Raw genomic sequence first — 230,686 nt, 5'->3', positions numbered from 1 at the left:
TGAGTTGGCCTGCAATGAAGATTTTTGGCTGGCGGTGCAGGAAGAACTGCTGCCGCAATTGGCTGAATGGGCACCGTACAGCGGCAACCCTGCAAGCACGCTGGTGTGTGGCCAGAGCTTCGGCGGGCTCTCCTCGCTGTATGCCGGTCTTCACTGGCCGCAGCGTTTTGGCGGCGTGATCACTCAGTCCGGCTCTTTCTGGTGGCCGCGTCGCGACATGTATCAACAACCTGCCGTGCCGGCCGATGCCGGTTGGTTACTGCGCCAGGCCGAACAGGGCGTTGGCGGCAAGGGCGGCTTAAAGGTGTATATGGAAGCCGGTACCCACGAACAGGTGGCGCACAGGGTGAATGACCGGATGGCGGATGCGCTGCGTGATGCCGGCCATCAGGTGCAATACCGGGTGGTGGAAGGTGGGCACGACGCCCTGTGCTGGCGCGGTGGGCTGATCGACGGGCTGCAGGCGTTGTGGGCGGATCAGCCCGCAGCGCCATTCGCCAGGCTAACTTTCAAAGCCGAAGGAGTCCGTGATGGAAACTCAGAACCCGTTCGATGATGAGCACCAAATCTGCCTGATTCTGCAAAACGATGAGCGGCAATACAGCCTGTGGCCTGATTTCAGCGCAGTACCGGCGGGGTGGACGCCGGTTTTCGGCCCGGCGGCCCGTTCGCTGTGCGTGAGCTGGCTGGAACAGCATTGGCAGGATATGCGGCCCGCATCGCTGCGTAAGGCGTGATGGGGTCATTACCGTTAACAGGAGTCAGTCCCTTGTCAGACCCTATTTTATTACCGACTGAAGAGCAGCATGCCGCTGAGTTGCCGCTGGTCGCCGCGCAACCTGGCATCTGGGTTGCCGATCAAATCTCACCGTACGCAAATGCTTACGCGGTTTCCCACTATATCGAGCTAAGCGGCCCAGTGAACGAAGCGCTGTTGTTGCAGGCGATTGCGCAGGGGTTGTCCGAAGTCGATACCCTTCAGCTCCGCTTTGAAGAGCGTGACGGGGTACCGGTACAGTGGCATGACGCCGAACTGGCGATACTGCCGACGGAATATCTCGATCTGCGCGATTCCCCGGATGCCCCGGCGGCTGCGCAGGCGGTGATGCAGCTGGATATGTCCGGTGATTTGCGTATAGGTAGCGGTAAGGCACTGTACCGCCATATGTTGATCCGCCTGTCGGACCGGCGTTGGTTCTGGTATCAGCGTTATCATCATATTCTGGTCGATGGCTTCAGTTTTACCGCCATTGCCCGCAGAATCGCCCATATTTACAGCCGCACACTGAACAATGAACAGCCTGACCCGACGCCGTTTACCCCGTTCAGCGAGGTGGTAGCGGAATATCAGCGCTACCAGCAGTCGCCAACCTGCCGGCGCGACGCCGATTTTTGGCTGAACAAGGCGCAGCAGTTGCCCGCGCCGGCCACGCTTTGCCCGCAGCCGCTGGCCGGACAGACGCCAACTACCCGCATCCACCGGTTATCGCAGCTGTGCGATCGCCAGGATTTTGCCCAACTGGTGAGCGCCAGCCGGCAGCAGTTCAGCGTGGCGGATATGGCGTTGGCGCTGGTGGCGCTGTGGGTGTCTCGCCTGAGCGGCCACGGCAGCTTCAGCGCCGGTTTTATCTTTATGCGCCGCACCGGTTCTGCTGCGCTGTGCGCCAACGGGCCGGTGATCAACGTATTACCGATCGAAATGCACCTCGATCCCCAGGCCACACTGTGCGAGTTAGCCGGCGGTATAGGTCGTGAATTGAAAACCGTCCGTCGTCATCAGCGTTACGAGGCGGAACAAATCCAGCGTGATTTGGGGCGGATTGGCGATGCCCAACCGCTGTACGGCACCGTTTTCAACTTTAAAATGTTCGATTTCCAACTGGATTTCGGCGGTATCGAAGGCATTACTCACGAGCTGGCTTCGGGGCCGGTACGGGATCTGGAGATCGCGCTGTATCTTGACGAGGCCGGCACGCTGAAGGTGGATCTGCTGGCCAATGCCGAACGTTATCAGCGCGATGAGCTGGCGGCGCATTTACAGCGCCTGCCGCTGTTGCTGCGTCAGTTTGCCGCCCAGCCGCAGATGCCGATTGGCGAAGCCGATTTGCTGACCGAACAGGATCGTCAACTGCTGGCCCGGGTTAACGACACCGCTCATCCGGTGGTGCCGCAAACCCTCAGTGGCCTGCTGGCCGAACAGGCGCAGAAAACCCCGGATGCCCCGGCGCTGGCGGACGCGCAATACCGGTTCAGCTATCGCGAAACCCGTGAGCAGGTCACGGCACTGGCGCGTCAACTGACGGCACAGGGTGTGCAGCCCGGCGATATCGTTGCCGTTGCGCTGCCGCGCTCGGTGTTTCTGTCGCTGGCGCTGATGGCGATTGTCGAGGCGGGGGCCGCCTACTTGCCGCTGGACACCGGCTACCCTGACGAACGTCTCGGCATGATGCTGGAGGATGCCGCGCCGCGACTGATTATCACCGAACCTACCCAGCAGGCGCGTTTTGCCGGCAAGGGAGAGATCCTGCTGTTTGCTGAGCCACTGGCCGCCGACTGTGCGGCTGAGGTGGTGCTCAGCGGGCCAACGCCGCATCATCCGGCTTACATCATCTTTACTTCCGGTTCTACCGGGCGGCCGAAAGGCGTGCTGGTGGGGCATCAGGCGATCGTCAACCGTTTGCTGTGGATGCAGCATCAGTATCCACTGGCGGCGAACGATGTGGTGCTGCAAAAAACGCCATGCAGCTTTGACGTCTCGGTGTGGGAGTTTTTCTGGCCGTTGATGGTGGGTGCGCAGTTGGTGATGGCACCGCCGGAAGCGCACCGCGATCCGCAACAGTTGCTGGAGTTGATTGACCGGCATCGGGTTACCACGTTGCACTTTGTGCCTTCGATGCTGGCGGCCTTTGTCGGCGTGCTGGACACCCCGCCGGCGGTGGCCTGCTGTGCGCCGTTGCGGCAGGTGTTTTGCAGCGGCGAAGCGCTGCCGGCTGAGCTGTGCCGCCTGTGGCAAAGCCGCACCGGAGTGCCCTTGCATAACTTGTATGGCCCGACCGAAGCGGCGGTGGATGTCAGTTGGCACCCGGCCTGGGGCGAGGCGCTGGTGGCGGTCACCGGTGCCAATGTGCCGATCGGCCTGCCGGTGTGGAATACCGGGCTACGTATCCTGGATGCGCGTCTGCGGCCGGTGCCGCCGGGCGTGGCCGGCGATTTGTATCTTACCGGCGTGCAGCTGGCGCAGGGTTATCTTGGCCGGCCGGAGCTGACCGCCAGCCGCTTTGTGGCCGATCCCGAAGGCAACGGCGGGCGGATGTATCGCACCGGCGATGTTGCGCGCTGGCTGCCGGGTGGAGAAGTGGAATATCTCGGCCGCAGCGACGATCAGCTAAAAATTCGTGGTCAACGCATTGAGTTGAGCGAAATCGACCATGCGTTGCTGTCGCTGCCGGGCATTAAGCAGGCGGTGACCCATGCGCGGGTGCTGGACAATACGCCAACCGATCCTGGCGGCGGCGATGCCCGTCAGCTGGTGGGGTATCTGGTGGCCCAGCCCGGCGTACGCCTGGATCTCGATGGCCTGCGTGCCGCATTGGCCGATCGCTTGCCGCCACACATGGTGCCGGTGGCGTTGGTCGAGATGGATTCTCTGCCGCTAAGCGCTAACGGCAAGCTGGATCGCAAAGCGTTGCCGCAACCGCAGGGTGCTGCCAGAGTTGAAGGGCGCGAACCGGAAGCGGGGCTGGAGACGGCTATCGCTGCGGTGTTCGCGCGCTTGCTGCAACGTGAAATCGTGTTTGCCGACGATGATTTCTTCGCTCTCGGCGGCCATTCGCTGCTGGCCATGCGGCTGGCGGCAGAGCTGCGGCGCGAGTTGGGTAAGGCGGTTTCGGTAGGGCAGGTGATGGTCGCTTCTCGGGTGGAACAGCTGGCGCAACTGCTCACGCAAGAGCGCACGCAGGAAGAAGCCGACCAAACCGGTTTCGACAGCCTATTGCCGCTGCGTACCACAGAGGGCCCGACGCTGTTCTGCCTGCATCCGGCTTCCGGATTCTCTTGGCAGTTCAGCGTGCTGCCGCGCTATATCGACCAACATTGGTCGCTGGTGGGCATTCAGTCGCCACGTCCGGATGGCCCGCTGGCGCTCAGCGAGGATATGGATCAGGTTTGCGAGGCGCATCTGGCGACGGTATTGCAGGTCCAGCCTCATGGCCCGTACCACTTTATCGGTTATTCGCTGGGTGGCACGCTGGCGCAGGGTATCGCCGCCAGGTTACAGGCGCGGGGCGAAGAGGTGGCCTTCCTCGGCTTGCTGGATACCTATCCGCCGGAAACGCAAAACTGGGACGTAATGCTGGATGACAACGTGCTGAAAGAAGTGCAGCGGGAACGCCAGCAGTTCCTGGCGGTATCGGAAGATACGCTGGATCCGGCGCTGGGCGAAACCCGCGTGGCGATGTTCGATAATATCGAAGCCAACTACGCCGACTCGGTGCGTTTGCTTTCCGCGACTCATACGGCGAATTTCAGTGGGCAGGCGACGCTGTTTGTGGCGCGTCAGACGTTGCAGGAAGGGATGGATGTGCAGCAAACCTGGGCGCAATACGTGGACGCCTTGCAGGTTCATGAACTGGATTGTGCGCACGTGGATATCGTGTCACCGGCGTCGTTCAAGGTGCTGGGGCCGTTGTTGAACAGAATACTGAGGGCGTTATAACGCCCAGTGACGGTAGGGGCGAATAGATTCGCCCCGATTAACAGGGCCCAACTGCTGGGCTCTTACAAGATCAGGGTTCCCTGATTATTTCCCCAACGGCACCACCAGCGGCGTGTGCGAGACCGGATCGTCGATGATCATGCAGCGCAGGCCGTACACTTCTTCGATCAACGCCGGCGTCACGATATCCTTCGGCGCACCTTCGGCCACGACTTTGCCGCCGCGCATGGCGATCAGATGGGTGGCATAACGGCAGGCGTGGTTGAGATCGTGCAACACCACCACCAACGTGTGGCCGTTTTCACGGTTTAACTGACGCATCAACTCCAGCAGGTCGATCTGATGGCTAATGTCCAGCCAGGTGGTCGGCTCATCCAGCAACAGCAGCGGCGTTTGCTGCGCCAGCACCATCGCAATCCAGACGCGCTGACGCTGCCCGCCGGAAAGCGTATCCACCGGCTGTTCGGCCAGTTCAAACACGCCGGTGGAGCGCATTGCCTGCTCCACCGCTTGCTGGTCTTCCTCGCGCCAGCGGCTGAACAGACGCTGATGCGGGTAGCGCCCGCGGGCCACCAGATCAAATACGGTGATGTCGCCGGGAGCGGTCGAACTTTGCGGCAGCAGACCCAACTGGCGCGCCACCTCTTTGGTTGCGTATTCGCTGATGTGCTTACCGTTCAGCCAGACCGTACCGGCTTGCGGTTGCATCAGGCGGCTGAGGGTGCGCAGCAGGGTAGATTTACCGCAGGCGTTCGGCCCGATGATCACCGTCAGTTCTCCTTGCGGGATGGAGACGGAAAGATCGCTCGCTACGATTTTCTTGTCATAACCGAGCGTCAGATGTTCGGCGCGCAGCGGCGCGGGCAGCAGGGGTTCAGCATTCATTTTTTTCGTGACTCACGGATTAACAGCCAAATCAGATAAATGCCGCCGAGACTGACGGTCAGCACGCCTACCGGCAATTGATAAGGCATAAACAGGCGCTGGGCGGTGACATCGGCGATCAGCAGCAACAGCGCGCCAGTCAGGGCGGTCAGCAACAGGACGCTGCGGTTGGCGCACAGGCGACGGGCAATCTGCGGCGCCACCAGCGCAATGAAGGAGATTGGCCCGGCCACGGCGGTGGCGGCAGCGGTCAGCGTCACGCCGATCAGCAGCAGCAGCACGCGCGAACGTTCCACCGGCACACCGAGCGCGCAGGCGGTGTCGTCACCCATTTCCAGCAGCCGCATGCGGCGTGACAGCGTCAGCAACAGCAGGCAACACAGCGCGATCACTGCCAGCACCGGCAGGCTTTTCGCCCAGCTTATGCCGTTAAGCGACCCGGCGCTCCACAGCCCGGCGGTCATGGCGGACTCCAGCGAAGCGCTGATGATAAGCCAGGTATTGCCGGCCACCAGCAGGGCGCGCACGGCGATGCCGACGATAATCAAACGGAAAGTCTCGACGCCGTTGCGCCACGCCAGCAGATAAACCAGCGCGGCGGTCAGCAGGCCACCGGCCAGCGCCCCGGAGGTGATGCCGACAACGCCGCCGTTAAACAGCACTATGGCTACCAATACGCCGCTGTAGGCGCCGGTATTGAAGCCGATCACGTCCGGGCTGCCGAGCGGGTTGCGCAGCAGCGACTGGAAAATAGCGCCGCTGATCCCGAGCGCCGCGCCCAACAGCAACGCCATAGCGACGCGCGGCAGACGCCACTGGGTGACTATTACCGTCAGGTTTGCCGGGCCTTTGCCGAGGAGAGCGTCGATCACCTGCGTGGCGCTAAGCGAAAGGGAGCCGGAACCGAGGGCGTAAATCGCCAGCACTCCGCAGGCAAGCGCCAGCATCGACGCGGTCAGCGCCGGCCTCGACAGGGCACGCAACTTTTGATCGGTCATCAGACGGGCAGCGAGCATCGACATCAGCGTTGCCTCCTGAACATATGGCGCTGGCGCACCAGCATGATCAGCAGCGGCGCGCCAATCAGGGCGGTTACGATGGAAACGCGCAGTTCGCCGGCCACCAGGAAGCGGCCAATCAGATCGGCGCTCAGCAGCAGGATGGGGGTCAAGACCAGCGTCCACGGCAGCATCCAGTGCAGCTCGGAGCCGGCCAGCCGCCGGGCAATGTGCGGCATCATCAGGCCGACGAAGGCAATCGGGCCGACGGCGGCGGTGGCGCCGCCGCACAGCAGGGTGATCGCCAGCAGGCCCAGCAATTGGGTGCGGACGATGCCGGTGCCCAGCGCAGTGGCCAATTCGCTGCCCATGCTCAGGCTGTTAAGCGATTTGCTCATCCACAGTGTGATTAGCGTGCCCAGCAGGATCGGCAGGGTGACGGTGCGCACCACCTGCATATTTTGAATATCCAGCGAACCGGCCTGCCAAAAACGCAGTTGATCGAACACCAGGGGATTCAGCAGAGAAATTCCCGAGGTCATTCCCTCCAGCACCGCCGCCAGCGCGACCCCGGCCAGCGTCAGGCGGACCGGGTTCAGGCTGCTGCCGCCAAGAGCGCCGATCAACGCGACCAGCAGTGCAGCGAACATCGCCCCGGCAAAGGCGAACCACAGGTATTGGCCAACCTCGGCGGCACCAAAGAAGGTGATGCCCAGTACCACGGCAAATCCCGCCCCGGCGTTTACGCCGAGAATGCCCGGATCGGCCAGTGGGTTGCGGGTGAGGGTTTGCATCAATACGCCGGACAGGCCCAGCGCAATGCCGGCCAATACGCCCACCAGCGTGCGCGGTAGCCTGGCGGCGGTAATAATAGTGCAGTCTGCCCCGCTGCATTGACCGTTCAGCGCCTGGATAACCGTATCAAAAGGAATGGACTTGGCGCCGAGCGACAGGCTGAGCAGCATGACTGTCAACAGCACGCAAACGGCAACCAGCAGACCAAATAGTTTGCGACGAAATGAGTGGGGAGCGCCGCTAATAAGACAAGCCCTGGGAGGCGGAATGAGCGGTGTGCCATTGCGTGTAATCCGTAACATAACAATCCATTATTTATTGAATATAAATGATATTTATTATCATTATTGATTGCTTTCATCTATGTTACCATGACTCCCTTCGCTATTGCAGCACATACCCTTCATTCTTGAAGCTGTATCTGTGTTGGCTGCCCGCACTTACCCCAATCACGTACTTCCTGTACGTTCATGGGGATGCGCTTGGTTGCCGCCTTGATTCAACTCCAATTATTTTGGCTATAGACGCTGCCCCTTTTCCTAAGTTGTGGTGAGAAAGCTGATGAGTAAGCCCTCTATTTTGCTTGATTTTGGCCTGCTTAAGACCAATGGCGCGTTTCGTGCCGTATTTTGCGCGCGTTTTATTTCCATTCTGGCGCTGGGATTGATGGCCATTGCGATCCCGGTTCAGATCCAGGCATTGACCGGTTCGACCTTGCTGGTCGGGCTGTCCGTGACGCTGGCGGGCAGCGGCATGTTTGCCGGTTTGCTGATGGGGGGCGTATTGGCCGATCGTTATGAGCGCCGCCGTTTGATTCTGTTTGCTCGCTCCACCTGCGGCATTGGCTTTATCGGGCTGTGCCTGAATGCCGCCTTGCCGGCTCCTTCGTTAACGGCGATTTATTTGCTGGCCGTGTGGGACGGTTTCTTCGGTGCGGTCGGGGTGACGGCGCTGCTGGCCGCCACGCCGGCGTTGGTGGGGCGTGAAAACATCGTTCAGGCCGGGGCCATCAGTATGCTGACGGTGCGTTTTGGCTCGATCCTGTCGCCGGCGATAGGGGGCCTGGTGATCGCTCACTCCGGTGTGATGTGGAACTACGGCCTGGCAGCGTTGGGCACTTTGCTGACGTTGATCCCCTTGCTGCGCCTGCCGCAGTTGCCGCCACCGCCACAGCCGCGTGAACACCCGCTGCGCGCGTTGGCCGGTGGTTTCGGCTTCCTGTTCCGTAACCGGGTGATCGGCATGGTGGCGCTGATCGGTGCGCTGCTGACCATGGCCAGCGCGGTGCGGGTGTTATATCCGGCGATGTCCGGCATGTGGCACGTCAGCGCTGCGCAATTGGGCTTTATGTATTCCGCAGTTCCGCTCGGCGCGGCGATTGGCGCGTTCACCAGCGGCCGGGTCGCTCACGTAGCGCGGCCGGGCTGGATGATGCTGACGACGGCGATAGGTGCGTTCGTTGCCATCGGTCTGTTCGGTCTGATGCCGTGGTACGGTTTGGCGCTGTTTTTCCTGGTGATTTTTGGCTACCTGAGTGCGCTGAACTCGTTGCTGCAATACGGGTTGATTCAGAACCTGACGCCGGACGCATTCCTGGGGCGCATCAATGGCCTGTGGACGGCGCAAAACGTTGTGGGTGATGCGTTGGGGGCGTTACTGCTGGGGGCGATGGGGGCATTTATGCTGCCGGCGATGACCTCGACCAGTTTTGGTTTTGGGGTGGCGGTGCTGGGTGTGGTACTGGCTTTCGCCATGCGCGGTTTGCGCCAGGTGGGCAGCGGCGGGCAGGAAGAAAATCTCCAGCCCGCCAGTGAGGCTAGCGAGAAATAAACTGTTTTTCCAACAGCGTCAGCAAGTTGCCGGCGCTGTAATAATCCAGCCGGAAGGTATCGTTGCCCAGCGCGTAAACCCGTTTATGCTGCACTGCCGGCAGGTGAGCGAGAAAAGGATTGGCCAGCAGGCGTTGCGCGTCGGCGTCGCCGTTGGCGAACAGCATCAGTGTCTGGCCGTTCAGGCCTTCTGCCAGGTTCTCGCCGCTCAACTGAATAATGTCCTTGCGCACTCCCTGACTGCGGCTGTTGTGCAATGTGGCGGGCGGTACCGCCAGGGTGAAGCCGAGCTGTTTAAGCATTTGCCCCTGGGACGATTCGGCGGTCCACAGATTGGCGCTTTTGCCGTCAGAACCAAACACCAGCGCGGAGACCGGCTGTTCAGGCAGGGTCATCCGCTGTTTCAGCGCTTTTTCACGCGCATCAAAATCGCCAATGATTTTATGCGCCTGGGCTTCATGCCCGGTGGCCTGGCCCAGTTCTGCGGCCAGTTCCTGCCAGCTTTTGTCGTCGTAATTGACCACCAGCACCGGGGCAATGGCAGAGAGCTGATCGTACAGGCGCAGGGCGGAATCGGCGCCGGTGGCTGACATGATAATCAGATCGGGGGCAACACCTGCGATGGCTTCCGCATTGGGTTCGCCGACGTACAGGCGTTTAACGCCGCGCTGTGCGGCGATGTCGCTCCATTGACGGAAGAACCCCTGTTTGTCCGCCAGACGGCTGCCGGGCGTGGTTGCCCCACTGGCTACCACCGGTGCGTCGATGGCCAGCAGGGTGCCGGTGACGGTAACGCTGGTAGAAACGATGCGGGCAGGGGGTTGAGTAAGGGTTACCACACCGTGTGAGGTTTCGATGTCACGCGGCCAGCCGGCATCGGCAGCATGAGCGGCACCGATGGCCGCTAGCGCGAACAGCGCCAGGCCGAAGATCAGGTTCGTCTTCATAAAGGGAGTCCTTAGGTTTTAAATAGTAATACTTATCATTTATACCCGTCGTCTTTCAAGCTGCAGCGTTGTTGGCTGCACTCGCTCCCCCCAGTTACTTACTTAAGTAAGCGCCTGGGGACTCCCGAGCTGGCCGCCTAGCTGCAACTTGAAAGCCATAGGGTATATGTAGTTATGCTGCTGATTTTCTACCAAGATGATGAGGAGAAGAGCTGTTTACAATTATTGACATGGCAAATTTCCAAGGGTACTTTAACGCGGTAAAACATAAATGATAATCATTATTATGTTTATTATCATTCACGAAGATAAATGGAGTACCGATGAGCGTGACTGTAAAGGGTACCGGCCAAAAGAAATCGCAAAGCAAGGAGAGCGGACTGAATACTGCAGGCGTTTCGCCCACCTCAGGCTTCTTCTTTACCTCTCCTTTCCGTAGCCTGAGTACCCAGGGCTGCTTCGCCAAAATCACGCTGCCCGCAGCAGGCGGGGACCAGGTGAATGGGGAGTTTCAGCGAGAGGTTCGGCACGCTTTCGCCGAAGCGAAACTGGCAGGCGTGAAAAGCCCGGTACTCTGTGGCGCCATTCCTTTTGATACTCATCAACCTTCAGCGTTGTTTATTCCCCAGCAAACTCAGTGGTTTGAGCGCGATGCCTTTTTGGCCGACGTAACGCCGCCGCAGGATGCCTTGCCGGAAATTACCCGGCAAACCGAAGTGCCTGCCCAGCAGCCCTTCATGCAGATGGTTGCCGATGCGGTGCAGGCTACCCGTGGCGACCGGTTGGATAAAGTGGTGCTGTCGCGCCTACTGGAGATTGAAACTCGCGAACCTGTTGATCGCCAGGCGCTGATGGCGCGCATCATCGCCCAGAACCCTAACGGTTTCCACTTCCACGTACCGCTGGAGCAGGGGGCGCTGGTGGGCGCCAGCCCGGAATTGCTGCTGCGCAAATCCGGCGCGCAGTTCTACTCCAACCCGCTGGCAGGCTCTGCCCGCCGTGATGCCGATCCGCAGCGGGACCGTGAAATCAGCCAACGGTTATTGGTGTCGGACAAAGACCTTTATGAGCACCAATTCGTCACCGAAGGGATGCGCCAGGTATTGGCCGACCGCTGCCGCCACCTGAACATCCCGTCATCCCCTGAATTACTGAGCACCACCACGCTGTGGCACCTGTCTACGCCTATTGATGGCGAAGCCGCCAGCCGGGCGGAAAATGCGCTTTCGCTGGCCTGCCTGTTGCACCCGACGCCGGCATTGTGCGGTACGCCAACCCGGCTTGCGCATCAGGTGATCAAACAGCTTGAGCCCTTTGATCGCGGCCTGTTCGGCGGCATTGTCGGCTGGTGTGATGCCGAAGGCAACGGCGAGTGGGTCGTGACCATTCGTTGCGGCACCGTACAGGGCAACCAGGTGCGGCTGTTTGCCGGTGCCGGCATCGTGCAAGACTCTTCGCCGGAATCCGAATGGCGCGAAACCGGCACCAAACTCAGTACCATTTCGCGGGCGTTTGGCCTGAACCAAGGATAGGCATACCCATGAGCATTGATTTTACTCCCTGGCCCGAGGCGTTGGCCCGTCGTTATCGCGAACGCGGTTATTGGACCGAACGGCCATTGACCGACATTCTCACCCGCCAGGCCAAAAATGACGCCGTGGCGCTAATCGACCCGCAATGCAGCCTGAGTTATCGCCGGCTTAATCAACTTTCTGACCGGCTGGCCGCCGCGCTGCAACGCCGGGGCATGCAACGCGGCGATACCGCTCTGGTGCAGTTGGGTAACGTGGTCGAGTTCTATGTGACCTTCTTTGCGCTGCTGAAAATTGGCGTGGTGCCGGTGAATGCGCTGTTCAGCCATCAACGCAACGAACTCAAGGCTTATGCCGCACAAATCAAGCCTGCGCTGCTGATTGCCGATCGCCGGCATGGTCTGTTCGGCAACGACGAATTCCTCACGGCGTTTCGCGCCGAAAATCCTTCATTGCGTGTGGTGGGGTTGCGCAGCCAGGCGGAAGGCGAGCAGTCGTTGGCGGCCTGGCTGGAAGAGGAAGCCGGTGATTTTGTCGCCGCACCGACGCAGGCTGACCAGGTGGCGTTCTTCCAGCTTTCCGGTGGCAGCACCGGCACGCCAAAGCTGATCCCGCGTACCCACAATGATTACTACTACAGCATTCGTCGCAGCGTGGAAATTTGCCATTTCGACGTGCATACCCGCTACCTGTGCGCGCTGCCGGTGGCACATAACTACCCAATGAGTTCTCCGGGCGTGCTCGGCGTGTTTTACGGCGCCGGGCTGGTGGTGTTCGCCAGCGATCCGGATGCCGGGCAATGCTTCGGTTTGATCGAGCAGCATCAGATTAACGTGACGGCGTTGGTGCCGCCGGCGGTGACGCTGTGGCTGAAGGCAATCGAAGAGTGGGGCGGCGGTCAGCCATTGGCCAGCCTTAAACTGTTGCAGGTGGGGGGCGCCAAGCTGAGCGAAACCCTGGCCGCGCGCATCCCGGCGGAAATCGGCTGCCAGTTGCAACAGGTCTTCGGCATGGCGGAAGGCCTGGTGAATTACACCCGGCTGGACGATGACGACCGGCATATTCTGACCACTCAGGGCTGCCCGATGTCGCCGGACGACGAACTGTGGGTGGCCGATGACGACGGCAATCCGCTGCCGGTGGGGCAAACCGGGCGCCTGATGACCCGTGGCCCTTACACCTTCCGCGGTTATTACCAAAGCCCGGAACATAACGCAGCCGCCTTTGATAAAGACGGTTTTTACTGTTCCGGGGACCTGATCAGCCTGACTGAAGACGGCTATGTGAAGGTGGAAGGGCGTCAGAAAGATCAGATCAACCGCGGTGGGGAGAAGATCGCCGCCGAGGAGATCGAAAACCTGCTGTTGCGCCACCCGGAGGTGATCAATGCGGCGCTGGTTTCAATGCCGGATGAGCTGATGGGCGAGAAGAGCTGCGCCTTTATTATCGCCACCAGCGCGCTGAAGCCGGTGGTACTGCGCCGCCATTTGCGTGTGGAGGGCGTGGCCGAATTTAAATTACCCGATCGTTTTATACAGGTCGATACGCTGCCGCTCACCCCGGTAGGCAAAGTGGATAAAAAACGGTTGCGCCAACGCCTGGAGGCACAACCACTGACTCAGGCCCAGGGAGAATAAGTCATGGCCATTCCTAAACTTAATGATTACGCGCTGCCGACGCAGGCTGAACTGCCGACCAACAAAGTGAGCTGGACGCTAGAGCCGCAGCGGGCTGCGTTACTGATCCACGATATGCAGCAGTATTTCCTGAATTTCTGGGGTGAAGACAGTCCGCTGATTAAGCAGGTGGTCGAGAACATTGCCAATCTGCGCCGCTATTGCAAATCACAGGGCATCCCGGTGTTTTACACCGCGCAGCCTAATCAGCAAAGCGACGAAGACCGCGCGTTGCTGAACGATATGTGGGGGCCAGGGTTGAATAAGCACCCCGAACAGCAGGCGGTGGTGCAAGCACTGGCGCCGGAAGACGACGATAGGGTTCTGGTGAAGTGGCGTTACAGCGCTTTCCACCGTTCGCCGCTACAGGAAATTTTGCAGGAGTCGGGGCGCGATCAGCTGATCATTTGCGGCGTGTATGCCCATATCGGCTGCATGACTACCGCTATCGATGCCTTTATGCGCAATATCCAGCCGTTTATGGTGGCTGACGGCCTGGCGGATTTCTCCCGCGACGAACACCTGATGGCGCTGCGTTACACCGCCGGCCGCTGTGGCCGCGTGGTGACGACTGCCGAATTGCTGCCGGGCATCGCCAGCAAAGCTGCGCTGCGCCGGCAAATCATGCCGTTCCTCGATGAGGACAGCGAAGACATGGGCGACGATGAGAACCTGATCGACTACGGTCTGGATTCGGTGCGTATTATGGAGCTGGCTGCGCGCTGGCGTAAAATCCGCAGCGATATTGATTTTATCGCGCTGGCCAAGAACCCGACCATCGACAGTTGGTGGGCGATGTTGTCGCAGGAGAAATCCTGATGGGCAAAGAGGGTGATTTTGCCGGTAAGCGGCTCTGGGTTACCGGCGCGGGTGCCGGCATTGGCCTGGAGACCGCATTGGCGTTTGTAAGAGCCGGCGCCGAGGTGATTGGCTTCGATCTGCGTTTCGACGAACCGGAATACCCGTTCCGCACCGAAGTGCTGGATGTCGCCGATAGCGATGCGGTAGACAGCCTGTGCGGGCGTTTGCTGACTGTGCAACCAGAACTGGACGTACTGGTGAACGGTGCGGGCATTTTGCGGATGGGGTTGGCAGATGAGACCAGCACCGCAGACTGGCTGGCCTGTATGGCGGTCAATGCCGGCGGGGCGTTCAATATGTTCCGCCATACGTTGCCGGTGTTCCGTCGCCAACGACGTGGCGCGATTGTCAGCGTGGCCTCGAATGCGGCCCATGTGCCGCGCGTCGGCATGGCGGCCTATTGCGCCTCCAAAGCGGCGTTGCGCAGCCTATGCCAAACCGTAGGGTTGGAAATGGCGCCTTATGGCGTGCGTTGCAATCTGGTTTCGCCCGGCTCGACCAACACGCCGATGCAGCGCGGCATGTGGCAGGACGAAAGCGGTGAACAGAACACCATCAACGGTTTCCCGGAGCAGTTCAAGCTGGGTATTCCATTGGGCAAGATCGCCCAGCCGCAGGAAATTGCCGATGCCATTTTGTTTCTGGCTTCCGATCGCGCCAGCCATATCACCCTGCAGGATATCGTGATTGACGGCGGGGCGACGCTGGCTGCCTGATATACCCGTCATACTTCAAGCTGCTGGTGTGTTGACTGCAACTCGAATTATTTAGGGTATAGGGTTACCTGTTATTTATGACGATAGAGCGCTGCTTGCAGCGCCTTTTTTATGGGCGGCAAAAGAGGGACCAGGTAATAGAGGTTGTGGTGATGTCCGGGCGACAGATGCGAAAAAAGCGCCAAAAGGCGCTTTTTTCTGTATTGGTGGGTCGTGCGGGATTAATTCGGCCTTTGGCCTCACCCTACGGGCCAACGCAAGCGTTGTTCAAAATTGTCAGGGCCAATTTTGTCGAACCTGCACAGGTTACTCGTTTCTTTCAGAAGCTCGCCCTACGGGCCAACGCAAGCGTTGTTCAAAAGCGTAAACGCTTTTGTCTCATCCAGCACGATGCCGTGCACCATGTCATTGAGATGTTTGCGATGAGTAGGGTGACGCAGATGCGAAAAAAGCGCCAAAAGGCGCTTTTTTCTGTATTGGTGGGTCGTGCGGGATTCGAACCTGCGACCAATTGATTAAAAGTCAACTGCTCTACCAACTGAGCTAACGACCCGCAGAAGTGGTGGGTGATGACGGGCTCGAACCGCCGACCCCCTCCGTGTAAAGGAGATGCTCTACCAACTGAGCTAATCACCCACTTCAGAACTTCCGGGTACTGCCAAACAAGAGAATGAGTGGTGGGTGATGACGGGCTCGAACCGCCGACCCCCTCCGTGTAAAGGAGATGCTCTACCAACTGAGCTAATCACCCTCATTCTTCTCATTTCTTACTGCCTTACTGCTCAACAAGATGGTGGGCGATGACGGGCTCGAACCGCCGACCCCCTCCGTGTAAAGGAGATGCTCTACCAACTGAGCTAATCGCCCCGTCTTGTTGGAGTCGCATTATAGGGATAGTTGAAAGTGAGTCAACGGTTTTTAAAATGATTTCAATCGTTCGCCGCAAATTTAAACAGGATGCGATATTTATCGCCGCCAATGATGATTCTTTGCACATTGTTATGCGAAATGCGCCGCAGCGATAACGAAAACAGGTGCGGCAATATCGTGTCGGCGTTGAGGAATTAGCGGGGGGTGGTACAATGTTGCCCACTTTTTTCAATTCCGAGCAATCGTCGGCAACCGCCGACCCGCGTTGCGTAATAAGGCAGTGAAACCAATGAAAATCAAAACCCGTTTTGCACCGAGCCCAACCGGCTATCTTCACGTCGGTGGCGCCCGTACTGCGCTTTACTCCTGGTTGTTCAGCCGCCATTCGGGCGGTGAGTTCGTTCTGCGTATCGAAGATACCGATCTGGAACGTTCCTCGCAGGACGCTATCGACGCAATTATGGATGGCATGAACTGGTTAAACCTGGATTGGAACGAAGGTCCGTACTTCCAGACCAAGCGTTTTGACCGTTATAACGCGGTGATTGACGACATGCTGGTACAAGATACCGCCTATAAATGCTATTGCTCGAAGGAGCGTCTGGAAGCGCTGCGTGAAAAGCAGATGGAAAACGGTGAAAAACCGCGTTATGACGGCCACTGCCGCGATAGCCAGGACAGCCACACCGACGACGAGCCGTGCGTGGTGCGTTTCCGTAACCCGCAGGAAGGCTCGGTTATCTTCGATGACAAGATCCGTGGCCCGATCGAATTCAGCAACCAGGAGCTGGACGATCTGATCATTCGCCGTACCGACGGTTCGCCAACCTACAATTTCTGCGTCGTGGTGGACGACTGGGATATGGAAATCAGCCACGTGATCCGCGGCGAAGACCACATCAACAACACCCCGCGCCAGATCAACATTCTGAAAGCGCTGGGTGCACCGGTGCCGGAATATGCGCACGTTTCCATGATCCTGGGCGACGACGGCAAAAAACTGTCAAAACGCCACGGCGCAGTGGGCGTGATGCAGTACCGCGATGACGGCTACCTGCCGCAGGCGCTGCTGAACTATTTGGTGCGTCTGGGGTGGTCCCACGGCGACCAGGAAATCTTCTCTATTGATGAGATGAAAGAGTTCTTCACCCTGGAAGCGATCAACAAATCCGCCAGCGCCTTCAATACCGAGAAGTTGCAGTGGCTGAACCACCATTACATTAACCATATGCCGGCGGAAGAAGTGGCGGTGTATCTGGCGTGGCACGTTGAGCAGCTTGGTATTGAAACTCGCAACGGCCCTGAGCTGAAAGATATCGTCAAACTGCTGGGCGAGCGCTGCAAGACGCTGAAGGAAATGGCCGAGTCCTGCCGTTACTTCTATGAAGACTTCAGTGAATTCGACGCCGACGCCGCCAAGAAGCACCTGCGCCCGGTGGCACGCCAGCCGCTGGAAGCGGTACGCGCCAAACTGGCCGCTATCAGTGTCTGGACGCCGGAAAATGTGCATGACGCCATTCAGGGCACCGCTGATGAGCTGGGTGTGGGCATGGGCAAGGTTGGCATGCCGCTGCGCGTAGCGGTAACCGGCGCCGGTCAGTCACCGGGTATGGATGTGACCGTGCATGCTATCGGCCAGGCGCGTTCTTTGCAGCGTATCGACCTGGCGCTGGCCTACATCGCCGGGCGTGAAGCTCAGGCCTGATAGATTTACCCCGCGCCTTCCGGTTGTCAGCGGGGGGCCGGCAGCCAGATGACGCAATAACAGATAAAGCCTTGTGGAGCGATCCGCAGGGCTTTTTTTATGCCTGGCTGATTTTTATCCGCAATGGCGATTTTTTAGCGCTAAACGCGCTGATTTGGCGGCTTTTTCAGCGCTTGATCGAGTAATTCAATTTAGCCGTTGACAGTGTTTCGGGGGTTTCATATTATGCGCCCCGTTCACAGGATTTTGTGATTGTGGATTGGGGCTATAGCTCAGCTGGGAGAGCGCTTGCATGGCATGCAAGAGGTCGACGGTTCGATCCCGTCTAGCTCCACCAACCTTTATCTCAGTAAGGTTGGGGAATACCGTAACGCCGGTTAAAGCGTACCACTTTTGTGGGGCTATAGCTCAGCTGGGAGAGCGCTTGCATGGCATGCAAGAGGTCGACGGTTCGATCCCGTCTAGCTCCACCACCATTTAAAAAGCCGACCTTAGGGTCGGCTTTTTGCTTTCTATCTTTGCTGCTTTCTAAACTGCAGGCAATAAAAAAGGCCGCCGAAGCGACCTTTCCGTTGTTGCCGTTTCGGCTTAGCCCAGAACCAGGCCCGCGATGGACGCAGACAGGAGGCTGACCAGCGTAGAACCGTAAACCAGCTTCAGACCAAAGCGTGAAACTACGTTGCCCTGATGCTCATTCAGCCCTTTAATCGCACCGGCCACAATACCGATGGAAGAGAAGTTGGCGAAGGAAACCAGGAACACCGACAGAATGCCCAGGCTGCGTGGCGACAGTTCGGCAGAGACTTTCTGCAGCTCCATCATGGCCACGAACTCATTGGAGACCAGCTTGGTCGCCATGATGCTGCCAACCTGCAAGGCTTCGTGCTTGGGAATACCCATAATCCAGGCGAATGGATAGAAGAAGTAGCCCAGAATTTCCTGGAAGCTCAGGCCGAAGATGGCGCTGAACAGGCCGTTGAGCGCCGCGATCAGGGCAATAAAGCCGATCAGCATAGCAGCAACGATAATGGCTACTTTGAAACCCGCCAGAATGTATTCACCCAGCATTTCGAAGAAGCTCTGGCCTTCGTGCAGATTGCCCAGATGCAGTTCTTCTTCTTTACTGGTGTCATACGGGTTGACCAATGACAGTACGATAAAGGTGCTGAACATGTTCAGTACCAGCGCCGCAACCACAAATTTGGCGTCCAGCATGGTCATGTAAGCACCTACGATGGACATGGAAACCGTAGACATCGCGGTTGCCGCCATGGTGTACATGCGTTTTTCAGACATCTTGCCCAGAATATCTTTATAGGCAATGAAGTTTTCAGACTGGCCCAGGATCAACGAGCTGACGGCGTTAAACGACTCCAGCTTGCCCATACCGTTTACTTTTGACAGCACGGTACCAATAATCCGGATGATAAACGGCAACACTTTGATGTATTGCAGAATACCGATCAGCGCAGAGATGAAGACGATCGGGCACAGTACCTTCAGGAAGAAGAAGGCCAGACCTTTATCACCCATACCGCCGAATACAAAATCAGTCCCTTGCCCAGCAAACCCGAGCAGCTTGTCGAACAGCGCCGCGAATCCTTTTACAAAACCTAAACCCGCTTCCGAATGCAGGAAAAAGTAGGCCAGCAGTACTTCAATAACCAACAGTTGAATAACGTAGCGAATGCGGATGCTTTTACGGTCACGGCACACTAACAGTGCCAGGATCGCAACCACCACCAACGCTAACGCAAAGTGCGCAATATGGGACATGTTTGCTCCAAACTTGAGGCAGGCTGAATTTCGGATGTCATTTTATGTAACGCCACGTTTAAAAACGAGAGGTCCATTGCAAATATGGAAACTCATAATGGGAAACATCCTAAATTATTAGACTAAACCATAAAAAATCAAGAGGTTACTGAATCCATACGAAATTCCTATTCTTGTGCTAATTTGATTATCAGGCGTACTTCGTTTGGAATATGGCTTGGTGGAGGGCAGAAAAGTGTAATCTGCACGTTACACCCTTCGTTAAAACCTGAGTTATCCCCGATTACAGAGATAAGTTTTACCGCTGTAAATGCGCTTGATAATTATTATCATTTGCATAAGATAACCCTTGGTTTATTAGACGTAAGGGTTAAGGGTATGCCAAACAGTCGCGTGGTTGAGAACACCCATCGCCCATCCAGAAAAATCAAACTGTCGCTGATGGGGCCTGCATTTATCGCGGCCATCGGCTATATCGATCCCGGCAATTTCGCCACCAATATCCAGTCCGGCGCCTCTTTGGGTTACAGCCTGCTGTGGGTCGTGGTCTGGGCCAACGTCATGGCCATGCTTATCCAACTGCTGTCCGCCAAACTCGGTATCGCCACCGGCAAAAACCTGGCGGAACATATCCGCGATCGCTTTCCGCGCCCGGCCGTATGGGCTTATTGGGTGCAGGCGGAAATTATTGCGATGGCCACGGATCTGGCGGAGTTTATCGGCGCGGCAATAGGTTTCAAACTGTTGTTGGGCGTTACGCTGCTTGAGGGTGCCATCCTGACAGGTATCGCCACTTTTCTGATCCTGATGCTGCAAAAGCGCGGGCAAAAACCGCTGGAGATGGCGATTGGCGGGCTGCTGCTGTTTGTTGCCGCTGCCTATATGGTGGAACTGGCGTTTTCCCAGCCGCAGTTGGGCCCGCTGTTAAAAGGCATGGCGATCCCGGATCTGCCGAATGGCGATGCGGTATATCTGGCCGCCGGCGTGCTGGGCGCGACCATCATGCCGCACGTGATTTATTTGCATTCATCCCTGACCCAGGTTGCCGGGGAGAACTTAAAGGCGGATCGTTATGCGTCCACCAAGGTCGATGTCGCCATTGCCATGACCATTGCCGGTTTTGTTAACCTGGCAATGATGGCGACCGCCGCCGCAACCTTCCACTTCAATGGGCACAGCGGCGTGGCCGATCTTGATCTGGCCTATCTGACACTGCAGCCGGTGCTGGGTCAGGCGGCGGCGACGCTTTTCGGGCTGAGTCTGGTGGCTGCCGGTCTGTCTTCCACCGTCGTGGGGACGCTGGCGGGGCAGGTGGTGATGCAGGGATTTGTGCGCTTTTACATTCCGCTATGGGTGCGTCGGGTGGTCACTATGCTGCCGTCGTTTATCGTCATTATGCTGGGAATGGACGCCACGCGTATTCTGGTGTTGAGCCAGGTACTGCTGAGCTTCGGCATTGCGTTGGCGCTGGTGCCGCTGCTCTCCTTTACCGGTAACCGGGAACTGATGGGGGAAATGGTGAACAGCCGGAGCATACAGACGCTGGGCAAGCTGATTGTGTTGGTGGTCGTCGGCCTGAACGGCTATCTGCTGGTCAGCAGCGTGCTGTGATCGAAAAGGCCAGCGTTACGCTGGCCTTTTGGCATCAATCGTCGTCGTGATGGCGGCGACCACGATAGTCATCGTCATCATGGTGCTTTTTCTTCCAATGATGTTTTTCGTGGTGCTTGTAGTAATGCTTGTCGAATTTGCGATAGCGGCCATCATGATAGTAATAATTTTTGCGCCAGTAATCGTTATCGCGCCAGCGATAACCATCCCAGTAATAGCCACGGCGGCTGCGATCGCCCAGGTAGCGGCCCTGATGGCCTTGCCACCAGTCGCGGTCGCGCCAGTCATAGCCGTCCCAATAACGGCCGCGATTATCTTCCTCGCCAATGCGCAATGATACGCCCGGCATCAGATTGATACTGAGGCCTTCCGCATGCGCCTGCTGGATGGCGGGTACCGTAGACGCCACCAACAGGGCGGCCAATAACAGAGGTTTAAACATGGCTTCTCCTTTCCGCCGCAGCGGGTTGGCCGGTTAATGAAGCGCGTTCATCATTATATAAAACGGCCTTATAATCTTTTTTACTGCAATATCGGCATATTAGCGCCTGCGGATAGGGTTGAATCTTAGTGGGATTCTGAAAAACGGTGATGGGATGAGGATTTAAGATTTGTCTGGCTCTGCGGAGGCTATCGCCGGCAACATGCGCCGGCGATAATTGTAAGCGATTACATTAATATTCGTTCGATTTGGGCGATTTCGTCGCTGCTGAAGGTACGGTTGGCCAGCATGCCGACGGCATCGTCAATCTGGCTGGTCTTGCTGGCACCAATCAGTACCGAAGTCACGCGATCGCCGCGCAATACCCAGGCCAGCGCCATCTGCGACAGTTTCTGCCCGCGCTGTTGCGCCAGGGCATTAAGCTGGCGCACCTTTTCCAGTTTTTCATTGGTGAGCTGATTGGGTTGCAGGAACTGGCTACCGCTGGCTGCGCGTGAATCTTGCGGAATGCCGTGCAGGTAACGATCGGTCAGCAGGCCGCCGGCCAGCGGGGAGAATGCAATGGAGCCGACGCCATGTTCTTCAAGCGTATCCAGCAACTCCGGCTCAACCCAGCGCTCGAACAGGGAGTATTTCGGCTGATGGATCACGCAAGGCGTGCCGAGCCGTTGCAGGATCTCGAACGCCTGGCGCGCGCGGTCGGCCGGGTAGTTGGACAGCCCGACGTACAGCGCCTTGCCCTGGCGTACCAGCAGATCCAGCGCGCCCATGGTTTCCTCCAGCGGCGTATCCGGATCCGGGCGATGGTGATAGAAGATATCCACATATTCCAGCCCCATGCGTAGCAGGCTTTGATCCAGGCTGGCGACCAGATACTTCTTCGACCCCCAGTCGCCGTAAGGGCCAGGCCACATGGTGTAACCGGCCTTCGAGGCGATGATCAGCTCATCGCGCCAGGGTTTCAGATCGGCGCTGAGGATGCGGCCAAAGTTTTCCTCGGCGGAGCCGGGGGGCGGACCGTAGTTATTGGCCAGATCGAAGTGGGTGATGCCGCGATCTAACGCGCAATGAATCAGTTTGCGCGCATTGTCATACAACGAGGTGTCGCCAAAGTTGTGCCATAAGCCGAGCGAAACCGCGGGCAATTTCAGCCCGCTGCGTCCGCAGCGGCGATATTCCATATTTTGATAACGCGAAGAATCAGCCTGGTAAAGCATACAAACCCTTTTCGGCAAGGAGATGGTGAGTTTTAGTGTATGCGTTTTCACTGCCGTTGTCAGAGCTCAGGATCACGCTAAATCACCCCCAATTTTTTAAATGTTGCCTATCAGGTGGGTGAATGCTTGTGGTGAGTGCTCGATGTAACGCAGGGTTGCCATCCGCTTTTTAAACACAATGCTCGACATTTGCGCAACATATTTGATACTTAAAACTAACAATTGCAACCTTTGGCAGGTGATGATCATGAGTAAAAGCTATACGGTGGCCGATTACCTACTCGATCGTTTAGCCCAGATCGGCGTCCGGCACTTCTTTGGCGTGCCCGGAGACTACAACCTGCAGTTTCTCGATCACGTGATTGCTCACCCGCAGATCACCTGGGTGGGGTGCGCCAACGAACTCAATGCCGCTTATGCCGCAGACGGTTACGCACGCTGCAAACCGGCAGCCGCCTTACTGACCACCTTTGGCGTGGGCGAACTGAGCGCAGTAAATGGTATTGCCGGCAGCTACGCCGAATATTTACCGGTGATCCACGTGGTTGGCGCACCGGCGCTGCGCGCGCAGCGGGCCGGCGATTTACTGCATCATTCGCTGGGGGACGGGGATTTTAGCCACTTTGCCCGCATGGCCAAAGAAGTGACCGTCGCGCAGGCCAGCCTCACCGCTGCCAACGCCGAGGCGGAAATCGATCGCCTGCTGACCACCGCGCTGTTTGAACGCCGCCCGGTTTACCTGATGTTGCCGAGCGACGTGGCGGAGGCGCCGCTGGCGTCACGGCCGGCGCCGCTGGTGCTGCGACAGGCCCATCTTTCACAGGCATCGTTGCAGGCGTTTATCGCAGCCGCGCGGGAAATGCTGTTGCCGGCGCGGCGGGTTTCTCTGCTGGCCGATTTTCTGGCTGAACGCTTTGGTGCCGAAAGGGTACTGGAACAGTGGATGAATGAGGTAGATATGCCGCATTCGACGCTGCTGCTCGGCAAGAGCGTATTGGATGAAACTCATGCCTGTTTTACCGGCACCTACGCCGGTGCGGCCAGCGATCCGCAGGTGAAGCAACTGATTGAGAACGCCGATGCGGTGATTAACGTCGGCGTACGTTTTACCGATACCATTACCGCCGGCTTCAGCCATCACTTGCCGGCGGAGAAGTGTATCGATATTCAACCCTTTGAGGCGCGGGTCGGGCGGCAGGTATTCAGCCAGATCCCAATGCGTGACGCGGTAAAAGCCTTGCACCGGTTGACGTTGTCGCTGGCCGTGCAATGGCAGTTGCCGGTGATCAAACGGCCGGAATTGCCGGCACCGAACGGCAGCGGTTTGGACCAGCACGGCTTCTGGCAGCAGATCCAGGACTTTTTGCGGCCGGGCGATATAGTGATCGCCGATCAGGGCACCGCCTGTTTTGGCGCTGCGGCTTTGAGCCTGCCGCAGGGCTGCCGGTTTATCGTTCAGTCGCTGTGGGGATCTATCGGCTACACTCTGCCGGCGGCGTTCGGCGCGCAGACGGCGGAGCCGGATCGCCGGGTGCTGCTTTTGATCGGCGACGGAGCGGCGCAGCTCACCGCGCAAGAGATTGGCTCGATGCTGCGCGACGGGCTGAAACCGGTGATCTTCCTGCTGAATAATGAGGGATACACCGTCGAACGAGCGATCCACGGGCCGGAGCAGCGCTACAACGACATCGCCCAGTGGAACTGGACGCAGTTGCCGCAGGCACTGGCCGGCGAGCATCAGGTGAAAACACTGCGGGTCACCGAACCGGAGCAGTTGCGCCAGGCGTTGCTCGAAGTGGGCGACAGTCCGCAGTTGGCCTTCGTGGAAGTGGTACTGCCGAAGATGGACATCCCAGAATTGCTGGATACCATTTCGCGCGCCATTCAATCACGCAATGCGGCGGCCTGATCCTCCGCGCTTTCCAGCAAGCGCTCAAGCAACCAATACCCCGCCGGCCCCGGCGGGGTGAGCTTGGACCATACCGCATCCACGGAGATCAGTTTCGGCCAACCGCGCGGCTTCAGCTCGGTTAATTTGTCGCGGCCATACTGTTTCACCAGCCAGTTTGGCAAAGCGGCCCAGCCAAAACCTTGTTCCGCCATTTCCAGCAGCATCAGATAGCTCGGCGCAGACCACACCAACCCCTGAGGACGCGCCGCGCTTGCGTCGATGTAGGTATTCAAATACAGCTGGCGGGTGCTGGACAACTGCTCATGCGTTGGCGCGGCCGTTTGCGTCAGCGGATGCGAACGGGCGACGAACAGCCCCATTTCAGTCTGTTCCGGCAGCCGCGCAAAGGCGATATCCGGCGGATAACTGGGTTGTACTTCCACCATGCCAAGGTGTGCGCGGCCGCTTTGCAGCAGATCGATCACGTCGCCGTCCTCGGCAATCATGCATTCCAGTTCAATATCCTGATAGCGCCGCTCAAAGTGCAGCATCAGCCGGTCGTGGTGGTTCGGCTGGTAGGTATCGGAAAATACGATGGTTAACCGGGGTTCTGTCTTGTCCGCCAGGCGGATGCTCAGTGCGTCCAGCCGTTCGCCGGCGGCGAGGATCTCCTGCACATGGCCGAGCACTTTACGGCCGGCGGGGGTCAATACCGGCTGTCGCGCCTGACGATCGAACAAGATCAAGCCGAGATCGGCCTCCAGATTGGCGATGGCGGTACTGATGGTCGATTGGCTTTTACGCAGCTTGCGTGCGGCGGCAGAAAAAGAACCGAGGGCGGCGGCTTCGACAAAAGCCTGCAGGGCTTCGGGTGAATAGCGCATGATGTATCTACTTTATCGATGGAACCTATTTTTAATCTACCCAAAAAATCGATGATAATCACCTGGCTTTAGTCGGGGGCGAATAAATCAGCTCCGATTAATGCGGGGCGGCTTGCCGCTCCCCGACAGATTCATAGGGTAAAAAAACAGGTGATGTATGCAACTGCAAAACAAGTCTTTCATTGAACGTATCGTCCATGCCGTCGGTTTTGAGGCCATTGCCGTGATGATCTGCGCCCCGCTGGGTGCCTGGTTGCTCAACCGTTCGATGGTACAGGTCGGTGCGTTGGCGGTGATGCTGTCGACCGTCGCCATGGTGTGGAACATGATTTATAACACGGCGTTTGACCGCCTGTGGCCGGCGGATCGCGTGGTGCGCAATCTCAGGGTACGGGCGTTTCACGCCCTGGGCTTTGAGGCCGGGTTTGTTCTGATTGGCGTGCCGATCGCCGCCTGGATGCTGAATATTTCCTTCGCGCAGGCCTTTATGCTGGAGATAGGTTTCTTCCTGTTCTTCCTGCCGTACACCATGCTCTATAACTGGGTGTACGACACGCTGCGCCAACGCTGGTTCGACGCGCGTCAACCGGCCAGCACTGGTGTGAAATAAGGCATCGTCATCACCGCGATTCTCCGGTAGTGTCGGAGAGATACGGCAACGAGGCGGAGAAAAATCGATGAAAGTGTTGGGTCTATTGGGCGGCATGAGCTGGGAATCAACCATCCCTTATTACCGCATGATCAATGAGCAGGTGAAGGCGCATCTTGGCGGGCTGCATTCGGCAAAAATCGTTCTCTACAGTGTCGATTTCCACGAGATTGAACGCCTGCAGCATCAGGGCGATTGGGACGGCGCGGGGAATCTGCTGGCCGCCGCTGCTGCCTCGTTGCGGGCCGCCGGCGCGGAGGCCATCGTGATCTGCACCAACACCATGCACAAGGTGGCGGATGCGGTTGAACAGGCCAGCGGCTTACCGCTGATCCACATCGCCGACGCCACGGCATTGCAGGTGCGCCAACAGGAGATCCGTCGCGTCGGGCTGCTCGGCACGCGTTTTACCATGGAGCAGGATTTTTATCGCGGGCGGTTGCAGGAGCGGCACGGCATCGAGGTAGTCACCCCCACCGCGGCCGATCGCGATATCGTGCATCGCATTATTTATGAAGAGCTGTGTCTGGGGAAAATCCGCGACGCATCACGCGATGAGTATCGCCGCATTATCGGTGACCTGGAACAGCAGGGCGCGCAGGGCATTATTTTCGGTTGTACCGAAATTGGCCTGCTGGTCAGCGCGCAGGATGCTTCGGTGCCGGTGTTCGACACCACCGCTATCCATGCGCGCGCCGCCGCGGAATATGCGCTGGCCTAATCGTCGTGCGGCGGTGGGTGTTTGCCCACCAGCATCAAGGGCTTGCCCGCCAGCACCAACCAGGCGGGCAGCATCACAATGCACAGCACCGGCAGCAAGTGCAGCTCCGGCACCACCGCAACGGCCATAAACAGGCTGAGCCAACCGTCACGCGTGACCACCAGCACCAGCCCCATAATGGCGCAGGAGACGGTGATGGCCGCCGGCACCGCCGGGACGTGCTGATGCAGCATCAGGCCCAGCGCCACACCGACAAACACCGCCGGGAAGATCCTCCCGCCGCGAAAACCGCTGGCGGCGGCAATCACCAACGCCGCCAGCTTGGTCAGCGTAATCAGCAGCAGCTCCGTGACCGAGAAGCTATCCCCGACAGCCAGCTGCTTCATTTCATCCAGCCCCTTAAATAGCGTGATCTCGCCGCCGATTAGCGCCAGCACACCGAGCGTAAAGCCACCCAGGCCAAGCATCAGCACCGGATTTTTCAGTGAATGGAACAGACGGTGGAGATGGGGGAAGCTCCACAGCGCTACCATACCCAGCGCGATGGCGATCAGGGCGACGATGGAGCCACTGAAAATATCCGTCAGCCGGGTGGCGGCATAGGCGTCAATTTGCAGCGCGAAGTTCGGTGTGAAAAACAGCTGAGTGGTCACCGCGCCGGCCGCTGCCGCCATCAGCGGGGCAAACAACCGATCCCACAGCGGCACATCGTTATTGCCGGCCAGCGTTTGCGAAAAGATCAGCGCGGCGGCAATCGGGGTGCCGAACAGCGCACCGATGGTGCCGGCGGCGGCGAGAATTATCCAGTCCATGCGCGGTACTCTCGGCAGCAGCCGCGAACCTGCAGCGACTACCAGCGCAATATTGATGGCAGTGATGGGGTTTTCCGGCCCCAGGCTGACGCCGCCCGCCAGACCAATGATTAACGCCAGCCCGAGGCCGGGCACGGCAGAAAGTGGTAACGGCATGCCGATCAGCGATTCGGTAGCCGGATCCGGTCCTGCGTGACCGGGCATGTAACGGATAATCAGCCCGACGGCGATACCGGCCAGCGTCAGGATGCTGAGCAGCCACCAGGGTGAGTGGGTATCGATATTCAAGGTAGCGGGTATGTTCACCCACAGCAGCCGTTGCAGCGCGGCGGCGAACTTCATCACCAGAATGAGCACCAGGCTTGAGGCTGAACCGATAACGAGAGCGGGCAGGGCGAAAGCCAACATGGCATTGGCGCGCGGGTGCAGCATGCAAGGATCCCTTGTCAATGGCCCCCTGAGCGGCAGGGAGGATGGGTTATTGGGCTGTGGCCCCGGCTTGCCAGACGATAGGTACGCCGGCATGCAAAGCAATGACCGACAGGCAAAGGGCGCCGGTTGATTAATAGTGCCTCTCTGTTATGACGGTTAACAGCCGCCACGGCACGTTTTTTTGCCGCAATTTGTTTCAAACTGCGGCAAAACCGCCGAGCTGAAACGTTTTTTGTGATCTGGATCGCTAATGGATGGCAGCGCGAAGGATGGTGATTGTTGTTTTTGCGGCGGGATTTTACAGTGTGGGCAGCTTTCTATTATTCATTTTGCGGAGAAGATACTGATGACCTATGCCCTCGTAGGTGATGTTGGCGGGACGAATGCCCGCCTGGCGTTGTGCACTGTGGCGACGGGTGAAATTACCCAGGCAAAAACCTATTCCGGCCTGGAGTTTGACAGCCTGGAGGCGGTGATCCGCCAATATCTGCAAGAGCAGGATATCCAGGTGCAGGACGCCTGCATCGCGATTGCCTGCCCGGTCACCGAAGACTGGGTGGCGATGACCAACCACACCTGGGCGTTCTCGATCAAAGAGATGCGGGCCAACCTGGGGCTCAGCCATCTGGAAGTGATCAACGACTTTACCGCCGTATCGATGGCGATCCCGATGTTGTCGCAAGACGATGTGTTGCAGTTCGGCGGCGGCAGCGCGCAGAAAGACAAGCCGATTGCGGTGTACGGTGCCGGCACCGGCCTGGGGGTGGCACATCTGGTGCACGTTAACCGCCGCTGGGTGAGCTTGCCGGGTGAGGGCGGCCACGTTGATTTTGCGCCGAACAGCGAAGAGGAAGATAGCATTCTGGAGGTACTGCGGGCAGAAGTGGGGCATGTGTCTGCCGAGCGTGTGTTGTCCGGCCCGGGGTTGGTCAATCTCTACCGCGCTATCGTCAAGTCCGATCAACGCCTGCCGGAAAAGCTCGAGCCAAAGGACATCACCGAGCGTGCGCTGGCCGACAGCTGCATTGACTGCCGCCGTGCCTTGTCGCTGTTCTGCGTTATTTTAGGGCGCTTTGGCGGCAACCTGGCGTTGAATCTCGGTACTTTCGGCGGCGTTTACATCGCCGGCGGCATAGTGCCGCGCTTTATGGAGTTCTTCAAGGCATCCGGTTTCCGCGCCGCCTTTGAAGATAAAGGGCGTTTCAAGGATTACGTGCATGAGATCCCGGTCTTTATGATCACCCATGCGCAACCGGGCCTGTTGGGCGCCGGTGCCCACCTGCGCCAGACATTGGGTATGCATTTGTAATCATAACGCCGGCAAAGTGGCATGCCGCTGTTTTGCCGGTAACTAACAGAATGCTAGTTATATTCATTCTGTTGATTCCTTTTTCAGGGAGGTTTCCCTCCCTTATGGATTATGAATCACTTACCCATGTTACCAGCGCTTGGGATAATGAGATTAACGGTAATAGAAAAAACATTTCCACCCATTTGTCAGGGAATGTTTTTTTTCTTAATACTCTATAAGCGAGTAGTAGCCCCCCTAATAGAATACTGGCACTTGGCATATAAAATGCGTTGTTCGTGAAGTTGTAAATGTAACCATAAATCAGCCAGCAAAAGGCCGTAGCTATAATTATTGGTTTTTTGTCTCGGTTGAGTGATTTTCGATAAATAAATACATAAAAAATAATTACCAGTAGAAATGATATTATATTCATCTATGATTGACCGTATGACAGGAATTACAAGATCCGCTTCCACTTCCCCCGAAGGCTGCCTGACTGGCCCCCATGGCTGACAGATATCCGGAAACTCCATTGGTTTCACTTTTGTAAGCAAATGATGTTCTGTCCACTATATATTGCGCAGGCCCAATTTGATTGATATAGAATCCGGGATGTCCGCCTTCTCTTCCGCTATTTAATATGTTAATTCCGCTATTAAATGACCAGTACTTTTTATCCGGCAGGAAGTCATCAATTTTAAGAATAGATTTCGGAGACTCATATTCATTTTGTATTGTTTCTGCTGCTGATGAAAATATGGCGCAGGGCAGCATCAGCAAGAAAAATTCCTTTTTCATTTTCTTCCCATAAGTGATTATTGTTTGCTTTGTGAAATAATAATCATTATTATTTCGAAGTGTCAATTTTTATCTTTCGACTAAATGCATCTACGTCGGGTTGAAGCAGAAACCAGGGATTTGACCTAGATAGCTGTGCGGAATAGTAGATCACTTCCGGCGTCTTTGGTTATTAGCGCTTTATTAGTGCCGTTCATTATGGCCATTGCTGAGTATAAGGTACGTCATTTTATGAAAATCTTGAACCCGCTGCCCGGTAGAGCATCGTCTGGCAAAAGTGTAGTGGTATTAGGATCCGCTATTTGCGTTGTTTCTCAAGGTAATGCGGTTACTTTATGGCAGTGGAAAAGACAAAAAAAGGGGCGCAACCCATTGGGTTGCGCCCCTTTTGCTATTTAAAAATCAGGCTTTGACCAAGTCTGCCGGCTCGCGGCTGTCTTCTTCCCGTTCGACCGCTTTTGGCGCCTTGATGAACAGGGTGATCAGCAGGGAAGCGATGGAGAGCACGCCAATGACCATGAATGTGGCATGGAAACCGCCGAAGTATTTGGCGACGAACGAACCGGCCAGTGCGCCCAGACCGAAGCCCTGATAGATGATGCCGTAATTTTTGCTGTGGTTTTTCAGGCCGAAGAAGTCGCCGACAATCGCCGGGAACACGGTGATGTTGCCACCGAAGCAGAAGGCGACCGCGCCGACGCAGATAAAGAACAGCGTATGGTTCAGGGTGAGGAAGCTCAGCGCTACAATCGCCAGCACGGTAACCAGCATGGTGAAACTGATGACGCGCATGCGGCCCACTTTATCCGACAGCGTACCCAGAATGATGCGGCCTGCGGTGTTGAAAATCGCTACGGCGGAAACGGTGTTGGCGGCGGTGGCCAAATCCATCCCGGCCAGTTGTACGCCCATGTCCTTCACGATGCCAATCAGATACAGGCCACTCATGCAGGCGGCGAAGAAAATGATGAACAGCAGGTAGGCTTCTTTGGTCGCCAGCATCTGGCGCACGCTGAAGTCGTTACCCAAAGTGCCGGCCTTTTGCTGCGCAGACTGGCGGGTCAGCACCGGCTCTTTCAACAGCAGCGAACCCAGCACAATCAGCGCCATCACAATCGCACCCCAGTAGAAGAAGGCGGCGGACACGCCGACATCGGCAATCAGCGCGGCGTTAACGTATTTGAACAGCAGGCTGCCGCTGCCGAATGCGCCCACCGAGATGCCGGAGATCAGCCCTTTATTGGCCGGGAACCACTTGATCAGGTTGGACAGGGTGGAGATGTAGGCGATACCCACCGCGAACCCAACCACTACGCCGGCCAACAGATAGATCATATCCAATGAGCTGACATGGGCGCTGGCGATCAGGCCCAGACCGACCAGAATACCCGAGCACAGCGTCAGGTTGCGGATGCCGAAGCGTTCCTGCAGTTTACCGGCAAACAGCGTGGCGAAGGCCAGAAAGAAACTGGTGATGGAGAAGGTAGTGGCGACGTCACCCAGACCCCAATGGAATTTGTCGACCAGCGGTTGGTTGAACAGGCTCCAGGTATAGATAGTGCCGAGCCCCATCTGGCAGATGATGGTGCCCAGAACGATTAAGCTGCGATTTGCCGGTTTGGTGTTCATGGCCGGTCTCCTTCTCTGTATGTGCGTTGCCGGGCGGTCAGCCGTTGGCGGAAATTTGCGGAGAACCTCTGCGGCCCCGCGGTATGGGCATATTATAAGGCTGGTAATACCACCTGGCGGCGGATCGGGAATGAGTTGCACGGGGGAAGGAATGAAATGCATCTGGTGGCGCATGAGTTGCCGTTTTAGCGGTTAAAAGGGGATGAAATGCCGCTGGCGCCACGTGATCTACATCAAAGATAGCCACGATTTTTCGTCAGTCCGATGTCCAGGATTGTGCTCAAATTGTGAAGGAAACGTCTGGAATGGGTAAATGAGCATTATTCCTATAGAGCGGCGATAGCGGTGAGCCTATGTTGGCGGTGAACGGACGGGTTCCGCTCTGCAGGAGTCATGAGATGAAAAAAATACTGTTGTTGCTGGCCGCTCTGCTGTCGATGCCGTTGGTAAGCCAGGCAGACGTATCCATTGGCGTGAACGTGCCGGGTATTTCATTGCACATTGGTGACCGCGATGATCGCGGCCATTATTGGGACGGCGGCCGCTGGCGCGATCCGCGCTGGTGGTCTGAACACCGCGTCTATGAGCGGCCACGCGGTTATTATTACGGTCCGCCGCCACGAGTGATTTATTACGAAGCACCACGGCGCGAATGGCGCGATCGCCCGCATTATCGTCGCATGCCGCCACCGCCACCGCCGGGGTATTACTACGGCCCCGGGCCGCGCTGGTAATACGGCCCGGTCATAACCGCATTAATTTGCGGAACTCTTTAACCTTGCTGCGGCTGACCGGCACTTCAAACTCCAGGTCGCTCAGCCGCAGAATATAGGTGTTGTTGAACCAGGGCACGATCTCGCGGATTTTCGACAGATTGACGCAGTAAGACCGGTGGCAGCGGAAGAAATGCTCCTCCGGCAGGCGGCCGTAAAACTCGGTGAGGTTCATCGACATCACAAACTCTTCGCGGCGGGTATAGACCCGCGTCACTTTTTCATCAGCGGCGGCATAGTAGATGTCGTTGATATCGGTGACGATAATCCGCTCGTCTTTGATCAGGTTAATGCTGTGGCTGCTGCGGTTTGGCGCGCTGGCTTGTTCCGTGGCGTTAGCGGGCCGGTTATGCAGTGCCTCCAGTTTTTGCAACATGGTGACGATGCGCGCTTCGTGATAGGGCTTGAGGATGTAGTCAAAGGCTTCGATTTCAAATGCTTCCACCGCATGTTCTTTATAAGCGGTGATGAAGATAATCGAAGGCCGGTGCGCAAACTTGCTGATGTTTTGTGCCAGCAGCACGCCATCCAGGGACGGAATGTTGATATCGAGAAAAATGGCGTCGACCTGATGATTCTGCAGGTATTTCAGCACGTCCAGCCCGTCTTCGAAGGTGGCTTCGATAACGATGTTGCTGTGCTTTTTGATCAGATAACTGAGCTCCTCCTGGGCGAGGAACTCGTCTTCAACGATAATGGCTTTCATGATGGCTCCCCGGCCGGCAGTACGCTGCTTTCCATCTGCAGTTTGCCGCCGTTTTTGCTGATGTAAAAGGCAATTTCGGTGCCCGGCTCCAGCCGACGGATACGCAACCCTTCGCCATACAGCAACGACACCCGATGGTGCACGTTCAACAGACCGATATTGTGGCCCGGCATTTCGTTGCGCGCCACCCGGTCGATGACCTCCTGATTGATGCCGTTACCGGTGTCTTTTACCGAAATCTTGACCCGAGCGCCCTGATCCTTCACCGCAATCACTACCACGCCTTTGCCTTTGCACGGCTGAATGCCGTGTACGATGGCATTCTCCACCAGCTGTTGGATCAACAGGCTGGGAATACGCACCGAGATATCGTCGTCGATGTCGTAAATTACCGTCAGTTTGGCCCCAAATCGTGCCTGTTCGATGGCGATATAATCCTGGATTTGGTGCAGTTCCTTGCGGATATCGATCAGTTCGTCGTTCAGCTCCAGGTTATAGCGCAGGTAGCGTGACAGGTTGATAATCAGTTGGCGCGCGGTGTCCGGATTGATGCGGATCGACGAAGAAATGGCGTTCAGGGCATTGAACAGGAAGTGCGGATTGATCTTGCTTTGCAGCGCGCGCATTTCCGCTTTGTCCGCCATCTGGCGCAGGTGCTCAATGCGCGAGACCTCCATTTGGGTGGAGATAATCTGCGACAGGCCCACCGCCATGACCTTTAGCGTATTGGTGATCTGATGGGCGTGGCAGTAGTAAATTTTCAGCGCGCCGCTCACTTCGCCTTTTTCCCACAGCGGGATCACCAACTGCGAGTGAATTTGCGGCGTGGCCGGGTTTTCCAGATTGTTTTTGATGATGATCTTGCCGTGGCGGATGCTTTCGCGGGTCACGCGGCTCAAACCTTCGCGGCCAATCGGATAAGCCTCTTCCCCCACGCCCACATAGGCCATCACCCTGTGAGTATCGGTGATCGCCACCGCGTCGGCCTTGATGTCCTGGCGGATGATGTCGCAGATGGTCGCCAGGGTTTCGCTGTTGATATTGCGAAAGTAGGGCAGGGTTTTACGGGCAATATCCAGCGCGAGCTTGGCTTGCCGGGCGGCGATCACTTCTTTTTCGTCTTCTACGCTTTGCACCAGCAGCACAATCAGGCCGATACACACCGTGCCGAGGATCATCGGCAGTGCAATCTTGGAGACGATATCCAGCCCCAACGCGGTCGGCTTGGCCCACAGCACGATCAACAGCATGGTCAGGGACTCGCACAGCATGCCGCCGAGGATGCCGGCGCGCCAGCGTTGCTCTTTCTTCACTTTAAGATTGATATAACCGGCGCAGATGCCGGCAATGATGCTGGTGATCAGGCAGGGAACGGAGGTGATGCCATCGATATCAATCAGGTAGCGATGCGCCCCGGCGATGATGCCGGTGATGATACCCACCCAGGGGCCGAACAGAATGCCGCCGGCCATAATGGCAATGACCCGCACGTTGACCAGCGAACCTTCGACGTTGATACCGGAATAGGTGCTGAACAGCGCGAACAGCGAGAAGATCGCCGTGACCATGCCCAGCTCGAGCGGCGTGTGGTCCTCTTTTTGCAGCAGTTGGCGGAACAACCGGGTACGGGTGAGGAAAAACAGGCAGATTAACATCAGTGCGGCGCGATCAAACACCGCTAACAGCATTTCAAAAAAAGGGTGCACGACGGGCTCTCGCTGCGGCGGACAGATGCGCGGGAGTATACCACAGCGCAGTGGTCCCGTGGCGGCCGGGCGGCGTACCACGGGACTCGGGGTTATTTAATGCCGAGTTGTTGCTTGCCGAGTGGTGTCAGCAGATCGGCAGTGGCGCGGCCGTTGAAATCCACTTCGAAATCGTCGGGCGCGAAATCCGGCGGCGTTTTGCCGGCGATAAAACTGGGCAGTTGGCGTTGCAGATAGGCATCGTTTTTCTCGCAGCCCGGCGCGGCGGCGATGTACATCACGTTGCTGTCGAACTCGCCGTTATGCTCATTTTCCACCGCGTGAATCACATCGCAGTGCCAGAACACCGTGTCGCCCGGTTCTAAATCGGGAATAGGGGAAATCCCACTGAGTAAAAGGGGATGCCATTTTTCCGAGATTGACAGCGCGCGCCCTGGGGCGGCATCGCACAAATCGTCTTCGGCGACGTCATCTTGCAATGCGCGCAACAGAACGTAGGCCATGGCGTTGGCTATCGGCACCAGATTCAGCGTGCCGGCGTTGGTGCGTTGCGGCGTCAGCGCCGTCCAACCCTGGAAGGTACGGAACATGGAGCAGACTGCCGGCGATGCGATTTCGCGCACTTCGGTGCGGCCATCGGCGGCGAAAGGATCGTATGCTTGCCAGTCACCGGAGAACACATGGCGGTAGACATAGCGGAAATTTTCATCCAGCCAGCGTTCAATGGTGCCGCTGTCCACGTGCGGCGACAGGCCCAGCGAAGACGAGTTCGGCGGGCGACGACGGGTGCGATCGGCATAGGTGGCGACCCGGGTCGGGTCAAAATGCTGTTTGCCGTTACTCTCGGTTTCCCACAGGCTGTTGAGAAACACCTGCACGGCGTGCATGCGGGCGTCCTGACGGGCTTCCACCTGCGGTTTTGACCAGTAAATGCCGTAAATTTGCGGTTTTCCGGCGGCCAGTTTGCCGAAATAGTTGTCTTCGGCGGCATTTTTCAGGCGTTCGACGAAGTTGTTGTGGTCGAGATAGTTACCGATGTCCCGGTTCCAGGCTTCGGCCCTGCTGCGGGGGAACACGCCGCGAATGGCACAGGCACCGCGCTGTTTGATCAAGGCCTTTTGCTGTTCGCTGACCCGCTGCTGCAAAATATCCTCCGCATCGATTTGCGGCACCGGGTTTTGGCCGGCGGCCAACTCCCGGCGGATTTGTTCGACCTGTCGGCGAATGTTGTCTTCCAGCGCCAGAAATACCTCGCGGTAGTTGGGCAGGGCCTGACGTAACTGCTGTTTTACGGTTTTGATGGCGGTGGGGATGTCGTCAATGAGTAATGAAGCCATGGTGTTCTCCTCACGCTGCCTGTAGGCAACGATGGACGGTTGTAGAGGACTGAGTAAGACGTTATGGTTTTGTTGTTTTGACGTTAACGATTATCTGGATTCAATAGAGGAAAATAAAGGGATAACTTTCATTCGTAAGTTCCCTGTTTTCGTTTTTCGGAGATTGGCGCAATGAAATTGATCACTGAGCGTTTGACCCTGCAGTCGATAACCGCCGACGATTGGCCGCTGTTTTTACGTCTGTATCAGGACCCTGAAGTGATTCGCTATATCGCCGATCCCTTGACCGAAGCGGAAATACGCGCGCGCTTTGAGACACGGCTGCCGGCCTGGGATAAGCATGGGGAGCAATGGCTGTGCCTGGTGATGCGTGAAAAGGCCGGAGGTGAGGCGGTGGGCATCACAGGTTTTCTCCCGATGTGGCTGCCTTGCCGACAGGCGGAGGTGGGGTACGGCATTTTGCCGTCCGGGCATGGCAAGGGTTACGGCAAGGAGTCGCTGCGGGCGGTGCTGGATTTTGGCTTCAACGCCTGCGGCTTCCACAAGCTGACGGCCACCGTCACCGCAGGCAATATCGCTTCGCGCCGGTTGCTGGAGTCGTGCGGTTTTCAACTGGAGGGCACATTGCGCGATAATTTCCGCCTGGGCGGGCAGTGGCACGCCGACTGGATGTTCGGGCTGTTGGCGGCGGAGTTTCAGGCGGGGAAATAAAAATATTGCGGCGGGTATCGACAATCCCGCCGCCGCTGCGATATGTTCGATATCCGACCACAAGGCTGGTCAGCGTCGCTCGGACGGTCCGGGCGCTAACGTCTCTTCGAGGTATCTATGGCTGATAACAGTCCACAACGCCGTTTTACGCGTATTGAACGTCTTCCCCCTTACGTATTCAACATCACCGCCGAACTGAAGATGGCCGCTCGCCGTCGCGGCGAAGATATTATCGATTTCAGCATGGGTAACCCGGACGGCCCGACGCCGCCGCACATTGTGGAAAAACTCTGTGCCGTTGCGCAGCGTGACGATACCCACGGCTACTCTACCTCGCGCGGCATCCCGCGTTTGCGCCGCGCCATTTCACGCTGGTATGCCGATCGCTACCAGGTGGAGATCGATCCCGAAAGCGAAGCCATTGTCACCATAGGGTCGAAAGAAGGGCTGGCGCACCTGATGCTGGCGACGCTCGATCACGGCGACACCGTATTGGTGCCTAACCCAAGTTACCCGATCCATATTTACGGTGCGGTAATTGCCGGCGCGCAGGTGCGTTCAGTGCCGCTGGTGGACGGCGTGGATTTCTTTGGTGAGCTGGAGCGCGCCATTCGCGAAACCATCCCGCGTCCGAAAATGATGATCCTCGGCTTCCCTTCCAACCCGACCGCCCAATGCGTTGAGCTGGATTTCTTCGAACGGGTGGTGGCGCTGGCCAAGCAGTACAACGTGCTGGTGATCCACGATCTGGCCTATGCCGACATCGTGTATGACGGCTGGAAAGCGCCGTCGATTATGCAGGTGCCGGGCGCCAAGGACATTGCGGTGGAGTTTTTCACCCTGTCGAAAAGCTACAACATGGCGGGTTGGCGCATCGGTTTTATGGTCGGCAACCCTGAGCTGGTCAGCGCGCTGGCGCGCATCAAGAGCTACCACGATTACGGTACCTTCACCCCGTTGCAGGTGGCGGCCATCGCCGCGCTGGAAGGCGACCAGCAGTGCGTGCGGGATATCGCAGAGCAGTATCGTCAACGCCGCAATGTGTTGGTGAAAGGGCTGCATGAAGCAGGCTGGATGGTCGATAACCCGAAAGCGGCGATGTACGTATGGGCCAAAATACCGGAGCCTTATGCGCATCTCGGCTCGCTGGAGTTCGCCAAACTCCTGTTGGCGGAAGCCAAGGTCTGCGTATCGCCGGGCATTGGTTTTGGCGACTACGGCGACACCCACGTGCGTTTCGCACTGATAGAAAATCAGGATCGCATCCGCCAGGCAGTGCGCGGTATCAAAGCCATGTTCCGTGCCGACGGGTTGATCAAACCCGCCAAGAGCACCGCCCCCGCCGCAAAATAATCGCCTCAGGCCGGCGCATTCGCGCCGGTTTTTTTCGCAACGCTAAGGTTTTCTTCATCATTTCCCCAGTATGCTCGATTAATCTTTTTTAATTAATCAGGAAGAGTGTATGGGCAACCGCTACGCGATATCGCAAATTATTTTGCACTGGCTGACGCTGCTGATGGTGATCCTGACCTATGCGGCCATGCTGCTGAAGGATTCGGTGCCGGAGGATACGGCGTCACTGGTGAAAACTTTGCATTTTAACTTTGGCCTGGCGGTATTTTTGCTGATGTTTATCCGGCTGGGGCTGCGTCATCGTCATGCCACACCGGCCACCACGCCGCCGCTGGAAGAATGGCAGGCGTGGGGCGCCAGGATTTTCCACGTGCTGCTCTATGTAATGTTTCTGGCGTTGCCGGTGCTGGGAGTATTGACGCTGGCCTACGGGGGAAAAGAGTGGGTGTTGCTGGGCTGGCAGGTGCCGCAGTTTGTCACGCCGGACCCGGCGCTGCGCCGCATTATCAAGAGCACGCATGAAACGCTCGCCAATACCGGCTACTTTATCATCGGCGGTCACGCGCTGGCGGCGCTGTATCACCATTATTTGCGCAAGGATGACACCTTGCGCCGCATGATGCCGGGTAAATAACTCCCTTCAGAAACAACAAAGGGGCGCTTCTGCGCCCCTTTATCTATGTTCCCGGTCATGCTGAAGTTATGCAACCATCAGCATAAAGGTGCCAATCCACGCTACCAGCATGAACGAAACGCCCATAACAAAATATTTCATTGAACAACTCCCGTCTGGAGTCCCTCGCAAGCCAATGATCCCGATTGTTGTGCTGAGTATTTTGTGGATAACCTGCGGTTTATTGGCGGGTTCTTCAATCAGGAAGAACAACGTCCTTGACCACGGATTACCCGGTTGTCGTGCTTCAACGTCCGTGAGGTAAAGCATGAACCACGACAGGATCGGCGCTAATGTACTCCCAATGCCAGCCTGATTACAATACTGTGTTTTTGATCACACTTTTTGACGCTTTTTTACTCAGCCCTGACTGTTTTTAAACGATTTTTATTTACGCTTTTAGCGGGGAAAAACGCAATAGCCCGCTGGTGCGGGCTTTATGATTATGTTTGCTGTGATGTTATGAAAAGGGATCAGACGACGGCGTTTGCGCCCGTCAGCAGGATCGCCCAGAAGACAAGGCACGACAGCAGAATAACGGTCCAGATATTACGGCGACTCCACTCCATTTTTAGCCTTCACTTTTTGCTCTTGGTGATTCGGTAACGAACACATCGGCAAAAAAGAGAGAAGGTTTAGTCCCCGGCAATAATATTTTTCTTACTGTTGCCGAATTTCTGCTACCGAGACCTGCACCTCATATCCCAGCAGGTAAAGAGCCTGTTCCAGCGCTTCCACTTTTGAGGCATAGGCAACGTCCAGCAAGCGATCCATTTGGCCGCCGTTGAAGCCCAGTTTGCGCGCCAAATCGGCTTTGGACGTGGCGCCGGCCAGCATGATGTTATGCAACTCGAGTTTGAGTTTGACCAGCACCGGCACGTGGATTTCCAGGTCTTCCGGCAGGGCGCGGGAGGGCGGTGGCACCGGGCGGCCTTCTTCCATTTCCGTGGCGATGGCGATCAGCAGGCTTTCCTGCGCTTCCAGCTCGATATCTTCACGTTTATAGCAGGCGGCCTGCTGTTCAGGAAAATCGCGAAAATGAATCTGCCAGGCGTCGCTTTCGTTATCAAAGGCGTAATGGGCGGGGTAGTGGCAAGACATGATGTTACCTGTGCGGTGCGTGGAGTATGCGGCATTGTGACCGCTTGGCCTGCAGATAGCCAGTACCGGGTTTCGCTAGCCGGCCAGCTCGGGCTTGCCCGCTCGGTCTTTCGATGGCAACGCCAGCGCGCACAGGACGCCAAGCAGGCTGATGGCGATCAGCCAGCGTTCAACCGGGCCGGGGTGGTAGTTATTCACCACGCTGAGCGCATACAGCGCCAACGCCAATGGCCAGCCGGGCGTGCCGACGTCATTGAGCCGGAATGCGGTGCGGGCGACAAACCACAGCGTCAGGCCGATCCAACACAGTGACCACAGCATGATGCACAACAGGTAGACAAACACCGAAAAAAACGCGGCGATGTCACTCTGCGCATAGGCGCGGAACAGGTTTTTATCCAGATAGGGCGACAGGAATGACAGCAACGTCAGGCTGCCGGCGAAAATAATCAGCGAGAAAACATAGGCTTTGCGCTGAATGCGACGTTTAAAGACGTTTTTAGCGATCTGTCCGAGGGAGTCCAAAATAACATTCCGTTGTATCAATCATCGCCGGCCGTATCTTCAGCCAACGGGGGAAGCTATTCTAGTGGCATCTGGCGGTGGGGCAACAGGCTAACCCATTTTCATTTAATTCCGGTTTAGGATCCTGCCAGATTGGTTTGCTTACCCTAAGTGGTTTTGGTTTTCTGTGCGATTTATCACAATTTTAAAGGTTTTAGCTCCCGGTACTGAGATGAGCGGCATAATCCAGTTTGTTCGCACCGGACAATGGATTAACATAACGCTCACTTATCACTGGCCTGGCTTATATGGATATCCGATGCGTCATTTAGTTGCTCTTCTCCCTCTGCTTACCTTACTTACAGCCTGTAGCAGCGGGCCGAAGCCTACCCCAGCAGCTCCTCAGGCTAATAACGCCGTAAAAGGCGGTTTCCTGCTGACGCCGGCACATAGCGGCCAGCCGTTGGGCGGTGATTTTGCCTTCAATCCAAACACTGCCCGTTTTATCGATAAAATGGTGCAGGAACACGGATTCGATCGTCAGCAATTGCATGACGTGCTGGCCCAGGCAAAACGGCTGGATTCGGTGCTGCGGTTGATGGATCGCCAGGCACCGACCCCCACCACTCAGGCGCCGTCCGTGCCGAACGGTTCCTGGTTGCGTTATCGCAACAAGTTCATTACGCCGGATAACGTGCAAAACGGCGTGCAGTTCTGGAACCAATATCAGGAAGCCCTGCAGCGCGCCCAGCAGGTATACGGCGTGCCGCCGGAGATCATTGTCGGTATTATCGGCGTTGAAACCCGCTGGGGCCGCGTGATGGGTAAAACCCGCATTATCGATGCCTTGTCCACGCTGGCCTTCGACTATCCGCGCCGCGCCGATTACTTTGCCGGCGAGCTGGAAACCTTCCTGTTGATGTCGCGCTCCGAAGGGGATGACCCGCTGGAGCTGCGCGGCTCCTTTGCCGGCGCCATGGGTTACGGCCAGTTTATGCCTTCTTCGTTCAAGAGCTACGCGGTTGATTTCAACGGTGACGGCCACATCAACCTGTGGGATCCGGTGGATGCGATCGGCAGCGTCGCCAACTACTTTAAAGAACATGGCTGGATCAGTGGCGAGGCCGTGGCGGTACCGGCCAGCGGCCAGGCGCCGGGGCTGGATAACGGCTTTAAAACCCGCTACCCGATTGCCACCCTCGCGGCGGCCGGGCTGACCCCGCAAGGCTCGCTCGGCAATGAGCAGGAAGCCAGCCTGCTGCGGCTGGATATGGGCACCAGCTACCAGTACTGGTACGGGTTGCCGAACTTCTACGCCATTACCCGTTACAACCACAGCACCCATTACGCCATGGCGGTGTGGCAATTGGGCGAAGCGGTGGGCCGTTCGGCGCGCGGCGGGTTCTGATGTGCTGATGACAATGAAAAAGGCCGTGAAAACGGCCTTTTTTACGTCTATACCGATCAGAAATCGTAACGCAGGCGCACCAGCGTCATATCACCGAGGTTATCGGTGCTTGAAGTCAGCACGTGTTCCACATCGACGCGGAAACCGTAATCAAACTGCACCGTAACGCCCAGGCCGTTATCGATACGCTGATAGTTGCGGCCGCTCACGTACTCCAGACGATCGCCCATAAAGTAAGGCATCACGGATTTCACCGCATACTGGCCCACCGGCACGGTGTAACCGGCCAGATACTCGATACCCCAGGCGTCGCCGGCGAAGTAGTTGTCAACGTCGGCTTTTTTGGTGGTCAGGAAGTTGTTGTACCAGCCGCCGCCAAAGGTCAGGGTCCAGCTGTCCGGCTTCCAGCTCAGCGCGGTGCCCACAATGTTCTGATCGTAGTCTTTCGAGCCGCTGGTGGACGGGTTACGCATTTCGGCGCGGGTATAGTTCCACGCGGTGCCCCAGGTCAGATCCGGCGTCAGGTGGTAATCCACGCCCAGCGAGCCGCCGCCTTTGCGCTTGTAGCGCAGGCCATTGCCCGGCAGATAGTCGTTATCGCTGAACAGGTAAGAGGCGTAAAGGTCCGCATCGCCAAAGGTGTTTTTGTACTTCAGCATTTTGCGCGAGCGGTAAGAGCCGTCGTAGTCGCCGTTGATGCCGTTGCCCGGCGCCTGGGCCAGCATGTCGTAATCCCAGATATCGGTTTTGGCGCCCACCACGTCGTAATACACGCTGTTTTGCTGGCCAAAGGTCAGTTGACCCCAGGTTTTGCTTTTCAGCCCGGTGTACAGCATGCGGCGGCTGGTGTTATTGGCGCCGTCGGCATAGTGGTGATCCCAGTCGAACAGGGCAGGGATATTCACCCCCAGCTCGTAGTAGCTGATCCAACTGATGTCGTCGAACAGATAGTAGTCCGCGGCAAAGCGGAAACGGGTACCGCCGTCGAAGCCGTTGCGTTTATAGGAGCCTTTATCGCCATCGCCGGTCATGTTGTTGAACTGCGGGCGGATGCTGCCGCCGACGGTAAAGTTGAGGCGGCTCAGCGGATCGCCCGCCTGAGGATCCTGCTTCAGCAGAGTGATCTCAGCCTGAGCAGCGAAAGAGGCGGTGCCCATCACCAGCCCCAAAGCGACCGCCTGAGTCAATGTGCGCAATGTGAAAGTCATGTGTTTTATCCCTGTTATTGATTGCCAACATCACCTATGCACCGGCATCAGTGATTTGCTCAGATTTTTTCTGAGCGTTTTCATTGTTTTTTGGCGTGGTTGAAGCGAAGCGCATATGTAACACGATGTGCGTCACAAAAAGTTACTTTTCTTGCTAATTATTTGATTGGATATTAATCGTTGGCAGGGAAGAGAGCGGCGGGGCCTGACACGAGGTCATGTTCAACGTAGTGGCTGAGCCATGACGACAATACTTGGATGAACTCAGCTAATGCATAGCCTTATATTTTTCACTTGTCAGTGAATGGCAGATGCCGTGTAATTTAATCGACATGAAGGCATTAAATAAGCCGACGGGTAGCGGAATTGATTTTTGCCGATATCGGTAAGATGGATTGGATTAATAAGGGATCGGGAGATAATTATGAAAGCTTTGTTGGCGTTATTTATTGGTCTGTTTTCATTGCCGCTGATGGCGGCAGAGTCGCACGTATGCCAGTCTCAAGCTTATGATTATGCTAGCATTGGCAAGCTCAGGTTGAGTGACGATACGGTATTTACCTGCCGTGATGTTGGCCGCGTCACTATTCCTGAATTGGCGAGGCGGGGTTGGAAGGTTATTCATGTGACGCAACAAACCGAATATACCGGCGACACCGATAGCGATGATGAAGTGATTAAGATGTACCAGGAAATAGTGGTTTATAAAGAATAGTCTCTAGATATTCCTGCGATTTTATTCTCTATCACCGCTCATATTTGCGGCGAGGGATAATTGTATTTTGAGCAGAGCGGTTTGCGGGAGGGATGATGATTTCCAGAAATAGCATAGACAGCAAAGCGGCTACCGCCATGACGCTGATATGCGCCATATGGGGGCTGCAACAGGTCGCGATCAAGGCCGCCGAGCCGGACATCTCCGCCGTACTGCAAATCGCCATCAGGTCAGGCGTGGCCGCTTTGGCGGTCTACCTTTTGGCGCGTTACAAAAGGGAAAGGTTTTTATTCGATCGCCCCACGCTGTTAGCCGGTTTGTGCGTTGGCTTATTGTTCGCGTTAGAGTTCTTTTTCGTCTCTGAAGGTTTAGGTTATACCAGCGCGTCGCATATGGCGGTTTTCTTGTACACCGCGCCCTTATTCTCCGCCATAGGGCTGCATTTTTTTATCAGACACGAGCGCTTGTCGGCCGTGCAGTGGGCCGGCATCGCCTTGGCCTTTGGCGGCGTGGTGCTTGCCATCTCGGGGATGGGCGGCAGTTCGGGCGGTGAGGCGCAGCTCCGTGGCGATATTTATGGCCTGTTGGCGGGCATGTCCTGGGGCGGCTCGACGATAGTCATTCGCACCACGCGCCTGGCGAACTGTTCGTCCAAACAGACGCTGTTGTTCCAACTGACTGGGGCCTGCCTGCTGTTATCTCTGCTGGCGATGACGATGGAGAACCTTCATTTCAATCTGAGTTCTGTGGCCTGGACCAGCCTGATATTCCAAACGATTATCGTCTCTTTCCTCAGCTATTTGATTTGGTTTTCTCTGCTGCGTAATTATCAGGCCTCTTCGCTGGGCATTCTGACCTTTATGACCCCCATTTTTGGCATTTTGGCCGGTGTGGTGATTTTGGGTGAGCCACTGCAAATTGAATTTGTATTGGGTTCTGTACTGATCGTTTTCGGGCTTATTGTCGTAAGCTGTTCTTATTTATTTTATGTCAATAGAGGAGTTGCACCAAAAATATAATCCATGGATGTTAATATTCATAACTATCAAATAAGCTGTGAAAGCCAATTCACCCTCACCGTGCAAATATCCAGATATGCCTGGGGGTTTCCTTTGATAACGCTCTATGATAATGGTGTTTTTTCCGTGGTGAAAAGCACCAAACGGATGCGGTTATCCAACCAGATGCCGGTTGAAGTCATCACCTTTGCTAATAACTATGCTGTGGTCTGGGATAATAGCCGCAAGCATATTTATTATTCAAAGGCCGGAAAGTTATATAACTGCGCACTTGATTTCTCTTATCCCCCCAAAAAATGGCGCTGATTTCAAGAAAACTTGCCAATGCCTCCGGCCATCAGGCCAGAGGCGCTATCTTCATCATCCACTCTTTGAAAGCGATGATCTTCGGCCACTGGCGTTCGGAGATGGTCGACATAAAATAGCAGTGTTCGCAAGGCAAGATCATGTTGCTGAACGGGATAATCAGTTCGCCGCTTTTGATCCAGTCTTGCACCAGATTTAGCCGCCCCATGGCGACGCCGAGGTGTTTGGTCGCCGCCAGCACGGCCAGATCCGAGCGATCGAACTCCATGCTTTTGCTTTCGGTATCCAGCGCCAAATCAAAATGTTGCGACCAGGTCAACCATTCGTCTTCGCCAGAGTTGTACCTGTCATGCAGCAGGGTGCAATGTGCCAGGTTTTCCGGTGCGCCGTAGAGGTTATGTACCTTGGCGTACTGCGGGGTACAGATCGGGACTATAGATTCCTGCATAAAAGCTTCGTCTATTTGTTTCCCGGACGGCAGCTTGCCAAAGTACATGGCCAAATCAACCCCCCGATTGGCCAGGCTGATGATCTCCTGCCCGGTGACTATGCTCAAATGAATGGTGGGGTGCTGGGCAATAAAATCGCCGATCCGCGGTATCAGCAAGCACTGCACGATGGAAGGGTGCGAATAAATAGTCAGGTTGCCCGTCAACTCACGGTTTTTAATATCAAGAATTTCCTGATTCAGCGTATTGAAGGAGCGGCTTAATGCCCATTGCATACGCTCGCCTTCCGGTGTCAGCGTAATTCTGCGATGGAAGCGTTGAAATAAAAGAAAACCCAACTCTTTTTCCAACAGATTAATTCTGTGGCTCACTGCGCTGGGCGTAATAGACAGTTCTTCCGCCGCCAATGAAAAGGATAAATTGCGGGCGACGCATTCAAAAGTATGCAGGCGTGAAAATTGATAGCTGGTCAGCGGGCTTGCGCGTTGAAAATATTTTTTGTCGGGGAACATGTCATGCCTCCATGCTTATAATTAAACAATTTTAGCATTTAATTTAACGGGGCTGAAACGCGATTTCTCTTATTTACAAATAACGGATTTGATCAATGGAGTTAGTTATCTGATCTATCGGGTAATTAGACTGCGGTTCAGCATTCGTTATTAAATATGGGCAAGGCGACTTGCCGAGTACCGAGGGAAGGGGGCGCTGTCGTAAAGGTGTTTTTTGTGTGGTGATGGTGTCCCCGACTGGAATCGAACCAGTAACTAGCCCTTAGGAGGGGCTTGTTATATCCGTTTAACTACGGGGACCCTGCGGGCCGGCAACCTGAGCTGCCGGGGCAGTATACCTTTTTTTACCCGCAGAATAAGCGCTTAGCGGTGCGTTTGCTCATTCCCTCGCCAATATGCGGTGAATTTTGTACGCAGCGCTGGTTGCGATCACGGTTTTTTCGCCTTGGCGGTCGCTTTTTCCGCCTCCAGCTTCGCCGCCTTGCTTTTAATGCTCATATCGTTACGGATCTGCGCGTGGCTGATGAGTGCGAAGATAAAGGTGCCGCCGATAATGTTGCCCGCCAGCGTCGGAATGGCGAACGGATAGAAAAATTCCTGCCAGGGGAGAGCGCCGCTAAACACCAGATACAGGATCTCGACCGAGCCGACCACAATGTGGGTCAGGTCGCAAATCGCCACCAGATAGGTCATCAGCACAATTATCCAAATCTTGGCCGCCCCGGCGGAGGGGAACATCCACACCATGGTGGCGATGATCCAGCCCGCCAGAATGCCGTTGGCGAACATTTCTGACGGCGAGTTTTTCATCACCTCTTCCGACAGGCTGACGAAGGCGCTGCGGGTATTGTCGTCGAAAATCGGCATATGGATAAACGCCAGCGATGCCAGCCCGGTGCCAATCAGGTTGCCAAGCAGCACCACGCCCCACAGGCGGAACAGGATCAGGAAGTTTCTCGGCGTCGGTTTGTGCATGATCGGCAGCACGGCGGTGACGGTGTTTTCGGTAAACAGCTGCTGGCGGGCCATAATCACAATGATAAAGCCGAAGGTGTAGCCGATATTCTCGATAAAGAAACGGCTGGGATCGTCCGGCAGGCGGGCGTGAAAAATGCCTTTCGCCGCCAGCGAAGCGCCCATCGACAGCCCGGCGGCCACGGCGGACCACAGTAGGGCTACCCAGTCGCGTTCCAGCTCTTTTTCGCCTTCCATGCGGATCAGCTCATGCACCGCTGCAGCGCGAGAGGGCAGATTCTCTTCCTTTACTTCTATTTCTGACTTGCCCTGTTCGTGCTCTTTGCTCTCCACTTTTAGCGGATCATCGGCATCCGCTTTTGTGCGCGGTTGTTCGTCGCTCATTGTTAAGTCTCCGTCAAATGTTGCCAGGGCCACTCATCAAGCGTAGTTGGCTCACGGGCGGTGCGACAGAAGTGCGGAAATGGCGGAAAAAAGTAACAAGAGTTTAACGCCGTCGGTTTTTCCTGTGCATTATTGATCTGGGTCGCCATATTACCCCTATTGGAGTAGCCGAGCGGCCGGTGGCGGGCTGCGTGCCACAGGTGCCTTATGCTATGATTCTCTATCCCAAAGAAAAATATGAGTTCTCCCGATGCTGGAAGCTAAAAGTCTGAGCTGCGTCCGTGATGAACGCACCCTGTTTAGCGAATTAAGCTTTACGGTGAAGCCGGGCGAGATTATTCAGGTGGAAGGGCCGAACGGCGCGGGCAAGACCAGCCTGTTGCGCATTCTGGCCGGGCTGGCGCAGCCGGAAAACGGCGAAGTGTGTTGGCGTGGGCAAAATACGCTGCGTCACCGTGAGAATTATCATCAGGATCTGCTGTTCCTCGGCCATCAGCCGGGGATTAAAACCATGCTGACGCCCTTCGAGAACCTGCAGTTTTACCAGGCGGTACGCACTGCGCCCGATCGCCAGGCCATCTGGCGGGCGCTGGAGCAGGTGGGGCTGGTGGGTTATGAGGATTTGCCGGTGGCGCAGCTTTCCGCCGGCCAGCAGCGCCGGGTCGCGCTGGCGCGTTTATGGTTAAGTGAGTGCCCACTGTGGATCCTGGATGAACCGCTGACGGCGATCGATAAACAGGGCGTGGCTGAATTGATTAGCCTTTTTGAGCAACATGCGCAGCAAGGCGGCATGGTATTGTTGACCACGCACCAGGATCTGGCCGGCACGACGCAGGCGGTAGGTAAAATCAGCCTGGCGGAGAATCTCTGATGTTTTTGACGGTATTGCGCCGCGAGCTGAAAATTGCCTTTCGCAAAGGGTCGGAAATCGTTAACCCGCTGTGGTTCTTCCTGATCGTTATCACGTTGTTTCCACTGGGCATTGGGCCGGAACCGCAATTGCTGGCGCGCATTGCGCCGGGGATTATCTGGGTGGCGGCGCTGCTGGCTTCGCTGTTGTCGCTGGAGCGTTTGTTTCGCGACGATTTTCTCGACGGCTCGCTGGAGCAACTGCTGTTGTTGCCGACGCCGCTGCCGATGACGGTGTTAGGCAAAGTGTGTGCTCACTGGGTCGTGACGGGATTACCGTTGTTAATCCTGTCGCCGTTGGTGGCGCTGCTGCTGTCGCTGGATATGCATACCTGGCTGGCGGTGGCGTTTACGTTGCTGCTGGGTACCCCGACGCTGAGCCTGATCGGCGCCATCGGGGTGGCGCTTATCGTCGGGTTGCGCAAAGGAGGCGTGCTGCTCAGCTTGCTGGTGTTGCCGCTGTACATTCCGGTGCTGATATTTTCCACCGCCGCTATCGACGCCGCTTCCATGGGCATGCCGATAGCGGGGTATCTGGCGATTTTGGGTGCAATGCTGGCGGGCAGCATAACGCTGGCCCCCTTTGCCACCGCCGCCGCTCTGCGAGTGAGCGTGCACTAGCATCACTGATTTACATGCGGGTTAACGCCGTTAAGAGCGTGTTCCACCGCCAAAGCTATTTTCGTCGCCCCACAATAGGGGGGCCACCTTAAAACATTTACCGTGAGCAATGACGACAATGTGGAAATGGTTACATCAATTCGCCCAGCCTGAACGGCTGTATCGTGTCTGCGGCCGTTTTGTCCCTTGGTTGGGGCTGGCCGGCGCCCTCTGCCTGGGTATCGGCTGGGTATGGGGCTTTGGTTTTGCGCCGAAGGATTATCAACAGGGCGACAGCTTCCGCATCATGTATATCCACGTGCCGGCCGCCATGTGGTCAATGGGCATTTACGCTTCTATGGCGGTGGCGGCGTTTATCGGCCTGGTGTGGCAGATGAAAATGTCCGACTCCGTGGTGGCGGCGATGGCGCCGGTCGGCGCGGTGTTTACCTTTATCGCGCTGGTCACGGGCGCAGCCTGGGGCAAACCCATGTGGGGCACCTGGTGGGTGTGGGACGCGCGTCTGACCTCTGAACTGGTGCTGCTGTTCCTTTATATGGGCATTATTGCGCTGTATAACGCCTTTGAAGACCGCCGCCTGGCCGGCCGCGCCGCCGGCATTTTGGTGCTGGTGGGGGTAGTGAACATCCCGATTATTCATTTCTCTGTCGAATGGTGGAACACGCTGCACCAGGGCTCCACCAATATGCAACAGAGCATCGCGCCAAGCATGCGTACCCCGCTGCGCTGGGCGATCCTCGGCTATCTGCTGTTCTTTATCACGCTGACCCTGATGCGGTTACGCAATCTGATCCTGGCCCAGGAGCGTCAGCGCCCGTGGGTTTCCGGGCTGGTCAACAAGGAGCGCCAACCATGAATGCCGCATTTACCTCCTGGTCGGCGTTTTTCGCCATGGGCGGCTACGCCTTTTACGTTTGGCTGGCGGTGGCCGTCACGCTGTTATCCTTGCTGGGCCTGGTGGCCCACACCTGCTGGCAGCGCAGGCAATTGCTGGATGAAGTCGGCCGCCGGCAGGCGCGCGAACGACGCATCCGTCAGTCGCAGCAGTCGAAACAAAAATCCGCTAATCCGCGGGAGAAATCATTGTGAATCCACGTCGTAAAAGCCGCCTGTATCTGGCGATTGTCGTGCTGATCGGCGTGGCGCTGACCGCTACCCTGACGCTGTACGCGCTGCGCTCCAACATCGATCTGTTTTATACCCCGAGTGAAATTTTGCAGGGCAAGGGCGAAGATCACGAAAAACCGGAGGTGGGCCAACGCCTGCGCATTGGCGGCATGGTGATGCCCGGCTCGGTGAAGCGCGATCAGAAAACGCTGCAGGTCAACTTCAAGATTTATGATGCGCGCGGCGTGATTGATGTCACCTATACCGGCATCCTGCCGGATCTGTTCCGTGAAGGGCAGGGCGTGGTGGCGCAAGGCGTACTGGGTGAAGGCAACGTGGTTAACGCGCGTGAAGTGCTGGCGAAACACGATGAAAAATACACCCCGCCGGAAGTGGCAGACGCGATGAAAGAAAACCATAAGGGGCCGGCTTCGGCCTACACCGCCCCGCAAAATGAGGGCGGCAAGTCATGATGCCGGAAACGGGAAGTTTTCTGCTGTGCCTGGCATTGGCGATTTCGCTGCTGCTGAGCATTTATCCACAGTGGGGCGCGGCGCGTCAGGATCGCCGCATGATGGCGGTGGCGCGCCCGCTGACCTACGGCATGTTCGCCGCCATTGCACTGGCGTTCATCTGCCTGGTACACGCCTTTGTCGTGAATGATTTTACCGTGGCTTATGTGGCCGCCAACTCCAACAGCCAACTGCCGGTGTATTACCGCATCGCCGCCACCTGGGGCGCACACGAGGGATCGCTGCTGCTGTGGGTGTTGTTGCTCAGTTGCTGGTCATTGGCGGTGGCGCTGTGCAGCCGTTCGATGCCGCAGGATGCGGTGGCGCGCGTGCTGTCGGTGATGGGCATGATCACCGCAGGCTTCCTGCTGTTTATCATCATGACCTCCAACCCGTTCACCCGTACGCTGCCGAACTTCCCGATCGACGGCAGCGATCTCAACCCGTTGCTGCAGGATATCGGCCTGATTTTCCATCCGCCGCTGCTGTACATGGGTTATGTCGGCTTCTCGGTGGCGTTTGCCTTCGCCATCGCCTCACTGATGGCCGGCCGGCTGGATACCGCCTGGGCGCGCTGGTCGCGGCCCTGGACCACGGCGGCCTGGGTGTTTCTCACCCTGGGGATAGTGCTGGGTTCCGCCTGGGCCTATTACGAACTGGGTTGGGGCGGCTGGTGGTTCTGGGATCCGGTGGAAAACGCGTCCTTTATGCCCTGGCTGGCCGGTACGGCGCTGATGCACTCGCTGGCGGTGACCGAAAAACGCGGCACCTTCAAAGCCTGGACGGTGCTGCTGGCCATTACCGCCTTCTCGCTGTGCCTGTTGGGCACCTTCCTGGTGCGCTCCGGCGTGCTGGTTTCGGTGCACTCTTTTGCTTCCGACCCGGCGCGCGGCATGTTTATCCTCGCCTATCTGGTGATCGTGATCGGCGGCTCTCTGCTGCTGTACGCGGTCAAGGGCGGGCAGGTACGCAGCCGGGTGCAGCATGAAACCTTCTCGCGCGAAACTTTCCTGCTGGGCAACAACGTGCTGTTGATTGCCGCCATGCTGGTGGTGCTGCTGGGCACGTTGCTGCCGTTGGTGCACAAACAGCTGGGCCTGGGCAGCATTTCTATCGGCGAGCCGTTCTTCAATACCATGTTCACCTGGCTGATGGCGCCGATGGCGCTGCTGATGGGCATCGGCCCGCTGGTACGCTGGCGTCGCGATGAACCGACCAAGCTGTGGCGTCGTTTGAGCGTGGCACTGGCGATCACGCTGGTGCTGTCGATCCTGCTGCCGTGGTTGTTGCAGGACAGCATCGCCGGCATGACGGTGGTCGGGCTGATCATGGCGGTGTGGGTGATTATCCTGACGCTGATGGAATTGCATGAGCGCGCTACCCATCGCCACGGTTTTTGGCGCGGCCTGAGCCACCTTTCCCGCAGCCATTGGGGCATGGTGCTGGGCCACCTCGGGGTCGCGGTGACGGTGATCGGCATTGCGTTCAGCCAAAACTACAGCGTGGAGCGCGATGTGCGCATGAAGGCCGGCGACAGCGTGGACATTCACAGCTACCACTTTGTGTTCCGCGACGTGCACGATATTCGCGGGCCGAACTACAGCGGCGGCGTCGGCATTATCGACGTCACGCGCAACGGCAAGCCGGAAGCCACGCTGCATGCGGAGAAACGTTACTACAGCGTGGCGCGCAGCATGATGACCGAAGCGGCTATCGACGGCGGCTTCAGCCGCGACCTGTATGCGGCGCTGGGGGAAGAGCTGGACGACGGCTCCTGGGCGGTGCGGCTGTATTACAAGCCCTTCGTGCGCTGGATCTGGTTCGGCGGGGTATTTATGGCGATTGGCGGCATCCTGTGCATTCTCGATCCGCGCTATCGGATGAGCAAAAAGCTCAAACGTGAAGGCAAGCTGGAGGAGCAGGCATGAACCGTAAATTGCTGTTTATCCCGCTAATCCTGTTCCTGTTGCTGGTGGCGGCCTTTATGGTGCAACTGACGCGCAATGCCGGTGGCGAGGATCCGACTATGCTGGAATCGGCATTGATCGGCAAACCGGTACCGACTTTTAAGCTGGAGTCGCTCGACCAGCCCGGAAAAACGTTCGATCAGGCGGTGCTGCGGACCGGCAAGCCGATGCTGTTGAACGTTTGGGCGACCTGGTGCCCAACCTGCCGTGCCGAGCATCAATACCTCAATACTCTGGCGGCGCGCGGCATTCGCGTGGTGGGGCTGAACTATAAGGACGACCGCAGCAAAGCGGTCACCTGGCTGAATTCATTGGGCAATCCCTACGCACTCAGCCTGTATGACGGCGATGGCATGCTGGGGCTGGATCTCGGCGTGTACGGCGCGCCGGAGACGTTCCTGATCGACGGGCAGGGCATTATTCGCTACCGCCATGCCGGGGATATGAACGAGCGCGTCTGGCAGCAGGAAGTGTTGCCGCTGTACAAAAAGTACGGAGGTGAAGCATGAGGCTGATTGCCCTGATGTTCGCCGCGCTGCTGAGCTGGAGCGCGGCGGCGGCTATCGATACCTATAAGTTCAACTCGGTTGAGCAGGAACAGCAATACCGCGAGCTGACCGAACAGCTTCGTTGCCCGAAATGCCAGAACAACAGCATCGCCGATTCTAACGCCATCATCGCCGCTGACATGCGCACCAAGGTGTACGAGCTGATGATGCAGGGGCAGAACAAACAGCAGATCATTGATTATATGGTGGCGCGCTACGGCAATTTCGTCACCTATGAACCGCCGGTGACCCCGGCGACGTTGATCCTTTGGGTTGGCCCGTTGCTGTTTGTGCTGATCGGCGGTGCGGTGGTGATATTGCGCACTCGCCGCCGCCGCGCCGGCACTGTTAACGATGAATTCTCCGAGCAGGAGCAACAGCGCTTGGCGGCGCTGCTGAAAGAGACTGACAGGAAGAAACCCTAATGGCATTTTGGCTGATTATTATTGTGCTGTTGGTCGGCGCTGCGGCGCTGCTGGTGGTGCCTGCGATGCGCCAGGGCAAGCAGGGTGCGGCCACCAGCCGCGACGCGTTGAACAAGGCGTTTTATCAAGATCGCCTGAACGAGCTGGAACAGGATGAAGAGCAGGGCGTGGTTGCCGAACGCCCGGAGCTGGTGAAAGAACTGCAACAGAACCTGCTGAACGACATTCCCGGCCAACAGGACGTGCAAACGAAACCGATCAACCGTTGGGCACTGGTGCCCGGCGTGCTGTTGCTGGTGGTGGTCACCCTGGGGTTTTATCTGAAAACCGGCGGGCTGGCGCAGGTCATGGACTGGCAGCAGGTGCAAGCTCAAATGCCGGAACTGCGTGCGCGCGTCGCCAATGAGCGCGCCCAACCGCTGAGCATGGAGGAGATAGCTCGCCTTGGGCTGGGGCTGCGCACCGCGCTGCAACAAGACGATCGCAACATCAACGACTGGATGATGCTGGGGCGCGTAGGTATGGCGCTGAATAACGCCACCACCGCAACGCAGGCATTTGCTCATGCTTATCAATTGGATCCGAATAATCTGGAAGTGCGCCTCGGCTATGCGGAGGTGTTGACGCGTTCCAACGATCCGGAGGATAACAAGCAGGCCACGCAGATGCTGCGCAAGATGATCGCCGAAGATCATGCCAACCTGCGCGTGCTGAGCTTGCTGGCGTTCAATGCCTTTGAACAGGGTGATTTCAAACAGGCGATCGGCGCCTGGCAGGTGATGTTGAAACTGCTGCCGGCCAACGATCAGCGCATCGAGGTATTAAAGCGCAGCATTGCACAAGCAAAATCACAGGCGGGCGAAGAAACTGTTAAACTGAATGTAAACGTGACGTTATCGCCCGAGGCGACTAACGCTTTACCGCAGCAGGGGACGCTGGTAATTTCGGTGACCGATGGCGCCAACCCGGTGCCGGTTGCGGTAAAACAACTGCCCTTAAGCCGTTTCCCTCTGTCATTCTCTTTGGATGACAGCAACGCCATGATGCCTGAACGCCTGCTTTCGGCGCAGCATCAGGTGAAGGTGCGGGTACGGATTTCTCACGACGGTCTGGCCACGCCGCAGGCGGGCGACTGGTTTGGTGAGAGCGAACTGCAGAATTTCAGCGGTAAAGGGCAGGTTAGCGTTCAGATTGACAAGCAGGTTCCCTGAATAAAAAGACCGAACGTATTTTCATGGAGAAAAATATGAACTTTCGCCTGACTGGGCTGGCTTTCGCAACTGTGTTATTGGTGGGCTGTGCCAGCGCGCCGCAAGATGAACCACAAGGGCGATCCGATCCTCTGGAAGGATTTAACCGGACGATGTTCGACTTTAACTATAACGTCCTGGATCCGTACGTATTGCGCCCGGTGGCCGTGGCCTGGCGCGACTATGTGCCCATGCCGGCGCGTAACGGTTTAAGTAACTTCACGTCGAACCTGGAAGAGCCGGCCAGCATGGTCAACGCCTTCCTGAAGGGCGATCCGTATCGCGGGATGATTCACTTCAACCGCTTCTTCCTTAATACCCTGCTGGGGATGGGCGGCCTGATCGACGTGGCGGGAATGGCGAACCCGAAACTGGCGCGTGAAGAACCGAACCGTTTCGGCAGCACGCTGGGGCATTACGATGTCGGTTACGGCCCTTATGTCATGTTGCCGGGTTATGGCAGCTTCACCCTGCGTGAAGACGGCGGCGACTGGGCGGATACGGTCTATCCGGTGCTGAGCTACCTGACCTTCTGGATGTCGGCGGGTAAATGGGTGGTTGAGGGGATTGAAACCCGCGCCCAACTGCTGGATTCCGACGGCCTGCTGCGCAACTCTTCCGATCCTTACGTGATGATGCGTGAAGCCTACTTCCAGCGTCATGACTTCCTGGCGCGCGGCGGCTCGCTGAAGCCGGAAGAGAATCCGAACGCCAAGGCGATCCAGGGCGATCTGGACGATATCGACTCGGCGAAATAAGCTCCGCAAGCAAAACATCTAAAACCGCCCTGTGGCGTGAATGCCAGTCAGTTAAGCTGACTGGCATTTTTGTTTTTACCTCCCCGCAAGCACCTTCTTCCTCAGTTAATCAGCGTCAAACTTGTGACGCTGATTCCGATTTAATAAAAACGGTCACATTTTTCTTTAAAATTAAAATAGTGTTTTATTAAATTGAATGATTGATCGGCACATTCTTCCCGTTGACGCCAACATCCGCCGGAAGGTGGCAAAAGAACCAAGGTTTTTTGATCGTCGGAAATCTACTTTTACCCAAAGTTTTCTATAACGCATCGGACTACCACACTCAGCGTCATCAGGAGGGGAGCTATGAAAACGCGTAAAATCGGGGTGATCAATTACCTGGCCTACGGCTCCGGGGATTTTCTCGGTGCAGGCACCACGGCGCTGACGGCGGCCTGGCTGCTCTACTTCTACACCACGTTCTGCGGCCTCAGCCCGATCGAGGCGACGGCCATTTTTGCCCTTGCCAGGCTGCTGGATGCGGTGATCAGCCCGTTGATGGGTTACCTGACCGACAACTTCGGCGCTACTCGGCTCGGCAAACGTTTCGGGAGACGCAAGTTCTTCATCTTGCTCGGTATCCCGCTGGTGTTCAGCTACAGCCTGATGTGGGTGGGGGAGATGAGCTTTTGGTATTACCTGCTGACCTACCTGTTCTTCGATATGGTTTACACCATGGTGCTGGTGCCTTATGAAACCCTGGTGCCGGAAATGACCGATGACTTCAAACAGAAAACCAAGTTTTCCGGCGCCCGCATTTCGCTGGCGCAGCTTTCGGCGATTTTGGCCGCCTTTCTGCCGGGGATCCTGCTGGGCTATTTTGGCAAAGACAATGCGGTTTCTTTTTTCTACGCCAGCCTGGTGTTCTCGGTGATTTGCGCGCTGGTGCTGACGCTGGTGTATTGCTTTAGCTGGGAGCGTCAGCCGGGGCCTGGCACCTTAGGGGATCAACAGAAGCTGACGCTGGGCCAAAGCATCAAGCGCCTGTACGTAGAACTGGCTTCCACCCTGCGGGTAAGGATTTTCCGCCAGCATCTGGGCATGTACCTCGGCGGCTATATTGCCCAGGACGTATTCAACGCGGTGTTCACCTATTACGTGGTGTTTGTGCTGATGCAAAGCGCCACCGTTGCCTCAACCCTGATGGGCTGGATGGCCACCCTGCAATTTATCGCGGTGATTGGCATGATCCCGTTGTGTATTCGTTTTGGGCCGGCGCCCTCCTATCGCCTGGTGGTGGCGCTGTTTGGCCTGAGCGCGCTTTCGTACGGCGGACTGTATTACGCCGGCATGAACGACGCGTTTTCGCTGCTGCTGCTGATTTCCGCTATCGCCGGGCTGGGGCGCGGCGGGATCAACTACGTGCCCTGGAATGTCTATACCTATATCGCCGACGTGGATGAGGCCATCACCGGTCAGCGCCGTGAAGGGATTTTTGCCGGCATCATGACGCTGACACGCAAGGCCTCGCAGGCCGGGGCGGTGATACTGGTGGGGTTGATGATGCAGTTCTCCGGCTTCGTTTCCGGCAAAAGCGAACAATTGCCTGCGGTGAGCCACACCATTTTGCTGATTCTGTGCCTGGGTACGGTCGCGGTCCTGAGCCTGGGCTTCTTTATCTCGCTGCGTTTCAAGTTGAATCTCGCTACTCACGGCGTGCTGCGCGCAGAAACCGAAAAGATGCGTGCGGCGGGCGGTACCGTGCCGGAAAAAATCCTGCCGGAGGCGCGAGCGACCGTCGAAATGCTGGCGGGCATGTCGTACGACTGTCTGTGGGGCAACAACAATATTGGTTATGCCAACCGCCACAAACCAGCCGCGCCGCCGCTGCCGAAAGAAGTGGATGGCAAGAAGGCGATAATTCTCTGATTCACTTCGCTAAATCTGAACAATAAGGAGTTGCTCATGGTGGTATACCCCGTCAAACACAGCCCGTTGCTGCGCCAGCCGGAACGTTTCATCTCCCGCGAACAGTTGCAGCGCACCCTCGACAATTTGGTGGCGAATCTGGTCAACATCACCGATGAGAGCGGCGAGTTTCTGCTGCGGCTGGACGACGGCAGGGTGATTGACACTAAAGGCTGGGCCGGTTGGGAGTGGACGCACGGCATCGGGTTGTACGGCATTTATCAGTACTATCGGCAAACCGGCGATGCCGGGCTGCGGAAAATTATCGATGATTGGTTTGCCGCACGGTTGGCGGAAGGCACGCCGACCAAGAACGTCAACACGGTATGCCCGTTCCTGACGCTGGCCTACCGTTATGAAGAAACCCGCGATCCGCGTTGGTTGCCGTATCTGGAGCGCTGGGCGGAGTGGGTCATGTACGAGATGCCGCGCACCCGCTGCGGCGGGATGCAGCACGTCACGCTGGCGGAAGAGAATCACCAGCAGCTGTGGGACGACACCCTGATGATGAGCGTGCTGCCCTTGGCCAAGATCGGCATGTTGCTCGACCGGCCGGACTATCTGGAGGAAGCTAAATATCAGTTCCTGGTGCATGCGCAGCACCTGATGGATCGCGACAGCGGCCTGTGGTTCCACGGCTGGACCTTCGACGGGAGCCACAATTTTGCCAGGGCACGTTGGGCGCGCGGCAACAGCTGGCTGACCATGGTCATTCCAGAGCTGCTGGAATTGCTGGATTTGCCTGAACAGGATGCGACGCGGCGTTTTATGCTGCAAGTGTTGGAGAGCCAGGTGGCGGCCCTGGCCCGTTGCCAGGACGACAGCGGATTATGGCATACGCTGCTGGACGATCCGCATTCCTATCTGGAAGCGTCCGCCACGGCCGGTTTTGCCTACGGTATTCTGAAAGCGGTGCGCAAGCGCTATATCAGCGGCAGCTATGCCGCGACGGCGGAAAGGGCGCTGAAAGGGGTGATTGAACATATTACCCCGGAAGGCGAACTGACCGGCGTGTCTTTCGGCACCGCCATGGGCAGTGAACTGGCGTATTACCGCGAAATTCCCCGGACTTCGATGCCTTATGGCCAGGCGATGGCGATCTTGTGCCTGGCCGAGTATCTGCGGGTTTATATATAACGATGATGAACGAAAAAAGCGCCCCGTGGGGCGCTTGAGCTGCTTGAAAAACAAGATTAGAAGCGGTAGTTGAAGTTGGCGCCGTACAGCCAGGCCTTGCCCACGGATTCGAAGGTATAAGGGCCTTCTTTAACGGTGACTTTCTGGCCGTGCATGTAGGAAACACCGACGTCAACCGAAGCGTCTTTGTTGAACGCATAGGTGGTACCGGCGCTCAGCCAGAAACGGTCCTGATCCGGGATCGAGATAGAGCGGTTCTGGGCAGGTACCGGGCTGTCATCGAACGCGATACCGGTGCGGAAGGTCCAGTTATCATCGTAGAAGTAAGTGGTACCCAGCGCGATGCGGTAAGCGTCTTTAAAGCCTTCGTGCTTCTCGAACAGCGTTTGGCCGTTGTTGCCGGTGGCTTTCAGCTCCTGGAACTGGCTCCAGCTGGTATAAGCCAGGCTGTAGTGGACTGCCCATTGTGGCGCAACCTTATTGTAGCCCGAGATTTCCCACATTTCCGGCAGGTTCAGGGTCAGAGAACCTGGAATGGTGTTGCCGTTGGTACCGTAAGGCAGGCCGGCCGCGCTCAGGATCGGGTTATAAGCGGATGGCAGGCTGCTCTTGTAATCGCCGTCGAAGTCGATTTTCACTTCGGAACGGTAGCTCAAGCCATAACGGTTGTTTTCGTCCACTTCATACAGAATACCGGCGTTCCAGCCAAAGCCCCATTCGTCACCCTTCAGGTGAGAGATCTGGGTATCGGCCGGAATTTGTGACACCGGGCCGGCTAACTGAGGCGGCAATTGGCCCGAGCCTGCAAGCAGTTTCGGCAATTCGCCCGCATAACGCTCAAGTTTGGCTTTGGCATAAACCGCGTCAAAGCCCAGGCCGAAGCTGAATTGTTGGTTCAGGCGATAAGCGGCGCTCAGGTTCAGGTTCAGGGTTTCGAGGTCGGTTTTGCCGCCGTAAGCGCCGGCGGTGTAACCGTCGTTGAATTCGGTGGCCAGACCATAGTTGCTGGTGACCGAGCCGCCCACGGCAAATTGATCGTTAATCGGGTGAACATAGTGCAGGTTCGGCACCCAGGCGGTTGGCGCGATGTTTTTGGAATCCAGGCTGGCACCCGAAGGGGACTTGCCGGTAATGTCCACGTCCGGATCGATAAAGACCGCGCCGAAGGAAAGTTCTGGGCGGGTGTACATCATCAAAAGGGCCGGGTTGCGGCTTGCAGAGGCTGCGGTATCCGCCATGGCACCTTCGCCAGAATACGAACGTCCTAAACCAGCTGATGAAAACTCATTCAGCTGGAATCCTGCGGCAGACACGTTTGAAGAAATAATTGCCACTGCAGCTGCGAGAGCTGATTTAGTAAATAGGTTTTTCTGGCTCATGACCAAAACCTCATTATGTGTTTATTATTTAAACTATGTTACACAAGGTAACAAGGAGCGCGGGATTGTAGGGTCCGTTATCATTCAGACAAATCAGACCAGTGGCTGAATTATAGGTCCGACCTGTGAGAATGTTGCAACTTTGTTTTTGAGATATTTCAGGATTGGTATCAAAAAAGAGATCTGCTTAACAAAAAACCAGCAGTGAATAACAAACTTCTTACCATTCCTTAGCAGACATCGATTTTTATTTGTGATTTCCATCACTTAAAACACCTATAAAAAGTAAGTGCTAGCGATGGGTTACGCTGCGGGGTAAAATAAACGCAGAATCTTGCGTCTTTGCGCCAGAAAGTTAATGGCAGTTTGGACACGCGTAATGGCGGTCCCTGAGGAGAATTAATCATGTCAGATGCAATTAATAAATGCAGCGCCCAGGAAACCGCAGCCTGTTGCTGTGTCGATGTCGGTACCGTGATGGACAACACCGATTGCACCGCATCCTACAGCCAGGTGTTTGCCAATCAACAGGATGCCGAGCAAACGCTGGCGGCGCTGACGGAAAAAGCCCGTGGCGTGGAGTCTGACCCTTGTGACATCAGCAGTAGCATTAAACCGGTTGACGGTGGTGTGCAACTGGTGGCGGATTTCACCTTTGCCTGCCAGGCGGAAACCCTGATTTTCCAGCTCGGCCTGCGTTAATTCCTGCCCAACAGGGTGCGGGCCAAACCCGCACCGCTGCCTCGCCGTTTTCCCCCGATAGAAAGTTGCTCCTGCTCTCAGTTTTCACTTCTGACGGTTTGCCAAATGTAAACATTTGGTTAACAATGACCTCATCAGGTCAGACCTCTTTTTGCCCGTTGCGCTGACGTCATTTTTTCAGGAGCGTTTATGAGTAAGGCACTGCCGTTGGTGACCCGTCACGGTGACCGTATCGCGATTGTAAATGGACTACGTACGCCTTTTGCCAAACAGGCAACCGCTTATCACGGCATTCCGGCGGTGGATCTGGGTAAAACGGCGGTGAGCGAACTGTTGGCCCGCAGCGGCATTGATCCGGCGCTTATCGAACAGTTGGTGTTCGGCCAGGTAGTGCAAATGCCCGAGGCGCCAAATATCGCGCGTGAAATTGTGCTGGGCACCGGCATGAGCGTACATACCGATGCGTACAGCGTGTCGCGCGCCTGTGCCACCAGCTTCCAGGCGATCGCCAACGTGGCGGAAAGCATCATGGCGGGCAGCATCAGTATCGGCATTGCCGGCGGCGCCGATTCCTCCTCGGTGTTGCCGATCGGCGTCAGCAAAGCGCTGGCGCGAACGCTGGTCGATGTCAACAAGGCGCGCACCCTGTCGCAACGCCTCAAACTGTTTAGCCGGTTGAAGTTCCGCGATCTGCTGCCGGTGCCGCCGGCGGTGGCGGAATACTCGACCGGCCTGCGCATGGGCGATACCGCCGAACAAATGGCGAAAAGCCACGGCATCACCCGCGAAGAGCAGGATGCGCTGGCGCACCGCTCTCACCAGTTGGCGGCCAAGGCCTGGGAACAGGGGCTGTTGCACGATGAAGTCATGACCGCTTACGTCCCGCCGTACCGCGCGCAAATCACCGAAGACAACAACGTCCGCAAAGATTCCAGCCTGGCGTCATACGCTAAGCTGAAACCGGCATTTGACCGCAAACATGGCAGCGTCACCGCGGCCAACAGTACGCCGTTGACCGACGGCGCCGCGGCGGTGCTGATGATGAGCGAATCGCGTGCGAAAGAGCTGGGGTTGCAGCCGCTGGGTTACCTGCGCAGCTTTGCTTTCGCCGCCATCGACGTGTGGGAAGACATGCTGTTGGGGCCATCCTACGCCACGCCGCTGGCGCTGGATCGCGCCGGTATTGGCCTGGCCGACCTAACCCTGATAGACATGCATGAAGCTTTCGCCGCGCAGACGCTGGCAAACCTGAAGATGTTCGCCAGCGATGAGTTCGCGCAACAAAAACTCGGGCGCAGCAGGGCGATCGGCACAGTGGATATGGATAAATTTAACGTCTTGGGTGGCTCGATCGCCTACGGCCACCCGTTTGCCGCTACCGGCGCGCGCATGATCACCCAGACGTTGCACGAGCTGAAACGCCGTGGCGGCGGGTTGGGGCTGACTACTGCCTGCGCGGCCGGAGGGTTAGGGGCCGCAATGATTGTAGAGGTGGAATAATGAGCTTTGAAAACGCATTGCATGAGCAGCGGGCCAAACCCTCGGCCTTTCAATTGACGTTGCGCCCGGACAACATCGGTGTGATTACCATCGACGTCCCGGGCGACAAGGTGAACACGCTGAAAGCCGAGTTCGTCGAGCAGGTGAATGACGTACTGATCCGTGCGCAGCAGCATACCGCGCTGGAAGGGCTGGTGATTATTTCCGGTAAGCCGGATTCGTTTATTGCCGGGGCGGACATCACCATGATCGCCGCCTGCACCAGCGCCAAAGAGGCCGAAACGCTGGCGAAAAAAGGGCAAAGCACACTGGCGCAGATCGCCGCTTTCCCGGTGCCGGTGGTGGCGGCTATTCACGGCGCTTGCCTGGGGGGCGGGCTGGAACTGGCTCTGGCCTGCCATGGCCGCATCTGTTCGCTGGATGACAAAACCGCTCTCGGCCTGCCGGAAGTTCAGCTTGGCTTGTTGCCAGGCTCCGGCGGCACCCAGCGATTGCCGCGCTTGATCGGTGCCAGCAAGGCGCTGGACATGATGCTGACCGGCAAACATATTCGCGCGCGTCAGGCGTTGCGGATGGGTTTGGTGGATGATGCGGTGCCGCAGGCGATTTTGTTGCAGACCGCCATTGAACGGGTCAAACAGGGGTGGCAAAGCCGGCGCGAACTGCCGTGGCAGGAGCGCTTGCTCAACGGCCCTCTGGGAAAAAGCCTGTTGTTCAGCATTGTGCGCAAAAAAACGCTGGAGAAAACCCACGGCAACTATCCGGCGGCGGAAAAAATCATTCAGGTGGTGCGTACCGGCCTGGATCTCGGCAGCACCAGCGGTTATGAAGCCGAGGCGCGAGCCTTTGGCGAACTGGCCATGACGCCGCAGTCGGCGGCGTTGCGCAGCCTGTTCTTTGCCTCTACCGCCTTGAAGAAAGAGCGCGGCGGCAATGCGCAACCCCATGCGTTGCGCCGCGTCGGTATTTTGGGCGGTGGCCTGATGGGCGGCGGTATTGCCTGCGTGACCGCCACGCGCGGCGGCCTGCCGGTGCGAATTAAAGATGTCAATGAAACCGGCATCAACCACGCGCTGAAATACAGCTGGGATGTGCTCGGCAAGCGCGTGCGCAGCAAACGCATGCGCCCGGCGGAACGGCAAAAACAGATGATGCTGATCTCCGGTTCGACCGATTACACCGGCTTTGAGCGCGTGGATATCGTAGTGGAGGCGGTGTTTGAGGATCTGGCCCTGAAGCAGAAAATGGTGGCCGAGATTGAACAGCACGCCGCACCTCATACCATTTTCGCCTCCAATACCTCGTCGTTGCCGATTGGCCAGATTGCCGCCAATGCGCAGCGGCCGCAGCAGGTGATCGGCCTGCATTATTTCAGCCCGGTCGACAAAATGCCGTTGGTCGAGGTGATCCCTCATGCTTCCACCAGTGAGGAAACCATTGCCACCACCGTGGCGCTGGCGCGCAAACAGGGCAAGACGGCGATCGTGGTCGCCGATCGCGCCGGTTTCTACGTCAACCGCATTCTGGCTCCTTATATAAATGAAGCGGCGCGTTGCCTGCTGGAAGGCGAGCCTGTCGAATCGTTGGACAAGGCGCTGGTGGATTTTGGCTTCCCGGTAGGGCCGATTACCCTGCTCGATGAAGTGGGCATTGATGTGGGGACCAAGATTATCCCGGTGCTGGTGGAACAGCTCGGGCCGCGTTTTGCCGCGCCGGTCGCCTTCGATGCGGTGCTGAAAGACGGGCGCAAGGGGCGCAAAAACGGCAGGGGTTTCTACCTGTATCCAAGCGAAGGTCAGCAACGCCAGCGGGGCAAACGCGCCGATACCTCGGTCTATCTTCTGCTGGGCATTACGCCGAAGTCGCATTTGCAGCCGGCGGTCATCGCCCAGCGCTGCGTAATGATGATGCTGAATGAAGCGGCGCGTTGTCTGGACGAAGGCGTGATCCGCAGCGCGCGTGACGGGGATATAGGCGCGGTATTCGGCATTGGTTTCCCGCCATTCCTCGGGGGACCGTTCCGTTATATGGACGAACTCGGCGCTGAGAAGGTGGTTAAAACGCTGCACTACCTGCAGCAGCAATACGGCGAAAACTTTGCCCCCTGCGAACGCTTGCAGCGCATGGCGCAGCAGGGCGAACGCTTCTATCCGTCAGGGGAGTGAGCGGCATGGCACCCCGATTTGTACTAGAGTTGGATCAGGGCCGCAGTGTGATCGTCATCACTCCTTGCAATACCTGCAATTCCGGACCCTATACAGGGAGATAGTGACGGAGTAACGTAACCCGATGACGCTGAAAAGCCGATCGCCATCAATAACTTTCATGATGGAAAGGTTGAAATTTAACCTGTTGAATTGGTTGTTATGTGAGCGTCATATTCACGCCGGGACGATGTTGATGTAAAAAACAGCATTTTCTTTACGTGAACTTTCAGGCAAAATGCCCGGCCGCCATAAAAGAGACGGCGCGTTATCGTTTCAAAGCCTTTGCTTTGGGGTTGTAAAACTCGGCGATACAGCACGCTCGGCGTTTCTGTATAGCGTTATTTTGTCAACAACAGCGGTGCAATATGCAAGTTTTGATTATGCGTCACGGAGAGGCGGCACTTGATGCGGCCAGCGATTCGGTAAGACCTCTTACTGTTTGTGGCCGTGATGAGTCACGTCAGATGGCGGCCTGGTTAAACACCAAGTCTGTGGATATTGAACGAGTGCTGGTCAGCCCCTATCTGCGGGCCGAACAGACGCTGGAAACGGTGCGCGAAGCTTTAGCGCTACCGGAAAGCGAAGAAGTGCTGCCTGAGCTGACGCCGGGCGGCGATGCCAGTCTGGTCGGCAGCTATCTGCAGGCGCTGGCGCAGCAGGGGGTCAACTCTGTGCTGATCGTATCTCACCTGCCGCTGGTGGGTTATTTGGTCGCTGAGCTGTGTCCGGGCGAATGCCCGCCGATGTTCGCGACCTCCGCGATCGCCAATGTCGATCTGGCAACCGACGGCAGCTACGGCAAGTTTGAATGGCAGGTCAGCCCGTCGCAGGTGATGGCTAAAGTCTAGGGCACCGTATCTCGGGTCCAACCAGGAAAGGGCGATGTTCAACATCGCCCTTTGTCATATCTGCGGTTTACTCGGCCAGTTCGACCAGCAACAGAATCGCCGCGTTGCCGCCCCATTCTTTGGGGGCCTGGTGGAACGCCAGGACGTCGGGGTGTTGCGCCAGCCACAGTGGCGTCTGCTGTTTGAGGATGTGTTTGCCGTGGCCATGCATGACGCAGGCGCAGTGCACGTGTTCACGCTTGCAGGCGGCAATCAGCGCGCCCAGCTCTTGTTTGGCCTGCATCTGGGTCAGGCCGTGCAGATCGAGAAACAGGTCCGGTGAATAATCGCCGCGTCGCAGCTTCTTCAACTCATACGCGCTGTAGCCGGGGCGCACATAGCGGGTCGGCCCTTCCTCTTCCAACTGCGGTTGATATTCGTCCGAGAAATAATAGCTGGCGTCCACCTGCTCCTGCAGCAGGCGCTGCGGTGCCATTTGCCGGGTTTTTGGCTTGGGTTTGGGGTGGACAACGGTATCCTGGCGCAGCTTTTTTGCGCCTGCTATCGACTCTCTGAAGAGCTGCAATTCATCTTTGCTCAGAGGGTGCTTGTTCTTCATTTTTTATTCACCGGAAATCATTTATCGCGACAGTTTACCGTGTCGCGGGTATCTGTCGACGCAAAACTCCCGTCAGAATGAAAATGAGAATGTCTTAACGCGACTATTGCTGCTGATTTGTCGCGGGCTTCATGGCAAACTATGCGGCTAAATCATGAATCACAGTGCCTGCCGGAGGGCAAATTGGACAAAATTTTCGTCGACGAAGCAGTGAATGAACTGCACACCATTCAGGATATGCTGCGCTGGGCGGTGAGCCGCTTCAACGCCGCCAATATCTACTATGGTCACGGAACTGATAATCCGTGGGACGAAGCGGTGCAATTGGTACTGCCAAGCCTGTTCCTGCCGCTGGATATTCCAGAGGACATGCACACCGCACGTTTGACCTCCAGCGAGCGCCATCGCATCGTTGAACGCGTGATCCGCCGCGTCAATGAGCGCATTCCGGTGGCTTATCTGACCAACAAAGCCTGGTTCTGCGGCATGGAGTTTTATGTCGATGAGCGCGTGCTGGTGCCGCGTTCGCCGATTGGCGAACTGATCAACGATCGCTTCAGCGCACTGATCCCGCACCCACCGCGTCACATTCTGGACATGTGCACCGGCAGCGGTTGCATCGCCATCGCCTGCGGTTACGCTTTCCCGGAAGCGGAAGTGGACGCGGTGGATATCTCCAGCGACGTGCTGGCGGTGACCGAGCGCAACATTCAGGCGCATGGCGTCGAGCACCAGGTTATCCCGATCCGCTCCGATCTGTTCCGCGACGTTCCGGCGATCCAGTACGATCTTATCGTCACCAACCCGCCGTATGTGGATGCGGAAGACATGTCCGATTTGCCGCAGGAGTTCCGCTTTGAGCCGGAGCTGGGCCTGGCGGCGGGCAGCGACGGCCTGAAGCTGGTGCGCCGCATTCTGGCCTGTGCGCCGGATTACCTGAGCGACGACGGCGTGCTGATTTGTGAAGTGGGTAACAGCATGGTACATCTGATGGAACAATATCCGGATATTCCGTTCACCTGGCTGGAGTTTGAAAACGGCGGTGACGGCGTGTTCATGCTGACCAAACAGCAATTGGTCGATTGCAAAGAGCACTTCAGCATTTACCGCAGCTAAGCCTTCTTCGGGCCTGCTCTGGCGGGCCCACAAAGATAATCATTAACGGTAAGGAGCCGTGATGGCAGGAAACAGTATTGGGCAGATTTTCCGTGTCACCACATTTGGTGAATCTCACGGTGTGGCGCTGGGATGTATCGTAGACGGTGTACCGCCGGGTATCCCGCTTACCGAAGCTGATTTGCAGCACGATCTGGACCGACGCCGTCCGGGGACTTCGCGCTATACCACTCAACGCCGCGAGCCGGATCAGGTACGCATTCTTTCCGGCGTGTTCGAAGGCGTGACCACCGGTACCAGCATCGGGCTGATGATTGAAAACACCGACCAGCGTTCGCAGGATTACGGTGCCATCAAAGACGTGTTCCGTCCGGGCCACGCAGATTATACCTACGAGCAAAAATACGGCGTACGCGATTACCGTGGCGGCGGCCGTTCTTCGGCGCGTGAAACCGCGATGCGCGTAGCGGCGGGGGCGATAGCCAAGAAATACCTGCAGCAGAAATTCGGCGTACGGGTGCGCGGCTATCTGGCGCAAATCGGCGACGTGGTCTGTGAACTGAAAGATTGGGATCAGGTCGAACAGAACCCGTTCTTCTGCCCGGATCCGGACAAGCTGGAAGCGCTGGACGAACTGATGCGCGCGCTGAAAAAAGAGGGCGACTCGATCGGTGCCAAGGTCAGCGTCGTTGCCGAAAATGTGCCGGTGGGCCTCGGTGAGCCGGTATTTGACCGTCTGGACGCCGATCTGGCGCATGCGTTAATGAGCATCAACGCGGTAAAAGGCGTGGAAATCGGCGACGGTTTTGCCGTGGTGACCAAGCGCGGCAGCGAAAACCGCGACGAAATCACGCCCGAAGGTTTCCAGAGCAACCATGCGGGCGGCATTCTGGGCGGCATCAGCAGCGGCCAACCGGTAGTAGCTCATCTGGCGTTGAAACCGACCTCCAGCATCATGGTGCCGGGCCGTACCATCAATCGCCAGGGCGAAGCGGTAGAAATGGTGACCCGTGGCCGCCACGATCCCTGCGTAGGCATTCGAGCGGTTCCGATCGCCGAAGCGATGATGGCGATTGTGCTGATGGATCACCTGCTGCGCCAGCGTGCGCAAAACGGTGATGTGGTTTCTGACGTTCCACGTTGGTAATTGCGATGAAAAACTGGATGTTAGGCATCGTTGCCCTGATGGCTTCAGGTTCCGCGATGGCGTTGACGCCGTGGCAGAAAATTGATCACCCGGTGGCCGGCGCACCACAGGCGATTGGCGGTTTTGCCAATGGTTGTATCGTCGGTGCCCAGCCGTTGCCGCTGAACTCAGCGGATTATCAGGTGATGCGCCCCGATCAGCGCCGTTATTTCGGCCACCCCGATCTGCTGGCGTTCATTCAGCGCCTGAGCAGCAAAGCCAACCAAAAAGCGCTGGGCACGGTGCTGATCGGCGATATGGCGATGCCGGCCGGCGGGCGCTTTAGCAGCGGTCACGCCAGCCATCAGTCCGGGCTTGATGTCGACATCTGGCTGCAACTGCCGCGCCAGCGTTGGAGCGCGCAGCAACTGCTGAAACCGCAGCCGATCGATCTGGTTTCCGGCGACGGCAAACAGGTCGTGGCGCGGCAATGGCAACCGCAGATTGAATCTCTGATCAAAATGGCGGCGCAGGATGCCGAAGTGACGCGCATCTTCGTCAACCCGGCGATCAAGCAACGCCTGTGTCTGGATGCCGGTGCCGACCGCGACTGGTTGCACAAGGTGCGCCCGTGGTTCGGCCACCGCGCGCATATGCACGTGCGTTTGCGTTGTCCTGCTGGCAGCCTGGAGTGTAAGGAACAGGATACCCCGCCGCCGGGCGACGGCTGTGGGGCGGAGCTGGCGAGCTGGTTCGTGCCGCATCAACCCAGCGCCAAGCCGGGTAAGCCGGTACCCCCGCCATTGCCGCCTTCCTGTCAGGCTTTGTTGGATAACCATTTCGCTGCGGAATAATAAATGGATTGGTTTGTCGTTGGCCCCGAGATGCTCGGGGTTTTGTTTGTGGTGGCGTTGCTGGCGGGTTTTATCGATTCCATTGCCGGTGGCGGCGGCCTGCTGACCGTGCCGGCGCTGCTGGCGGTGGGCGTTTCCCCGGCGCAGGCGCTGGCAACCAACAAGTTGCAGTCGGTGGGCGGTTCGTTTTCCGCCAGCCTGTACTTTATCCGCCGGCGGGCAGTGGATCTTAACGATCAGAAACTGACGATCCTGTTGGCGCTGATCGGCTCCATCGCCGGGGCGATTCTGGTGCAGCATATGCGTGCCGATCTGTTGCGACAAATGCTGCCGTTGCTGGTGATTGGCATAGGTCTGTATTTTTTGCTGACCCCGCGTCTGGGGGAAAGCGATCGGCAGCGCCGCCTGAGCGCGTTGCCTTTCGGGCTGGTGGCCGGCGGCTGCGTCGGTTTTTACGATGGTTTCTTTGGCCCCGGCGCCGGTTCGTTCTATGCGTTGGCCTACGTGACGCTGTGCGGCTTCAATCTGGCCAAATCTACCGCGCACGCCAAGGTGCTGAACTTCACCTCCAACGTTGGCGGCCTGACGTTTTTTATCATCGGCGGCAAAGTGGTGTGGGGCATCGGCCTGGTGATGCTGGTGGGGCAGGTGCTCGGTGCACGTCTGGGCGCACATATGGTGATGACCCGTGGGCAGAAGCTGATTCGGCCGATGATCGTCATCGTCTCGCTGGTGATGAGCTGCAAGCTGTTGTACGACAACCACGGCGCGGAAATTCAGCAGTGGCTGGCGTTGCATATTTAGCATGCCGGGAGAGCACTAAAGTGGAATAATTGCCGCTTTATTTTTGTGGTTATAGAGTTTTTATTTATGTCAGACACACAGACTACCCATCAATACGAGCAGCTGATTGATATATTTAATCAATGCTTTAGCGAAGACTACAACACGCGGCTGGTCAAGGGCGATGATGAGCCGATTTACCTGCCGGCCGACGATGAACTGCCATACCACCGTATCGTTTTTGCCCATGGCTTTTACGCCAGCGGCCTGCATGAGATCTCGCACTGGTGCATTGCCGGCGAAGAACGCCGCAAATTGGTGGATTTCGGTTACTGGTATTGCCCGGACGGGCGCGACACGCAAACACAAAGCGAATTCGAAGCGGTAGAAATCAAACCGCAGGCGCTGGAGTGGATGTTTTGCGTGGCTGCCGGTTTCCCGTTTAACGTCAGCTGCGACAATCTGAACGGTGATTGCGAACCGGATCGCATCGCCTTCCAGCGCAAGGTGCGCGACCGAGTGCTGTCGCTGCTGGAACGGGGAATACCCACAAGGCCCGCGCGCTTTATTCAGGCATTACAATCGTTCTACAATACGCCACCGCTGGCTGCCGGGCATTTTCCCTATCCGGAAGATTTCTGTTAACGCCACAGCTTGCTATTTAATGAGGAAATTTGATGATCGCAGAATTCGAAGCGCGCATTTTGGCGCTGATTGATGACATGGTAGAGCACGCCAGCGATGATGAACTGTTTGCCGGTGGCTACCTGCGCGGTCATCTGACGCTGGCGGTGGCCGAAGCGGAAGAGCACGGCGAGCACACCGCCGAAGCGCTGAAAGTGCGGGTAGAAAACAGCCTGCACAAAGCCATTACCGCCGGTGAGTTGTCGCCGCCGGACCAGGTGCTGGTGCGCGGCATGTGGGAAAATCTGTACCAAACCGCACTGCCGATCACCTGATATCCTTAACGGGGCGCCCTCAAAGCGCCCTGTAATCTCGGTATTACACCGCACGCCCCTTTAGCAATTTTCTCACCCACATCCGGTTCGGATTCAACGCTGCCAGCATCTCTGCGTCGCCCGGCAAGGGTTCGCCAAACAGTTGCGCCGCCAGGATCTCTGCGGCCAAAGGTGCCGAACACAACCCGCGTGAACCCAGTGCGCCAAGAACAAACAGGTTGGGATAAAGCGGAGCATCCGCCACGGTTTCGCCAAGCTGATGGCGGCGTTGCAAATCCTGATACTGCGTCAGCGTGGCCTGATAGTCCGGTACTGCGCCAATCATCGGCAGGTGATCGCGGGTAGCGCTGCGCACGCCACAACGGGCGTGGTGAGCGCTGACGTCCACCTCTCGTGGCCACGCCTGTTCCGGCAGGCAGCGCAACAGACGCGCTCGGTTATCCTGTTGCTCTTCCTCGCGGTATTCAGTGGCAGTCTCGCCGCGCTGGTAACTGGCGCCGATACAGTGCTGTTGATTATGGGTATTGACCGGTGTCAGATAGCCGTCGTAACACAGTACCTGCTTCAATTCACTCAGCGCCGGCGTGGTGGGTATATGAGAAACCTGGCCGCGCACCGCGTACACCGGCAAGGCTTCGCTTTGCGGCAGCTCGGAAAGGCGGTGGCCATTGGCCAGAATTACCGTGGCATGTCGACGGGTTTCTCCATTACCGAAGCCGAGCTGCCAACTGCCGTCTGTGTGCATGAGGCTGTTTACGTCGCACTCATAATGGCAACTCATACCCTGGCGCTGCGCTAACGCAATGGCACCCCGCGTCAGCTCTGCCGGGCACAGCCAACCGCCTTGCGGGTAGCTGACGCCGCCAAAACCGCTGTCTACGCCGCACAGCGCGCTGAGCGTGGCGCGATCGGCCGGCGCCGCCAACGCAGGAGGCCATTCAATCGCCACTATTTTGGCAATTTTCCCGGCACTCTTTTCATCAAAGGCCAACTGGCTGACGCCGCACCATTGATGATCGAACGCCACGCCCTGTTGCAACAGCGCATCGTACTGGCGGCGGGCAAACGGGAAGGCGGCGCTGAAAAAGGTTTCCAGCGCGTCACCGCGGCCGTTCAGCAACGGATAGAGCGCGCCCTGACGGTTGCCCGATGCGCCTTCGGCCGGTAGCGGATCGGCGCAGTACAGCGTTACTTTCGCGCCGCGCCGCAGCAGGGCGAGAGCGGTAAGCGCGCTGGCGACGCCGCCGCCGATGATGGCGATATCGTCAGTATTTTCCGCCGCCGGGCGCAGGAACCAGGGGGCGGGATGCGGGATCGCCGGTGCATCAGCGGGCAACTCGCCGATCAGCATTTCGCGTTTTTGGCCGAAACCTTTGCTTTTCGTCACCTCAAAACCGGCCTGCTGCAATCCGCGCCGTACAAAACCCGCGGCGGTAAAGGTGGCGAGGGTGCCTCCGGGCCGGGCGAAGCGCGCCATGGCGGCGAACAGCTGCTCAGTCCACATATCCGGGTTTTTCGCCGGTGCAAAGCCATCGAGGAACCAGGCGTCGACCTGGTTATTCATGCTGGGGTCAAAGTGCGGCAGCAGCGCGTTGACGTCGCCGAACCACAGATCCAGCGTAATGCGCCCCTGCGCCAGCAGCAGGCGGTGGCAGCCCGGCAACGGCAGCGGCCACTGGGCGCGAAGCTCATCGGCATAGGGGGCCAGCTCCGGCCAGCGTGCGTGCGCGGCCGCCAGATCGTCGTGCAACAGCGGAAATTTTTCAAAACTGATGAAATGCAGCCGCTGCAGCGGAGCGTCGGGCATCGCCGCACGAAAACCGGCAAACGCCTGCCACAGGGTTAAAAAGTTGAGCCCGGTACCGAAGCCGGTTTCCGCCACGATAAACAGCGGGCGAGGGTGCTCGCCAAAACGCGACGGCAGCCGGTTGCCCTGGAGAAACACGTAACGGGTTTCTTCCAGCCCATCCTGATTGGAAAAGTAGACGTCATCAAACTGTTTCGAAACAGGTGTACCCTGTTCGTTCCAGGATAACGCTGCGGTTTGGATCGGGGCGTGGCTCACGGTTGGTTGCTCGTAACTCAAGGGGTGACGGGATTCTAGCGGGGCTGGCGTAATGGCGCAAACTGGATAAGAATAAAGCTGAAAAACGCTGATCGGACTTGTTCGGCGTACATCTGTACGCTAAAGTGCGATGCAAAATCCCGAATGTAAAATTGTGGAAGAGGTACTGAATGAAACGTGCAGTGATTACTGGCCTGGGAATCGTCTCCAGCATTGGTAACAACCAGCAGGAGGTCCTGGCGAGCCTGCAGGAAGGACGTTCTGGGATCACTTTCTCCCAGGAGCTGAAAGATTCCGGCATGCGTAGTCACGTATGGGGCGATGTTAAACTGGACACTACCGGTCTGATCGACCGTAAAGTGATGCGCTTTATGAGCGACGCGTCCGTTTATGCCTATCTTTCCATGGAAGAAGCCATCAAGGATTCCGGCCTGGCGGCCGATCAGGTTTCCAACGATCGCACCGGTCTGGTGGTTGGCTCTGGTGGCGGTTCTCCGCGCAATCAGGTTGCCGGTTCCGACGGCATGCGCGCCAAAGGCCTGCGCGGCGTTGGTCCTTACATGGTGACCAAGGCCATGGCATCAGGCGTTTCCGCTTGCCTGGCAACCCCGTTCAAAATTCGTGGCGTTAACTACTCCATCAGCTCTGCCTGCGCAACCTCTGCACACTGCATCGGTCACGCGGTGGAATTGATCCAACTGGGCAAGCAGGACGTGGTCTTTGCCGGCGGCGGTGAAGAACTGTGCTGGGAAATGGCCTGTGAGTTCGATGCTATGGGCGCACTGTCCACCAGCTACAATGAAACCCCGGAAAAAGCTTCCCGTACCTATGACTCAGCGCGTGACGGTTTCGTCATCGCCGGCGGCGGCGGTATGGTGGTGGTTGAAGAGCTGGAACACGCTCTGGCTCGCGGCGCGCACATCTATGCTGAAATCATCGGTTACGGTGCGACTTCCGACGGCGCCGACATGGTGGCTCCTTCGGGCGAAGGCGCAGTGCGTTGCATGAAGATGGCGCTGCAAGGCGTTGATACCCCAATCGACTACATGAACGTGCACGGGACTTCCACGCCGGTTGGCGACGTGAAAGAACTGGGCGCCATCCGTGAAGTGTTTGGCGACAACACCCCGGCAATCTCTTCCACCAAGGCGATGACCGGTCACTCTCTGGGCGCCGCCGGCGTACAGGAAGCGATCTACAGCCTGTTGATGGTAGAGCACGGCTTTATTGCGCCGAGCATCAACATCGACAACCTGGACGAGAAAGCCGCAGGCATGAACATCGTGACTCAGCCGACCAAACGCGAGCTGACTACCGTGATGTCCAACAGCTTCGGTTTCGGCGGCACCAACGCCACGCTGGTCATGCGCAAGCTGCAAAAGTAATTTAGCCGCAATCCATGCCAGTTGAACAAGCCCGCTTCGCAGCGGGCTTTTTATTGCCTGTCGCGGCCCGTTCAGAGTTATCCCAAATTACATCTTTTGGCAGAACATTAACGCCTCGTTCAGCTTTTTACGCATACAATAGCCCGATAACGCGATTATCACTCGGCGTAGCGTTTCAGAGTGATCGAACCTTGAGGCATGAGTATGAAAAAGTTAATTGCGGTTGGGTTGCTGTCAGTGTTTCTGGCGGGGTGCGCGACTGAGTCACCTTGCGTCCCGGTTTATGATGACCAGGGGCGTCTGGTGCACACCAACACCTGCATGAAAGGCACGACGCAGGATAACTGGGAAACTGCGGGCGCTATCGCCGGTGGTGCGGCTGCGGTTGCCGGCCTGACGCTGGGTATCATCGCACTGACGAAATAACCGCCTGTCGGTGAGTGTCCCCGTAAAAAGCTCAGCTACCGCTGGGCTTTTTCTTTGGGCAATGTGCCGCAAGTTGATTGAAGTCATAGCATTTTTATTTCTAGTCCGCTGATTGATGCCGCTTTGTCAGTGGGTGTAAATTCCATTCCTGTGCCTCCCCTGGGTCTATATACTCCCGCTATCTCACATTTTGGAATGATCTGATGTCGGCTTTGGCGTCCATATCCTTATCCATGCACCGTCTGCGCTTTGCTAAAAAGCGGGCCTGCGCATGGCTATTGGTCGTCAGCTGGCTGTTGTTGAATACCCAACTGGCGCTGGCCAACCATAACTGCAACCTGCAGTTCAGCGGCGAAACGCCGATGGCTCAGCATGTGATGCATATGCAAAACAGCGTGCCGTCGCAGCAGAAGATGCAGACCCAAGTGCCGCTATGCGAGAAACACTGCGTACCTGAGTCAGCCCAACAGGATCATGCCAACCTGACGTTAGCTGCTTTGCCCGCCAGCAGCGAATTGGCCGTCATTGCGCCTTTCCCGTCACGTTTTATCCCGTCGAATACTTGGCAAACTCCCCCGATAACAGGCCCGCCGGCAGAGATTGTTTTCTGCCGGTTCCGTGAATAGCGCTGACAACCGCTTTGCCGTCTCCCGACGGTTTTCCGCGTTTGTTAACTATTTTACGGAGTACCCGTTATGCGTAATGTCTTTGTCGCCGTATTGTTCACCTTGTCTTTCTCCTTTACTACCGCTGGCGCTGCCGATATGGCGATGCAGGATCCTGCTGCCAAACCTGCCGTCGAAATTCACAGTCAGGGCATCATCAAAGCCTGGGATGAGCGGAAGGTATCCATCGCTCACCAGGCCATTCCTGCGCTTGGTTGGCCGCCAATGACCATGAGTTTCCTGCTCCCTCCATCACCTTCATTCGCCGTATTGCCGGTGGGTACCCTGGTTGATTTCAGCTTCTTGCCGAATGATGGCGGTTACCGGTTGATCGCTATCGCTGCCGCTCGGCAATAACGGAGGCACCATGACCATTATCATTTCTCACCCTATACGGGTGGGCTGGCTGCTGCTCGCCTGTTGGACATCGGCCTCTCAGGCGGCGGAACTGACATTGCGGCAGTCGCTGACGGCGGCTGAAGGCTATTCTGCGGAACTGTCTGCCAATCGGCATCAGGTGAATGCCTTGCAGAATATGGCGGACTCGGCGATGCAATTGCCCGATCCCAAACTGAAGTTCGGTATTGAAAACGTGCCGGTGCAGGGCGGCAATGCCCAACGTTTTACCCGCGAAGGTATGACCATGGGGCGAATCGGCATCATGCAGGACTACGTCAGCGGCACCAAACGCCAGCGCAAGGCGGATACTCTGCGTGCCGAAGCCAGCCAGACTGATGCCGGTAGCGCCACTATCCGCGCCCGTCTGCAGCAGCAAACGGCACAAGCGTGGCTGGCGCTGGCGCTGAGTCGGCAAACCTTGCGTGATGCCGTTGCTCTGGTGACGGAGAGTGAACACCAGATCGCCACTCAGCGTGCTTCAGTGGCCGGCGGTGGAACGCCTGCGAGCGGCGTGCTGGATGCCAGGTTGACACTGCTGAGTATGCTGGATCGCATCAGCGAGGCGCGGCGGGACGTGACGGTCGCTCAGGTGCGTCTGACGCAACTGACCGGCCTGTCTGCAACGGATACGGCCGGTGCGATGCCGCGCTTTGAACGTTTACCGGCCGACAGCGAGGTATTGCGGCAGGCCATCAGACAGCATCCCGAAGTGCTGCAAGCCAGTCGCGAGGCTGATGTGGCCAAAGCGCGTTCGGCGCAGTCAGAGGTGGCGGCAATACCGGATGTCGGTGTCGAGGTGTATTACGGCAAGCGCGCCGACGATTATGAGGATCTGGCCGGGGTGATGTTTACCGTTGATCTGCCGTTGTTCCGGTCGCAGCGGCAGGATAAGGACTATGCCGCTGATGTTTCGCGCAGCATGGAGGCCAACGATCGGCTGACGCTGCTGATACGCGACCATCAGGCGCAACTAGACACGTTGTTGGCGCAATATCAGGCGGCACAGGCGCAGTGGCAGCGCCAACAGGGCCAGGTCGTACCCCTGCAACAACAGCGGGTCACTTTACTGCTGGCACAATATCGCAGCGGTAAAAGCGACTTGTCGGCGGTGCTGGAGGCACGGCGGGCGCTGCTCGACAGCCGCCTCCGCGGCGGCAACGCCGCACGGGAGTTGGCGCAGATTTGGGCCGCCATTCGCTATCTCACCCCTCAGGAATCGATGCAATGAAAATACAATTCAAACTGGCGCTGTTAGCGGCGCTAATCGGCAGTGGGTTGGCGGGATACTGGTTTGGCGCAGAGGGGGAAGTGTCGTCGCCGGGGGCCAAGAGTGAGCGACAGGTGCTCTATTGGTATGACCCGATGATGCCGGGGCAGCGTTTTGACAAACCGGGTAAATCTCCCTTTATGGACATGCAGCTGGTGCCGCGTTATGCCGATGAGGCTGAACCTGAAGGCGGCGTGACCATCAGCGCACGGCAACAGCAGAATCTGGGCGTTCGCACTGAAGCTGCGCAATTGCGCCAGTGGGCTCAGCAACTGAGTGCTTTTGGCAGCGTCGCTACCGATGAACGCGGGGTTCAGATTATCGCCGCCCGCGCCAATGGACTGGTGGAAAAACTCTATGTCCGTGCCAGTCAGCAACAGGTGAAAAAGGGCGAAGCTTTGGCGTTGCTGTGGATCCCTGACTGGAGTGCGGCACAGCAGGAATATCTGGCGATACGCAAATTGGGTGACACCGCGCTGACCGCCGCTGCACGTCAGCGGTTACAACTGCTGTTTATGCCCGAGGCGGTGATCCGGCAGGTGGAACGCTCGGGTAAACCCGAACCGCGGGTTCAGCTTACCGCACCGGAAAACGGGTTTGTGAATAAGTTGAGTGTTCTCGAAGGCACTCAGGTGAGCGCAGCGCAGGGGCTATTTGAGATAGCCAGCCTCGATCCGGTGTGGATCGTTGCCGACTATCCGCAGGCGCAGGCCGGGTTGCTGAAGGTGGGCGATAAGGTACAGGCGGTTTCCGCCAGTTGGCCGGGGGAAAGGTTTGAAGGCGAGGTGAGCGAACTGCTGGCCAATGTCGATCCGCTGACCCGAACCTTCAAAGCGCGCGTCCTGTTGAAAAATTCTCAGCAAAAGCTTCGACCGGGTATGTACCTGCAACTGACATTGTCGCACAGCACCCTCGGCCAGCCGGTGTTGGCGATACCGCAGGAGGCGCTGATCGGCAGCGGCGATCGCAATCGGGTATTGATCGCCGAAGGCAATGGGCACTTCACGCCGGTTGAAGTGGTGGCCGGGCGTGCACAGGATGGCTGGGTGGAAATCAAACGCGGGCTGAGCGTCGGGCAAAGGGTAGTGACCTCCGGCCAGTTCCTGATCGACTCCGAAGCCAGCATGCGCAGCGCCTTGCCGCAGATGGCGGCGCAAACCGAGGTGGAACAATATCAGGCCGAGGCGGTGGTTGATGCCGTGAGCGAGGGTGTTTTAACGTTGTCCCATGGGCCGGTTCCGGAGCTGCAGTGGCCGGCGATGACCATGGATTTTGCTCTGCCGCCTGGGGGATTACCTGCTGGTATCAAACCCGGTGACAGAGTAAAAATCCACTTTAGCGTCGACGAGCAAGGGTCACATATCAGCCAAATCGTGTCGACAAACGCTGAACATGGGGGCCACTTATGATTGCTTTCGTGATCCGTTGGTCGCTGCGCAACCGGCTCTTGGTACTGCTGGCCTCGGTGTTGTTGGCCAGTTGGGGGATTTGGGCATTGCAGAAAGCTCCGCTGGATGCGTTGCCGGATCTGTCCGACGTGCAGGTGATTGTCCGCGCCACCTACCCGGGCAAGGCACCGCAGGTGATTGAAGATCAGGTTACCTATCCGCTGACCACCACGCTGCTCTCGGTGCCGGGCGCCAAAACGGTGCGCGGTTTTTCCATGTTTGGTGACGCCTACGTTTACGTGTTGTTCGAAGATGGCACCGATCTATATTGGGCGCGCTCGCGGGTGCTGGAGGCGCTAAGTCAGGTGCAATCCTCGCTGCCGTCGCAGGCGAAGGTGGCGCTGGGGCCGGACGCTACCGGCGTCGGCTGGGTTTACGAATATGCCCTGGTCGATAAAAGCGGGAAACATAGCCTGGCCGACTTGCGCGCGCTACAAGACTGGACGCTGAAATTTGAGCTGAAAACGGTCCCTAACGTGGCTGAAGTGGCCAGTGTCGGCGGTATGGTTCGCCAGTATCAGGTGGTGCTGGATCCACCCAGCCTGCGCGCGTTGAATATCACCCATCAACAGGTGGTGAGTGCCATTCAGGACGCTAACCAGGAAGGCGGTGGTGCACTGCTGGAGATGGGAGAGGCGGAATATATGGTGCGGACTTCGGGTTACCTGAAAAAACTGGGTGATTTTGCCAACGTGGTGATTACCGTGCGTGACGGCGTGCCGATCCTGCTTTCGCAAGTGGCGACGTTGCGCGAAGGGCCGGAGATCCGCCGTGGCGTGGCGGAGTTGAACGGCGAAGGCGAAGTGGCGGGCGGCATCGTCGTGATGCGCTACGGTAAAAATGCGCTGGAAACCATTAACGCGCTGAAGGTGAAGCTGCAGGAGGTTCAGCAGACCCTGCCGCCGGGTGTGGAAATTGTGACAGTGTATGACCGCTCGCAGCTGATCGAACACGCGATTGAAACCTTGTCCCACAAGCTGCTGGAAGAGTTCCTGGTGGTCGCTCTGGTCTGTACTTTGTTCCTGTTCCATTTCCGCTCGGCCCTGGTGGCGATGATTACCTTGCCGCTGGGTATTCTTGGCGCTTTTGTGGTCATGCATTATCAGGGCGTTAACGCCAACATCATGTCGCTGGGGGGAATAGCCATCGCCATTGGTGCCATGGTGGATGCGGCCATCGTCATGATTGAGAACATGCATAAGGTGCTGGAGCAGTGGCGGCAGCGCCATCCCGGCCAGCAACCGACATCGACGGATTATTGGCGCATTTCAGAGCAGGCGGCGGTGGAAGTGGGGCCGGCGTTGTTTTGCAGTTTGCTGATCATCACGCTTTCCTTCATTCCGGTATTCACCCTGCAGGCGCAGGAAGGGCGGATGTTCTCCCCGCTGGCTTACACCAAAACCTACGCCATGGCGGTAGCCGCCGGTTTGGGTATTACGCTGGTACCTGTGCTGATGGGCTACTTTATTCGCGGACGTATTCCTGACGAGCATGCCAACCCGATGAATCGTTGGCTGATCCGCCTGTACCAGCCGGTGCTGGGGGCGGTGTTGGCGCGGCCGAAAACCACGCTCGGGGTTTCGTGCTTGCTGCTGTTGTTAACGGCATATCCGCTGAGCCGGTTGGGCAGCGAATTTATGCCGCAGCTTGACGAGGGTGACCTGCTGTATATGCCATCGTCATTACCGGGCATGTCGGCGCGTGAGGCGAGCCGGTTGCTGCAACTGACTGACCGGCTGATCAAAACCGTACCGGAAGTGGCGACGGTATTCGGCAAGGCGGGGAGAGCGGAAAGCGCGACCGATCCCGCGCCGTTGACCATGCTGGAAACCACCATTCGCTTTAAGCCGCGTGACCAGTGGCGGCCGGGTATGACCATGGACAAGTTGGTGATGGAGTTGGACGCGGTGGTCAAGGTGCCGGGCATTGCCAATGTTTGGGTTCCACCGATCCGTAATCGGCTGGACATGTTGGCCACCGGGATAAAAAGTCCGGTTGGCATCAAGGTTAATGGCAATAACATGGCCGACATAGAGCGGATTTCCGGGCAGATTGAGCAGATGGTGAAACAGGTGCCGGGTGTCACCTCGGCGTTGGCGGAGCGTATTACCGGCGGCCGCTACGTGGACATTGATATTGATCGCCAGCGCGCTGCACGCTACGGCGTTTCGGTGAAAGAGCTGCAATCCATGGTGGCGACGCTGGTAGGAGGGGAAAACATTGGCGAGACCGTCGAGGGCCGGGCACGTTATCCGATCAATGTGCGCTACCCGCGTGAGGTACGCGATTCTGTGCAGCAACTGCGGGCGTTGCCGGTGTTGACCGCCAGCGGTGGTCAGGTGCCATTGTCGATGCTGGCAGACATTCGGATCACGGAAGGGCCGCCGATGCTGAAAAGTGAAAACGCGCGGCTCTCCAATTGGATTTATGTCGATCTGCGCGGACGCGATCTCAAATCGGCGGTGGAAGAGATGCAACAGGCGGTCGCACAGCAGGTTAAGCTGCCAGCGGGTGTTTCGTTGAGCTGGTCCGGACAGTTTGAGTATCTGGAACGCGCCAGCGCTCAATTGAAAATCGTACTGCCGGTGACGCTGGCGATCATTTTCGTACTGCTGTTTGTTACCTTCAACAGCGTGCGCGATGCGTTGTTGATCATGGCGACGCTGCCGTTTGCGCTAATAGGAGGCGTGTGGCTGCTGTATCTGTTGAACTACAACCTTTCAGTGGCCGGGGCGGTGGGGTTTATTGCACTGGCGGGAGTGGCGGCGGAATTTGGCGTGATCATGGTGTTGTATTTGAATCATGCGCTGGAAAAATACCGCCAGCCGGGGCAACCGCTAACCCAAAAACAGCTGATGGATGCCATCGCTGAGGGAGCGGCATTGCGGGTGCGGCCAAAAGTGATGACCGTCGCTACCATCATGGCTGGGCTATTACCGATCATGTGGGGCAATGGCGCCGGCTCTGAAGTGATGCGACGCATTGCGGCCCCGATGATTGGTGGGATGCTCAGCGCACCCTTGTTGTCGATGCTGGTCGTCCCAGTGGTCTACTTATTGTTGCACCGCAAGGGATGATGGTGCGGGGCGCAGTGTGTTGCGTCCCGCTCTTGCTGCACAGAAATTACTGCACCAGAAACGCTTTGAACTGCGGTGTCATCACGGCGCTGAAACCGTCATCGGTTTTGCTGATCAGGTATACCGCCAACCCTTTCTCTTCCGCCAGCTTCAGCGCTTTTTCCGTGCCGAGTACCATCAGCCCGGTATCCCAGCCGTCGGCTTCCAGCGCCGTTGGCGCGATCACCGTGGCGGAGACCAGCCGGTGGGTAATGGGCCGGCCGCTAACAGGATCGATAACGTGCGAATAGCGCTGGCCATTCTGTTCGAAGTAGTTGCGATAACTGCCGGCGGTGCTGATGCCGTAACCTTGCAGATCGACCAGCGCCTGCACCGCATTTTCCCTGTCGGTCGGTTTTTGGATCGCTACCCGCCACGGCTTGCCCTGGCCGTTGACCCCGCGTGAGGACACCGCACCGCCGACCGACACCAGATAGTTGGTGATGCCGTTACGCGCCATCAGTTTAACCAGTTGGTCAACGCCGTAGCCTTCACCCAGGGTCGAGAGATCGACATACATGTTCGGCAGATCTTTTTGCAGCCACTCGCCGCGGCTATCGCTGAGCAATTTGAGATGCTGCAGGCCAATATTTTTTTGCGCGGCTTCAATCTGCTGCTGCTCCGGCACCTTGACGGCGCGTTTGTCCGGGCCAAAACCCCACAGATTCACCAGTGGGCCGACGGTAATATCCATCGCACCCTGAGTATCGCGGCCGATGCGCTGGGCCATCAGGATAATATCCGCCATACCCCGGGGAATGGGTTGCGGGTCTGTACTGTGCGACTGGTTGAAGCGCGACAGTACCGAGCCGGAGCGGTAGGTGGAAATATCATCGTTGGCCTGTTCGAGCAAGGCGTCGACCTGCTGTTGCAGCAACGGTTTGCTGACCCTGACGTCACCGCTGATTTTGACGCTGTAGAAGGTGCCCATGGTTTTGCCTTCGAGGTCGATCTGCGCGCGGGTTTCTTGATCGTTACAGGCGGCAAGCAGACTGAGCGCTGCGCTCAGCAACAGCCCTTTGGCGATAGCGTTGACCATGAAAAATCCTTAGAAACGTAGAAAGGCGCTACAAATAAAGTAAAGCGCGGCAAATGAAAAGCGCAGAAAGGTAAAATAGCATTTTGCTGGCGTTGACGCCGCGCTTCGGCTAACGTCTGGCTCCTGATTCCAGATTGATTTTTGAAGCGATAACCATGAGTTCAAACGCCGCTGCCCGGCTGCTCCAGCCGTTCCTGAAAGATCGTTTCCTGCACATCCTGCTGTTGGCCGGTGTGGTGATGGCCGCCCTTAACCCGCAACAACTGCCTGCGCTATCCGGTTTTATCGACTGGCGCACCATTATTACCCTGCTGGGGCTGATGTTGTTGACCAAGGGCGTTGAGGTCAGCGGCTATTTTGATTTTGTTGGCCGTAAAATCATCAACACCTTGCACAGTGAACGATGGCTGGCGATGTTTTTGGTGTTTTCCGCCGCGCTGCTGTCTTCGTTCCTGACCAATGACGTCGCGCTGTTTATCGTCATTCCGTTGACCATTACGCTAAAAAAACTGTCTTCGCTGCCGATCAGTCGGCTGATTATCTTCCAGGCGCTGGCGGTCAACGCCGGCTCGCTGTTAACGCCGATCGGCAATCCGCAAAACATTCTGCTGTGGAGCAAGTCGTCGCTCTCTTTCCTGGATTTTATCATTCAGATGGCACCCTTTGGTGCGGCGATGATGGTCAGTCTGCTGGCCCTGACCTGGTTCAGTTTCCCGGCGCGGGATATCGTAAAGGCACCGCATACCGAGGGCTATCCCTATCAGCGGCCGCTGTTGCTGAGCTGCGTGGCGCTGTACGCGATTTTTCTGCTGTGCCTGGATGTCGGCTTGTCGCTGTACGGCTTGTTGGCGGTGTTTGCCGGTTTCTTGTTGCTGGCGCGCCGGGTGCTGTTGCAGATCGACTGGAGCCTGATTTTTGTCTTTATCGCCATGTTTATCGACGTTGGCCTGTTTACCCAATTGCAGGCGATTCAGCCCTGGTTCGCCGATATCGCCCGGCTTGGTGACGGCGGTGTTTACGCTTTGGGGATTGGCTTGTCGCAGATCATCAGCAATGTGCCGGCGACCATTTTGCTGCTCAATTACGTGCCTTCCAGCCAACTGGTGGCCTATGCGGTGAATGCCGGGGGCTTTGGGCTGGCGATTGGCTCGCTGGCGAACCTGATTGCGCTGCGTATGGCAGGGGAACGCAAGATCTGGCTGAAGTTTCATTACTACTCGCTGCCATTGCTGGTCTGGGGTGCGCTGCTCGGCTGGCTATTGGCCTGACAGCGGCCGCGCTTTGCTGCGCGGCCAGCTATCCCCTAGCCGCGTGCCGCCAGCAAACAAATGCTGCGGGTCACCTGATAAGATTTCACAAAGGAACTGATCGGCAGAAACTCAAAACGCGAATGGAAATTGTGCGCGCCGGTGAAGTAGTTTGGCGTCACCACGCCACGGCTGGAAAGTGCCGCGCCGTCGGTGCCACCGCGCATCGGGATCACCTTCGGCGGAATGCCGTGTGCGGCCAGGGCACCGAAAATCAGCTCGATGGCGCGCTTGTCTTCACCGATCGAGTTACTGATATTGCTGTAGATATCCGTAACGCTGCAGCTCACCCTGGCGCGCGGGTAGTTCGCCGCCACCTGCCGCACCACCTCCTGAATATGATCCTTGCGCGCATTGAAAGCGGCCAGATCGAAATCGCGAATCGACACTTTCAGCGTGGCGAGGTTGGCATTGGCGGTAATGTCGTTGAACCAGAAATAACCTTCGCGCCCCTCGGTATGTTCCGGCGTATCCAGGATATCGAACCGATTGATGATGTCGTTGGCGATGCGAATCGGGTTGATCAGCACGTTCTTCGCCGACATCGGGTGCGCAGTCACGCCTTCGATACGGATCTCCGCCGCCGCCGCATTGAAGTTTTCATAAACCACTTCGCCCAGTTCGCAGCAGTCGATGGTGTAGGCGAAATCCACGTCAAAGCGCGCCAAATCCAGCGCCTTGGCACCGCGCAGGCCGATCTCCTCATCCGGCACAAACGCCACCAGGATATCGCCGTGGCGGTCCGCGGCACTGAGGTTTGCCAGCAGGGTCATCACGACCGTAACCGCCGCTTTGTTATCGGCGCCGAGCACGCTGGTGCCGTCGCTGAAAATAATGTCTTCGTTCGGATAGGCCAGGATTTCCGGATGTTCGGCGGTGCGCAGCCAAATATCGTGCTCCGCGTTCAGGCAGAGATCTTCGCCGCTAAAGTGCAGGCGCTGCGGATGTATGTGCGCCGACAGGCCGACGTCGACGGTATCGATATGGGTAATAAAACCGATACGCGGCGCACCAGGCTGGTTGCCGGGTTTGCGGGCGGTTACGGTGGCGTGCTCGTCGATTTGCACGTCCTTCAGCCCTAGCTGACGCAACTCGGCCGCCAGCAACTTTGCCATATCATGCTGGCCAGGTGTGCTGGGCAGGGCACTGGCGGCGGCATCGCTCTGGCTGGTGACCGCCAGATAACGAAAGAAGCGTTCGGTAAGCTGTGCTGCAATGGCGCTGGTCATGCGGGTTCCTCTCGATAAGCTGTCTATCGGTTTTAATGCTAAATCAGCCGGTTGTCCATCGCTGCAATGCTTTCGCTGTCGGAATGCGAGACGCTGCGCAGAATAAAAAAAAAGCGGCGCAACCAGGAAATAGTCGCGGGTATCTGCGGCAAAATCGTTGTTAGCTATGGGGGTAAGGGTGCCCCAACAAAAAATCTGATCGTTAAAGGAGAACCGATGCGCTCACGTAATGCTTTGCTTATTACTCTGTTATCCCTGGGAATGTCTCATGCCGCCTGGTCATCCACCGCTGCCGGCAATGCCAACAGCAACGCCAACAGCCGCGAAGTGGCCAGCGCGCTCGGTGGCCTGAAAAACAAAACCCATGACCTGGAGCAGGCGCCGAAAATCCGCATCGCCAGCTTCAATATTGCCGCCGGAAAAGTCAGCGACATGACCGCCATCGCCAAGGCGATCAAGGCGATGAACGTTGACGTGGTGGCGTTGCAGGAAGTGGACAAGCTCACCGGCCGCAGTGGGAAACTCGATCAGGCGGCGGAGTTGGCCAAGCTGACCGGCATGCACGTAGCCTTTGGCCGGGCGATAGACTTTGACGACGGTGAATATGGCCTGGCGTTTCTGTCAAAATACCCATTGCATGACAGCAAGATTTATCCGCTGCCCTCCGGCCAGCGTGAACAGCGCATTGCCTTTAGCGTTCAGACCGACGTGCCCGAGTTTCCGGCGCCGATCACCCTGATCAATACTCATCTGGATACCAAGGAAGATCCGGTCATGCGCCTGGATCAGGTGCGTGAATTAAACGATCGCACCATTGAAATGCGCGGCATCAAGCTGCTGTTCGGCGACATGAACGACGTGCCGGGCAGCGTCACCTGGACCGAACTGAGCCGTTATTGGAACGACATCATGCCCGCGACGCAAGATGGCCGCAGTTGGCCGGCGGAAAATGCTGAAATCAAAGTCGATTATATCTTTAGCGGCAATGCCCAACGCTGGCATCTCGACAGCCTGACGGTGCCTAACGCCAGCGGCGACTGGAATGGCATTCACTGGCCTGCGGTCAGCGATCACCTGCCGGTGGTTGCCGAGCTGCGGCTGACCGAGCAGTAAAGGGCCTGGGTAAACGCGGGTTGGCGATTGACAGCCGCCGAACTCGCTGGTTACTATCCGGCGATACAACCCAGGGTTCTGGGTTGCGTAGGCGTTCACGTAATCCAACGCGCTCGTTCTTGTTGCCTTTGGCAACGAGAGAAGAGAGCGTTGGAGTCATCTGGCTCTCTCTGTATTTCCCTTTTTGAGTGAGCAATCTATGTCATCTACGATTTCACATGCGGAGCCTTCCGCTAACAAAGCGCTGCTTTCGCTGACCTGCGCAATCTTTCTCACCTATCTGACTGTAGCCTTGCCGTTGCCGGTGATCCCGCTGTACGTGCATTTTGAACTGGGCATGAGCAACCTGATGGTGGGGGTCGCAGTGGGCATTCAGTTCCTGGCGACGGTCCTGACCCGTGGTTACGCCGGTCGGTTGGCCGACCGCTTTGGCGGCAAACGCTCGGCGCGACAGGGGATGATTGCCTGTGCGCTGGCCGGCGTCGCCTATCTGGCGTCAGCGCTGCTGCCGGTGGCACCAGAGATCAAGTTCGCCCTGCTAATCCTCGGGCGCCTGATTTTAGGTTACGGCGAAAGCCTGTTGCTGACCGGTACCCTGACCTGGGGTTTCGGTTTGGTGGGGGCCGCCCGCTCCGGCAAGGTCATGTCCTGGACCGGCATGGCGATCTATGGCTCGCTGGCGGCCGGTGCGCCGATAGGCCTGATGTTGCATCAGCACTGGGGTTTTGCAGCGCTTGGCGTCTCTACCTTGCTGCTGCCGTTGATCGCCATGTTGTTGAATATGCGTGTCTCGGCGGTAGCGCCAACGCACGGTGAACGTCCTTCATTGTGGAAAATGGTGGGCAGCATTTGGCAGCCGGGAGTGGCGCTGGCATTACAGGGCGTGGGCTTTGCGGTGATTGGCACCTTTGTTTCCCTGTATTTCACCGCGAACGGCTGGGGGTATGCCGGCCTGGCGTTAACGATGTTCGGCGTGGCATTTGTGGTGATGCGTCTGCTGTTCGGCCATTATCCCGACAAATTCGGCGGCATCCGCGTGGCGCTGGTTTCATTGCTGATTGAGGCCTTTGGCCTGCTGCTGCTGTTCTCGGCCGCCACGCCGCTGATGGCGTTGGTTGGGGCGGCTTTCACCGGTTTGGGTTGTTCATTGATCTTCCCCGCGCTGGGCGTGGAGGTGGTGAAACGCGTGCCACCTCAGGTGCGCGGCACGGCCGTCGGCGGTTACTCGGCGTTTCAGGATGTCTCTTACGCCATGACCGGTCCATTGACCGGGCTGTTGGCCACGTCATTGGGCTATTCGTCGGTGTTTATGGCCGGAGTGGTGTGCGCGTTGACCGGCGTGGCTTTCACGCTGTTGTTTGCGCGCAGCAACGCTAAACGGGAATAATGCGCGCCAGCCGCTCGACGCCGGTACGGATCTCCCCTGGCGTCAGGGCGGCGAAACCCAATAGCCAGCCGTCGCGCCGCGCCTGTACCCTTTGATACTGAGCCGCCAACCCGGGCGTGACCACACCCAACTGCTGCGCCTGGCGGGTGAGGGCCGTTTCCTGGCCCGGCGGCAGCCAGACGCTGAGTTGCAACCCGCCACCTGCCTGCTGCGGGGTGGCATAGTGCCCAAGCTTTTCCTGCACTTCCTGCAGCAAGTGGTCACGGCGGCTGCGGTACAGCTGGCGCATGTAGCGAAGGTGGGCGGCAAAATGCCCTTGTTGGATAAACTCGGCGGTGACCGCCTGCATCAGTTGGGCGCTGTGACCGTCGTAAACCGTGCGTGCGGTGGTAAAAGGTTCCACCAGCGCGGGTGGCACCACCAGATAGGCCAGCCGCAGAGAGGGGAAAAGCGTTTTGGAAAAGGTCCCTAAATACAGCACGTTGCCCTGACGATCCAGCCCCTGCATCGCCGGCATCGGCTGGCCGTCATAATGAAATTCACTGTCGTAGTCGTCTTCAACAATCCATGCCCGCTGGCGCTGGGCCAATGCCAACAATTCCAGCCGTCGTGCCAGACTAAGCGCCACGCCGGTGGGGTAGTGGTGTGAGGGCGTCAGGTAAATCAGCTGCGGCCTGGGTAACTGCTCGTGCGGCCGCATGCCGGCTTCGTCCACGCTGACCGGTACCAGCTCGGCACCTGCGCTGGTAAAGGCGTTTCTGGCGCCGGCATAACCGGGTTCTTCCATCCATACCTTGTCGCCGCTGTCCAATAGCAGGGCGGCGATCAGCTGCAGCGCCTGTTGCGAACTGGTCAGCACCATGACCTGTTGCGCGTCGCAGTTGACCCCGCGCGCCTGGCTAACGTAACCGGCAATGGCTTCGCGCAGCGGCAAATAACCTTGAGGGTCGCCATAGCGCATCAGGGTTTCTCCCCGCAGGCGCAATTGTTGAGCGGTGAGCTGTTTCCACAGTTTTAACGGGAAGGCGCGCAGGTCCGGCGAACCGGCGGCAAACGGCAGCGGTTGCTGCGGATCGCGGCAGCCCCCGGTTTGCACGATCAGCCGGCCGCGTGATGACAGGCGCGGCTCGCCGGTGGCTTTGGTGCCCGGCGGGGATTTGACGATGTCTATCGCCACAAAGGTGCCCTGGCCAACCCGTCGCTGCAGATATCCTTCAGCCTCCAGCTGGCTGTACGCTGCCTCGGCGGTCACCCGCGAGACGCCCAAATCTTCTGCCAGAACCCGGGATGAGGGCAACCGTTGCCCACGGCTCAGCGTCCCGCCATGAATAGCGCGGCGTAGCGTACCGCAAACGCGTTCACGCAAGGTACCGTCGCCGTGTTCCGGCAGTTGGAAAAGCGAGATGAGCGCACTGGTCATAATGGGTCTTATCTTATGGCGATAATGGGTATCAATCATAAGACCAAAATCAGGCAATATTGTCATCAGTCTCATCAACAGGAGTGAATTTTATGGCGGTATCTTCATTGGTTTTGGCATTTCCCCCAGGGCCGTCGGCGCAAAGCCTCGATTATCTGGCGGCGAAATTGAGTTATTACGCGGACGCATGGGACGTGGCGGAAGATCTGCGCAACGGCGTCAGCGAGATCCTGGTGATAGATACCCGCGCGCCGGCCTTGTATGCGGCCGGGCATATTCCCGGCGCTATCAGTTTGCCGCATCGGCTGATGGATGAGGCCGGCACGGCGCATCTGGCTCGCGACAAAGTCTATGTCACCTATTGCGACGGCATCGGCTGCAACGGTTCAACCAAGGGGGCGTACAAGCTGGCGCAACTGGGGTTCAGGGTGAAGGAATTGATTGGCGGGCTGGACTTCTGGAAACGCGATGGCCATCCGTTGGCCAGCGGTGAACAACCGGGGTCGTTGCAGGGCAGTGCGGCAGGGGAAGACTGCGGCTGCGCCTGAAGGTTTAAAACACCAGCGCCAATACCACGGCCAGCACCAGAATCAACAGGATAAACGCCCCCGCCGGCTTACTCAGCGCATTTTTCAGCGGTTGGGGCAATGAGGCAATCAGCGGATTAAGCAACGGCTGCGGCTCGTCATGGCTCTCGGTTATGGGCTGAGCAGGGCCGGTTTTTTCCAGACGACGGGCGAACAGCTGGTTAACGGCATCGCTCATCTGCGGGTGGGTCAGCGGGGCGCTGGCATTGCAGTTGAAACGTGACTGGCAGTAGTCATTCAACTGTTGCTGTTCCTGCGGGTCGGCCGGTTGTTTTAGTGCGGCCAACAGGTTGTTCAGCGTCGGTGCGGTCTGCGGACTAAGCGCGACTTTGACCTGCAAAAACTGGTTGAGCAGTTGGAAGTGGCGAGCCGGCAGCGGATCATTGGTTTTTACCCCGGCCAGATCAAACAGCCTCTGCCAGATCTTGATCGGCGACTCGCCGGTAGCGGCGCTGAGCTTGGTTACCTGCTGTTGCAGGCTTTGATGCTCGGCAGGCAGCAGTGGACGATCGCTGGTGGCGGTTTGCTGCGGGTGCGGAATGGCCAGGCTGCCGGTCTGCAACAGGTTCAACACCTGCTGCAATTGCGGGTGACTCAATTGGCTCAGTACCGTGTGGCCAAACTGCTGGCGAATAAAATCGCTGACGGCCTGGCGATTATTGCCCTGTGGCAACAGCTCGGTGAGCTGCTGCAACAACTGGCGGCTGGCATGGCTTTGCTGCACTTGGTTCAGGCGGTTTTGCAACAGCTGCTCGGCCGGCTGGAAATGGCGCGCCTGCAGTTCGCTGCTATTATGGTCTGCCCCGAGATCGTGACGCAGCGTGGCCCAAATTTCTGCGGACTTGGCCGGACTGAGCGCCATGATCTTCACGATCAGCTTCTCCAGCGTAGTGCGCTGCGCCGGAGAGAGCGGGCTGTCGTCGGTGGTTGTGGTTTTGCCCGGGTTTGGAGGGCGATCGCTGGCGATCGGGGTGCCCGGTCCACTCAAAGGTTGCATATCACCAGTCCTTCGCTGTGTATCCCCTTCTTACTTGAGGTTGCAGCTGCGTTGATTGTGCAACTTCACCCGAATCACTTACCTGAGTAAGCTTATCGTGATTCACTTGCTTGCCGCCTTGCCGCAACCCCAATTACTTTGGGGAGAAAAAAATCGTCGTACCCGGCGAAAAGCGCAGGTGTGCCCCCATGATACCTGTAAATGGTCGCCATCAATACCGCCCTCAGACATTTCTTTACAGGCAAAATGATTGCTAATCACGTCTGCGCCGCTAAGATAAGCCCAGACTTGGCATTGAGGGCAGCATGGTTAAACAGCAGCGGATTGCGAAATGGTTTTTATGCCTGGCTTGCCTGGTGGTGCTGACCTGCATGACTCAACGCATGGCGGGCCTGCATGCGTTGCAGCAGGCGATGGGCTTGCCCGTTGCCGGCGCCGCACTCTCCGCCACCGATGACGACGCTGCACTTCAGCCCAAGCCCTGCGAACTGAGCGCCAAATCCCTGTTGGCCGCGCCGCCGGTGATGTTCGAAACCCTGCTGTTCGGTCTTGGCCTGCTGCTGGTGCTGTTGGCACCCACCGTGGCCGCGCGTCTGCGTATTCCCCCTCCCAGAGTGATTTCTCCCACGACCCTCAGGGTACACCTCCGATTATGCGTATTCCGTGAATGAGTTAATCGCCCGTCTTGTTTGGTGATTGACTCATTTATGGAGAAAAAACATGTTGAATATCATCAGGTCGGCGCTTGCCTGCCTGTTAATGCTGTGGCAGCCCGCCTTGCAGGCGGCAGACAGCGGCTGGCTGCAAAGCCCGGCCAACGATCACGCCAAAGTGCGGCTGCGCGCCGACACGTCGCACCCTGGGGAGACCCGGTTGCTGCTGGCAATAGAGTTGCAAAAAGGCTGGAAAACCTACTGGCGTTCACCCGGTGAAGGCGGTATTGCGCCGGAGATACGCTGGCAAGGCAACTTGCCGCCGGCTACCTGGTTTTGGCCGACGCCGCAGCGTTTTGACGTAGCCGGCATTTCCACCCAGGGATATCACGATCGGGTTGAACTGCCGATGGTGATAAAGGGAGCCGCGCCGCCTCAACTGGCGGGCACCCTGACGCTGTCTACCTGCAGCAACGTCTGCATTTTGACCGACTATCCGTTCAGTCTCGATCTCGGCGCGTCGCCAGACGCGCAGTTTGATCACGACTTTGCTCAGGCGATGGGAAAGGTGCCGATTGCCGATGGCCTGGTTGATGGCATCAAAGCCGGTTATCAGCGCGGGGAGCTGCAGATCAGCGCCGAACGTACCGCCGGTTGGCGGCAGCCGGAGTTGTTCTTCGATACGCTGGAGGATGCCGATCTCGGCAAACCGCAGGTCAGCGCCGACGGCAACCGGATGTTGGCGCGGGTACCGGTCAGTGATGGCTGGGGGGATACCGCACCGGACTTGCGCGGTAAAACCCTGACGCTGGTCATCAGTGACGGCGGTATCGCGCAGCAGGTGCAACTGCCGATTGGCGGGCCGCTGGCCTCACCGGCTGTGGCTTTTCCGCTGTGGCAGGCGGTACTGATGGCGTTGGCCGGTGGCCTGGTCCTCAACCTGATGCCCTGCGTGCTGCCGGTGCTCGGCATCAAACTGGGCTCGATTTTGCAGGTGGAACTGCGGGATCGGCGCAGCATCCGGCTGCAGTTTCTGGCTTCGTCATTGGGCATTGTCGCCTCCTTTATGGCATTGGCATTGCTGATGACGGCGCTGCGGCTGAGTAATCAAGCGCTTGGCTGGGGCATTCAGTTTCAAAACCCGTGGTTTATCGGCTTTATGGTGTTGGTAACGCTGTTGTTCAGCGCCAACCTGTTCGGTCTGTTTCACCTGCAGCTTTCCTCTTCGCTGAATACCAAACTGGCGACCCATAACGGGAACGGCCTGAACGGGCATTTCTGGCAGGGCGCTTTTGCCACCTTGCTGGCGACGCCCTGTTCTGCACCCTTTCTTGGCACCGCCGTGGCTTTTGCCCTGGCCGCGCCGCTGCCGGTGCTGTGGGGCATGTTTGTCGCCCTGGGTATCGGCATGAGCCTGCCGTGGCTGCTGATCGCCGCCTGGCCGGCGCTGGCGCTGCGTTTGCCGCGTCCGGGGCGTTGGATGAACGCGTTACGGTGGGCAATGGGCTTGCTGATGCTGGCTTCTTCGCTGTGGCTGCTGAGCCTGATGGTGAATCATATTGGCGCAACCCCGACGTTGGCCTTGGGCGGCATAGCGCTGTTGGCTCTGCTGTTGGCGGTATGGCGACGGCATGGCGTGCGTCTTGCTGCCGGATGGGTTGCCGTCACGCTGGTGCTGTTCGGCGTGGCGTTGTTGGCCGGTTCGCTCACCGCCGGGCTGTGGCGTCAACCGCTGCAGGACAACGTGCGCTGGCAACCGCTGAGCGAGCAGGCGATCGCCCAGGCGTTGGCCGAGCGAAAACGGGTGTTTATCGACGTCACTGCCGACTGGTGCGTCACCTGCAAAGCCAATAAATTCAACGTACTGTTGCGTGGCGATGTGCAGAAAGCGCTGAATGCCGAAGACGTGGTCGCTTTGCGGGGAGACTGGAGCCGTCCTTCTGCCGAGATCGGCGCCTTCCTGCAACGGCGCGGCAGCGTTGCCGTGCCTTTTAACCAGATTTATGGTCCGGGCAGCCCTGACGGTGTGGTGTTGTCCCCGCTGTTAACCCGCGATGCCGTGTTGCAAACCCTGTCCGCCGCCAAAGGAAACCAACAATGAAAAAGTTACTGATGTTATTGATGCTGATTGCCGCTCCGGTCTGGGCTGCTGCCCCCTTTACGCCTGAGCAGGAGGTACGCATTAAGGAACTTATCCGTGAAACCCTGGTGTCGAACCCGGATATTCTGGCGCAGGCGGTCGATGCCTGGCAGCAGCAGACTGCCGGCCAGCAGATTGACCAGGCGATTAAGCAAAACGCCAAAGCTTTGTATGAAGACCCAGCCAGCCCGCGACTGGGTGCCGGCAACGCTAAACTGACGCTGGTGGTGTTCACGGATTACAACTGCCCGTACTGTAAGCGTTTTGATCCGATGCTGGAAAAAATCGTCAAACAAAATCCGGAGGTGGCGCTGGTGGTGAAACTGCTGCCGTTCAAAGGCGAAAGCTCGGTCAGCTCGGCGCGTGTCGCTTTAACTGCCTGGCAGCAACATCCGGACCAGTTTTGGGCGTTGCACCAGCGGCTGATGGCGAAAAAGGGTTTCCACGACAGCGCCAGCATCGCCGCCGCCCAGCAGAAAACCGGAGTGAAAGCGGTGGCGCCGAGCGAACTGAGCATGACCACACTGAGCACCAACATGGAACTGGCGGAAAAACTGGGTGTGCAGGGAACGCCTGCGACGCTGATTGGTGACCAGATGCTGCCGGGTGCGGTGTCTTACGAGGAGTTGGAGGCGATAGTGAAACAGCAACTGGCGAAGGTCAAAAATGGCTAGGCTGCGGCGCTGGGGGCGCGAACTCTTGATCCTGCTGCTGATTGTGCTGGCGGTGGTGATGGCGATGGACTGGCTGCGCGCACCGCAGGCACCGGCGGCTTTCGATTCACAGGCGTTGACCACACTGAGCGGCGAGAGGGTTTCACTCGCGCAACTCAGCCGGGACAAGCCGCTGTTGGTCTATTTCTGGGCCAGTTGGTGCGGCGTGTGCCGCTTTACCACGCCGTATGTTGCCAGGCTGGCGGAGGAGGGCGGCAATGTGCTGACCGTGGCACTGCGTTCCGGCGACGATCTGCAGGTTGAACAGTGGCTGGCGCGCAAACGGCTGACGCTGCCGGTGGTTAACGATCCGCGCGGCGAGCTGTCGGCGCAATGGCAGGTAGGCGTCACCCCGACGCTGGTGGTCATTTACCAGGGTAAGGTAGTGCAAAGCACCACCGGCTGGACCAGCTACTGGGGGATGAAACTGCGTCTGTGGTGGGCCGGGCGGTAAGCCCGGTCTATTTTGCGGCTATTACCTCATTAATCGCCCGGCAGAGTCGGGCGATACCTTCCTCAATCAGCGGCGGCGTGTTGGCGGCGAAATTCAGCCGCAGGCCATGCGCGCCATGCTGTTCCCGGGCATAAAAACACTCTCCGCGTGCGAAGGTGACGCCGTGGCGCCAGGCCACCGGCATCAGGGCTTCGTTATCAACCGCAGCGGGCAGCGTCAGCCAGATAAATAACCCGCCCTCGGGCGTTTCAAAGTGGCAGCCGTGCGGCAGATGCTGCTGCAATGCCGTGATCATGGCGTCTCGGTGCTGGCGGTAGATCCGCCCGGCGCGCCGCAGCTGTTTGTCATAACGGCCGATGGTGACAAAGGCGTCCAGCGCCCGTTGGATCAGGTTGGAGCTGGTAAAGCTGTCTACGTGTTTTAACCGTGCTATCTGCTGATATTGCTCGCTGTCTGCGACCAGATAGCCGATGCGCATGCTGGGCAGCAACATTTTGGAAAAGGTACTGACATAGAGCACCGCACCCGGTGCAGCCTGTGCCCGCAGCGACGGCAATTGCTTGCCGTTGTAGCGCAGATCGCCGACAAAATCGTCTTCCAGTATCAGCACTCCGGCATGTTGAGCCAGCGCCAGCAGGCGTCGGCGGCGGGCTTCGCTCATGCAACGCCCGGTCGGGTTATGAAAATTGGGGATGGTGTAAATCAGTTTTGGCCGGTGCTTTTCCAGCAGCGCCGGCAGGTGTTCAACCAGCATGCCGTGTCGATCGCTGGGGACAGTGACGATATTGATCCTGTGCAGACGCAGCAGCCCCAGCGCTTCGGCGTAGGTGGGTTCTTCGACGATCACCGTATCCCCCGGCTCAAGCAGGCTTTGCACAATCAGGCTGATGGCATGCTGCGAACCGTTGGTGATCAGCACCTGTTCTGCGTGGGTGGGGATGCCCTGCGCGGTGAGGATCCGCCCCAGCGTATCGCGCAGCGGGTAGTAGCCGCAGTATTCGCCATAGCCGAAAGCCTCCTCCGCATGGCGGCTAAGCACCGACAGCAAGATCTTGCGGAATTCTTCCTGGGGGAAAACCCTCGGGCTGCCGACGCCGGCGGCAAAGTTGATGATGTTATCCGGCAGCGGTGTGTCGGGGTAACCGTCCAGTCGCGAGGTCAGGGTGGTGAAACGCTCTGCCGGGAACGACGCATCGGACGTCGGCTGCGGTTGAGCAGGCAGCGTGCCCGGATGCAGAACATAGGCACCGCTGCCGCGCCGCTGGCGCAGAAATCCTTTGGACGCCAGTTCGGCATAGGCATTGTCGACCGTCAGCCGACTGACGGCCAGTTCGGCCGCCAATGTGCGGGTGGAAGGCAGTTTGTCGCCATCGACAAATACGCCGCTCAGTATCGCCCGCCGCAGCGCCTCTTCAATTTGCAGATACAACGGGACATCCTGCTGGCGATCTAACGGGATATGCATGGGAAATTGGCTCGGTAAGGGGCGATGATTTTTACTATACCTCATGGCCATCGGCCTTCAAGCGGATAAAAGTGGCCTGCATAACAACGGGGGAAAGTGGCTCTGGCGGCGAAGTTTCGCCGCGTTAGAATCCTTGTCTGAGTCTATTGCCGCAGTTTTTTGAGGGTGTCATGTCATTACCGTCGGGTATTTCAGCAAGGCCGGTTTTCCCCGGTGCGCGTATTTTGCAGGGCAGCAGCCAAGGCTATGTCATAGCCATCATCAGTGCCATGCTGCTGGCCTTCACCGCCATTATTATCCGCGTGCTGACGGAGCATTATCACCTGCCCACCTTCGTGCTGGCCTTTTGGCGAGCGGCATTGGTTGCCCTGGTGTTATTGCCTTTGCTGTTGCTGATCAAACCCGAATGGGCGCGCTTGCAGCCTGCGCAGGTGCCTTTTTATGCCTGTTATGGCTTGCTGCTGGCGGTATTCAACAGCCTGTGGACACTGTCGGTAGCTTTGAACGGCGCGTCGGTGGCGACCATTCTTACTTACTGTTCGGTAGGTTTTACCGTATTTCTTGGTTGGATGATGTACAGCGAACGGCTGAACCTGCGCCAGATGCTGGTGATTGTGGTTAGCCTGGGCGGCTGTTTCCTGGTCAGTAACGGCGACAGCATGGGCAACACCCATTTCAACCTGCTGGGGCTGTTGATCGGCATGCTGTCCGGAATCGGCTATACCCTTTACACCCTGGGAGGGCGGGTAGCCACTGAACGGCGCTATCCTGTGTGGAACACCATTCTGTATGTGTTTGGCTTTTCGGCGATTTACCAATGGCTGTTCAACACCGCGCTGACGCTGTTTCCTTTGGCGGCATTTCAGGGGATGACCGGCTCTTTGTGGTTCCTGTCCCAGGGGGCGCAAGGTATTGAGTGGAGCGGCTGGTTGTTGCTGGTGGTTCTGGCTGCCGGGCCGACGCTGCTGGGATTTGGCCTGTACAATATCAGCCTGAAAACCCTGCCGTTGGCGGTAGCAAACCTGATTTTGTCGCTGGAGCTGGTGTTCACGGCGGTCATTGCCTATTTCCTGCTGGGGGAAAACATGAACCAACTGCAACTGCTGGGCAGCGCTCTGGTGATGGGCGGGGTGTTGATGTTGAAGACGAAGACGGCTCAGGCCTGATTTGTTACCCTTATGCTTCGCTGGAGAGGCAATCATGATTAACAATCCAAGATTAAAAAAGGCGATCATCGCTTAATCGGGCCGTGTTTGGTGAACGAAAACACGGCCACAGATCTCGTTCCGTGGCTCTTGCAACCAGTAAAAGAGAAAGCGCCATGTCTGAAAAACACTGGTCCAAAACAGAACTGCTGCACCAGACGGTGACCAACCCCAACATTATCGTCAAGGGAACCCACAGCTATTACAGCGACTGCTGGGATAGCGGGTTCGAACGCTCCGTCGTGCGTTATTTACACGGCGACGCGGTCAGCCAACAGTGGCCACCGTTGGGGCCGATAGACCAATTGCTGATCGGCGATTATGTCTGTATAGCCGCCGAGGCGGTGATCCTGATGGGCGGCAATCATACGCACCGTATCGATTGGCTGAGCCTGTACCCGTTTATGGCGAGCATCCAGGCCGCTTATCAGCCGAAGGGCGATACCCGGTTGGGCGACGGCTGCTGGATAGGCATGCGGGCGATGCTGATGCCGGGCGTCACTATTGGCGAAGGGGCGGTGGTAGCTGCAGGCAGCATAGTGACTGCGGATGTCGAACCTTACGTCATCGTGGGCGGCAACCCGGCGCGGCCGATCAAGCGGCGATTTGCTCCGGAGACGACCGCACGGCTGCTCGCGCTGCGCATTTATGACTTGTCGGCGGAGGATTTTGCCCGCGTGCAACCTTGGCTGGCCGATAATGATATTGCCGCCCTGGAACGGGCGATAAACGACATTAAGCGTTAAAACTGAAATGGGCGGGGTAATATCCCCCGCCCATTTTACTTACTCGGCCTTCGCCGTTTCTTCCACCGTGCGGCGTTTTCGCACTATACGCAGCAACAGCGGCAATACCAGCACCGCTACCGCCAATACCAGCAGCGTTTGCGCGATACCGCTGCTCCACAGAATGCCAAAATCCCCGTTGCTGATAGACAGCGCGCGGCGCAGGTTCTGTTCCAGCATTTCACCCAGCACGAAACCCAGGATCAGCGGCGACATCGGGAAGTGCATTTTGCGCAAGATATAACCGAATACTCCCAGCCCGACCATCAACAGCAGGTCAAAGGTGGTGCTGTGCACCGCATAAACGCCTACCGCAGACACGGCGGCAATCGCCGGTACCAGGAACCACAGCGGGATGGTCAGCATGCGGGTAAACAGGCCGACCAGCGGCAGGTTCATGACCAGCAGGATCACGTTGGCAATCAGCAACGCGGCGATCAGGCCCCAGACAATGTCCGGCTGCTCGGTGAACATCGCCGGGCCTGGCGTGATGTTGTACAGCGTCAGCGCGCCCATCATCACCGCCGTGGTGCCGGAACCCGGTACGCCCAGCGTCAGCATCGGAATGAACGAGCCGCAGGCCGAAGCATTGTTGGCGGCTTCCGGCGCCGCGACGCCGCGAATATCCCCCTTGCCGAAGGTCTCGCTGTTGCCGCTGATTTTCTTTTCGGTCATATAGGTGAGCGCACTGGCGATGGTGGCACCGGCGCCGGGCAGAATGCCGACGAAGAAACCGATCACCGAAGAGCGCAGCGTCGGGCCAACGCATTCGGCGGCCTCTTTGCGGTTAAACAACAGGCGACCGGTTTTACGCACCAACTTTTGTCCGCCGCTGGTGCTTTCCAGCATCAGCAGGATTTCGCTGACCGAGAACAACCCGATCACCACTACGATAAACTGCACGCCGTCGGAGAGATGCACGCTGTCGAAGGTGAAGCGGTAAACGCCGGTGTTGGCGTCTACGCCGACCGTCGCCAGCCCCAGGCCAATCAGCGCCGCCAGCAGCGACTTCAGCGGGTTTTGGCTCATCATGCTGCCCAGACAGGCGATGGCGAACACCATCAGGGCAAAGTACTCCGCCGGGCCGAACGCCAGTGACCAGCGCGCCAACAGCGGAGCGAACAGGATAATGCCGCCGATGGCGATCATCGAACCGACGAAAGAGCTGACCGCCGAGATCGACAACGCCACGCCGGCGCGGCCCTGTTGCGCCATCGGGTAGCCGTCCAGCGCGGTCATGATAGCCGCCGCATCGCCGGGTACGTTAAGCAGGATGGACGAGATGCGGCCACCGTATTCGCAGCCGATATAGACTGTCGCCAGCAGGATCAGCGCGGACTCGGCCGGCAGCTTGAGAGCAAACGCCAGCGGCAGCAAGATAGCCACGCCGTTGATCGGCCCCAGCCCCGGCAGCAGGCCGACAATGGTGCCGACGAAGCAGCCAATCAGTGCGATAATCAGGTTCTGCGGCACCAGCGCCACCTCGAACCCTTGGGTTAAATACATCCAGGTTTCCATCATCGCCCCCGTTAGCTCAGCCAAACGCCGAGTGGCAGTGTTACGTCGAGTAATTGGTCAAAGGCGTAATACAGTACTCCACCCATGATTACGCCGGAGATTGCCGCCGCCGGCAGGCTGGCCTGGAACAGCAGGCCAATGCTGAAGGTCAGCAGTGCGGTGGCCAGCGGAAAGCCCAGCCATTCGAAGCCCCAGGCGTACAGCACCAGCGTGATCACCAGCACCAACAGGCGTTGCATCACCTTGTTGTGCGGCCATTCGACGGCCTGCGGTTTGTTCAGCAGCAGCAGCGCCGCGCACAGCGACATCAGGCTGAGGATGGCCAGCGGGAAGGGGCGTGGCCCCAGCGGTTCATAGCTGTATTCGCTCTGAATGCCCCAGCCGATAAACAGGCCGCCGATACACAGCAGCAACCAGAAACCGGCAAAAATGCGATCGCTCATGGTATTTCTCCCGGTTATTTAGCCAGGCCGAAGACTTTGGCCTGCTCGCGGTACTGATTGACCTGGTTTTTCACGTAGGCATCCAGTTCCTTGCCGGCCAGGTTGAATTCAAACAGGCCACGCAGGTCGCGCTGCTTTTTGAATTCGTCGGTTGCCGTCATTTTCTGGAAGGTGTCGAGCCACCATTGATACTCTTCTTCGCTGACCTTGGGGCCAACGTAGAAACCGCGGATGATCGGCCAGATCAGATTGAATCCCTGCTCTTTGGCGGTCGGCACGTCGGCTAACTGGCCCGGCAGACGTTGTTCGGAATACACCGCCAGTACGCGGATTTTGTCACCCTGCAGATAGGGCACCATTTCGCTCAAATCGCCGGACACCGCCTGAATATGGTTGCCGAGCAGCGCGGTGACGGGTTCGCCACCGCCTTCGAACGCGACGTAGCGCATCTTGTGAGGATCGACGCCGACCTCGCGCGCCAGCAGGGCGGTTTTCATCCAGTCCTGGCTGCCGATCGAGGCACCTGCACCGAATACCACGCTGTTGGGATCTTTCTGGAAGGCGTCCATCAGGTCTTTGAGGGTTTTGTACGGCGAGTCGGCGCGCACGGCGATCATGCCGTAATCGGTGCCGACGGCGGCCAGCCATTTCACGTCATCGACGTTGTACCGGCCGAACTTGCCTTGCGAAAGGTTAAGCAGAGAGCCGCCGGAGAAGGCGACCACGGTGCCGAATTCCGCCGGGCGCTGAGCGACGATGGCGTTATAGGCCACCGCGCCGACGCCGCCTGGCATATAGGTGACGCGCATCGGTTTGTCGATGGCCTTGGTTTCCTGCAGCGATACCTGGATCAGCTTGCAGGTCAGATCAAACCCGCCGCCGGGCTTGGCGGGGGCGATGCATTCGGTGCGTTTCGGCGCTTCTACGGCAAATGCCTGATTGGCCGCCAGCAGCAGGGCGGTTGCGGTCAGAGTACGGGTGATTATTTTTTTCATTGCTTTCCCCAAGGTGTTTTTCTGTCGGAGTGAATCCCCGCCGATACGGGTTGCTGAATTGTTAAAACAACAACCTTTCATTTACCTTTCAACCGAGGGAAAAGTTTTCGGGATGTGATAGGCGTCTCCTGTTGCTGGGGAAAAGAGGTGAATGCGCCAGCGTCGATGACGACGAACGACTCTGTGCTGCAATTGTGTACCAGCTCTCAAAACGGGTTCTGCGCAACCCTTCTATCGCACCGCCTTCCATGCCATTCTGCTGTTATAAAGATGTTAACAATCCGACAAATCAATGGAATGGAAAATGCGGCTACTATTGGTAGAGGATCATCCCGAGTTATCCCACTGGTTGCAAAAGGCGCTGACCGGCGCCGGTTTTGCCGTGGACGTCGCGCCGGACGGGCTGGCGGCAGATCATCTGTTGTTAAACGAATGCTATGCGCTGGTGGTGCTGGACGTGGCGCTGCCGCGCCTGAATGGGCTGGATCTGCTGGCCCGTCTGCGCAAGCGCGGCCAGGACCTGCCGGTGCTGTTGTTGACCGCCAGAACCGACGTTGCCGATCGGGTCAAGGGGCTGAATCTGGGGGCTGATGATTACCTCACCAAACCCTTTGAACTCGATGAGCTGGAAGCGCGCATTCGAGCGTTGCTGCGGCGCAGCATCGGCGTGACCCGGCAGGCGCTGCAATATGGCGCGCTGACTTATCATGATGAAGGCTATTTTCAACTGGATGATAAACCGCTGCAGTTAACGCCGCGCGAACTGGCGGTACTGACCGCTCTGATCCACCGGCGCGGTCGGCCGGTCGCCAAGCAACAGCTGTTTGAACAGGTGTTTACCCTGTCCGACGAGGCCAATCCCGAGAGTATTGAGCTGTACGTGCACCGGCTGCGGAAAAAGCTGCAGGGCAGCAACGTGGCGATCGTCACTCTGCGCGGTCTGGGCTACAGCCTGGAGCTCTGCAATGAGGTGGTTTAACGCGCCGCGATCCCTGTTTTATCAACTGCTGCTGTTTTTCGGGTTACCCTTGCTGGTACTGGGCGGCATCTCTATATACACCCATTACTTCAGCGCCATGAACGCCGCCACCTTGGCTTACGATCGCACGCTGCTGGCATCGGCGCGCACCGTGGCGGAGCGGCTGGTGGTGCGCAATGGCCGCCTGGAAGTGGATGTGCCCTATGTGGTGCTCGACAGCTTTGAGCGCAACATGAACGATCAGCTCTATTACGAAGTGATCTCTCCGCAGGGCAAAAGCATTTCCGGTTATGACGATCTGCCGCCGATGCCGCCACATATCCTGCGCTCCAGCTTGTACCCGGCACTGGTGCATTTCTATGATGCCGAATATGGCGGCCGGTCGATCCGCGTGGCTGCGCTGTTCCAGCCGGTCAATGAGTCCGGCGTCATGGGCATGGCGACGATCCTGGTGGCGGAAACGCTGGAGTCGCGCCGTTACCTGGCACGGCAGATGATGCTTTCCGCCTTGCTCAGCCAGGGGACCGTGGTGGTGGTGACGATGATTCTGGCCTTCGCCTTGCTCAAGCGAGTGCTAAAGCCGATGCGCAAGCTTTCCGGTATCATGCTGCGGCGCGATCCGGGCGAACTGACGCCGTTGCCGATGGTGTTGCCCTGGTCGGAAATGCAGCCTCTGCTGCTGGCGTTCAACCGCTATATCGAACGGCTGCGGGTAATGGTGGCGCGTCAGGAGCGTTTCAGCGCCGACGCCTCTCATCAACTGCGCACGCCGCTGACGGTGCTGAAAACGCAAGTGGGGGTGGCGCTGGCCAGCGATAAGCCGGAGCAGTGGCGGGAAAGCCTGGCGGCGATGAGCGTCACGCTGGATAACACCGTGGCGCTGACCGATCGTCTGCTTTATCTCTCGCGGCTTAAAGCCCATGAACATCATGCCGATCGCAAGCTGCAACCGGTGAATTTGGCGCAGGTGCTGCGCGATGCCTGTTTTTCGCGCCTGCCGCAGGCGCGCAGCAAGCGCATTGATTTAGGCTATGAAGGAGAGTCGGTATGCTGGGTCGGCGGTGAGGCGCTGTTGCTCACCGAGCTGTGCGCCAATCTGCTGGATAACGCGCTGAAATATGTGCCGAATCAGGGCGTGGTCACCGCTCGTCTGACGCTCGATAAGCCGGCCGGGGAATGCGTGCTGGAAATTGAAGACAACGGCCCGGGCATTGCGCAGCAGGATACCGCGCAGGCGCTGCAACCCTTTCATCGGCTGGATAACGTGGGCGATCAGCCCGGCGCCGGGCTGGGGCTGGCGCTGGTCAGCGACATTACCCGTTATCACGGCACCCGCCCGGAGCTGTTGACCTCGGTCGCGCTTGGCGGCCTGCTGGTGCGGGTGCGTTTTCAACTGCTGCCTTAGGACCCCACTTCGGGCGCTGAAGCTTTTGCCTTGCGCCCTAACGGCGTGCGCAGGCGTTGCGACAAAATTACGCCCAGCAACGTGACGCCGCCGCCGATCAGATGATAGCTGTGCAGCTGTTCATGCAGGAACAGCACGGCGATGACGGCGGTAAATACCGGCGACAGGTTCATAAATATCGACGCGGTATTGGCACCGAGGCGAATCACGCCCTGGATCCACAAGAAAGGTGCGATGATCGAAGCCGGGATACCGGCGAACAGCACCAGCGGGATATTCTGGCTGTTCAGCCCGACATCCTGCGCCATCAGAAAGTTCGGCAGCAACAGCACGACACCGAACAGGATTTGCACATACAGCGACTGCCAATTAGGCAGAGCAATCATCCAGCGTTTGGTCAGCACGCCGTACAGCGCATAGGAAGCGGCGGCGGCGAACATCATCAGTTCGCCCTTGCCGATGCCATGTTGCAGCAGCTCGCCTGGATGGCCGGCGCTGACCAGCCAGATCAATCCGCCGAATGACAGCACGCTGCCGATCGCCACGCCGACGGTCGGCGCAATGCGCAACAGCACGATGCTGATCAGAATGGTCAGCAGCGGGATCAGCGACACAATGATACCCATAAACAGCGCGCTGACGCTGTGCGCCGCATAGTAAGCCAGGCTTTGGTAGAGCACCATGCCGAGCAGGCCAAGGGTCAGCAATTTCCACCCGTTGGCGCGCACTTCCCGCCAATTGCGGATCACGCCGGGTAATACGAAGGGGGTCAGGACGATCAGCGCCAGCAGCCAACGGTAAAACGAGATGGCGGCCGGATCGATAGCGGTGGCGGAGAGTTTGCTGACGACGGCGTTGACAGACCAGATCAGCACCGCCAACAGCGGGAAGAGCATATTCACGATGATTATTCTCAATAACGACGGACATGCTGGCTAGTCTACTCGTGTCCGGTTTATTATATATAGCGATATCCAGACAATATTTTGTGTCAACAAGACAAATCACGGTGTGCAACCATGTCAGAAATCCGTCACTTTCCTGAAGCCTTGATCCCGGCGCCGCGCCCGGTGCAGTTTCGTTGCGAGGAGTTTAATGCCCGCACGGAATTCCAGCCGCACAGCCATCGCTGGGGACAACTGATGTGGGTGAAAGCCGGGGTGATGGTGATGAAGGTCGGCAATCAACGTTTTCTGGCTCCACCGGAGTTTGTGCTGTGGGCACCGGCGGGGATCGAGCACTCTTGCTACAATCAGCGGCTGGCGCAGTGCCGCATGGTGGATATCATGCAGCCGCTGTGCGTCGGGCTGCCGGCCGAACCCTGCCTGGTGAGCGTGACGCCAATTTTCCGCGCCATCGCCGAAGATTTTTACGCACGCAAGCAATATATCCCGCATGGCAAGCAGGATTTGCGTCTGTGCCGGGCGCTGATCGATCAACTGCATCTGTCGCCGGTCCAGCAAGCTTATTTGCCGTCGTCCGAAGATAAACTCCTGGCACCGGTGCTGGAAGCGCTGGAGCATTGCCCGTCGGACAACACCTCGCTTGCCGTCTGGGCCGCCCGGGTCTATACCACCGAACGCACCCTGTCACGCCGCTGCCGGCAAGAGCTGGGCATGTCATTCAGCGAATGGCGGCAGCGGTTGCGTTTTCTGCATGCCGTTTCGCTGCTTGAACAGGGCAAAACCGTGCAGAACGTCGCGCTGGAGGTGGGATACAGCTCGGCCTCGGCGTTTATCGTCATGTTTCAGCAAATCGCCGGCAGCACCCCCGAACGCTTTCGTCGGGCCTGATTCGGTGGCACACTCTTTCCCAGATAACCTCTTCATACTTGACGCCGCCTCTGTGTTGGCTGCGAGCACTCACCCCAGTCACTTACTTGAGTAAGCTCCTGGGGACTCCTGCTCTTGCCGCCTTGATGCAACGCCAATTATTTGGGGTATAAATAGCCGTAAACCGTCGGAGCAACAAGTGAAAATCCTGGTTGATGAAAATATGCCGTACGCGGCTGAATTGTTCAGTCGTTTGGGGGAGGTGCAAGCGGTGCCTGGCCGCCCGATCCCGCGAGATGCGCTGGTGGATGCCGACGCGCTGATGGTGCGCTCGGTGACTAAAGTGAATGAAGATTTGCTGGCCGGTACCCGTATCGGTTTTGTCGGCACCGCCACCGCCGGCACTGACCACGTGGATGATGCCTGGCTGAAACAGCAGGGCATCGGGTTTTCCGCGGCGCCAGGCTGTAACGCCATTGCGGTGGTGGAATATGTGTTCTCTGCGCTGATGCTGTTGGCCGAACGCGACGGTTTTCAGTTGCGCGATAAAACCGTCGGTATTATCGGCGTGGGCAACGTAGGTTCGCGCCTGGATGCCCGGCTTAAAGCATTGGGCGTACGCACGCTGCTGTGCGATCCGCCGCGCGCCGAACGCGGTGACGCCGGGGAGTTCTGGCCGCTGGAAAAACTGGTGGCGGAAGCCGACGTGCTGACGTTCCATACGCCGCTGAATAAATCCGGCCCCTATCACTCGCTGCATCTGGTTGATGCCGAGTTGCTGGCGGCGCTGCCCGACAACCGTATCCTGATCAATGCCTGCCGTGGCGAAGTGGTGGATAACGCCGCGCTGCTGCAGGCGCTGGAAAAAGGCAAAAAGCTGAGCACGGTGCTGGACGTTTGGGAGCCGGAACCGGAGCTTTCGTTGCCGTTGCTGGCGCGGGTGGATATCGGCACCGCGCATATCGCCGGTTACACGTTGGAAGGCAAGGCGCGTGGCACCACTCAGGTGTTCGAGGCCTTCAGCCGCCATGTTGGGCGACCACAGCAGATTGAGCTGGCCTCGCTGCTGCCGGTACCTGAATTCAGCCAGATCCAGCTGAACGGGCCGCTGGATGAAGGCAAATTAAAACGATTGATGCACTTGGTGTATGATGTGCGCCGCGATGATGCGCCGCTGCGCAAAGTGGCAGGGCAACCGGGCGAGTTTGATCGCCTGCGCAAGCATTATCAGGAGCGCCGCGAATGGTCCTCGTTGCGCGTTCAGTGCAATGACAGCGCCAGCGCTGAGCTGCTGCACAAGCTGGGTTTCAGCGTGCTGTAGAGGTCGGCATGCCGGCTCCCTGCAAGCAAGGCGCAGTACCCAATACGTAAGGTTGCCTTAAGCAATCGCCGCTACAGTAAGCGGCAAGGGATTATCGGGCGGTGGCAACACTGCCCGTCTGCTTTTTAAATGAATACTCTGGAGAAACCCAATGTCTGACGGCTGGAATATCGCTCTGCTTGGCGCCACTGGCGCGGTAGGTGAAGCGTTGCTGGAATTATTACAGGAACGCCAGTTCCCGGTGGGCGAACTCTATCCTTTGGCCAGTGAACGCGGCGCCGGGGCAACGGTACGCTTCAACGGCAAGTCGGTGCTGGTGCAAAAAGCGGAAGAATTCGACTGGTCGCAGGCGCAACTGGCGTTCTTTGTCGCCGGTACAGAGGCGGCGGCCCGCTATGCGGAAGAAGCCGGCAACATGGGTTGCCTGGTGATCGACACCAGCGGCCTGTTTGCGCTGGAGCCGGACATCCCCCTGGTGGTACCTGGCGTGAACCCGCAGGTGCTGGCCGACTACCGCAACCGTAATATTGTCGCCGTGGCCGACAGCATGGTCAGCCAACTGCTGACGGCGATCAAACCCTTGACCGAACAGGCCGGGCTTTCCCGTCTGCACGTCACCACCCTGATGTCGGTATCGGCACGCGGCAAAGTGGCGGTGGACGATCTGGCCGGCCAGAGTGCGCGCTTGCTGAACGGCATTCCGGCTGAACCGGGCGTTTTTGCCAAGCAACTGGCGTTCAACCTGTTACCGTTGTTGGCCGACGAGCAGGGCAGCGTGCGCGAAGAACGTTTGATTGTCGATCAGGTGCGCAAAGTCTTGCAGGACGAAGGGCTGCCGATTTCCGTGAGCTGCGTGCAGTCGCCGGTGTTTTACGGCCACGCGCAAGTGGTTCACCTGGAAGCGCTGCGCCCGATGTCTGCCGAAGAGGCGCGCAGCGAGCTGGAGCAGGTGGATGATATCCAACTGAGCGAAGAAGACGACTACCCGACTCAGGTAACGGAAGCGTCCGGCAGCGATGCGTTAAGCGTCGGCTGCTTGCGCAATGACTACGGCATTCCTGAAATCCTGCAGTTCTGGTCGGTGGCGGACAACGTGCGCTTCGGCGGCGCGCTGATGGCGATCGAAACCGCAGAGCGTCTGGTGCAGGAGCAGATGTACTGATGTCTGAAGTTGTCTTGCCCACCCAGCCGAAGTTAAAAATCGCGCTGGGGATTGAATATGACGGCAGCCGTTATTACGGCTGGCAGCGTCAGCAGGAAGTCGCCAGCGTGCAGGCCTGTCTGGAACAGGCGTTGAGCAAGGTGGCGAATGCGCCGATAGCCGTATTGTGCGCCGGACGTACCGACGCCGGCGTGCACGCTACCGGCCAGGTGGTGCATTTTGAAACCACCGCGCAGCGCAAGGACGCGGCCTGGACGATGGGGGTAAATACCCATCTGCCGCCGGATATTGCCGTGCGTTGGGTGACCGGCGTGGCCGAGGATTTCCATGCGCGCTTTAGCGCCACCGCGCGTCGCTACCGCTACATCATCTACAACCACCGCTACCGCCCGGCGGTGTTGCAGCAGGGGATGACCCATTTTTATCACCCGCTGGATGCCGAACGGATGGAAAGGGCGGCGCAGGCGCTGCTGGGCGAGAACGATTTCACGTCGTTCCGCGCCGTGCAATGTCAGTCGCGCACGCCATGGCGTAACGTAAAACACGTTAAGGTTACGCGCTACGGCGAGTATATCGTGGTAGATATTAAGGCGAATGCCTTTGTGCACCATATGGTGCGCAATATTGTCGGCAGCCTGATGGAAATCGGCTGCGGCAATCAGGATGAGAACTGGATGGCCGAACTGCTGGCGCTGAAGGATCGGAATCTGGCTGCGGCGACGGCACGGGCCGAAGGGTTGTATCTGGTTTCCGTCGATTACCCTGAGCATTTTGGTCTGCCCCGGCCGCCGATGGGGCCGTTGTTTTTACCCGACGATTAAACAATTGTACCCTATGAATTTCGAGTTGCGGCTAGGCGCCCAGCTCACTCATCCATGCGCTTACTTTAGTAAGTAACTGAGGTGAGTAAGTGCAGGTAACAACGCTGCAGCTTGAAAGGCGACGGGTATAGACGCCGGCGCGACCGACGCGTTGTTCCCTTGTGCATCTGCCGGGTGGGTGAGACACCCGGTAAAAAGAGAGAACCTATGGACATCATCAAGTTTGTGATTGATTTTATTCTGCATATTGACGTACATCTGGCCGAACTGGTCGCGCAATACGGCATGTGGGTCTATGCCATTTTGTTCCTGATCCTGTTTTGCGAAACCGGGCTGGTGGTCACGCCTTTCCTGCCGGGGGATTCTTTGCTGTTTGTCGCCGGCGCGCTGGCGGCACTGCCGACGAACGATCTGAATGTGCATACCATGGTTGCGCTGATGGTAGGGGCTGCGATCCTCGGTGACGCGGTGAACTATACTATTGGCCGGCTGTTTGGCGATAAGTTGTTCAGTAACCCGAATTCGAAAATTTTCCGCCGCAGCTATCTGGATAAAACCCATCAGTTTTATGAAAAACACGGTGGGAAAACGATTATTTTGGCGCGATTTGTGCCGATCGTGCGCACATTTGCGCCGTTCGTCGCCGGTATGGGGAAAATGTCCTACCGTCATTTTGCTGCCTACAACGTGATTGGCGCGCTGGTTTGGGTGCTGCTCTTCACTTATGCTGGCTACCTTTTCGGTGATTTGCCGATCGTGCAGGAAAACCTGAAACTGTTGATCGTGGCGATCATCCTGGTTTCAATTTTGCCGGGCATCATTGAAATCTGGCGCCATAAGCGCGCGGCTGCCCGCCAGCAAAAACAGTAAAAACATCGCTTAACCTGTCGGTTCGACCAGTTTTTTATCCACAGTGTCGGGTCGATATGGTTTAATGAGCGACATTTATGGTCTGTTCTCGCGAACAAGCCCTGAAGCCAGTGCCTCGGTCACGCGTTTGTCGCGTTTTGCTCAGGCACTTTTTCATTGGGTCTGTCTGCGGGGGGATTGTTAAAGCATGAACAGCGGACGGGTGTCCGTCAGGTTCAAACAGAAAGGTCATCGATGAGCTGGATTGAACGAATTCTTAACAAGAGCAATATTACACAAACCCGTAAGGCGAGCATTCCTGAAGGGGTCTGGACCAAATGTGACAGCTGCGGTCAGGTTCTCTATCGCGCCGAGCTGGAACGTAATCTGGAAGTGTGTCCTAAGTGCGACCACCACATGCGCATGACTGCGCGCATGCGCCTGCATACCCTGCTTGACGAGGGCAGTGAGGTAGAACTGGGCAGCGAACTGGAGCCGAAAGACGTTCTGAAGTTCAAGGATTCCAAAAAGTATAAAGATCGCCTGGTTGCGGCACAAAAAGCGACCGGCGAGAAAGATGCGTTGGTCGTCATGAAAGGTACGCTGTACGGCATGCCGATTGTCGCCGTTTCTTTCGAATTCGCCTTTATCGGCGGTTCCATGTCTTCCGTGGTCGGTGCGCGTTTCGTGCGCGCGGTTGAACAGGCGCTGGAAGACAACTGCCCGCTGGTGTGTTTCTCAGCCAGTGGCGGTGCGCGTATGCAGGAAGCGCTGATGTCGCTGATGCAGATGGCGAAGACCAGCGCAGCGCTGGCGAAACTGCAGGAACGCGGGTTGCCGTACATTTCGGTGCTGACCGATCCGACCATGGGCGGCGTTTCCGCCAGTCTGGCGATGCTGGGCGATATCAATATCGCCGAGCCGAAAGCGTTGATCGGCTTTGCCGGCCCGCGTGTTATCGAGCAGACCGTGCGTGAAAAACTGCCGCCGGGCTTCCAGCGCAGCGAGTTTCTGATTGAAAAAGGCGCCATCGACATGATCGTGCGTCGCCCGGAAATGCGCCGTACTCTGGCGAGTATCCTTTCCAAGCTGACCAACCAGCCGCAGCCGCATTTCGATGAGGCAGAACCGGTAGTCGCACAGGAAAATCAGGCCGACGCCTGAGGCAGAAAAGTCCCCCGCGCAGGCACAAGCCCACGCGGGGTTCAGCCGCCATTTTGTGGCTAAGTGCCGGCTGATATGCCCTAATGAATTTCACGTTGCAGTCAACCCGCTGTAGCTTGAAAGGTGACGGGTGTTACGGAGAGCATCGCCTTTACCGCGGTGAGGGGGGTGCCCTGATGGATCAATGAACCCAATCAGTGATGGGACTCATGCAAAACCACCAAATTCCCCAAGCCACGTCGCCATTGAGCTCGTGGCTTTATTATCTTGAACGTCTGCACAGCCAGGCGATCGAGCTTGGCCTGGAACGCGTACAGCGCGTTGCGGCGCATCTTGATTTACTCACCCCCGCACCGACGGTGTTCACCGTTGCCGGCACCAACGGCAAAGGCACGACTTGCCGGACTCTGGAAGCCATTCTGATGGCGGCTGGTCTGCGCGTTGGCGTTTACAGCTCGCCGCACCTGGTGCGTTATACCGAGCGGGTACGCATTCAGGGCGATGAGCTGAGCGAGGCGGAGCATAGCCGTTCGTTCGCCGCCATTGAGGCGGGCCGGGGTGAAACCTCATTGACCTATTTCGAATTTGGCACTCTGTCGGCGCTGCAACTGTTCAAACAGGCTAAGCTTGACGTGGTGATCCTGGAAGTTGGCCTTGGCGGCCGTCTGGATGCGACCAATATCGTCGACCCGAGCGTGGCTGTGGTCACCAGCATCGCGCTGGATCATACCGACTGGCTGGGCAACGATCGCGAAAGCATCGGTCGCGAGAAGGCCGGAATCTTCCGCGGCGGCAAGCCGGCCGTGGTAGGCGAGCCGGATATGCCGGCCACCATCCGCGAGGTGGCGGAAAAACTGGGGGCGACGCTGTATCGTCGTGGCGAAGCCTGGACTTTCAGCGAACAGGGCGAACGCTGGCAGTGGGAAGGCGGCGGCACGCTGCTGACCGACCTGCCGATGCCCAACGTCCCGCTAGCCAATGCTGCGACCGCGCTGGCGGCGTTGCACTATTCCGCGTTGGAAATCGATGAACGGGCGATCTTCGCCGGCCTGCAGCAGGCGACGTTGCCTGGGCGCTTCCAGATTGTGCGACAGGACCCGATGCTGATCCTCGACGTGGCACACAACCCGCACGCCGCAGGCTATCTGGCCGGGCGTCTGGCGAAGCTGCCGCGCAAGGGCGGCAAAGTGCGCGCCGTGGTGGGTATGCTGTCGGATAAAGACATCGCCGGCACGTTGGCTTGCCTGAGCGAACAGGTGGATGAATGGTATTGCGCGCCGCTGGAAGGGCCGCGTGGTGCCAGCGTTGAATCACTGGCGCAACATTTGACGGAACCGCGGCAGTTTGCCGATGTCGAAACTGCCTGGCGTCAGGCTATGCAGGACGCTGATATTCAGGATATTGTGATCGTCTGTGGATCGTTCCACACCGTTGCGCACGTGATGGCGGCGTTAGACGAGATGCGGGGAGTGTGAGTGGCAAGCAAATTTCAAAACCGATTGGTAGGAACCGTCATTCTGGTCGCTCTGGGGGTCATTATCCTGCCAGGGCTGCTGGATGGAAAAAAGAAACATTACGAGGATGAGTTCGCGGCCATTCCCCTGGTGCCAAAACCGGGTGACGTGGAAGAGAACGACGCGGTGCCGCCGGTAACCCAGTCTTTACCGGCGCAGCCGCCGGAAGGGGCGGGCGCGTTGGTTGAGCAGCAGGCGGCGAATGAAGCGGCCTCGCAGCAGGCCGCACGCCAGACGGCGCAACAGCCGGTTCAGGTTGCGCCGCCGGTCGAAACTCGCCCGGTACAGCAACCCAAGCCGAAACCGGTCGAAACCAAACCGGTTGAAACCAAGCCGGTGGAAGTGAAGCCGAAACCGGTGCAGCAGCCGAAACCTGTCGTTCAGCCGAAGCCTGAGGTTGTCCCGGAAGTTAAACCGGAACCCAAACCTGAGCCGAAGCCAGAACCTAAGCCGGAGTCGAAACCGGCTGCGGAAGAGAAAGCGCCGGCAGGGCAGGCTTATGTGGTGCAACTGGGTGCGCTGAAGAACGCCGCCAAGGTGAATGAGGTCGTGGCGTCGCTCAGGCTGTCCGGCTATCGCGCCTTCACCGTGCCGTCAACGCCGGTACAGGGGCAAATCACCCGGATCTACGTTGGTCCGGACGCGTCAAAACAGAAGCTGCAGTCTTCGCTGTCTGCGCTGAACTCCATCAGCGGTTTGAGCGGCCAGGTGAAGCCCTACGGCGCACGTTGACAGGACAGGGGCACAGCATGCTGTGCCCCTGAATCGATGAGTGCCGGTGTAATCACTATTGAAAATGTGCCTTTCACAGGCAATACGGCCTATGTGGGCGCGGCGATTGAGAATTTTTTTATCGCCGTTTTTTATTTGTTGCGCGCTGGGAAATCCCCTACGCAAACGTTTTCTTTTTCTGTTAGAATTCGCCGCGAATTGGATGCAGGGGCGATTCATCATTGGAATAGTTCATGGTCTGGATTGATTACGTCATTATAGCGGTGATTGGATTTTCGGCTCTGGTGAGCCTGATCCGAGGGTTTGTTCGCGAAGCATTGTCACTTGTGACATGGGGATGTGCGTTTTTTGTTGCCAGCCATTTCTACTCTTACCTTGCGGTCTACTTCACTCGTTTTGAAGATGAACTGGTGCGAAACGGCATCGCGATTGCCATCTTGTTTATCGCGACCCTGATCGTAGGAGCCATTGTCAACTATGTGATTAGCTCTCTGGTAGAGAAAACCGGGTTATCAGGCACCGACCGGGTGCTGGGCGTCTGTTTCGGCGCACTGCGCGGCGTGTTGATCGTTTCGGCGATACTGTTTTTCCTGGATACCTTTACCGGCTTTTCGCAAAGTGACGACTGGAAACAGTCACAGCTCATTCCCCAGTTCAGTTATATCATCAGGTGGTTCTTTGACTACCTGCAGAGCACGTCGAGTTTCTTACCGACCCATTTACCGGGGCGGTAGCGCTGATGAGGAAAAGACAACATGTGCGGTATTGTCGGTATCGCCGGTTTTATGCCGGTAAACCAGTCGATTTATGATGCGTTGATGGTGCTTCAGCACCGTGGCCAGGATGCCGCAGGCATCGTCACCATAGATGCCCATAACGGGTTCCGTCTGCGTAAGGCAAATGGTCTGGTGAAGGATGTGTTTGAGGCACGCCATATGCAGCGCTTGCAGGGCAACATGGGTATTGGCCATGTGCGCTACCCGACGGCTGGCAGCTCCAGTGCCTCAGAGGCTCAACCATTTTATGTAAACTCTCCGTTCGGCCTTACGCTGGCCCACAACGGCAACCTGACCAACGCCCATGAGCTGCGCCAAAAGCTGTTTGAAAGCGGCCGCCGCCATGTCAACACCACCTCCGATTCCGAGATCCTGCTGAACGTTCTGGCCAGTGAGCTGGACCGTTTCCAGGACTATCCGCTGGAGTCAGACAACATCTTTACCGCCGTTGCCGCCATGCATCAGCAACTGCGCGGTGCCTACGCCTGCGTGGCGATGATCATCGGCCATGGTCTGCTGGCGTTCCGCGACCCGAACGGCATTCGCCCGCTGGTGATCGGCAAACGCCAGCTTGAAGACGGTCGCTGCGAGTATATGGTGGCCTCCGAGAGCGTGGCGCTGGATACTCTGGGCTTTGAGTTCCTGCGCGACGTGGCGCCGGGCGAAGCGGTGTACATCACCGAGAAGGGCCAACTGTTCACCCGCCAGTGCGCAGAGAACCCGAAAACCAACCCGTGCCTGTTCGAATACGTCTACTTCGCCCGTCCAGACTCCTTTATGGACAAGATTTCGGTCTACAGCGCTCGTGTACGCATGGGGCAGAAGCTGGGCGAGAAGATTGCTCGCGAGTGGGAAGATTTGGACATCGACGTGGTGATCCCGATCCCGGAAACCTCCTGCGATATCGCATTGGAAATCGCGCGTATCCTGGATAAGCCGTATCGCCAGGGCTTTGTGAAGAACCGCTATGTTGGCCGTACCTTCATCATGCCGGGCCAGCAAGCGCGCCGTAAGTCGGTACGTCGCAAGCTGAACGCCAACCGCGCCGAGTTCCGCGACAAGAACGTGTTGCTGGTGGATGACTCCATCGTGCGCGGTACCACGTCCGAGCAGATCGTTGAGATGGCGCGTGACGCCGGGGCGAAACGCGTTTATTTGGCTTCCGCTGCGCCGGAAATTCGTTTCCCGAACGTGTACGGCATTGATATGCCAAGCGCCAACGAACTGATTGCCCACGGCCGTGAAGTGGATGAAATCCGCCAGATCATCGGTGCCGACGGTCTGATCTTCCAGGATTTGAACGATCTGATCGAAGCGGTGCGTGAAGAGAACCCGGACATCAGCCAGTTCGAATGCTCGGTGTTTAACGGTATCTATGTCACCAAAGACGTAGACCAGAGCTACCTCGAGTATCTGGAATCGCTGCGTAACGACGACGCCAAGGCGATGCGTGGCCAGACCGAAGCAGAAAATCTGGAAATGCATAACGAAGGTTAAGCCTCTGCGCTAGCCAAAAAGGTGCACCGCGGCGTTTGTCGCGGTGCATTATCCTCCCCCGACTTGCTTATGCTCCGCCATTCCGGCAAAGTCTGCCTGATCCTTCTTTCTCTTCGGCAGAGGCCAGCTTTATGAAACGACTCATCATCGGTATTTCCGGCGCCAGCGGCGCAATCTATGGCGTGCGCCTGTTGCAGGCATTGCATGACGTCGCAGAGGTGGAAACCCATTTGGTGATGAGCAACGCGGCGCGGCAGACGCTGTCGCTGGAAACCGAGCTCGGTCTGCGTGAAGTGCAGGCGCTGGCCGACGTGGTGCATGATGCGCGCGACATCGGTGCCAGCATCTCTTCCGGTTCGTTCAAAACCCTGGGTATGGTAATTTTACCTTGCTCAATCAAGACTTTATCCGGCATTGCCAACAGTTATAGCGACAGCCTGCTGACGCGCGCCGCCGATGTGGTACTGAAGGAACGCCGCCGGTTGGTGTTGTGCGTGCGTGAAACCCCGTTGCATATAGGCCATTTGCGCCTGATGACGCAGGCGGCGGAAATGGGCGCGGTGATCATGCCGCCGGTACCGGCGTTTTATCACCAACCGAAAAGCGTCGATGACATCATCGATCAAACCGTGAATCGGGTGGTCGATCAGTTCGACATTGAATTACCGAAAGATTTGTTCACCCGTTGGCAAGGCTCCAATTAACAAATTTATCCCCAATTTGGCACATTTGTGCAACACCGCACTGAATTAGGGCGGCACATGCACCATAATGATCCCACTCCATCACGCTCACTGTTTCAAGGCTCTGGCATTTTGCCCTTGCCCGTGACGCGGCCCTGACTGGCCGATTTATTTTTGCGGTTATCGTCCCAGGAAACAGTTTTGTGAAGGCCGGAGCCGTTCCCTCCGCCTACAGCAACAAATATGGCACGATTACTGCAAATTGATTTGGTGGGAAAGTAATGCCCGCAGTGGCATCAAAAAAATCAATTTGAGGGTAATTTATGAAAAAGCTGGTTAAGGTTCTTCCTTTAGTCTTGGCTTTGAGCGCGGTAAGCGGCGCATTTGCCGCAGTACCATCAACGCTGAAGATAGGTACCGATCCGACCTATGCACCATTTGAATCCAAAAACGCCAAAGGTGAGTTGGTCGGCTTTGATATCGATCTGGCCAAAGAGCTGTGCAAACGCATAAATACCCAATGTACCTTTGTGGAAAGCGATTTTGACGCGCTGATCCCCTCTCTGAAGGCGAAGAAAATTGACGCCATCATCTCTTCATTGTCGATCACCGAAAAACGCCAGCAGGAAATTGCCTTTACCGACAAGCTGTACGCCGCTAACGCCCGTCTGATCGCGCCGAAAGGCTCTAAGCTGCTGCCAACCGTGGACGCGCTGAAAGGCAAGAGCGTGGGCGTGCTGCAGGGCACCACTCAGGAAGCCTATGCGAACGCCATGTGGCAGCCTAAGGGCATCACCGTGGTGCCTTACCAGAACCAGGACCTGGTGTATGCCGATCTGGCATCCGGCCGCATTGATGCCGCCTTCCAGGATGAAGTGGCGGGCAGCGACGGTTTCCTGAAGCAGCCTCCGGGCAAGGATTATGCTTTCGCCGGCGAATCGGTGAAGGATGACAAGTTCTTTGGCGTGGGTACCGGCATGGGGCTGCGCAAGACCGATACCGAGCTGAAGGCGGCGCTGGATAAAGCCTTTGCCGACATGCGCAAAGACGGCACTTACGACAAGTTTGCGAAAAAATACTTCGATTTTGACGTCTACGGCGGTTAATCCCACGTACCGTTCCATGGTGTGACTACGGGGTCAGTTCGCTGGCCCCGATGGTTCGGGCTCCAATGACGACAGGGTGAAGTAGATGCTGCAAGGCTATTCCCAACTGATATTTGAGGGTGCTCTGGTGACGCTGGAGTTGGCCCTCAGTTCCGTACTGCTGGCGCTGGTGATTGGTTTGATCGGCGCCGGTGGCAAGCTTTCCCATAACCGCCTGCTTTCTACGTTGTTTGGCGCCTATACCACGCTGATCCGCGGCGTGCCTGATTTGGTGCTGATGCTGCTGATTTTCTACGGCCTGCAGATTGCGCTGAACAACCTCACAGAACTGCTCGGTTTTTCGCAAATTGATATCGATCCGCTCAGCGCGGGGATTATCACCCTCGGCTTTATCTATGGTGCCTATTTCACGGAAACCTTTCGCGGCGCTTATATGGCGGTGCCGAAGGGGCAAATCGAGGCGGCTACCGCCTACGGTTTCTCCGGCTCACAGATTTTCCGCCGCATATTGTTCCCTGCGATGATGCGTTTTGCCCTGCCGGGCATCGGCAACAACTGGCAGGTGATCCTCAAGGCGACGGCGCTGGTGTCGATTCTGGGTTTGAACGACGTGGTGAAAGCCACTCAACTGGCCGGCAAAGGCACCTACCAACCCTTCTTCTTTGCGATAGTGGCCGGTGTGGTTTATCTGGTTTTTACCACCGTTTCCAATGGCGTGTTGTTGTGGCTTGAACGGCGTTATTCATTGGGCGTCAAGAGGGCCGAATTATGATCGAGATTTTGCAACAGTATTGGCAATCGCTGCTGTGGAGCGACGGTTATCGTTTCACCGGTGTGGCGGTCACGCTGTGGCTGCTGATCTCATCGGTGGTGATGGGGGGCTTGCTGGCGATACCGATGGCGGTGGCGCGCGTTTCCTCAATCACCTGGGTGCGTTTTCCGGTGTGGCTCTACACCTACATATTCCGCGGCACGCCGCTGTATGTGCAGCTGTTGGTGTTTTATTCGGGGATGTACAGCCTGGAGATCGTGCGGGGTACGGATTTCCTCAACGCCTTCTTCCGCAGCGGGCTTAACTGCACCATTTTGGCGCTGACGCTGAATACCTGCGCCTACACCACCGAGATCTTCGCCGGGGCGATCCGCGCGGTGCCGCACGGTGAAATTGAGGCGGGCAGTGCCTATGGTTTCTCTCGCTTCAAAATGTACCGCTGTATCATTCTGCCTTCGGCGCTGCGTACCGCACTGCCGGCTTACAGCAACGAAGTGATCCTGATGCTGCACTCCACCGCGCTGGCATTTACCGCCACCGTGCCGGATCTGTTGAAGATAGCGCGAGATATCAACGCGGCGACCTATCAGCCGTTCTATGCCTTTGGCATCGCGGCGGTGCTGTATCTGGCGATCTCCTACGTGTTGATCAGCCTGTTCCGTAAGGCCGAAAAACGCTGGATGGCGCACGTTAATCACTGATAATGACGGGGAAAAACCATGTCTGAAAATAAATTAGCCGTCACTGAACTGCATAAGCGTTATGGCGAACACGAAGTACTGAAAGGTGTGTCACTGGCGGCGAATGCAGGGGATGTGATTAGCATCATTGGATCTTCGGGGTCCGGTAAAAGCACCTTTTTGCGCTGCATTAACTTCCTGGAGAAACCAAGCGAAGGCTCCATCAGCCTGAACAATGAAGATATCCGCATGGTGCGCGACAAAGACGGCCAACTGAAGGTGTTTGACAAGAAACAGCTGCAATTGCTGCGCACTCGTCTGACCATGGTATTCCAGCACTTTAACCTGTGGAGCCACATGACGGTGTTGGAGAACGTGATGGAAGCGCCGGTGCAGGTGCTGGGGTTGAGCAAGGCCGAAGCGCGCGAGCGCGCAGTGCGCTATCTGGACAAGGTGGGTATCGACGAACGCGCGCGTGGCAAATACCCGGTGCATCTGTCGGGTGGCCAGCAGCAGCGTGTTTCCATTGCCCGTGCGTTGGCGATGGAGCCGGAGGTGCTGTTGTTCGATGAACCTACGTCGGCACTGGATCCGGAACTGGTGGGCGAAGTGCTGCGTATCATGCAGAAGCTGGCCGAAGAGGGGAAAACCATGGTGGTGGTGACGCACGAGATGGAGTTTGCGCGCCATGTTTCAAGCCACGTGATTTTCCTGCATAAGGGGCTGATTGAAGAGCAGGGGCCACCGGCCGAGCTGTTTGGCAATCCAAAAAGCCCGCGTCTGCAGCAGTTCCTTTCCGGCGCTTTAAAATAACTCCTTGCCTGGGGCCGGTTCTGCCTGGCCCCGGCATTCCCCTCAGCGTTTGTCGTTTCGTTGATTGATAACGTCATCCAGCGCCTGCTCCAGCTCCAGAAAACGGAAACCGAAACCCGCCTCCTCCAGCCGCTTCGGCACCGCCCGTTGGCCGCCCAGGACCAACACCGCCGCTTCCCCCATCAGTAAACGCATGGCAAATGCGGGCACGCGCAAAAACGCCGGACGGTCGAGCACGTTGGCGAGTTGGGCTGCGAATTGCTCGTTATGTACCGGGTAGGGGGCGACCATATTGAAGGGCCCTTGCAGGGTAGCGTGTTCCAGCAAATAGAGAATGCCGTTGACCATGTCGTCCAGATGTATCCAGGGCAGATATTGGCGGCCATTGCCTATCGGCCCGCCCAGCCCCAGACGGAACGGCGGCAGCATTTTCGCCAGCGCTCCGCCTTTGCTTGCCAGCACCACGCCGGTGCGCAGCAGGCAGACACGGGTCGCGTCGCTTTGCGCTTGCAACGCCAGGGACTCCCACCGTTGGCAGAGTTGATGGGTGAATTCGTCATGCGGAGCTTCATCTTCGGTGACCACCGCCTGGCCTTGATCGCCATAGTAGCCGGCGGCGGAACCGGAAATCAGCACGCCGGGAGGCGAGCTGCCGGCGTTAATCAACGCCGCTAACCGCTCGGTCAGATCCCAACGGCTGTGACACAGGCGCTCTTTCTGCGCCTTGCTCCAGCGTTTATCGGCGATAGGCTCACCGGCCAGGTTGATCACGGCGTCAAAGCCATCCAGCGACGTTTGGTCCTGCAACGTTGACCAGTAGCTGACTTGTTCGCCAAACCCTTCACGCGCACGTTGTACGTCACGGGTCAGCACCGTGATGGAGTGGGACAGACTCAGCAGCCGCTGCGTCAGGCTGCTCCCTATCAATCCTGTGGCGCCGGTGATCAGGATCCGCATGGTCAACCTCCCTGATACGCTATTGTTTCAGCCCCGGCGATAACTCATGGTCATGGAAACCGAGTCGGCATAACGCAGGGCCAGTAGTTTATCGATCTCTACTTCAGCATAGGTTACCCAGGCATGTTCTTTCACGATATCGAGCACATCCTGAGTTAATTTTTCCAGCAGGGCGAAGCGGTTATCTTCAACGTGGCGGATGATCGCTTTGGTGATGGTGCGGTAGTTGAGCGCGTCGTCGATGTTTTCGCTATTGCGCGCCTTATCCGCCGGGTAGTGGATTGCCACGTTAATCAGGATGTCCTGACGGTTGTTGATTTCTTCTTCCTTGATACCGATGAAAGTACGCAACCGCAGATTTTTGATACGAATAATGGCGTCGGGTTGACTGAATGACATCAGAGAGTCTCCACAGGTCTGATTATTGGCGCTCAGAATACACGGAAAGTAGGGAAAAGATAACGAGCAGGGAGAAACTCCCCGGGGGCCGGGGAGTCGGGCGGTTAACCCTGCTCGGCCAGCTTATAGGCGCGCCCGGTCGCCGGGCGGTTGCTGATGCGTTCGAACCAGTTGCGCACCGCCGGATAATCCGCCAGATCGATGCGCTGGCGCGGATGCGAAACCACCCAGGGATAGGTGGCGATATCGGCGATACTGTAGTTGTCGCCGCCCAGATACGGGTGTTTTTGCAGCTCGGCTTCCAGCACGCCATACAGGCGCTTGGTTTCCAGATGGTAACGCTCGATGGCGTAAGGTACCGGCTGCGGCGCGTAATGGTTGAAATGGTGATTCTGCCCGAGCATGGGCCCAAAACCCGCCACCTGCCAGAACAGCCACTGTAGCGTGGCGGCGCGCTCGCGCAGCCCTTTGCTCAGCAATTTGCCGGTTTTCTCCGCCAGATACAGCAGGATTTCGCCGGATTCGAACAGGCTGATGGGCGCACAGCCGTCAACCGGTTGTTGATCGACAATCGCCGGGATTTTGTTGTTGGGTGAAATGCTCAGAAAGTCCGGCTTGAACTGGTCGCCGGCGCTGATATTTACGCGGTGGATACGGTAAGGTAAGCCAACCTCCTCCAGAAACAGGGTAATTTTGTGACCGTTGGGAGTAGGCGCGTAATACAGGTCAATCATGGTGCCTCCTGCGGTAAAGTGATCTGTAAGTCATTACACGTTGTCGCGGTCTTCGCCGCACAAAGGTACATCAGAGTTTCAACTATACCCATGAATTCCAAACTGCAGCTTGAAAGGCTGCGGGCATTAGGGTTACCAACAATAGCAGCTAAGAATAGCAGGCTATGTGAGATTCGTCTGATGCTATATCCGCAAGTCAGATCACAATTCACGGGCGGCGGGGAAGCGGGGAACAGGGGAACGGGCATTATCAGGCGGTGGTAAAGGCTTTCCCGATGTCGGCGCACCGGGAATAGCCGTTCAGGCAGGGGGCTTAACTCAGAAAATCCTCATGTTGGGGCGTAAAGGTGTCCAGCAGCGTACCGGTTTCCAGACAGACGCAGCCGGCCACCTGTAACGTCATCATTACCTCTGCGCCGCCGTTGCGGTAGAATAACGCTTATTCCCTTGTTAAAGACATGGTTATGAAGCTGATATTCGCCTCTGATTTACACGGCTCACTCCCCGCCACCGAAAGCGTATTGGATCGATTTGAACAAAGCGGTGCCGACTGGCTGATTCTTCTGGGCGATTTGCTGAATCATGGGCCGCGAAATGCGCTGCCGGCAGGTTATCAGCCCGCTCAGGTTGCTGAACAATTGAATCGCTATAGCGACAAGATCATCGCCGTTCGCGGCAACTGTGACAGCGAAGTTGATCAGATGTTGCTGTCGTTTCCCATCACCGCGTCCTGGCAGCAGGTGCTGTTGCAAAAAAGACGATTGTTTTTAACCCACGGTCACCTTTATCATCCCTCGGCACTGCCGCCGTTATCTTCCGGCGATGTCCTGGTCTATGGCCACAGTCATCTACCGCAGGCGGAGCGGCAGGGGGAGATTTACTGCTTTAATCCAGGCTCGGTCAGCATTCCTAAAGGGGGCTTTCCCGCCAGTTATGGCATACTGGAGGACGGCATTTTAAGCGTGGTCACACTGCAGAGCGGCAAGGCTGTTGCAGAGGTGGCGTTAACGCACTAATTTATACACACACAATAAAAATCTTTGAAAAACACTCATTGATTAACCAGTGCGCGGGATGCAACGCGCCAAAATAGAAGGTTTTAGAGGATGGCGGAACAGGGTCAGGCTGCAGATACCGAGTGGGTTGATATCGTCAACGAGCAAAACGAAGTGATTGCTCAATCAAGTCGCCAACAGATGCGTGCTCAACGGCTGCGTCATCGTGCTACCTATATTGTGGTGCATGATGGAATGGGTAAAATTCTGGTGCAGCGTCGCACCGACATTAAAGATTTCTATCCGGGCTGGCTGGACGCCACCGCGGGCGGAGTAGTGCAAAGCGGCGAGAATGTGCTGGATTCCGCGCGCCGCGAGGCGGAAGAGGAACTGGGTATTGCCGGCGTGCCTTTCGCCGAACATGGCCTGTTCTATTTCGAAGAAGAGCAGTGCCGGGTATGGGGCGCGCTGTTTAGCTGCGTGTCCCACGGGCCGTTCGCCCTGCAGGAAGAAGAAGTGGTTGAGGTGAGCTGGCTGACGCCGGAAGAGATCACCGCCCGCTGCGATGAGTTCACCCCGGATTCGCTGAAGGCGCTGTCGCTGTGGCTGACGCGCAACAACGAGCAGGCTTACGGTAAACCGCTACGCGACACCGACGAAAATGCCTGATTAGTCGGCAGGTTGCCAAAATGAAAAAGCCGGTCAATAAATTGACCGGCTTTTTTTATCCGATAACGCTGGGGTTATCAGGCTTTGGCAGCCGCATCAGCCTGTGCAGACTGAATGGCGGTCAGCGCCACGGTGTAAACGATATCGTCTACCAAGGCGCCACGTGACAGGTCGTTCACCGGCTTGCGCATGCCTTGCAGCATTGGCCCGATGGATACCAGGTCAGCAGAACGCTGTACCGCTTTATAGGTGGTGTTACCGGTGTTCAGATCCGGGAAGATGAACACGGTAGCCTGGCCGGCAACCGGCGAGTTCGGCGCTTTGGATTTCGCTACGTCAGCCATGATGGCGGCGTCGTACTGCAGCGGGCCGTCGATGATCAAGTCAGGGCGTTTTTCCTGAGCCAGACGGGTCGCTTCACGTACTTTCTCGACGTCGCTGCCCGCACCGGAGTTACCGGTAGAGTAGGAGATCATCGCCACGCGCGGCTCGATACCGAAGGCCGCGGCGGAGTCTGCCGACTGAATCGCGATTTCTGACAGCTGCTCGGCGGTCGGATCCGGGTTGATCGCGCAGTCGCCGTACACCAGAACCTGGTCAGGCAGCAGCATGAAGAACACGGAGGACACCAGCGAGCTGCCCGGTGCGGTTTTGATCAGCTGCAACGGTGGGCGGATGGTGTTGGCGGTGGTGTGAACCGCGCCGGAAACCAGGCCGTCGACTTCGCCTTTCTCCAGCATCAGGGTGCCGAGAACCACGTTATCTTCCAACTGCTCGCGCGCAACCACTTCGGTCATGCCCTTGCTCTTGCGCAGCTCAACCAGACGCGGCACGTATTGCTCGCGCACGACGACCGGATCAACGATTTCGATGCCTTTGCCCAGTTCAACGCCCTGAGCCGCAGCTACGCGCTGGATCTCTTCCGGGTTGCCCAGCAGGACGCATTCCGCGATACCGCGTTCGGCACAGATGGCTGCCGCTTTCACGGTGCGTGGCTCGTCGCCTTCCGGCAGGACGATACGTTTGCCGGCTTTACGCGCCAGCTCGGTCAGCTCGTAGCGGAATGCCGGTGGAGACAGACGACGTGAACGCTCGGAGGTGGCGGTCAGCGACTCGATCCACTCTGCGTTGATGTGGCTGGCCACGTAGTTCTGCACTTTCTCGATGCGCTGATGGTCGTCCGACGGCACTTCGAGGTTAAAGCTTTGCAGGCTGAGCGAAGTCTGCCAGGTGTTGGTGTCGACCATAAATACCGGCAGGCCGGTCTGGAAGGCGCGTTCACACAGCTTTTTGATCGGCGCGTCGATGGCATAACCGCCGGTCAGCAGAATGGCGCCGATTTCCACGCCGTTCATCGCCGCCAGACAGGCGGAAACCAGCACGTCAGGACGGTCTGCGGAGGTGACCAGCAGTGAGCCTGGGCGGAAGTGTTCCAGCATGTGCGGAATGCTGCGCGCACAGAAGGTCACGGACTTCACGCGGCGAGTCATGATGTCGCCTTCGTTGATCACGGTAGCTTTCAGGTGGCGGGCCATGTCGATGGCGCGAGTGGCGATCAGATCAAAGCTCCAGGGTACGCAGCCCAGCACCGGCAGCGGGCTGTTGGCAAACAGCTGCGCAGGATCAACGTTAGTCACGCTGGCTTTGGTGGAGTCGTCGAAGATCTCTGACAGGTCAGGACGGGTGCGGCCCTGTTCGTCGACCGGAGCGTTCAGTTTGTTGATGATGACGCCGGTGATGTTCTTGTTTTTGCTGCCGCCGAAGCTGCTGCGAGCCAGCTCAATGCGTTCTTTCAGCTGCGCCGGGGAATCGTTGCCCAGGGCCAGCACGAAGACGATTTCCGCATTCAGGGTTTTGGCGATTTCATAGTTCAGCGCATTGGCGAACTGGTGTTTACGGGTCGGCACCAGGCCTTCGATCAGCACCACTTCCGCGTCTTTGGTGTTCTCATGGTAGCGAGCCACGATCTCTTCCATCAGCACGTCTTGCTGGTTGGAGCTCAGCAGGCCCTCAACGTAGCTCATGCGCAGCGGTTCGGCCGCCGGAATGGTGGAGTTGCTGCGGATGATGGTGGTGGTCTGGTCGAGAGAGTCGCCGCCGGTGCGTGGCTGGGCGATAGGTTTGAACACGCTCAGACGAACGCCTTGTTGCTCCATGGAGCGGATGACACCCAGGCTGACGCTGGTCAGACCGACGCTGGTGCCAGTGGGGATCAACATAATTGTACGTGACACAGAATAGTCCTCTTCACGATTAACATGAGGCTAAAACAGCACCGTCAGCCTTGGCTGACGGTGTCGGAGAGCGTTACGCGGTCAGACGGGATGCGTCTTGCGCGATGACCAATTCTTCGTTGGTCGGGATAACCAGCGCCAGGCGGCTGCCGTCTTTGGTGATGGCGCCGGATTTACCGAAACGGGCGGCCATATTGCGCTCGTGGTCGATCTCGAAGCCCAGCAGGCCCAGTTTATCCAGGGTCAGCTCACGCACCATGCCGGCGTTCTCGCCGATGCCGCCGGTGAAGATCACCGCGTCCAGACGGCCGTCCATCAGCGCGCTGTATGCACCGATGTATTTGGCCAGACGGTGGCAGAATACGTCCATTGCGCGCTTGGCGTCGGCTTTGCTGGCGTAGTTGTCTTCAACATAACGGCAGTCGCTGGTGACTTCGGTCAGGCCCAACAGGCCGGATTCTTTGGTCAGCATTTTGTTGATTTGATCAACGCTCATGCCCAGGGAGTCGTGCAGGTGGAAGATGATCGCCGGATCGATGTCACCGCTGCGGGTGCCCATCACCAGGCCTTCCAGCGGGGTCAGACCCATGGAGGTGTCAACGCATTTGCCGTTGCGCACTGCGGTAACGGAACCGCCGTTGCCCAGGTGGCAGGTGATCACGTTCACTTCTTCAACCGGCTTGTCCAGCATCTTCGCGGCTTCTTGGGTCACGTAGAAGTGGCTGGTGCCGTGTGCGCCATAGCGGCGAACGCCGTGATCGCGATACAGGCTGTACGGCAGGGCGTACAGGTAAGATTCTTCCGGCATGGTCTGATGGAACGCGGTGTCGAACACGGCAACGTTTTTATCCGCCAGGTTAGGGAATGATTTCAGTGCCTCGGCGATACCGATCAGATGCGCCGGGTTATGCAGTGGTGCAAATGGCACCGAATCTTTGATACCCTGCAAGACTTCGTCATTGATCACGGCAGAAGCGGTAAACTTCTCGCCGCCGTGTACAATGCGGTGGCCGATAGCGGTCAGCTGTGCAGAAAGCTCCGGTTTTTGTGCCAGAATAGTATTAACAATGTAGTTCAGTGCTTCGCTGTGCGCAGCGCCGGCACCCAGAGCCGCTTCGTGTTTGGCGCCGTCCATCTTCCACTTGAGGCGAGCCTCAGGCAGGTGGAAACATTCGGCCAGGCCGGAGAGGTGTTCTTCACCGTTGACAGCATCGATGATAGCGAATTTCAGGGAAGAACTGCCGCAGTTAAGAACCAGTACTAGCTTACTCGACATGGAAGTACCTACTTAAATAGTTCGTGTTGTTAAAGGAAAACCCAAACACGTGGTGAATTAATCGTCAATCAGACAACAAGCGTAGCGCATAATGCCGTTGACATTTATGATTAACATCATGTGAAGTGCATAAATCACATGACGATGAAAAAACCGATGATTTCTCTGCGGTTTAAATAATCTTCATTTTTATAGGGCTAAAAGTTGACAGAGTTATTGTCATCTTCTACCGGCCAAAAGGCCGGCCTAGGATACCGATAGCCTGCAGCAAACACAAAATAAATTTAAAGCTTCAAATTTTTTAGTATTGTGTTTGCAGTACCCCCATTTTTACTACGTGACGTTGAGGTACGCGATGACGAGCAAACCGTCCGGTTCCGTAAGCTGGTTTCAGGTCTTCCAGCGCGGGCAGCATTATATGAAAACCTGGCCGTCAGACAAACGTCTGGCTCCGGTCTTTCCGGAGAATCGCGTTGCGAGCGTCACCCGTTTTGCCGTCCGCTTTATGCCGCCGTTGGCGGTGTTTACCTTGACCTGGCAGATTGCGCTGGGCGGTCAGCTCGGTCCGGCGATCGCCACCGCATTGTTCGCCTGCAGCATGCCGATGCAAGGCCTGTGGTGGCTGGGTCGTCGTTCTGTCACGCCCTTGCCGCCAACGCTGTTGCAGTGGTTCCATGAGGTGCGCAACAGGCTGGCGGAAGCCGGTCAGGCGGTTGCGCCGGTGGAAGGGACCCCGACCTATCAAACGCTGGCGGATCTGCTGAAACGTGCCTTCAAGCAGCTGGATAAAACTTTCCTCGACGATCTTTAACAACGAAATGGTCGCATTGATTGCGGCCATTTTACCCTTCTGGCCAATAACCCCGGTTTAAATCAAAGAACCTGCGAGTTGTGATTTCCTGCGATATTGCGCTGTGCGATGCTTTCGTCATAAGCACTTTACCGAGGAAATTATGATGGAAATGACCCACGCCCAACGACTGATCCTGTCGAACCAGTACAAGATGATGACGCTGCTCGACCCGGATAACACCGATCGTTACCGCCGTTTGCAGACTATCATCGAGCGTGGTTTTGGTTTGCAGATGCGCGAGCTGGATCGCGATTTCGGCGAAATGAGCGAAGAGGTGTGCCGCACTATCATCAACGTGATGGAGATGCACCACGCGTTGCAGGTATCCTGGGATAATCTGAAAGAAAAACAGGGGATTGAGGCGCGCCGCCTGGCATTTCTCGGCTTTGATGCCGCCACTGAAGCGCGCTATCTGAGCTATGTGCGTTTCCTTGTTACCACCGAGGGGCGCTATACTCATTTCGATTCCGGCAGCCACGGCTTTAACGCCCAAACCAAAATGTGGGAAAAATACCAGCGTATGTTGGCTATCTGGCTGTCATGCCCACGTCAGTATCACCTGAGCGCCGTTGAGATTGCGCAAATTATCAATGCCTGATTAAAAGAGGTTTCCTGTGGAGTGTAAGGGTTTTCTGTTCGATCTTGATGGGACGTTGGTTGATTCTCTGCCGGCGGTAGAGCGTGCCTGGATTAATTGGGCCAAACGCCGCGGTATTAATCCGCAGGACGTACTGGATTTTATTCACGGTAAACAGGCCATTACCTCGTTGCGTCACTTTATGCCCGGTGAAAGTGAGGCTGCCATTCAGCAGGAATTTTTGCTGCTGGAGCAGGTAGAAGCGCAGGATACCGACGGCGTCACCGCACTGCCGGGGGCCGCAGCCTTGCTGGCGCGGTTGAATGCGCTCGACATTCCGTGGGCGATCGTCACCTCCGGCTCTATTCCGGTCGCCACCGCTCGCCGTAACGCCGGCGGCTTGCCGCAGCCGGAGGTGTTTATCACCGCCGAGCAGGTAAAACATGGCAAGCCTCAGCCGGATGCCTATCTGCTGGGGGCCGAGCGCCTGGGGCTGGCACCGCAAGATTGCGTGGTAGTCGAGGACGCGGCCGCCGGGATCCTTTCCGGGTTGGCTGCAGGCTGCCAGGTGATTGCGGTGAATGCGCCGGCCGATGCGCCCAAGCTGGATCAGGTCGATCTGCTGTTGTCGTCTCTGGAGCAAATCGCGGTCAGGAAGACAGTTCAGGGCGCTGCGATTGAGCGGGTCGCCTGACAAGCCCTATCTTCACTCAAGTTGATTAGACCCCGCATCGGCGGGGTTTTTTTATGCTAGTTTTTAAGACTTTGACTATGTCTGCCGGATGAGGCCGTTTTGAACAGCGAATTACTGTGGGTGCTGAGTTTACTGTTAATTGCCATCGTGCTGTTTACCACCAACAAGCTGCGCATGGACGTGGTGGCGTTACTGGTGATCATCGCTTTTGTGTTGAGCGGCACGCTGACCCTGCAGGAAGCGACGGTGGGGTTCAGCGATCCCAATGTGCTCCTGATTGCCGCGTTGTTTGTGATTGGCGAGGGGCTGGTGCGTACCGGCGTAGCCTATCAGGTGGGCGACTGGCTGGTGAAGGTCGCCGGCAGCAGCGAAACCAAAATGCTGACGTTGCTGATGGTTACCGTGGCCGGGTTGGGGGCGTTTATGAGTTCTACCGGGGTGGTGGCGATCTTTATCCCGGTGGTACTCAGCGTGGCGGCAAGGATGAAAATCACGCCGGGCAGGTTGATGATGCCACTGAGTTTTGCCGGCCTTATCAGCGGCATGATGACGCTGGTGGCAACACCGCCGAACATGGTGGTGAACAGCGAGTTGGTGCGCGAGGGTATCGGCGGCTTCGGTTTCTTTGGCGTGACGCCGGTTGGCCTGGCGGTATTGGTGTTGGGCGTGGGATACATGCTGGTGGCGCGGCGTTGGCTGGGCAATAACGACGGAGATAAAAGCCGGGAAACCTGGCAGCGTCGCACCTTCCGCGATCTGATCCGCGACTATAAACTTACCGGCAGGGCGCGTCGGCTGGCGATCCGCAGTGGATCATCGCTGGTAGGCCGTTCGCTGGATGAATTGCATCTGCGGGCTCGCTACGGTGCCAACGTGGTGGGGATCGAACGCTGGAAGCGCTTCCGGCGGGTGATGGTTAGCGCATCCGGCAGCACCGAACTGCGAGAAGGAGACGTACTGTTGATCGACATGTCGGACAGCCAGATCGACTTGCGCGAGTTTTGCAGCGAGCAGCAACTGGAGCCGATGGTGCTGCGGGGCGACTATTTCTCCGAACAGGCGCGCAACGTCGGCATGGCGGAGGTGTCGTTGATTCCGGATTCGACGCTACTGGGCAAGAGCCTGCGCGAATCGACGTTTCGCAGTCGCTATGATTTGAACGTGGTCGGCATTCGCCGCAATGGCGAAACCCTGGCGGGCAAGTTGGTGGATGAACCGCTGGCGCTGGGCGATATCCTGCTGGTGATCGGCGACTGGAAGGCGATCCGCCAGTTGCAGGCAAAAACCCATGATTTTATTGTCCTCAATTTGCCGGCAGAGGTGGACGAGGTAGCGCCGGCCATCACCCAGGCGCCGCACGCGCTGTTTTGCCTGGCGCTGATGGTGGCGATGATGTTGACCGATGAAATCCCCAATCCGATCGCCGCGCTGATTGCCTGTTTGCTGATGGGCAAATTCCGCTGCATCGATATGGCAAGCGCCTATAAGTCTATTCACTGGCCGAGCATCATCTTGATTGTCGGCATGATGCCGTTTGCCCAGGCGCTGCAGAAAACCGGTGGGGTGGACTTGATCGTGCGCGGGCTGATGGACGTTGCCGGGGGAGCGGGGCCGCGCGTGATGCTGCTGTGCCTGTTTGCGCTGTGCGCCACGATAGGCCTGTTTATCTCCAACACCGCCACCGCCGTGCTGATGGCACCTATCGCCATTGCCGCTGCCCGCGAGATGGGCGTTTCGCCATACCCGTTCGCCATGATTATCGCCGTTGCCGCTTCCGCAGCGTTTATGACGCCGGTTTCATCACCGGTGAACACGCTGGTGCTGGGGCCGGGGAACTATAAGTTCGGGGATTTCGTGCGGATTGGCGTGCCGTTCACGCTGTTGGTGATGCTGGTCAGCGTGATTATTGTGCCGTGGCTGTATGCATTTTAACGGCGCAGCGGGCTGCGCCGTTAAAATTAGAGGGAAGAGTCCAGGCTGATTTCATCCAGCGACAGGCTGAAGCTGGGGATAAACACGTTCATGAAATAATCCATTTCCGGGCTGCTGCGCTGCTGCAGGGTCTTTTCAAGCCGGGCTTTCGCCAGCTTGAATTCGTTGTTGCCGGCAGACAACTCCTCCAGGCATTTCAGATAGGCACACAGGGCATCGGCCTGTTTTACCACCAGTTTTTCGTCTTCGGTGTAGTAATGCTCATCGAGAATCGACCGGAAATCGTTACGTAATTCCGCCGGGATCATATCCAGCAGCTTCTGTTGGGCGATTTTTTCGATTTTCTTATATTCGTGGGCGATCTGCGGATTGTAGTACTTGATTGGCGTTGGCATGTCACCGGTAATCACTTCGCTGGCATCGTGGTACATCGCCAGCAGGGCGACGCGCTCTGCGCTCAGGTTGCCATTGAATTTTCGGTTTTTGATCACCGCCAACGCATGGGCGACAAACGCCACTTGCAGGCTGTGTTCGGAAACGTTCTCGGTACGCACGTTGCGCATCAGCGGCCAGCGGTTGATCAGTTTCAAGCGGGACAGGTGGGCAAAAAAATGGCTCTGGCTCATGGTGCTCTCTTCTACAACGGCAAGTGAGGGTTCCATTGTGAGCAGTGACGGCGGGTTATGCAACCGGGGCGTGCAGGGAAGGGGCGCAGCAGGCTGCTGCGCCCGCGGAGATTACTGACGATAACCTTCCAGGAAACGGCCCAGCTTGCCCACAGCCATTTCCAGTTCATCAACGCGCGGCAGGGTAACGATGCGCACGTGGTCGGGATACGGCCAGTTGAATGCGCTGCCTTGCACCAGCAGCACTTTTTCCTGCAGCAGCAGATCCAGCACCATTTTCTGGTCATCGTGAATGTTAAAGCGTTTGGCGTCGATGCGCGGGAACATATACAACGCCCCCTGAGGCTTCACGCAGGAAACGCCGGGAATATCATTCAGCAGTTCCCAGGTACGGTTACGCTGTTCATACAGACGGCCGCCAGGTTGAATAAACTCGCTGATGCTCTGGTAGCCGCCCAGTGCCGTTTGGATCGCGTGCTGCATCGGCACGTTGGCGCAAAGGCGCATGGAGGCCAGCATCTCCAGCCCTTCGATATAGCCCTTGGCGTGTTTTTTCGGCCCGTTCAGCACCATCCAGCCCTGACGGAAACCCGCAACGCGATAGGTTTTGGACAGCCCGTTGAAAGTGACGGTCAGCAGATCCGGTGCCAGCGCGGCGATCGAATGGTGTTCGGCTTCGTCATACAGAATTTTGTCGTAAATCTCGTCCGAGAAGATGATCAGGTTGTGCTGGCGGGCGATCTCGACAATCTGCTCCAGCAGCTCTTTGCTGTACACCGCACCGGTCGGGTTGTTTGGGTTGATGATCACAATGCCGCGGGTGCGCGGAGTGATTTTACTGATTATGTCGTCCAGATCCGGGAACCAGCCTGCCTGTTCATCGCACAGGTAATGCACGGCCTTGCCGCCGGACAGTGACACAGCGGCGGTCCACAGCGGGTAATCCGGCGCCGGTACCAGCATTTCGTCACCGCTGTTAAGCAGCGCCTGCATGGATTGCACGATCAGCTCGGAAACCCCATTGCCGATGTAGATATCCTCAACGGTCACGTCACGGATGTTACGCGCCTGGTAGTGCTGCATGATCGCCTTACGCGCCGAGAAGAGCCCTTTGGAGTCGGAATAGCCTTGCGCCGTGGGCAGATTGCGGATCACGTCGACCAGGATTTCGTCAGGGGCGTCGAAACCAAACGGGGCGGGGTTACCGATGTTCAGTTTGAGGACTTTGTTGCCCTCTTCTTCAAGACGTTTAGCTTCTTTGAGCACCGGGCCGCGAATGTCATAACAGACGTTGTCCAGTTTGTGGGATTTCTCAATGGGGGACATAGAAAGTTGAGCCTTTTGCTGGAATGGGGGCGTTCCTACCGTGGAACACCGCAACCCGCTCAATGTACTCCTGGCGCTGGTGCTTTTGAAGGGTTATGCACGCCTTTGGTGCAAACGAAGGGTCCCAAGGCTAATATTAGTGATGATGAACAGGGTTTTGGTGTTTGCTTGGGTTATTATGTTCGGTAGGTTGTATTTAGTGGTTTTTTGTGCTGCCTTGATGACGTTGTGTTAACATGATTGACCCGTAATAAGAAAGGTTGCTGCTGTAGCCCGTCGCGCACTGATAAGCCGGAGGGGAGGATTGCACCGGATAAACTGTAAAGAAATGATAATACCGGAGTAGTCTGATAGCGGGTCGCCAATCGGCAACCCAAACTGAGTATCATGGGTATATTACATTAGTAATATTTCAGTCTCTTTCTTAAGCAACATTTAAGTAATTATTCCCGTATTATTCACGTGGTAAATGTTACTAATTGAATTCATTAAAATCATGAAGAGACGTCCCTGCATAATGCAGTAAATAACTTACTTTTTCTCGAGGGCGGGTGGAGCTTAAGCCTGCCAGGGCGCGGAAATCGCGCAGCACGATTGGTGTGGCAATCCAGCATTGTGAATGAGTAAAATCTTTGGTTCGGTAAAAATTAAACACTTTCACTAGTAATAGAGCACGGCGTTCTATAAGCATATGCGATAGATCACATTTTAAAAGGCGATAGAGGTAACGAAATATAAGTAATTTTTTTGCCCTCCACTAATGAGTGGGGTACTGTCATGTCAGGCATCGTCCCTTTAAAACGATGTCTTAGAAACACACCAGGGTAGTTTGTAAATTAGAATTCAAAAAGTGAAGAAAACACTATGACAACTGCAAATCGTCCGATACTTAATCTCGACCTCGATCTGCTAAGAACCTTTGTGGCTGTTGCTGATTTGAACACCTTTGCGGCTGCGGCAGTTGCCGTTTGTCGTACCCAATCAGCCGTCAGTCAACAAATGCAGCGGTTAGAGCAACTGGTTGACAAAGAGTTGTTTGCTCGTCACGGGCGCAACAAATTATTGACCGAACACGGTATTCAGCTTCTCGGTTACGCCAGGAAAATCCTGCGCTTCAACGACGAAGCCTGTACCTCTCTGATGTACAACAATATAAACGGTGTTCTGACTATCGGTGCTTCTGATGATACCGCCGATACCATACTGCCTTTCCTGCTTAATCGCGTCACGTCGGTTTACCCCAAGTTGGCGATTGATGTGCGGGTGAAACGCAGCCCGTTCATGCTCGACATGCTGGAAAACGGCGAAGTCGATCTGGCGATTACGACGGTGGAAACCGAAGGACATCCGCACATTGTGCTGCGTACTTCGCCGACGCTGTGGTATTGCTCCGCAGATTACCGGTATCAGGCCGGTGAGCCGATCCCATTGGTGGTGATGGACGAACCCAGCCCGTTCCGTTCGATGGCGATCAAGCATCTGGATGACGCCGGGATCCCATGGCGTATCGCTTATGTAGCCTCGACGCTTTCGGCCGTTCGTGCTGCCTGCAAGGCCGGTTTGGGGATCACGGTCCGGCCGATCGAGATGATGAGCCCTGACTTGCGGGTGCTGGGCGCGGTAGAAGGTTTGCCGCCATTGCCAGACACCCAGTATGCCCTGTGCAAGGACACGCAGTGCGGCAACGAGCTGGCGATGGCGATTTTCAGCGCGGTGCAAAATGGCAATGACAGTTACAGCTTCAGTGGTGGGAGTTCATCCCAGCAGGGTGACACTTGTCTGGCCGACGGTGAGGAATAACCTCCCGGCGCGTTAAAAGCTGCATGATAAAACCTCTGCTTCGGCGGAGGTTTTTTTTGGCCGTAATTTGGCTAAAAGCCTGTTTATGGGGATTAGCGTTTTTTTTTATTACGAAGTAGCTATTTATCTAACTGTTCTCGGTAATGAGAACCGTTATCAGATGATAAAGAAATGGTTTTGCTTGTTTTTTGAACTTGGAGGGATGTGCGTAAAGGCCTGGAATTAATATGGTTATTTTGGTAATTTATTGCGGGTGTTTTTACGTCTGAATTTGACAAAATTTGTTAAAGGCCCACACTTTTTTTGAGGAATTATGCTGAAAACGTGTCCTGGATCAAAAAAATACCCCTAGGTAGTGAGTGGAAGAACAGGAGATTCCTGAGACAATGGTATAGTAAAACTGAAATAAGCATGTTGGTTTATATCTATCTGTTTCTACACGGCAATTGACTGACACGATTTAGCCTAAGCCAGTCGCATCAAATGTTAATAAAATGATGGGTATGTAAACTAGTGTGTAGATACTTTTGTCAAAGTTGACAAAAGGTTATAGAAAGGAGTAAAAAGCCCACAGTAAAACGCTGCCTAACTCTCTGTAAAAGCAGTTTGTTTGTGTGGTTAATTTATCCTTCCCTTAAATCGATGTGGTGCACTAACTGCCAGTTACAAGAGCAGTGCGATCGACGCCACTTTTGATGAGTAAGCATAGAGTATGTCAACAACCACTGAAGTTATCGCTCATCACTGGGCGTTCGCCGTATTTCTTGTCGTGGCTATCGGGCTTTGCGGTCTTATGCTGCTGGGCGCGTTCTTCCTGGGCGGGAGAGCCCGTGCGCGCGCCAAACACACCCCGTTTGAATCCGGGATCGACTCGGTCGGTTCGGCGCGCATGCGCCTGTCCGCCAAGTTCTACCTGGTCGCCATGTTCTTCGTCATTTTCGATGTTGAAGCCTTGTACCTGTATGCCTGGTCGGTCTCCGTTCGCGAGAGTGGTTGGGTAGGCTTTATCGAAGCCGCCATTTTCATTTTGGTGCTATTGGCCGGTTTGGTTTATCTGGTGCGTATCGGCGCATTGGACTGGACGCCTTCGCGTTCCAAACGTCTCAGTAAACCAGGCACAATCACTAACACCAACCGTCATCCGCAGTAGTCATTTGTGGTTAAAAACGAGGCATTAAGATGGACTATACGCTCACCCGCATAGACCCGAACGGTGAGAATGACCGTTACCCCCTGCAAAAACAGGAGATCGTCGCCGATCCCCTGGACCAACAGGTTCACCGCACGGTTTACATGGGTAAACTCGAGCATGCACTGCATGACATGGTGAACTGGGGGCGTAAGAACTCTATTTGGCCATACAACTTCGGCCTTTCGTGCTGTTACGTGGAGATGGTGACGTCGTTTACCGCCGTTCACGACGTTGCGCGTTTCGGTGCCGAAGTGTTGCGTGCATCGCCACGCCAGGCTGACCTGATGGTCGTTGCCGGTACCTGCTTTACCAAGATGGCCCCGGTTATTCAGCGCCTGTATGAACAGATGCTGGAGCCAAAATGGGTTATTTCGATGGGAGCCTGCGCCAACTCCGGCGGCATGTACGATATCTATTCCGTGGTTCAGGGCGTGGATAAATTCCTGCCGGTCGACGTGTACATTCCTGGCTGCCCGCCACGCCCGGAAGCCTACATGCAAGCGCTGATGCTGTTACAGGAATCTATCGGCAAAGAGCGCCGCCCGCTGTCATGGGTTGTCGGCGATCAGGGCGTGTACCGCGCCAACATGCAGTCTGAAAGAGAGCGTAAACACGGCGAGCGTATCGCGGTGACCAACCTTCGGACGCCTGACGAGATTTAAGACGTTCATTTAACGTCCATCTTAGTGCGCTATTGGTTAACACAGCGAAAAGTGAACTTGCGGCGAAATAACCCTTTAGTGTGGTGAAAAAAAATTATGACAGATTCAACGACGCACGACGCCCTGCCATCATGGCAAACCAGGGATCACCAAGACGATCCGGTGATTGGCGAACTGCGCAACCGCTTTGGGCCGGAAGCCTTTACTGTTCAGCCCACCCGTACCGGAATGCCCGTGGTATGGGTCAAACCTGACCAGTTACTGGAAGTAATGACGTTCCTGAGAAAACAGCCGAAGCCTTATGTCATGCTGTTCGATCTGCATGGCGTAGACGAGCGTCTTCGCACCCACCGCGACGGTTTGCCGGCCGCGGATTTTTCTGTTTTCTACCATCTGATTTCCATCGAACGTAACCGCGACATCATGCTGAAAGTGGCGCTGTCTGAAAAAGACCTGCACGTGCCCACAGCGACCAAGGTATTCCCGAATGCCAACTGGTATGAGCGTGAAACCTGGGAAATGTTCGGTATTACCTTCGACGGTCACCCGCACCTGACGCGCATCATGATGCCGCAGACCTGGGAAGGCCACCCACTGCGTAAAGATTACCCGGCACGCGCCACCGAGTTCGATCCCTTTGTGTTGACCAAACAGAAAGAAGATCTGGAAATGGAGTCGCTGACCTTCAAACCGGAAGAGTGGGGCATGAAGCGCGGCACCGAAAACGAGGACTTCATGTTCCTCAACCTCGGCCCGAACCACCCGTCTGCGCACGGTGCATTCCGCATTATTCTGCAGCTGGACGGCGAAGAGATCGTCGATTGCGTGCCGGATATCGGTTATCACCACCGCGGTGCCGAGAAGATGGGCGAACGTCAGTCGTGGCACAGCTACATTCCGTACACCGACCGTATCGAATACCTCGGCGGCTGCGTGAACGAAATGCCTTACGTGCTGGCGGTTGAAAAACTGGCCGGGATCAAGGTGCCGGATCGCGTCGATACTATCCGCGTGATGCTGTCTGAACTGTTCCGCATCAACAGCCATCTGCTGTACATCAGTACCTTCATTCAGGACGTCGGCGCCATGACCCCGGTGTTCTTCGCCTTTACCGATCGTCAGAAAATCTACGATCTGGTTGAAGCGATCACCGGTTTCCGTATGCACCCAGCCTGGTTCCGCATCGGCGGCGTCGCGCATGATCTGCCGCGCGGCTGGGATCGCCTGCTGCGCGAGTTCCTCGAGTGGATGCCGAAACGCCTGGATTCCTACGTCAAGGCCGCACTGAAGAACAGCATCCTGAAGGGCCGTTCTGTCGGCGTAGCATCCTACAATGCCAAAGAAGCGCTGGAGTGGGGCGTGACCGGCGCCGGCCTGCGTGCCACCGGCATCGAGTTCGACGTGCGCAAATGGCGCCCGTATTCCGGCTATGAGAATTTCGATTTCGAAATCCCGGTCGGCGACGGCAACAGCGACTGCTACACCCGCGTAATGTTGAAGGTGGAAGAGCTGCGTCAGAGCCTGCGCATCCTCGAACAGTGCCTGAACAACATGCCGGAAGGCCCGTTCAAGGCCGATCACCCGCTGACCACGCCGCCGCCGAAAGAGCGCACGTTGCAGCATATTGAAACGCTGATCACCCACTTCCTGCAGGTTTCCTGGGGCCCGGTGATGCCAGCCAACGAATCATTCCAGATGATTGAAGCCACTAAAGGGATCAACAGCTACTACCTGACCAGCGACGGCAGCACCATGAGCTACCGCACCCGGGTACGTACGCCAAGTTTTGCTCACCTTCAGCAAATCCCTGCGGTAATCCGTGGCAGCCTGGTCTCCGACCTGATCGTCTATCTGGGTAGTATCGATTTTGTAATGTCAGATGTGGACCGCTAACTATGCATGATCAAAAAGACAATCACGCAGTCAACGATGCGCTTGAGCCAATCAATGCAGCCGCTCCCCAGAGCGGCGCTGATGCATTTGTACTGAGCGCGGAAGAACGTGATGCGATCGAGCACGAAAAGCACCATTACGAGGATCCACGCGCCGCCTCCATCGAAGCACTGAAAATTGTGCAGAAGCAGCGTGGCTGGGTTCCGGACGGTGCGATTTACGCCATCGCGGAAGTGCTGGGCATTCCTGCCAGCGACGTAGAAGGCGTGGCCACGTTCTACAGCCAGATTTTCCGTCAGCCAGTAGGGCGTCACGTGATCCGTTATTGTGACAGCGTTGTTTGTCACATCACCGGTTACCAGGGCATTCAGGCCGCTCTCGAGAAGAAGTTGAGCATCAAACCGGGTCAAACCACCTTTGATGGTCGTTTCACTCTGCTGCCGACCTGCTGCCTGGGCAATTGCGATAAAGGGCCAACCATGATGATTGATGAGGATACTCACAGTCAGCTGAAGCCTGAAGATATCGAGACGCTACTGGAGCAGTATCAATGATTAAAGACATTGTACGCACTCCCGAGATGCACCCGCTGACCTGGCGGTTGCGCGATGACAAACAGCCGGTCTGGCTGGATGAATACCGCAGCAAAAACGGTTATGCGGGCGCCGAGAAAGCCATCAAGGGCCTGGCCCCGGACGAGATCGTCAACCTGGTGAAAGACGCCGGGCTGAAAGGCCGCGGCGGTGCAGGTTTCTCCACCGGTTTGAAGTGGAGCCTGATGCCGAAAGACGAATCCATGAACATCCGTTACCTGCTGTGTAACGCCGATGAAATGGAGCCGGGCACCTATAAAGACCGCCTGCTGATGGAGCAACTGCCGCACCTGTTGGTGGAAGGCATGCTGATCTCCGCGTTCGCGCTGAAAGCCTATCGCGGCTACATCTTCCTGCGTGGCGAGTACATCGAGGCGGCGGTGCATCTGCGCCGTGCCATCGCTGAAGCGACCGAAGCGGGCCTGCTGGGCAAAAACATCATGGGCAGCGGCTTCGATTTCGAGCTGATCGTCCATACCGGCGCCGGCCGTTACATCTGCGGCGAAGAAACCGCTCTGATCAACTCGCTGGAAGGCCGCCGCGCCAACCCGCGTTCCAAACCGCCTTTCCCGGCTTCTTCCGGCGTTTGGGGCAAGCCAACCTGCGTAAACAACGTAGAAACCCTGTGCAACGTTCCGGCAATCCTGGCGAACGGCATTGAGTGGTACCAGGGGATCAACGGCGGTAAAAGCAAGGATGCCGGCACCAAGCTGATGGGCTTCTCGGGTCGGGTGAAAAACCCGGGCGTTTGGGAACTGCCGTTTGGCATCACCGCGCGTGAAATTCTGGAAGATTACGCCGGCGGCATGCGTGACGGTCTGCGCTTCAAAGCCTGGCAGCCAGGCGGCGCGGGCACCGACTTTCTGACCGCCGATCACCTCGATCTGCCGATGGATTTCGAGAGCATCGGCAAAGCCGGTAGCCGTCTCGGCACCGCGCTGGCGATGGCGGTGGATCACGAAATCGGCATGGTCCCGCTGGTGCGCAACCTGGAAGAGTTCTTCTCACGCGAGTCTTGCGGCTGGTGTACTCCGTGCCGCGACGGCCTGCCGTGGAGCGTGAAGATCCTGCGCGCGCTGGAGAATGGCGAAGGGCAGCCGGGGGATATCGAAACCCTCGAGCAGCTGTGCCGTTCCCTTGGCCCAGGTAAAACCTTCTGCGCTCATGCGCCAGGTGCCGTAGAGCCACTGCAAAGCGCGATTAAATATTTCCGTGAAGAGTTTGAAGCGGGCATAGCCGTTAAGCACTTCAGCAACGCGCATGCGATTGGCGGCATCCAGCCGAACAATCTGCTGAAGCAACGCTGGTAAGCCGGCTCGCTGCGACAACACGGCCAGAATTTTTGATTAACGCCTGCCGTAAGGCAGGCCACTTGGAAGCATGCTGACTATGGCTACGATTCATGTAGACGGCAAAGAATACGACGTAGATGGCGCTGACAACCTGCTGCAGGCTTGTCTCTCCCTCGGGCTCGATATTCCTTACTTTTGCTGGCATCCGGCGCTGGGAAGCGTCGGCGCTTGCCGCCAATGTGCGGTAAAGCAATACCAAAACGCGGAAGATACGCGTGGCCGTTTGGTGATGTCTTGTATGACACCGGCATCGGATGGAACCTTTATTTCCATCGACGATTCCGAAGCCAAGCAGTTCCGCGAAAGCGTGGTCGAGTGGTTGATGACCAACCACCCGCACGACTGTCCGGTGTGTGAAGAAGGCGGTAACTGTCACCTGCAGGATATGACGGTAATGACCGGCCACAGCTTCCGTAAGTACCGTTTCAGTAAGCGCACCCACAACAATCAGGAGCTGGGGCCGTTTATCTCGCATGAGATGAACCGCTGCATCGCCTGTTACCGTTGCGTGCGTTACTACAAAGATTACGCGGATGGCACCGATTTCGGCGTGTACGGCGCGCATGACAACGTCTACTTCGGGCGCACGGAAAGCGGCACGCTGGAAAGCGAGTTCTCCGGTAACCTGGTGGAAGTGTGTCCGACCGGCGTATTCACCGATAAAACTCACTCCGAGCGTTATAACCGTAAGTGGGATATGCAGTTTGCGCCAAGCATCTGTCAGCAGTGCAGCATCGGCTGTAACACCAGCCCGGGCGAGCGCTATGGCGAACTGCGTCGTATCGAAAACCGCTACAACGGCAGCGTGAACCACTATTTCCTGTGTGACCGCGGCCGCTTTGGTTATGGCTACGTGAACCAGAAAGATCGTCCGCGTCAGCCGCAGCAACTGCGCGGCAATGACTGGATCACCCTGAACGCCGAACAGGCGATGCAGGGCGCGGCGGACATTCTGCGTCAGGCAAAGAAAACCATCGGTATCGGCTCGCCGCGCGCCAGCCTGGAAAGCAACTTTGCGCTGCGTGAATTGGTTGGCGCCGAGAACTTCTATACCGGTATTGCACAGTCTGAACAGGCGCGTCTGAACCTGATGTTGAACGTGCTGCAAAACAGCGGCGTTTACACCCCGGCGCTGCGCGAAATCGAAGGCTACGACGCCGTGCTGGTTCTGGGTGAAGACTTGACCCAGACCGGTGCACGTATCGCGCTGTCGGTGCGCCAGGCGGTGAAGGGCAAGGCGCGCGCGATGGCTGCGGCCCAGCGCGTTGCCGACTGGCAGATTGCGGCGATACAGAACATCGGCCAACGCGCCAAACATCCGCTGTTCGTCACCAACGTGGATGACACACGTCTGGACGACATCGCGGCGTGGAACTACCGCGCACCGGTGGACGATCAGGCGCGCTTTGGCTTTGCCATTGCCCATGCGCTGGATAACGCGGCACCGGCGGTCAACGATTTGGCAGCCGACCTGAGCAAGAAAGTCGACATCATCGTGCAGGCACTGACCGATGCGCGCAAACCGCTGATCGTTACCGGCAGCAACGCCGGCAGCGAAGCCATCATCGAAGCGGCGGCCAACATCGCCAAAGCGCTGAAGGATCGCGGTTCTGACGTTGGCATTACCTTCGTCGCCAGCGCCGCCAACAGCGTCGGTTTGTCGATGATCGGCGGCGGTTCGCTCGATGAAGCCTTGGCGCAGCTGGAAAGCGGCGAAGCCGATACCGCCATCGTGATGGAAAACGATCTCTACCGTCACGCACCGGCGGCGAAAGTGGACGCTGCACTGGCGAAGATCAGCAACCTGATCGTGGCCGATCACCAGCGCACCGCGATCATGGATAAGGCCAACCTTATCCTGTCTGCGGCCAGCTTCGCTGAAAGCGACGGCACGTTGGTCAACCAGGAAGGCCGCGCGCAGCGCTTCTTCCAGGTTTACGATCCGGCTTATTACGATGATGCGAAGAAAGACGTTTACACCGTGATGCTGGAAAGCTGGCGTTGGATGCACTCGCTGCACTCCACCTACACCAGCCGCCACGTGGACTGGACGCAGCTCGACGACGTGATCGAAGCCTGCGTCACTGCGCTGCCGCAGTTGCAGGGCATTGTGGACGCAGCGCCGGATGCAAGTTTCCGCATTCGTGGCCAGAAACTGGCGCGTTCTCCGCATCGCTCCAGCGGCCGTACCGCCATGCGCGCCAACATCAGCGTGCATGAACCGCGTCAGCCGCAGGATAAAGACACCATGTTCTCCTTCTCGATGGAAGGGAACAACAGCCCGCTGGCCGATCGTCAGCAGATCCCGTTCGCTTGGGCACCAGGCTGGAACTCACCGCAGGCATGGAACAAATTCCAGGCCGAAGTGGGCGGCAAGCTGCGCCATGGCGATCCGGGCATCCGCCTGATCGAAGCAGGGGAGGGTAACCTGGGTTACTTCACCAACGTGCCTGCCGCCTTTAATCATGCGGAAGGCTGGCGTGTCGCGCCGTATTACCACCTGTTCGGCAGTGATGAAATGTCACAGCGTTCCGGCGTGATCCAGCAGCGTATGCCAGAAGCCTACGTGATGGTGAACCCGGCCGATGCCGCTGCGCTTGGCGTCAATGCCGGTGCGCTGGTGGAGTTCAGCTGTGCGGGCCAGCAGCTTCGTCTGCCGGTGCGTCTGAGTGAAACTCTGACCCAGGGCCAGGTCGGTTTGCCGCTTGGCTTGCCAGGGATCCCGCCAGTGCTGGTGGGCGCAACGGTTGAAAATCTGCGGGAGGCAACACGATGAGCTGGTTTACCCCTGAGGTGATCGACATTCTGATCGCCATCCTTAAAGCGGTAGTGATCCTGCTGGTCGTAGTGAGCTGTGGGGCATTCATGAGCTTCGGCGAACGCCGTCTGCTCGGCCTGTTCCAGAACCGTTACGGACCAAACCGTGTCGGCTGGGGCGGCTCGCTGCAGCTGGTTGCCGACATGATCAAAATGTTCTTCAAGGAAGACTGGGTACCGAAATTCTCCGACCGGGTGATCTTCACCCTGGCGCCGATGATCGCCTTTACTTCCCTGTTGCTGGCATTTGCCATCGTCCCGGTCAGCCCGACCTGGGCGGTGTCCGACCTTAACATCGGTATTCTGTTCTTCCTGATGATGGCCGGCCTGGCGGTTTACGCCGTGCTGTTCGCCGGCTGGTCGAGCAACAACAAATACTCGCTGTTGGGGGCGATGCGTGCTTCCGCGCAAACCCTGAGCTACGAAGTGTTTCTTGGTCTGTCGCTGATGGGCGTCGTGATGCAGGCTGATTCGTTCAACATGCAGGCCATCGTTGAATCGCAGGCTCACGTCTGGAACGTCATTCCGCAATTCTTTGGTTTTATTACCTTTGCGATTGCCGGGGTTGCGGTGTGTCACCGCCACCCGTTTGACCAACCGGAAGCCGAGCAGGAACTGGCCGACGGTTACCACATTGAATATTCCGGTATGAAATTCGGTCTGTTCTTCGTGGGTGAATATATCGGTATCGTCACCGTTTCCGCCCTGATTGTGACGTTGTTCTTCGGCGGCTGGCAGGGACCGTTCCTGCCGCCATTTATCTGGTTCGCGCTGAAAACGGCTTTCTTCATGATGATGTTCATTCTGATTCGTGCTGCTCTGCCGCGTCCGCGCTATGACCAGGTGATGTCTTTCGGCTGGAAAGTGTGCCTGCCGCTGACGCTGCTGAACATGCTGGCGACCGCCGCCGTCATTTTGTACAACGCTCAATAAGGGGTGAATAAACCATGACATTGAAAGAGTTATTGGTTGGTTTCGGCACCCAGGTGCGCAGCATTTGGATGATAGGCATGCACGCCTTCGCCAAGCGCGAAACCCAGATGTATCCGGAAGAACCGGTTTACCTGCCGCCGCGCTACCGTGGCCGCATCGTGCTGACGCGCGATCCGGACGGCGAAGAGCGCTGCGTGGCCTGTAACCTGTGTGCGGTCGCCTGCCCGGTTGGCTGTATCTCGCTGCAAAAAGCAGAACAGAAAGACGGCCGTTGGTATCCGGAGTTCTTCCGCATCAACTTCTCGCGCTGCATTTTCTGCGGCCTGTGCGAAGAAGCTTGCCCGACCACCGCAATCCAGCTGACGCCGGATTTCGAAATGGGTGAGTTCAAGCGTCAGGATCTGGTGTACGAAAAAGAAGATCTGTTGATCTCGGGGCCGGGTAAGTATCCGGAATATAACTTCTACCGGATGGCCGGTATGGCGATTGACGGCAAAGCCAAGGGCGAAGCCGAAAACGAAGCCAAGCCGATCGACGTCAAAGGTCTGTTGCCTTAAGGAGCCAGCAAGCATGGAAATTGCCTTTTATCTGGCAGGTTTGATTGCGATTGTCGCGACGATTCGCGTGATATCGCATACCAACCCTGTGCATGCGTTGCTGTATCTGATCGTTTCGTTACTGGCGATCTCTGCAGTCTTTTTCTCACTCGGCGCGTACTTCGCCGCCGCGCTGGAAATCATCGTATACGCCGGCGCCATCATGGTGCTGTTCGTGTTCGTGGTGATGATGCTGAACCTCGGCAATGCGGTGCAGCAGCAGGAGCGCGAATGGATGAAGCCGTCGGTGTGGATCGGGCCTGGCCTGATGTCACTGGCGTTGCTGGCGGTGCTGATCTTCGCTATCCGCAGTGTGTCCGATCAGGGCATCAGCGGTGAGATGGTTGACGCGAAAGCGGTGGGGATCAGCCTGTTTGGTCCTTACGTTCTGGCGGTTGAGCTGGCCTCAATGCTGCTGTTGGCAGGCCTGGTCGTTGCCTTCCACATTGGCCGCGAGCACAAACCGGGCGAAGTGATGAGCAGCGCCCCGGCCGGTAGCGAAATGGCGAGAAGAAAATCGGAGGAGCAAGCATGATCCCTCTTCAACACGGCCTGATCCTGGCGGCAATCCTGTTCGTACTCGGGCTGACCGGGTTACTGGTGCGTCGCAACCTGCTGTTTATGCTGATCAGTCTGGAAGTGATGATCAACGCCGCGGCGTTGGCGTTTATCGTGGCGGGAAGCTACTGGGGCCAGGCGGATGGGCAGGTGATGTATATCCTGGCGATCAGCCTGGCGGCAGCCGAGGCCAGTATCGGTCTGGCACTGCTGCTGCAGCTCTACCGTCGTCGTCATACCCTGAATATCGATACTGTCAGTGAGATGCGCGGATGAACCTATTATATTTAACTATTCTGCTACCGCTGATCGGGTTCCTGCTGTTGGCATTTTCCCGTGGCCGCTGGTCTGAAAACACTTCGGCGACCGTCGGGGTAGGCTCTATCGGCCTGGCTGCGCTGGTTACGGTGTATGTGGCGATGGATTTCTTCGCCCGGAAAGCCACCGGCGTGCAGCTGTTTGAGCAAAGCCTGTGGAACTGGATGACCGTCGGCAACTTCAATATCGGCGTGACGCTGACGCTGGACGGCCTGTCGCTGACCATGCTGTCGGTGGTTACCGGCGTCGGTTTCTTCATCCACATGTTCGCTTCCTGGTACATGCGCGGTGAAGAGGGTTACTCGCGCTTCTTCGCTTACACCAACCTGTTTATCGCCAGCATGGTGATATTGGTACTGGCAGACAACCTGTTGCTGATGTACCTGGGCTGGGAAGGCGTGGGCTTGTGCAGTTACCTGTTGATCGGTTTCTACTACAAGGATCCGGCCAACGGCGCGGCGGCGATGAAAGCCTTTATCGTGACCCGCGTCGGCGACGTGTTCCTGGCGTTCGCGCTGTTCATTCTCTACAACGAGCTGGGTACGCTGAACATCCGCGAGCTGATGATCCTGGCACCGCAGAAGCTGGCCGTCGGCGATACCGCTATCACCTGGGCTACCCTGATGTTGCTGGGCGGCGCGGTCGGTAAATCGGCGCAGTTGCCGTTGCAGACCTGGCTGGCTGACGCAATGGCGGGCCCAACCCCGGTTTCAGCGTTGATCCACGCCGCGACCATGGTGACCGCCGGCGTCTACCTGATTGCCCGTACTCACGGCCTGTTCCTGATGGCGCCGGAAGTGCTGCATCTGGTGGGTATCGTCGGGGCTGTGACCCTGGTGCTGGCCGGCTTTGCCGCGCTGGTGCAGACCGACATCAAACGCGTGCTTGCCTACTCCACCATGAGCCAGATTGGCTACATGTTCCTGGCGTTGGGCGTGCAGGCATGGGATGCGGCGATCTTCCACCTGATGACCCATGCGTTCTTCAAGGCGCTGCTGTTCCTGTCTTCCGGTTCGGTGATCCTGGCCTGCCATCACGAGCAGAACATCTTCAAGATGGGCGGCCTGCGCAAGAGCATTCCGCTGGTTTACGTCTGCTTCCTGGTGGGGGGCGCCGCGCTGTCGGCATTGCCGCTGATCACCGCGGGCTTCTTCAGTAAGGATGAGATCCTGGCGGGCGCGATGGCGAACGGCCACATCAACCTGATGATTGCCGGTCTGGTCGGTGCGTTCATGACCTCGCTGTATACCTTCCGTATGATTTTCATCGTGTTCCATGGCGAAGAGAAAATCAAAGCGCATGCCGGTAAAGGCATCACTCACCACCTGCCTCTGTTGGTTCTGCTGGTGTTGTCCACCTTCGTTGGCGCGATGATCGTTCCGCCATTGCAGGGCGTACTGCCGGATACCACTGAGCTGGCGCACGGCAGCGTGCTGCAGCTGGAAATTACCTCCGGCGTGGTGGCTATCGCCGGTATCCTGCTGGCGGCAGCGCTGTGGTTGGGCAAACGCAGCCTGGTCACCCGCATCGCCAAAAGCGCGCCGGGGCGCTTCTTCTCGACCTGGTGGTTCCATGCCTGGGGCTTCGACTGGCTGTATGACAAAGTCTTCGTCAAGCCGTATCTGGGCATTGCGAAGCTGCTGCAGCGCGATCCGCTGGACTCGATGATGAACCTGCCGGCCATCCTCTCCCGTTGGGGGAACCGTGGTCTGACGGTGAGCGAGAACGGTCAGGTGCGTTGGTATATAGCGTCTATGGGTGTGGGTGCAGTGGTCGTATTGGCGCTGTTGATAATAATTTAAAGCATTTATCGGGCATAGCTCTGTGCTATGTACAATGTTTTATACCGTATGGATTTCGCGTTGTAGCCAGGCGGCAAGTGCGAGCATCCTCTGGAGCTTACTTAGGTAAGCGACAGGGGTAAACGCCCGCAGCCAACGACGCTACAGCGTGAAAGACAACGGTAGAATAAGGGACACAAAACGCCATGCTATTACCTTGGCTAATTCTTATCCCCTTTATTGGCGGTCTGCTGTGCTGGCAGTTTGAGCGCTTCGGTACTAAGGTGCCGCGCTGGATTGCGTTGATCGCAATGGGGCTGACATTGGCGCTTTCTCTGCATCTGTGGATGCAGGGTGGCTACACGTTGACTACGCCGAAAGGCATCCCACAATGGCAGTCTGAATTCCTGCTGCCGTGGATCCCGCGCTTTGGCATTTCCATCCACCTGGCGCTGGACGGCCTCTCATTGCTGATGGTGGTGCTGACCGGCCTGCTGGGCGTGTTGGCGATCCTCTGTTCCTGGCGTGAGATCCAGAAATACCAGGGCTTCTTCCATCTGAACCTGCTGTGGATCCTGGGTGGGGTAATCGGCGTGTTCCTCGCCATCGACATGTTCCTGTTCTTCTTCTTCTGGGAAATGATGTTGGTGCCGATGTACTTCCTGATTGCGTTGTGGGGTCACAAGGCGTCGGACGGTAAAACCCGTATCACCGCGGCCACCAAATTCTTCATCTATACCCAGGCCAGCGGTCTGGTGATGCTGATTGCGATTATGGGCCTGGTGTTCGTGCACTACAATGCGACCGGTGTGTGGACCTTCGATTATGAAGATCTGCTGCAAACGCCAATGTCGCATAACGTGCAATATATGCTGATGCTGGGCTTCTTCATTGCCTTCGCGGTGAAAATGCCGGTGGTGCCGTTGCACGGTTGGTTGCCTGATGCGCATAGCCAGGCGCCAACCGCAGGTTCCGTTGACCTGGCGGGGATCTTGCTGAAGACCGCGGCCTACGGCATGTTGCGTTTCAGCCTGCCGCTGTTCCCTGAAGCGTCACACGAGTTTGCGCCAATCGCCATGTGGTTGGGTGTGGTCGGTATCTTCTACGGTGCCTGGATGGCGTTCGCGCAGACCGACATCAAGCGTCTGATCGCTTACACCTCGGTATCGCACATGGGCTTCGTGCTGATCGCCATCTACACCGGCAGCCAACTGGCTTACCAGGGCGCGGTGATTCAGATGATTGCGCACGGCCTGTCTGCGGCCGGCATGTTCATCATCTGCGGCCAGTTGTACGAACGTCTGCATACCCGTGACATGCGTGAGATGGGCGGCCTGTGGGGGCGTATCAAGTACATCCCTGCGCTGTCGCTGTTCTTCGCGGTAGCCACCTTGGGGATGCCGGGTACCGGTAACTTCGTCGGTGAATTCATGATCCTGTTCGGCAGCTTCCAGGTGGTGCCGGTGATCACCGTGATTTCTACCTTCGGTCTGGTGTTTGCTTCGGTTTACTCGTTGATCATGATGCAGCGCGCCTACTACGGCAAAGCTAAATCCGAGCAACCGTTGCCGGGCATGACCGCGCGCGAACTGTTCATCATTTTGCTGTTGGTGGTGTTGCTGGTTCTGCTGGGGGTCTACCCGCAGCCGATTCTGGACACTTCTAATGCGGCGATGAGCAACGTGCAACACTGGTTTGGTTCATCAGTTTCAGCAATTTCAACAACAAGGCCGTAATTCGCCATGACAATAACTCCTCAACAACTGATCGCACTGCTACCGCTGTTGATCGTCGGATTGACGGTGGTGGTTGTGATGCTAGGCATTGCGTGGCGACGCGACCACTTTATCAACGCCACACTGACCGTTATCGGTCTAAACCTGGCGCTGCTTTCGCTGTATTTTGTCGGCCAGGCAGGCCCAATGGACGTCACCCCGCTGCTGCGGGTTGACGGGTACTCGATGTTCTATACCGGGCTGGTGATACTGGCGAGCCTGGCGACCTGTACCTTCGCCTATCCATGGCTGGTGGGTTACCCGGACAACCGCGAAGAGTTCTACCTGCTGGTGCTGATTGCCACGCTGGGTGGCATTCTGCTGGCGAGCGCCAACCACCTGGCGTCGCTGTTCATCGGTATTGAACTGATCTCGCTGCCGCTGTTCGGCCTGGTGGGCTACGCCTACCGCCAGAAGCGTCCGCTGGAAGCCGCTATCAAGTACATGCTGCTGTCCGCTGCGGCTTCGTCATTCCTGCTGTTCGGTATGGCGCTGCTGTATGCCGAGTCCGGCGATCTGTCGCTGGCCGGTCTGGGCAAGAGCCTGCACGAAAACATGATGCACCAGCCGCTGATCCTGGCCGGTATGGGCATGATGATTGTTGGTCTGGGCTTCAAACTGTCTCTGGTGCCGTTCCAGCTGTGGACGCCGGACGTGTATCAGGGGGCGCCTGCGCCGGTCTCTACCTTCCTGGCCACCGCCAGCAAGATTGCGATCTTCGCCGTAGTGATGCGTCTGTTCCTGTATGCGCCGGCCGCCGACAGCGAAGCGCTGCGTATGGTGCTGTCGATCATTGCCGTCTGTTCAATCCTGTTCGGCAACCTGATGGCGATCAGCCAGACCAACATCAAGCGTCTGCTGGGTTACTCGTCGATCGCTCATCTGGGTTATCTGCTGGTGGCGTTGATTGCGGTGCAAACCCATCAACTGTCGCTGGAAACCGCCGGTGTTTACCTGGCCGGTTACCTGTTCAGCAGCCTGGGCGCGTTCGGCGTGGTCAGCCTGATGTCCAGCCCGTACCGTGGTCCGGATGCCGATTCGCTGTTCTCCTACCGTGGTCTGTTCTGGCATAAGCCGATTCTGTCTGCGGTCATGACGGTGATGATGCTGTCTCTGGCCGGTATCCCGATGACGCTGGGCTTTATCGGTAAGTTCTTCGTTATCGCGATGGGCGTCAGCGCTCACCTGTGGTGGTTGACCGGTGCTGTGGTACTCGGCAGCGCCATAGGTTTGTACTACTACCTGCGTGTGACCGTCAGCCTGTTCCTCAACGCGCCGGAAGCTCTGCAACGCGATACCCCGAACAACTGGGCGTTGACCGCCGGCGGTGTGGTAGTACTGATTTCTGCCGCGTTGGTGCTGCTGTTGGGCGTCTACCCGCAGCCGCTGATTACGCTGGTGCAGATGGCACAGCCGATGTTCTGATGGGCATCAAGGCAATAAAAAAGGTCGCTTCGGCGACCTTTTTCTATGGGGCGGAGCAGGGGACGCGGGAGCGAATCAGCCTGGGTTATTTTTAAACGACGCTTCCAGCGCCTGTACGACGGCACGCACCCGCGCAGCGCGCTGCAGGTCAGGGTGCAGCACCAGCCAGATATCCACCCAGTCCTTGTTTTCCGGGAAGATGCGCACCAGGTCCGGATCCTTATCCGCCAGGAAGGAGGATAGCAGGCCGATACCCAAACCGCTCCGTGTCGCCGAGCGCAGCAGCAATTGCGAGTTGCACTGCAAAACGACGTTGGGATCGATCAGCGCCTCGCCACAGAAATCATTCCAGTGGCGCGGTACCAGTTCGCGCGGAAACATCAGCAAATCGTGACCGCGCAGATGGTCGCCTTTGGTCGGCAGACCGTGTTTATCAAGATAGCCTTGCGTAGCGTACAACCCCATTTCGATGGTCGCCATGCGTTTGATAATCAGCTCATCGGAATCGGGCCGCGCGCCACGGATCGCCAGATCGGCACCGCGATAAGAAATATCGGAGATATTAATCGCCGTCAGCAGCGTGACGGTGATTAATGGGTGCTGCTCTCGTAGATCCTTGAGTGCCGGAATGACGAAAGCCTCGGCCATGGTGTCGGTAGTGGCGATGCGCACGTTGCCGCACAGGCTGTCGTCGCCGCTGGTGGCTTTGCGGCCAATCGCCTGTACCGAGTTTTCAATATTCATTACGTCCGCCAGCATTTCCTCACCCAGCGGGCTGAGGGAAAATGATTTCGGCGTGCGGATAAACAGCTTTGATCCCAGGCTCTCTTCAAAAGCGGTAATGCGGCGGCCCACGGTGGCCTGGTCGACGTGTAGTTCATTGGCGGCTTTTCGTAAAGTGCCGCAGCGTGCTACTGCCAGGAAGAAACGTGCATCATCCCAATTCATCATGCCATTTCCTTTGTACAGGCTTATCGGTCTTATCCGTGCTCATTCTTGCGCAGCCGCTTTGGCTCTGGTTTTGGCTGCAAATGAAGCCCACGTATCATAATTATTTATTATGTTTCAGGATATGAATAAATGCATCAATGTGAAGCAGTTTTGCATCTTTATTTTTACTAAACAATCTTTATGCTTATCAACGTTTATGCTGTGATCTGGCGCACATTTTTGTATCGATGTTACCCGAACGCGTAAGCAGATGCGCATGAGAGCCTGTCTCTGTGGGCTAACCGCCTGGTGGGATTGACTCTGAATCAGGTTGGCCCACCACGACTGGACATGAAAAATGGAGTCTCACGCAGAGAAGTTATACACCCCCGTAGCGCTGGCAACGGCGGACGGTATCAGGGTTATTGCAACGCCTGGCGCGAAAGCGGCAGATAAAAGTAACGCTGATGTGATTATTCAGGGTCTTGAAGCACGCGGCATTCAATACATATTCCTGGTACCCGGCAAGCTCGTGTATCCGCTGATTAAATCCATTGAACATTCCGGCATTACCGGCATCGTTGGCGCTCATGAGACCGCCTGCGGTTTTATGGCCGATGGCTACGCCCGTGCCAGCCGCAAGTTCGGCGTTTGCCTCGGTATCTCCGGCCCGGGCACCATGAATTTCCTGCCGGCGATGGCTGCGGCGCAGGCCGATAAAATCCCGGTGCTGTATCTGGCCGGTGGCATCGCCACCTATCATGAAGCGCAGGGTGCTTTTCAGGACGGCAGCAACAGCGGCATCGATGAGCTGACCATCGTCAAACCTCTACTTTCCGCCGCCATCGAAGTGAAAAATAATCTGACGTTGCAGCATGAGTTGCGGCGCAGTTTGTCTTGCCTGAACACTCAGCGCAAAGGCCGTGCGTATTTGAGCGTGCCGGTCGACATGCAAAAGAAAGCAGTGGCCGGCAATCATGCTGCAGATCCGCAGCGCACGCCGCAGTGCCGCGAGGCGGCGATCGATCAGCAGGGGCTGGAGCAGGTACTGAACGATTACCTGCTGCGCGGTTTGAACGTGGCCTGTCTGGTGGGCAACCGCATGAATAACCCGCAGGACGCCGAACTGTTGTTGCGCCTGGCGGAGAAATACCGTCTGCCGGTCGCCACCACGCTGTCCGGTAAGGGGGCGTTCCCCGAAGGGCACGAGTTGGCGCTTGGCCTGTATGGGTTCGCCGGCCATACCCGCGCGGTAGAAACCATCAACGGTGATGAAGTGGACGTGCTGCTGGTACTGGGATGTGACCTTAGCCAGCGCGACAGCCTGAACTGGAACCCGCGGTTGCATGGCGCCAAAACGCTGGTGGTGATTGACGAAGATTTTGACAAGGTCAGCTCGCACTATCAACCGGACATGCAGATTTTCTCCAGCCTGACCGGCGGGTTGCAGTACCTGCTGGACGCGGTCGGCGACGGCGACATCCACCTGGCCGGTGTCAAGACGCTGCGGGATGGCTGGCTTGCGCAGGTGCGTCAACTGCCGCTTGAACAACAACAGCCCGATCTGCAGGCGCGGCAGGCGGCGGGCGAAGCCAACATGTACCCCGGCGATGTCATCAAACGCATCCGCAGCCGCATGGACGAGGACACCAACGTGGTGGTCGACTCCGGCGCGCACCGTATCTTTATGGCCCACCACTGGCTGGCCAGCGGGCGGGGTGACTATCACACCTCAAGCTCCCTGGCACCGATGGGGTGGGCGATATGCGCCGGTATCGGCATCAAGCTGGCGGCGCCGCACCGTGACTGCGTAGTGGTCACCGGCGACGGCTGCATGCTGATGCACGGCATCGAGATCCAGACCGCCGCTCGCTACCAGGTGAAAATGACCTTTGTCGTGATGAACAACAGCGCCCATGGCGCCATGCATATCGACACGCTTCAGAACCGCGGCGTATCGGCCGATTACACAGCCCTGCCGAATCACGACTGGAAGGCTTTCGCCAACAGCCTGGGCGTCGCCTCTGCGAAGGTGGCGACGCTGGAGGAACTGGATGAAGCGCTGGCCGCCGCGGCCGAGTACGATGGCCCGTTCCTGATAGAAGTGATAGTAGGAAATCATGTGGCGCCTAATCGATACTATGCCGAGAGCATCGTAGAATACGAACAGCGTATCAAAGGGTTGTAAGGGGGCCTGTCTCTGGAGGGCGTCGTTAATTATCCTTTGTATCACGCCATTTTCTGTTCTTATTCACAGGGTCATGGAGCGATAACAATGTATAAATTGATACTTCTGGCATTAACGATGGCATTTCAGGGGAACGCGCAGGCTGCTGAAGACCACGGCGAAGGGATCAGCAAAGAAACCTTGCTGAAAACCGAAACCTCGTGGGAGGGCACGCCGTACGGACAGTATCCGGCCGGCGCCCCTCAGATCACCATGTTGAAAGTGACGGTGGAGCCGAATAAGGTGCTGGCCTGGCATATTCATCCGTGTATCAGTGCGGTGCATATGACCGGCGGCAGCGTTTCTCTCACGGTAAAAAAAACCGGCTTGAAGCACACCTTTAAGCAAGGGGATTCCTTTACCGACACGGTAGATATCGTTCATCAGGGCGTTTCTGGCGATAAAGGGGCGGAGATGCTGGTGTTCTTCGCTTGTGCCGACAACAAACCGCTGACGGTGAAAACCGCCGAATAAAGAATAGTGTCTTTCAAGCTGCGGCGTTGTTGACTGCACTGTCCGTAGGGGGCGAAGATGTTCGCCCCGTTTGATACGGGTGCAGCCTACGAGGCACTGGCCTAATCCTGGGCCAGCCTGGCTGCAACTTGGCCCCATAGGGTATAGATTATTTTTTACAGCCCGTTTTGGGGTGTATTCCGAGGAAATCATGGTTGCTTTGTGGATGGTCGTCGCCAGCGGGTTCTTTGCGCTGATGGGGGCAAGTGTCAAACTGGCTTCGGCGAAAGTGGGCTTTTTCGATATCATTTTTTATCGCTCTTTTATTAACGTATTGATCGTCGCCGCGCTGATTAAGGTTAAAAATCTCGGTTTCCGCACCCAGCACCTCGGTTTGCATATGAAGCGCGCCGCCATCGGCAATGCGGCGATGTACTGCGGCTTTTATTCTCTGATCCATCTGCCGATCGCCACCGCCACCACGCTGGGTTACACCAACCCGATCTTTCAGTCGGCGATCGCCTTCGTAACCTCCAAGGGCCAGTTGACCGGCAAATTGCTGTTTTCCGTGCTGTTGGGGTTTATCGGCATTCTGGTGTTGCTGCGCCCGGATACGCCGAATGGCGAGTATGTCGCCACCCTGATTGGTCTGTTATCCGGGCTGTTGACCGCGCTGGCTTATTTCAATGTCGGTAAGCTGGTGCGCAGCGGCGAGCCGGAGTTGCGGGTGGTGTTTTATTTCTCGCTGGTGGGCACAGTGATTGGCTTTGTGATGACGGCGGCGATGGGCTTTACGGCCCTGGACAGCGCCATGATGCTGTGCGTAGGCGCCATCGGCGTATTCGGCAGCCTGGGGCAAATCACCATGACCCGCGCTTATGGCAGCGGCAATGCGGTGATTGTCAGCATCCTGTCCTACAGCACCATCATTTTTTCCACGCTGCTCGGTTATCTGCTGTTTGGCGAAAAACTGTCTTATATTGCTGCGGCCGGCATGGCGTTGATTATTCTTTCCGGCGCATTGGCCATTTTGAAACGCAATCCGGTGAAGGCCTCGAAGGCCGCAGCGGTATAACAACAAGGGAGAGGGCTAATGGACTTGTGCCCAGCCAGGGAACTGGCGCGTTATGGACTGTTTGGCATTGTGGCGACCCTCGGCATGGACCTGGTAAATTTTGTTGCCTCGTCCGCCGGGGTTATCGGTAAGTTGAATCTGGTTTTTATCGGCAATTTGGTTAATCAGTGGGGGCAGGGGCAATTTCTGTTCTTGCGGCCCGGCGATATTCCTCAGGTGCCGCACGCATTATTATTGGGCTACGGTGCGCATTATTTTGCAGGCATCGTCCTGGCGCTTCTTTTTTATTATTTTATCTTTTCCGTTTATCACCCGCGCCGCGGTGCCTTGTGCCGGGCCGTTATTTATGGCCTGGTTTGTTCGCTTATATCGTTATGTTTAATTTATCCTTCGGTTGGATTAGGCTTTTTCGGCAGCGCCGCTAGCGGCCCCGGTTTGCTGGTGGCCAGCCTGGTCAACCATGCCGTATATGGTTTGGTATTAGGCATTTGCGGTATTTGGCCACGCAGGCGGGCGGTTTGCGTGCTGCATTAAAACGGTCATATTTGCTTCGCTCATGCATTAATGAATCACTGTGATGCATTCTTGGCTATTTTTGCTGTTATACCCAAACGGTATGATGAACGCGTTTCCTGATTGAGTTTGGTTTTCAGGACAGAATGTTTATCCAGCTTGTTTCGGGAGAGAAAAATGTCTGAAAGTGTCGCTGTTGATGAAGCAGCTAAAGCGAATTCGGGCACGTCGCATTTTGCCATTCTGCTGTTTTTAGCGCTGGCATTAATGTCTGCATTGCTCAATAGCAGTGCGCCGACGCCACTTTATCCGCTTTATCAACATGAATTGGGTTTAAGCTCGGTCAGCCTGACCATTATTTATGGCGCTTATGCTGCAGGCGTGCTGATTTCACTGTTTGGCGTCGGCAACATGGCCGGCAAGGTGAAAGACCTGCGCAGCATGATTGTGCCGGCGTTGCTGGTGGTTTTGGCCGGCGCGCTGTTGTTTTCGATGGCCGATTCGTTTTTGATGATGTTTATGGCACGGCTGTTGGCCGGGGTTGGGACCGGTGCGCTGACCGGTGCGGCCAACATTGCGCTGGTGCGTTTTGGGCCGAAAGATGGCGGCAAGAATGCGGCGCTGATCGCTACGCTGTCATTTACCCTTGGCCTGGCGTTGGGGCCGATTTTCAGCGGTGTGGCGCTGCAAACCGGATTCCATACCACTTCATTGCCCTTCATTATCATTATGGCGGTGGCGGCGGTAGCGGCACTGGGCGTGATGCTGAAATGGCCGAGTGAAGTGGTGGCGGTACCGGTAAGCGGAGCGCCGGTGGCTGCCGCAGCGGAAAAGAGTTCGTTGGGCGACGGCCTGCGTGCCACGGGCGGCAAGTTCTTCCTGTGTGCCGGTGCGCTGTTCATCTGCTGGGCAGTCGCTGCCAGTATTCTGGCGATTGGCCCGAGCGTATCGGAAAAGCTGCTGGGCATGCACAGCCGTGGCGTTTACGGTTATGTGATTGCCGTTTACCTGGTGATTGCCGGCATCAGCCAGATCCTCAGTCGTCGCATTAATGCGCGGCACTCGCTGATGTTTGGTTGCCTGGCGCAGGCGCTGTCGGTGGTGGTGTTCGCCGAGGCGATTCAGATCCACTCGTTGGGTCTGGCAGCCGCCGGGATGGTGATTGCCGGTTATGCCTACGGTGCGATTTTTGTCGGCAGCGCCACGCTGGTGAACCTGATTTCACCGAAGGCCAGCCATGCAAGACTGATTTCGCTGTTTTACGTTATTGCTTATATCGCCAACTGGGTGCCCATCCTGTTGGGAGTAGTGATCGACCATGCCAGCCTGCATCTGGCGGTCAACCTGTTATTTGCGGTCAGTACCCTGGTGTGCTTGATTTTGAGCTTCATGGTGACCCGCGCGGGGTTCCCGCGCTGATACCCGTCGTTTATCAAGCCGTAGCCTGGTTGGCTGCAACTTGATATTCATAGGGTATAAGAAAGAATACTTTAGCCACGCAATGTGGCGAACGATTTCCCTGGTGTTGTTGTGTGTCATTTCCAGCGTGCTTGCCACGCTGGTTTTTTTTGTGACAAATTCAGCAAATCTGTAATTTCCACTTCTCTTATTACATAATTTTTGTGACGAGATTCACATAAATTTGTCAGTTTTCGAGTACACTGCGCGCTTTCTTTTCTGCCGGGTCGATTTATGAACGTTATTTTCGCCATTGCCGTCACTACCGGAATTCTGTCCGGCGTCTGGGGATGGGTTGCCGTCAGCCTGGGGTTGATCGGCTGGGCCGGCTTTCTCGGTTGCACCGCTTATTTCGCCTGTCCGCAGGGCGGTCTGAAAGGGTTGTTGATCAGTACTCTGACCAGCTGTAGCGGGGTGTTTTGGGCGATGGCGATCATTCATGGCAGCGAGTTGGCGCCGGGCTGGAGCATGCTTGGCTACCTGCTGACCGGCATAGTGGCCTTCCTGATGTGTATTCAGGCAAAACAGCAGTGGCTGGGATTTGTGCCCGGCACCTTTATCGGTGCTTGCGCTACCTTTGCCGGCGGGGGCGACTGGCCGCTGGTGACGGCGTCTTTATTGGTGGGGCTGGTGTTTGGTTACGCGATGAAAAACAGCGGGTTGTGGCTGGCGGCGCGCAGCGAGAAGGCGAAAATGCCGGATGCGGCTACCGGGCATTCAAATAGTGCCACCGAGTGAGATACGGTAGTGCAGGTCAACGCGCTCGATGCACGGCACCCCTTTGATACGCTTCAGCAGGATCTCGGTGGCGACTTTGCCGATATCAAATCGTGGGGTAATCACGCTGGCGATGCCCGGCGTGGTAGCTTTACCGATATCCAGACCGTGAAAACCTGACAGAGCGATGTCTTGCGGGATATTCAACCCGAGCTGCAGGCACTCCTGCAACACGCCCACCGCCAGATCGTCGTTAGTGCACAGTATGCCGTCCAGATCAGGATAAAGCCGGCGCGCCATCGCCAGCATATCGGAGCCGACCGAGACCGATGAAACCTTATGCGGTGTGATCTGGCGCGGAGTCAGCCGCTGATTTTCCATTGCCCGGCAATAACCCTGAAAACGTTTCAAGTCGCGCGCATCGGACATGGCGCCGAAATAGACCACCTGGCGTTTGCCGCTGGCAAGCAGCGCTTCGGTCATGTCATAACCCGCCTGATAGTTATCGAACCCCACGGCAATTCGCCCTGCCGGCCCTTCCAGATCCATCACCTGCGCCACCGGGATTTTAGCCGCCGTCAGATACTTTTCCGCCCGCAGAGTGTGCTGCGAATCGGTAAGGATCAGCCCGGCGATCGGGTAGGCCAGCAACTGGACGATGTGCTCTTCCTCCCGCTCGCGGCTGTAGTCATAGTTCACCACCAGCGTTTGATAACCCTGCTCCAGAGTGACGGATTCTATGCCGGCCAGCAGATCGGCAAAGATCTGGTTGTTGAAGGAGGGGACTAACACGCCGATGCGCGGTTTTTGGTTCGCACGCGCTTCATCCGTATCGGTGAAGTTAACCTCTTTCATCACTTCGGCAATGCGCGCTGCGGTATCGGCCGCCACCTTTTCCGGCGTACGCAGATAGCGGCTGACGGTCATCTTGGTCACGCCGGCGAGCAGCGCGATATCTTGTAGCGTAACGCGTTGGTTCTTCATTCTGGGGCCTTGACAGGGTGGGGCGGAGAATCGCGGATAAGCCCATGTTAGCAAATCGATTTGGCGATAACAATCGACGTAAAAAGTATAAAAATCCTATTTTTCAATGAAATGTATTAATCGTTTGGTCTGTTGGGATGCGCGGCTTCACGTTAAAGGTAACAGCTTTTAGTAACATGATTTTAAGTGATGCAGCTCACGTTTTTGCCGGTGGCAATCCGGTGAGATAGACGCCTGTTCCAACTGAATGACAGGGGTCGGGGAACCTTATGAACAACTTGTTTTCGCTGGATAATAAAAAAATACTGATTACCGGCGCTTCACGGGGCATTGGTTTTCTGCTGGCGCGTGGGCTGGCGCAGTACGGTGCCCATATTCTGGTCAATGCCACCAGCCGGGAAAATGCGCAACGCGCGGTGGATATCCTGCGGCGTGAAGGCTTCAGTGCCGATGCTGCCCCTTTTGACGTGACCGACTCGCAGGCCATTCACGCTGCCATTGAGCAGATTGAGGCGGAAATGGGCGGGATTGATGTGCTGATTAACAACGCCGGTATCCAGCGGCGCCATCCCTTTACCGAATTCCCGGAAAAAGACTGGGACGACATTATCGCCGTCAATCAGAAAGCGGTGTTTATGGTGTCGCAAACCGTGGCGCGCCATATGGTGCAACGCCAAAGCGGCAAAATCATCAACATCGGTTCGATGCAGAGCGAACTGGGGCGCGACACCATTACGCCGTATGCCGCCTCCAAGGGAGCGGTAAAAATGCTGACGCGCGGCATGTGCGTGGAGCTGGCGCGTTACAACATTCAGGTCAACGGCATCGCGCCGGGCTATTTCAAAACCGAAATGACCCAGGCGCTGGCGGACAATCCGGAGTTTACCGCCTGGCTGACCAAGCGCACCCCGGCCGCCCGTTGGGGCGATCCGCAGGAGCTGATTGGCGCCGCGGTGTTTCTGTCGTCCAAGGCTTCGGACTTTGTTAATGGCCATTTGCTGTTTGTCGATGGCGGCATGTCCGCTGCGGTATAACGATCTGTTCAACGGAAAATCATGATGAAAATTCAAACCCGGTCCTGTGTGGTCAACGGCAAATATGACGTGGCGGTGGTGGAGCAGGAGGTGGAATATCAGGGAAACGGCACGCTGGTGAAAATCACCCGTGGCGGGATCTGCGGTTCAGATCTGCATTATTACCAGGAAGGTAAGGTCGGCAGCTTTCAGGTGCGTCAGCCGATGGTGCTTGGCCATGAGGTGATCGGCGAAGTGGTGGCCAGCGATTCGGCGCTGCTGGCGCCGGGCCAGAAGGTGGCGTTAAACCCCAGCAAGCCATGTGGGCAGTGCAAGTATTGTCTGGCGAATCAGCAAAACCAATGTACTCAAATGCGTTTTTTCGGCAGCGCGATGTATTTCCCGCATGTTGACGGCGCTTTCACCCAATACAAGGTGGTCGATAGCGCGCAGTGCATTGCGTTCGACGCCGATCGCGATGAAAAGGTGATGGTGTTTGCCGAACCCTTGGCGGTGGCGATCCACGCCGCGAAGCAGCCCGGTGAGGTCAAAGGGAAAAAGGTGTTCGTGTCCGGTGTCGGCCCGATAGGCTGCTTACTGGTCGCGGCGCTGAAGGCACTGGGGGCTGGTGAAATTGTCTGCGCCGATCTCAGCCCGCGCTGCCTGGATATTGCCGGGGAAATGGGGGCCGACGTCCGTTTGCACGCCGTCGACGATGATTTCAGCGCTTATCTGCAGGACAAAGGTTATTTTGATATAGCCTTTGAGGTTTCCGGCCACCCGTCGTCTTTACAGCGTTGTCTGGAAATCACCCGTGCCAAAGGGACGGTGGTGCAGGTGGGCATGGGCGGCAGTTTCCCGGATTTCCCGCTGATGCTGCTGATTGCCAAAGAGCTGAACCTGCTGGGATCGTTTCGTTTTGTTGAGGAGTTCGCGTTGGCGGTGGCCTGGCTGGCCGAAGGGACAGTCGATCCGCTGCCGCTGCTTTCTGCCGAGTTCGATAACCGGCAACTGGCGCAGGCGCTGGAGTTTGCCGGTGACAAGAGCCTGGCTGCCAAGGTGCAGTTAGTGTTCTGATTTTAGCCAATAGTCTGATGGCGTGGACTGGCGATCCTTGTCTATAGTTAAGAACCGTTTAATTTTTTAACCACGGAGAATTTAACATGGCGAGAAATACGGATGCGGATCAAACCACGCTGGATGACGATCTGAGAATGCTGAGTGACACGCTGGAAGAAGTGTTGAAATACTCCGGCGATCGCGCCGATCAGGCCTATATCGATATCAAGGCCCATGCGGAACAGGCGCTGAGTGAGGTAAAGTCGCGGCTGACTGACACCACCGAGTCCTACTATGCTCGGGCCAAGGATGCCGTTTGCCGCACCGACGGCTACGTGCGTGAAAAACCCTGGCACAGCGTAGGCATTGGCGCCACGGTCGGTTTGGTGCTGGGCTTGTTGCTGGCGCGCAAATAACGGCCTGTCGAGATTGGGCGCGGCAACCGCCGCGCCCCGATGTTTACTGCCCCAGCATGACCTCCACCTGATGGATCTTCCCATCGTCAACCAGCGTTATCGCCGCCTCAGGCTGTTGTTCACCGTCCACGGTGACCCGCGCCTCGCCCTGACCCTGACGGATCGTCAACCGATACTCGCTGCCGCCTTCGCGGTAGTTAAGCGTCACCTGCGGCCAGTCTGCGGGCAGCCGGGTGTTGATGCTCAGCCGATCGCCGTGGCGTTTCACCCCCAGCAGGGATTCGATGATTAACCGGTACATCCAGCCGGCGGAGCCGGTATACCAACTCCAGCCGCCACGGCCGACATGCGGCGCCACCGCGTAGATATCGGCGGTGACGACGTAAGGCTCGACCTTGTAACGTTCGGTGGCGGTGCTGTCCAGGCTGTGGTTGATCGGGTTAATCAGCGCCATCAGTTCCCAGGCACGTTCGATATTGCCCATTTCGGCGAAGGCCATCACCGCCCAGACCGCTCCGTGGGTATATTGGCCCCCGTTCTCGCGTACGCCGGGCAGATAGCCGCGAATATAGCCCGGGTTAGGGCCGTTGCCGTCGAACGGCGGCGTCAGCAGTTTGATCAAACCGGCCTGATTGTCGACCAGGTGTTTATCCAGCGACTGCATCGCCTGCAGGCTGCGCGGTTTATCCCCGGCACCGGACAGCACCGACCAGCTTTGGGCGATGGCATCGATGCGACACTCCGCCGACTGATGGGAGCCCAGCGGCTCCCCGCTGTCAAAGTAACCCCGGCGATACCATTCGCCGTCCCAGGCGTGGTCACGCAGATTGTCGCGCAGGGTGGCGGCCTGTTGGCGGCATAGCGTCGCCAGTTCCCTGTCGCTGCGGGCGGTCGCCAGATCGCCATAACGCTGCAGAATGTGGAACAGGAAGAAACCCAGCCACACGCTTTCGCCGCGCCCCTCCAGGCCTACCATATTCATGCCGTCGTTCCAATCGCCGGCGCCCATCAGCGGCAAGCCATGCTCGCCGAAGTTCAGCCCGTGTTTCAATGCGCGCGCGCCGTGCTGATACAGGGTTTCCTGCGTCGCGCTCAGCGCCGGCTGTTCGTAGGACGATTCCTCGCCCGGTGCCAGCTTGCGCGCCTCCAGATAGCCTACCTGTTCTTCCAGAATGGTTTTATCGTCGGTGGCGTCCAGGTAGTGGCAAATCGCCAGCGGTAACCACAGATAATCATCCGAACAGAGCGTGCGAACGCCATTGCCCTGCGGCGGATGCCACCAGTGCTGCACATCGCCTTCGACAAACTGGCGCGATGCGCACAGCAGGATCTGTTCGCGCAGCCGCTCTGGGGCGGCGTGGGTCAGCGCCAGCGTATCCTGCAACTGATCGCGGAAGCCAAAGGCACCGCCGGATTGGTAGTAGCCGCTGCGCGCCTGAATGCGGCAGGAGAGGGTTTGGTACAGCAGCCAGCCGTTGGCCAGCAGATCGACCGCCGGCTGCGGCGTGCCGATTTGCACTTTGTTGAGAATGTCGTCCCAATGCGCCGTCACCTGTAGCAACTCATTTTGCAGTGGCTCTTCTTGCAGGTATTTTTGCAGCAGCGCTTCGGCCTCATCGGCATTTTCCCCCAGGCCGAGGGCGAACACGAAGCTGCGCTGATCGCCATCGATCAGGCTGATCGCCGACTGTACCGCACCGCAGGGATCCATGCCGGCGCCCACTTTGTCGGACAACCTGCGCAGCTTCAGCACCGCCGGGCTGGCCAGCGAGCCGTTGCGGCCAATGAATTCGCGCCGATCGCCGCTGACTGAACAATGCGCGCCGGAGACGCCGAAGAAGGCGGTGCGTTCCGAGCCGCTGCCACCGTAGTGGTTGGTGGCCAGGACGCCGCACCCGCTTTCGGGCGTTGCCGCCTGCGTGACGATGTGCATGGCCGTTTTTTGCCGCAGATCGCCGAGAATAAACTCCACATAACCGGTAGCCGACAGCTTACGCGTGCGTCCGGAAGTATTGGTCAGCGTCAGCAGGAACAGTTTCACCGGTGCCTCTTTGGCGACCAATACGGTGAACTGGCTGTCGATGCCGCTTTCGCGATGATCGAACACGCTGTAACCGAAGCCGTGGCGTGTCAGATAGTGGCCGCGTCCCCGCGCGGGCAGCGGTGTCGGCGACCAGAAGTGGCCGCTTTCTTCGTCACGCAAATAGAAGGCTTCGCCGCTGCGGTCGCAGATGGGGTCGTTTTCCCAAGGCGTAAGGCGGTATTCGTGGGCGTTTTCGTACCAGGTGTACGCCTGGCCGCTTTCCGAGACCACCGAGCCGAACATCGGGTTGGCCATGACGTTTGACCAGGGCGCAGGGGTGATTTTGCTCTCGTTCATGGCGATCACATATTCACGGCCATCCTCCGAGAAGCCGCCCAGGCCGTTATAGAACTGCAATGCGTCGATGTCGGGTAGCTGCGGCGAATGCAGGTTGCGCGGCAGATTGTCCACCGTCGCCAGTTTCGACGAGGCGGTGACCGGCGACAGCGGCTGCTGCAGGATCTGCGGCAGTTGCAGGCGTTGGTTCAGTTGTTCATTCAACCCGCCACGTCGGTCGTCGAGGTAAATACGCGCCACGCTGAGCAGCAGGCGGTGATCTTCCTGCGACATATGCTCGCTGGTGCGCACGAAAATGCCGCCCGGCTTATCGGTTTGGGTTGATTCCATACCGGCGGCGATCAGGCCCATTATCTGGTTTTGCAACTCCTGGCGGTAACCTCCGGCATCCTCGTTAAGGATCACCAGATCCACCTGCAGCCCTTTCAGTCGCCAGTAGTTGTGTGCCTGGATCAGCTGTTGCACCAGACCGATGTTCTCGCCATCGGTCACCGTCAACAGAACGATCGGCAGATCGCCGGAGATTGAATGCCCCCATAGCCCCGACTGGCCGCGGCGATTTTGGATGATTTCGCTGCTGGCGGCGCGCATCTCCTGTGCAGGGAACACGACGGCACTCGCCAGGCGGTTGAACAGATTGGCATCTTCCTCATTGGCGTTTAGCTGGCGCAATACCACCTGGCTGTGCGACCAGGCCAGTTCGAACACGCGGTCCGCCAGATGGCGATCGCGGTATTTTTCCAGCATGGCCAGGCTGTTGACGCGGTCTTCGCAAACACCGTAGAAAATATCCAGCGTCAGCGGCACGTTGGGCTCCAGCACCACGCGCTGGCGGATGGCGATAATCGGATCGATGACCGGCCCGGCGCTGTTGGTCAACGGCGTATTTTGATACAGCGCCTGCGGGTTGGCCGGGGTGCGGCCACGGCCGATAAATTTGGCGCGATCGGTTTCGAACGAGGTCTGGCTGGAGCGGCCCTGTACCGTCATCATATGCAGCAGCCACGGGCATTTCTCTTTGGGTTCGCGCGGACGGCGATGACACAAAATGGCGTCCTGATCCGGCAGCAGTTCGGTCTGAACGAACAAATTGCTGAACGCCGGGTGAGCCAGATCGTTGCCGGCCGGCGCCAGCACCACTTCCGCATAGCTGGTGATTTCGATGGTGCGCGGTTGTTTACTGCGGTTTACCAGAGTGATGCGCCGTAGTTCGATATCGTCCTCCGGCGACACCACAACCTGCGTTTTGATCGACAGCAAGCCCTGGTTGCGCTGATATTCGGCGCCGGCATCGTTGAACACCGCGCTGTATCCCTTGGCTGTACCGCCGATCGGTTGCCAGGTATTGCTCCATACCTCACCGGTTTGCGGATCGCGCAGGTAACAGAAAGCGCCCCAATTGTCGCAAGTGGCGTCTTCGCGCCAGCGGGTCAGGGCCAGGTTTTGCCAGCGGCTGTAGCTGCCGCCGGCCTGGGTTAGCATCAGGTGGTAGTTGGCGTTCGACAGCAACTGCACTTCCGGGATTGGTGAGTCTACCCGGTTGAATTCGCGTGCGACGAAGCTGGCCGGAGTAATGGTGCCTTCATGGGTTTCGAAGTGACGACGGGTGCTGTACAGCTCAACCGCATCCGGTACCCGTTCTTGCAGCAGCAAGCGCGTCGACTGGAATGCGGGATAATCGGCGAAGCGTGCCACCATAGGGGCATCCAGCAGCAGATGGGACAGGGCAAGGAAGCTCATACCCTGATGGTGCGCCATATAGGAGCGGATAATTACATACAGCTGACCACGACTGAGACGTGCGGTGGTGTAATCCAGCGCCTCGTAAAAACCGTAGCGCCCTTTGGCGCCATTTTTTTCCAACGCGACAAGGTTGCTGCAGGCGGCATCCGGATCGACAATCAACGCCATCAACGTAGCGTAAGGCGCGACCACCATATCGTCGCCCAGCCCGCGACGCAGGCCCAGCCCCGGTACGCCAAAGGCGTGATACTGGTAGTTTTGATCGGCATCGAAGCCGAAATAGCCGGATTCGGAGATGCCCCAGGGCACACCGCGCTCCTTACCCCAGGCGATTTGTCGTTCCACCGCTGCGCGGCACATTTGCACCAGCAGGGAGTCGGGGTAGGCCGGCATCACCAACTGCGGCATCAGGTATTCGAACATCGAGCCGCTCCACGACATCAGCGCCGGCTCATTTTCGATCACGGTAAACAGTCTGCCGAGCGCAAACCAACTGCGCTGAGGCACCTGGTTAGTGGCGATGGCGACGTAGTTGGTCAGGCGGATTTCCGATGCCAGCAGATCGTACTTACTGCTGTCCATCCGGTTTTGATCGCAGTTAAAGCCGACGGCCAGGAAATGGGTCGACTCGTCATACAGGAAGTTGAAGTCCATCTGCGCCATTTTTTCCAGCCGCTGTTGCAGGCTGTGCAACTGCGTCAGCCGTTCTTGCGCCAGCGCGCCGGCGGCGTCAAGCAGGTTTTGCTGCTCTGCGGACAGCGTCAACCGGGCCGGCGGATTGGCCAGCCAGTGCAGGCTTGGCACCTGTGTCAACTCGGGCACGTTGTCGCCCAGCCAGCCGAACCACAGCGCCCATTCCGCGCAAAGCTCGTTCAGTTGCTGATGCAGCGCACCCGCCCAGCGTCTGGTTTCTTCGCCGTGATTCAACGCCGGTTCCTGCAGCCCGTTGCTGTAGTTGCGCATGGCGTTCAGCTCGGCCTGCAGCGCGGCGGGGTGGCTGTTTAACGCCTGTTCAAAATGATTACGCAGTTTCGGCAGGTTCTTGTGGGCGGCATCTCCCCAGTATTGTTCCAGCAGTTGCAGGCTGTCCCCAAGCCCGGCCAGCACTAATTGCGGGCTGATGACCGGCTGACGAGCCAGCGCGGGCAGACCGGCGCTGAGCGTCAGCAGGTGGCCGGCCAGGTTGCCGCTGTCCACGCTGGAGATATAGCGCGGGTTCAGCGGCTCCAATGTGCGGGTGTCGTACCAGTTGTACAGGTGACCGCGATAGTGTTCCATGCGGTCCAGCGTATTAAGCGTCAGTTCAATGCGCCGCAGCGCCTCGCTGAGCGTCAGGTAGCCGAAATCATAGGCGGTGAGGTTAGCCAGCAACGACAGCCCGATATTGGTCGGTGAAGTGCGGTGTGCCACCACCGGTTCCGGTATCTCCTGATAGTTATCCGGCGGCAGCCAGTTTTCCTGCTGATTAACGAAGGTATTGAAGAAGTCCCAGGTTTGGCGGCTGGTGTGGCGCAGGAAGCGGCGCTGTTCATCGTCGAGCGCGGTTTTACTGCGCTGCGGTTGATGGCTGAGATAACACAGCAGGAACGGGGCCAGGCACCACAGGGTGGCGAGGGGCAGCGTGATAAACAACGCCATCGGGTTATGCAGGAAGCTAAACAGCAACAACGCCACGCCGGCTAACGGGTTGATCCACATCGCCCGATAAAAGTTTTTCGGAGTAACTTGCTGGCGAGCGGCGGATTGAGCGTAGCTGGTCCACTCTTGCAGGTTGCGTTTGCTGATCAGCAGCCGCCAAAGGGTAATGGCGATGGCTTTTAGGCTATACAGCGCTTCATGCGGCAGCGTCGCCAGCCGCAGACCGACCTGAGCCAGCCGATGCAGCGAGCCGTTCATCGCCAGTCGCAGATGCTGCAGAAAAGGCCTGCGCGGCGGTTTGCGCACAACATCCTGCACCAGCGCCAGCAGGGTAGGCAACAGCAGAAAGATGGTGAAGACCGCCAGCCAGTAACGGGTGTTCGGCAGCCAGACAAAACCGCAAAACAGCAGCAACAGCAGGCTGGGCGACGTCAGACTGCGGCGCAGGTTATCGAACAGCTTCCAGCGCGACAGGGTGCTCAATGGGTTGGCGGTGCGGGTACCGTCTTCGGTTTTTACTCGTGGCAGCAACCAGTTGAGCAGTTGCCAGTCGCCGCGGATCCAGCGCGTGCGGCGCGCTACGTCCACCAGATAATTGCTGGGATACTGTTCGTACAACAACACGTCGCTCAGCAGGCCGGAGCGGGCGTAGCAGCCTTCCAGCAGATCGTGGCTCAGCACCAGATTCGGTGGGCAGGTGCCCTTGAGGCTGTGCGAGAACACGTCGACATCGTAGATGCCCTTGCCGATAAAGGATCCTTCGCCAAACAGATCCTGGTAAATGTCCGAGGCCATCAACGTATAGGGATCGTTACCCGGTGTGCTGCTGCACAGCGCAGCGTAGCGGCCCTGACCGTAAGTCGGTATTTCCTCCGCCATGCGCGGTTGCAGGATGGCGTAACCTTCCACCACCCGCTGTTGACGCGCGTCGTACTGCGGATGATTAAGCGGGTGCGCCATGGCGGCGATCAACTGGTGGGCGCTTTCGCGCGGCAATACGGTATCGCTGTCGAGGGTGATGACGTATTTCACGTTTTTCAGCACTTCCAGGCCGGCGCCAACCTGGGTGCAGAAGGTGTTGCCACGGTTACGCAGCCAGTCGTTCAGCGCATTCAGCTTGCCGCGTTTGCGCTCCAGCCCCATCCATACGCCCTGTTTTTCATTCCACTCGCGATCGCGGTGAAACAGGAAAAAGTGGCTGGGGCCTTCACAGGGATAGCGGCCGTTAAGCGCTTCCATTTGCTGGCAGGCATAGGCCAGCAGAGAGGCATCGTCCGCGTGCTGTTTTTGCGGCGCATCGTTGAAATCGGTGAGCAGGGCAAAGTGCAGATGCTTCATCGCGTTGCCCAGATAACAGACCTCAAGCGCGTTGATCAGCTTATCGACGCCGCTTTTGCTGCCGATCAGCGTCGGTATCACCACCAGGGTACGGAACTCGGCGGGAATGCCGCAGGAGAAATCGAGCCTTGGCAACGGCTGCGGTGTGCGGCTGCGGGTAGTGACCTCGCTAAGCAGGTTGAGCACGAACTGGCTGACCACTGCCGCCATCGGGAAGAACAGCAGCGCCAACCCCCAACTGATGCCGGTACTGTAGGCATGGCGCAGTAACTCCGCACAGATGGCGGTGGTAATCAGGCTCAGGCTGCCTAACCAGGAAAGCAGCGGTGCCTGATTTAGCGCATGGCGCAAGCGGGTGATGCGGCCGAGTTGAACCTCCAGCTGCTGTTCCAGCTCCGGCCGGCCATCGTCAATCAGATAGTAGCCAACGTGGTTGCGGCGCGGATCGCTGGACGGATCTTCGGCTGCCACCTGCGCCATATTCAGCACGTGCTGTGCGACCTGCACCTCATTGCGCGAGCAGTGACGCGCCAGCATTTCGATCACATGACGGTAGTTATCGCGGGTGTCGAAGTGCATCAGCGGGTAAACCCCCGCCGGATCGTCACGCAGGGTCTGATCGACCTGGCTCATGGTTTCGACAAACTCGGCCCAGTCCATTTCACTGAGCTGGCGCAGGCCGGAAATACTGTTGCTGACCGACAGTTGGCTGACGGCCAACTGCTGGTTAAAGCGATGGATCAACTCATCCGACGTCAGGCTGACTTCCGTCAGCCGCTGCTCTACCCAGGTGAGCGGCAGCGCCAGCATGGTGCCGTGGCCCTGTAAACGGCGCACCAACTCGGCGACAAAAGCGCTGGTACGCGGGGGATTGGAGCGTGCCATGTCGGCAATGACCACGATCAGGTTGGCCGGATCGTTTTCGGCCGATTCCAGCATTTTGGTCACCCAGCTGTCGGCCAGATTGCGTTCGCTTTGCGCCTGTGCGACTTCGACGCTGACGCGCCGTAGATTCTCGATCAGCGCCAGGCGCAGCATGCCGGGCAGCGCCCAGAGTTCGCCCAGCGTCAGGTTGGCTTCTTTTTGATAGGCGGCGATATACCGCGTCAGGCTTTCCGAGCCCCAGTGACCGTCGCCGTGTGCAATGGCTTCGGCGGCCACGTCATAGATTCGCGGGCAATTATGCGGCGCAGCCAGCTGCGGCAGGCCGCGGCCGAAGGTTTTCGGCAGATGATGACGCACGACGCGGATTTGTTCTTCGATCAGATAGTAGTTATCGAGCAGCCATTCGCCGGCCGGGGTCATGCTGGATTTTTGGCCGTTGCTCAACTGATGGCAGCTTTCAGCCAGAATGCGCTCATTTTCGTCCAGCCGCTTCAGCAAAAAATAGGGGGTCTTGCGCGTCGCCAATTTGTGCGAGCGTGCCAGACGCTGGCCATAGCGTTCCATTTGGTCGACAGAAAACAGTTCTGCCTTGATGGCGTTACCGTTGGTCTCAGGGGCGTTTTTATTCCCCCGTAACGGCAACGTTCTTATTTTTGCAGTTTTACGTTGTTTTTTTAACCAATTGATTAGTATTTCTTTCACACAAAAGCTCCTTACATCTGACCCAAAGGACAGCCGGTGAAACCGCTGGGAGATCGTGAACATCCTGTTTTTAACGCCGGGCAGATCTGACGTGGGTTCGCAGCAGGCAGGAACATGCTTTCTCAGTATAGTCGTATAATGCCCGGTTGGCCGTTTTTTGAACTAATTGTTTAGATTTTATAAACAATTTTTTGAGCATGAACTTTGACTTAACGCCGGTATTTTTCCGCCGTGCAGCCTTGATTTCCCGTATAATCCCCTACATTGAGTTTGGTTATTGAGGTGGCCGTGGAACAACTTTCGGGGTTGCTGAGGCGATTGCGCCGGCAGCTTGAATCCCCTATTTCCGTTGGGGGCGGTTTCCGCCAGATTTCACTTCCCGTGCCTGCATCGCTGGCCGCCACCTTACTGGAGTGGCTGGCGGCGCAGCCGGCATTCCCGCAGTTTTACTGGCTCCATCGCGACGGTCATGAAGAAGCGGCGGCCTGTGGCGCGCTGCGTCTGTTTACGCAGCCGGAACAGGCTCAGGCGTTTATCAGGGCGCACCAGGGCGTGCGCATATGGGGGCTGAACGCCTTTGACGGCACCGCGCATTTATTTTTGCCGCGTCTGGAAATGCTGAGCCGCGAAGGTGAAGCCCAGCTAACGCTTAATCTGTTTTCCGAAAGTTCGCTGCGTGACGATGCGGACGCAGCCGACCGCTGGTTGGAAAAGGTGGTAGCCGCACGGCCAATCGCGCCATTAAAGGCTAAAGTGAACAAGGTGCAGCATCAACCGGCACGTGCCGGATGGGAAATCATGTTGCAAGAAGCGCTGAAAGCGATCGATCGGCAACAGATGGAAAAGGTGGTGTTGGCGCGCAGCACGTTGCTGACGCTGAATGGCCCGCTGTCCGCGCCGGCGATGATGGATGCCAGCCGTAGGGTGAATCACCGATGCTACCACTTTATGCTGAGATTTGATGCACATTCCGCATTTCTCGGTTCCAGCCCGGAAAGGCTGTACCGGCGAAATGGCCTGCAATTGCTGACCGAAGCGTTGGCGGGCACCGTAGCCAATCATCCCGATCAACAGCGCGCACAGGCGCTGGCGCAGTGGTTGCAGGGTGACGCCAAGAACCGGCATGAGAACCTGCTGGTGGTGGACGATATCTGCCAGCGTCTGCAAGGAGGGGCCGATTCTCTGGACGTGCTGCCGCCGGAAGTGGTGCGCTTGCGTAAGGTGCAGCATTTGCGGCGCCGTATCGAAGGGCAGCTCAATCACGCTGACGACGCCGATTGCCTGCAGCGGCTGCAACCGACGGCGGCGGTGGCCGGGTTGCCGCGTCAGGCTGCGCGCGAGTTTATCCTGCAACATGAACCTTTCTCCCGCGGTTGGTACGCCGGATCGGCCGGCTATCTTTCCTCTTCCCTCAGTGAGTTTTGCGTTGCACTACGCTGCGCACAGTTAGAGGAGGAAGGGCTAAGGCTCTACGCCGGTGCCGGTATTGTGGCCGGTTCCGATGCCGCCGAAGAGTGGCAGGAAGTCGAAAACAAGGCCGCCGGGCTGTTGACCTTGTTGCAACCCGGCTACTCGGAGTGAATAGCCCTATTTATTGCACGGGATTGTTGGGCGACAAGCGTGGGGGGATGTAAATAACTTGTGGTATATTTGTTTGTTTTTTGTTTTAAATCAAGGAATTGTCTGCCATAAAGTCACAAGGATATACGGCGTTTTTGCGCTGGCGCAAAAGTCGTAGAGATAACTACTCATATAATACAGAACATAATTTTTGGCATGCCGCTAAATAGCGGGTGCCGATGGCTGATGTCTGTTAACCGACTTGTGAGCGAATTATGTCGACAAGTGTTTTTAATCGCCGCTGGGCGGCGTTGTTGTTGGAAGCGCTGGCCCGGCATGGAGTGCGGCATGTTTGCATCGCTCCGGGTTCGCGCTCTACGCCATTGACACTGGCGGCGGCGGCTAACAGGTCTTTTGTCTGTCATACCCATTTTGATGAACGCGGGCTGGGCCATCTGGCGCTTGGCCTGGCGAAAGCGTCGCGGGAGCCGGTGGCGGTGATCGTCACTTCCGGCACCGCCGCCGCAAATCTCTATCCTGCGCTGATTGAAGCCGGGCTGACCGGTGAACGGCTGGTGTTTATCACCGCCGATCGGCCGCCAGAGCTGATCGACTGCGGCGCCAATCAGGCGATCCGCCAAACCGGCCTTTATGCCAGCCATCCGGCGCTGAGCATTGAACTGCCGCGCCCGACGCCGGATATCCCCGCCAGTTGGCTGGCATCCACCGTCGACAGCGCCATGGCGCGCTTGCAGCACGGCGCTTTGCATATCAACTGCCCGTTTGCCGAACCGTTGTACGGCGGCGATGAACAACATTACGCCGATTGGTCGGCGGCACTAGGCGACTGGTGGCAAGGCAACCAGCCCTGGCTGCGGGAAATGGATCCCCATGAGGTGCTGAAACAGCCGGATTGGTTCTCCTGGCGGCAAAAACGCGGCGTGGTGGTGGCGGGGCGCATGAGCGCGCAAGAGGGAGAACAGCTGGCTCACTGGGCAGCAACGTTGGGCTGGCCGTTGATTGGCGATGTGCTGTCCCAGACCGGCCAGCCGCTGCCCTGTGCCGATTTATGGCTGGCTCAGCCTCAGGCGCAGAGCATTTTGCAAGACGCGCAGTTGGTGGTGCAATTTGGCAGCAGCCTGACCGGCAAACGCCTGTTGCAATGGCAGGAGCAATGCCGGCCGCAGGAGTATTGGCTGATCGATGAGTTGCCGGGCCGGCTCGACCCGGCGCATCACCGTGGCCGCCGCATCCGCTCCTGCGTGGCGCAATGGCTCGAACTGCATCCGGCGCAGCCGCGCTCCCCCTGGGCCGAAGCGTTGGCGCCACTGGCGGATCGCGCTCTGGACGCCGTCTCCGGCTATCTGGTGAACCGTTTTGGCGAGGCGCAGTTGGCGCACCGTCTGCCGGAGCTGCTGACGGAAAACGGCCAACTGTTCCTCGGCAACAGCCTGATTGTACGTTTGATTGACGCCTTGACCCGATTGCCGGCCGGTTATCCCGTGTTCAGCAATCGCGGCGCCAGCGGTATCGACGGCCTTATCTCTACCGCCGCAGGCGTACAACGGGCAACGGCCAAACCGACGCTGGCGGTGGTGGGGGATCTCTCTGCGCTTTACGATCTGAATGCGTTGGCGCTGCTGCGGCAGTGTTCTGCACCCACGGTGCTGATTGTGGTGAATAACAACGGCGGCCAGATTTTTTCACTGTTGCCGACGCCGGAAGAAGATCGCCAGCGTTTCTACTGCATGCCGCAGGACGTGGATTTCAGCCATGCAGCGGCGATGTTCCAACTGAACTATGCGCGGCCGGAAAACTGGGGGCAACTGCGGCAGGCGGTTGAACAAGGTTGGCGCCACGGCGGCGCTACGTTGATTGAGCTGCAGGTGCCGCCGAGCGACGGCGCCGAGACATTGCGGCATCTGGTGCAACAAATGGCGGGGCAATGATGCTGGCGACACGTATTTTACAACGGGGCGAACCGGACCGCCCTTGGCTGATTTGGCTGCACGGTCTGCTGGGTAACAATAATGAGTGGCGGGTGATCGCCGCGCACTGCCCGGAGTGGCCGTCGCTGGCCATTGATCTGCCCGGTCACGGCGATTCGGTTGCCGTGGCGTGCCGCGGTTTTGACGATATCAGCGCGCAAATCAGCGCCACTCTGCAGATGCATGACATCGAACGCTATTGGCTGGTGGGCTATTCGCTGGGCGGGCGCATCGCCATGTATCACGCTTGCCATGGTCAAACTGACGGCCTGCTGGGGGTGATTGTCGAGGGCGGCAATCCGGGGCTGGACACCGAGGCGTTGCGCAGCCAACGCCGTATGCAGGACGCCGCCTGGGCAGAACGTTTCCGGCATCAGCCGATCGCCGAGGTGCTGGCGGACTGGTATCAACAGCCGGTATTTACCGAACTCAGCGGCGTACATCGCGATGCGCTGATCACCGCCCGATCCGACAACAACGGCCCGGCGGTGGCTGACATGCTGCAAGCCACTTCATTGGGGCAACAGCCTTATCTGGCGCCGCAGTTGCAGCAATTGACTGTACCGCTGATGGTGCTGTGCGGCGAAAATGACCCCAAATTTCAACGGCTGGCGCGCGACGCCGGGTTACCGTTACGCACCGTGCCGCAGGCCGGACACAATGCGCACCTGGCTAACCCGCAGGATTTCGTCGCCGAGCTGCAGTCCTTTCTCGTTAACCCTGGTTAAAGGAACCGATCATGCTTTATCCGAATGAAGAACAACTGTATGCCGCCATCGACTGGCAGGATTGCTCCGGTGATTTCGTGGATATCCTGTATCACAAATCCGCCGACGGCATCGCTAAAATCACCATCAACCGCCCGCAAGTGCGCAACGCGTTCCGTCCGCATACGGTGAAAGAGATGCTGGAAGCGCTGGCCAATGCCCGTTACGACGACGGTATCGGCACCATTATTCTCACCGGTGCCGGCGATAAAGCGTTCTGTTCCGGCGGCGATCAGAAAGTGCGCGGCGACTACGGCGGCTATCAGGACGACAGTGGCGTGCATCACCTGAACGTACTCGACTTCCAGCGCCAGATCCGCACCTGCCCGAAACCGGTGGTGGCAATGGTGGCCGGTTATTCGATCGGCGGTGGCCATGTGCTGCACATGATGTGCGATCTGACCATTGCGGCGGACAACGCCATCTTTGGCCAGACCGGCCCGAAAGTCGGTTCGTTCGACGGCGGCTGGGGGGCTTCTTACATGGCGCGCATCGTCGGCCAGAAGAAAGCGCGTGAGATTTGGTTCCTGTGCCGCCAGTATGACGCCGCCGCCGCGCTGGATATGGGCCTGGTCAACACCGTAGTGCCGCTGGCGGATCTGGAAAAAGAAACCGTGCGCTGGTGCCGCGAAATGCTGCAGAACAGCCCGATGGCGCTGCGCTGTCTGAAAGCGGCGCTGAATGCCGACTGTGACGGCCAGGCGGGCCTGCAAGAGTTGGCGGGCAACGCCACCATGCTGTTCTACATGACCGACGAAGGCCAGGAAGGGCGCAACGCGTTTAACGAAAAGCGCCGGCCGGACTTCAGCAAATTCAAGCGTAACCCGTAATGAACGCGCCGATCCGCAACGCCGCGGTTTACCGTTACCGCCTGCCGATGGAGGCGGGAGTGGTGCTGCGTAACCAGCGGCTGAAAACCCGCGATGGCCTGCTGATTCATCTGCGGCAGGGCGAGCAGGAAGGTTGGGGCGAGATTGCGCCGCTGCCGGAGTTCAGCCAGGAAACGCTGGCCGAAGCCGAACAGGCTACGCTGACCTGGCTGCAGGGCTGGCAGGCAGGGCCGTTGCCGGCAGACAGTCCGCTGCCTTCGGTGGCGTTCGGCACCAGTTGCGCTCTGGCGGAGTTGGCACAACGGCTCCCGTTGCAGGCCGACTACCGCAAAGCGCCGCTGTGCACCGGCGATCCCGATGAATTGTTCGACGTGTTGAGCGCGCTGCCGGGCGAGAAGGTCGCCAAGGTGAAGGTTGGGCTGTATGAGGCGGTGCGCGACGGCATGATCGTTAACGTGCTGCTGGAGGCGCTGCCGGATTTGCGCTTGCGGCTGGACGCCAACCGCAGTTGGACCCGTGCCAAAGCCGAGGGTTTCGCCAAATACGTCAATCCGGCGCTGCGCGATCGCATCGCCTTTCTCGAAGAACCCTGCCAAACCCGTGATGAATCGCGGGATTTCGCCCTGGCGACCGGTATTGCCATCGCCTGGGACGAGAGCGTGCGCGAGGCGGATTTTGTGGTGCAGGCCGAACCGGGCGTGGCGGCGATAGTGATCAAGCCCACGCTGGTCGGCAGCCTGAGCCGCTGTCAGGCTCTGGTGGAGCAGGCCCATGCGGCAGGGTTGACGGCGGTGATCAGTTCCAGCCTCGAATCCAGTCTGGGGCTGACCCAACTGGCACGCATCGCGCACTGGCTGACGCCGGCCACCGTTCCCGGGCTGGATACGCTCGATTTGATGCAGGCGCAGTTGCTGCGGCGTTGGCCGGGCAGCCGCCTGCCGTTGCAGGATCTGCAAGCGATGGAATGCCTATGGCGCAGTTGAACGATTGGCCGTGGCGACATTGGGCGCAGCGGCAACCGCAGGCGACGGCGGTGATTGTCGGCCGGCAGCCGGTCAACTGGTTGGAACTGCAACGCCAGGTGGATGAGCTGGCGGCCGATTTTCAGCATCAGGGTGTTGAACCCGGCAGTGGTGTTGCGCTGTGTGGCAAGAACAGCTATCCGTTGTTGCTGGCCTATCTGGCGCTGCTGCAGTGCGGTGCGCGGCTGTTGCCGTTGAACCCGGCCTTGCCCGTTTCTCTGCTGGACAGGCTGTTGCCCGACCTGGATATGGCTTTTGTCTTCAGCCCGGAGCCTTTGCCGGCGTTGTCGGCCGCTCTGATTCCGTTGACCCCGCCCTCTACCGAGCCGCGTTGGCTGGCTTTGCCCACCTGGGATCCGCAGCGGCTGGCGACGCTGACGCTGACCTCAGGCTCCAGCGGTATGCCAAAGGCCGCCGGGCATAACGGCGCCGGGCATTTAGCCAGCGCGGAAGGGGTGTTGCGGTTGATGGATTTTCAGTCGCAGGATCGTTGGTTGCTTTCCCTGCCGCTGTTTCACGTATCCGGCCAGGGCATTGTCTGGCGCTGGCTGGCTGCGGGTGCCACGCTGGTGGTGCGTGATATATCCCCCTTGGCCGACGCATTGGCGGGCTGCACTCATGCCTCGCTGGTGCCGACGCAGCTGTGGCGGCTGTTGGCGCAGCCGCTGGAAGATCTGAGGCTAAAAGAGGTACTGCTGGGCGGGGCGATGATCCCGGTTGCGCTGACCGAACAGGCGGAGGCAGCGGGTATTCGTTGTTGGTGCGGCTATGGTCTGACCGAACTGGCTTCTACGGTCTGCGCCAAGCGCGCCGATACGCGGCCGGGCGTTGGGTTACCCTTGGCCGGCCGTGAAATCCGACTGGTGGATGAGGAAGTGTGGATCCGCGCGCAGAGCCTGGCGTTGGGCTACTGGCATCGCGGTGCTTTGCAGCCGCTGGCCGACGAGCAAGGCTGGTTTCATACCCGCGATCGCGGCGTGATGGAACAGGGGGAGCTGCGAATTATCGGACGGATGGATAACCTGTTTTTCAGCGGGGGGGAAGGTGTGCAACCGGAGGATATTGAACGCGTGCTGATGGAGCATCCGCAGATTACGCAGGCGTTTGTGGTACCGGTGGAAGATGCGGAGTTTGGACAGCGGCCGGTGGCGGTGATCGACAGCGAATCGCCTCTGGCGTTGGACACGCTGCTGGCGTGGTCACAGGGCAAGCTGGCCAATTTCCAGCGCCCGACGGCGCTGTTCGCTTTACCCGACGAGCTGAAAAACGGCGGTATCAAGATTTCGCGCCGTTTGCTGCAGCAATGGGTAGCGGAGCAGGGTTCCACCGTATAGGAACCACGGATCGGAATGTGATTTTCAGGTCGTGGGATAAATGCAGAACAGCCGTATTGGGAATGACTGGCCCCGATTTTTTTACTCAGCTCCGCCAGTCAGCGCTCGTTTTCCTGAGCGCTTTCCATTGGTGTAGAGGGCTGGGTCGCCGGACCCGGCGTCAGGACAATCAGCAACAGCACCATCAGATTCAGGGCAATCACGATCTCCCAGGCCAACCAAAAGCCCAGCCGGTCGGCTATCAGGCTCAATCCCAGACCCAGCACTGTGGATAGGCAAATGAACAACACTTCATTGAATGCAAGAATGCGGGCCAGTTCTTTGCTTTCCGCCTGGGTCATGATCAGGGTATTTCTTCTTACCCGGATGTGGGAATGACAGAACGCGATCGCAAAAAGGCAGGCGTAGACGGCGGGAAGACTTTTGAATAATAAGGGCAAAAGCAACCCGATAATGAACCCGCCGCCAAAGATAACATACGCGGATTTTAAGGACGGCACCCAAGGCTGGGAATTCAACATGCTGCCTGCAATCGCGCCCAGCCCGTAGGGGACGACGAGAATGGCGTATGCGCTGACGGGGGCACCGATGCGAGTAAACAATGCAGGATATAATGCGTTTAAAAAGACAACGCAAATGTAGGGGAACAAGGAGAGCAGTTCGATAATGCGCTTTTTCTCGCCAAGAAAGAAGACATAACCGTTATGGTACATCGTCAGTTTTTTGGGGGCCGCTGCTGTTGATTCTCCCGTCTCATTGATCTTGTCGCGGGGAATGTAGCGGTTGATAAGTAATGAAAGAGAGAAGCAGAACAGGGCTATCAGACAAACGTTTTGGATGGATTTGTCCTGCAGGATTAAAAATGCAATCCCGCCGGAAAGAAAGGTTATCCCTTGTCTGACCATTTCCAGCAGTCGGTTGGCGTGGTACAGGTTATGTTCGGGCAACACCTTTTTCATGTAGGTGGAGCGGATCACCTGGTCGGACGCCCGTATTAGCGTAAATACCGATGTCGATAACAAAATGACGGTAAATGAAAGCCATGCGCCTTGCCCGGCGGGATTTATCACCAAAAATGCCAGGGCATTGAGGGCACCCACAGCGTAAATGATATTAAGCATTTTTTTACAGGTTGTTTTGTCAGTCAGGTGAGCAATAGAGGGGAGAGCAAAAAAGGTGACGATATATCCTGACGACAGCACGACAGAAACCAGCAGGCTGGAGTTGAATGTGCTCTCTATAAACCAGGCGATGGCAGTAAAGAATACTGCCATCGAAATGCCGGAGGTGAGCGCAGAGAGCAGAATGGGAAACATGGCTTATATACCGAAGTAATCGACCCGTTGACGAGGAATATAGTTGCCTTCTTTTGAGTAGTACTCTTCTATTTCAAGACACTGAAGGTCGATAGCATGTTTTATGTCATGTATCGCGTTCAAAATGAAAGAAGTTTCTTCTAGATCAGCGAGGCTGACCAGATGGCTATGTTTGTCGAGCAGCTGTGAATGGCCCAGTTCGTAGTCTATTTGTGAGTGTTGGAAGAAGGGCTCAAGGGTGCCGGGCGCCAGCTCATAGTGCCGCGTTATATCCTGAATGGCATTGGTGACTTCTGCCTGGTCAAAATCGTGAGACTCGATGACCTTGGCAATCAGAAAGACGGTGCTGGGATGCATTCTGAACAGGTCGCTTATCATACTGATTAAATTGAGCGTTGAGACCAAAGGCACTGAGCTTTCCACTTCGGCTTGTTTCATGCCCAATTTCAGTAAGGTCGATAATATGAAGGATTCATGCCCGGTTTCTTGCTGCTTGTATTCGGTGAGGATCTTTTTGAGTTCAGGGTCGTCTGTGTTATCAAGCGCGGCGTTAATGATGGAAGGGAATGCTTTTATATAATGATAGGTTTCCAGGAAAAAACCGATAAGGACGTTTCGGTTGGTGTCGCCATACAGGAATTTGTTGAATAAATGCGTTTCTTCAACCTGCTCGGCCCACATTTCGCAAGCTTGCATGGTTTTATTCAGTAGATCTTCGTTGGCCGGCTTTATCTCATTTCTCACCATTCCTATTTCGTGAAGAGAGGCGACCATTTCTTCGATACGTTGAACGGGGAGGTTTGTTTTATTTGAGATTTCTGCGACGGTGTTATGTCCGGTGCAATAACTGCGTATTTTATAAAAATCCCGCGCATCTTCTTTTTCTACTTCGTAAAGTCCCGCCGTAAAGCGAAGATAATATTCGTCGTCTTCATTGGTGGTCCAGAGGTTGTGAACGAACTTGGGGGTGGTTTGGTAGTTTTTATCCATGTCATTTTCCTTTTATGCGGGATGCAGGGCCGGTGCTTATGACTGGCCCTGCCTGTTATTGGCACAGGTTAGCCACAGGTGGCGCCGCCCAGCTTCTTCGTCGATTTCTTGCTAATTTTTTTCAGTTTCATCGAGTTTATCCTCTTGTAGGGTAGGTATGCCTGACATCAGGCACCGGTATATCTCTCAAAGATGTGCACAAGAGGTAAAGATAATGTTTGTTTTTTATTCGAATCATTAGATATTCGTCACAATTGAAGTGATGAGGGCGATTTTTATGCATTTTTTTCTTGCGAAAATGCATACGTCCATCTACTGGTTAGTAGTGTGTTTTTATTTAACTTATTGTATTTATTGTATTATTAAATTATTTTCGTCATTGCGTACGACGGGGCGTCCGTGCGGGAAACATCCTGGATGTTAATGAAAACATTCGTTGGTTTTATGTGTTGAGTTGGGAGCGGAACGCCTTCTAATCGATAGCAGGGCGTTGCTCTAAACGTCTTCGTTTTCGAAAAAATAAAGCACCGACGCAGAATAGTTCGGTGCTTTATGTATCGTCTTAATATTCATGAAACTATAGGTTTCAATCAATCAGGTTAATGGCGCGTGCGGCTATGGGGATTATTTCAGCCCCAGCGCCCTGGCCACGCCGGCACCGTAGTCCGGGTGCACCTGGGTAAACAGATCGACCTGACGGCGTTGGATCTGTTCCGGCACCTGCGACAGCTCACCGGCGATACGGGTGAACATGCGCTGGTGTTCTTCGGCGCTTAGCAGGTTGAACAGTGCGCGCGGCTGGCTGAAATAATCCTTATCCTCGCGGTGATTCCAGTGATCGGCCGCGCCCTCGAGGCTCAACGGCGGTTCGCTGAAATCCGGTTGTTCCTGGAACAGACCGAAGCTGTTCGGCTCGTAGGTCGCTCCGTTGCCGCTGTTGCCGTCCACGCGCATCGCGCCGTCGCGGTGATAGTTGTGGAACGGGCATTTGGCGGCGTTAACCGGGATTTGGTGATGGTTAACGCCCAGGCGGTAGCGGTGCGCATCCCCGTATGAGAACAGGCGCCCCTGCAGCATTTTGTCCGGCGAGAAGCTGACGCCCGGCACCACGTTGGCCGGGTTCATCGCCACCTGTTCAACTTCTGAGAAATAATTGTCCGGGTTGCGGTTCAGTTCGAAGAAGCCGACGTCGATCAGCGGGTAGTCGCCATGCGGCCATACCTTGGTCAGATCGAACGGGTTGTAGGGCGTCTGCGAGGCTTCGTGTTCAGGCATGATTTGGATTTGCAGCTTCCAGCGAGGGAAATCACCGAACTTGATCGCGTCGAACAGGTCGCGCTGCGAGCTTTCACGATCCTTGGCGATGATCGCTTCCGCTTCGTCATCCATCAGGTTTTCAATGCCCTGTTCGCAGCGGAAGTGGAATTTCACCCAGAAACGCTGGTTATTGGCATTGATAAAGCTGTAGGTGTGGCTACCGAAGCCGTGCATATGGCGATAGGACTTCGGGATGCCGCGATCGCTGAAATCGATGGTCAATTGGTGCAGGGACTCCGGCAGATGGGAGAAGAAATCCCATTTGTACACCGGGTTGCGCAGGTTGGTGTGCGGATCGCGTTTTACCACGTGGTTAAGATCGGGGAATTTCAGCGGATCGCGCAGATAGAATACCGGTGTGTCGTTGCCTACCAGATCCCAGTTGCCTTCATCGGTGTAAAACTTCATGGCAAAGCCGCGAATGTCGCGTTCGGCGTCTGCTGCGCCGCGCTCACCGGCTACGGTGGAGAAGCGGATGAACATGTCGGTTTGCTTGCCGATTTCAGCGAAGATGTTTGCGCGGGTGTATTGGGTAATATCATGGGTGACGGTGAAAGTGCCGTAGGCGCCGGAACCTTTGGCGTGCATGCGGCGCTCGGGGATCACTTCGCGATCGAAATGGGCCAGCTTTTCCAGGAACCAGACGTCTTGCAGCAGCATCGGCCCGCGTTTGCCTGCGGTGATCACATTATTGTTATCGACAACCGGGGCGCCGGCCGCTGTGGTCAATCCTTTCTTGCTCATCACTTGCTCCTTATCGTATTGCCCTTGAGTTAATGCTCGGGTGGCTTAAGCGTTCATCATGATGGTTTTGCTGGGGTTCTCTCCGGATTTTGATTAATGCCATTACTATTTGTAGATCTATTGGGCGACGACGGCAAATAGGTCTGAGTTATCGTTGACGCCGTCAGCGTGAATTCGCCTTTTACTTGCAAAACTTTACAATTATCTGATATCAGAAGGATTTTTCAGCCGTTATCCCTAAAAGACTCGTTGTATTTTGGTATAAACTCGGGGACGTATTATTGCGGGTTGGTTCAGATCATTCTGAACGGATGAAAAACGAGAGGGAAACATGATGAAAAAAACTTTGGTCGCGTGCGCAGCGGGTATGCTGTTTGTGACCGGTACGGCGAGCGCTATCAGCCTGTCGGGCGAGGCCGGGCAGCATTACACCAACCTCGGCTTCGGCCAAGACACCGGTAGCACCGGGCTGGGGTTGTCGGGCAACTGGGCGCGCAGCGATCACGACGGCAACGTCGGCAGCCTGGGGCTGAATTTCGGTCTGCCGCTGGGGCCGTTGACCGCGACTGTAGGTGGCAAGGCGCTTTACCTGAGCCCGAAAGACGGCGATAACGGTGGCGCGTTGGCGGTGGGCGGCGGCCTGGACTGGGCTATCAGCCGTTACTTCAGCCTGCATGGCGAAGGTTATTTTGCACCGGACTCGCTGACCAGCGGCGTGAAGGCGTATAACGAGGCCAGCGGCGGCCTGCGTTGGAATGTTTTCCGCCCGCTCAGCGTGGATGTGGGTTACCGCTACATAAAGATGGAAGGGAAAGACGGGCATCGTGACAACACGCTTGCCGATGGCCCGTATGTTGGAGTCGGTCTGAGCTTCTGATAGAAACAAAAAGGGGGCCAACTGGCCCCCTTGTGTTACTGATAAATCTATTACCCCACCGCCGGCAGTATGCCGCTGGCAATGCCCAGTTGAATGGCAATCACCGTAATCCCGCAAACAAACACCAGCGCCAGCGCCGGCGTGCCGCCCCAGACGCGGTATTGCGCCTGATGCCGTTGACGCGTCTTCCATACCAGCAATGACGGCAGCAACAGCGCCAGCACCGCCAACGCAATGGCGGCGAATCCCAGAGCCAATACAAAGCCGCGCGGATAGAACAGAGCGAACGCCAGCGGCGGCAGGAAAGTGATGGCCCCGGTTTGCAGACGGCCGCGCACGTTGTTCTGGCGTTTGCATAAATCGGCCAGGAAATCGAACAATCCGAGCGCCACGCCAAGGAACGAAGTGGCCAGCGCCAGATCGGCAAACAGATGTACCGCCAACTCTACATGCGGTGACGCCACCACGTCGCGTACCGCCTGCAACAGGCCGTTCAGCCCCGCTTGTTGCGCCAGAATGCCGACGAAGGTGGTAGAACTTATGCTCCCCAGCGTGGCCAATTGCCAGAATATATAAGCCACTAGCGGAATGGCGCTGCCGATGATGAACACCCAGCGCAGTTTGCGGATGTTGCCGCCCATATAGTTAACGATGCTGGGCACGCTGCCGTGGAAGCCAAAGGAAGTAAAAATGACCGGGATGGCCGACAGCGCCAGCCCCTGTTCCAGCGGCAACGTCATCAGATTGGTGCGGTGAATATTCGGTAGCATCAGGCCCAGCATGACGATCAGAAACACCACTTTAGCGGTAAACAAAATGCGGTTAAACAGATCGACCGAATGGGTGCCGATGCAGACTACGCCGCCAGCAATCAGGGTAAACAGCAATACGCCGAGCGTGGTGGGGAAATCCTGTGAGGTCCATTGGCTGATGCTGGCTGCCAGCAGTTCACCCGCACCGCTGATATAGGCGGCGGTCAGGGCGTACATCAGGAACATCATGCTGAAACTGGTCAGCCATTGGCCGCCACCGCCGAGGTAGCGTTTCGCCAGGGTACCCAGACCGGTATCCGCCTCTTCATGCTGATACACCTCCACCAGCAACAGCGCGGTGTAACACATCAAGAGCCACAGCCCGACCAGCAAGGCCAGCGTGACGCCGAAACCTACGCCGGCCGCCGCCAGTGGCATCGCCAGCATCCCGGCACCAATGGTGGTGCCTGCCACGATAAAAACACTGCCCAGAGTGCGATTCTTCACTTTTTTCTCTACCCGTCAAAGATTTGGGGAAATTATAGGTAACTCATTCCGAGGGCGGCAGGATAGTTGATTGACTATTTCGTGTCAAACAGGCGTTACGGGTGGTGTAATGAAATATTTACAATGGTTAAGGCCGCAGGAAACCGCAAAATGCCCTCAGCAGAAATTAACCTGTGATGCATAGTGAAAACTTATTTACAGGCTTCTATAGTGGAATGATCGGAAATAAGGGAGAGATCAATGTTAAGAGTGGAGATGCTCAGCACCGGCGATGAGGTGCTGCACGGGCAAATTATAGATACCAACGCCGCCTGGCTGGCAGACTATCTGTTCCAGCAGGGCATGCCGATGAGCGGTCGTGAAACGGTGGGGGACAGTCTCTCCTCTTTGATCGAAACGTTGCAGGAACGAAGCCATATCGCTGATGTTCTGATCGTTAACGGCGGCCTGGGGCCGACCAGCGATGACCTCAGCGCGCTGGCGGCGGCTACCGCCTGCGGCGTTGAGCTGGTTGAGCATGCTGAATGGATGGCGCGCATCGAGGCCTATTTTGCCGGGCGTGGCCGGCCGATGGCGGCTTCAAACCGCAAACAGGCGCAGATCCCGGCTAACGCCGAAATGCTCGATAACCCGGTTGGCACCGCCTGCGGTTTTGCGCTCAAGCTGAACAAGTGCACGATGTTCTTCACTCCCGGCGTACCTTCTGAATTCAAAGTGATGGTCGAGCAGCAAATCGTTCCGCGCCTGCGCCAACGTTTTCCCCTGCCGGCACCGCCGCTGTGCCTGCGCTTAACCACTTTTGGCACTTCGGAGAGCGATCTGGCCGCCGAGTTGGACGGCATGCCGCTGCCGCCGGAAGTGGTGCTCGGTTACCGCTCTTCCAGCCCGATCATTGAACTGAAACTGACCGGCCCGGAGACCCAGCGAGCGGCTATGGAACAGGCGTGGGAGCGAGTGCACCAGGTGGCGGGTGAGAACACCATTTTCGAAGGCACGATAGGCTTGCCGGCGACGCTGGCGCAGCGGTTAACCCAACAAGGGTTGAAGCTGGCGCTGAGCGAACAGTTCAGCGCCGGGTTGATCAATCTGCAATTGCAGAGCGAAGGCGCACCGCTGGCCGGCGGCGAGTTGTTGCCGTCGCACTGTGTGGAAACGCTGGAAACCACGTTGGCCCGCGCCCGTTCGCTGGCAGAGCTGGCGGGCGCGCAATTGGCGCTGGCGGTCAGTGCGATGAGTGACGATCGGGTGAGCGTTGCGTTGCACACGCCGAAAGGGGGGATCGGCCAGACGGTACGTTACCGGTCGGCGCGCCATGGCTTGCGTCTGCGGCAGGAGTCGGTGGCGATGCTGGCGCTCGACATGCTGCGGCGTTGGCTGAACGGCGAACAGGTGTGCGGCAAAAACGGCTGGCTGGAGATCGTGGAGATTATCGAGTAAGGAATCGTTAGGTTTAATGATATATCCCTTATTAATCATAATATTATAAGGGGTTATCTTGATTGGGACAGGCTGTTACAATCGCTGCGGGTGCTTGAGACTGTTCGTCTTGAGCATTGTGTGGCAAGGCGGATAAGTGAAAGCCCCAAACTGACTCTCAATCAGAATGGGGCTGCCCTAACGCCTAGACACCGTTATGGTAGCCCCTTCACAGCAAGGAGGCAAGCATGCGGTTAAAGCATGTGTTTCACTCGTTAACTGTTGTATGTATTACTATTTTGTTATTCATGCCCGTCGCCTTTCAAGCTGCAGCGTTGTTGGCTGCAGGTGTGCACCCCAGTCACTTACCCAAGTAAGCTCCTGGGGATTTACACCCTTGCCGCCTAGCTGCAACGCGAAAGTCATGGGGCATATTCGGGGGAACTGAAGAATATTGTTGAAAATTATATTTCCAGCTCGATGTCCGTCAGCGGCATGCAGCAGCAGGGCAGGATCTCGCCGTCATTGATAAACGCCAGCGGCTGTTGGTGATAGGCCACTTCACCTTTTACCAATGTCAGGCGGCAGGCGCCGCAATAGCCGGAGCGGCATTGGTATTCTACCTGCACGTCGTGCAGTTCCAGTACGTCGAGCAGGCAGCTTTCACTTTTCGGGCAGGATAACTGCGTGCCTGTGGCACGCAGTGTGATGAGAGGTGATGCCATCGCTTACAGTTCGAAGTCGCTCAGGTCGTCGGCATGCACTTCCGAGTCGATCTGACCAACCAGATAAGAGCTGACTTCTACTTCCTGCGGCGCAACCTGAACGTTGTCGGACACCAGCCAGGCGTTGATCCACGGGATCGGGTTAGAGCGGGTTTCGAACGGCAGGCCAAGGCCAACCGCCTGCATGCGGATGTTGGTGATGTATTCCACATACTGGCACAGAATGTCTTTGTTCAGGCCGATCATCGAGCCGTCGCGGAACAGGTATTCCGCCCATTCTTTTTCCTGCTGGGCGGCCAGCACGAACAGATCGTAGCATTGCTGCTGACACTCAACGGCGATTTCCGCCATCTCAGGGTCATCGGCGCCGGAACGCATCAGATTCAGTATGTGCTGGGTGCCGGTCAGGTGCAGCGCTTCGTCACGGGCGATCAGCTTGATGATTTTGGCGTTGCCTTCCATCAGCTCGCGTTCCGCAAAGGCGAACGAACAGGCGAAGCTGACGTAGAAGCGGATGGCTTCCAGCGCGTTCACGCTCATCAGGCAGATGTACAGCTGCTTTTTCAGCGCCCGCAGGTTAACGGTGACGGTTTTGCCATTGACCTGGTGGGTGCCTTCACCCAACAGGTGATAGTAGCCAGTCATCTCGATCAGATCGTCGTAATAGCCGGAAATGTCTTTCGCGCGCTTGAGGATCTCTTCGTTGGTGACGATGTCATCAAACACCAGCGCCGGATCGTTGACGATGTTACGGATGATGTGGGTATAAGAACGCGAGTGGATGGTTTCAGAGAATGACCAGGTTTCCACCCAGGTTTCCAGCTCCGGGATGGAAATCAGCGGCAGCAGGGCCACGTTCGGGCTACGGCCCTGAATGGAATCCAGCAGCGTTTGGTACTTCAGGTTGCTGATGAAAATGTGTTTTTCATGTTCCGGCAGTGCCTGATAGTCGATACGGTCGCGGGACACGTCAACTTCTTCCGGACGCCAGAAGAAGGACAGCTGTTTCTCAATCAGTTTTTCGAAGATTTCATGTTTTTGCTGATCGAAACGCGCGACGTTAACCGACTGGCCGAAGAACATCGGCTCCAGCAACTGGTTGTTTTTTTTCTGAGAAAATGTGGTGTAAGCCATAAGCCTGAATCCATCGTAACGTGGCTAAATGAAGGGGCCGGAAGAGTTCCGGCCCGCTGTGTCAAACATTAGATCTTGCAGGCGCCGCTTTCGCAGTCGTCATCACCGCCCTTGGCCGGCAACATATCTTCCTGCACATCGTCCGCACCATCACGGGTGTTCTGATAGTACAGCGTCTTGACGCCAAACTTGTAGGTGGTAAGCAGGTCTTTCAACAGCTGCTTCATCGGCACCTTGCCGGCCGGGAAACGGCTTGGGTCATAGTTGGTGTTGGCAGAGATCGACTGGTCGATAAACTTCTGCATCAGACCGACCAGTTGCAGGTAACCGTCGTTGTTCGGCATTTCCCACAGCAGTTCGTACTCGTTTTTCAGACGCTCATACTCCGGAACCACCTGGCGCAAAATGCCGTCTTTCGACGCTTTGATGCTGATGTGGCCGCGCGGCGGCTCGATGCCGTTGGTGGCGTTGGAAATCTGCGACGAGGTTTCCGAAGGCATCAGCGCAGACAGGGTGGAGTTGCGCAGACCGGTTTCCTTGATCTCTTTACGCAGGGTTTCCCAGTCGTAATGCAGCGGCTCGCTACAGATCGTATCCAGATCTTTCTTGTAGGTGTCGATCGGCAAGATGCCCTGCGAATAGGTGGTTTCATTGAACCACGGGCAGGCGCCTTGTTCCTGAGCCAAACGGTTCGATGCCTTCAGCAGATAATACTGGATGGCTTCGAAGGTTTTATGGGTCAGGCTGTTGGCGCTGCCGTCGGAGTAGCGCACACCGTTCTTCGCCAGATAGTAGGCGTAGTTGATCACACCGATACCCAGAGTACGGCGGCCCATGGCGCCACGGTAAGCGGCTTTTATCGGATAGTCCTGGTAGTCCAGCAGGGCGTCAAGCGCACGCACCGCCAGGGTAGCCAGCTCTTCCAGATCGTCGAGGCTTTCGATGGCGCCGAGGTTAAAGGCAGACAGCGTACACAGCGCGATTTCGCCGTTTTCGTCGTTGACGTCATCCAGCGGTTTGGTCGGCAGGGCGATTTCCAGGCACAGGTTGGACTGGCGCACTGGTGCGATCTGCGGATCAAACGGGCTGTGGGTGTTGCAGTGGTCAACGTTCTGGATGTAGATACGGCCGGTAGAGGCGCGTTCCTGCATCATCAGTGAGAACAGTTCAACCGCTTTCACGCGTTTCTGGCGGATGCTGTCGTCTTTTTCGTACTGGGTGTACAGACGTTCGAATTCGTCCTGATTGGCGAAGAACGCGTCATACAGGCCCGGCACGTCAGACGGGCTGAACAGGGTGATGTCTTCGCCCTTGATCAGGCGCTGGTACATCAGGCGGTTCAACTGCACGCCGTAGTCCATGTGACGTACGCGGTTGCCTTCAACGCCACGGTTGTTCTTCAGCACCAACAGGCTTTCCACTTCCAGATGCCACATCGGGTAGAACAAGGTGGCAGCACCGCCACGCACGCCGCCCTGAGAGCAGGATTTCACCGCGGTCTGGAAGTGTTTGTAGAACGGGATACAGCCGGTATGGAAAGCTTCGCCCCCACGGATCGGGCTACCCAGCGCACGGATGCGGCCGGCGTTGATGCCGATACCGGCACGTTGCGAAACGTATTTCACAATGGCGCTGGAGGTGGCGTTGATGGAATCCAGGCTGTCGCCGCACTCGATCAGCACGCAAGAGCTGAACTGGCGGGTTGGGGTGCGCACGCCGGACATGATTGGCGTAGGCAGCGAAATCTTGAAGGTGGAGATCGCGTCGTAGAAACGTTTAACGTAGTCCAGACGGGTTTCGCGCGGATAGTTGGAGAACAGGCACGCGGCGACCAGGATATACAGGAACTGAGCGCTCTCGTAGATCTCGCCGCTGACGCGGTTCTGCACCAGATACTTCCCTTCCAGCTGCTTGACGGCGGCATAGGAGAAGTTCATATCACGCCAGTGATCGATAAAGGAGTCCATCTGCTCGAACTCTTCAGAGCTGTAGTCTTCCAGCAGATGCTTATCGTACTTGCCCATTTCTACCATGCGCGCCACGTGAGCGAGCAGCTTTGGCGGCTCGAATTGGCCGTAAGCTTTTTTGCGCAGGTGGAAGATGGCCAGGCGTGCTGCCAGGTACTGATAGTCCGGCGCGTCGCGCGAAATCAGGTCGGCTGCAGCTTTGATAATGGTTTCATGAATATCAGCGGTTTTGATGCCGTCATAAAACTGAATATGGGAACGCAACTCTACTTGAGATACCGAGACGTTATGTAAACCTTCCGCCGCCCAGTCGATGACCCGGTGGATTTTGTCGAGGTTGATGCGCTCTTTGCGGCCATCGCGTTTAGTTACAAGCAGACTTTGGTTCATGTGGTTGTCCGTATGATTCGCCCGTACTGAAGTGTAGTCGCTCTGTTCAGTATGTAAACACTACATATAGGGGTTGTATGTCGGTGAGGTAACAAGATAGTGAGAAAACAGGGCGTTTGCAAGTGAACAAAACCGGCCTATTTTGTGGATAACTTGGGGGTGAAATTTGGCTTTCGGCTGTGAGTGCGCGCTGTGACTGGGGCGACAAGCTTGTCAATAAGCGTGATAAGAATTTCCTTAGATTTGCAAAAACGTGATCGTTTGCCGCTTTATTAAACGTTAGAAAAAAACGTGATATTGATCTGATTTAATTTTCTTAAAAACTGTTTACAACGGCGATTTTGATCGAAAGTCGCAAATCGGGCATTTATTCGGATGGCGATACGCACCGGATCCGGCGGAGCCGGTCCCGGTGCGGGCTGAAATGCTTACCCTTCGTGTTGAGTATGTACCATATAGTTCACATCAACGTTGCGGCCAAGTTTGAAATGGTCGGTGACGGGATTGTAATGCAGGCCAATCATGTGTTTTTCGCGCAGCGGCGTACCATCGACCCAGCCGATCAGTTCAGAAGGGCGGATGAACTTCTTATGGTCATGCGTACCCTGAGGCACCATCTTAAGAATATATTCCGCCCCGATCACCGCCATCAGCCAGGCTTTGGTGTTGCGGTTAATGGTGGAAAAGAACACATGACCGCCCGGTTTCACCAAGTGAGCGCAGGCGCGCACCACCGAAGCCGGATCGGGAACGTGTTCCAGCATTTCCATGCAGGTCACCACGTCGTACCCTTGCGGGTTGGCCTGTGCGTGGCTCTCCACCGTTTCTTGCACATAAGTGACATTCACGCCGCTTTCCAGCGCGTGCAGTCGGGCGACTTGCAGCGGCTCGGTGCCCATGTCCAGCCCGGTCACCTGAGCGCCTTCGCGCGCCATGCTTTCCGCCAAAATGCCTCCGCCGCAACCCACGTCGAGCACCGTTTTGCCAAAAATGCCGCCGGCGCGTTGCAGGATATAGTTCAACCGCAGCGGGTTGATACGGTGCAACGGTTTGAATTCACCTTCCAAATCCCACCAGCGTGAGGCCACTGCCTCGAACTTGGCGATTTCCTGATGGTCAACGTTTTGCGTTTGGTTGGATGATTCTGCATTCATGGGCGTGTTTGGCTCCTTGTTCTCGTTGCGCGGATTATACATGTATCGGCGCAGCGCCGTCTGCGCCGATACATTTTTACCGCACATATATGCACAATTTCAGCGAAACAGCGGCGGTTATTTTCCCGTAAAGCGTGCTTTGTGATATAGTTTTACACCTTTGCCACTATGGCAGCGGGCAGATGAATCATTAGTAGAGGGATAGCAGCTCCATGAGCGACCTTGCCAGAGAAATCACACCGGTAAACATCGAAGACGAGTTGAAAAACTCGTATCTGGATTACGCGATGTCCGTCATTGTCGGACGTGCGCTGCCAGATGTTCGTGATGGACTGAAGCCGGTGCACCGCCGCGTTTTGTACGCGATGAGTGTATTGGGTAACGACTGGAATAAACCATACAAGAAATCGGCCCGTGTCGTCGGGGACGTGATCGGTAAATACCACCCACACGGTGACAGCGCGGTATACGACACCATCGTGCGTATGGCTCAGCCGTTTTCACTGCGCTATATGCTGGTGGACGGTCAGGGTAACTTCGGTTCCGTCGACGGCGACTCCGCCGCGGCGATGCGTTATACCGAAGTGCGCATGTCCAAAATTGCTCACGAATTGCTGGCGGATCTGGAAAAGGAAACCGTCGACTTCGTGCCTAACTATGATGGCACAGAGCAGATCCCGGCCGTCATGCCAACCAAGATCCCGAACCTGCTGGTTAACGGCTCGTCGGGTATCGCTGTGGGCATGGCCACCAACATTCCGCCGCATAACCTGTCCGAGGTTATCAACGGTTGCCTGGCTTACATCGATGATGAAAACATCAGCATCGAAGGCCTGATGGAACACATCCCGGGGCCGGACTTCCCGACTGCGGCGATCATCAACGGTCGCCGTGGCATCGAAGAGGCCTACCGCACCGGGCGCGGTAAAATCTACCTGCGCGCTCGCGCCGAAGTAGAAACCGACGCCAAAACCGGTCGCGAAACCATTATTGTTCACGAAATCCCGTATCAGGTGAACAAAGCGCGGTTGATCGAGAAGATCGCCGAGCTGGTAAAAGAAAAACGCGTGGAAGGTATCAGCGCGCTGCGTGACGAGTCCGACAAAGACGGCATGCGCATCGTGGTTGAAATCAAACGCGATGCGGTCGGTGAAGTGGTACTGAACAATTTGTACTCGCTGACTCAGTTGCAGGTTACCTTCGGCATCAACATGGTGGCATTGCATCAGGGCCAGCCAAAACTGCTGAACCTGAAAGACATTTTGCAGGCGTTTGTCCGTCACCGCCGTGAAGTGGTGACCCGCCGTACCATCTTCGAACTGCGTAAAGCTCGCGACCGCGCCCATATTCTGGAAGCGTTGGCCATCGCGCTGGCAAACATCGACCCGATCATTGAACTGATTCGCCGTGCGCCGACGCCTGCGGAAGCTAAAGCCGGGTTGGTTGCGCAAGCCTGGGATCTGGGCAATGTGGGTGCGATGCTGGAACGCGCCGGTGACGACGCAGCCCGCCCCGAGTGGCTGGAGCCGGAGTTTGGCATCCGTGACGGCAAATACTACCTGACCGAGCAGCAAGCTCAGGCGATTCTGGATCTGCGCTTGCAGAAACTGACCGGCCTGGAGCATGAAAAGCTGCTGGACGAATATAAAGAGCTGCTGACTTTCATCGCTGAGCTGATCTTTATTCTGGAAAACCCGGATCGTCTGATGGAAGTGATCCGCGAAGAGCTGATGGCGGTCAAAGAGCTGTACAACGACGGCCGCCGCACCGAGATCACCGCCAACACGTCAGATATCAATATCGAAGACCTGATCAACCAGGAAGACGTGGTCGTTACGCTGTCGCACCAGGGCTATGTGAAGTATCAGCCGCTGAGCGACTATGAAGCGCAACGCCGTGGCGGTAAAGGCAAATCAGCAGCGCGTATTAAAGAAGAAGACTTTATCGATCGTCTGCTGGTGGCCAACACCCACGATACGATCCTGTGCTTCTCCAGCCGTGGCCGCCTGTACTGGATGAAGGTGTACCAACTGCCTGAAGCCAGCCGTGGCGCTCGCGGTCGCCCAATCGTCAACCTGCTGCCGCTGGAAGCCAATGAGCGTATCACCGCCATTCTGCCGGTGCGTGAGTATGAAGAAGGGCGTCACGTGTTTATGGCAACCGCCAGCGGCACCGTGAAGAAAACCGCTTTGACCGAGTTTAGCCGCCCGCGCAGTGCCGGCATCATCGCAGTCAACCTCAACGAGGGTGATGAACTGATTGGTGTTGACCTGACCGACGGCAGCAACGAAGTCATGTTGTTCTCCGCCAACGGTAAAGTGGTGCGCTTCCCGGAAACGCAGGTGCGTTCTATGGGCCGTACCGCCACCGGCGTTCGCGGTATCAACCTGGGCGAAGGCGACGGCGTTATTTCCCTGATCGTCCCGCGCGGTGAAGGCGATATCCTGACCGTGACCCAGAATGGCTACGGTAAACGTACCGCGGTCACCGAATACCCGACCAAGTCGCGCGCTACCCAAGGGGTTATCTCCATTAAGGTGAGTGAGCGTAATGGCCAGGTTGTCGGTGCTGTGCAGGTGGAAACCACCGATCAGATCATGATGATCACCGATGCCGGTACGCTGGTGCGTACTCGCGTGTCGGAAGTCAGCGTGGTTGGCCGTAACACCCAGGGTGTTACGCTGATCCGAACTGCGGAAGACGAGAACGTCGTCGGTCTGCAGCGCGTTGCCGAGCCGGTGGAAGATGAAGAGTTGGACAGCCTTGAGCCGGGCGCGGAAGATGCAGAAGAAGACGCTGCACCGCTGGACGAAGCTGACGATGATTCTGAAGCTGCAGATGATGCGGAAGACGACAACGCCTAAGCGGTAAGGGGGCAGCATGATGCTGACCCCGGATCCTGCAGTTGAAAACAGGGCCTGGCAGCGATGCTAGGCCCTTTTTCAGTTCTATGGTTTAATTGCCGTGCCAAAGTCAGCAAGCCCGGTTCGGACGCGAATGCGCTGGCCGTCACTCAATTTTTCATGGTATCCGATTGAAATATTTAGCTTCTTTTCGCACCACGTTAAAAATATCCCGCTATCTGTTCCGGGTGCTGGCGATTATGTTGTGGTCGCTGGGCGCGCTGCTCACGACCTTCTATATCTTGAATATCCTGAACGATAAAGAGACTGACATTCGGCAAGAATACAGCCTGGATTTCGATCAGGCGCAGAGTTACATCCGCCATTCTGCCGATATTATTCGGGATATCAAATACATGGCGGAAAATCGCCTTAACGGTTCGGTCAGCAGCCTGGATATGTTCAGTGGGATATTCCCCGGCAAGAACAGTACGCCGGAGTTTCTTCCGCTGTACCCGGAATCCAACTGTTCGCTTAACACCACTTACCGCAGTTCGCTCAATTCGCTGAGCGGGCTGATCCAGTATTGGAAAGAGAATTTCGTCGCGGCCTATGATCTCAACCGGGTGTTTTTCATCGGCGGCGACAGCCTGTGCATGGCGGAATTCGGTGGCGGCAATACCGTACCTAACCGCGAGAACGTGTTGAAATCGCTGCACGAGCGCATCCTTAAATACCGCAACGCCAAAAATCAGGATAAAGACAATAACCTCTACTGGATCAGCCCAAGCCAACAGCGGCCGGATATCGGTTATCTGTATGTACTGACACCAATCTATATTGGCAACAAGCTGGAGGCGCTGCTGGGCATCGAGCAGACCATAAGGCTGGAAGATTTCGTCTCGGCAGGCAACCTGCCGATTGGCGTGACCCTGCTGGATGAGAATAACGCACCGATACTGCGTCTGGCGGAAGGGGAACGCTCTGCCGCGACGCTCGGCAGTTACCCGGATGTGCACACCTATTTTGGTTATGATGATAATTACCGCCATCTGATTATGAAGAAGGCACTTCCGCCTTCGTCGCTCAGCATTGTTTATGCCCTGCCGGTAAAGAGTGTGGTCGAGCGCTTCAAGGTGCTGATCCTCAATGCGCTGCTGCTGAACCTGCTGTCGGCCATTGTGTTGTTCACCCTGGCCTGGCTGTTTGAACGTAAAATGTTCCTGCCGGCGGAGAATAACGCCTTCAGGCTGGAAGAACATGAACAGTTCAATCGCAAGATCGTCGCCTCGGCGCCGGTGGGGATCCTTATTCTGCGCATCAGCGACGGCACCAATATTCTGAGCAATGAGCTGGCGCACAATTACATCAATTTGCTGACCCACGAAGACCGTGACCGCATTACGCGTATCATCTGCGAACAGCAGGTGAATTTTGTCGATGTGTTGACCAGCAATAACAACAATCTGCAAATCAGCTTCGTTCACTCCCGCTACCGTAACGAGGATGTGGCGATCTGCGTGCTGGTGGACGTCAGCGCCCGCGTAAAAATGGAGGAGTCGCTGCAGGAGATGGCGGCGGCGGCGGAACAGGCGAGCCAATCCAAGTCGATGTTCCTGGCGACAGTTAGCCACGAGCTGCGTACCCCGTTGTACGGCATCATAGGTAACCTCGATTTATTGCAAACCAAGGCGCTGCCGCAGGGGGTTGATCGCCTGGTTAATGCCATGAACAACTCGTCCGGGCTGCTGTTGAAGATCATCAGTGACATTCTGGACTTCTCCAAAATTGAATCCGAGCAGTTGAAGATTGAGCCGCGCGAGTTTTCCTGCCTGGAGGTGATCACTCATATTGCAGGCAACTATCTGCCGCTGGTGGTGAAGAAACGGCTGGGGTTGTACTGTTTTATCGAACAAAACGTGCCGGAGCGCATTTCCGGCGATCCCGTGCGGTTGCAGCAGGTTTTGTCCAACCTGCTGAACAACGCGATTAAGTTTACCGACACCGGCTGCATCATTCTGCAAGTCTGCACGCGCGGCAGCTATCTGGAGTTCAGCGTCCGCGATACCGGCGTCGGCATTCCGGAAAAAGAGATTACCCGTCTGTTTGATCCCTTTTTCCAGGTGGGCAGTGGCGTGCAGCGCCACTTCCAGGGGACCGGGCTGGGGCTGGCGATTTGTGAAAAACTGATCAATATGATGGATGGCGATATCGCCGTTGAATCAGAGCCGGGGTTGGGCAGCCTGTTTACCATCCGTATTCCGCTGTTTAACGCTCAGTTCCCGATCCCGCAGGCCAGCGACACCTGGCAAGGGAAAACTCTGTGGCTGAGTATTCGCAACCATCGGCTGGAAAGCTATCTGATGGAGATCCTGGGCGGCTATGGCGCTACGGTGCTGCGTCATCAGGGGCAGGACACGGTGGCCGGGGAGGTTATGCTCAGCGACTACCCGCTGATGGTCAATTCGCCGCTGCTGGCGCAAATCCAGTTTTCTATCGAGCACATTGGCCCGTCGCAGGAAACCCGACCGGGTTACTGGATGCATAGCACCTCAACGCCGCGTGAAACCCTCGCGTTGCTCAACCGGCTGTTTGGTACCAGTACCGAAAGCGGCAGCACTCTGATGCAATTGCCGTTACCAACCAAGGCCAATACGGTGGACAACGGCGATATTCATCTGTTGGTGGTGGATGATCATCCGATTAACCGCAGATTGCTTTCCGACCAGCTCAGTTCGCTGGGTTATCAGGTGGTTACCGCCAACGATGGGGTAGATGCACTTGACGTGCTGAGTCGAAATACCGTCGATATCGTGCTCACCGACGTCAACATGCCAAACATGGATGGCTATCGCCTGACCCAGCGTCTGCGCCAGCAGCACTTCACTCTGCCGGTGATTGGCGTGACGGCGAATGCCCTGGCAGAGGAGAAGCAGCGCTGTATGGAGGCGGGAATGGATAACTGTCTGTCGAAGCCGGTCACACTGGAAACCCTGGAACAGACGCTGGCGTATTACAGCCAGCAGGTGCGTCGCATACGCGCCGAGTCGAAGGACGCCTAAAAAGCAAAAGGGCGCAGCATAAAATGCCGCGCCCTCGGTTAACCGTGAAGGTTTTACTCTTTATCCAGCGGTGCCATGCTGACGGAAGAGAGGTAGTTGAGCAGCGCGATATCGTTCTCGACGCCCAGCTTCATCATCGCCGATTTCTTCTGGCTGCTGATGGTTTTGATGCTGCGGTTGAGCTTCTTGGCGATCTCGGTCACCAGGAAACCTTCGGCGAACAGGCGCAAAACTTCGCTCTCTTTCGGTGACAGACGTTTATCACCGTAGCCGCTGGCGCTGATTCTCTCCAGCAATTTGGAGACGCTTTCCGGCGTGAATTTTTTGCCTTTTTGCAACGCGGCCAGCGCTTTCGGCAGGTCGGTTGGCGCACCCTGTTTCAGCACGATGCCTTCGATATCCAGATCCAACACGGCGCTTAAGATTGCCGGGTTGTTGTTCATGGTGAGAACGATGATCGACAATTGCGGGTAATGGCGTTTGATGTATTTGATCAGCGTAATGCCGTCGCCATATTTATCACCCGGCATCGAAAGGTCTGTGATCAGGACGTTAGCGTCCAGTTTGGACAGATTGTTGATCAGTGCTGTTGAGTCTTCAAACTCCCCAACGACATTCACCCATTCAATTTGCTCAAGTGACTTCCGGATGCCAAACAGTACGATAGGATGGTCATCAGCAATAATTACGTTCAGGTTATTCATGTTGTTGGCTACCTTGCTGCAGCAGTCTACTGACGAAAAAATCAATCTGACTGATGTTATTCTCGATCTTGAGCGCATCACCGTCTGCGATGTGCTGTTCTAACGATTCACACAGTTGCTTGCCGGGAAGCAGATTTAACATGGCAAACACGCCTTTCAGGCGGTGTGCTGTCTGTGACAGAGCATTGAAATCACTGCTGCCCGCCTCAGTATACAGTTTTTTGACATCATCGGGTACTGTATCAACGAATAGGCCATAGTAATCACTTGATTTCAATTGTTTTTCATAGAGTTGGATGTCATCGGCAGTCAGCGATAGCGCGATTTCCTCCTGATCCAGAGCGGCCATTTGCTGTTCGATCAGCATGAGTACCGCGTCGATCATTGCGCCACTCAGGTTATAGTTTACCCGAATATAGCGCTTTTCAAGCTGTTGCCAACCCGTTTCATCAGTGGTCAACAACAGCGTATAGTCGTCGGCCCTTTGCGGATTGTCGGTCAGCAACACGTCGTAGTCGCGATTAACCTGGCGATCGTCGGCAATGATGCAGCTCGCGCCGTAAGCGTGCAGCAGCGTGGTGACGATGCCACGCACCTCTTCAGAAGTGACGTCCAGCAGCGCGGTCACGCCGTCGAGCAGTTTCTCTTGTGCTTCGGTGTCCTTTTTCTCCATTTCCATCGGCACACGGATGGTATAGCGGGTGCCAATGTCCACCTTGCTGCGAATGTCCAACTGTCCGTTGAGCTTTTTGCACAATTGGTTGCACAGGAAGAAGGTGAGACCCGATCCATGATTAAAGCGATCCACCAACGTTTGGCTGAGGAACGGATAGTTCAGGTTGCTGATTTCTTCGTTGGAAATGCCCGAGCCGGTGTCATTGATATGAAATACCAGGCGATCCTGGTGTTCCGGTTCATGATCGATCACCAGCGAGATCTTGCCGTAGGCGGTAGTGATGATGGCGTAGTGCACCAGCAGCGAGATCACCTTGCGCAGCGCATTGGCGTCACCGATATATTGCTGTTCGACGTCAAGATTGACATGGTTGAACAACGACAGACCTTTTTGATTGATGGCCGGCAGTGCCTCCAGCAACAACTCATCTATCAGAGCCGCAGGGCTGAAAGGTTGGCGAGAAGGCTGCCAGTCTTGCGTTTCCAGGCGGGTAAGCAAGGTAATGTTTTCAATCAACCCCAGTACCGACGTCGATTCCGCGACCAATTGGTTTAGCAGCGTCTGTTGCTGTTCTTCATCCGGCTGGGTGCGCAACCGATCGGCCAAATCGTGCATCTGGCGCACCGGTTGGTTCAGTTCGATACCCAGGTTATGCAGCATCAGTTTTCGCGCCTGCACGTTTTTATCGTATTCGCGCCGCGCCTGCTGCAGCCTTTTATTCACCATCACTTCTTTGTCCTGATCGTTGAGCAGGAACAGGTAGGTTTCCGGTGACAGTTGGCTGCGGAAGATACGAATTTCGTACACCTCATTGTTGACCGTTGCCTGAATGACGCCGTGATGCTGTTCGGCCATATGGGCGATTTTTTGCAGGCTGAGGTGGGGCAGCAGATGTTGCGCAATCTTATTGCTGGCGATCACCGAATTGCTGGCGAAGCTATACACCAGCAGGCCGGAAGGCAGACTGGCAATGATTTCCTGATTCAGCGCGCGTTCGGCCTCCAGTTCAACCGCCATGCTTTCGCTCGGCCGGATGTACTGGCGGCGAATGGAATAAATGCCGATCATCGACAGCGCCAACAGCAGCAGATTAATGGCGATCAGCCAGACATTGTTGCGCAGCAGGTCAATCGCCAGGTTGAGGGCCGAGACGCGGTACACCACTTTCAGCGGCGCATTCGGCAGCGGAGCGCTGAACTCTACCCAACTGGCGCTCAGCGATACGCTGGCATTGGTGGTCGTTTCCACCGGCAGAGTGCTGTCATCCAAATCGGTTTCATCAGGCAGCAGCATAAAGTTGGACCGCGCCATATTGATCGGAATGATGTCATTGATCGGCAGATCGAAAGCAATGACCGTAGCCAGATGTCCCGGTTGGTTAAAGGTGGTGCGAATCGAAAATGAATAGGCGTTCTGGAAGCGCTGTTTACGCAAGCTGGAGAAACTTTCCCGTTCGTCCAGCATGTTGGCCTGTTGCAGCATTTCTGCCCGGCGATCCTCGGCCGATGTTGTCAGGTAGCTTTCTCTAAAACGAGAAGCCAGCTCTTTCAACGGTTGAGTGGTGATCAGGCTCAGGCTGTTATCCTGGCCGTTAAGATAATACATGGCGTAGTTTTCAGACTTGGCGCCCCAACGGGTATCCAGATAATCTGAAATCTTGGCGATCATCGCCAGCGTGCTGTCGTCATGGCTACCAAAAATAACCGCATCGGTTTTTTTGTGTGGTTTCTCTACATAATAAACGTCCGGGCGCAGGCGGGTTTCCTGCAGGCTGGGATCGCTGCTTAAAGAAGAGGTATTGCCGAATTTATCGTAGATCTGGTAGGTGATATAACGATAGTTGTCTATGCGCTTTTGCAGACCGTTAGCGATGCCGTTCAATGCATATTTTTTTTCCGCCAGCCAGGCGTTGGTATAGTTGTAGCCGTACAGGCCGATGGCAATCGTCAGCAGAACGGTAAATAACAGGAAGAAGCGGGTGATATTGCTCGAGCTAATCGTCAGTTGTTTGTTTTGCATAGTTAACTGCACATTCCTGAATCAACGGGTTACGGCTCTGGCGCTGGCGGTAACCGCCAGGAGTAATACGGCGACGCAGGCAAAAGCCACCGTCAGGCTGGAGAACTGGGCGATGAAGCCGATCAATGCCGGCCCGGCGAGAATGCCGGCATAGCCTACGGTAGTCACTGAGGCGATGGCCAGGTTTGCCGGCATATCCTGTTGGTTGCCTGCCGCGCTGAACAGGATCGGCACCACGTTGGAGGCCCCCAACCCAACCAGCATAAAGCCAACCAGCGAAACCATCGCGTTGTTGAAGACAATGGCCAGGCTCAGCCCAATAGCCGCGCACAGACTGCCGAGCAACAGTACCTTATATCTGCCCAGGGCGTTCACCACCCGATCGCCATTCAGCCTGCCGATGGTCATGGTGATGGAGAACAGTGCATAGCCTAAACCGGCCTGACTGTGCTCGACGCCGCGCAGGGTGGTGAGGAACAGGGCGCTCCAGTCGAGCATTGAGCCTTCCGCCAGGAACATGATAAAGCACAAGATACCGATAAACATTACCCAGCCGCGCGGCAGCACGAACATGGGCCCACCTTCTTCACCGCCGCTCTCACGCAGTAAATTGCGGCTGGCGAGCGTCAGCAGGGTGGCGATGGTCAGCACGGTAATCAGCGTTGCCGGCAAGGGTGGCAACCCCAGCCACAGCATCAGGCTGACACCACCGGCACCGGCTATGCCGCCGACGCTGAAGAAACCATGGAAGCCGGACATCATGGCTTTGCCGCTGGCGCGCTCTACCACCACGGCCTGCACATTCATCGCAACGTCGATCATGCCGATAGCTGCGCCGAACAGCAACAGGGCCAGCGCCATGCCGGCGGTACTATCCATCAGCGCCAGCAAGGGGAGATCAATGCACAATGCCAGGCCGGCGAGCAGGATCACCGGGCGGCAGCCCAACCTTCCGGTCAGATAGCCGGTCAGCGGCATGGCCAGCATGGAGCCGGCACCGATGCACAGCAACAACAAGCCCAGCGACCCATCATCAATACCGATCCGCGTTTTGGCAAAAGGTACCAGCGGCGCCCAGGCGGCCATGCCGAAACCGGCGATAAAAAAGGCCAGACGCGTGGCTATCTGCGCCGGGACGCCGGGTTTTTGCTGTTCATTGCACAGGGTAGAAGTCATGTGGGCATCGGGATCTGTTGTAAAAAGTGCTGGCTGAAAGTAATGGACTGTTTTTATCACAATACGCGATCCGGGTCGAAAGGATTCGCGCTGCTGTTGGGGGGTAAGCCGGTCCGGCGCTCCCGCTGTAGCGTATCGGCGATCTTTCGTTGCGGGTATTTGGGCAGGCTATCAGAATACGGCCTGAGCGCATTCAGTCTTGAATAGAGCGCTATTTAAGCACTTCTTAAGTAATGCGATTAATCAACAGTCAAAATAGACGCGTTAGCGATTTGTGCTGCAGTTAATTAAGGGAATGATATCGTCGGGTTATTATTTCTTGGCGAAAAATGTGCTTGCTGGAGAATTTTGATGAAAATGTGAAGAAATAAAAAACCGGCCAGAAGCCGGTCGAAATGTACGAAAATTATCTTACAGATAATGAAGGTAATAATGAAAATAATGATGATAGCGGGGGAATTATAACGCCAGAATGATGAGATGCTTTTGGCACAATGTGCTTATTGTTGATGATTTTTGTATGGCTATCTATTTTTTCTTATATTTTTGTATAACTATATGATTTTTAATATATTAATGTATTTTTTATCATTATGTGCTGTATTTGTTTTGTCTGTAATGTTTTGTGGAAGTTCGCGCATATTTACATTTTGAATCATTTATTAATTACAATGAAACACTATCGGATACTTGGTATCATTTTCTTTCTGGATTAATATAATCCCTGTTACCAGAATGGTAATGCACAGTCGCGCTAATAATGCTCAGAAGGGCAGTGGCCATAGCTCGACATAATTAATGAGGATAATAACGATGAAACTTCGAGTACTCTCTCTGATAGTACCCGCGTTGCTGGTTGCAGGCACAGCAGGCGCGGCGGAAATCTACAACAAAGACGGCAATAAGCTGGATTTGTTCGGTAAAATCGATGGTCTTCACTATTTCTCCGACGACAAAAATTCCGATGGCGACCAGTCTTATATGCGTTTTGGTCTGCGCGGCGAAACCCAAATCAGCGATCAACTGACCGGCTATGGCGAGTGGGAATATCAGGCGAACCTTAACCGTGCGGAAAGTGAAGATAACAATAACTTTACCCGTGTCGGTTTCGCCGGTCTGAAATTTGGCGACTACGGCTCGCTGGATTACGGCCGTAACTACGGCGTGTTGTATGACATCGGCGCATGGACCGACGTTCTGCCGGAGTTTGGTGGTGACACTTACGGTGCAGACAACTTCATGTTCCAGCGTACCAACGGCGTACTGACTTACCGTAATACCGGCTTCTTCGGTTTGGTCGATGGCCTGAACTTTGCCCTGCAATACCAGGGTAAAAATGACAGCGCGACTGAATCCAACAATGGCCGCGATGTGCTGGCGCAAAACGGTGACGGCTATGGTATGTCCGCGTCTTACGATCTGGGCTATGGCATCAGCGCAGCGGCCGCTTACTTCTCCTCCGATCGCACCAACGACCAAAATGGCGTGAACGGTAACTACACCGGTATTCTTGGCCGTGGCGATAAAGCCGAAGCCTACAGCGGCGGTCTGAAATATGACGCCAACAACGTTTACCTGGCGGCGATGTACACCCAGTCTTATAACGCCACTCGCTTCGGCAGCAGCGACAGCTCTGTTTACGGCTATGCCAACAAAGCGCAGAACGTTGAAGTTGTTGCTCAGTACCAGTTTGACTTCGGCCTGCGTCCGTCCGTGGCTTACCTGCAGTCAAGAGGCAAGGACATTGACCGCGGTTACGGCGATCAGGATCTGATGAAGTATGTTGACGTTGGGGCGACTTACTACTTCAACAAAAATATGTCCACCTATGTTGACTACAAAATCAACCTGCTGGATGACAACAACTTCACCAAAGCCGCCGGCATCAACACCGACGATGTCGTTGCAGTGGGCCTGGTTTACCAGTTCTAAGCAACAGAGTGTGAATGTGAGCGCGGCCTTCGGGCCGCGTTTTTTTTGCCTGCGATTAGGCACAAAGGGTTATTGGCCTGGCACGGATTGCTATTTCAACGCCGTCTTGTTTACCTAAGCTCTACCTGTATAAATAAATCAGGAGGTTATTATGAAGCTCAGCATAGATCGGGTGATTGAAACGGTCCTGTACGTGCGCGATATCGAACGCGCCGATGCCTTTTACCAACAGGTGTTACAGCTGCCGGCGATGGTGGCCAACGAGCGCTTTCGTGCTTACAACGTGGGCGAACAAAGCGTCTTGCTGCTGTTTATCGAGGGCGATTCGCTTAAAGGGGCACATTATCCGGAGGGGTATATTCCCCCGCACGACGGCAACGGGCCATTGCATATCGGGCTGGCGGTGGCGAAAGAACAGTTGCCGCATTGGGAGCGGCATCTTGCGGCGCATAACATAGAGATAGAAGGGCGTATGACCTGGGAACATGGCGGGGAGAGTATTTATTTCCGAGATCCCGACGGCCACCTGCTGGAGTTGGTGACGCCGGGGATCTGGGCCAATTACTGAGCACACCAAGCCAGCGCCAACGCTTCAAGCATTCCACTCAGCAGCAGCAGCGTGTTTTGCGCCTGCTGCTCGATTTGTACTTTGACGATTGCCCCGTCGATCAGCATCCCCAGCATTGCCGCGCGCCTTTCACGCTCCGGGCCGGCGGGTAAATGACGTGCAATTTCTTCAGCCATCTGCCCCTTGTGCTGTCGTGCAATGTTCAGGCTTTCCGGCAGCATATCCGCCAGTTCCACCGCCGTATTGATAAAAGCGCAACCGCGGTAGTGCGGGTCGTTGAACCACTCCTCAAGACAGGGCACTAAAGCCGACAGCACATCCCCGCGGGTTGCAACATGCCGTGTCAGAGACTGGCTAAACCAGGCCAGCCATTGCTCATGGCGGTAGGCCAGAAAGGCTGCAATCAGATCGTTCTTGCTGGGGAAGTGCCGATAAAACGTCACCTTGGTCACGCCAGACTCGTTGATGATGCGATCGATGCCGGTGGCGCGCACCCCTTCCCGGTAAAACAGATCATGCGCCTTCAGCAGGATGCGCTGGCGTGCAGGAAGAGCGTTGACGGTAACAGACATCAGAACACCTCATAAAATATTTGCCGGGTTGATTGTAGACAACTCTGTCTACATGCGCTAGCTTAATTATGTAGACAGATCTGTCTACTTAACGTTAAACACAGAGGTGAGCTATGAGCATTAAACCCCCGTTACCGCCATTTACCCGTGAATCAGCCATCGAGAAAGTCCGTTTGGCGGAGGATGCCTGGAACAGCCGTGATCCTGAACGTGTGTCGCAGGTTTATTCTGTAGATACCCATTGGCGCAATCGGGCGGAGTTTGTTGATGGCCGGGAGGCGGTCTGCGAGTTCTTGCAGCGCAAGTGGGCTAAAGAGCTGGAGTATCGGTTGATTAAGGAACTGTGGGCGTTCGACGGCGCGCGTATCGCAGTGCGGTTTGCCTATGAATGGCGCGATGATTCCGGTAACTGGTACCGCAGTTTTGGCAACGAGAACTGGGAGTTTAACCCGGATGGCCAGATGATAAACCGGCATGCTTGCATCAACGATATGCCGATCCGTGAACAAGATCGCCAATTCCATTGGCCGCTTGGTCGCCGGCCGGATGATATCCCGGCCCTGAGTGATTTTGGCTTCTGATCGCGGTTACGGATAATAGGCCACAGTTCGGTATGGCAGTTGGGAATAAAAGAGGGTATTTCATTTTGGAGAGTAAAAATTAATTATGCTTTAGGTGGGTTTATTTTAGACGTAATAAACCCTGCCTCAATAAATAAGGCATGTAAATTAAAATGATTGTACTGAGCGAGTAAATAACGGTGGGGCACGTGTTTGGTAAAATGGGAAAGTGGCCAGAGTAATAACGAGGTAAATAGCTGAAATAATACGGGGCGCGCATTGAACAGACAGGGACGGCGCCGCAGGTATCAGGGCCATCAGCGGCGGGTTGTGGTGTAACAGGCTGCAATAGCCGCAAAGATCAAAACAGGCGCCAGAGGCCGTATCCGCCATGTCGTGGCCCGCTGGCGGGCTTTCTTCAGGCATGTGGCTCATCATCGCCATATGCTCGGCATGCTCCACGCTCATCGGCATGTCCATGGTCATCTCTTTGTTATTGTTGTTATTTTTTGAGATGTGCGAGGAGATGGACGGCGCGATGAAAATCATCAACATAGCGAATAAGCCCAGCCAGGCCAGCGTACGCATATGTTGAGTGGACAATTTCACCAGGAATGTCTTCCAGAGCCAGAGGGTAAATGAATGATGATGACGGTAATTGTACCTGCATTGTAACATTAATGAGAATTAAGCTAAACAGCGAAGAAATATGTTTGTTAAATGAAAATAATTCGGGTAGATTTCGAATTATTCAATTTAAGCACGGATAACCCTTATGTCTGAACGCACCTCTGCGTTGCCTGCTGCTGCGCAGAATATTAATCAGCAGGTAACTACCCGCAGTTGGTTTATTCCGTTGATGATGCGGATTCATTTCTATATTGGTCTTTTTGTTGGGCCATTTTTACTTATTGCCGCATTAAGCGGAATATTTTACGCATTGACGCCGCAAATTGAATCCCGTCTGTATGCCCAACAGCTGTTTAACGACAGCTCCGGGCCGACACTGCCGTTAGAACGGCAGATAACCGCCGCTCAGGCGGTAGCACCGCAGCAGGCTTCGCTTTCGGCGGTAAGGCCGTCATCTGGCGAAGGCGAGAATACTCGCGTGTTGTTTAACGTTGCGGGATTAAAGGCCTCGGAACGGCTGGCGGTGTTCGTTGATCCGGTTACGGCGCAAACGCATGGCGTGATGACGGTTTATGGCACCAGTGGCATATTACCGCTGCGCACCTGGTTGGATCAATTTCATCGCAGCTTGTTGCTGGGAGATTTGGGTCGCAATTATAGCGAACTGGCCGCTTCCTGGCTGTGGATTGCGGCGCTGGGCGGTTTGATCCTCTGGGGCGCGCGCAAGCGCAAGAACAAGGAAGCGAGGCACAGGCGCAAAGGTTTACGTTGGTTGCATGAGAAAAGCGGCCTGTTGCTGCTCATCGGCCTGCTGTTCTTTTCCGCCACCGGGCTGACCTGGTCACAGTGGGCCGGTGAGAATATCGGCGTGATGCGTCAACAACTGGGCTGGGCGACACCCTCGTTGTCTATGGCACTTGGCGGGCAGAGTGCGCAGCCTGCTGACGAGCATGCCGAACACCGTGGCCATATGATGCACATGCCAATGGCTGAGCCGCTTCAGGACCCTGCCATGTATGACAGAGCGCTGGCCGTCGCGCGTGGGGCAGGCATTGATGCCGCCAGGGTTGAAATCAAGCAACCAGCCTCCGCAGGCCAGGCCTGGGCGGTGATGGAGATCGATCGCAGCTGGCCGACGCAGGTTGATGCCGTGGCAATCGATCCCGCGACGATGGCAATCGTTGATCTGGTCAGGTTCGACCAATACCCGCTCGCGGCAAAGTTGACGCGCTGGGGTATTGATCTGCATATGGGTATTTTGTTCGGTCTGGCAAATGAGCTGGTGCTGGTGGCCTTCGCCGCCGGGCTGGTGGCGATGGTGTTGATGGGGTATTTGATGTGGTGGCGCGGCCGTCCCACACGGGCAGTGCGTAAACCGCTGCGCTCACCCTTTATGTTGCTGCGCAAAACGCCCAAAGGGCCGCTGCTGCTGATTGTCAGCCTCACGCTGCTACTGGGGTTCTGTCTGCCGGTAATGGGCGTTAGTCTGTTGGCCTTTTTACTGTGCGATCTGCTGTGGTTTCTGACAGTACGGCGGGGTGAACCGCACCTATCGACAAAGTGAAGTTTGTAGAAAAGCCTTTCCTCTTCTACACTTAGAGAACAACAAACGTACGTCAAGAGGACAAGCCATGACTAATAAGCTGGTTTTAGCCGTTTGCACAGCAGCGACATTTTCCATTCTTGCCGGCTGTACCGCTTATGACAGGGCCGCCAGTTATGTAAAGGAACCTGTGGTAAGCGATGTAAAGGTCGGGATGACTAAACAGCAGGTGCGGGCAATTGCCGGCCCACCGTCAACCTCTGCAACGCTGGTTAATGCACAGGGGACTTGCGACACTTATGCGGTGGCGCCGCGCGACGGTAAAGTGCAAACCTATTTTGTCAGTTACAGCGACACCGGTCATGTGATGAACAAGGGATATCAAACCTGTTCGGACTACGACTCTCAGCCTAAATAAGCCTCACTGCGCTGAACAATAAAACCTCGCTTTGGCGAGGTTTTTCATTTTTTAACCGCCAGCCGCATGAAGTTTAAGCAAATGCACTTTTTACTGCATTTTTTTGCATGAAACAGTAGACATTTCATAACGGTATCGCTAATATCTGCGCCCATTGGAAGGATGGCCGAGTGGTTTAAGGCAACGGTCTTGAAAACCGTCGAGTGTAACAGCTCCCAGAGTTCGAATCTCTGTCCTTCCGCCAAATTAAGCCGGCTTAGCTCAGTTGGTAGAGCAACTGACTTGTAATCAGTAGGTCACCAGTTCGATTCCGGTAGCCGGCACCATAAAAGAAGCCCCAGCAGAAATGCTGGGGCTTTTTCTTTGTCTAAATGTTCGTAGGCATTATTGCTAACTGGGATGGCTCCGAAACTGTGGGCTACAGCCGCTATCAAATCCCGTTTACCAGCCACTGCTCAGACTCTTCAAACATCTCTTCCAGCATACGGTTCAGCTTCTCGCGATCGCTTTTGCTGGCGTCCGAATTCAGACTGTTGGCCTGCATCGGTTTAACACGCACCTCGGCATTCGGGAATAAGTCATGGACTCTTTTCTCAAGCTCTGTCCGAATAATTTCGGCTGCGTTAGGCAAGCCGGCAACATTGCGCTTGTCAAACACTAATTCTACAAACATGTTTTACCTGATTTACTGATTTAATATACAGTATTCTGACTCAGTGTTTGGGTGTTGGCAAGAGGGGGGATATAGGATTTCATACAGTACAACAGGCGTGCAGTGCAGGCATAAAAAAACCAACCGCAAAGGGTTGGTTTTTCTAAGGATATTTGGTCGGCATGAGAGGATTCGAACCTCCGACCCCCGACACCCCATGACGGTGCGCTACCAAGCTGCGCTACATGCCGACGCTATGGCAAATTATACTACCCTTAACCAAAATCAATGCAAGAGTGGTAGCGCCTGATTGCTTGTATTTTAAGCAGTTAGTTGGCAATGAAGCGTTTAACGTCAGTCAGCACCTGCAACAGCAGGGTAAGCTGCGGTTTCTCGTCTTTTATTTCTTTGTCGTTTTTATCGTACGCCCGATAAGTGCCATTGCCGTCCAGCACCATGGTTTGTGTTGGCGTAGTGATGATCAACAGGTTGTTATCACCGGTAGCGACCCAGTTATTCCTGCGCTGCGCGGTGAACAGGTCTTCACCCTGCGAGTAGTCATTAGGCGCCGTTTTAACATGCAGTAAACGCTGCATCAGCGTGCGCATCACATCGTTATGGCCGGTCAGCTTATTGATGGCCTGGGCCGGCGTACCTGGCCAGTGGATTACCAGCGGCACCTGCAGCTGTTGTTGGTTGTAACTGCTGCCTGCGCCCCAGTAGCCTTTACCGGTATCATTGAATTCAACACCGTGCTCTGCGGTAATCACCACCACTGTTTTATCCAGAACGCCACGTGCTTTCAGCGTGCCGAGTACTTCGGCAATCTGCGTATCCACGTCCTGCGCACCGGCGCGGTAACGTTGAATAAAGTCGGCCGGGGCTGGCGTTTTTTCATTGGCCGCAGGTTCAGCGCCACGGAAGTTGATGTAGGAGAACCACGGAGCCTTGTTGTTCTGATCGTTCAGCCAACGCTGCCATTGCTGTGTGGTTACCGCATCGTTTTGCCTGGCCGGTGCCGGCAGCGAGAAATCGGTCAACAGCGCCTGACGGTACAGGCTGGCATTAAAGCCGTCTGACGAGAACAGGCCAAATTGATAACCTTGGGCGCTGAGCGCATTCACCAGGGCAGAAGGTTTGCGTGCGGCGAGAATGCTGTCCAGATAGGTCGGCGAAATGCCGTAAAACAGGCCAAACAATCCGGTATCCGCATGATTGCCCGAACTGTAGTGATCGCTGAAGCGAACGTTTTCCTGCGCGAAGCGGGCGAGGGCAGGCATATCCTTTGTCATATCCTGGGTGCGAACGCCATCCACGACGATCATCAGCAGGTTATAACCGCTGCCTTTGTCGCTGTAGCTGAGATCGTTGAGCGGGTATTCCACCGCTACGGCCTCCGGATTACCCTGTTGCACCAGACGGCGCTCATACTCTTGTGGATCGAGCAGGCCGTGTTTCTCAAGGAATTTACGCGCGGTCATCGGGTAGGAAAGCGGCAGGTTGGCCCGCTGCATGGTGATCGGGCGATAGAAATTGGCGTCGGCCCAGATATAAATCAGGTGCGAGGCAAAAAAGGCGCTGATAAACAGCACGGCCAGCGGTTTGCCAAAGTGTTGGCGGTTCAGGCTGCGAAGCTTTTGCCAGCTCCAGGTGCCAAACAGCATCTCCACCAGGAAGATAACCGGCACGCAGATGAACATCAGCTGCCAGTCGCGCGCCAGCTCGCTTTGATCCGGATTAACCACCAGCTCCCACACCACCGGGTTAAGATGAAGGTGGAAATGCGTAAACACTTCGCTGTCTACCAGCAACAGTGTTAGCCCTGTAGTGGCCAGCGCGGCGGAAATGAATCGCAGCAGCCGCTGCGACATCACCACAAAGGTGAGCGGGAATATCACCAGCAGGTAGCCGGCGAAAACGATAAAGCTGAAATGCCCCAGCAAGCTGACCAGGGCATAAACCCGGCCCAACAGGGAAGAGGGCCAGTCGGTGACAAACAGGTAGCGGCTGCCCAGCCCGAGGGCGAGCAGAATATTGAACAAGGCGAACCAGTGCCCCCAGCTAATCATCTGGGAGACTTTTTCACGATAACGCTGACGGTTTGTCACCATAAGTAATTATTAATGCGCTTTGTCTTCACGAATAGAAGCTTGCAGAGCTTCTGCAAACGATCTTGCCAACGTCTTCCGCTGCGCGGGAGCAACGCTGGTGTTGATCAGATTAGTTACCATGTTGCCCAGCACCATCAGAGAAAGATCGGTGGGAGTATGGTGTTTTTCCAAAACATTGACCAGCTCAGAGAGCAGTTGTTCAACGTGTTCGTCACTGTAACGGGATGATTGTGGCATAAAAATTGCGCTCAAAGCCTGACAAAGTCCCATATCTTACCGTATAGAGCCGTGATTTTCCGCTCTTTTATAGCGTGGTACTCGTTAAGGTAACGATCGTTTGCCGATCCTGCTTTACAGTTGCAGGGCGAAGCCTTCAGTGCTTGAATACGCGCTCAAAGAACAGGAGGATTTATCATGAGTCTGGATATCGACCAGATCGCTCTGCACCAGTTGGTAAAACGCGATGAACAAACGCTGGACGTGGTGCTGCGCGACTCTCTTCTTCCCACCAATGCGGCGGTGGAAGAGATGATGGAGGAGCTGCATCGTGTCTACAGTGCCAAGAGCAAGGCTTATGGCCTGTTCAATGAAGGCAGTGAGCTGGCGGATGCGCTGCGCACCTGCCGCAAGGACGATAAGGACTTTCTGGCCTTCAGCCGTGCGGCGACAGGCCGCCTGCGCGATGAGCTGGGCAAGTATCCGTTTGCCGAAGGCGGCGTGGTGCTTTTTGGCCAGTATCGCTACCTATCGACAGAGTATTTGCTGATCGCGGTGCTCAACAGCCGCAACAGTTCGCGCGTCAATGAAGAGCTGGATATCAACACCACCCATTATCTGGACATCAACCACGCCGATATCGTGGCGCGCATCGATCTGACCGAGTGGGAAACCAACCCGGAATCCACCCGTTACCTGACCTTCCTGAAAGGGCGGGTGGGCCGCAAGGTGTCCGATTTCTTTATGGATTTCCTGGCGGCGGCCGAAGGGCTGGACACCAAAGCGCAGAACCGGGGTTTGCTGCAGGCGGTTGACGACTACTGCGCCGACGCTCAGCTGGATAAAAATGAGCGCCAGTCGGTGCGCCAGCAGGTTTACAGCTATTGCAACGAACAGCTGCAAGCCGGCGAGGAAATTGAGCTGCAGGAACTGTCGAAAGAGATAGCGCCGGTGGGCGAGAAAGATTTCCTGCAATTTTCCAGCGAACAGGGTTATCAACTGGAAGACAGCTTCCCGGCCGATCGCGGTACTTTGCGCCAGTTGACCAAGTTCGCCGGCAGCGGCGGCGGTATCAGCATGAATTTTGACGCCATGCTGCTGGGTGAGCGAGTGTTTTGGGATGCGGCAACGGATACGTTGACCATTAAAGGCACGCCGCCGAATTTGCGCGACCAGTTGCAACGCCGTTTGAACGGTGGCAACAAGTAATAGCGCCGAATTGCAGACAATAAAAAACGCCGCAATTGCGGCGTTTTCTACTTCGGCGTCCCGAAAGGGTCGAATTCGTTGCGATTAAACGCGACGGAAGTCGATGTGAGCCAGTTTCGGCTTGAACGGGTGACGCTGTACAGCCTGAACTTTAACTTTGGTTTCTTTACCGTCGATAACCAGAGTTACTGCTTCGCTGTAGAATTCTGGTTTAACTTCCATGTTCTTTACAGAATCATGGTCCAGTTCGATGGAAACTGGAGCTTCTTCGCCACCGTAAACGATAGCTGGGAATTTGTTGGCAACACGCAGGCGGCGGCTCGCACCCTTACCCTGGTCTTTACGTACTTCTACATTGATAGTGAACATTGTTTTTTCTCTTAAAAGAAAATTTACCCTGTTAAGGCGACCCAGTAACAGGTTCGATAAACCACTTTAGCACTGGGTTAACCCAGCTAAAGCGGGCGGCATTTTAACGGAAAGCCAGCGGCAGGGCAATGGAAACATCCTGAATCTGCGCGATGCGAGCATCAATACAACTCGTTGGCGCGGCGGAAGCGGCCTTGATAATCGAACACTTTTTCGCGCACCTGCCAGAATTGCCCGCGTTTGCGCGCCACGACAAAATCCGGATGGCGTAACAGTGCCTGCCGGGCCAGCACGTCGGCGGCGGTTTGCCAATTGAACGGCACCCCCGGTGCGCGTTGATGCGGCCGCAGGAACAGCATCTCGAAAGCTTTGCGCTGCGCCGGCGTTTGCAGGCGAAAACGTTCGCTGGTACTGGTACCCTCTTCGTCGTAATAAGTGGCTTTCAGCCACTCGCCTTTTTCATCGCGCCCATTTTGCAGCTCCATGCCGCCGCAGCGCAGAACCAACGCGTCTTTCAGTTTCAGCGCCTCTTTCAACATGTCGTCGGGATCGACCAGCACTTCCTGGCACTGGTGGCAGCGGCGTGCGGCAATGTCGTTTTCTGCACCGCAGTGCGGGCAGCTCTTGAAACGAAAGCGGTAGTCGCACTGTTCACGATGGCCATCATCGTCTTCCAGCCAACCCTGGCAGCGGCGGCCGTAGTGCTCGATGATCTCGCCATTTTCGGTGCATTTTCCCCAAAAAAGATTGGCGAAGCCACAGCCGGGACAGAATACTTGTACCGGCTGGCTGTCGCTGTGCGGCTTGCTGACGCCGACCTCCGGTGTGAACAGATCGTGTGGATTACCGGCGTAATCGAGGATCAGGCAATCCTCTTTGCCGGGCGCCAGCCGCAGCCCGCGGCCGACGATTTGCTGATAAAGGCTGACGGATTCGGTGGGGCGCAAAATGGCGATCAGATCGACATGCGGCGCGTCAAAGCCGGTGGTCAGCACCGCCACGTTGACCAGATAGCGCAGCCGCTGTTGTTTGAACGCCTCAATCAACGCATCCCGCTCGGCGGCCGGGGTTTCGGCGCTGACCAGTGCGGCCTCACCGGCCGGCAGCAGGCCGTGGATCTCACGCGCATGTTCAACGGTGGAGGCGAAAATCATCACTCCTTTGCGCGTTTCGGCATATTCGACGATCTGACTGATGATATGCGGCGTGATGCGATTTTGCTGTTTCAGCTCGCGGTTGAGGTCTGCCTCGCTGAACAGGCCGTTGCTTCTGGCCTCCAGGCGGCTGAAATCGTACTGCACAATTGGCATGTCGAGCCGTTCTGGCGGTACCAGATAGCCGTTCTTGATCATGAAGCGCAGCGGCAGTTCATAAATGCAGTCGCGAAACAGGCTGCCGGCATCGCCGCGGGTAAAGCCGTGGTAGTGATACTGATAAATCCAGCCCTTGCCCAGCCGATAAGGCGTGGCGGTCAGCCCCAACAACCGCAGTTGCGGGTTGGATTTTTGCAGGTGCTGAATGATTTGCTGATACTGGCTGTCATCGTCGTCGCTGATGCGGTGGCACTCGTCGATAATCAGCAGGGAAAATGCGCCGTCGAACAGCGGCAGATTGCGCGCCACGGACTGTACGCTGCCGAACACCACTTTACCGGCGCTGTCTTTTTGCTGCAGCCCGGCGGCAAAGATATCCGCCTCCAGCCCATAGGCGCAGTATTTGGCGTGGTTTTGCGCCACCAGCTCCTTCACGTGGGCCAGCACCAATACCCGGCCGCGCGCACGCTTCGCCAGTTCGGCGATCACCAGGCTTTTGCCTGCACCGGTCGGCAGCACAATCAGCGCCGGTTGCGAATGCTGGCGGAAATGTTTGATGGTGGCTTCGACTGCTTCCAATTGGTAGGGGCGTAGAGTAAAGGCCATGAATTAACGCCGTTGGTTGAAATGGGCCGCCGGGAACAGGTTTTGCAACCTTTGATCCCACAGAAACAGTGACATTTTACGCCTCAGGCGGCTAAAAAATTTCTATTATTATGCCTTCTGAGCGCATGAGGTGCGAGAAGCGTGGAAATTACCTCTGTCAGGGGGCCGTTTCCGCCGCTATACTCCCGTGACAGTAATCGCTGTTTCCCCCTCTCCGAACCTGCCCTGTTGCACCTGGTGCAACGGCGGGCGTCATATTTTAGCAATACGATCAATGCGATCATAACAACGACAGGCAAAGCAGATTCAATGCGACTGGACAAGTTTTTATCTCAGCAGTTAGGTGTTAGCCGCGCTCTGGTAGCGCGTGAACTTCGGGCAAAGCGCGTCACCGTGGACGGTGAAGTGGTGAAGAGCGGGGCTGTCAAACTGACCCCGGAACAGGAAGTGGCGTTTGACGGCAATCCGCTGCAACAGTTGAGCGGCCCACGCTATTTCATGCTCAACAAGCCTCAGGGTTACGTTTGCTCTACGGACGATCCCGATCACCCGACGGTGCTGTATTTCCTCGATGAGCCGGTCGCTTATAAACTGCATGCCGCCGGTCGGTTGGATATCGACACCACCGGCCTGGTGTTGATGACTGACGACGGGCAGTGGTCGCACCGCGTCACCTCACCGAAACATCATTGTGAGAAAACCTATCTGGTCACGCTGGAGCATCCGCTGGCGGAAGATACTGCGCAGCAGTTTGCCGAAGGTGTGCAGTTGCATAATGAGAAAGATCTGACCCGTCCGGCGCAGCTGGAAAAAATTGAAGACACTCTGGTGCGTCTGACCATCAGCGAAGGGCGTTACCACCAGGTGAAACGCATGTTCGCGGCGGTCGGCAACCGGGTTATTGAACTGCATCGTGAGCGGATTGGCGCCATCGTGATGGATGAAGATTTGGCTCCGGGCGAATATCGCCCGCTGACTGAAGAAGAAATCGCCAGCGTGGGCGCGCCACATTTACAGGACTAACGGCTGCGGCTGATTAAGGAGTCGTTGAACGTGCAACAGAACCGGTCATCTCACCTCGGTTTAATTTTTATTCTGGGCCTGCTTTCCATGCTGATGCCACTGGCCATCGACATGTATCTGCCCAGTATGCCGGTGATAGCCAGGCAGTTCGGCGTCGAGTCAGGCAGCGTGCAGATGACGCTCAGCGCCTATATGCTCGGTTTTGCCCTGGGGCAACTGTTCTATGGGCCGATGTCGGACAGCATAGGGCGCAAACCGGTGATCCTCTGGGGGACGCTGATCTTCGCCATCGCCGGTGGTGCCTGCGCCATGGCGCAGTCGATCGAGCAATTGATCAACCTGCGTTTCCTGCACGGTCTGTCGGCGGCGGCGGCCAGCGTAGTGATTAACGCCCTGATGCGCGATATGTTCACCAAGGACGAGTTTTCGCGCATGATGTCGTTTGTCATCCTGGTGATGACCATTGCGCCGTTGCTGGCGCCGATGATCGGCGGTGCGCTGCTGCTGTGGTTCAGCTGGCATGCGATTTTCTGGACCATGGGCGCAGCGGCGTTGATCGGTTCGCTGCTGGTGGCGTTCTTTATTAAAGAGACACTGCCGAAAGAGCGGCGGCAGAAATTCCATCTGCGCACCACGTTGGGCAATTTCGCCTCGCTGTTCCGCCACAAGCGCGTGCTGAGCTATATGTTGGCCAGCGCCTTCTCGTTCGCCGGCATGTTCTCGTTTCTCAGCGCCGGGCCGTTCGTGTACATCGAATTGAATAACGTTTCTCCGCAGCATTTTGGTTACTACTTTGCGCTGAATATCGTGTTTCTGTTCCTGACCACCCTGATCAACAGCCGCAACGTTCGGCGGCGGGGCGCGATCAACATGTTCCGCCTGGGGCTGCTGGTTCAGTTGGCGATGGGGCTGTGGTTGCTGGCGGTAAGCGCCATTGGCCTGGGTTTCTGGGCGCTGGTACTCGGCGTGGCGGTTTATCTGGGCTGTATCGCCATGATTTCGTCCAACGCCATGGCAGTGATCCTGGATGATTTCCCGCATATGGCGGGTACGGCGTCCTCGCTGGCCGGTACGCTGCGCTTCAGCATCGGTGCTCTGGTGGGGGCGATACTGTCGATGGCACCAGGCAAGAGCGCCTGGCCGATGGTCTCCTCCATGGCGCTGTGCAGCATCGTAGCGGTGTTGTTCTATTTGTATGCCAGCCGTCCACGCAACAACCTAGCCTGATCCTCCTGCGATTTTATCCTGCATAACAAAGGCCAGCCTGGCACTGAGCCTTTGTTACGCCATTTTCCGAACCTTCCAGTCATCCTTCTGACAACGGGAATTTTGTTGCTAAATATAAGTTCGCTAATTAAATGGGCGGCGTGCAATCTGTGTGCTTTTTGTTAAAAAAAGCGCAGGGCATGCTCAGGCAATTATAGGGCTTCACCGTATTATTTCTGCCTGAATATGGTCTGTAATTTGTTTTATTATGATTTAAAATCAATTGGTTGATTGATTTTCAGGTATCGGTTGTCGAAGTTAAATGTTTCTTCAATGTAAAATTATGAAGAGTGAAAAGTAACCGTATTGCAAGAAAAAAGAGTTGAGATCACCACGGGAAAGGGTTACATATAACGCAAAAATGCGAGCTGAGTCGCAAAATAGCGTGAAATGACATTGCGCGGAGCACCAAAACAGTACGACATCAGCAAGCGCAGGGGCTGGTTAATGGGTTGTCACATATTTTACATTTAAATAACATATGTGCGCGGCGGAGTCGGTTCTCAACGGCTATAACTTAGTTACCTGTCAGGTAAAAACTGTTTCACTTTTCAAACTAGGGATTTCATGTGGATAGTATCCAACTTTCGGTAGTGCATCGCTTGCCGCAAAGTTATCGTTGGCTATCAGGTTTTACCGGCGTCAAGGTTGAACCGATTCCGCTTAGCGGGATAGACGAGGATAACAACCTGATTGGCCTGAAACTGCTCAGCCATGAAGGGGCGGACGCCTGGCAGGTGATGCAACAGCTCAAGCTGTCTTTGCAGGAGATTCAGGTCGATTGCGCCATCGTGGAGTGGGAAGGGGAAGCTTGCCTGTTTGTGCACCGCTGCGATGAAAGCGCCACCTTATGCCGGTTAAAAAACGTGGGTGCCGCCATCGCCGAGCCACTGAGCGCACAATATCCTTTCTGAGCCCGCTGCTAGTCTGCCAACTGTAACAGCTGCTGCGTATAAGCGGCGGCCGGCGAGTTAAAGATCGTCTGGCAGTCACCTTGTTCAACCACTTCCCCTTGTCGCAGTACGATTACCTGATGGCACAGCGAGCGCACCACCTGCAAATCATGGCTGATAAACAGATAAGCCAGCCGGTGGCGCTGTTGCAGCGACTTCAGCAGCGTCAGGATTTGAGCCTGCACCGATTTATCCAGCGAGGAGGTCGGTTCATCCAGAATCAGCAACTGCGGTTGCAGAATCAGCGCCCGCGCGATGGCGATACGCTGGCGCTGGCCACCGGAAAATTCGGTAGGGTAGCGGTGGCGCAAGGCGGGATCCAATCCGACCTCCTGTAAAGCGTCAATCACTCTTTGTTCGCGCTGTTCGGCGCTCAGTTTTTGATGAACCTCAAGCCCCTCGGCGATAATTTGCAGCACGCTCAGCCGCGGGTTCAGCGCAGAGTAGGGATCCTGAAACACGATTTGTATCCGGCTGCGGTACGGCAGCATCTGTTTCAGGCTGAACTGGTGCAGCGGCTGGCCGTTAAACCAGATAGCGCCGCTGGCGGTCAACAGGCGCAGCAGCGCCAGCCCGGTAGTGCTTTTACCCGACCCTGACTCGCCCACCAACCCAACGCTTTCCCCAGCTTTCAGCTCAAAACTCAACCCCTTCAGCGCGTAATGATGATCAACCGTGCGGCGCAACAAGCCGCGCTTGATCGGGAAGCTGACCTGCAAGTTTTCCACTTTCAGCAGCGGGGCGGCGTCCGCCGGCAACGGCAGAGGATCGCCGACATTCTCTGCCGCCAGCAGTTGCTGGGTATAGGGATGCTGCGGCTGGCTGAACAGGCCTGCCCGGCTGTTCTGCTCTACGCACTGGCCGTTGCGCATCACCGCCACATTGTCCGCCAGGCGACGGACGATATTCAGGTTATGGGTGATAAACAGCAGCCCCATGCCCATTTCTTGCTTGAGCTCCTTCAGCAGCAGCAGGATCTGCGCCTGAATGGTCACATCGAGCGCGGTGGTGGGTTCGTCGGCAATCAGCAGTTTGGGCTGGGTCAATACCGCCATGGCGATCATGACCCGCTGGCGTTCGCCGCCGGAGAGCTGATGCGGGTAGTCTTTCAACCGGCCTTTGGCATTGCGAATACCGACGCGATCCAGGCATTGAATAATCTCCCCGCGCGCTACGTCGCGCCGCATGCCGCGGTGCAGGGCCAACACTTCCGCCAACTGTTTCTCAATGGTGTGCAAGGGATTGAGCGACACCATAGGCTCCTGAAAAATCATCGAAATCTGGTTGCCGCGCACTTTGCGCAATTCGGCTTCCGGCGCATGCAGCAACGAACTTCCGTTGAACCGGATATCCCCACCGGTATAGACCACCGGCGGCGAAGGCAACAGGCGCAACACCGACAGCGCGGTCACGCTTTTGCCCGAGCCCGACTCACCGACCAAAGCCAGCGTTTCCGCCTTTTCTATCTGCAGCGAAATGCCGTTGACCACCTGATTCAGCTGCTCTCCCTGGCGGAAGGCGACGCTGAGATCCTGAATTGAAAGCAGTGGAGTGCTAGCCATATCAATGCGCCTTGCTGGGGTCAAAGGCGTCGCGTATGGCTTCGCCGATAAAAATGAGTAAAGACAGCAACACCGCCAACACCAGGAACGCAGTGATGCCGAGCCACGGCGCTTGCAGGTTGTTTTTGCCCTGCAGCAACAGTTCACCGAGCGACGGGGAGCCGATCGGCAGGCCGAAGCCCAGGAAATCGAGAGAGGTCAGCGTGGTGATGGAACCACAGAGGATAAACGGCAAAAAGGTCAGCATCGCCACCATCGCATTGGGCAGCATATGTCGGTACATAATGACCCGATCCGGCACCCCCATAGCGCGTGCAGCGCGGATGTAATCATAGTTGCGGGTGCGCAGGAACTCGGCGCGGACCACGCCTACCAGGCTCATCCAGCCAAACAGAATGGTGATGCCGAGCAGCCACCAGAAATTGGGCTGTACGATACTCGACAGTAAAATGATCAGAAACAGCGTCGGCATGCCCGACCACACTTCGATAAAGCGTTGACCCCACAGGTCAAAACGGCCGCCGTAATACCCTTGCATCGCGCCGACGCAAACGCCAATCACGCTGGAAAACAGCGTCAGCGCCAGCCCGAACAGCATCGAAATGCGAAAGCCGTACAGCACGCGGGCCAGCACGTCGCTGCCGTTGCCGTCGGTACCTAACAGGTTATGGCGCGAGGGGGCCGAGGGGAAGGGCACTTCAGTGGCGAAGTTGATGCTGTCGTAACTAAAGCGAATCGGTGGCCAAACTGCCCAGCCGTGGCGGTCGATCTGCTGCTTTACGAACGGATCCTGGTAATCGGTGGCGGTATTCAGCTCACCGCCAAAGGTGGTCTCGCTGTAATTTACCATGAACGGCAGGTACAGGCGGCCCTCGTAGCGCACCAGCAGTGGCCGATCGTTGGCAATCAGATTGGCGGCCAGGCTGAGAATAAACAGCACCAGGAAAATCCACAGCGACCAGTAACCGCGGCGATTGCTGCGAAAGCGCGCCCAGCGCGCCTGGTTGATCGGGCTTAAGCGGCTCATTGGCGGGCCTCGAAATCAATGCGCGGATCGACCAGGGTATAGGTGATATCGCTGAGGATATTCAACAGCAGGCCAATCAGGGTAAAAATATACAGCGTGCCGAACATCACCGGATAGTCGCGCTGCAGGGTGGCATCATACCCCAGCAGCCCCAGCCCATTAAGCGAGAACATCACTTCAATCAGCAATGAACCGGTGAAAAACATGCTGACGAAAGTCGCCGGGAAGCCGGCGATCACCAGCAGCATGGCATTGCGAAATACGTGACGATAAAGGATCTTGTTTTCGTCCAGCCCCTTGGCACGCGCGGTCACCACGTATTGTTTGCGGATCTCGTCAAGGAACGAGTTTTTGGTCAGCATGGTCAGGGTGGCGAAACCGCCAATTACCGTCGCCAGCACCGGTAGCGTGATGTGCCAGAGATAATCGGCAATTTTGCCGTACCACGACAGGCTATCGAAATTGCTGGATACCAGGCCGCGCAACGGGAACCAATCCAGGTAGCTGCCGCCGGCGAACAGCACGATCATCAAAATGGCGAACAGGAAGGCCGGAATGGCGTAGCCGATGATAATCAGGGTGCTGCTCCAGGTATCGAAGGCGCTGCCGTTATGCACCGCTTTGCGAATACCTAGCGGGATCGACACCAGATAGATAATCAGCGTGCTCCACAGGCCCAGAGTGATGGAAACCGGCAGGCTATGGCCCACCAGTTGCATCACCGACGCGCCGCGGAACAGGCTGTCGCCAAAGTCGAGACGCATGTAATTCCACAGCATGGTGAAATAGCGCTCATGCAGCGGTTTGTCGAAACCATAGCGTTTGGTGATTTCGGCAATCACTTCCGGATCCAGCCCGCGCGAACCCCGGTACTGGCTATCCGTCGCGCTGCCGACGCCGATCCGCGCGTGCCCCAGGCCTTCACCGGCGCCACCGCCGCCAAAACCGCTGCTCTGGCCCATCTCGATGTTGGCAATTGCCTGATCGACCGGGCCGCCGGGCGCGATCTGCACGATGAAAAAGTTAATGGTGATGATCGCCCACAGGGTGGGGATAATCAGCAACAGTCTGCGAATCAGATAAGCCGCCATCGCTGACCCCTTATTGTTGTCGGGCCGGCAAACGCGCCGCCTTGTTGACGTCAAACCACCAGTTGTCGAAGCCAATCACGTAAGCCGGACGGACAGCCGGTGTGGAGAACTTGTCCCAGTAGGCATAGCGATCGTGATTGGAATACCACATCGGCAGCATGAACCTGTTCCAGGTCAGCACCCGGTCCAGTGCGCGCCCCAGCGGCAGCAGGGCTTTTTCGTCGCCCTGGTGGGCAGCAATCTGTCTGACCAGGCTGTCAACTGCAGGATCGCTCACGCCTGGCCTGTTATAGCTAGAGTTAATGTATTCGGAATCCCAGAGTATTTTCAAATCGGGGCTTGGGAAGGGTATAGCCATATAAACCGTCGCCATCATATCGAAATCGCGTTCGCGCATGCGGCGGGTGTACTGGGTGACGTCAATTTCACGGATCTGCATCTCGATCCCCAGCCGTTTGAGATTGTGCTGGAACGGCAACACGTACTGGAAGTTGCTGCCGCTCAGCAACATCAGCTCGAAGGTAAAGGGCTTGCCGGTTTTGCTGTCCACCAGTTGCTGGTTTTTCACTTCCCAACCGGCCTGTTTGAGCAACTGGGTGGCTTTCAGCAGGTTCTGGCGATCGTTGCCGCTGCCGTCAGAGGAGGGCGGTTGGTAGATGCTGGTGAACACTTCCGGCGGCACCTTGTCCTTCAGTGGCGCCAGCAGCGCCAGTTCGGCAGCATCCGGATAGCCGCTGGCGGCGTAGGGGGTATTCTGGAAATAGCTGTTGGTACGTTGATAAGCGTTGTAATACAGCGCCTTGTTCATCCAGTCGAAATCGAAGGCCAGCGTGATCGCCTCGCGCACGCGCCGATCGGCAAACAGCGGGCGTTTCATATTGAATGCCATCCAACGGGTATTTTGCGCCGACTGGTTGGTTTCATCCTGTTTGACTATGTAGTTGCGGGCGAAGTTGCCGCCCTGATATTGGGTGGCCCAGCTTTTGGGCGAACCCTCGATGCGGAAGTCGTAGGCACCGGCCTTGAAGGCCTCCAGCGCCACTTTGTCATCCAGATAGTAGTCGTAGCGGATGCTGTCGAAGTTGAAGCGGCCGCGATTGACCGGCAGGTTGGCCGCCCAGTAGTCGCGTACCCGTTGATAGGTAATGTATTGGCCGAGGCGGTAACTGCCGACCTTATACGGCCCGCTGCCAAGCGGCGGCGCGGCCAGCGGCTCGTTCAGCTTATGATCTTTCCAGAAACTCTCCGGCAGCACCGGCAACCCGAACAGCCCAAGCAGCTTGTCTTTATCCGGCTGCGGGAACTCGATGCGCACCGTCAGGCGGGAGATGGCCTTGACCTTAATACCTTTGTACGCCACGCGAAACTGCGGCACGCCTTCGGTCATAAACTTGTTAAAGGTGAAAGCTACGTCGGCGGCGGTGATGGGGCTACCATCGTGGAAGCGGGCGCGGGCGTTAATATCCAGCTCAACCCAGCGCATATCGGCCGGGAAACGGGCGGATTCGGCAATCAGCGGATAGTAACTGCCTATTTCGTCGTCCGAGGTGGTGAACAGCGAGTCATACAGCGCGTCGGTGCGTTCGCCGGCCACGCCGCGCGAGGCGTAACGGTTAAAGTTATCGTAGGTGCCGATCGCCGCCAGCCGCACATCGCCGCCTTTCGGCGCGGCCGGATTGACGTAGTCGTAATGGCTGAAGTCGGCGGCGTATTTCGGCTCACCGAGCAGGGCGAAAGCGTAGCTTTCATTGAGGGCTTCGGCCTGCAGGCCAAAACTCAGTGCTGAGAGCACCAGGGCAGCAAAAACGCGCACGGACATCTTGACGGTAAGCTCCTGCTGATAAGTCGGTTAAGTCTGCGGCCAGCATAACATTCACTGCCGTGCCGCAGGGTGAAGTAATGTAAAGATCAGGCTTTTTGCGCCTGATAATCAACGACCTGCTGGCTATTGCAGAATGTCACGAAGTTGTCGATGCTCAGCGGCTTGCTGAAATAATACCCCTGCATAAAGTTAACGTCCCGTTCCTGCAGGAAGTGCAATTGTTCTGCGGTTTCCACGCCTTCCGCTACGGTTTGCATTTTCAGTTTTTTAGCCAGTGAGATCACCGCGTCCAGCACCGGCGCGGTAACCGTATCCTGGCCGATGGTATTGACGAAGCCACGGTCTATTTTCAGGTAGTCCATGGTAAAGCGCTCCAGATAAATCAGCGCGCTGTGGCCGGTACCGAAATCGTCGACGGCGATTTCAATGCCTTGCTGGTGCAGCCAGTCAAACTCCGCCAGCGCGTTGGCTTCCTCCACCATGCCGCGCTCGGTGATCTCAAAGACCAGCGTAAAGTAGTCGCCGGGCAGTTGCGCCAGCAGTTCGTACACGTCCTGATGGAAAGACGGTGCGCTAAGATGGGAAGGGGAGATGTTCAGCCCCAGTTTGGCGCCTTTTGGCAACGCCGTCGCCAGGCGTGGCACATCTTCGGCAATCAGGCGAAACAGGTGGCGCGTTAGCGGCACAATCAGCCCTTCGCTTTCGGCGTAGGGGATGAACAGGTCTGGTGGGATACGCCCTTCAATCGGATGCTGCCAGCGGATCAACGCCTCCAGCCCGGCGACGGCATCTTTGCGGGTATGGAACACCGGCTGGTATTCGATAAAGAATTCATTGCGCTTGATGCCGCGCATCAACGCACGCTCGGGGCTTTGGCGCAGCAACAGCATGTAGTAGCACAGGATGCCGATCATCAATGACAGCACCAGGCTGCCCAGCAGGGTCAGGCGGATATCGTTGGGCGTCAGCGTTTCGTTATAAAACAGAATCGTCATCGGCGTGCCGGGGATGGCCAAGCGATCGGCCTGGTCGTTCGGCAATTGGCTCACCGGCAGCAGGTTCGGACTGAAGGTAGTCAGGGCGCGATCGTCCAGAATAATGGCAATGTCAGGTGTGCGGGCGTCACGCGAAGCGAACAGCAGGTAGGGCATCAGGTTGATATCCAGGGTCGCCAACACGCCGGTGTTTTCCTCTCCGGGGTGACGTAACCAGACGGCTACTGCGGGTTTTCCCGGTACCAGCGGCGTGCCCTGCTGCAATTTGAGATCCCGCGTCTGGCGCGGATCGATTTCCGGATAAATATTTTTCAGTGCCAGCATCATGTCGCCGGTAGCCGAGGAGCAATAAGCAAAACCGTTTTTCACCAGCAGGAAGCTGCGCACTCCGGAATTAAACGCCGCCTGATAGGTAATATTTGGCTGGCTGGACGCGCAGGAGCGTTCCGTCAACGGCATCAGTTGCTGCATGATTTCCGTCAGACTATCCAGATTTTCGAGGGTGAATTTTTCTGTGCGTTGTTCGACCGTGCGTTGATATTGCGTGCGTTGGTGATTAATCAGGAAGAGCGTAATACCTGTAAACAGGATAAAAAATACCAGAGCTACAATGCTGCTTTTAGCCAGGCTGCGTCGTCTGTGCGAAACATGGCGTGCAAATGCCCTTTTCAAGCCCATAATCCTTTGCCTCCTGAGCACAGCGTATCAATCTGTTTTTGTTATCGAATGATCGCCTAATATATCCCAATGGCGGTGTTACAGTCATTATTCATTGTTTATTTACGCAAGCTACTCCACTGACAAACGTTTAAACAGTGTGTTTGATGATAATAGGTGAGTTTTTTATCAGCGTAACGTTTCGGATAAAAAAAACGCTGCCCGGAGGCAGCGTTTTATTGCTCGTTTGGTATTCAGGACAATCAGGAGTTTGCGCCGTCAGCTGCTGGTCAGCACTCTGCGGGCTTCGCGATAACGTTTATTCCAGTAGTTATCGCTCAATTTCGAAATCATCACGCCGCTGCTGGTAGAGGCATGAACGAACTGATCGTTACCTAAATAGATGCCGACGTGGCGCCCGGTAGAGCCGGCGCGGAACAGCACCAGATCGCCAGGACGCAGTTTGGTACGTACGATTTTCTTGCCGAGGTCTTCCTGTTCATAGGTAGATCGCGGCAAATCCATACCAAACTGTTCGCGGAAGGTGCGCTGTACAAACGCCGAGCAATCAATGCCGCGTTTGCTTTCGCCGCCTAAACGGTAGCGAACGCCTTTCCAGTCTGCATACTGATCCATGATTTTTGACTTAACGTCAACGTTACGGACCATTGCTTCGAATTCATCCTGAGAGGCTTGCAGTAAAAGACCGTTTTTGTCATTAACTGCATGCATCTCAGTTTGTGCGTTATTCAAGTTCGAAGTGTGAGTCGAGCTGCACGCGGAGAGCATTACCGCTGCGGCAATTGCAGGTACTACCCGCAAAAAATATCTCAGAAACGGTTGAGATTTGACCATTGTTGTTGTTTTCCCTTGAAGTCCTTAACGACGAAAGTCGCTACCTGAAAAATGCCAAACGAAATGAGCCTAATCTGCACCTGCTGCCCCGACAATCGCTTACCGCTGAAAACGTGCTGGAACGCACATTTTTCATGGATTTAATGCTGAAACAGGGTAAACCAGGCACAAACGCATCCGAGATTACCGCAACAAATAAGGGATTGCGAGCCTTTTTCCACCCTTTTTTATATGAATTTGTGATGTAACATAATGTAAAACTTCATATAAAAAATGCTGATTGTCCCTTGTGTCGGTTTTACCTGAAATCAGGTGACGAAAGCGTTAACGCAATGATGCAGAAATAAACAACAAGCGGCGCTGAAATAATCAGGAGGCGAGCGAGCCTCCTGTGGGTCATAGCGATTTGTTATGACTGGGCGGGGCGGTGTTTGCCGGGCAACATCAGGTTCAACCTGTCAATCAATCTGTCGCTGAATGGGGTCATCAGACACCAACTGGCGCCAACCAATACCACGGACAGGGAGCCGACGGCGATATCGGTGAACCAGTGGGCGCCGATCATCACGCGCGGCAGCGAGAAAACCAGGGTGATCAGCAGCGCTACGGCAAAGGCTCGGCGGTTAAAATAGCGCAGCATAAAACAGCTAAAAATCATCAGCATCATGCCGTGGTCGCCGGGGAAGCTGTCGCTGGAGGCATCTTTGGTGGGGATACCGGTCAGCGTACTGACCCGGTTGATATTCTCGAAGCTGAGCGACGGGCTGGGGTGTTTCACCGGCAACAGGTGCCCAAGCTGGTTCAGCACTACGGCTGTCAGCAACATGACAACGCCGGTGATCAGCAAACGGCGGCGGCCGGCGGCATCCTGCTTGAGATAAAAATACAGGTACAGCAGCCCCATGGCGATCAGTGAAATCACGTCAAAGGCGCGGTTATTGGTGATCGCCACCAAATGCAGAAAACCGGGATCGGTTGCCAGATGGCGGTTGAAGAAAAAGAAAATCGCTGAGTCCAAAGTAAACCAGTAACCGTGGTTAGCCGGCAGGAACCAGGACAGAAACAGCGCAATGCCCAGTAAATTGAAGAAAATGATGAAGGGTAAATTGCGGCGAGTCATGACATAACCTGTTGTAAGTCTAAAAATAAAATGATGCTAACGGTAAAGATTTTAACTTAAACGAATATTAAACAGCTGAGATTGCAGGGCGTTCCAGTCAGCATTTTCGCTGTGGATCAGTTCAATGCGGCTATCCAGCGGCGTGACAGGGCGCGTTTCGATATTAAGATCCTGCCCCTGGCGGTTAATCAGCAATGTGCCTTCCGCAATGCGGACCACGCCTTTGGCGCGTTCGACCGGCGCCAGCCGCACCCACTCCATGATGCCAATGGTATCGAACACCGTGTCCGCATCAAAAATCCAGCCGCAGCTGGTAAACCCCTGGCCCTGATTGAGCGCCCGTCGCCAACGCGACGTTTCCGGCAGCCGTAATGCGGCCAGACCCTGAGTTTTGGCATGGCTATGATGCTGCTGCGCATCCGGTAATTCTGTGCGATTCGTGCGAGGCAGGTTGAGCCAATCCACATTCGCCCGACCTTGTTCTATGGGATAAAGCGGCCGCTGGCTGGGATCTTGCGCCGTCCATTGCTGCAAAGCCAATAGATCCTGCGGTTGATAGGTGTCACTTTTACTGGCCAAAATAATGTCGGCTGCCGCCAACTGATCGCGAAAGTTTTCATTTTCGCGATAGCGCGGCTCGCTGAGCTGGCGGGCGTCCAGCAGGCACAGCGTGGCCTGCAGATCGATCCAGCCTGCGTAGCTGTCTTGCGTCAGCAACGACAGGATTTGCTTCGGATGGCCCAGGCCGGTGGGCTCGATGAGTAACCGATCGGGTTTGCTTTGTTGCAACAGCATATTCAATCCGACCTGCATCGGCAGGCCGTTTACGCAGCACATGCAACCGCCGGGGATCTCCTTCAGCACTGCGCCGCTGTCTGCCAGCAGCGCGCCGTCGATGCCAATTTCACCGAATTCATTCACCAGCACCGCCCAGCGCTCATGTTCCGGCTTGTTGGCCAGCAAATGACGGATGGTGGTGGTTTTACCGCTGCCGAGAAAACCGGTGATCAGGTTGGTTTTGGTCATTGATGATTCCTGATGTTGATAAAGTCCATGGGGACAATCATTAATCCGTGATGCCTGGCCGTGTGCGGGGGTTAACCTGCGCCATGTCACAAATTCAATAGGTTAAGATGCGTTATTTAACCGGCGAAATCCACGCTTGCTGTTCGGAAAATTCCCAACAAAAACCCTGTATTAGACAAGGATGCTGGCGGTTAGTAGCTTGTTTTTACGCTATTAATGGCTGGAATATCCATCAAATAGATCCCCTTACCTTGCGATTATTCCTAAGAAGATCCTCTATGTTTAAATTGAGTTAACAAAAAGTGAGGGTGCCATGAATATCTCTCGGTTATTTTTGATCGCAGGAATGTTGTTTTCATGGACGGCGGCAGGCCATGCCGAAACCACTGGCGGGGTTATTCATTTTGTCGGTTCGGTCGTAGAAAGCCCCTGCTCGGTGGATGTTGCCGGTTCAACGGCCAGTACGCAATGTTATCGCAATGGGCAGCACTATCAAGGGCAACAAACCCTGTCGCATTTCGATGCTTCACGCAAAGAGCTTCCACTGAATTTAGGCACGACGGAAATGCAGTGGGTGGATCAGCAGAAAAAATTGGCCGTCATGACCGTGGTTTATCGTTAAGGTGTTCGACTATGCCGGGCACAGGTTGCCCGGCATAACTATTATATCTTCAGGCCAGTTGAGTCGAAACCCACTCTTTCACCGTTTGACGCGCCCCGCGATCGCGCAGCGACAGGTAAGCGCGGGTGACTGCCGCCACAAATTCACCCTCGGCCGGCAGTTGTTCGCCGAAAACGGTCTTCAGCCCCAATAGCGCCTTAACCCGCTGCTCATCATCCGGCGTAGCGGCTACCCTTTGCTGCAACGCAGGCAGCAGCGGATCGCGGATGTCGATAGGCTGGCCGGCGTCATCCACGCCGCTGACATAGCGCATCCAGGCGGCGACGCCCAATGCCAGGCCGGCATAGCTGCCACCGTGCTGCAGATGCCAGCGGACCGAATCCAGCATGCGCTGCGGCAGTTTTTGCGTGCCGTCCATCGCGATTTGCCAGGTACGGTGCTGCAACGCAGGGTTACTGTAGCGCTCAATCAATTGTGCTGCATAGGCGGCCAGATCGATGCCGCTGACGCTGAGTGTCGGTGCCTGCTCGGCCAACATCAGATGGTGGGCGGCACGGCGATAAGACTCGTCGGTCATGCAGTCGTTTATGTATTGATAGCCGCCCAGATAACCGAGATAGGCCAGGAACGAATGGCTGCCGTTCAGCATGCGCAGCTTCATCTGTTCAAACGGCAGCACGTCGTCGACCAACTGCGCCCCGGCCAGTTCCCAGGCCGGTCGGCCGGCGACAAAATTATCTTCCACCACCCATTGAATAAAGGGTTCGCAAGCGATGGCACATTCATCGTGGACGCCGCCGAGCGCGGCGGCAATGTCATCCAGCGTTTCCGGTGTGGCGGCCGGAACGATGCGGTCGACCATGGTGCTGGGGAAGCTGGCCTGCCGGGCAATCCATTCGGCCAGTGCGCCGTCACGCTCCTGCGCCAACCCGATGATTGCATTACGCAGCACGTGGCCGTTTTCCGGAATGTTGTCGCAGGAGAGCAGGGTGAAGGCGGGCAGGCCGCGTTCAAGGCGCAGGCGAAGCGCCTCCACCAGAATGCCGGGAACGGTGGCCGGCTGACCCGGATTGGCCAGATCGGCGCGGATCGCCTCATGTTGCAGATCCAACTTTCCGCTGCCCGGTTCGATGCAGTAACCTTTTTCGGTAATGGTCATCGACACTATCGCCACCTGAGGTTCCGCCAGCTTTTCCAGCACGGCCTCGATCCCTTCCAGTTTGCGATGCACGCTTTCATTCACTGCGCCAATCACGATGGCCTGGTTACCCGTCGCGCCTTTCTCCAGCACGCTATACAGATGATCCTGCAAACGCAGGCTCTGGAACAATGGCACACCGCCAGACAGGCTGATTTCGCAAATACCCCAGTCGCCGCCCTGGCGGTTCAGCACCCGATCGGTAAGCAGCGCCTGGTGGGCGCGGTGGAAAGCGCCAAATCCGATATGCACCATACGGCTTTGCAATGCGCTGCGATTGTAGCGCGGCTGCTGGACCGCATCAGGCAGCGGCGAGTTGGCGATAGTCTTCATTCAAGGCTCCAAAGCTGGGTAAAAGGTACTGGCCGGTAACTTTTCAAAAGCTATCAGACCAGTTTTGCAGACGACAAGTGAGGCTGTTTCCCGCGTTTATCGTACTGGCTCTCTGCCGCCAGTGTAAGGCTGTCGGCGCATCAATAAAATTGGTCAGTCCAAAATAAGCCAGATTCGTGAAGTGGATCAACCCACTGCGATTTCTGTTTTGACAGCAGGCCATGAAGGAGTAAGGTAAAAGATAAATGATATCTATCTCATTTGGTATAACAAGATTGTCAGGTTTGAGCGATCTTGATCACCGCAACCTCCGGCGATTTTTACAAGGATAAACAATGGAACAAACATGGCGTTGGTATGGGCCGAACGATCCTGTCTCTCTTGACGATGTGCGTCAGGCCGGCGCCACCGGCGTTGTCACCGCACTGCACCATATTCCCAATGGCGAAGTCTGGCCGATCGATGAGATCAAGGCGCGTCAGGCGTTGTTGGCGGAGAAAGGCCTGGTGTGGTCGGTAGTGGAAAGCATTCCGGTGCATGAAGAGATCAAAACCCACAGCGGTAATTACCTGCGGCATATTGCCAATTACCAGCAGTCACTGCGTAATCTGGCGGCCTGTGGCATCGATACCGTGTGCTACAACTTTATGCCGATCCTCGACTGGACACGTACCGATCTGGAGTACCTGCTGCCCGACGGTTCGAAAGCGCTGCGTTTCGATCACATTGCCTTTGCCGCCTTTGATCTGCACATCCTGCAACGCGCCGGCGCGCAACAGGATTACACACCGGAAGAGCAAACGCAGGCGGCGGCCCATTTCGCTGCCATGAGCGACGCGGAAAAAAACAAATTGACCGGCAATATCATCGCCGGGCTGCCGGGTGCCGAAGAGGGATACACGCTCGATCAGTTCCGTGCCCGTCTGGCGGAGTACGATGCGATCGACAAGGCGCAACTGCGCGAAAATATGGCGGTATTCCTGCGCGCCATTGTGCCGGTGGCGGAGGAGGTTGGCGTGCGCCTGGCGGTGCATCCTGACGATCCGCCGCGGCCGATCCTCGGCCTGCCGCGCATCGTGTCCACCATTGAGGACATGCAGTGGTTGAAGCAGACCGTCGACAGCCTTTATAACGGTTTTACTATGTGTACCGGCTCCTACGGCGTGCGTGCGGATAATGACCTGGTTCGGATGATTGATACTTTCGGCGATCGCATCCATTTCACCCACCTGCGCGCCACCTGCCGCGAAGAGAACCCGAAGAGTTTCCATGAGGGTGCCCATCTGCAGGGTGACGTGGATATGGTTGCGGTGATTGAGGCGATCCTGAGCGAGGAGCAGCGGCGTCATCAGGCGGGCGATCGCCGGCCGATCCCGATGCGTCCCGATCACGGGCACCAGATGCTGGATGATTTGAAGAAAAAAACCAATCCGGGCTACTCGGCGATTGGTCGGCTGAAAGGGTTGGCGGAGCTGCGTGGCGTTGAGCTGGCGCTTAAGCGCCGTTTCTTCCCTGAATTGCCGTTGTAAAGCAAGAATAAGCCCAATGGATTTCACGCTGCAGCCAGGCAGCAAGAGCACCCATCCCCAGGAGCTTACATCGGTAAGTGACTGGGGTGAGGGCTA

Annotated in this window: 197 protein-coding genes, 10 tRNA genes and 1 pseudogene (1 of these 208 only partly in view); 132 read left to right on the top strand and 76 right to left on the bottom strand. The window is 56.8% G+C overall.

What is annotated here, in order from left to right; all coding sequences use genetic code 11:
- The 3 genes in view from fes to D4100_RS12530 are tightly spaced (at most 32 nt apart) and all read left to right on the top strand, a layout consistent with a single transcriptional unit that may run on beyond the window.
- Positions 1 to 556, top strand: partial view of an enterochelin esterase gene (gene fes / locus D4100_RS12540; RefSeq protein WP_065506453.1) — the 3' end only. Its footprint begins 818 nt before the window's first position; the window shows 556 of its 1,374 coding nt (coding positions 819–1,374); its start codon lies off the left edge, out of view; its stop codon occupies positions 554 to 556.
- Positions 531 to 737 (top strand): MbtH family protein, encoded by a 207-nt coding sequence (locus tag D4100_RS12535; RefSeq protein WP_065506452.1) that lies wholly within the window; start codon positions 531 to 533, stop codon positions 735 to 737. Before fes ends, D4100_RS12535 begins: the two co-directional genes overlap by 26 nt.
- Positions 738 to 769: 32 nt before the next feature.
- Positions 770 to 4,714: an enterobactin synthase subunit F gene (locus tag D4100_RS12530; protein WP_119804480.1), complete on the top strand. Its 3,945-nt coding sequence runs from the start codon at positions 770 to 772 to the stop codon at positions 4,712 to 4,714.
- Between the two features lie 84 nt (positions 4,715 to 4,798).
- Here D4100_RS12530 and D4100_RS12525 read toward each other — a convergent pair whose 3' ends face one another.
- From D4100_RS12525 to fepD, 3 genes are read right to left on the bottom strand one after another with little or no spacing between them, the layout of a single operon-like run.
- Entirely contained in the window at positions 4,799 to 5,599 is an 801-nt protein-coding gene (locus D4100_RS12525; RefSeq protein ID WP_065506450.1) for an ATP-binding cassette domain-containing protein, read from the bottom strand.
- Positions 5,596 to 6,621, bottom strand: a complete 1,026-nt coding sequence (gene fepG, locus D4100_RS12520; RefSeq protein WP_081304032.1) for an iron-enterobactin ABC transporter permease — start codon at positions 6,619 to 6,621, stop codon at positions 5,596 to 5,598. The genes D4100_RS12525 and fepG overlap by 4 nt, the downstream gene beginning before the upstream one ends.
- Positions 6,621 to 7,694 carry a Fe(3+)-siderophore ABC transporter permease gene (gene fepD / locus D4100_RS12515; protein WP_065506449.1) on the bottom strand — a complete coding sequence of 358 codons (1,074 nt, stop codon included), beginning with the start codon at positions 7,692 to 7,694 and terminating at the stop codon, positions 6,621 to 6,623. The genes fepG and fepD overlap by 1 nt, the downstream gene beginning before the upstream one ends.
- A gap of 259 nt (positions 7,695 to 7,953) precedes the next feature.
- Here fepD and entS point away from each other — a divergent pair, with 259 nt between their 5' ends.
- On the top strand, positions 7,954 to 9,222 hold the full coding sequence (gene entS / locus D4100_RS12510; RefSeq protein ID WP_065506448.1) for an enterobactin transporter EntS: 1,269 nt from the start codon (positions 7,954 to 7,956) through the stop codon (positions 9,220 to 9,222).
- Here entS and fepB read toward each other — a convergent pair.
- Positions 9,209 to 10,168, bottom strand: coding sequence for a Fe2+-enterobactin ABC transporter substrate-binding protein (gene fepB / locus D4100_RS12505; protein ID WP_065506447.1), 960 nt, complete (start codon positions 10,166 to 10,168; stop codon positions 9,209 to 9,211). The genes entS and fepB overlap by 14 nt on opposite strands.
- A gap of 323 nt (positions 10,169 to 10,491) precedes the next feature.
- Between fepB and D4100_RS12500 the strand changes: the two genes are divergently transcribed.
- The 4 genes from D4100_RS12500 to dhbA are packed head-to-tail and all read left to right on the top strand — an operon-like array spanning position 10,492 to position 14,953.
- Positions 10,492 to 11,700 (top strand): isochorismate synthase, encoded by a 1,209-nt coding sequence (locus D4100_RS12500; RefSeq protein WP_065506446.1) that lies wholly within the window; start codon positions 10,492 to 10,494, stop codon positions 11,698 to 11,700.
- A gap of 8 nt (positions 11,701 to 11,708) precedes the next feature.
- Positions 11,709 to 13,337 (top strand): (2,3-dihydroxybenzoyl)adenylate synthase, encoded by a 1,629-nt coding sequence (locus D4100_RS12495; RefSeq protein WP_119804479.1) that lies wholly within the window; start codon positions 11,709 to 11,711, stop codon positions 13,335 to 13,337.
- Between the two features lie 3 nt (positions 13,338 to 13,340).
- Positions 13,341 to 14,195 (top strand): isochorismatase, encoded by an 855-nt coding sequence (locus D4100_RS12490; protein WP_119804478.1) that lies wholly within the window; start codon positions 13,341 to 13,343, stop codon positions 14,193 to 14,195.
- A complete protein-coding gene (gene dhbA, locus D4100_RS12485; RefSeq protein ID WP_119804477.1) occupies positions 14,195 to 14,953 on the top strand; it encodes a 2,3-dihydro-2,3-dihydroxybenzoate dehydrogenase in 759 nt (252 codons plus the stop codon). The genes D4100_RS12490 and dhbA overlap by 1 nt, the downstream gene beginning before the upstream one ends.
- A gap of 477 nt (positions 14,954 to 15,430) precedes the next feature.
- Here dhbA and D4100_RS12480 read toward each other — a convergent pair.
- The 4 genes from D4100_RS12480 to D4100_RS12465 all read right to left on the bottom strand — a co-directional run bounded on the left by D4100_RS12480 (position 15,431) and on the right by D4100_RS12465 (position 15,820).
- Positions 15,431 to 15,506, bottom strand: a tRNA-Lys gene (locus D4100_RS12480).
- 7 nt (positions 15,507 to 15,513) lie between these two features.
- Positions 15,514 to 15,589: transfer RNA gene (locus D4100_RS12475), tRNA-Val, on the bottom strand.
- A gap of 39 nt (positions 15,590 to 15,628) precedes the next feature.
- Positions 15,629 to 15,704, bottom strand: a tRNA-Val gene (locus tag D4100_RS12470).
- A gap of 40 nt (positions 15,705 to 15,744) precedes the next feature.
- A tRNA-Val gene (locus D4100_RS12465) sits at positions 15,745 to 15,820 on the bottom strand.
- A 292-nt stretch (positions 15,821 to 16,112) separates the two neighbouring features.
- Between D4100_RS12465 and gltX the strand changes: the two genes are divergently transcribed.
- From gltX to D4100_RS12450, 3 genes are all read left to right on the top strand, one after another.
- On the top strand, positions 16,113 to 17,528 hold the full coding sequence (gene gltX / locus D4100_RS12460) for a glutamate--tRNA ligase (RefSeq protein ID WP_119804476.1): 1,416 nt from the start codon (positions 16,113 to 16,115) through the stop codon (positions 17,526 to 17,528).
- A 261-nt stretch (positions 17,529 to 17,789) separates the two neighbouring features.
- Positions 17,790 to 17,865, top strand: a tRNA-Ala gene (locus tag D4100_RS12455).
- Positions 17,866 to 17,925: 60 nt separating this feature from the next.
- Positions 17,926 to 18,001: transfer RNA gene (locus D4100_RS12450), tRNA-Ala, on the top strand.
- A gap of 115 nt (positions 18,002 to 18,116) precedes the next feature.
- Here D4100_RS12450 and D4100_RS12445 read toward each other — a convergent pair.
- A complete protein-coding gene (locus tag D4100_RS12445; protein WP_119804475.1) occupies positions 18,117 to 19,304 on the bottom strand; it encodes a NupC/NupG family nucleoside CNT transporter in 1,188 nt (395 codons plus the stop codon).
- Positions 19,305 to 19,682: 378 nt separating this feature from the next.
- Here D4100_RS12445 and D4100_RS12440 point away from each other — a divergent pair, with 378 nt between their 5' ends.
- Positions 19,683 to 20,915, top strand: a complete 1,233-nt coding sequence (locus D4100_RS12440; RefSeq protein ID WP_119804474.1) for an Nramp family divalent metal transporter — start codon at positions 19,683 to 19,685, stop codon at positions 20,913 to 20,915.
- A 34-nt stretch (positions 20,916 to 20,949) separates the two neighbouring features.
- On the opposite strand, the gene D4100_RS12435 is transcribed toward D4100_RS12440, so the two are convergent.
- Together D4100_RS12435 and mgrA are read right to left on the bottom strand one after the other, a co-directional pair.
- Positions 20,950 to 21,357 carry a DUF2502 domain-containing protein gene (locus D4100_RS12435; RefSeq protein ID WP_004947596.1) on the bottom strand — a complete coding sequence of 136 codons (408 nt, stop codon included), beginning with the start codon at positions 21,355 to 21,357 and terminating at the stop codon, positions 20,950 to 20,952.
- 227 nt (positions 21,358 to 21,584) lie between these two features.
- Positions 21,585 to 22,574, bottom strand: coding sequence for an L-glyceraldehyde 3-phosphate reductase (gene mgrA, locus D4100_RS12430; protein ID WP_119804473.1), 990 nt, complete (start codon positions 22,572 to 22,574; stop codon positions 21,585 to 21,587).
- Positions 22,575 to 22,821: 247 nt separating this feature from the next.
- Here mgrA and D4100_RS12425 point away from each other — a divergent pair, with 247 nt between their 5' ends.
- Positions 22,822 to 24,483 carry an alpha-keto acid decarboxylase family protein gene (locus D4100_RS12425; protein ID WP_119804472.1) on the top strand — a complete coding sequence of 554 codons (1,662 nt, stop codon included), beginning with the start codon at positions 22,822 to 22,824 and terminating at the stop codon, positions 24,481 to 24,483.
- On the opposite strand, the gene D4100_RS12420 is transcribed toward D4100_RS12425, so the two are convergent.
- Complete coding sequence (locus D4100_RS12420; RefSeq protein ID WP_119804471.1) at positions 24,459 to 25,349, bottom strand: LysR family transcriptional regulator; 891 nt, start codon at positions 25,347 to 25,349, stop codon at positions 24,459 to 24,461. The genes D4100_RS12425 and D4100_RS12420 overlap by 25 nt on opposite strands.
- A 157-nt stretch (positions 25,350 to 25,506) precedes the next feature.
- Between D4100_RS12420 and D4100_RS12415 the strand changes: the two genes are divergently transcribed.
- Both D4100_RS12415 and D4100_RS12410 read left to right on the top strand, forming a co-directional pair.
- Positions 25,507 to 25,959, top strand: a complete 453-nt coding sequence (locus tag D4100_RS12415) for a multidrug/biocide efflux PACE transporter (RefSeq protein ID WP_119804470.1) — start codon at positions 25,507 to 25,509, stop codon at positions 25,957 to 25,959.
- A 67-nt stretch (positions 25,960 to 26,026) separates the two neighbouring features.
- Positions 26,027 to 26,719 (top strand): aspartate/glutamate racemase family protein, encoded by a 693-nt coding sequence (locus D4100_RS12410; protein ID WP_119804469.1) that lies wholly within the window; start codon positions 26,027 to 26,029, stop codon positions 26,717 to 26,719.
- Here D4100_RS12410 and D4100_RS12405 read toward each other — a convergent pair.
- A complete protein-coding gene (locus D4100_RS12405; RefSeq protein ID WP_119804468.1) occupies positions 26,716 to 27,963 on the bottom strand; it encodes an ion channel protein in 1,248 nt (415 codons plus the stop codon). The two genes, D4100_RS12410 and D4100_RS12405, sit on opposite strands and share 4 nt — an antisense overlap.
- Before the next feature lie 343 nt (positions 27,964 to 28,306).
- Here D4100_RS12405 and glk point away from each other — a divergent pair, with 343 nt between their 5' ends.
- Positions 28,307 to 29,272, top strand: a complete 966-nt coding sequence (gene glk, locus D4100_RS12400) for a glucokinase (RefSeq protein WP_119804510.1) — start codon at positions 28,307 to 28,309, stop codon at positions 29,270 to 29,272.
- A gap of 411 nt (positions 29,273 to 29,683) precedes the next feature.
- On the opposite strand, the gene D4100_RS25595 is transcribed toward glk, so the two are convergent.
- Both D4100_RS25595 and D4100_RS12395 read right to left on the bottom strand, forming a co-directional pair.
- Entirely contained in the window at positions 29,684 to 30,052 is a 369-nt protein-coding gene (locus D4100_RS25595) for a hypothetical protein (RefSeq protein ID WP_147417751.1), read from the bottom strand.
- 402 nt (positions 30,053 to 30,454) lie between these two features.
- Complete coding sequence (locus D4100_RS12395; protein ID WP_119804467.1) at positions 30,455 to 31,681, bottom strand: L-lactate MFS transporter; 1,227 nt, start codon at positions 31,679 to 31,681, stop codon at positions 30,455 to 30,457.
- Between the two features lie 398 nt (positions 31,682 to 32,079).
- Here D4100_RS12395 and D4100_RS12390 point away from each other — a divergent pair, with 398 nt between their 5' ends.
- Positions 32,080 to 32,415: a DUF2502 domain-containing protein gene (locus D4100_RS12390; protein ID WP_119804466.1), complete on the top strand. Its 336-nt coding sequence runs from the start codon at positions 32,080 to 32,082 to the stop codon at positions 32,413 to 32,415.
- Positions 32,416 to 32,425: 10 nt separating this feature from the next.
- Here D4100_RS12390 and D4100_RS12385 read toward each other — a convergent pair whose 3' ends face one another.
- The 3 genes from D4100_RS12385 to D4100_RS12375 all read right to left on the bottom strand — a co-directional run bounded on the left by D4100_RS12385 (position 32,426) and on the right by D4100_RS12375 (position 36,203).
- On the bottom strand, positions 32,426 to 33,160 hold the full coding sequence (locus D4100_RS12385; protein WP_119804465.1) for a LytR/AlgR family response regulator transcription factor: 735 nt from the start codon (positions 33,158 to 33,160) through the stop codon (positions 32,426 to 32,428).
- Positions 33,157 to 34,848, bottom strand: coding sequence for a sensor histidine kinase (locus D4100_RS12380; protein ID WP_119804509.1), 1,692 nt, complete (start codon positions 34,846 to 34,848; stop codon positions 33,157 to 33,159). The genes D4100_RS12385 and D4100_RS12380 overlap by 4 nt, the downstream gene beginning before the upstream one ends.
- Positions 34,849 to 34,958: 110 nt before the next feature.
- Positions 34,959 to 36,203 (bottom strand): DUF1479 domain-containing protein, encoded by a 1,245-nt coding sequence (locus D4100_RS12375; RefSeq protein WP_065506431.1) that lies wholly within the window; start codon positions 36,201 to 36,203, stop codon positions 34,959 to 34,961.
- A gap of 171 nt (positions 36,204 to 36,374) precedes the next feature.
- On the opposite strand from D4100_RS12375, the gene D4100_RS12370 reads away from it, so the two are divergent.
- The 3 genes from D4100_RS12370 (at position 36,375) to D4100_RS12360 (ending at position 38,901) form a co-directional block, all read left to right on the top strand.
- Positions 36,375 to 36,914: a GNAT family N-acetyltransferase gene (locus D4100_RS12370; RefSeq protein WP_065506430.1), complete on the top strand. Its 540-nt coding sequence runs from the start codon at positions 36,375 to 36,377 to the stop codon at positions 36,912 to 36,914.
- Between the two features lie 117 nt (positions 36,915 to 37,031).
- Positions 37,032 to 38,267 (top strand): alanine transaminase, encoded by a 1,236-nt coding sequence (gene alaC, locus D4100_RS12365; protein ID WP_065506429.1) that lies wholly within the window; start codon positions 37,032 to 37,034, stop codon positions 38,265 to 38,267.
- Between the two features lie 109 nt (positions 38,268 to 38,376).
- Positions 38,377 to 38,901 (top strand): cytochrome b, encoded by a 525-nt coding sequence (locus D4100_RS12360; protein ID WP_119804464.1) that lies wholly within the window; start codon positions 38,377 to 38,379, stop codon positions 38,899 to 38,901.
- 66 nt (positions 38,902 to 38,967) lie between these two features.
- Here D4100_RS12360 and ypdK read toward each other — a convergent pair whose 3' ends face one another.
- The 3 genes from ypdK to D4100_RS12345 form a co-directional block, all read right to left on the bottom strand.
- A complete protein-coding gene (ypdK, locus tag D4100_RS25845) occupies positions 38,968 to 39,042 on the bottom strand; it encodes a membrane protein YpdK (protein ID WP_086012885.1) in 75 nt (24 codons plus the stop codon).
- 558 nt (positions 39,043 to 39,600) lie between these two features.
- Positions 39,601 to 40,041 carry a type II toxin-antitoxin system HicB family antitoxin gene (locus tag D4100_RS12350; protein WP_065506426.1) on the bottom strand — a complete coding sequence of 147 codons (441 nt, stop codon included), beginning with the start codon at positions 40,039 to 40,041 and terminating at the stop codon, positions 39,601 to 39,603.
- A 75-nt stretch (positions 40,042 to 40,116) separates the two neighbouring features.
- Positions 40,117 to 40,566: a DUF805 domain-containing protein gene (locus D4100_RS12345; RefSeq protein ID WP_065506425.1), complete on the bottom strand. Its 450-nt coding sequence runs from the start codon at positions 40,564 to 40,566 to the stop codon at positions 40,117 to 40,119.
- Positions 40,567 to 40,864: 298 nt separating this feature from the next.
- Between D4100_RS12345 and mltB the strand changes: the two genes are divergently transcribed.
- Positions 40,865 to 41,953: a lytic murein transglycosylase B gene (gene mltB, locus D4100_RS12340; RefSeq protein ID WP_065506424.1), complete on the top strand. Its 1,089-nt coding sequence runs from the start codon at positions 40,865 to 40,867 to the stop codon at positions 41,951 to 41,953.
- A 56-nt stretch (positions 41,954 to 42,009) separates the two neighbouring features.
- On the opposite strand, the gene D4100_RS12335 is transcribed toward mltB, so the two are convergent.
- On the bottom strand, positions 42,010 to 43,110 hold the full coding sequence (locus D4100_RS12335; RefSeq protein WP_418346469.1) for a porin: 1,101 nt from the start codon (positions 43,108 to 43,110) through the stop codon (positions 42,010 to 42,012).
- Between the two features lie 475 nt (positions 43,111 to 43,585).
- Between D4100_RS12335 and D4100_RS12330 the strand changes: the two genes are divergently transcribed.
- The 3 genes from D4100_RS12330 (at position 43,586) to D4100_RS12320 (ending at position 45,201) form a co-directional block, all read left to right on the top strand.
- Complete coding sequence (locus D4100_RS12330) at positions 43,586 to 43,876, top strand: hypothetical protein (protein WP_119804463.1); 291 nt, start codon at positions 43,586 to 43,588, stop codon at positions 43,874 to 43,876.
- Between the two features lie 95 nt (positions 43,877 to 43,971).
- Positions 43,972 to 44,895 carry a DMT family transporter gene (locus D4100_RS12325; RefSeq protein ID WP_065506421.1) on the top strand — a complete coding sequence of 308 codons (924 nt, stop codon included), beginning with the start codon at positions 43,972 to 43,974 and terminating at the stop codon, positions 44,893 to 44,895.
- 3 nt (positions 44,896 to 44,898) lie between these two features.
- Positions 44,899 to 45,201 (top strand): hypothetical protein, encoded by a 303-nt coding sequence (locus tag D4100_RS12320; protein WP_065506420.1) that lies wholly within the window; start codon positions 44,899 to 44,901, stop codon positions 45,199 to 45,201.
- Positions 45,202 to 45,232: 31 nt separating this feature from the next.
- Here D4100_RS12320 and dsdC read toward each other — a convergent pair whose 3' ends face one another.
- The 3 genes from dsdC to D4100_RS12305 form a co-directional block, all read right to left on the bottom strand.
- Positions 45,233 to 46,162, bottom strand: coding sequence for a DNA-binding transcriptional regulator DsdC (gene dsdC / locus D4100_RS12315; protein WP_119804462.1), 930 nt, complete (start codon positions 46,160 to 46,162; stop codon positions 45,233 to 45,235).
- A gap of 225 nt (positions 46,163 to 46,387) precedes the next feature.
- Positions 46,388 to 46,462, bottom strand: a tRNA-Arg gene (locus D4100_RS12310).
- Between the two features lie 129 nt (positions 46,463 to 46,591).
- Positions 46,592 to 47,521 (bottom strand): formate/nitrite transporter family protein, encoded by a 930-nt coding sequence (locus D4100_RS12305; protein ID WP_119804461.1) that lies wholly within the window; start codon positions 47,519 to 47,521, stop codon positions 46,592 to 46,594.
- Between the two features lie 250 nt (positions 47,522 to 47,771).
- On the opposite strand from D4100_RS12305, the gene ccmA reads away from it, so the two are divergent.
- The 12 genes from ccmA to bglB all read left to right on the top strand — a co-directional run bounded on the left by ccmA (position 47,772) and on the right by bglB (position 58,705).
- Positions 47,772 to 48,392: a cytochrome c biogenesis heme-transporting ATPase CcmA gene (gene ccmA, locus D4100_RS12300; RefSeq protein WP_065506415.1), complete on the top strand. Its 621-nt coding sequence runs from the start codon at positions 47,772 to 47,774 to the stop codon at positions 48,390 to 48,392.
- The gene (gene ccmB, locus D4100_RS12295) at positions 48,392 to 49,051 is read left to right on the top strand and encodes a heme exporter protein CcmB (protein ID WP_119804460.1); all 660 of its coding nucleotides are present in this window, start codon (positions 48,392 to 48,394) and stop codon (positions 49,049 to 49,051) included. Before ccmA ends, ccmB begins: the two co-directional genes overlap by 1 nt.
- Positions 49,052 to 49,169: 118 nt before the next feature.
- Complete coding sequence (locus D4100_RS12290; RefSeq protein ID WP_119804459.1) at positions 49,170 to 49,907, top strand: heme ABC transporter permease; 738 nt, start codon at positions 49,170 to 49,172, stop codon at positions 49,905 to 49,907.
- On the top strand, positions 49,904 to 50,140 hold the full coding sequence (gene ccmD / locus D4100_RS12285) for a heme exporter protein CcmD (RefSeq protein ID WP_065506412.1): 237 nt from the start codon (positions 49,904 to 49,906) through the stop codon (positions 50,138 to 50,140). The genes D4100_RS12290 and ccmD overlap by 4 nt, the downstream gene beginning before the upstream one ends.
- Positions 50,137 to 50,631 (top strand): cytochrome c maturation protein CcmE, encoded by a 495-nt coding sequence (ccmE, locus tag D4100_RS12280; RefSeq protein WP_004947520.1) that lies wholly within the window; start codon positions 50,137 to 50,139, stop codon positions 50,629 to 50,631. Before ccmD ends, ccmE begins: the two co-directional genes overlap by 4 nt.
- The gene (locus tag D4100_RS12275) at positions 50,628 to 52,598 is read left to right on the top strand and encodes a heme lyase CcmF/NrfE family subunit (RefSeq protein WP_065506411.1); all 1,971 of its coding nucleotides are present in this window, start codon (positions 50,628 to 50,630) and stop codon (positions 52,596 to 52,598) included. Before ccmE ends, D4100_RS12275 begins: the two co-directional genes overlap by 4 nt.
- A complete protein-coding gene (locus tag D4100_RS12270) occupies positions 52,595 to 53,146 on the top strand; it encodes a DsbE family thiol:disulfide interchange protein (RefSeq protein WP_013813951.1) in 552 nt (183 codons plus the stop codon). The genes D4100_RS12275 and D4100_RS12270 overlap by 4 nt, the downstream gene beginning before the upstream one ends.
- Positions 53,143 to 53,610, top strand: coding sequence for a cytochrome c-type biogenesis protein (locus tag D4100_RS12265; RefSeq protein WP_065506410.1), 468 nt, complete (start codon positions 53,143 to 53,145; stop codon positions 53,608 to 53,610). The genes D4100_RS12270 and D4100_RS12265 overlap by 4 nt, the downstream gene beginning before the upstream one ends.
- Entirely contained in the window at positions 53,610 to 54,821 is a 1,212-nt protein-coding gene (gene ccmI / locus D4100_RS12260; RefSeq protein WP_119804458.1) for a c-type cytochrome biogenesis protein CcmI, read from the top strand. The genes D4100_RS12265 and ccmI overlap by 1 nt, the downstream gene beginning before the upstream one ends.
- A gap of 35 nt (positions 54,822 to 54,856) precedes the next feature.
- The gene (gene mlaA, locus D4100_RS12255; protein ID WP_065506408.1) at positions 54,857 to 55,618 is read left to right on the top strand and encodes a phospholipid-binding lipoprotein MlaA; all 762 of its coding nucleotides are present in this window, start codon (positions 54,857 to 54,859) and stop codon (positions 55,616 to 55,618) included.
- 348 nt (positions 55,619 to 55,966) lie between these two features.
- Positions 55,967 to 57,529, top strand: coding sequence for an MFS transporter (locus D4100_RS12250; protein ID WP_119804457.1), 1,563 nt, complete (start codon positions 55,967 to 55,969; stop codon positions 57,527 to 57,529).
- A 36-nt stretch (positions 57,530 to 57,565) separates the two neighbouring features.
- Positions 57,566 to 58,705, top strand: coding sequence for a beta-galactosidase BglB (gene bglB / locus D4100_RS12245; protein WP_119804456.1), 1,140 nt, complete (start codon positions 57,566 to 57,568; stop codon positions 58,703 to 58,705).
- Positions 58,706 to 58,761: 56 nt separating this feature from the next.
- On the opposite strand, the gene fadL is transcribed toward bglB, so the two are convergent.
- The gene (fadL, locus tag D4100_RS12240; protein ID WP_065506405.1) at positions 58,762 to 60,084 is read right to left on the bottom strand and encodes a long-chain fatty acid transporter FadL; all 1,323 of its coding nucleotides are present in this window, start codon (positions 60,082 to 60,084) and stop codon (positions 58,762 to 58,764) included.
- Between the two features lie 405 nt (positions 60,085 to 60,489).
- Between fadL and D4100_RS12235 the strand changes: the two genes are divergently transcribed.
- From D4100_RS12235 to sixA, 4 genes are all read left to right on the top strand, one after another.
- Positions 60,490 to 60,786 (top strand): YfcZ/YiiS family protein, encoded by a 297-nt coding sequence (locus D4100_RS12235; RefSeq protein WP_081304031.1) that lies wholly within the window; start codon positions 60,490 to 60,492, stop codon positions 60,784 to 60,786.
- A 189-nt stretch (positions 60,787 to 60,975) separates the two neighbouring features.
- The gene (gene fadI / locus D4100_RS12230; protein WP_065506404.1) at positions 60,976 to 62,286 is read left to right on the top strand and encodes an acetyl-CoA C-acyltransferase FadI; all 1,311 of its coding nucleotides are present in this window, start codon (positions 60,976 to 60,978) and stop codon (positions 62,284 to 62,286) included.
- Positions 62,286 to 64,451 (top strand): fatty acid oxidation complex subunit alpha FadJ, encoded by a 2,166-nt coding sequence (gene fadJ / locus D4100_RS12225; protein WP_119804455.1) that lies wholly within the window; start codon positions 62,286 to 62,288, stop codon positions 64,449 to 64,451. Before fadI ends, fadJ begins: the two co-directional genes overlap by 1 nt.
- A 407-nt stretch (positions 64,452 to 64,858) precedes the next feature.
- A complete protein-coding gene (gene sixA / locus D4100_RS12220; RefSeq protein ID WP_065506402.1) occupies positions 64,859 to 65,341 on the top strand; it encodes a phosphohistidine phosphatase SixA in 483 nt (160 codons plus the stop codon).
- Between the two features lie 67 nt (positions 65,342 to 65,408).
- Here sixA and smrB read toward each other — a convergent pair whose 3' ends face one another.
- On the bottom strand, positions 65,409 to 65,939 hold the full coding sequence (smrB, locus tag D4100_RS12215) for an endonuclease SmrB (RefSeq protein WP_065506401.1): 531 nt from the start codon (positions 65,937 to 65,939) through the stop codon (positions 65,409 to 65,411).
- A 183-nt stretch (positions 65,940 to 66,122) separates the two neighbouring features.
- Between smrB and prmB the strand changes: the two genes are divergently transcribed.
- The 6 genes from prmB (at position 66,123) to D4100_RS12185 (ending at position 70,777) form a co-directional block, all read left to right on the top strand.
- A complete protein-coding gene (gene prmB / locus D4100_RS12210) occupies positions 66,123 to 67,055 on the top strand; it encodes a 50S ribosomal protein L3 N(5)-glutamine methyltransferase (RefSeq protein WP_065506847.1) in 933 nt (310 codons plus the stop codon).
- Positions 67,056 to 67,116: 61 nt separating this feature from the next.
- Positions 67,117 to 68,202, top strand: coding sequence for a chorismate synthase (gene aroC / locus D4100_RS12205; RefSeq protein WP_119804454.1), 1,086 nt, complete (start codon positions 67,117 to 67,119; stop codon positions 68,200 to 68,202).
- Positions 68,203 to 68,207: 5 nt separating this feature from the next.
- On the top strand, positions 68,208 to 69,035 hold the full coding sequence (gene mepA, locus D4100_RS12200; protein WP_065506399.1) for a penicillin-insensitive murein endopeptidase: 828 nt from the start codon (positions 68,208 to 68,210) through the stop codon (positions 69,033 to 69,035).
- Between the two features lie 3 nt (positions 69,036 to 69,038).
- The gene (locus D4100_RS12195) at positions 69,039 to 69,839 is read left to right on the top strand and encodes a sulfite exporter TauE/SafE family protein (protein ID WP_062868135.1); all 801 of its coding nucleotides are present in this window, start codon (positions 69,039 to 69,041) and stop codon (positions 69,837 to 69,839) included.
- Positions 69,840 to 69,905: 66 nt separating this feature from the next.
- Positions 69,906 to 70,463, top strand: a complete 558-nt coding sequence (locus D4100_RS12190) for an elongation factor P hydroxylase (RefSeq protein WP_065506398.1) — start codon at positions 69,906 to 69,908, stop codon at positions 70,461 to 70,463.
- Positions 70,464 to 70,495: 32 nt separating this feature from the next.
- Complete coding sequence (locus D4100_RS12185) at positions 70,496 to 70,777, top strand: YfcL family protein (protein WP_119804453.1); 282 nt, start codon at positions 70,496 to 70,498, stop codon at positions 70,775 to 70,777.
- A 43-nt stretch (positions 70,778 to 70,820) separates the two neighbouring features.
- On the opposite strand, the gene mnmC is transcribed toward D4100_RS12185, so the two are convergent.
- Positions 70,821 to 72,842: a bifunctional tRNA (5-methylaminomethyl-2-thiouridine)(34)-methyltransferase MnmC2/FAD-dependent 5-carboxymethylaminomethyl-2-thiouridine(34) oxidoreductase MnmC1 gene (mnmC, locus tag D4100_RS12180; RefSeq protein WP_119804452.1), complete on the bottom strand. Its 2,022-nt coding sequence runs from the start codon at positions 72,840 to 72,842 to the stop codon at positions 70,821 to 70,823.
- Between the two features lie 170 nt (positions 72,843 to 73,012).
- Between mnmC and fabB the strand changes: the two genes are divergently transcribed.
- The 7 genes from fabB (at position 73,013) to D4100_RS12145 (ending at position 81,509) form a co-directional block, all read left to right on the top strand.
- Entirely contained in the window at positions 73,013 to 74,227 is a 1,215-nt protein-coding gene (gene fabB, locus D4100_RS12175; protein WP_062868132.1) for a beta-ketoacyl-ACP synthase I, read from the top strand.
- Positions 74,228 to 74,431: 204 nt separating this feature from the next.
- Positions 74,432 to 74,653 carry a putative periplasmic lipoprotein gene (locus tag D4100_RS12170; protein WP_004947462.1) on the top strand — a complete coding sequence of 74 codons (222 nt, stop codon included), beginning with the start codon at positions 74,432 to 74,434 and terminating at the stop codon, positions 74,651 to 74,653.
- Between the two features lie 203 nt (positions 74,654 to 74,856).
- Positions 74,857 to 75,279 carry a hypothetical protein gene (locus D4100_RS12165; RefSeq protein ID WP_119804451.1) on the top strand — a complete coding sequence of 141 codons (423 nt, stop codon included), beginning with the start codon at positions 74,857 to 74,859 and terminating at the stop codon, positions 75,277 to 75,279.
- Positions 75,280 to 75,348: 69 nt separating this feature from the next.
- The gene (locus D4100_RS12160; RefSeq protein WP_119804450.1) at positions 75,349 to 75,675 is read left to right on the top strand and encodes a copper-binding protein; all 327 of its coding nucleotides are present in this window, start codon (positions 75,349 to 75,351) and stop codon (positions 75,673 to 75,675) included.
- Between the two features lie 10 nt (positions 75,676 to 75,685).
- Positions 75,686 to 76,945, top strand: a complete 1,260-nt coding sequence (locus D4100_RS12155) for a TolC family protein (protein WP_119804449.1) — start codon at positions 75,686 to 75,688, stop codon at positions 76,943 to 76,945.
- Positions 76,942 to 78,393, top strand: coding sequence for an efflux RND transporter periplasmic adaptor subunit (locus D4100_RS12150; protein WP_119804448.1), 1,452 nt, complete (start codon positions 76,942 to 76,944; stop codon positions 78,391 to 78,393). Before D4100_RS12155 ends, D4100_RS12150 begins: the two co-directional genes overlap by 4 nt.
- The gene (locus tag D4100_RS12145) at positions 78,390 to 81,509 is read left to right on the top strand and encodes an efflux RND transporter permease subunit (protein WP_119804447.1); all 3,120 of its coding nucleotides are present in this window, start codon (positions 78,390 to 78,392) and stop codon (positions 81,507 to 81,509) included. Before D4100_RS12150 ends, D4100_RS12145 begins: the two co-directional genes overlap by 4 nt.
- Positions 81,510 to 81,555: 46 nt before the next feature.
- Here D4100_RS12145 and apbE read toward each other — a convergent pair whose 3' ends face one another.
- A complete protein-coding gene (apbE, locus tag D4100_RS12140) occupies positions 81,556 to 82,587 on the bottom strand; it encodes an FAD:protein FMN transferase ApbE (protein ID WP_119804446.1) in 1,032 nt (343 codons plus the stop codon).
- A 155-nt stretch (positions 82,588 to 82,742) separates the two neighbouring features.
- Between apbE and D4100_RS12135 the strand changes: the two genes are divergently transcribed.
- Positions 82,743 to 83,855, top strand: a complete 1,113-nt coding sequence (locus tag D4100_RS12135) for an SLC13 family permease (protein WP_065506846.1) — start codon at positions 82,743 to 82,745, stop codon at positions 83,853 to 83,855.
- Positions 83,856 to 83,890: 35 nt separating this feature from the next.
- Here the strand turns inward: D4100_RS12135 and pepT are convergent, their stop codons facing one another.
- Positions 83,891 to 85,123 (bottom strand): peptidase T, encoded by a 1,233-nt coding sequence (gene pepT, locus D4100_RS12130; RefSeq protein ID WP_119804445.1) that lies wholly within the window; start codon positions 85,121 to 85,123, stop codon positions 83,891 to 83,893.
- A 216-nt stretch (positions 85,124 to 85,339) separates the two neighbouring features.
- Between pepT and D4100_RS12125 the strand changes: the two genes are divergently transcribed.
- Entirely contained in the window at positions 85,340 to 86,236 is an 897-nt protein-coding gene (locus D4100_RS12125) for an endonuclease/exonuclease/phosphatase family protein (RefSeq protein ID WP_119804444.1), read from the top strand.
- A gap of 199 nt (positions 86,237 to 86,435) precedes the next feature.
- On the top strand, positions 86,436 to 87,623 hold the full coding sequence (locus D4100_RS12120) for an MFS transporter (protein ID WP_119804443.1): 1,188 nt from the start codon (positions 86,436 to 86,438) through the stop codon (positions 87,621 to 87,623).
- Here D4100_RS12120 and pdxR (D4100_RS12115) read toward each other — a convergent pair.
- Positions 87,610 to 89,043: a MocR-like pyridoxine biosynthesis transcription factor PdxR gene (gene pdxR / locus D4100_RS12115; protein ID WP_420876400.1), complete on the bottom strand. Its 1,434-nt coding sequence runs from the start codon at positions 89,041 to 89,043 to the stop codon at positions 87,610 to 87,612. The genes D4100_RS12120 and pdxR (D4100_RS12115) overlap by 14 nt on opposite strands.
- Before the next feature lie 92 nt (positions 89,044 to 89,135).
- Here pdxR (D4100_RS12115) and D4100_RS12110 point away from each other — a divergent pair, with 92 nt between their 5' ends.
- Complete coding sequence (locus tag D4100_RS12110) at positions 89,136 to 89,591, top strand: rhodanese-like domain-containing protein (RefSeq protein ID WP_065506390.1); 456 nt, start codon at positions 89,136 to 89,138, stop codon at positions 89,589 to 89,591.
- A 4-nt stretch (positions 89,592 to 89,595) separates the two neighbouring features.
- Here the strand turns inward: D4100_RS12110 and flk are convergent, their stop codons facing one another.
- The gene (gene flk / locus D4100_RS12105; RefSeq protein WP_065506389.1) at positions 89,596 to 90,627 is read right to left on the bottom strand and encodes a flagella biosynthesis regulator Flk; all 1,032 of its coding nucleotides are present in this window, start codon (positions 90,625 to 90,627) and stop codon (positions 89,596 to 89,598) included.
- 305 nt (positions 90,628 to 90,932) lie between these two features.
- Between flk and D4100_RS12095 the strand changes: the two genes are divergently transcribed.
- Genes D4100_RS12095 through D4100_RS12080 form a run of 4 tightly spaced genes read left to right on the top strand, consistent with a single transcriptional unit; the run spans position 90,933 to position 94,587 of the window.
- Positions 90,933 to 91,298, top strand: coding sequence for a copper resistance protein (locus D4100_RS12095; RefSeq protein ID WP_065506388.1), 366 nt, complete (start codon positions 90,933 to 90,935; stop codon positions 91,296 to 91,298).
- Positions 91,299 to 91,347: 49 nt separating this feature from the next.
- Complete coding sequence (locus D4100_RS12090; protein ID WP_119804440.1) at positions 91,348 to 93,381, top strand: protein-disulfide reductase DsbD family protein; 2,034 nt, start codon at positions 91,348 to 91,350, stop codon at positions 93,379 to 93,381.
- The gene (locus D4100_RS12085) at positions 93,378 to 94,094 is read left to right on the top strand and encodes a DsbA family protein (protein WP_119804439.1); all 717 of its coding nucleotides are present in this window, start codon (positions 93,378 to 93,380) and stop codon (positions 94,092 to 94,094) included. The genes D4100_RS12090 and D4100_RS12085 overlap by 4 nt, the downstream gene beginning before the upstream one ends.
- The gene (locus tag D4100_RS12080; RefSeq protein WP_065506385.1) at positions 94,087 to 94,587 is read left to right on the top strand and encodes a protein disulfide oxidoreductase; all 501 of its coding nucleotides are present in this window, start codon (positions 94,087 to 94,089) and stop codon (positions 94,585 to 94,587) included. Before D4100_RS12085 ends, D4100_RS12080 begins: the two co-directional genes overlap by 8 nt.
- 7 nt (positions 94,588 to 94,594) lie before the next feature.
- Here D4100_RS12080 and pdxR (D4100_RS12075) read toward each other — a convergent pair whose 3' ends face one another.
- Positions 94,595 to 96,052 carry a MocR-like pyridoxine biosynthesis transcription factor PdxR gene (pdxR, locus tag D4100_RS12075; RefSeq protein ID WP_119804438.1) on the bottom strand — a complete coding sequence of 486 codons (1,458 nt, stop codon included), beginning with the start codon at positions 96,050 to 96,052 and terminating at the stop codon, positions 94,595 to 94,597.
- Positions 96,053 to 96,222: 170 nt separating this feature from the next.
- On the opposite strand from pdxR (D4100_RS12075), the gene D4100_RS12070 reads away from it, so the two are divergent.
- Both D4100_RS12070 and D4100_RS12065 read left to right on the top strand, forming a co-directional pair.
- Complete coding sequence (locus tag D4100_RS12070) at positions 96,223 to 97,218, top strand: DMT family transporter (RefSeq protein WP_119804437.1); 996 nt, start codon at positions 96,223 to 96,225, stop codon at positions 97,216 to 97,218.
- A gap of 155 nt (positions 97,219 to 97,373) precedes the next feature.
- The gene (locus tag D4100_RS12065) at positions 97,374 to 98,003 is read left to right on the top strand and encodes a CatB-related O-acetyltransferase (protein WP_119804436.1); all 630 of its coding nucleotides are present in this window, start codon (positions 97,374 to 97,376) and stop codon (positions 98,001 to 98,003) included.
- Positions 98,004 to 98,042: 39 nt separating this feature from the next.
- Here the strand turns inward: D4100_RS12065 and D4100_RS12060 are convergent, their stop codons facing one another.
- From D4100_RS12060 to D4100_RS12050, 3 genes are read right to left on the bottom strand one after another with little or no spacing between them, the layout of a single operon-like run.
- Positions 98,043 to 99,560 carry a tripartite tricarboxylate transporter permease gene (locus D4100_RS12060; RefSeq protein WP_119804435.1) on the bottom strand — a complete coding sequence of 506 codons (1,518 nt, stop codon included), beginning with the start codon at positions 99,558 to 99,560 and terminating at the stop codon, positions 98,043 to 98,045.
- 11 nt (positions 99,561 to 99,571) lie between these two features.
- Entirely contained in the window at positions 99,572 to 100,003 is a 432-nt protein-coding gene (locus D4100_RS12055) for a tripartite tricarboxylate transporter TctB family protein (protein WP_065506380.1), read from the bottom strand.
- A gap of 14 nt (positions 100,004 to 100,017) precedes the next feature.
- Complete coding sequence (locus D4100_RS12050) at positions 100,018 to 100,998, bottom strand: Bug family tripartite tricarboxylate transporter substrate binding protein (protein WP_065506379.1); 981 nt, start codon at positions 100,996 to 100,998, stop codon at positions 100,018 to 100,020.
- Positions 100,999 to 101,302: 304 nt separating this feature from the next.
- Here D4100_RS12050 and tctD point away from each other — a divergent pair, with 304 nt between their 5' ends.
- Both tctD and D4100_RS12040 read left to right on the top strand, forming a co-directional pair.
- Positions 101,303 to 101,977 (top strand): transcriptional regulator TctD, encoded by a 675-nt coding sequence (tctD, locus tag D4100_RS12045; protein ID WP_119804434.1) that lies wholly within the window; start codon positions 101,303 to 101,305, stop codon positions 101,975 to 101,977.
- The gene (locus D4100_RS12040; protein WP_119804433.1) at positions 101,964 to 103,382 is read left to right on the top strand and encodes a sensor histidine kinase; all 1,419 of its coding nucleotides are present in this window, start codon (positions 101,964 to 101,966) and stop codon (positions 103,380 to 103,382) included. Before tctD ends, D4100_RS12040 begins: the two co-directional genes overlap by 14 nt.
- Here D4100_RS12040 and D4100_RS12035 read toward each other — a convergent pair.
- Entirely contained in the window at positions 103,379 to 104,278 is a 900-nt protein-coding gene (locus D4100_RS12035) for a DMT family transporter (RefSeq protein WP_065506376.1), read from the bottom strand. The two genes, D4100_RS12040 and D4100_RS12035, sit on opposite strands and share 4 nt — an antisense overlap.
- Before the next feature lie 123 nt (positions 104,279 to 104,401).
- Between D4100_RS12035 and D4100_RS12030 the strand changes: the two genes are divergently transcribed.
- From D4100_RS12030 to hisP, 15 genes are all read left to right on the top strand, one after another.
- Positions 104,402 to 105,175: an AraC family transcriptional regulator gene (locus tag D4100_RS12030; protein ID WP_119804431.1), complete on the top strand. Its 774-nt coding sequence runs from the start codon at positions 104,402 to 104,404 to the stop codon at positions 105,173 to 105,175.
- Between the two features lie 178 nt (positions 105,176 to 105,353).
- Positions 105,354 to 106,475, top strand: a complete 1,122-nt coding sequence (gene pdxB, locus D4100_RS12025) for a 4-phosphoerythronate dehydrogenase PdxB (protein WP_119804430.1) — start codon at positions 105,354 to 105,356, stop codon at positions 106,473 to 106,475.
- Positions 106,476 to 106,626: 151 nt separating this feature from the next.
- The gene (locus D4100_RS12020; RefSeq protein ID WP_065506373.1) at positions 106,627 to 107,637 is read left to right on the top strand and encodes an aspartate-semialdehyde dehydrogenase; all 1,011 of its coding nucleotides are present in this window, start codon (positions 106,627 to 106,629) and stop codon (positions 107,635 to 107,637) included.
- Positions 107,637 to 108,458, top strand: coding sequence for a tRNA pseudouridine(38-40) synthase TruA (truA, locus tag D4100_RS12015; protein WP_065506372.1), 822 nt, complete (start codon positions 107,637 to 107,639; stop codon positions 108,456 to 108,458). Before D4100_RS12020 ends, truA begins: the two co-directional genes overlap by 1 nt.
- 207 nt (positions 108,459 to 108,665) lie before the next feature.
- Entirely contained in the window at positions 108,666 to 109,328 is a 663-nt protein-coding gene (locus D4100_RS12010) for a DedA family protein (RefSeq protein ID WP_006317062.1), read from the top strand.
- 234 nt (positions 109,329 to 109,562) lie between these two features.
- Complete coding sequence (accD, locus tag D4100_RS12000; protein ID WP_006317060.1) at positions 109,563 to 110,471, top strand: acetyl-CoA carboxylase, carboxyltransferase subunit beta; 909 nt, start codon at positions 109,563 to 109,565, stop codon at positions 110,469 to 110,471.
- 209 nt (positions 110,472 to 110,680) lie between these two features.
- Positions 110,681 to 111,946 carry a bifunctional tetrahydrofolate synthase/dihydrofolate synthase gene (gene folC / locus D4100_RS11995; RefSeq protein WP_006317059.1) on the top strand — a complete coding sequence of 422 codons (1,266 nt, stop codon included), beginning with the start codon at positions 110,681 to 110,683 and terminating at the stop codon, positions 111,944 to 111,946.
- Positions 111,947 to 112,717, top strand: coding sequence for a cell division protein DedD (gene dedD, locus D4100_RS11990; RefSeq protein WP_119804429.1), 771 nt, complete (start codon positions 111,947 to 111,949; stop codon positions 112,715 to 112,717). It abuts the gene before it with no gap.
- A 233-nt stretch (positions 112,718 to 112,950) separates the two neighbouring features.
- Complete coding sequence (gene cvpA / locus D4100_RS11980; protein ID WP_006317057.1) at positions 112,951 to 113,451, top strand: colicin V production protein; 501 nt, start codon at positions 112,951 to 112,953, stop codon at positions 113,449 to 113,451.
- A gap of 21 nt (positions 113,452 to 113,472) precedes the next feature.
- Positions 113,473 to 114,990, top strand: a complete 1,518-nt coding sequence (purF, locus tag D4100_RS11975; RefSeq protein WP_006317055.1) for an amidophosphoribosyltransferase — start codon at positions 113,473 to 113,475, stop codon at positions 114,988 to 114,990.
- Positions 114,991 to 115,121: 131 nt separating this feature from the next.
- On the top strand, positions 115,122 to 115,694 hold the full coding sequence (locus D4100_RS11970; protein WP_006317053.1) for a UbiX family flavin prenyltransferase: 573 nt from the start codon (positions 115,122 to 115,124) through the stop codon (positions 115,692 to 115,694).
- A 302-nt stretch (positions 115,695 to 115,996) separates the two neighbouring features.
- On the top strand, positions 115,997 to 116,779 hold the full coding sequence (gene hisJ / locus D4100_RS11965) for a histidine ABC transporter substrate-binding protein HisJ (RefSeq protein WP_119804427.1): 783 nt from the start codon (positions 115,997 to 115,999) through the stop codon (positions 116,777 to 116,779).
- An 85-nt stretch (positions 116,780 to 116,864) separates the two neighbouring features.
- The gene (locus D4100_RS11960; RefSeq protein WP_006317051.1) at positions 116,865 to 117,551 is read left to right on the top strand and encodes a histidine ABC transporter permease HisQ; all 687 of its coding nucleotides are present in this window, start codon (positions 116,865 to 116,867) and stop codon (positions 117,549 to 117,551) included.
- Complete coding sequence (locus D4100_RS11955; protein ID WP_006317050.1) at positions 117,548 to 118,252, top strand: ABC transporter permease; 705 nt, start codon at positions 117,548 to 117,550, stop codon at positions 118,250 to 118,252. Before D4100_RS11960 ends, D4100_RS11955 begins: the two co-directional genes overlap by 4 nt.
- An 18-nt stretch (positions 118,253 to 118,270) precedes the next feature.
- On the top strand, positions 118,271 to 119,044 hold the full coding sequence (gene hisP, locus D4100_RS11950) for a histidine ABC transporter ATP-binding protein HisP (RefSeq protein ID WP_006317049.1): 774 nt from the start codon (positions 118,271 to 118,273) through the stop codon (positions 119,042 to 119,044).
- Positions 119,045 to 119,086: 42 nt separating this feature from the next.
- On the opposite strand, the gene D4100_RS11945 is transcribed toward hisP, so the two are convergent.
- The 4 genes and pseudogenes from D4100_RS11945 to D4100_RS11930 form a co-directional block, all read right to left on the bottom strand.
- The gene (locus tag D4100_RS11945) at positions 119,087 to 120,001 is read right to left on the bottom strand and encodes a TIGR01777 family oxidoreductase (protein ID WP_119804426.1); all 915 of its coding nucleotides are present in this window, start codon (positions 119,999 to 120,001) and stop codon (positions 119,087 to 119,089) included.
- 27 nt (positions 120,002 to 120,028) lie between these two features.
- Positions 120,029 to 120,400, bottom strand: coding sequence for a dihydroneopterin triphosphate 2'-epimerase (gene folX / locus D4100_RS11940; RefSeq protein WP_006317046.1), 372 nt, complete (start codon positions 120,398 to 120,400; stop codon positions 120,029 to 120,031).
- Between the two features lie 104 nt (positions 120,401 to 120,504).
- Positions 120,505 to 121,134 carry a GSH-dependent disulfide bond oxidoreductase gene (gene yfcG / locus D4100_RS11935; protein WP_119804425.1) on the bottom strand — a complete coding sequence of 210 codons (630 nt, stop codon included), beginning with the start codon at positions 121,132 to 121,134 and terminating at the stop codon, positions 120,505 to 120,507.
- Between the two features lie 313 nt (positions 121,135 to 121,447).
- Positions 121,448 to 121,525: pseudogene (locus tag D4100_RS11930) on the bottom strand (cupin domain-containing protein); the annotation flags it as partial.
- Between the two features lie 73 nt (positions 121,526 to 121,598).
- On the opposite strand from D4100_RS11930, the gene yfcE reads away from it, so the two are divergent.
- Together yfcE and yfcD are read left to right on the top strand one after the other, a co-directional pair.
- Entirely contained in the window at positions 121,599 to 122,150 is a 552-nt protein-coding gene (yfcE, locus tag D4100_RS11925; RefSeq protein WP_006317040.1) for a phosphodiesterase, read from the top strand.
- A gap of 90 nt (positions 122,151 to 122,240) precedes the next feature.
- Positions 122,241 to 122,798 (top strand): NUDIX hydrolase YfcD, encoded by a 558-nt coding sequence (yfcD, locus tag D4100_RS11920; protein WP_004947308.1) that lies wholly within the window; start codon positions 122,241 to 122,243, stop codon positions 122,796 to 122,798.
- Between the two features lie 77 nt (positions 122,799 to 122,875).
- On the opposite strand, the gene pta is transcribed toward yfcD, so the two are convergent.
- Together pta and ackA are read right to left on the bottom strand one after the other, a co-directional pair.
- Complete coding sequence (pta, locus tag D4100_RS11915) at positions 122,876 to 125,032, bottom strand: phosphate acetyltransferase (RefSeq protein ID WP_119804424.1); 2,157 nt, start codon at positions 125,030 to 125,032, stop codon at positions 122,876 to 122,878.
- A gap of 73 nt (positions 125,033 to 125,105) precedes the next feature.
- Positions 125,106 to 126,308 carry an acetate kinase gene (gene ackA, locus D4100_RS11910; protein ID WP_119804423.1) on the bottom strand — a complete coding sequence of 401 codons (1,203 nt, stop codon included), beginning with the start codon at positions 126,306 to 126,308 and terminating at the stop codon, positions 125,106 to 125,108.
- A 355-nt stretch (positions 126,309 to 126,663) separates the two neighbouring features.
- On the opposite strand from ackA, the gene yfbV reads away from it, so the two are divergent.
- The 4 genes from yfbV (at position 126,664) to D4100_RS11890 (ending at position 130,364) form a co-directional block, all read left to right on the top strand.
- The gene (gene yfbV, locus D4100_RS11905) at positions 126,664 to 127,119 is read left to right on the top strand and encodes a terminus macrodomain insulation protein YfbV (RefSeq protein ID WP_006317028.1); all 456 of its coding nucleotides are present in this window, start codon (positions 126,664 to 126,666) and stop codon (positions 127,117 to 127,119) included.
- A 145-nt stretch (positions 127,120 to 127,264) separates the two neighbouring features.
- Entirely contained in the window at positions 127,265 to 127,759 is a 495-nt protein-coding gene (locus D4100_RS11900) for a YfbU family protein (RefSeq protein WP_006317023.1), read from the top strand.
- A 16-nt stretch (positions 127,760 to 127,775) separates the two neighbouring features.
- Positions 127,776 to 128,432: a sugar phosphatase gene (locus D4100_RS11895; RefSeq protein WP_119804422.1), complete on the top strand. Its 657-nt coding sequence runs from the start codon at positions 127,776 to 127,778 to the stop codon at positions 128,430 to 128,432.
- Between the two features lie 99 nt (positions 128,433 to 128,531).
- Positions 128,532 to 130,364, top strand: a complete 1,833-nt coding sequence (locus D4100_RS11890) for an SLC13 family permease (protein WP_006317021.1) — start codon at positions 128,532 to 128,534, stop codon at positions 130,362 to 130,364.
- 26 nt (positions 130,365 to 130,390) lie between these two features.
- Here the strand turns inward: D4100_RS11890 and yfbR are convergent, their stop codons facing one another.
- Positions 130,391 to 130,990 (bottom strand): 5'-deoxynucleotidase, encoded by a 600-nt coding sequence (gene yfbR, locus D4100_RS11885; RefSeq protein WP_006317020.1) that lies wholly within the window; start codon positions 130,988 to 130,990, stop codon positions 130,391 to 130,393.
- A 111-nt stretch (positions 130,991 to 131,101) separates the two neighbouring features.
- On the bottom strand, positions 131,102 to 132,316 hold the full coding sequence (locus D4100_RS11880; protein WP_006317019.1) for a pyridoxal phosphate-dependent aminotransferase: 1,215 nt from the start codon (positions 132,314 to 132,316) through the stop codon (positions 131,102 to 131,104).
- Between the two features lie 864 nt (positions 132,317 to 133,180).
- Here D4100_RS11880 and lrhA point away from each other — a divergent pair.
- From lrhA to nuoN, 14 genes are all read left to right on the top strand, one after another.
- Entirely contained in the window at positions 133,181 to 134,116 is a 936-nt protein-coding gene (gene lrhA / locus D4100_RS11875; RefSeq protein WP_006317004.1) for a transcriptional regulator LrhA, read from the top strand.
- A gap of 712 nt (positions 134,117 to 134,828) precedes the next feature.
- The gene (locus D4100_RS11870; RefSeq protein ID WP_006318006.1) at positions 134,829 to 135,266 is read left to right on the top strand and encodes an NADH-quinone oxidoreductase subunit A; all 438 of its coding nucleotides are present in this window, start codon (positions 134,829 to 134,831) and stop codon (positions 135,264 to 135,266) included.
- 29 nt (positions 135,267 to 135,295) lie between these two features.
- Positions 135,296 to 135,970 (top strand): NuoB/complex I 20 kDa subunit family protein, encoded by a 675-nt coding sequence (locus tag D4100_RS11865; RefSeq protein WP_004947278.1) that lies wholly within the window; start codon positions 135,296 to 135,298, stop codon positions 135,968 to 135,970.
- A gap of 96 nt (positions 135,971 to 136,066) precedes the next feature.
- Positions 136,067 to 137,863, top strand: coding sequence for an NADH-quinone oxidoreductase subunit C/D (nuoC, locus tag D4100_RS11860; protein WP_004947275.1), 1,797 nt, complete (start codon positions 136,067 to 136,069; stop codon positions 137,861 to 137,863).
- A 2-nt stretch (positions 137,864 to 137,865) separates the two neighbouring features.
- On the top strand, positions 137,866 to 138,417 hold the full coding sequence (nuoE, locus tag D4100_RS11855) for an NADH-quinone oxidoreductase subunit NuoE (protein ID WP_006317999.1): 552 nt from the start codon (positions 137,866 to 137,868) through the stop codon (positions 138,415 to 138,417).
- A complete protein-coding gene (gene nuoF, locus D4100_RS11850) occupies positions 138,414 to 139,766 on the top strand; it encodes an NADH-quinone oxidoreductase subunit NuoF (RefSeq protein WP_006317998.1) in 1,353 nt (450 codons plus the stop codon). Before nuoE ends, nuoF begins: the two co-directional genes overlap by 4 nt.
- A gap of 79 nt (positions 139,767 to 139,845) precedes the next feature.
- The gene (gene nuoG / locus D4100_RS11845; protein ID WP_006317996.1) at positions 139,846 to 142,584 is read left to right on the top strand and encodes an NADH-quinone oxidoreductase subunit NuoG; all 2,739 of its coding nucleotides are present in this window, start codon (positions 139,846 to 139,848) and stop codon (positions 142,582 to 142,584) included.
- Positions 142,581 to 143,558 (top strand): NADH-quinone oxidoreductase subunit NuoH, encoded by a 978-nt coding sequence (gene nuoH, locus D4100_RS11840; protein WP_006317995.1) that lies wholly within the window; start codon positions 142,581 to 142,583, stop codon positions 143,556 to 143,558. The genes nuoG and nuoH overlap by 4 nt, the downstream gene beginning before the upstream one ends.
- A gap of 14 nt (positions 143,559 to 143,572) precedes the next feature.
- Positions 143,573 to 144,115: an NADH-quinone oxidoreductase subunit NuoI gene (gene nuoI / locus D4100_RS11835; protein ID WP_006317994.1), complete on the top strand. Its 543-nt coding sequence runs from the start codon at positions 143,573 to 143,575 to the stop codon at positions 144,113 to 144,115.
- A 13-nt stretch (positions 144,116 to 144,128) separates the two neighbouring features.
- Entirely contained in the window at positions 144,129 to 144,689 is a 561-nt protein-coding gene (gene nuoJ / locus D4100_RS11830; RefSeq protein ID WP_006317993.1) for an NADH-quinone oxidoreductase subunit J, read from the top strand.
- The gene (gene nuoK, locus D4100_RS11825; RefSeq protein ID WP_004936014.1) at positions 144,686 to 144,988 is read left to right on the top strand and encodes an NADH-quinone oxidoreductase subunit NuoK; all 303 of its coding nucleotides are present in this window, start codon (positions 144,686 to 144,688) and stop codon (positions 144,986 to 144,988) included. The genes nuoJ and nuoK overlap by 4 nt, the downstream gene beginning before the upstream one ends.
- Positions 144,985 to 146,832, top strand: a complete 1,848-nt coding sequence (gene nuoL / locus D4100_RS11820) for an NADH-quinone oxidoreductase subunit L (RefSeq protein WP_006317985.1) — start codon at positions 144,985 to 144,987, stop codon at positions 146,830 to 146,832. Before nuoK ends, nuoL begins: the two co-directional genes overlap by 4 nt.
- A 185-nt stretch (positions 146,833 to 147,017) precedes the next feature.
- On the top strand, positions 147,018 to 148,547 hold the full coding sequence (gene nuoM / locus D4100_RS11815) for an NADH-quinone oxidoreductase subunit M (RefSeq protein WP_006317983.1): 1,530 nt from the start codon (positions 147,018 to 147,020) through the stop codon (positions 148,545 to 148,547).
- 6 nt (positions 148,548 to 148,553) lie between these two features.
- The gene (nuoN, locus tag D4100_RS11810; RefSeq protein ID WP_006317981.1) at positions 148,554 to 150,011 is read left to right on the top strand and encodes an NADH-quinone oxidoreductase subunit NuoN; all 1,458 of its coding nucleotides are present in this window, start codon (positions 148,554 to 148,556) and stop codon (positions 150,009 to 150,011) included.
- Between the two features lie 75 nt (positions 150,012 to 150,086).
- Here the strand turns inward: nuoN and D4100_RS11805 are convergent, their stop codons facing one another.
- Positions 150,087 to 150,962, bottom strand: coding sequence for a LysR family transcriptional regulator (locus D4100_RS11805; protein WP_006317979.1), 876 nt, complete (start codon positions 150,960 to 150,962; stop codon positions 150,087 to 150,089).
- Positions 150,963 to 151,299: 337 nt separating this feature from the next.
- On the opposite strand from D4100_RS11805, the gene D4100_RS11800 reads away from it, so the two are divergent.
- The 6 genes from D4100_RS11800 to D4100_RS11775 all read left to right on the top strand — a co-directional run bounded on the left by D4100_RS11800 (position 151,300) and on the right by D4100_RS11775 (position 157,405).
- Positions 151,300 to 153,129, top strand: coding sequence for a thiamine pyrophosphate-binding protein (locus D4100_RS11800; protein WP_119804421.1), 1,830 nt, complete (start codon positions 151,300 to 151,302; stop codon positions 153,127 to 153,129).
- A gap of 87 nt (positions 153,130 to 153,216) precedes the next feature.
- Positions 153,217 to 153,642, top strand: coding sequence for a cupin domain-containing protein (locus tag D4100_RS11795; protein WP_006317977.1), 426 nt, complete (start codon positions 153,217 to 153,219; stop codon positions 153,640 to 153,642).
- Positions 153,643 to 153,832: 190 nt separating this feature from the next.
- On the top strand, positions 153,833 to 154,696 hold the full coding sequence (locus D4100_RS11790) for a DMT family transporter (protein ID WP_119804420.1): 864 nt from the start codon (positions 153,833 to 153,835) through the stop codon (positions 154,694 to 154,696).
- 18 nt (positions 154,697 to 154,714) lie between these two features.
- Positions 154,715 to 155,230 carry a DUF6789 family protein gene (locus D4100_RS11785; protein ID WP_006317975.1) on the top strand — a complete coding sequence of 172 codons (516 nt, stop codon included), beginning with the start codon at positions 154,715 to 154,717 and terminating at the stop codon, positions 155,228 to 155,230.
- A 156-nt stretch (positions 155,231 to 155,386) separates the two neighbouring features.
- On the top strand, positions 155,387 to 156,628 hold the full coding sequence (locus D4100_RS11780) for an MFS transporter (RefSeq protein ID WP_006317974.1): 1,242 nt from the start codon (positions 155,387 to 155,389) through the stop codon (positions 156,626 to 156,628).
- A 273-nt stretch (positions 156,629 to 156,901) separates the two neighbouring features.
- Positions 156,902 to 157,405, top strand: coding sequence for a DUF1097 domain-containing protein (locus D4100_RS11775; protein ID WP_006317966.1), 504 nt, complete (start codon positions 156,902 to 156,904; stop codon positions 157,403 to 157,405).
- Here D4100_RS11775 and D4100_RS11770 read toward each other — a convergent pair.
- Entirely contained in the window at positions 157,385 to 158,368 is a 984-nt protein-coding gene (locus tag D4100_RS11770; RefSeq protein ID WP_006317965.1) for a LacI family DNA-binding transcriptional regulator, read from the bottom strand. The genes D4100_RS11775 and D4100_RS11770 overlap by 21 nt on opposite strands.
- A 269-nt stretch (positions 158,369 to 158,637) precedes the next feature.
- Between D4100_RS11770 and idnO the strand changes: the two genes are divergently transcribed.
- The 3 genes from idnO (at position 158,638) to elaB (ending at position 160,856) form a co-directional block, all read left to right on the top strand.
- Entirely contained in the window at positions 158,638 to 159,402 is a 765-nt protein-coding gene (gene idnO, locus D4100_RS11765) for a gluconate 5-dehydrogenase (RefSeq protein WP_006317964.1), read from the top strand.
- Between the two features lie 24 nt (positions 159,403 to 159,426).
- On the top strand, positions 159,427 to 160,458 hold the full coding sequence (gene idnD / locus D4100_RS11760) for an L-idonate 5-dehydrogenase (protein ID WP_006317963.1): 1,032 nt from the start codon (positions 159,427 to 159,429) through the stop codon (positions 160,456 to 160,458).
- An 86-nt stretch (positions 160,459 to 160,544) separates the two neighbouring features.
- The gene (elaB, locus tag D4100_RS11755) at positions 160,545 to 160,856 is read left to right on the top strand and encodes a stress response protein ElaB (protein WP_004947209.1); all 312 of its coding nucleotides are present in this window, start codon (positions 160,545 to 160,547) and stop codon (positions 160,854 to 160,856) included.
- A gap of 43 nt (positions 160,857 to 160,899) precedes the next feature.
- Here elaB and D4100_RS11750 read toward each other — a convergent pair whose 3' ends face one another.
- Positions 160,900 to 169,542, bottom strand: a complete 8,643-nt coding sequence (locus D4100_RS11750) for a glycoside hydrolase family 94 protein (protein WP_119804419.1) — start codon at positions 169,540 to 169,542, stop codon at positions 160,900 to 160,902.
- 288 nt (positions 169,543 to 169,830) lie between these two features.
- Between D4100_RS11750 and menF the strand changes: the two genes are divergently transcribed.
- The 6 genes from menF to menE all read left to right on the top strand — a co-directional run bounded on the left by menF (position 169,831) and on the right by menE (position 177,043).
- Complete coding sequence (menF, locus tag D4100_RS11745) at positions 169,831 to 171,123, top strand: isochorismate synthase MenF (RefSeq protein WP_119804508.1); 1,293 nt, start codon at positions 169,831 to 169,833, stop codon at positions 171,121 to 171,123.
- A 254-nt stretch (positions 171,124 to 171,377) separates the two neighbouring features.
- On the top strand, positions 171,378 to 173,051 hold the full coding sequence (menD, locus tag D4100_RS11740; RefSeq protein ID WP_119804418.1) for a 2-succinyl-5-enolpyruvyl-6-hydroxy-3-cyclohexene-1-carboxylic-acid synthase: 1,674 nt from the start codon (positions 171,378 to 171,380) through the stop codon (positions 173,049 to 173,051).
- The gene (menH, locus tag D4100_RS11735) at positions 173,048 to 173,818 is read left to right on the top strand and encodes a 2-succinyl-6-hydroxy-2,4-cyclohexadiene-1-carboxylate synthase (RefSeq protein ID WP_119804417.1); all 771 of its coding nucleotides are present in this window, start codon (positions 173,048 to 173,050) and stop codon (positions 173,816 to 173,818) included. Before menD ends, menH begins: the two co-directional genes overlap by 4 nt.
- 11 nt (positions 173,819 to 173,829) lie before the next feature.
- Entirely contained in the window at positions 173,830 to 174,687 is an 858-nt protein-coding gene (gene menB, locus D4100_RS11730; protein ID WP_006317955.1) for a 1,4-dihydroxy-2-naphthoyl-CoA synthase, read from the top strand.
- Complete coding sequence (gene menC, locus D4100_RS11725; RefSeq protein ID WP_006317954.1) at positions 174,687 to 175,670, top strand: o-succinylbenzoate synthase; 984 nt, start codon at positions 174,687 to 174,689, stop codon at positions 175,668 to 175,670. Before menB ends, menC begins: the two co-directional genes overlap by 1 nt.
- Positions 175,658 to 177,043 carry an o-succinylbenzoate--CoA ligase gene (gene menE, locus D4100_RS11720; RefSeq protein WP_119804416.1) on the top strand — a complete coding sequence of 462 codons (1,386 nt, stop codon included), beginning with the start codon at positions 175,658 to 175,660 and terminating at the stop codon, positions 177,041 to 177,043. Before menC ends, menE begins: the two co-directional genes overlap by 13 nt.
- A gap of 98 nt (positions 177,044 to 177,141) precedes the next feature.
- Here menE and D4100_RS11715 read toward each other — a convergent pair whose 3' ends face one another.
- The 3 genes from D4100_RS11715 to D4100_RS11705 all read right to left on the bottom strand — a co-directional run bounded on the left by D4100_RS11715 (position 177,142) and on the right by D4100_RS11705 (position 181,410).
- Positions 177,142 to 178,359: an MFS transporter gene (locus D4100_RS11715; protein ID WP_119804415.1), complete on the bottom strand. Its 1,218-nt coding sequence runs from the start codon at positions 178,357 to 178,359 to the stop codon at positions 177,142 to 177,144.
- Between the two features lie 3 nt (positions 178,360 to 178,362).
- The gene (locus D4100_RS11710) at positions 178,363 to 179,349 is read right to left on the bottom strand and encodes an iron-containing redox enzyme family protein (protein ID WP_119804414.1); all 987 of its coding nucleotides are present in this window, start codon (positions 179,347 to 179,349) and stop codon (positions 178,363 to 178,365) included.
- A gap of 624 nt (positions 179,350 to 179,973) precedes the next feature.
- Complete coding sequence (locus D4100_RS11705; RefSeq protein ID WP_006317948.1) at positions 179,974 to 181,410, bottom strand: catalase; 1,437 nt, start codon at positions 181,408 to 181,410, stop codon at positions 179,974 to 179,976.
- Between the two features lie 334 nt (positions 181,411 to 181,744).
- On the opposite strand from D4100_RS11705, the gene D4100_RS11700 reads away from it, so the two are divergent.
- Complete coding sequence (locus D4100_RS11700; protein WP_119804413.1) at positions 181,745 to 182,287, top strand: YfaZ family outer membrane protein; 543 nt, start codon at positions 181,745 to 181,747, stop codon at positions 182,285 to 182,287.
- 50 nt (positions 182,288 to 182,337) lie between these two features.
- Here the strand turns inward: D4100_RS11700 and tyrP are convergent, their stop codons facing one another.
- A complete protein-coding gene (gene tyrP / locus D4100_RS11695) occupies positions 182,338 to 183,546 on the bottom strand; it encodes a tyrosine transporter TyrP (protein WP_006317939.1) in 1,209 nt (402 codons plus the stop codon).
- A 240-nt stretch (positions 183,547 to 183,786) separates the two neighbouring features.
- On the opposite strand from tyrP, the gene D4100_RS11690 reads away from it, so the two are divergent.
- Positions 183,787 to 184,983, top strand: a complete 1,197-nt coding sequence (locus D4100_RS11690) for a nicotinamide mononucleotide deamidase-related protein YfaY (RefSeq protein ID WP_119804412.1) — start codon at positions 183,787 to 183,789, stop codon at positions 184,981 to 184,983.
- 443 nt (positions 184,984 to 185,426) lie between these two features.
- Here D4100_RS11690 and yfaE read toward each other — a convergent pair whose 3' ends face one another.
- The 4 genes from yfaE to ubiG form a co-directional block, all read right to left on the bottom strand.
- Positions 185,427 to 185,687 carry a class I ribonucleotide reductase maintenance protein YfaE gene (gene yfaE / locus D4100_RS11680; protein ID WP_004947170.1) on the bottom strand — a complete coding sequence of 87 codons (261 nt, stop codon included), beginning with the start codon at positions 185,685 to 185,687 and terminating at the stop codon, positions 185,427 to 185,429.
- A gap of 3 nt (positions 185,688 to 185,690) precedes the next feature.
- Positions 185,691 to 186,821, bottom strand: a complete 1,131-nt coding sequence (gene nrdB / locus D4100_RS11675) for a class Ia ribonucleoside-diphosphate reductase subunit beta (protein WP_006317935.1) — start codon at positions 186,819 to 186,821, stop codon at positions 185,691 to 185,693.
- A 68-nt stretch (positions 186,822 to 186,889) separates the two neighbouring features.
- Complete coding sequence (gene nrdA, locus D4100_RS11670) at positions 186,890 to 189,178, bottom strand: class 1a ribonucleoside-diphosphate reductase subunit alpha (protein WP_006317934.1); 2,289 nt, start codon at positions 189,176 to 189,178, stop codon at positions 186,890 to 186,892.
- 428 nt (positions 189,179 to 189,606) lie between these two features.
- Positions 189,607 to 190,332, bottom strand: a complete 726-nt coding sequence (gene ubiG / locus D4100_RS11665) for a bifunctional 2-polyprenyl-6-hydroxyphenol methylase/3-demethylubiquinol 3-O-methyltransferase UbiG (protein WP_006317933.1) — start codon at positions 190,330 to 190,332, stop codon at positions 189,607 to 189,609.
- Between the two features lie 212 nt (positions 190,333 to 190,544).
- On the opposite strand from ubiG, the gene gyrA reads away from it, so the two are divergent.
- Positions 190,545 to 193,196 (top strand): DNA topoisomerase (ATP-hydrolyzing) subunit A, encoded by a 2,652-nt coding sequence (gene gyrA / locus D4100_RS11660; protein ID WP_006317932.1) that lies wholly within the window; start codon positions 190,545 to 190,547, stop codon positions 193,194 to 193,196.
- Positions 193,197 to 193,366: 170 nt separating this feature from the next.
- On the top strand, positions 193,367 to 196,237 hold the full coding sequence (gene rcsC, locus D4100_RS11655; protein WP_119804411.1) for a two-component system sensor histidine kinase RcsC: 2,871 nt from the start codon (positions 193,367 to 193,369) through the stop codon (positions 196,235 to 196,237).
- Between the two features lie 53 nt (positions 196,238 to 196,290).
- Here rcsC and rcsB read toward each other — a convergent pair whose 3' ends face one another.
- Genes rcsB through D4100_RS11640 form a run of 3 tightly spaced genes read right to left on the bottom strand, consistent with a single transcriptional unit; the run spans position 196,291 to position 200,812 of the window.
- Positions 196,291 to 196,941, bottom strand: coding sequence for a response regulator transcription factor RcsB (gene rcsB, locus D4100_RS11650; protein ID WP_004947156.1), 651 nt, complete (start codon positions 196,939 to 196,941; stop codon positions 196,291 to 196,293).
- Positions 196,934 to 199,636 carry a phosphotransferase RcsD gene (gene rcsD / locus D4100_RS11645; protein WP_119804410.1) on the bottom strand — a complete coding sequence of 901 codons (2,703 nt, stop codon included), beginning with the start codon at positions 199,634 to 199,636 and terminating at the stop codon, positions 196,934 to 196,936. Before rcsD ends, rcsB begins: the two co-directional genes overlap by 8 nt.
- 21 nt (positions 199,637 to 199,657) lie before the next feature.
- On the bottom strand, positions 199,658 to 200,812 hold the full coding sequence (locus D4100_RS11640; RefSeq protein ID WP_006317924.1) for an MFS transporter: 1,155 nt from the start codon (positions 200,810 to 200,812) through the stop codon (positions 199,658 to 199,660).
- An 813-nt stretch (positions 200,813 to 201,625) separates the two neighbouring features.
- Here D4100_RS11640 and D4100_RS11635 point away from each other — a divergent pair.
- Both D4100_RS11635 and D4100_RS11630 read left to right on the top strand, forming a co-directional pair.
- Positions 201,626 to 202,744: a porin OmpC gene (locus D4100_RS11635; protein WP_006317923.1), complete on the top strand. Its 1,119-nt coding sequence runs from the start codon at positions 201,626 to 201,628 to the stop codon at positions 202,742 to 202,744.
- Between the two features lie 151 nt (positions 202,745 to 202,895).
- Complete coding sequence (locus D4100_RS11630; RefSeq protein ID WP_006317922.1) at positions 202,896 to 203,312, top strand: VOC family protein; 417 nt, start codon at positions 202,896 to 202,898, stop codon at positions 203,310 to 203,312.
- Here D4100_RS11630 and D4100_RS11625 read toward each other — a convergent pair.
- The gene (locus D4100_RS11625) at positions 203,306 to 203,884 is read right to left on the bottom strand and encodes a TetR/AcrR family transcriptional regulator (RefSeq protein ID WP_006317920.1); all 579 of its coding nucleotides are present in this window, start codon (positions 203,882 to 203,884) and stop codon (positions 203,306 to 203,308) included. The two genes, D4100_RS11630 and D4100_RS11625, sit on opposite strands and share 7 nt — an antisense overlap.
- Positions 203,885 to 203,997: 113 nt before the next feature.
- Between D4100_RS11625 and D4100_RS11620 the strand changes: the two genes are divergently transcribed.
- A complete protein-coding gene (locus D4100_RS11620) occupies positions 203,998 to 204,465 on the top strand; it encodes a nuclear transport factor 2 family protein (protein WP_006317918.1) in 468 nt (155 codons plus the stop codon).
- Positions 204,466 to 204,612: 147 nt separating this feature from the next.
- Here the strand turns inward: D4100_RS11620 and D4100_RS11615 are convergent, their stop codons facing one another.
- Positions 204,613 to 205,053 carry a DUF2946 domain-containing protein gene (locus tag D4100_RS11615; protein WP_244941661.1) on the bottom strand — a complete coding sequence of 147 codons (441 nt, stop codon included), beginning with the start codon at positions 205,051 to 205,053 and terminating at the stop codon, positions 204,613 to 204,615.
- Between the two features lie 166 nt (positions 205,054 to 205,219).
- Here D4100_RS11615 and D4100_RS11610 point away from each other — a divergent pair, with 166 nt between their 5' ends.
- From D4100_RS11610 to D4100_RS11595, 4 genes are all read left to right on the top strand, one after another.
- Positions 205,220 to 206,638 carry a PepSY-associated TM helix domain-containing protein gene (locus tag D4100_RS11610; RefSeq protein WP_119804408.1) on the top strand — a complete coding sequence of 473 codons (1,419 nt, stop codon included), beginning with the start codon at positions 205,220 to 205,222 and terminating at the stop codon, positions 206,636 to 206,638.
- A gap of 67 nt (positions 206,639 to 206,705) precedes the next feature.
- Complete coding sequence (osmE, locus tag D4100_RS11605; protein WP_006317915.1) at positions 206,706 to 207,035, top strand: osmotically-inducible lipoprotein OsmE; 330 nt, start codon at positions 206,706 to 206,708, stop codon at positions 207,033 to 207,035.
- 156 nt (positions 207,036 to 207,191) lie between these two features.
- Positions 207,192 to 207,279 (top strand) — tRNA-Ser (locus tag D4100_RS11600).
- A 6-nt stretch (positions 207,280 to 207,285) separates the two neighbouring features.
- A tRNA-Thr gene (locus D4100_RS11595) sits at positions 207,286 to 207,361 on the top strand.
- A 104-nt stretch (positions 207,362 to 207,465) separates the two neighbouring features.
- Here D4100_RS11595 and D4100_RS11590 read toward each other — a convergent pair.
- The 4 genes from D4100_RS11590 to D4100_RS11575 form a co-directional block, all read right to left on the bottom strand.
- Positions 207,466 to 207,708 carry a DinI family protein gene (locus D4100_RS11590; protein WP_119804407.1) on the bottom strand — a complete coding sequence of 81 codons (243 nt, stop codon included), beginning with the start codon at positions 207,706 to 207,708 and terminating at the stop codon, positions 207,466 to 207,468.
- A gap of 153 nt (positions 207,709 to 207,861) precedes the next feature.
- Positions 207,862 to 207,938 (bottom strand) — tRNA-Pro (locus tag D4100_RS11585).
- Positions 207,939 to 208,016: 78 nt separating this feature from the next.
- On the bottom strand, positions 208,017 to 209,798 hold the full coding sequence (yejM, locus tag D4100_RS11580; RefSeq protein WP_119804406.1) for an LPS biosynthesis-modulating metalloenzyme YejM: 1,782 nt from the start codon (positions 209,796 to 209,798) through the stop codon (positions 208,017 to 208,019).
- A 9-nt stretch (positions 209,799 to 209,807) separates the two neighbouring features.
- Positions 209,808 to 210,035, bottom strand: coding sequence for a YejL family protein (locus D4100_RS11575; RefSeq protein WP_006317912.1), 228 nt, complete (start codon positions 210,033 to 210,035; stop codon positions 209,808 to 209,810).
- A gap of 177 nt (positions 210,036 to 210,212) precedes the next feature.
- Here D4100_RS11575 and yejK point away from each other — a divergent pair, with 177 nt between their 5' ends.
- Positions 210,213 to 211,223: a nucleoid-associated protein YejK gene (gene yejK, locus D4100_RS11570; RefSeq protein WP_004947114.1), complete on the top strand. Its 1,011-nt coding sequence runs from the start codon at positions 210,213 to 210,215 to the stop codon at positions 211,221 to 211,223.
- A gap of 84 nt (positions 211,224 to 211,307) precedes the next feature.
- On the opposite strand, the gene rplY is transcribed toward yejK, so the two are convergent.
- The gene (rplY, locus tag D4100_RS11565) at positions 211,308 to 211,592 is read right to left on the bottom strand and encodes a 50S ribosomal protein L25 (protein WP_006317910.1); all 285 of its coding nucleotides are present in this window, start codon (positions 211,590 to 211,592) and stop codon (positions 211,308 to 211,310) included.
- A gap of 161 nt (positions 211,593 to 211,753) precedes the next feature.
- Positions 211,754 to 213,511, bottom strand: coding sequence for a DNA repair helicase RadD (gene radD / locus D4100_RS11560; protein WP_119804405.1), 1,758 nt, complete (start codon positions 213,509 to 213,511; stop codon positions 211,754 to 211,756).
- A 309-nt stretch (positions 213,512 to 213,820) separates the two neighbouring features.
- Here radD and rsuA point away from each other — a divergent pair, with 309 nt between their 5' ends.
- From rsuA to D4100_RS11545, 3 genes are all read left to right on the top strand, one after another.
- A complete protein-coding gene (rsuA, locus tag D4100_RS11555; protein WP_006317908.1) occupies positions 213,821 to 214,534 on the top strand; it encodes a 16S rRNA pseudouridine(516) synthase RsuA in 714 nt (237 codons plus the stop codon).
- A gap of 30 nt (positions 214,535 to 214,564) precedes the next feature.
- A complete protein-coding gene (locus tag D4100_RS11550) occupies positions 214,565 to 215,761 on the top strand; it encodes a Bcr/CflA family multidrug efflux MFS transporter (RefSeq protein ID WP_006317907.1) in 1,197 nt (398 codons plus the stop codon).
- Between the two features lie 608 nt (positions 215,762 to 216,369).
- Positions 216,370 to 216,714, top strand: coding sequence for a YejG family protein (locus D4100_RS11545; RefSeq protein WP_006317906.1), 345 nt, complete (start codon positions 216,370 to 216,372; stop codon positions 216,712 to 216,714).
- Positions 216,715 to 216,722: 8 nt separating this feature from the next.
- Here D4100_RS11545 and yejF read toward each other — a convergent pair whose 3' ends face one another.
- The 8 genes from yejF to D4100_RS11500 form a co-directional block, all read right to left on the bottom strand.
- Positions 216,723 to 218,315, bottom strand: a complete 1,593-nt coding sequence (gene yejF / locus D4100_RS11540; protein WP_119804404.1) for a microcin C ABC transporter ATP-binding protein YejF — start codon at positions 218,313 to 218,315, stop codon at positions 216,723 to 216,725.
- A gap of 1 nt (position 218,316) precedes the next feature.
- Entirely contained in the window at positions 218,317 to 219,342 is a 1,026-nt protein-coding gene (locus D4100_RS11535) for an ABC transporter permease (RefSeq protein WP_006317901.1), read from the bottom strand.
- On the bottom strand, positions 219,339 to 220,433 hold the full coding sequence (locus D4100_RS11530; protein ID WP_006317899.1) for a microcin C ABC transporter permease YejB: 1,095 nt from the start codon (positions 220,431 to 220,433) through the stop codon (positions 219,339 to 219,341). The genes D4100_RS11535 and D4100_RS11530 overlap by 4 nt, the downstream gene beginning before the upstream one ends.
- 10 nt (positions 220,434 to 220,443) lie before the next feature.
- Positions 220,444 to 222,252 carry an extracellular solute-binding protein gene (locus D4100_RS11525; protein ID WP_119804403.1) on the bottom strand — a complete coding sequence of 603 codons (1,809 nt, stop codon included), beginning with the start codon at positions 222,250 to 222,252 and terminating at the stop codon, positions 220,444 to 220,446.
- Between the two features lie 89 nt (positions 222,253 to 222,341).
- Positions 222,342 to 223,928 (bottom strand): cyclic di-GMP phosphodiesterase, encoded by a 1,587-nt coding sequence (locus D4100_RS11520; protein WP_119804402.1) that lies wholly within the window; start codon positions 223,926 to 223,928, stop codon positions 222,342 to 222,344.
- 258 nt (positions 223,929 to 224,186) lie between these two features.
- Complete coding sequence (mepS, locus tag D4100_RS11515; RefSeq protein WP_119804401.1) at positions 224,187 to 224,762, bottom strand: bifunctional murein DD-endopeptidase/murein LD-carboxypeptidase; 576 nt, start codon at positions 224,760 to 224,762, stop codon at positions 224,187 to 224,189.
- 409 nt (positions 224,763 to 225,171) lie between these two features.
- Entirely contained in the window at positions 225,172 to 225,882 is a 711-nt protein-coding gene (locus D4100_RS11505; RefSeq protein WP_006317893.1) for a phosphatase PAP2 family protein, read from the bottom strand.
- Positions 225,883 to 225,933: 51 nt separating this feature from the next.
- A complete protein-coding gene (locus D4100_RS11500) occupies positions 225,934 to 226,908 on the bottom strand; it encodes a CobW family GTP-binding protein (protein WP_006317891.1) in 975 nt (324 codons plus the stop codon).
- Positions 226,909 to 227,221: 313 nt separating this feature from the next.
- Here D4100_RS11500 and D4100_RS11495 point away from each other — a divergent pair, with 313 nt between their 5' ends.
- The gene (locus D4100_RS11495; RefSeq protein ID WP_006317890.1) at positions 227,222 to 227,530 is read left to right on the top strand and encodes a type 1 fimbrial protein; all 309 of its coding nucleotides are present in this window, start codon (positions 227,222 to 227,224) and stop codon (positions 227,528 to 227,530) included.
- A gap of 49 nt (positions 227,531 to 227,579) precedes the next feature.
- Here the strand turns inward: D4100_RS11495 and D4100_RS11490 are convergent, their stop codons facing one another.
- Positions 227,580 to 229,061, bottom strand: coding sequence for a mannitol dehydrogenase family protein (locus D4100_RS11490; protein ID WP_119804400.1), 1,482 nt, complete (start codon positions 229,059 to 229,061; stop codon positions 227,580 to 227,582).
- A gap of 335 nt (positions 229,062 to 229,396) precedes the next feature.
- On the opposite strand from D4100_RS11490, the gene uxuA reads away from it, so the two are divergent.
- Positions 229,397 to 230,590: a mannonate dehydratase gene (gene uxuA, locus D4100_RS11485; RefSeq protein WP_006317879.1), complete on the top strand. Its 1,194-nt coding sequence runs from the start codon at positions 229,397 to 229,399 to the stop codon at positions 230,588 to 230,590.
- Positions 230,591 to 230,686 lie beyond the last annotated feature (96 nt).

This window comes from Serratia inhibens (genome assembly GCF_003591175.1).
Lineage (GTDB): Bacteria > Pseudomonadota > Gammaproteobacteria > Enterobacterales > Enterobacteriaceae > Serratia > Serratia inhibens.
The sequence above is the reverse complement of the archived record's forward strand: the minus strand, read 5'-3'. Positions and strand labels throughout refer to the sequence as shown.

Coding starts and splice junctions, on each gene's coding strand:
- fadJ (WP_119804455.1), top strand. CDS start 62,286: ATGAGCTTTGAAAACGCATTGCATGAGCAGCGGGCCAAACCCTCGGCC.
- D4100_RS12135 (WP_065506846.1), top strand. CDS start 82,743: ATGAGTTCAAACGCCGCTGCCCGGCTGCTCCAGCCGTTCCTGAAAGAT.
- hisJ (WP_119804427.1), top strand. CDS start 115,997: ATGAAAAAGCTGGTTAAGGTTCTTCCTTTAGTCTTGGCTTTGAGCGCG.
- D4100_RS12375 (WP_065506431.1), bottom strand. CDS start 36,203: ATGGCTTCATTACTCATTGACGACATCCCCACCGCCATCAAAACCGTA.
- menC (WP_006317954.1), top strand. CDS start 174,687: ATGAACGCGCCGATCCGCAACGCCGCGGTTTACCGTTACCGCCTGCCG.
- D4100_RS12380 (WP_119804509.1), bottom strand. CDS start 34,848: ATGCTGTTAGCGGTGTTTGATCGCGCCGCACTGATGTTAATCTGCCTG.
- nuoH (WP_006317995.1), top strand. CDS start 142,581: ATGAGCTGGTTTACCCCTGAGGTGATCGACATTCTGATCGCCATCCTT.
- fepG (WP_081304032.1), bottom strand. CDS start 6,621: ATGTCGATGCTCGCTGCCCGTCTGATGACCGATCAAAAGTTGCGTGCC.
- idnD (WP_006317963.1), top strand. CDS start 159,427: ATGAAAATTCAAACCCGGTCCTGTGTGGTCAACGGCAAATATGACGTG.
- pepT (WP_119804445.1), bottom strand. CDS start 85,123: ATGACCAGCGCCATTGCAGCACAGCTTACCGAACGCTTCTTTCGTTAT.
- menE (WP_119804416.1), top strand. CDS start 175,658: ATGGCGCAGTTGAACGATTGGCCGTGGCGACATTGGGCGCAGCGGCAA.
- D4100_RS12360 (WP_119804464.1), top strand. CDS start 38,377: ATGGGCAACCGCTACGCGATATCGCAAATTATTTTGCACTGGCTGACG.
- D4100_RS12535 (WP_065506452.1), top strand. CDS start 531: ATGGAAACTCAGAACCCGTTCGATGATGAGCACCAAATCTGCCTGATT.
- D4100_RS12325 (WP_065506421.1), top strand. CDS start 43,972: ATGATTTCCAGAAATAGCATAGACAGCAAAGCGGCTACCGCCATGACG.
- D4100_RS11970 (WP_006317053.1), top strand. CDS start 115,122: ATGAAACGACTCATCATCGGTATTTCCGGCGCCAGCGGCGCAATCTAT.
- nuoJ (WP_006317993.1), top strand. CDS start 144,129: ATGGAAATTGCCTTTTATCTGGCAGGTTTGATTGCGATTGTCGCGACG.
- D4100_RS12320 (WP_065506420.1), top strand. CDS start 44,899: ATGGATGTTAATATTCATAACTATCAAATAAGCTGTGAAAGCCAATTC.
- D4100_RS12290 (WP_119804459.1), top strand. CDS start 49,170: ATGTGGAAATGGTTACATCAATTCGCCCAGCCTGAACGGCTGTATCGT.
- D4100_RS12265 (WP_065506410.1), top strand. CDS start 53,143: ATGAGGCTGATTGCCCTGATGTTCGCCGCGCTGCTGAGCTGGAGCGCG.
- yejM (WP_119804406.1), bottom strand. CDS start 209,798: ATGGTGACAAACCGTCAGCGTTATCGTGAAAAAGTCTCCCAGATGATT.
- D4100_RS12065 (WP_119804436.1), top strand. CDS start 97,374: ATGTCTGAAAAACACTGGTCCAAAACAGAACTGCTGCACCAGACGGTG.
- D4100_RS12275 (WP_065506411.1), top strand. CDS start 50,628: ATGATGCCGGAAACGGGAAGTTTTCTGCTGTGCCTGGCATTGGCGATT.
- D4100_RS12350 (WP_065506426.1), bottom strand. CDS start 40,041: ATGTCTTGCCACTACCCCGCCCATTACGCCTTTGATAACGAAAGCGAC.
- D4100_RS11505 (WP_006317893.1), bottom strand. CDS start 225,882: ATGACTCGCCGCAATTTACCCTTCATCATTTTCTTCAATTTACTGGGC.
- gltX (WP_119804476.1), top strand. CDS start 16,113: ATGAAAATCAAAACCCGTTTTGCACCGAGCCCAACCGGCTATCTTCAC.
- D4100_RS11955 (WP_006317050.1), top strand. CDS start 117,548: ATGATCGAGATTTTGCAACAGTATTGGCAATCGCTGCTGTGGAGCGAC.
- sixA (WP_065506402.1), top strand. CDS start 64,859: ATGCAAGTTTTGATTATGCGTCACGGAGAGGCGGCACTTGATGCGGCC.
- D4100_RS12500 (WP_065506446.1), top strand. CDS start 10,492: ATGAGCGTGACTGTAAAGGGTACCGGCCAAAAGAAATCGCAAAGCAAG.
- D4100_RS12395 (WP_119804467.1), bottom strand. CDS start 31,681: ATGAACACCAAACCGGCAAATCGCAGCTTAATCGTTCTGGGCACCATC.
- D4100_RS11775 (WP_006317966.1), top strand. CDS start 156,902: ATGAACGTTATTTTCGCCATTGCCGTCACTACCGGAATTCTGTCCGGC.
- D4100_RS12030 (WP_119804431.1), top strand. CDS start 104,402: ATGTCAGAAATCCGTCACTTTCCTGAAGCCTTGATCCCGGCGCCGCGC.
- D4100_RS12070 (WP_119804437.1), top strand. CDS start 96,223: ATGTCATTACCGTCGGGTATTTCAGCAAGGCCGGTTTTCCCCGGTGCG.
- D4100_RS12060 (WP_119804435.1), bottom strand. CDS start 99,560: ATGGAAACCTGGATGTATTTAACCCAAGGGTTCGAGGTGGCGCTGGTG.
- menB (WP_006317955.1), top strand. CDS start 173,830: ATGCTTTATCCGAATGAAGAACAACTGTATGCCGCCATCGACTGGCAG.
- D4100_RS12190 (WP_065506398.1), top strand. CDS start 69,906: ATGTCAGACACACAGACTACCCATCAATACGAGCAGCTGATTGATATA.
- D4100_RS12110 (WP_065506390.1), top strand. CDS start 89,136: ATGGCGGTATCTTCATTGGTTTTGGCATTTCCCCCAGGGCCGTCGGCG.
- yfaE (WP_004947170.1), bottom strand. CDS start 185,687: ATGGCATCACCTCTCATCACACTGCGTGCCACAGGCACGCAGTTATCC.
- nrdA (WP_006317934.1), bottom strand. CDS start 189,178: ATGAACCAAAGTCTGCTTGTAACTAAACGCGATGGCCGCAAAGAGCGC.
- D4100_RS12055 (WP_065506380.1), bottom strand. CDS start 100,003: ATGAGCGATCGCATTTTTGCCGGTTTCTGGTTGCTGCTGTGTATCGGC.
- nuoN (WP_006317981.1), top strand. CDS start 148,554: ATGACAATAACTCCTCAACAACTGATCGCACTGCTACCGCTGTTGATC.
- D4100_RS12090 (WP_119804440.1), top strand. CDS start 91,348: ATGTTGAATATCATCAGGTCGGCGCTTGCCTGCCTGTTAATGCTGTGG.
- D4100_RS25595 (WP_147417751.1), bottom strand. CDS start 30,052: ATGAAAAAGGAATTTTTCTTGCTGATGCTGCCCTGCGCCATATTTTCA.
- D4100_RS12170 (WP_004947462.1), top strand. CDS start 74,432: ATGAAAAAGTTAATTGCGGTTGGGTTGCTGTCAGTGTTTCTGGCGGGG.
- D4100_RS12085 (WP_119804439.1), top strand. CDS start 93,378: ATGAAAAAGTTACTGATGTTATTGATGCTGATTGCCGCTCCGGTCTGG.
- folC (WP_006317059.1), top strand. CDS start 110,681: ATGCAAAACCACCAAATTCCCCAAGCCACGTCGCCATTGAGCTCGTGG.
- D4100_RS12150 (WP_119804448.1), top strand. CDS start 76,942: ATGAAAATACAATTCAAACTGGCGCTGTTAGCGGCGCTAATCGGCAGT.
- D4100_RS11700 (WP_119804413.1), top strand. CDS start 181,745: ATGAAAAAAACTTTGGTCGCGTGCGCAGCGGGTATGCTGTTTGTGACC.
- rcsD (WP_119804410.1), bottom strand. CDS start 199,636: ATGCAAAACAAACAACTGACGATTAGCTCGAGCAATATCACCCGCTTC.
- D4100_RS11530 (WP_006317899.1), bottom strand. CDS start 220,433: ATGGCGGCTTATCTGATTCGCAGACTGTTGCTGATTATCCCCACCCTG.
- nuoE (WP_006317999.1), top strand. CDS start 137,866: ATGCATGATCAAAAAGACAATCACGCAGTCAACGATGCGCTTGAGCCA.
- D4100_RS12420 (WP_119804471.1), bottom strand. CDS start 25,349: ATGCGCTATTCACCCGAAGCCCTGCAGGCTTTTGTCGAAGCCGCCGCC.
- D4100_RS12020 (WP_065506373.1), top strand. CDS start 106,627: ATGTCTGACGGCTGGAATATCGCTCTGCTTGGCGCCACTGGCGCGGTA.
- D4100_RS12040 (WP_119804433.1), top strand. CDS start 101,964: ATGAGGTGGTTTAACGCGCCGCGATCCCTGTTTTATCAACTGCTGCTG.
- D4100_RS12440 (WP_119804474.1), top strand. CDS start 19,683: ATGCCAAACAGTCGCGTGGTTGAGAACACCCATCGCCCATCCAGAAAA.
- mepA (WP_065506399.1), top strand. CDS start 68,208: ATGAAAAACTGGATGTTAGGCATCGTTGCCCTGATGGCTTCAGGTTCC.
- gyrA (WP_006317932.1), top strand. CDS start 190,545: ATGAGCGACCTTGCCAGAGAAATCACACCGGTAAACATCGAAGACGAG.
- mgrA (WP_119804473.1), bottom strand. CDS start 22,574: ATGCTTTACCAGGCTGATTCTTCGCGTTATCAAAATATGGAATATCGC.
- yfbV (WP_006317028.1), top strand. CDS start 126,664: ATGACGAGCAAACCGTCCGGTTCCGTAAGCTGGTTTCAGGTCTTCCAG.
- dhbA (WP_119804477.1), top strand. CDS start 14,195: ATGGGCAAAGAGGGTGATTTTGCCGGTAAGCGGCTCTGGGTTACCGGC.
- rcsB (WP_004947156.1), bottom strand. CDS start 196,941: ATGAATAACCTGAACGTAATTATTGCTGATGACCATCCTATCGTACTG.
- D4100_RS12160 (WP_119804450.1), top strand. CDS start 75,349: ATGCGTAATGTCTTTGTCGCCGTATTGTTCACCTTGTCTTTCTCCTTT.
- D4100_RS12335 (WP_418346469.1), bottom strand. CDS start 43,110: ATGGGCACCGCCTCTTTCGCTGCTCAGGCTGAGATCACTCTGCTGAAG.
- D4100_RS11870 (WP_006318006.1), top strand. CDS start 134,829: ATGTCAACAACCACTGAAGTTATCGCTCATCACTGGGCGTTCGCCGTA.
- D4100_RS11630 (WP_006317922.1), top strand. CDS start 202,896: ATGAAGCTCAGCATAGATCGGGTGATTGAAACGGTCCTGTACGTGCGC.
- mltB (WP_065506424.1), top strand. CDS start 40,865: ATGCGTCATTTAGTTGCTCTTCTCCCTCTGCTTACCTTACTTACAGCC.
- D4100_RS12185 (WP_119804453.1), top strand. CDS start 70,496: ATGATCGCAGAATTCGAAGCGCGCATTTTGGCGCTGATTGATGACATG.
- D4100_RS12330 (WP_119804463.1), top strand. CDS start 43,586: ATGAAAGCTTTGTTGGCGTTATTTATTGGTCTGTTTTCATTGCCGCTG.
- accD (WP_006317060.1), top strand. CDS start 109,563: ATGAGCTGGATTGAACGAATTCTTAACAAGAGCAATATTACACAAACC.
- aroC (WP_119804454.1), top strand. CDS start 67,117: ATGGCAGGAAACAGTATTGGGCAGATTTTCCGTGTCACCACATTTGGT.
- D4100_RS11945 (WP_119804426.1), bottom strand. CDS start 120,001: ATGCGGATCCTGATCACCGGCGCCACAGGATTGATAGGGAGCAGCCTG.
- fepD (WP_065506449.1), bottom strand. CDS start 7,694: ATGTTACGGATTACACGCAATGGCACACCGCTCATTCCGCCTCCCAGG.
- D4100_RS12035 (WP_065506376.1), bottom strand. CDS start 104,278: ATGCTCTTCCCGCTGTTGGCGGTGCTGATCTGGTCTGTCAACGCCGTC.
- D4100_RS11525 (WP_119804403.1), bottom strand. CDS start 222,252: ATGTCCGTGCGCGTTTTTGCTGCCCTGGTGCTCTCAGCACTGAGTTTT.
- mepS (WP_119804401.1), bottom strand. CDS start 224,762: ATGGTCAAATCTCAACCGTTTCTGAGATATTTTTTGCGGGTAGTACCT.
- yejK (WP_004947114.1), top strand. CDS start 210,213: ATGAGTCTGGATATCGACCAGATCGCTCTGCACCAGTTGGTAAAACGC.
- D4100_RS11640 (WP_006317924.1), bottom strand. CDS start 200,812: ATGACTTCTACCCTGTGCAATGAACAGCAAAAACCCGGCGTCCCGGCG.
- D4100_RS12445 (WP_119804475.1), bottom strand. CDS start 19,304: ATGTCCCATATTGCGCACTTTGCGTTAGCGTTGGTGGTGGTTGCGATC.
- D4100_RS11690 (WP_119804412.1), top strand. CDS start 183,787: ATGTTAAGAGTGGAGATGCTCAGCACCGGCGATGAGGTGCTGCACGGG.
- D4100_RS11800 (WP_119804421.1), top strand. CDS start 151,300: ATGGAGTCTCACGCAGAGAAGTTATACACCCCCGTAGCGCTGGCAACG.
- osmE (WP_006317915.1), top strand. CDS start 206,706: ATGACTAATAAGCTGGTTTTAGCCGTTTGCACAGCAGCGACATTTTCC.
- D4100_RS11495 (WP_006317890.1), top strand. CDS start 227,222: ATGAATATCTCTCGGTTATTTTTGATCGCAGGAATGTTGTTTTCATGG.
- fepB (WP_065506447.1), bottom strand. CDS start 10,168: ATGAAGACGAACCTGATCTTCGGCCTGGCGCTGTTCGCGCTAGCGGCC.
- lrhA (WP_006317004.1), top strand. CDS start 133,181: ATGACAACTGCAAATCGTCCGATACTTAATCTCGACCTCGATCTGCTA.
- D4100_RS12250 (WP_119804457.1), top strand. CDS start 55,967: ATGAAAACGCGTAAAATCGGGGTGATCAATTACCTGGCCTACGGCTCC.
- yfcD (WP_004947308.1), top strand. CDS start 122,241: ATGGCGGAACAGGGTCAGGCTGCAGATACCGAGTGGGTTGATATCGTC.
- D4100_RS11625 (WP_006317920.1), bottom strand. CDS start 203,884: ATGTCTGTTACCGTCAACGCTCTTCCTGCACGCCAGCGCATCCTGCTG.
- D4100_RS11590 (WP_119804407.1), bottom strand. CDS start 207,708: ATGTTTGTAGAATTAGTGTTTGACAAGCGCAATGTTGCCGGCTTGCCT.
- truA (WP_065506372.1), top strand. CDS start 107,637: ATGTCTGAAGTTGTCTTGCCCACCCAGCCGAAGTTAAAAATCGCGCTG.
- D4100_RS12305 (WP_119804461.1), bottom strand. CDS start 47,521: ATGAGCGACGAACAACCGCGCACAAAAGCGGATGCCGATGATCCGCTA.
- D4100_RS12120 (WP_119804443.1), top strand. CDS start 86,436: ATGTCATCTACGATTTCACATGCGGAGCCTTCCGCTAACAAAGCGCTG.
- entS (WP_065506448.1), top strand. CDS start 7,954: ATGAGTAAGCCCTCTATTTTGCTTGATTTTGGCCTGCTTAAGACCAAT.
- D4100_RS11960 (WP_006317051.1), top strand. CDS start 116,865: ATGCTGCAAGGCTATTCCCAACTGATATTTGAGGGTGCTCTGGTGACG.
- D4100_RS12415 (WP_119804470.1), top strand. CDS start 25,507: ATGCAACTGCAAAACAAGTCTTTCATTGAACGTATCGTCCATGCCGTC.
- D4100_RS11520 (WP_119804402.1), bottom strand. CDS start 223,928: ATGGGCTTGAAAAGGGCATTTGCACGCCATGTTTCGCACAGACGACGC.
- D4100_RS11805 (WP_006317979.1), bottom strand. CDS start 150,962: ATGATGAATTGGGATGATGCACGTTTCTTCCTGGCAGTAGCACGCTGC.
- D4100_RS11780 (WP_006317974.1), top strand. CDS start 155,387: ATGTCTGAAAGTGTCGCTGTTGATGAAGCAGCTAAAGCGAATTCGGGC.
- alaC (WP_065506429.1), top strand. CDS start 37,032: ATGGCTGATAACAGTCCACAACGCCGTTTTACGCGTATTGAACGTCTT.
- ccmI (WP_119804458.1), top strand. CDS start 53,610: ATGGCATTTTGGCTGATTATTATTGTGCTGTTGGTCGGCGCTGCGGCG.
- tctD (WP_119804434.1), top strand. CDS start 101,303: ATGCGGCTACTATTGGTAGAGGATCATCCCGAGTTATCCCACTGGTTG.
- yfcE (WP_006317040.1), top strand. CDS start 121,599: ATGAAGCTGATATTCGCCTCTGATTTACACGGCTCACTCCCCGCCACC.
- D4100_RS11575 (WP_006317912.1), bottom strand. CDS start 210,035: ATGCCACAATCATCCCGTTACAGTGACGAACACGTTGAACAACTGCTC.
- D4100_RS12410 (WP_119804469.1), top strand. CDS start 26,027: ATGAAAGTGTTGGGTCTATTGGGCGGCATGAGCTGGGAATCAACCATC.
- pdxR (WP_420876400.1), bottom strand. CDS start 89,043: ATGACCAGTGCGCTCATCTCGCTTTTCCAACTGCCGGAACACGGCGAC.
- D4100_RS12155 (WP_119804449.1), top strand. CDS start 75,686: ATGACCATTATCATTTCTCACCCTATACGGGTGGGCTGGCTGCTGCTC.
- fabB (WP_062868132.1), top strand. CDS start 73,013: ATGAAACGTGCAGTGATTACTGGCCTGGGAATCGTCTCCAGCATTGGT.
- D4100_RS11900 (WP_006317023.1), top strand. CDS start 127,265: ATGGAAATGACCCACGCCCAACGACTGATCCTGTCGAACCAGTACAAG.
- nuoL (WP_006317985.1), top strand. CDS start 144,985: ATGAACCTATTATATTTAACTATTCTGCTACCGCTGATCGGGTTCCTG.
- D4100_RS11795 (WP_006317977.1), top strand. CDS start 153,217: ATGTATAAATTGATACTTCTGGCATTAACGATGGCATTTCAGGGGAAC.
- D4100_RS12145 (WP_119804447.1), top strand. CDS start 78,390: ATGATTGCTTTCGTGATCCGTTGGTCGCTGCGCAACCGGCTCTTGGTA.
- yfcG (WP_119804425.1), bottom strand. CDS start 121,134: ATGATTGACCTGTATTACGCGCCTACTCCCAACGGTCACAAAATTACC.
- D4100_RS11710 (WP_119804414.1), bottom strand. CDS start 179,349: ATGGATAAAAACTACCAAACCACCCCCAAGTTCGTTCACAACCTCTGG.
- rplY (WP_006317910.1), bottom strand. CDS start 211,592: ATGTTCACTATCAATGTAGAAGTACGTAAAGACCAGGGTAAGGGTGCG.
- pdxR (WP_119804438.1), bottom strand. CDS start 96,052: ATGCATATCCCGTTAGATCGCCAGCAGGATGTCCCGTTGTATCTGCAA.
- D4100_RS12050 (WP_065506379.1), bottom strand. CDS start 100,998: ATGAAAAAAATAATCACCCGTACTCTGACCGCAACCGCCCTGCTGCTG.
- rsuA (WP_006317908.1), top strand. CDS start 213,821: ATGCGACTGGACAAGTTTTTATCTCAGCAGTTAGGTGTTAGCCGCGCT.
- ubiG (WP_006317933.1), bottom strand. CDS start 190,332: ATGAATGCAGAATCATCCAACCAAACGCAAAACGTTGACCATCAGGAA.
- D4100_RS12010 (WP_006317062.1), top strand. CDS start 108,666: ATGGACATCATCAAGTTTGTGATTGATTTTATTCTGCATATTGACGTA.
- D4100_RS11785 (WP_006317975.1), top strand. CDS start 154,715: ATGGACTTGTGCCCAGCCAGGGAACTGGCGCGTTATGGACTGTTTGGC.
- D4100_RS12195 (WP_062868135.1), top strand. CDS start 69,039: ATGGATTGGTTTGTCGTTGGCCCCGAGATGCTCGGGGTTTTGTTTGTG.
- D4100_RS11610 (WP_119804408.1), top strand. CDS start 205,220: ATGTCTGAACGCACCTCTGCGTTGCCTGCTGCTGCGCAGAATATTAAT.
- ccmA (WP_065506415.1), top strand. CDS start 47,772: ATGCTGGAAGCTAAAAGTCTGAGCTGCGTCCGTGATGAACGCACCCTG.
- D4100_RS11490 (WP_119804400.1), bottom strand. CDS start 229,061: ATGAAGACTATCGCCAACTCGCCGCTGCCTGATGCGGTCCAGCAGCCG.
- D4100_RS11705 (WP_006317948.1), bottom strand. CDS start 181,410: ATGAGCAAGAAAGGATTGACCACAGCGGCCGGCGCCCCGGTTGTCGAT.
- D4100_RS11535 (WP_006317901.1), bottom strand. CDS start 219,342: ATGAGCCGCTTAAGCCCGATCAACCAGGCGCGCTGGGCGCGCTTTCGC.
- yejF (WP_119804404.1), bottom strand. CDS start 218,315: ATGGCTAGCACTCCACTGCTTTCAATTCAGGATCTCAGCGTCGCCTTC.
- apbE (WP_119804446.1), bottom strand. CDS start 82,587: ATGGTCAACGCTATCGCCAAAGGGCTGTTGCTGAGCGCAGCGCTCAGT.
- radD (WP_119804405.1), bottom strand. CDS start 213,511: ATGGCCTTTACTCTACGCCCCTACCAATTGGAAGCAGTCGAAGCCACC.
- cvpA (WP_006317057.1), top strand. CDS start 112,951: ATGGTCTGGATTGATTACGTCATTATAGCGGTGATTGGATTTTCGGCT.
- D4100_RS12370 (WP_065506430.1), top strand. CDS start 36,375: ATGAAATTGATCACTGAGCGTTTGACCCTGCAGTCGATAACCGCCGAC.
- D4100_RS12490 (WP_119804478.1), top strand. CDS start 13,341: ATGGCCATTCCTAAACTTAATGATTACGCGCTGCCGACGCAGGCTGAA.
- D4100_RS12270 (WP_013813951.1), top strand. CDS start 52,595: ATGAACCGTAAATTGCTGTTTATCCCGCTAATCCTGTTCCTGTTGCTG.
- ccmD (WP_065506412.1), top strand. CDS start 49,904: ATGAATGCCGCATTTACCTCCTGGTCGGCGTTTTTCGCCATGGGCGGC.
- nuoK (WP_004936014.1), top strand. CDS start 144,686: ATGATCCCTCTTCAACACGGCCTGATCCTGGCGGCAATCCTGTTCGTA.
- D4100_RS12080 (WP_065506385.1), top strand. CDS start 94,087: ATGGCTAGGCTGCGGCGCTGGGGGCGCGAACTCTTGATCCTGCTGCTG.
- bglB (WP_119804456.1), top strand. CDS start 57,566: ATGGTGGTATACCCCGTCAAACACAGCCCGTTGCTGCGCCAGCCGGAA.
- D4100_RS11500 (WP_006317891.1), bottom strand. CDS start 226,908: ATGACCAAAACCAACCTGATCACCGGTTTTCTCGGCAGCGGTAAAACC.
- menD (WP_119804418.1), top strand. CDS start 171,378: ATGTCGACAAGTGTTTTTAATCGCCGCTGGGCGGCGTTGTTGTTGGAA.
- mlaA (WP_065506408.1), top strand. CDS start 54,857: ATGAACTTTCGCCTGACTGGGCTGGCTTTCGCAACTGTGTTATTGGTG.
- dsdC (WP_119804462.1), bottom strand. CDS start 46,162: ATGTTCCCCGACAAAAAATATTTTCAACGCGCAAGCCCGCTGACCAGC.
- D4100_RS12405 (WP_119804468.1), bottom strand. CDS start 27,963: ATGCTGCACCCGCGCGCCAATGCCATGTTGGCTTTCGCCCTGCCCGCT.
- D4100_RS11635 (WP_006317923.1), top strand. CDS start 201,626: ATGAAACTTCGAGTACTCTCTCTGATAGTACCCGCGTTGCTGGTTGCA.
- D4100_RS11715 (WP_119804415.1), bottom strand. CDS start 178,359: ATGTTTCCCATTCTGCTCTCTGCGCTCACCTCCGGCATTTCGATGGCA.
- fadI (WP_065506404.1), top strand. CDS start 60,976: ATGAGTAAGGCACTGCCGTTGGTGACCCGTCACGGTGACCGTATCGCG.
- ccmB (WP_119804460.1), top strand. CDS start 48,392: ATGTTTTTGACGGTATTGCGCCGCGAGCTGAAAATTGCCTTTCGCAAA.
- D4100_RS12495 (WP_119804479.1), top strand. CDS start 11,709: ATGAGCATTGATTTTACTCCCTGGCCCGAGGCGTTGGCCCGTCGTTAT.
- D4100_RS12235 (WP_081304031.1), top strand. CDS start 60,490: ATGTCAGATGCAATTAATAAATGCAGCGCCCAGGAAACCGCAGCCTGT.
- nuoI (WP_006317994.1), top strand. CDS start 143,573: ATGACATTGAAAGAGTTATTGGTTGGTTTCGGCACCCAGGTGCGCAGC.
- nuoG (WP_006317996.1), top strand. CDS start 139,846: ATGGCTACGATTCATGTAGACGGCAAAGAATACGACGTAGATGGCGCT.
- purF (WP_006317055.1), top strand. CDS start 113,473: ATGTGCGGTATTGTCGGTATCGCCGGTTTTATGCCGGTAAACCAGTCG.
- nuoF (WP_006317998.1), top strand. CDS start 138,414: ATGATTAAAGACATTGTACGCACTCCCGAGATGCACCCGCTGACCTGG.
- D4100_RS12385 (WP_119804465.1), bottom strand. CDS start 33,160: ATGAAAGCCATTATCGTTGAAGACGAGTTCCTCGCCCAGGAGGAGCTC.
- D4100_RS11770 (WP_006317965.1), bottom strand. CDS start 158,368: ATGAAGAACCAACGCGTTACGCTACAAGATATCGCGCTGCTCGCCGGC.
- D4100_RS12435 (WP_004947596.1), bottom strand. CDS start 21,357: ATGTTTAAACCTCTGTTATTGGCCGCCCTGTTGGTGGCGTCTACGGTA.
- nrdB (WP_006317935.1), bottom strand. CDS start 186,821: ATGGCTTACACCACATTTTCTCAGAAAAAAAACAACCAGTTGCTGGAG.
- D4100_RS12165 (WP_119804451.1), top strand. CDS start 74,857: ATGTCGGCTTTGGCGTCCATATCCTTATCCATGCACCGTCTGCGCTTT.
- D4100_RS11790 (WP_119804420.1), top strand. CDS start 153,833: ATGGTTGCTTTGTGGATGGTCGTCGCCAGCGGGTTCTTTGCGCTGATG.
- nuoM (WP_006317983.1), top strand. CDS start 147,018: ATGCTATTACCTTGGCTAATTCTTATCCCCTTTATTGGCGGTCTGCTG.
- elaB (WP_004947209.1), top strand. CDS start 160,545: ATGGCGAGAAATACGGATGCGGATCAAACCACGCTGGATGACGATCTG.
- uxuA (WP_006317879.1), top strand. CDS start 229,397: ATGGAACAAACATGGCGTTGGTATGGGCCGAACGATCCTGTCTCTCTT.
- D4100_RS12125 (WP_119804444.1), top strand. CDS start 85,340: ATGCGCTCACGTAATGCTTTGCTTATTACTCTGTTATCCCTGGGAATG.
- D4100_RS11880 (WP_006317019.1), bottom strand. CDS start 132,316: ATGTCCCCCATTGAGAAATCCCACAAACTGGACAACGTCTGTTATGAC.
- D4100_RS11620 (WP_006317918.1), top strand. CDS start 203,998: ATGAGCATTAAACCCCCGTTACCGCCATTTACCCGTGAATCAGCCATC.
- flk (WP_065506389.1), bottom strand. CDS start 90,627: ATGCAACCTTTGAGTGGACCGGGCACCCCGATCGCCAGCGATCGCCCT.
- smrB (WP_065506401.1), bottom strand. CDS start 65,939: ATGAAGAACAAGCACCCTCTGAGCAAAGATGAATTGCAGCTCTTCAGA.
- D4100_RS12095 (WP_065506388.1), top strand. CDS start 90,933: ATGGTTAAACAGCAGCGGATTGCGAAATGGTTTTTATGCCTGGCTTGC.
- D4100_RS11865 (WP_004947278.1), top strand. CDS start 135,296: ATGGACTATACGCTCACCCGCATAGACCCGAACGGTGAGAATGACCGT.
- yfbR (WP_006317020.1), bottom strand. CDS start 130,990: ATGAGCCAGAGCCATTTTTTTGCCCACCTGTCCCGCTTGAAACTGATC.
- D4100_RS12525 (WP_065506450.1), bottom strand. CDS start 5,599: ATGAATGCTGAACCCCTGCTGCCCGCGCCGCTGCGCGCCGAACATCTG.
- ackA (WP_119804423.1), bottom strand. CDS start 126,308: ATGTCGAGTAAGCTAGTACTGGTTCTTAACTGCGGCAGTTCTTCCCTG.
- hisP (WP_006317049.1), top strand. CDS start 118,271: ATGTCTGAAAATAAATTAGCCGTCACTGAACTGCATAAGCGTTATGGC.
- idnO (WP_006317964.1), top strand. CDS start 158,638: ATGAACAACTTGTTTTCGCTGGATAATAAAAAAATACTGATTACCGGC.
- D4100_RS12425 (WP_119804472.1), top strand. CDS start 22,822: ATGAGTAAAAGCTATACGGTGGCCGATTACCTACTCGATCGTTTAGCC.
- nuoC (WP_004947275.1), top strand. CDS start 136,067: ATGACAGATTCAACGACGCACGACGCCCTGCCATCATGGCAAACCAGG.
- menH (WP_119804417.1), top strand. CDS start 173,048: ATGATGCTGGCGACACGTATTTTACAACGGGGCGAACCGGACCGCCCT.
- D4100_RS12390 (WP_119804466.1), top strand. CDS start 32,080: ATGAAAAAAATACTGTTGTTGCTGGCCGCTCTGCTGTCGATGCCGTTG.
- folX (WP_006317046.1), bottom strand. CDS start 120,400: ATGTCATTCAGTCAACCCGACGCCATTATTCGTATCAAAAATCTGCGG.
- fadL (WP_065506405.1), bottom strand. CDS start 60,084: ATGAGCCAGAAAAACCTATTTACTAAATCAGCTCTCGCAGCTGCAGTG.